This window comes from Streptomyces sp. NPDC033174 (genome assembly GCF_055577795.1).
Window position 1 is genome coordinate 30,858 of the sequence record NZ_JBVIPQ010000010.1, and the last position, 210,182, is coordinate 241,039.

At 71.6% G+C, this 210,182-nt stretch carries 197 protein-coding genes, 7 tRNA genes, 1 pseudogene and 1 riboswitch; of the genes and pseudogenes, 144 read left to right on the forward strand and 61 right to left on the reverse strand.

Annotated features, from left to right (window positions below; genetic code table 11):
- Window positions 1-273: 273 nt before the first annotated feature.
- Together ACZ5VC_RS27830 and ACZ5VC_RS27835 are read left to right on the forward strand one after the other, a co-directional pair.
- Entirely contained in the window at window positions 274-828 is a 555-nt protein-coding gene (locus ACZ5VC_RS27830; protein ID WP_469122749.1) for a helix-turn-helix domain-containing protein, read from the forward strand.
- On the forward strand, window positions 828-1,547 hold the full coding sequence (locus ACZ5VC_RS27835) for a helical backbone metal receptor (RefSeq protein WP_469122750.1): 720 nt from the start codon (window positions 828-830) through the stop codon (window positions 1,545-1,547). Before ACZ5VC_RS27830 ends, ACZ5VC_RS27835 begins: the two co-directional genes overlap by 1 nt.
- Here ACZ5VC_RS27835 and ACZ5VC_RS27840 read toward each other — a convergent pair.
- A complete protein-coding gene (locus tag ACZ5VC_RS27840; protein ID WP_469122751.1) occupies window positions 1,486-2,631 on the reverse strand; it encodes a TDT family transporter in 1,146 nt (381 codons plus the stop codon). The two genes, ACZ5VC_RS27835 and ACZ5VC_RS27840, sit on opposite strands and share 62 nt — an antisense overlap.
- 70 nt (window positions 2,632-2,701) lie before the next feature.
- Here ACZ5VC_RS27840 and ACZ5VC_RS27845 point away from each other — a divergent pair, with 70 nt between their 5' ends.
- Entirely contained in the window at window positions 2,702-3,613 is a 912-nt protein-coding gene (locus ACZ5VC_RS27845) for a LysR family transcriptional regulator (RefSeq protein WP_469122752.1), read from the forward strand.
- A gap of 173 nt (window positions 3,614-3,786) precedes the next feature.
- Here ACZ5VC_RS27845 and ACZ5VC_RS27850 read toward each other — a convergent pair whose 3' ends face one another.
- The 3 genes from ACZ5VC_RS27850 to ACZ5VC_RS27860 all read right to left on the reverse strand — a co-directional run bounded on the left by ACZ5VC_RS27850 (window position 3,787) and on the right by ACZ5VC_RS27860 (window position 6,823).
- The gene (locus ACZ5VC_RS27850; RefSeq protein WP_469122753.1) at window positions 3,787-4,470 is read right to left on the reverse strand and encodes a gamma-glutamyl-gamma-aminobutyrate hydrolase family protein; all 684 of its coding nucleotides are present in this window, start codon (window positions 4,468-4,470) and stop codon (window positions 3,787-3,789) included.
- Between the two features lie 32 nt (window positions 4,471-4,502).
- Complete coding sequence (gene eat, locus ACZ5VC_RS27855; RefSeq protein WP_469122754.1) at window positions 4,503-5,957, reverse strand: ethanolamine permease; 1,455 nt, start codon at window positions 5,955-5,957, stop codon at window positions 4,503-4,505.
- A 137-nt stretch (window positions 5,958-6,094) separates the two neighbouring features.
- Entirely contained in the window at window positions 6,095-6,823 is a 729-nt protein-coding gene (locus tag ACZ5VC_RS27860; protein ID WP_469122755.1) for a FadR/GntR family transcriptional regulator, read from the reverse strand.
- 90 nt (window positions 6,824-6,913) lie between these two features.
- Here ACZ5VC_RS27860 and ACZ5VC_RS27865 point away from each other — a divergent pair, with 90 nt between their 5' ends.
- The 5 genes from ACZ5VC_RS27865 (at window position 6,914) to ACZ5VC_RS27885 (ending at window position 12,781) form a co-directional block, all read left to right on the forward strand.
- Window positions 6,914-8,278 carry a glutamine synthetase family protein gene (locus ACZ5VC_RS27865; RefSeq protein WP_469122756.1) on the forward strand — a complete coding sequence of 455 codons (1,365 nt, stop codon included), beginning with the start codon at window positions 6,914-6,916 and terminating at the stop codon, window positions 8,276-8,278.
- Between the two features lie 8 nt (window positions 8,279-8,286).
- Complete coding sequence (locus ACZ5VC_RS27870) at window positions 8,287-9,666, forward strand: aldehyde dehydrogenase family protein (RefSeq protein WP_469122757.1); 1,380 nt, start codon at window positions 8,287-8,289, stop codon at window positions 9,664-9,666.
- Window positions 9,667-9,670: 4 nt separating this feature from the next.
- Complete coding sequence (locus ACZ5VC_RS27875; RefSeq protein ID WP_469122758.1) at window positions 9,671-10,462, forward strand: 3-oxoacyl-ACP reductase; 792 nt, start codon at window positions 9,671-9,673, stop codon at window positions 10,460-10,462.
- Between the two features lie 80 nt (window positions 10,463-10,542).
- Window positions 10,543-11,817 carry an HAD family hydrolase gene (locus ACZ5VC_RS27880; protein WP_469122759.1) on the forward strand — a complete coding sequence of 425 codons (1,275 nt, stop codon included), beginning with the start codon at window positions 10,543-10,545 and terminating at the stop codon, window positions 11,815-11,817.
- 28 nt (window positions 11,818-11,845) lie between these two features.
- The gene (locus tag ACZ5VC_RS27885; RefSeq protein ID WP_469122947.1) at window positions 11,846-12,781 is read left to right on the forward strand and encodes a DUF2510 domain-containing protein; all 936 of its coding nucleotides are present in this window, start codon (window positions 11,846-11,848) and stop codon (window positions 12,779-12,781) included.
- A 189-nt stretch (window positions 12,782-12,970) separates the two neighbouring features.
- Here the strand turns inward: ACZ5VC_RS27885 and ACZ5VC_RS27890 are convergent, their stop codons facing one another.
- Window positions 12,971-14,173 carry an amino acid deaminase/aldolase gene (locus ACZ5VC_RS27890; RefSeq protein ID WP_469122760.1) on the reverse strand — a complete coding sequence of 401 codons (1,203 nt, stop codon included), beginning with the start codon at window positions 14,171-14,173 and terminating at the stop codon, window positions 12,971-12,973.
- A 528-nt stretch (window positions 14,174-14,701) separates the two neighbouring features.
- Window positions 14,702-14,911, reverse strand: a complete 210-nt coding sequence (locus ACZ5VC_RS27895; protein ID WP_469122761.1) for a hypothetical protein — start codon at window positions 14,909-14,911, stop codon at window positions 14,702-14,704.
- Window positions 14,912-15,263: 352 nt separating this feature from the next.
- Between ACZ5VC_RS27895 and ACZ5VC_RS27900 the strand changes: the two genes are divergently transcribed.
- Both ACZ5VC_RS27900 and mycP read left to right on the forward strand, forming a co-directional pair.
- Window positions 15,264-16,184 (forward strand): hypothetical protein, encoded by a 921-nt coding sequence (locus ACZ5VC_RS27900; protein WP_469122948.1) that lies wholly within the window; start codon window positions 15,264-15,266, stop codon window positions 16,182-16,184.
- Window positions 16,181-17,377 (forward strand): type VII secretion-associated serine protease mycosin, encoded by a 1,197-nt coding sequence (mycP, locus tag ACZ5VC_RS27905; RefSeq protein WP_469122762.1) that lies wholly within the window; start codon window positions 16,181-16,183, stop codon window positions 17,375-17,377. Before ACZ5VC_RS27900 ends, mycP begins: the two co-directional genes overlap by 4 nt.
- Here the strand turns inward: mycP and ACZ5VC_RS27910 are convergent.
- A complete protein-coding gene (locus tag ACZ5VC_RS27910) occupies window positions 17,352-18,068 on the reverse strand; it encodes a serine hydrolase (protein ID WP_469122763.1) in 717 nt (238 codons plus the stop codon). The genes mycP and ACZ5VC_RS27910 overlap by 26 nt on opposite strands.
- A gap of 246 nt (window positions 18,069-18,314) precedes the next feature.
- Between ACZ5VC_RS27910 and ACZ5VC_RS27915 the strand changes: the two genes are divergently transcribed.
- Window positions 18,315-19,055: an SseB family protein gene (locus ACZ5VC_RS27915; RefSeq protein WP_469122764.1), complete on the forward strand. Its 741-nt coding sequence runs from the start codon at window positions 18,315-18,317 to the stop codon at window positions 19,053-19,055.
- A gap of 7 nt (window positions 19,056-19,062) precedes the next feature.
- On the opposite strand, the gene ACZ5VC_RS27920 is transcribed toward ACZ5VC_RS27915, so the two are convergent.
- Window positions 19,063-19,422 (reverse strand): DUF1844 domain-containing protein, encoded by a 360-nt coding sequence (locus ACZ5VC_RS27920; protein WP_469122765.1) that lies wholly within the window; start codon window positions 19,420-19,422, stop codon window positions 19,063-19,065.
- 319 nt (window positions 19,423-19,741) lie between these two features.
- Between ACZ5VC_RS27920 and infC the strand changes: the two genes are divergently transcribed.
- From infC to ACZ5VC_RS27970, 10 genes are all read left to right on the forward strand, one after another.
- Window positions 19,742-20,467: a translation initiation factor IF-3 gene (gene infC / locus ACZ5VC_RS27925; protein ID WP_468709393.1), complete on the forward strand. Its 726-nt coding sequence runs from the start codon at window positions 19,742-19,744 to the stop codon at window positions 20,465-20,467.
- Window positions 20,468-20,592: 125 nt separating this feature from the next.
- Window positions 20,593-20,787, forward strand: a complete 195-nt coding sequence (gene rpmI, locus ACZ5VC_RS27930) for a 50S ribosomal protein L35 (protein ID WP_019884943.1) — start codon at window positions 20,593-20,595, stop codon at window positions 20,785-20,787.
- Window positions 20,788-20,892: 105 nt separating this feature from the next.
- Entirely contained in the window at window positions 20,893-21,279 is a 387-nt protein-coding gene (gene rplT, locus ACZ5VC_RS27935; protein ID WP_114037952.1) for a 50S ribosomal protein L20, read from the forward strand.
- 101 nt (window positions 21,280-21,380) lie between these two features.
- Window positions 21,381-22,238, forward strand: coding sequence for a TrmH family RNA methyltransferase (locus ACZ5VC_RS27940; RefSeq protein ID WP_469122766.1), 858 nt, complete (start codon window positions 21,381-21,383; stop codon window positions 22,236-22,238).
- Window positions 22,239-22,290: 52 nt separating this feature from the next.
- A complete protein-coding gene (locus ACZ5VC_RS27945; protein WP_469122767.1) occupies window positions 22,291-23,550 on the forward strand; it encodes a sensor histidine kinase in 1,260 nt (419 codons plus the stop codon).
- 158 nt (window positions 23,551-23,708) lie between these two features.
- Window positions 23,709-24,848: a phenylalanine--tRNA ligase subunit alpha gene (pheS, locus tag ACZ5VC_RS27950; protein ID WP_469122768.1), complete on the forward strand. Its 1,140-nt coding sequence runs from the start codon at window positions 23,709-23,711 to the stop codon at window positions 24,846-24,848.
- A complete protein-coding gene (gene pheT, locus ACZ5VC_RS27955) occupies window positions 24,848-27,376 on the forward strand; it encodes a phenylalanine--tRNA ligase subunit beta (protein WP_469122769.1) in 2,529 nt (842 codons plus the stop codon). The genes pheS and pheT overlap by 1 nt, the downstream gene beginning before the upstream one ends.
- Window positions 27,377-28,193: 817 nt before the next feature.
- A complete protein-coding gene (locus ACZ5VC_RS27960; protein WP_469122949.1) occupies window positions 28,194-29,165 on the forward strand; it encodes a PP2C family protein-serine/threonine phosphatase in 972 nt (323 codons plus the stop codon).
- 267 nt (window positions 29,166-29,432) lie between these two features.
- Window positions 29,433-30,773, forward strand: a complete 1,341-nt coding sequence (locus ACZ5VC_RS27965; protein ID WP_469122770.1) for a transcriptional regulator — start codon at window positions 29,433-29,435, stop codon at window positions 30,771-30,773.
- Between the two features lie 65 nt (window positions 30,774-30,838).
- On the forward strand, window positions 30,839-31,369 hold the full coding sequence (locus tag ACZ5VC_RS27970; RefSeq protein WP_469122771.1) for an NUDIX hydrolase: 531 nt from the start codon (window positions 30,839-30,841) through the stop codon (window positions 31,367-31,369).
- Window positions 31,370-31,387: 18 nt separating this feature from the next.
- Here the strand turns inward: ACZ5VC_RS27970 and ACZ5VC_RS27975 are convergent, their stop codons facing one another.
- Together ACZ5VC_RS27975 and ACZ5VC_RS27980 are read right to left on the reverse strand one after the other, a co-directional pair.
- Entirely contained in the window at window positions 31,388-31,645 is a 258-nt protein-coding gene (locus tag ACZ5VC_RS27975) for a hypothetical protein (protein WP_469122772.1), read from the reverse strand.
- 132 nt (window positions 31,646-31,777) lie between these two features.
- The gene (locus ACZ5VC_RS27980) at window positions 31,778-32,638 is read right to left on the reverse strand and encodes a 3-hydroxybutyryl-CoA dehydrogenase (RefSeq protein ID WP_468709381.1); all 861 of its coding nucleotides are present in this window, start codon (window positions 32,636-32,638) and stop codon (window positions 31,778-31,780) included.
- A 297-nt stretch (window positions 32,639-32,935) separates the two neighbouring features.
- Here ACZ5VC_RS27980 and ACZ5VC_RS27985 point away from each other — a divergent pair, with 297 nt between their 5' ends.
- Window positions 32,936-34,168, forward strand: a complete 1,233-nt coding sequence (locus tag ACZ5VC_RS27985; protein ID WP_469122773.1) for a glycoside hydrolase family 10-like protein — start codon at window positions 32,936-32,938, stop codon at window positions 34,166-34,168.
- A 7-nt stretch (window positions 34,169-34,175) separates the two neighbouring features.
- On the opposite strand, the gene ACZ5VC_RS27990 is transcribed toward ACZ5VC_RS27985, so the two are convergent.
- Window positions 34,176-34,379, reverse strand: a complete 204-nt coding sequence (locus ACZ5VC_RS27990) for a DUF1918 domain-containing protein (protein ID WP_468709379.1) — start codon at window positions 34,377-34,379, stop codon at window positions 34,176-34,178.
- Between the two features lie 434 nt (window positions 34,380-34,813).
- Between ACZ5VC_RS27990 and ACZ5VC_RS27995 the strand changes: the two genes are divergently transcribed.
- From ACZ5VC_RS27995 to ACZ5VC_RS28020, 6 genes are all read left to right on the forward strand, one after another.
- Entirely contained in the window at window positions 34,814-35,263 is a 450-nt protein-coding gene (locus ACZ5VC_RS27995) for a GNAT family N-acetyltransferase (RefSeq protein ID WP_469122774.1), read from the forward strand.
- A gap of 62 nt (window positions 35,264-35,325) precedes the next feature.
- A complete protein-coding gene (locus ACZ5VC_RS28000; protein WP_469122775.1) occupies window positions 35,326-35,901 on the forward strand; it encodes a histidine phosphatase family protein in 576 nt (191 codons plus the stop codon).
- A 532-nt stretch (window positions 35,902-36,433) separates the two neighbouring features.
- Complete coding sequence (locus tag ACZ5VC_RS28005; protein WP_469122776.1) at window positions 36,434-36,583, forward strand: hypothetical protein; 150 nt, start codon at window positions 36,434-36,436, stop codon at window positions 36,581-36,583.
- A 12-nt stretch (window positions 36,584-36,595) separates the two neighbouring features.
- On the forward strand, window positions 36,596-37,747 hold the full coding sequence (locus ACZ5VC_RS28010) for a methyltransferase (protein WP_469122777.1): 1,152 nt from the start codon (window positions 36,596-36,598) through the stop codon (window positions 37,745-37,747).
- Between the two features lie 139 nt (window positions 37,748-37,886).
- A complete protein-coding gene (locus ACZ5VC_RS28015; RefSeq protein ID WP_469122950.1) occupies window positions 37,887-38,924 on the forward strand; it encodes an MDR family NADP-dependent oxidoreductase in 1,038 nt (345 codons plus the stop codon).
- A 36-nt stretch (window positions 38,925-38,960) separates the two neighbouring features.
- Entirely contained in the window at window positions 38,961-39,359 is a 399-nt protein-coding gene (locus ACZ5VC_RS28020) for a MerR family transcriptional regulator (RefSeq protein ID WP_469122778.1), read from the forward strand.
- A gap of 37 nt (window positions 39,360-39,396) precedes the next feature.
- On the opposite strand, the gene ACZ5VC_RS28025 is transcribed toward ACZ5VC_RS28020, so the two are convergent.
- From ACZ5VC_RS28025 to ACZ5VC_RS28045, 5 genes are all read right to left on the reverse strand, one after another.
- A complete protein-coding gene (locus tag ACZ5VC_RS28025; protein ID WP_469122779.1) occupies window positions 39,397-40,065 on the reverse strand; it encodes a response regulator in 669 nt (222 codons plus the stop codon).
- Window positions 40,062-41,375, reverse strand: coding sequence for a sensor histidine kinase (locus tag ACZ5VC_RS28030; RefSeq protein ID WP_469122780.1), 1,314 nt, complete (start codon window positions 41,373-41,375; stop codon window positions 40,062-40,064). The genes ACZ5VC_RS28025 and ACZ5VC_RS28030 overlap by 4 nt, the downstream gene beginning before the upstream one ends.
- Window positions 41,376-41,385: 10 nt before the next feature.
- The gene (locus tag ACZ5VC_RS28035; RefSeq protein ID WP_469122781.1) at window positions 41,386-42,555 is read right to left on the reverse strand and encodes an acyltransferase family protein; all 1,170 of its coding nucleotides are present in this window, start codon (window positions 42,553-42,555) and stop codon (window positions 41,386-41,388) included.
- Window positions 42,548-43,528 carry an alpha/beta hydrolase gene (locus ACZ5VC_RS28040; protein ID WP_469122782.1) on the reverse strand — a complete coding sequence of 327 codons (981 nt, stop codon included), beginning with the start codon at window positions 43,526-43,528 and terminating at the stop codon, window positions 42,548-42,550. The genes ACZ5VC_RS28035 and ACZ5VC_RS28040 overlap by 8 nt, the downstream gene beginning before the upstream one ends.
- Window positions 43,529-43,743: 215 nt before the next feature.
- Window positions 43,744-45,966, reverse strand: a complete 2,223-nt coding sequence (locus tag ACZ5VC_RS28045; RefSeq protein ID WP_469122783.1) for an NADP-dependent isocitrate dehydrogenase — start codon at window positions 45,964-45,966, stop codon at window positions 43,744-43,746.
- A 230-nt stretch (window positions 45,967-46,196) separates the two neighbouring features.
- On the opposite strand from ACZ5VC_RS28045, the gene argC reads away from it, so the two are divergent.
- The 5 genes from argC to ACZ5VC_RS28070 are packed head-to-tail and all read left to right on the forward strand — an operon-like array spanning window position 46,197 to window position 51,036.
- Complete coding sequence (argC, locus tag ACZ5VC_RS28050) at window positions 46,197-47,237, forward strand: N-acetyl-gamma-glutamyl-phosphate reductase (protein ID WP_469122784.1); 1,041 nt, start codon at window positions 46,197-46,199, stop codon at window positions 47,235-47,237.
- Window positions 47,234-48,385: a bifunctional glutamate N-acetyltransferase/amino-acid acetyltransferase ArgJ gene (gene argJ / locus ACZ5VC_RS28055; RefSeq protein WP_469122785.1), complete on the forward strand. Its 1,152-nt coding sequence runs from the start codon at window positions 47,234-47,236 to the stop codon at window positions 48,383-48,385. Before argC ends, argJ begins: the two co-directional genes overlap by 4 nt.
- Window positions 48,382-49,284: an acetylglutamate kinase gene (gene argB / locus ACZ5VC_RS28060; protein ID WP_469122786.1), complete on the forward strand. Its 903-nt coding sequence runs from the start codon at window positions 48,382-48,384 to the stop codon at window positions 49,282-49,284. The genes argJ and argB overlap by 4 nt, the downstream gene beginning before the upstream one ends.
- Window positions 49,281-50,489 carry an acetylornithine transaminase gene (locus ACZ5VC_RS28065; protein WP_469122787.1) on the forward strand — a complete coding sequence of 403 codons (1,209 nt, stop codon included), beginning with the start codon at window positions 49,281-49,283 and terminating at the stop codon, window positions 50,487-50,489. Before argB ends, ACZ5VC_RS28065 begins: the two co-directional genes overlap by 4 nt.
- 10 nt (window positions 50,490-50,499) lie before the next feature.
- Entirely contained in the window at window positions 50,500-51,036 is a 537-nt protein-coding gene (locus tag ACZ5VC_RS28070; RefSeq protein WP_468709363.1) for an arginine repressor, read from the forward strand.
- A 43-nt stretch (window positions 51,037-51,079) separates the two neighbouring features.
- Here the strand turns inward: ACZ5VC_RS28070 and ACZ5VC_RS28075 are convergent, their stop codons facing one another.
- Complete coding sequence (locus ACZ5VC_RS28075; protein ID WP_469122788.1) at window positions 51,080-51,769, reverse strand: L,D-transpeptidase family protein; 690 nt, start codon at window positions 51,767-51,769, stop codon at window positions 51,080-51,082.
- A gap of 182 nt (window positions 51,770-51,951) precedes the next feature.
- Between ACZ5VC_RS28075 and ACZ5VC_RS28080 the strand changes: the two genes are divergently transcribed.
- Both ACZ5VC_RS28080 and argH read left to right on the forward strand, forming a co-directional pair.
- A complete protein-coding gene (locus ACZ5VC_RS28080) occupies window positions 51,952-53,145 on the forward strand; it encodes an argininosuccinate synthase (RefSeq protein ID WP_469122789.1) in 1,194 nt (397 codons plus the stop codon).
- Window positions 53,146-53,235: 90 nt separating this feature from the next.
- Window positions 53,236-54,663 (forward strand): argininosuccinate lyase, encoded by a 1,428-nt coding sequence (argH, locus tag ACZ5VC_RS28085; RefSeq protein ID WP_469122790.1) that lies wholly within the window; start codon window positions 53,236-53,238, stop codon window positions 54,661-54,663.
- A gap of 22 nt (window positions 54,664-54,685) precedes the next feature.
- Here argH and ACZ5VC_RS28090 read toward each other — a convergent pair whose 3' ends face one another.
- The gene (locus tag ACZ5VC_RS28090) at window positions 54,686-55,192 is read right to left on the reverse strand and encodes an HAD domain-containing protein (protein WP_469122791.1); all 507 of its coding nucleotides are present in this window, start codon (window positions 55,190-55,192) and stop codon (window positions 54,686-54,688) included.
- Window positions 55,193-55,276: 84 nt separating this feature from the next.
- Between ACZ5VC_RS28090 and ACZ5VC_RS28095 the strand changes: the two genes are divergently transcribed.
- The gene (locus ACZ5VC_RS28095; protein WP_469122792.1) at window positions 55,277-55,828 is read left to right on the forward strand and encodes a TetR/AcrR family transcriptional regulator; all 552 of its coding nucleotides are present in this window, start codon (window positions 55,277-55,279) and stop codon (window positions 55,826-55,828) included.
- A complete protein-coding gene (locus ACZ5VC_RS28100; RefSeq protein ID WP_469122793.1) occupies window positions 55,825-57,369 on the forward strand; it encodes an MFS transporter in 1,545 nt (514 codons plus the stop codon). Before ACZ5VC_RS28095 ends, ACZ5VC_RS28100 begins: the two co-directional genes overlap by 4 nt.
- A gap of 101 nt (window positions 57,370-57,470) precedes the next feature.
- Here the strand turns inward: ACZ5VC_RS28100 and ACZ5VC_RS28105 are convergent, their stop codons facing one another.
- A complete protein-coding gene (locus ACZ5VC_RS28105) occupies window positions 57,471-58,142 on the reverse strand; it encodes a lysophospholipid acyltransferase family protein (RefSeq protein WP_468709353.1) in 672 nt (223 codons plus the stop codon).
- Between the two features lie 286 nt (window positions 58,143-58,428).
- Between ACZ5VC_RS28105 and ACZ5VC_RS28110 the strand changes: the two genes are divergently transcribed.
- From ACZ5VC_RS28110 to ACZ5VC_RS28120, 3 genes and pseudogenes are all read left to right on the forward strand, one after another.
- Entirely contained in the window at window positions 58,429-59,589 is a 1,161-nt protein-coding gene (locus tag ACZ5VC_RS28110) for a glycerophosphodiester phosphodiesterase (protein WP_469122794.1), read from the forward strand.
- Window positions 59,590-59,996: 407 nt separating this feature from the next.
- Window positions 59,997-60,508 (forward strand): annotated as a pseudogene (locus tag ACZ5VC_RS28115) (RNA polymerase sigma factor).
- Window positions 60,509-60,547: 39 nt separating this feature from the next.
- Window positions 60,548-61,030, forward strand: a complete 483-nt coding sequence (locus ACZ5VC_RS28120) for a GNAT family N-acetyltransferase (protein WP_469122795.1) — start codon at window positions 60,548-60,550, stop codon at window positions 61,028-61,030.
- Here ACZ5VC_RS28120 and ACZ5VC_RS28125 read toward each other — a convergent pair.
- Complete coding sequence (locus ACZ5VC_RS28125) at window positions 61,027-61,392, reverse strand: hypothetical protein (RefSeq protein WP_469122951.1); 366 nt, start codon at window positions 61,390-61,392, stop codon at window positions 61,027-61,029. The genes ACZ5VC_RS28120 and ACZ5VC_RS28125 overlap by 4 nt on opposite strands.
- Window positions 61,393-61,450: 58 nt before the next feature.
- Window positions 61,451-61,819, reverse strand: coding sequence for a hypothetical protein (locus ACZ5VC_RS28130; RefSeq protein ID WP_469122796.1), 369 nt, complete (start codon window positions 61,817-61,819; stop codon window positions 61,451-61,453).
- 583 nt (window positions 61,820-62,402) lie between these two features.
- Between ACZ5VC_RS28130 and ACZ5VC_RS28135 the strand changes: the two genes are divergently transcribed.
- From ACZ5VC_RS28135 to ACZ5VC_RS28170, 8 genes are all read left to right on the forward strand, one after another.
- Window positions 62,403-63,524 (forward strand): methionine ABC transporter ATP-binding protein, encoded by a 1,122-nt coding sequence (locus tag ACZ5VC_RS28135; RefSeq protein WP_469122797.1) that lies wholly within the window; start codon window positions 62,403-62,405, stop codon window positions 63,522-63,524.
- Entirely contained in the window at window positions 63,521-64,192 is a 672-nt protein-coding gene (locus ACZ5VC_RS28140; RefSeq protein ID WP_468709341.1) for a methionine ABC transporter permease, read from the forward strand. Before ACZ5VC_RS28135 ends, ACZ5VC_RS28140 begins: the two co-directional genes overlap by 4 nt.
- 68 nt (window positions 64,193-64,260) lie before the next feature.
- Window positions 64,261-65,124 (forward strand): MetQ/NlpA family ABC transporter substrate-binding protein, encoded by an 864-nt coding sequence (locus ACZ5VC_RS28145; RefSeq protein ID WP_469122798.1) that lies wholly within the window; start codon window positions 64,261-64,263, stop codon window positions 65,122-65,124.
- Window positions 65,125-65,291: 167 nt separating this feature from the next.
- Complete coding sequence (locus ACZ5VC_RS28150) at window positions 65,292-65,930, forward strand: GNAT family N-acetyltransferase (protein WP_469122799.1); 639 nt, start codon at window positions 65,292-65,294, stop codon at window positions 65,928-65,930.
- A 154-nt stretch (window positions 65,931-66,084) separates the two neighbouring features.
- Window positions 66,085-67,392, forward strand: a complete 1,308-nt coding sequence (gene cbiE / locus ACZ5VC_RS28155; protein WP_469122800.1) for a precorrin-6y C5,15-methyltransferase (decarboxylating) subunit CbiE — start codon at window positions 66,085-66,087, stop codon at window positions 67,390-67,392.
- Between the two features lie 331 nt (window positions 67,393-67,723).
- A complete protein-coding gene (gene cobT / locus ACZ5VC_RS28160; protein WP_469122801.1) occupies window positions 67,724-71,242 on the forward strand; it encodes a nicotinate-nucleotide--dimethylbenzimidazole phosphoribosyltransferase in 3,519 nt (1,172 codons plus the stop codon).
- Between the two features lie 817 nt (window positions 71,243-72,059).
- Complete coding sequence (cobA, locus tag ACZ5VC_RS28165; RefSeq protein WP_469122802.1) at window positions 72,060-73,283, forward strand: uroporphyrinogen-III C-methyltransferase; 1,224 nt, start codon at window positions 72,060-72,062, stop codon at window positions 73,281-73,283.
- Window positions 73,284-73,346: 63 nt separating this feature from the next.
- Window positions 73,347-74,165 (forward strand): TrmH family RNA methyltransferase, encoded by an 819-nt coding sequence (locus ACZ5VC_RS28170; RefSeq protein WP_469122803.1) that lies wholly within the window; start codon window positions 73,347-73,349, stop codon window positions 74,163-74,165.
- A 3-nt stretch (window positions 74,166-74,168) separates the two neighbouring features.
- Here the strand turns inward: ACZ5VC_RS28170 and ACZ5VC_RS28175 are convergent, their stop codons facing one another.
- Window positions 74,169-75,344, reverse strand: a complete 1,176-nt coding sequence (locus ACZ5VC_RS28175) for a serine/threonine-protein kinase (RefSeq protein WP_469122804.1) — start codon at window positions 75,342-75,344, stop codon at window positions 74,169-74,171.
- 232 nt (window positions 75,345-75,576) lie between these two features.
- Here ACZ5VC_RS28175 and ACZ5VC_RS28180 point away from each other — a divergent pair, with 232 nt between their 5' ends.
- The 4 genes from ACZ5VC_RS28180 to ACZ5VC_RS28195 all read left to right on the forward strand — a co-directional run bounded on the left by ACZ5VC_RS28180 (window position 75,577) and on the right by ACZ5VC_RS28195 (window position 77,957).
- On the forward strand, window positions 75,577-75,807 hold the full coding sequence (locus ACZ5VC_RS28180; RefSeq protein ID WP_469122805.1) for a hypothetical protein: 231 nt from the start codon (window positions 75,577-75,579) through the stop codon (window positions 75,805-75,807).
- A gap of 213 nt (window positions 75,808-76,020) precedes the next feature.
- Window positions 76,021-76,206, forward strand: coding sequence for a hypothetical protein (locus tag ACZ5VC_RS28185; protein ID WP_469122806.1), 186 nt, complete (start codon window positions 76,021-76,023; stop codon window positions 76,204-76,206).
- A gap of 436 nt (window positions 76,207-76,642) precedes the next feature.
- A complete protein-coding gene (locus tag ACZ5VC_RS28190; RefSeq protein ID WP_469122807.1) occupies window positions 76,643-77,629 on the forward strand; it encodes a phosphotransferase family protein in 987 nt (328 codons plus the stop codon).
- Window positions 77,630-77,669: 40 nt separating this feature from the next.
- Window positions 77,670-77,957: a TFIIB-type zinc ribbon-containing protein gene (locus ACZ5VC_RS28195; protein ID WP_468709326.1), complete on the forward strand. Its 288-nt coding sequence runs from the start codon at window positions 77,670-77,672 to the stop codon at window positions 77,955-77,957.
- A 46-nt stretch (window positions 77,958-78,003) separates the two neighbouring features.
- Here the strand turns inward: ACZ5VC_RS28195 and ACZ5VC_RS28200 are convergent.
- The 5 genes from ACZ5VC_RS28200 to ACZ5VC_RS28220 all read right to left on the reverse strand — a co-directional run bounded on the left by ACZ5VC_RS28200 (window position 78,004) and on the right by ACZ5VC_RS28220 (window position 78,473).
- A tRNA-Val gene (locus ACZ5VC_RS28200) sits at window positions 78,004-78,075 on the reverse strand.
- Window positions 78,076-78,123: 48 nt separating this feature from the next.
- Window positions 78,124-78,195: transfer RNA gene (locus tag ACZ5VC_RS28205), tRNA-Val, on the reverse strand.
- Window positions 78,196-78,214: 19 nt separating this feature from the next.
- Window positions 78,215-78,286: transfer RNA gene (locus ACZ5VC_RS28210), tRNA-Val, on the reverse strand.
- Window position 78,287: 1 nt separating this feature from the next.
- Window positions 78,288-78,361: transfer RNA gene (locus tag ACZ5VC_RS28215), tRNA-Cys, on the reverse strand.
- 39 nt (window positions 78,362-78,400) lie between these two features.
- Window positions 78,401-78,473 (reverse strand) — tRNA-Gly (locus ACZ5VC_RS28220).
- A gap of 189 nt (window positions 78,474-78,662) precedes the next feature.
- Here ACZ5VC_RS28220 and ACZ5VC_RS28225 point away from each other — a divergent pair.
- Genes ACZ5VC_RS28225 through ACZ5VC_RS28235 form a run of 3 tightly spaced genes read left to right on the forward strand, consistent with a single transcriptional unit; the run spans window position 78,663 to window position 81,430 of the window.
- Window positions 78,663-79,724, forward strand: coding sequence for a chorismate-binding protein (locus tag ACZ5VC_RS28225; protein ID WP_469122808.1), 1,062 nt, complete (start codon window positions 78,663-78,665; stop codon window positions 79,722-79,724).
- Window positions 79,721-80,551: an aminotransferase class IV gene (locus ACZ5VC_RS28230; protein ID WP_469122809.1), complete on the forward strand. Its 831-nt coding sequence runs from the start codon at window positions 79,721-79,723 to the stop codon at window positions 80,549-80,551. The genes ACZ5VC_RS28225 and ACZ5VC_RS28230 overlap by 4 nt, the downstream gene beginning before the upstream one ends.
- A gap of 42 nt (window positions 80,552-80,593) precedes the next feature.
- A complete protein-coding gene (locus tag ACZ5VC_RS28235; protein ID WP_469122810.1) occupies window positions 80,594-81,430 on the forward strand; it encodes a GNAT family N-acetyltransferase in 837 nt (278 codons plus the stop codon).
- 19 nt (window positions 81,431-81,449) lie between these two features.
- Here the strand turns inward: ACZ5VC_RS28235 and ACZ5VC_RS28240 are convergent, their stop codons facing one another.
- Window positions 81,450-81,980, reverse strand: coding sequence for a DsbA family protein (locus ACZ5VC_RS28240; RefSeq protein ID WP_469122811.1), 531 nt, complete (start codon window positions 81,978-81,980; stop codon window positions 81,450-81,452).
- A 156-nt stretch (window positions 81,981-82,136) separates the two neighbouring features.
- Here ACZ5VC_RS28240 and ACZ5VC_RS28245 point away from each other — a divergent pair, with 156 nt between their 5' ends.
- Both ACZ5VC_RS28245 and ACZ5VC_RS28250 read left to right on the forward strand, forming a co-directional pair.
- A complete protein-coding gene (locus ACZ5VC_RS28245) occupies window positions 82,137-82,586 on the forward strand; it encodes a hypothetical protein (protein WP_469122812.1) in 450 nt (149 codons plus the stop codon).
- A 133-nt stretch (window positions 82,587-82,719) separates the two neighbouring features.
- Window positions 82,720-82,872 carry a hypothetical protein gene (locus tag ACZ5VC_RS28250; RefSeq protein ID WP_468709318.1) on the forward strand — a complete coding sequence of 51 codons (153 nt, stop codon included), beginning with the start codon at window positions 82,720-82,722 and terminating at the stop codon, window positions 82,870-82,872.
- A gap of 31 nt (window positions 82,873-82,903) precedes the next feature.
- Here the strand turns inward: ACZ5VC_RS28250 and ACZ5VC_RS28255 are convergent, their stop codons facing one another.
- Window positions 82,904-83,461, reverse strand: coding sequence for a CGNR zinc finger domain-containing protein (locus ACZ5VC_RS28255; protein ID WP_469122813.1), 558 nt, complete (start codon window positions 83,459-83,461; stop codon window positions 82,904-82,906).
- 254 nt (window positions 83,462-83,715) lie between these two features.
- On the reverse strand, window positions 83,716-84,129 hold the full coding sequence (locus ACZ5VC_RS28260) for an SsgA family sporulation/cell division regulator (protein ID WP_003959770.1): 414 nt from the start codon (window positions 84,127-84,129) through the stop codon (window positions 83,716-83,718).
- A gap of 190 nt (window positions 84,130-84,319) precedes the next feature.
- Here ACZ5VC_RS28260 and ACZ5VC_RS28265 point away from each other — a divergent pair, with 190 nt between their 5' ends.
- Together ACZ5VC_RS28265 and ACZ5VC_RS28270 are read left to right on the forward strand one after the other, a co-directional pair.
- Complete coding sequence (locus ACZ5VC_RS28265; RefSeq protein WP_469122814.1) at window positions 84,320-84,787, forward strand: TIGR02611 family protein; 468 nt, start codon at window positions 84,320-84,322, stop codon at window positions 84,785-84,787.
- A 54-nt stretch (window positions 84,788-84,841) separates the two neighbouring features.
- Window positions 84,842-84,916: transfer RNA gene (locus ACZ5VC_RS28270), tRNA-Val, on the forward strand.
- Window positions 84,917-84,979: 63 nt separating this feature from the next.
- On the opposite strand, the gene ACZ5VC_RS28275 is transcribed toward ACZ5VC_RS28270, so the two are convergent.
- Window positions 84,980-87,679 (reverse strand): SCO7613 C-terminal domain-containing membrane protein, encoded by a 2,700-nt coding sequence (locus tag ACZ5VC_RS28275; protein WP_469122815.1) that lies wholly within the window; start codon window positions 87,677-87,679, stop codon window positions 84,980-84,982.
- A 91-nt stretch (window positions 87,680-87,770) separates the two neighbouring features.
- Between ACZ5VC_RS28275 and ACZ5VC_RS28280 the strand changes: the two genes are divergently transcribed.
- Window positions 87,771-88,217, forward strand: coding sequence for an SRPBCC family protein (locus tag ACZ5VC_RS28280; protein ID WP_469122816.1), 447 nt, complete (start codon window positions 87,771-87,773; stop codon window positions 88,215-88,217).
- Between the two features lie 39 nt (window positions 88,218-88,256).
- Window positions 88,257-88,328 (forward strand) — tRNA-Val (locus ACZ5VC_RS28285).
- Window positions 88,329-88,399: 71 nt separating this feature from the next.
- On the opposite strand, the gene ACZ5VC_RS28290 is transcribed toward ACZ5VC_RS28285, so the two are convergent.
- On the reverse strand, window positions 88,400-89,128 hold the full coding sequence (locus ACZ5VC_RS28290; RefSeq protein ID WP_469122817.1) for an exonuclease domain-containing protein: 729 nt from the start codon (window positions 89,126-89,128) through the stop codon (window positions 88,400-88,402).
- Between the two features lie 183 nt (window positions 89,129-89,311).
- On the opposite strand from ACZ5VC_RS28290, the gene ACZ5VC_RS28295 reads away from it, so the two are divergent.
- From ACZ5VC_RS28295 to thrS, 3 genes are all read left to right on the forward strand, one after another.
- Complete coding sequence (locus tag ACZ5VC_RS28295) at window positions 89,312-89,878, forward strand: DUF4365 domain-containing protein (RefSeq protein WP_469122818.1); 567 nt, start codon at window positions 89,312-89,314, stop codon at window positions 89,876-89,878.
- Window positions 89,878-91,131: a hypothetical protein gene (locus ACZ5VC_RS28300; RefSeq protein WP_469122819.1), complete on the forward strand. Its 1,254-nt coding sequence runs from the start codon at window positions 89,878-89,880 to the stop codon at window positions 91,129-91,131. The genes ACZ5VC_RS28295 and ACZ5VC_RS28300 overlap by 1 nt, the downstream gene beginning before the upstream one ends.
- Before the next feature lie 115 nt (window positions 91,132-91,246).
- A complete protein-coding gene (gene thrS / locus ACZ5VC_RS28305; RefSeq protein ID WP_469122820.1) occupies window positions 91,247-93,223 on the forward strand; it encodes a threonine--tRNA ligase in 1,977 nt (658 codons plus the stop codon).
- 12 nt (window positions 93,224-93,235) lie between these two features.
- Here the strand turns inward: thrS and ACZ5VC_RS28310 are convergent, their stop codons facing one another.
- On the reverse strand, window positions 93,236-93,913 hold the full coding sequence (locus tag ACZ5VC_RS28310; RefSeq protein ID WP_469122821.1) for a potassium channel family protein: 678 nt from the start codon (window positions 93,911-93,913) through the stop codon (window positions 93,236-93,238).
- Between the two features lie 66 nt (window positions 93,914-93,979).
- Here ACZ5VC_RS28310 and ACZ5VC_RS28315 point away from each other — a divergent pair, with 66 nt between their 5' ends.
- Window positions 93,980-94,540, forward strand: a complete 561-nt coding sequence (locus ACZ5VC_RS28315; RefSeq protein ID WP_469122822.1) for an HIT family protein — start codon at window positions 93,980-93,982, stop codon at window positions 94,538-94,540.
- Window positions 94,541-94,581: 41 nt separating this feature from the next.
- Here ACZ5VC_RS28315 and ACZ5VC_RS28320 read toward each other — a convergent pair whose 3' ends face one another.
- Window positions 94,582-96,237 (reverse strand): hypothetical protein, encoded by a 1,656-nt coding sequence (locus tag ACZ5VC_RS28320; RefSeq protein WP_469122823.1) that lies wholly within the window; start codon window positions 96,235-96,237, stop codon window positions 94,582-94,584.
- A gap of 210 nt (window positions 96,238-96,447) precedes the next feature.
- Window positions 96,448-98,655 carry an elongation factor G-like protein EF-G2 gene (locus tag ACZ5VC_RS28325; RefSeq protein ID WP_469122824.1) on the reverse strand — a complete coding sequence of 736 codons (2,208 nt, stop codon included), beginning with the start codon at window positions 98,653-98,655 and terminating at the stop codon, window positions 96,448-96,450.
- A 225-nt stretch (window positions 98,656-98,880) separates the two neighbouring features.
- Between ACZ5VC_RS28325 and pgsA the strand changes: the two genes are divergently transcribed.
- From pgsA to ACZ5VC_RS28405, 16 genes are all read left to right on the forward strand, one after another.
- Window positions 98,881-99,594, forward strand: coding sequence for a phosphatidylinositol phosphate synthase (gene pgsA / locus ACZ5VC_RS28330; protein ID WP_469122825.1), 714 nt, complete (start codon window positions 98,881-98,883; stop codon window positions 99,592-99,594).
- The gene (locus ACZ5VC_RS28335) at window positions 99,591-100,496 is read left to right on the forward strand and encodes a phosphatidylinositol mannoside acyltransferase (protein WP_469122826.1); all 906 of its coding nucleotides are present in this window, start codon (window positions 99,591-99,593) and stop codon (window positions 100,494-100,496) included. Before pgsA ends, ACZ5VC_RS28335 begins: the two co-directional genes overlap by 4 nt.
- Window positions 100,493-101,683 (forward strand): glycosyltransferase family 4 protein, encoded by a 1,191-nt coding sequence (locus ACZ5VC_RS28340; protein WP_469122827.1) that lies wholly within the window; start codon window positions 100,493-100,495, stop codon window positions 101,681-101,683. Before ACZ5VC_RS28335 ends, ACZ5VC_RS28340 begins: the two co-directional genes overlap by 4 nt.
- 293 nt (window positions 101,684-101,976) lie before the next feature.
- Window positions 101,977-102,522 carry a LemA family protein gene (locus ACZ5VC_RS28345; protein WP_468709299.1) on the forward strand — a complete coding sequence of 182 codons (546 nt, stop codon included), beginning with the start codon at window positions 101,977-101,979 and terminating at the stop codon, window positions 102,520-102,522.
- Window positions 102,523-102,681: 159 nt separating this feature from the next.
- Entirely contained in the window at window positions 102,682-103,596 is a 915-nt protein-coding gene (gene pdxS / locus ACZ5VC_RS28350) for a pyridoxal 5'-phosphate synthase lyase subunit PdxS (RefSeq protein ID WP_468709298.1), read from the forward strand.
- A gap of 3 nt (window positions 103,597-103,599) precedes the next feature.
- Window positions 103,600-104,190 (forward strand): pyridoxal 5'-phosphate synthase glutaminase subunit PdxT, encoded by a 591-nt coding sequence (pdxT, locus tag ACZ5VC_RS28355; protein WP_469122828.1) that lies wholly within the window; start codon window positions 103,600-103,602, stop codon window positions 104,188-104,190.
- A gap of 62 nt (window positions 104,191-104,252) precedes the next feature.
- The gene (locus tag ACZ5VC_RS28360) at window positions 104,253-105,005 is read left to right on the forward strand and encodes a YebC/PmpR family DNA-binding transcriptional regulator (RefSeq protein ID WP_468709292.1); all 753 of its coding nucleotides are present in this window, start codon (window positions 104,253-104,255) and stop codon (window positions 105,003-105,005) included.
- 147 nt (window positions 105,006-105,152) lie between these two features.
- Window positions 105,153-105,791 carry a crossover junction endodeoxyribonuclease RuvC gene (ruvC, locus tag ACZ5VC_RS28365; protein WP_469122829.1) on the forward strand — a complete coding sequence of 213 codons (639 nt, stop codon included), beginning with the start codon at window positions 105,153-105,155 and terminating at the stop codon, window positions 105,789-105,791.
- Window positions 105,788-106,414: a Holliday junction branch migration protein RuvA gene (gene ruvA, locus ACZ5VC_RS28370; protein ID WP_469122830.1), complete on the forward strand. Its 627-nt coding sequence runs from the start codon at window positions 105,788-105,790 to the stop codon at window positions 106,412-106,414. The genes ruvC and ruvA overlap by 4 nt, the downstream gene beginning before the upstream one ends.
- 7 nt (window positions 106,415-106,421) lie before the next feature.
- Window positions 106,422-107,513 carry a Holliday junction branch migration DNA helicase RuvB gene (gene ruvB, locus ACZ5VC_RS28375; RefSeq protein WP_469122831.1) on the forward strand — a complete coding sequence of 364 codons (1,092 nt, stop codon included), beginning with the start codon at window positions 106,422-106,424 and terminating at the stop codon, window positions 107,511-107,513.
- Window positions 107,514-107,678: 165 nt separating this feature from the next.
- Window positions 107,679-108,161, forward strand: a complete 483-nt coding sequence (gene yajC / locus ACZ5VC_RS28380; protein ID WP_469122832.1) for a preprotein translocase subunit YajC — start codon at window positions 107,679-107,681, stop codon at window positions 108,159-108,161.
- Between the two features lie 144 nt (window positions 108,162-108,305).
- Window positions 108,306-110,069 carry a protein translocase subunit SecD gene (gene secD, locus ACZ5VC_RS28385; protein WP_469122833.1) on the forward strand — a complete coding sequence of 588 codons (1,764 nt, stop codon included), beginning with the start codon at window positions 108,306-108,308 and terminating at the stop codon, window positions 110,067-110,069.
- Between the two features lies 1 nt (window position 110,070).
- Window positions 110,071-111,168, forward strand: a complete 1,098-nt coding sequence (gene secF / locus ACZ5VC_RS28390; protein WP_469122834.1) for a protein translocase subunit SecF — start codon at window positions 110,071-110,073, stop codon at window positions 111,166-111,168.
- A complete protein-coding gene (locus tag ACZ5VC_RS28395; protein WP_469122835.1) occupies window positions 111,165-111,707 on the forward strand; it encodes an adenine phosphoribosyltransferase in 543 nt (180 codons plus the stop codon). Before secF ends, ACZ5VC_RS28395 begins: the two co-directional genes overlap by 4 nt.
- Window positions 111,708-111,834: 127 nt before the next feature.
- Complete coding sequence (locus tag ACZ5VC_RS28400) at window positions 111,835-112,227, forward strand: hypothetical protein (protein WP_469122836.1); 393 nt, start codon at window positions 111,835-111,837, stop codon at window positions 112,225-112,227.
- Window positions 112,228-112,374: 147 nt separating this feature from the next.
- Window positions 112,375-114,867, forward strand: coding sequence for a RelA/SpoT family protein (locus ACZ5VC_RS28405; protein WP_469122837.1), 2,493 nt, complete (start codon window positions 112,375-112,377; stop codon window positions 114,865-114,867).
- 66 nt (window positions 114,868-114,933) lie between these two features.
- Here the strand turns inward: ACZ5VC_RS28405 and ACZ5VC_RS28410 are convergent, their stop codons facing one another.
- Window positions 114,934-116,163, reverse strand: coding sequence for a DUF349 domain-containing protein (locus ACZ5VC_RS28410; RefSeq protein WP_469122838.1), 1,230 nt, complete (start codon window positions 116,161-116,163; stop codon window positions 114,934-114,936).
- Window positions 116,164-116,338: 175 nt separating this feature from the next.
- Complete coding sequence (locus ACZ5VC_RS28415; RefSeq protein ID WP_469122839.1) at window positions 116,339-117,124, reverse strand: peptidylprolyl isomerase; 786 nt, start codon at window positions 117,122-117,124, stop codon at window positions 116,339-116,341.
- Between the two features lie 154 nt (window positions 117,125-117,278).
- Between ACZ5VC_RS28415 and ACZ5VC_RS28420 the strand changes: the two genes are divergently transcribed.
- Together ACZ5VC_RS28420 and hisS are read left to right on the forward strand one after the other, a co-directional pair.
- Entirely contained in the window at window positions 117,279-117,995 is a 717-nt protein-coding gene (locus ACZ5VC_RS28420) for an MBL fold metallo-hydrolase (protein ID WP_469122840.1), read from the forward strand.
- An 11-nt stretch (window positions 117,996-118,006) separates the two neighbouring features.
- The gene (gene hisS / locus ACZ5VC_RS28425; protein ID WP_469122841.1) at window positions 118,007-119,269 is read left to right on the forward strand and encodes a histidine--tRNA ligase; all 1,263 of its coding nucleotides are present in this window, start codon (window positions 118,007-118,009) and stop codon (window positions 119,267-119,269) included.
- A gap of 73 nt (window positions 119,270-119,342) precedes the next feature.
- On the opposite strand, the gene ACZ5VC_RS28430 is transcribed toward hisS, so the two are convergent.
- Genes ACZ5VC_RS28430 through ACZ5VC_RS28445 form a run of 4 tightly spaced genes read right to left on the reverse strand, consistent with a single transcriptional unit; the run spans window position 119,343 to window position 122,897 of the window.
- Window positions 119,343-119,975, reverse strand: a complete 633-nt coding sequence (locus tag ACZ5VC_RS28430) for a response regulator (RefSeq protein WP_469122842.1) — start codon at window positions 119,973-119,975, stop codon at window positions 119,343-119,345.
- Window positions 119,972-121,213 (reverse strand): sensor histidine kinase, encoded by a 1,242-nt coding sequence (locus ACZ5VC_RS28435; RefSeq protein WP_469122843.1) that lies wholly within the window; start codon window positions 121,211-121,213, stop codon window positions 119,972-119,974. Before ACZ5VC_RS28435 ends, ACZ5VC_RS28430 begins: the two co-directional genes overlap by 4 nt.
- A complete protein-coding gene (locus tag ACZ5VC_RS28440) occupies window positions 121,171-122,013 on the reverse strand; it encodes an ABC transporter permease (RefSeq protein WP_469122844.1) in 843 nt (280 codons plus the stop codon). The genes ACZ5VC_RS28435 and ACZ5VC_RS28440 overlap by 43 nt, the downstream gene beginning before the upstream one ends.
- Entirely contained in the window at window positions 122,010-122,897 is an 888-nt protein-coding gene (locus ACZ5VC_RS28445; protein ID WP_469122845.1) for an ABC transporter ATP-binding protein, read from the reverse strand. Before ACZ5VC_RS28445 ends, ACZ5VC_RS28440 begins: the two co-directional genes overlap by 4 nt.
- 134 nt (window positions 122,898-123,031) lie before the next feature.
- On the opposite strand from ACZ5VC_RS28445, the gene ACZ5VC_RS28450 reads away from it, so the two are divergent.
- On the forward strand, window positions 123,032-123,652 hold the full coding sequence (locus tag ACZ5VC_RS28450) for a vitamin K epoxide reductase family protein (protein ID WP_469122846.1): 621 nt from the start codon (window positions 123,032-123,034) through the stop codon (window positions 123,650-123,652).
- Window positions 123,653-123,697: 45 nt separating this feature from the next.
- Window positions 123,698-125,065 (forward strand): replication-associated recombination protein A, encoded by a 1,368-nt coding sequence (locus ACZ5VC_RS28455; RefSeq protein WP_469122847.1) that lies wholly within the window; start codon window positions 123,698-123,700, stop codon window positions 125,063-125,065.
- Between the two features lie 36 nt (window positions 125,066-125,101).
- Here ACZ5VC_RS28455 and ACZ5VC_RS28460 read toward each other — a convergent pair whose 3' ends face one another.
- On the reverse strand, window positions 125,102-125,797 hold the full coding sequence (locus ACZ5VC_RS28460) for a DUF2470 domain-containing protein (RefSeq protein WP_469122848.1): 696 nt from the start codon (window positions 125,795-125,797) through the stop codon (window positions 125,102-125,104).
- A gap of 188 nt (window positions 125,798-125,985) precedes the next feature.
- Between ACZ5VC_RS28460 and rpsD the strand changes: the two genes are divergently transcribed.
- Window positions 125,986-126,600, forward strand: coding sequence for a 30S ribosomal protein S4 (rpsD, locus tag ACZ5VC_RS28465; RefSeq protein WP_468714985.1), 615 nt, complete (start codon window positions 125,986-125,988; stop codon window positions 126,598-126,600).
- A gap of 191 nt (window positions 126,601-126,791) precedes the next feature.
- Here rpsD and ACZ5VC_RS28470 read toward each other — a convergent pair whose 3' ends face one another.
- Window positions 126,792-127,058 (reverse strand): hypothetical protein, encoded by a 267-nt coding sequence (locus ACZ5VC_RS28470; RefSeq protein WP_469122849.1) that lies wholly within the window; start codon window positions 127,056-127,058, stop codon window positions 126,792-126,794.
- Between the two features lie 130 nt (window positions 127,059-127,188).
- On the opposite strand from ACZ5VC_RS28470, the gene ACZ5VC_RS28475 reads away from it, so the two are divergent.
- The 14 genes from ACZ5VC_RS28475 to nusB all read left to right on the forward strand — a co-directional run bounded on the left by ACZ5VC_RS28475 (window position 127,189) and on the right by nusB (window position 140,664).
- A complete protein-coding gene (locus ACZ5VC_RS28475; protein WP_469122850.1) occupies window positions 127,189-127,641 on the forward strand; it encodes a DUF948 domain-containing protein in 453 nt (150 codons plus the stop codon).
- Between the two features lie 5 nt (window positions 127,642-127,646).
- A complete protein-coding gene (locus ACZ5VC_RS28480; RefSeq protein WP_469122851.1) occupies window positions 127,647-128,000 on the forward strand; it encodes a DUF6167 family protein in 354 nt (117 codons plus the stop codon).
- Entirely contained in the window at window positions 128,000-130,669 is a 2,670-nt protein-coding gene (gene alaS / locus ACZ5VC_RS28485) for an alanine--tRNA ligase (RefSeq protein WP_469122852.1), read from the forward strand. The genes ACZ5VC_RS28480 and alaS overlap by 1 nt, the downstream gene beginning before the upstream one ends.
- Window positions 130,669-131,133 carry a Holliday junction resolvase RuvX gene (gene ruvX / locus ACZ5VC_RS28490; protein ID WP_469122853.1) on the forward strand — a complete coding sequence of 155 codons (465 nt, stop codon included), beginning with the start codon at window positions 130,669-130,671 and terminating at the stop codon, window positions 131,131-131,133. The genes alaS and ruvX overlap by 1 nt, the downstream gene beginning before the upstream one ends.
- 101 nt (window positions 131,134-131,234) lie before the next feature.
- Entirely contained in the window at window positions 131,235-132,902 is a 1,668-nt protein-coding gene (gene mltG, locus ACZ5VC_RS28495) for an endolytic transglycosylase MltG (RefSeq protein WP_469122854.1), read from the forward strand.
- Window positions 132,880-133,725, forward strand: a complete 846-nt coding sequence (locus ACZ5VC_RS28500) for a shikimate dehydrogenase (RefSeq protein ID WP_469122855.1) — start codon at window positions 132,880-132,882, stop codon at window positions 133,723-133,725. Before mltG ends, ACZ5VC_RS28500 begins: the two co-directional genes overlap by 23 nt.
- Before the next feature lie 319 nt (window positions 133,726-134,044).
- Window positions 134,045-135,229 carry a chorismate synthase gene (aroC, locus tag ACZ5VC_RS28505; RefSeq protein ID WP_469122856.1) on the forward strand — a complete coding sequence of 395 codons (1,185 nt, stop codon included), beginning with the start codon at window positions 134,045-134,047 and terminating at the stop codon, window positions 135,227-135,229.
- Entirely contained in the window at window positions 135,226-135,744 is a 519-nt protein-coding gene (locus tag ACZ5VC_RS28510; protein WP_469122857.1) for a shikimate kinase, read from the forward strand. The genes aroC and ACZ5VC_RS28510 overlap by 4 nt, the downstream gene beginning before the upstream one ends.
- Entirely contained in the window at window positions 135,741-136,835 is a 1,095-nt protein-coding gene (aroB, locus tag ACZ5VC_RS28515; protein ID WP_469122858.1) for a 3-dehydroquinate synthase, read from the forward strand. The genes ACZ5VC_RS28510 and aroB overlap by 4 nt, the downstream gene beginning before the upstream one ends.
- Window positions 136,832-137,272 (forward strand): type II 3-dehydroquinate dehydratase, encoded by a 441-nt coding sequence (gene aroQ, locus ACZ5VC_RS28520; protein ID WP_469122859.1) that lies wholly within the window; start codon window positions 136,832-136,834, stop codon window positions 137,270-137,272. Before aroB ends, aroQ begins: the two co-directional genes overlap by 4 nt.
- 128 nt (window positions 137,273-137,400) lie before the next feature.
- A complete protein-coding gene (locus ACZ5VC_RS28525; RefSeq protein WP_469122860.1) occupies window positions 137,401-138,399 on the forward strand; it encodes an AAA family ATPase in 999 nt (332 codons plus the stop codon).
- A gap of 90 nt (window positions 138,400-138,489) precedes the next feature.
- Complete coding sequence (locus ACZ5VC_RS28530) at window positions 138,490-139,596, forward strand: aminopeptidase P family protein (protein ID WP_469122861.1); 1,107 nt, start codon at window positions 138,490-138,492, stop codon at window positions 139,594-139,596.
- 67 nt (window positions 139,597-139,663) lie between these two features.
- A complete protein-coding gene (gene efp / locus ACZ5VC_RS28535) occupies window positions 139,664-140,230 on the forward strand; it encodes an elongation factor P (RefSeq protein ID WP_468713150.1) in 567 nt (188 codons plus the stop codon).
- 2 nt (window positions 140,231-140,232) lie between these two features.
- On the forward strand, window positions 140,233-140,664 hold the full coding sequence (nusB, locus tag ACZ5VC_RS28540; protein WP_468713148.1) for a transcription antitermination factor NusB: 432 nt from the start codon (window positions 140,233-140,235) through the stop codon (window positions 140,662-140,664).
- A gap of 209 nt (window positions 140,665-140,873) precedes the next feature.
- On the opposite strand, the gene bldD is transcribed toward nusB, so the two are convergent.
- Window positions 140,874-141,374 carry a transcriptional regulator BldD gene (gene bldD, locus ACZ5VC_RS28545; protein WP_093608484.1) on the reverse strand — a complete coding sequence of 167 codons (501 nt, stop codon included), beginning with the start codon at window positions 141,372-141,374 and terminating at the stop codon, window positions 140,874-140,876.
- Between the two features lie 223 nt (window positions 141,375-141,597).
- On the opposite strand from bldD, the gene pyrR reads away from it, so the two are divergent.
- The 14 genes from pyrR (at window position 141,598) to ACZ5VC_RS28615 (ending at window position 158,191) form a co-directional block, all read left to right on the forward strand.
- Window positions 141,598-142,176 (forward strand): bifunctional pyr operon transcriptional regulator/uracil phosphoribosyltransferase PyrR, encoded by a 579-nt coding sequence (pyrR, locus tag ACZ5VC_RS28550; RefSeq protein WP_468713145.1) that lies wholly within the window; start codon window positions 141,598-141,600, stop codon window positions 142,174-142,176.
- A gap of 108 nt (window positions 142,177-142,284) precedes the next feature.
- Window positions 142,285-143,262 (forward strand): aspartate carbamoyltransferase catalytic subunit, encoded by a 978-nt coding sequence (locus ACZ5VC_RS28555; protein ID WP_469122862.1) that lies wholly within the window; start codon window positions 142,285-142,287, stop codon window positions 143,260-143,262.
- A 3-nt stretch (window positions 143,263-143,265) separates the two neighbouring features.
- On the forward strand, window positions 143,266-144,552 hold the full coding sequence (locus ACZ5VC_RS28560; RefSeq protein ID WP_468713142.1) for a dihydroorotase: 1,287 nt from the start codon (window positions 143,266-143,268) through the stop codon (window positions 144,550-144,552).
- Entirely contained in the window at window positions 144,549-145,118 is a 570-nt protein-coding gene (locus ACZ5VC_RS28565; protein ID WP_469122863.1) for a PH-like domain-containing protein, read from the forward strand. The genes ACZ5VC_RS28560 and ACZ5VC_RS28565 overlap by 4 nt, the downstream gene beginning before the upstream one ends.
- Entirely contained in the window at window positions 145,115-146,257 is a 1,143-nt protein-coding gene (gene carA, locus ACZ5VC_RS28570; protein ID WP_468713139.1) for a glutamine-hydrolyzing carbamoyl-phosphate synthase small subunit, read from the forward strand. The genes ACZ5VC_RS28565 and carA overlap by 4 nt, the downstream gene beginning before the upstream one ends.
- Entirely contained in the window at window positions 146,250-149,558 is a 3,309-nt protein-coding gene (gene carB / locus ACZ5VC_RS28575; RefSeq protein ID WP_469122864.1) for a carbamoyl-phosphate synthase large subunit, read from the forward strand. The genes carA and carB overlap by 8 nt, the downstream gene beginning before the upstream one ends.
- A 55-nt stretch (window positions 149,559-149,613) precedes the next feature.
- The gene (locus tag ACZ5VC_RS28580) at window positions 149,614-150,723 is read left to right on the forward strand and encodes a quinone-dependent dihydroorotate dehydrogenase (RefSeq protein WP_469122865.1); all 1,110 of its coding nucleotides are present in this window, start codon (window positions 149,614-149,616) and stop codon (window positions 150,721-150,723) included.
- The gene (gene pyrF, locus ACZ5VC_RS28585; RefSeq protein WP_469122866.1) at window positions 150,720-151,559 is read left to right on the forward strand and encodes an orotidine-5'-phosphate decarboxylase; all 840 of its coding nucleotides are present in this window, start codon (window positions 150,720-150,722) and stop codon (window positions 151,557-151,559) included. Before ACZ5VC_RS28580 ends, pyrF begins: the two co-directional genes overlap by 4 nt.
- A gap of 288 nt (window positions 151,560-151,847) precedes the next feature.
- Window positions 151,848-152,171 carry an integration host factor gene (locus tag ACZ5VC_RS28590; protein WP_451487703.1) on the forward strand — a complete coding sequence of 108 codons (324 nt, stop codon included), beginning with the start codon at window positions 151,848-151,850 and terminating at the stop codon, window positions 152,169-152,171.
- Between the two features lie 37 nt (window positions 152,172-152,208).
- Window positions 152,209-152,772 (forward strand): guanylate kinase, encoded by a 564-nt coding sequence (gene gmk, locus ACZ5VC_RS28595; protein ID WP_469122867.1) that lies wholly within the window; start codon window positions 152,209-152,211, stop codon window positions 152,770-152,772.
- Window positions 152,773-152,815: 43 nt separating this feature from the next.
- On the forward strand, window positions 152,816-153,088 hold the full coding sequence (gene rpoZ / locus ACZ5VC_RS28600) for a DNA-directed RNA polymerase subunit omega (protein WP_005319902.1): 273 nt from the start codon (window positions 152,816-152,818) through the stop codon (window positions 153,086-153,088).
- A gap of 106 nt (window positions 153,089-153,194) precedes the next feature.
- The gene (gene coaBC / locus ACZ5VC_RS28605) at window positions 153,195-154,424 is read left to right on the forward strand and encodes a bifunctional phosphopantothenoylcysteine decarboxylase/phosphopantothenate--cysteine ligase CoaBC (protein ID WP_469122868.1); all 1,230 of its coding nucleotides are present in this window, start codon (window positions 153,195-153,197) and stop codon (window positions 154,422-154,424) included.
- A gap of 301 nt (window positions 154,425-154,725) precedes the next feature.
- Window positions 154,726-155,934, forward strand: a complete 1,209-nt coding sequence (gene metK / locus ACZ5VC_RS28610) for a methionine adenosyltransferase (RefSeq protein ID WP_468713126.1) — start codon at window positions 154,726-154,728, stop codon at window positions 155,932-155,934.
- A 112-nt stretch (window positions 155,935-156,046) separates the two neighbouring features.
- Window positions 156,047-158,191, forward strand: coding sequence for a primosomal protein N' (locus tag ACZ5VC_RS28615; RefSeq protein WP_469122869.1), 2,145 nt, complete (start codon window positions 156,047-156,049; stop codon window positions 158,189-158,191).
- A 182-nt stretch (window positions 158,192-158,373) separates the two neighbouring features.
- Here the strand turns inward: ACZ5VC_RS28615 and ACZ5VC_RS28620 are convergent, their stop codons facing one another.
- The gene (locus ACZ5VC_RS28620) at window positions 158,374-158,910 is read right to left on the reverse strand and encodes a hypothetical protein (protein WP_469122870.1); all 537 of its coding nucleotides are present in this window, start codon (window positions 158,908-158,910) and stop codon (window positions 158,374-158,376) included.
- 225 nt (window positions 158,911-159,135) lie between these two features.
- On the opposite strand from ACZ5VC_RS28620, the gene fmt reads away from it, so the two are divergent.
- From fmt to ACZ5VC_RS28645, 5 genes are all read left to right on the forward strand, one after another.
- Window positions 159,136-160,080 (forward strand): methionyl-tRNA formyltransferase, encoded by a 945-nt coding sequence (fmt, locus tag ACZ5VC_RS28625; protein WP_469122871.1) that lies wholly within the window; start codon window positions 159,136-159,138, stop codon window positions 160,078-160,080.
- A gap of 37 nt (window positions 160,081-160,117) precedes the next feature.
- Complete coding sequence (locus tag ACZ5VC_RS28630) at window positions 160,118-161,539, forward strand: RsmB/NOP family class I SAM-dependent RNA methyltransferase (RefSeq protein WP_469122872.1); 1,422 nt, start codon at window positions 160,118-160,120, stop codon at window positions 161,537-161,539.
- A 153-nt stretch (window positions 161,540-161,692) separates the two neighbouring features.
- The gene (rpe, locus tag ACZ5VC_RS28635; protein WP_469122873.1) at window positions 161,693-162,376 is read left to right on the forward strand and encodes a ribulose-phosphate 3-epimerase; all 684 of its coding nucleotides are present in this window, start codon (window positions 161,693-161,695) and stop codon (window positions 162,374-162,376) included.
- A 106-nt stretch (window positions 162,377-162,482) separates the two neighbouring features.
- Window positions 162,483-163,529: a sugar-binding transcriptional regulator gene (locus ACZ5VC_RS28640; RefSeq protein ID WP_469122874.1), complete on the forward strand. Its 1,047-nt coding sequence runs from the start codon at window positions 162,483-162,485 to the stop codon at window positions 163,527-163,529.
- 171 nt (window positions 163,530-163,700) lie between these two features.
- Window positions 163,701-165,143, forward strand: a complete 1,443-nt coding sequence (locus ACZ5VC_RS28645; protein ID WP_469122875.1) for a GuaB1 family IMP dehydrogenase-related protein — start codon at window positions 163,701-163,703, stop codon at window positions 165,141-165,143.
- 95 nt (window positions 165,144-165,238) lie between these two features.
- Here ACZ5VC_RS28645 and ACZ5VC_RS28650 read toward each other — a convergent pair whose 3' ends face one another.
- The 4 genes from ACZ5VC_RS28650 to ACZ5VC_RS28665 form a co-directional block, all read right to left on the reverse strand.
- Window positions 165,239-166,240 carry a GDSL-type esterase/lipase family protein gene (locus ACZ5VC_RS28650; protein ID WP_469122876.1) on the reverse strand — a complete coding sequence of 334 codons (1,002 nt, stop codon included), beginning with the start codon at window positions 166,238-166,240 and terminating at the stop codon, window positions 165,239-165,241.
- Window positions 166,237-167,037 carry an SDR family NAD(P)-dependent oxidoreductase gene (locus ACZ5VC_RS28655; RefSeq protein WP_469122877.1) on the reverse strand — a complete coding sequence of 267 codons (801 nt, stop codon included), beginning with the start codon at window positions 167,035-167,037 and terminating at the stop codon, window positions 166,237-166,239. Before ACZ5VC_RS28655 ends, ACZ5VC_RS28650 begins: the two co-directional genes overlap by 4 nt.
- Window positions 167,037-168,146, reverse strand: coding sequence for an LLM class flavin-dependent oxidoreductase (locus tag ACZ5VC_RS28660; RefSeq protein WP_469122878.1), 1,110 nt, complete (start codon window positions 168,144-168,146; stop codon window positions 167,037-167,039). The genes ACZ5VC_RS28655 and ACZ5VC_RS28660 overlap by 1 nt, the downstream gene beginning before the upstream one ends.
- An 87-nt stretch (window positions 168,147-168,233) precedes the next feature.
- Window positions 168,234-169,721 (reverse strand): SulP family inorganic anion transporter, encoded by a 1,488-nt coding sequence (locus ACZ5VC_RS28665; protein WP_469122952.1) that lies wholly within the window; start codon window positions 169,719-169,721, stop codon window positions 168,234-168,236.
- Between the two features lie 665 nt (window positions 169,722-170,386).
- Here ACZ5VC_RS28665 and ACZ5VC_RS28670 point away from each other — a divergent pair.
- Both ACZ5VC_RS28670 and ACZ5VC_RS28675 read left to right on the forward strand, forming a co-directional pair.
- A complete protein-coding gene (locus ACZ5VC_RS28670) occupies window positions 170,387-171,862 on the forward strand; it encodes an amino acid permease (protein ID WP_469122879.1) in 1,476 nt (491 codons plus the stop codon).
- A gap of 10 nt (window positions 171,863-171,872) precedes the next feature.
- Complete coding sequence (locus ACZ5VC_RS28675) at window positions 171,873-172,328, forward strand: Lrp/AsnC family transcriptional regulator (protein WP_015032260.1); 456 nt, start codon at window positions 171,873-171,875, stop codon at window positions 172,326-172,328.
- Between the two features lie 6 nt (window positions 172,329-172,334).
- Here ACZ5VC_RS28675 and ACZ5VC_RS28680 read toward each other — a convergent pair whose 3' ends face one another.
- Window positions 172,335-172,889 carry a Repetin gene (locus tag ACZ5VC_RS28680; protein ID WP_469122880.1) on the reverse strand — a complete coding sequence of 185 codons (555 nt, stop codon included), beginning with the start codon at window positions 172,887-172,889 and terminating at the stop codon, window positions 172,335-172,337.
- Between the two features lie 274 nt (window positions 172,890-173,163).
- On the opposite strand from ACZ5VC_RS28680, the gene ACZ5VC_RS28685 reads away from it, so the two are divergent.
- Window positions 173,164-173,961, forward strand: a complete 798-nt coding sequence (locus ACZ5VC_RS28685) for a carbon-nitrogen hydrolase family protein (RefSeq protein WP_469122881.1) — start codon at window positions 173,164-173,166, stop codon at window positions 173,959-173,961.
- 56 nt (window positions 173,962-174,017) lie between these two features.
- On the forward strand, window positions 174,018-175,709 hold the full coding sequence (locus ACZ5VC_RS28690) for a flavin monoamine oxidase family protein (protein ID WP_469122882.1): 1,692 nt from the start codon (window positions 174,018-174,020) through the stop codon (window positions 175,707-175,709).
- 43 nt (window positions 175,710-175,752) lie between these two features.
- Here ACZ5VC_RS28690 and ACZ5VC_RS28695 read toward each other — a convergent pair whose 3' ends face one another.
- The 3 genes from ACZ5VC_RS28695 to ACZ5VC_RS28705 all read right to left on the reverse strand — a co-directional run bounded on the left by ACZ5VC_RS28695 (window position 175,753) and on the right by ACZ5VC_RS28705 (window position 179,251).
- A complete protein-coding gene (locus ACZ5VC_RS28695; RefSeq protein WP_469122883.1) occupies window positions 175,753-176,442 on the reverse strand; it encodes a DUF5995 family protein in 690 nt (229 codons plus the stop codon).
- Between the two features lie 74 nt (window positions 176,443-176,516).
- Window positions 176,517-177,920, reverse strand: coding sequence for a uracil-xanthine permease family protein (locus ACZ5VC_RS28700; RefSeq protein WP_469122884.1), 1,404 nt, complete (start codon window positions 177,918-177,920; stop codon window positions 176,517-176,519).
- Between the two features lie 116 nt (window positions 177,921-178,036).
- A complete protein-coding gene (locus ACZ5VC_RS28705) occupies window positions 178,037-179,251 on the reverse strand; it encodes an MFS transporter (protein ID WP_469122885.1) in 1,215 nt (404 codons plus the stop codon).
- 67 nt (window positions 179,252-179,318) lie between these two features.
- On the opposite strand from ACZ5VC_RS28705, the gene ACZ5VC_RS28710 reads away from it, so the two are divergent.
- Window positions 179,319-180,503, forward strand: coding sequence for an ROK family transcriptional regulator (locus tag ACZ5VC_RS28710; protein WP_469122886.1), 1,185 nt, complete (start codon window positions 179,319-179,321; stop codon window positions 180,501-180,503).
- 114 nt (window positions 180,504-180,617) lie between these two features.
- Here ACZ5VC_RS28710 and ACZ5VC_RS28715 read toward each other — a convergent pair whose 3' ends face one another.
- Window positions 180,618-182,942: a chitinase C-terminal domain-containing protein gene (locus ACZ5VC_RS28715; RefSeq protein ID WP_469122887.1), complete on the reverse strand. Its 2,325-nt coding sequence runs from the start codon at window positions 182,940-182,942 to the stop codon at window positions 180,618-180,620.
- Window positions 182,943-183,181: 239 nt separating this feature from the next.
- Window positions 183,182-183,311, forward strand: a riboswitch (FMN riboswitch).
- Window positions 183,312-183,468: 157 nt separating this feature from the next.
- Between ACZ5VC_RS28715 and ribD the strand changes: the two genes are divergently transcribed.
- The 10 genes from ribD (at window position 183,469) to ACZ5VC_RS28765 (ending at window position 192,078) form a co-directional block, all read left to right on the forward strand.
- A complete protein-coding gene (gene ribD, locus ACZ5VC_RS28720; RefSeq protein ID WP_469122888.1) occupies window positions 183,469-184,542 on the forward strand; it encodes a bifunctional diaminohydroxyphosphoribosylaminopyrimidine deaminase/5-amino-6-(5-phosphoribosylamino)uracil reductase RibD in 1,074 nt (357 codons plus the stop codon).
- Window positions 184,543-184,544: 2 nt separating this feature from the next.
- Entirely contained in the window at window positions 184,545-185,153 is a 609-nt protein-coding gene (locus ACZ5VC_RS28725; RefSeq protein WP_469122889.1) for a riboflavin synthase, read from the forward strand.
- A gap of 44 nt (window positions 185,154-185,197) precedes the next feature.
- A complete protein-coding gene (locus tag ACZ5VC_RS28730) occupies window positions 185,198-185,788 on the forward strand; it encodes a nicotinamide mononucleotide transporter family protein (RefSeq protein WP_469122953.1) in 591 nt (196 codons plus the stop codon).
- Window positions 185,785-187,053 carry a bifunctional 3,4-dihydroxy-2-butanone-4-phosphate synthase/GTP cyclohydrolase II gene (locus ACZ5VC_RS28735; RefSeq protein ID WP_469122890.1) on the forward strand — a complete coding sequence of 423 codons (1,269 nt, stop codon included), beginning with the start codon at window positions 185,785-185,787 and terminating at the stop codon, window positions 187,051-187,053. Before ACZ5VC_RS28730 ends, ACZ5VC_RS28735 begins: the two co-directional genes overlap by 4 nt.
- Before the next feature lie 39 nt (window positions 187,054-187,092).
- Entirely contained in the window at window positions 187,093-187,578 is a 486-nt protein-coding gene (gene ribH, locus ACZ5VC_RS28740) for a 6,7-dimethyl-8-ribityllumazine synthase (protein ID WP_469122891.1), read from the forward strand.
- Between the two features lie 33 nt (window positions 187,579-187,611).
- Window positions 187,612-187,884, forward strand: coding sequence for a phosphoribosyl-ATP diphosphatase (locus ACZ5VC_RS28745; RefSeq protein ID WP_469122892.1), 273 nt, complete (start codon window positions 187,612-187,614; stop codon window positions 187,882-187,884).
- A gap of 67 nt (window positions 187,885-187,951) precedes the next feature.
- Window positions 187,952-188,800 (forward strand): ATP phosphoribosyltransferase, encoded by an 849-nt coding sequence (gene hisG / locus ACZ5VC_RS28750; RefSeq protein ID WP_469122893.1) that lies wholly within the window; start codon window positions 187,952-187,954, stop codon window positions 188,798-188,800.
- A 16-nt stretch (window positions 188,801-188,816) separates the two neighbouring features.
- Window positions 188,817-189,269, forward strand: a complete 453-nt coding sequence (locus ACZ5VC_RS28755) for a PH domain-containing protein (RefSeq protein ID WP_469122894.1) — start codon at window positions 188,817-188,819, stop codon at window positions 189,267-189,269.
- Window positions 189,270-189,523: 254 nt separating this feature from the next.
- Window positions 189,524-190,990 carry a hemolysin family protein gene (locus ACZ5VC_RS28760; protein ID WP_469122895.1) on the forward strand — a complete coding sequence of 489 codons (1,467 nt, stop codon included), beginning with the start codon at window positions 189,524-189,526 and terminating at the stop codon, window positions 190,988-190,990.
- Window positions 190,987-192,078, forward strand: a complete 1,092-nt coding sequence (locus ACZ5VC_RS28765) for a hemolysin family protein (protein WP_469122896.1) — start codon at window positions 190,987-190,989, stop codon at window positions 192,076-192,078. Before ACZ5VC_RS28760 ends, ACZ5VC_RS28765 begins: the two co-directional genes overlap by 4 nt.
- A 4-nt stretch (window positions 192,079-192,082) precedes the next feature.
- Here ACZ5VC_RS28765 and ACZ5VC_RS28770 read toward each other — a convergent pair whose 3' ends face one another.
- Complete coding sequence (locus tag ACZ5VC_RS28770) at window positions 192,083-193,987, reverse strand: AAA family ATPase (protein WP_469122897.1); 1,905 nt, start codon at window positions 193,985-193,987, stop codon at window positions 192,083-192,085.
- Window positions 193,988-194,360: 373 nt separating this feature from the next.
- On the reverse strand, window positions 194,361-194,990 hold the full coding sequence (locus tag ACZ5VC_RS28775; protein WP_469122898.1) for a uridine kinase family protein: 630 nt from the start codon (window positions 194,988-194,990) through the stop codon (window positions 194,361-194,363).
- 186 nt (window positions 194,991-195,176) lie between these two features.
- Between ACZ5VC_RS28775 and ACZ5VC_RS28780 the strand changes: the two genes are divergently transcribed.
- Entirely contained in the window at window positions 195,177-196,565 is a 1,389-nt protein-coding gene (locus ACZ5VC_RS28780; protein WP_469122899.1) for a peptidase C39 family protein, read from the forward strand.
- Window positions 196,566-196,641: 76 nt separating this feature from the next.
- Window positions 196,642-196,782 (forward strand): SCO1431 family membrane protein, encoded by a 141-nt coding sequence (locus ACZ5VC_RS28785; RefSeq protein WP_468713038.1) that lies wholly within the window; start codon window positions 196,642-196,644, stop codon window positions 196,780-196,782.
- 34 nt (window positions 196,783-196,816) lie between these two features.
- Here ACZ5VC_RS28785 and ACZ5VC_RS28790 read toward each other — a convergent pair whose 3' ends face one another.
- Genes ACZ5VC_RS28790 through ACZ5VC_RS28800 form a run of 3 tightly spaced genes read right to left on the reverse strand, consistent with a single transcriptional unit; the run spans window position 196,817 to window position 199,135 of the window.
- Window positions 196,817-197,689, reverse strand: coding sequence for a hypothetical protein (locus ACZ5VC_RS28790; protein ID WP_469122900.1), 873 nt, complete (start codon window positions 197,687-197,689; stop codon window positions 196,817-196,819).
- A 10-nt stretch (window positions 197,690-197,699) separates the two neighbouring features.
- Window positions 197,700-198,623, reverse strand: a complete 924-nt coding sequence (locus ACZ5VC_RS28795; RefSeq protein ID WP_469122901.1) for a DUF6114 domain-containing protein — start codon at window positions 198,621-198,623, stop codon at window positions 197,700-197,702.
- Window positions 198,614-199,135 carry a DUF6230 family protein gene (locus ACZ5VC_RS28800; protein ID WP_469122954.1) on the reverse strand — a complete coding sequence of 174 codons (522 nt, stop codon included), beginning with the start codon at window positions 199,133-199,135 and terminating at the stop codon, window positions 198,614-198,616. The genes ACZ5VC_RS28795 and ACZ5VC_RS28800 overlap by 10 nt, the downstream gene beginning before the upstream one ends.
- A gap of 170 nt (window positions 199,136-199,305) precedes the next feature.
- On the opposite strand from ACZ5VC_RS28800, the gene ACZ5VC_RS28805 reads away from it, so the two are divergent.
- Window positions 199,306-199,938, forward strand: a complete 633-nt coding sequence (locus ACZ5VC_RS28805) for a TetR/AcrR family transcriptional regulator (protein ID WP_469122902.1) — start codon at window positions 199,306-199,308, stop codon at window positions 199,936-199,938.
- Between the two features lie 47 nt (window positions 199,939-199,985).
- Here the strand turns inward: ACZ5VC_RS28805 and ACZ5VC_RS28810 are convergent, their stop codons facing one another.
- Window positions 199,986-201,269 carry a glycoside hydrolase family 18 protein gene (locus tag ACZ5VC_RS28810; RefSeq protein WP_469122903.1) on the reverse strand — a complete coding sequence of 428 codons (1,284 nt, stop codon included), beginning with the start codon at window positions 201,267-201,269 and terminating at the stop codon, window positions 199,986-199,988.
- Between the two features lie 334 nt (window positions 201,270-201,603).
- Here ACZ5VC_RS28810 and ACZ5VC_RS28815 point away from each other — a divergent pair, with 334 nt between their 5' ends.
- From ACZ5VC_RS28815 to ACZ5VC_RS28825, 3 genes are all read left to right on the forward strand, one after another.
- Window positions 201,604-202,776: an acyl-CoA dehydrogenase family protein gene (locus ACZ5VC_RS28815; protein WP_469122904.1), complete on the forward strand. Its 1,173-nt coding sequence runs from the start codon at window positions 201,604-201,606 to the stop codon at window positions 202,774-202,776.
- Window positions 202,777-203,177: 401 nt separating this feature from the next.
- Window positions 203,178-204,296 (forward strand): Rv3169 family protein, encoded by a 1,119-nt coding sequence (locus ACZ5VC_RS28820; RefSeq protein WP_469122955.1) that lies wholly within the window; start codon window positions 203,178-203,180, stop codon window positions 204,294-204,296.
- A gap of 29 nt (window positions 204,297-204,325) precedes the next feature.
- On the forward strand, window positions 204,326-205,396 hold the full coding sequence (locus tag ACZ5VC_RS28825) for a phosphotransferase family protein (RefSeq protein WP_469122905.1): 1,071 nt from the start codon (window positions 204,326-204,328) through the stop codon (window positions 205,394-205,396).
- Between the two features lie 9 nt (window positions 205,397-205,405).
- Here ACZ5VC_RS28825 and ACZ5VC_RS28830 read toward each other — a convergent pair whose 3' ends face one another.
- The gene (locus ACZ5VC_RS28830; RefSeq protein WP_469122906.1) at window positions 205,406-205,810 is read right to left on the reverse strand and encodes a hypothetical protein; all 405 of its coding nucleotides are present in this window, start codon (window positions 205,808-205,810) and stop codon (window positions 205,406-205,408) included.
- 216 nt (window positions 205,811-206,026) lie between these two features.
- Between ACZ5VC_RS28830 and ACZ5VC_RS28835 the strand changes: the two genes are divergently transcribed.
- The 4 genes from ACZ5VC_RS28835 (at window position 206,027) to fxsA (ending at window position 210,045) form a co-directional block, all read left to right on the forward strand.
- Window positions 206,027-206,467 carry an Lrp/AsnC family transcriptional regulator gene (locus ACZ5VC_RS28835; RefSeq protein ID WP_393649683.1) on the forward strand — a complete coding sequence of 147 codons (441 nt, stop codon included), beginning with the start codon at window positions 206,027-206,029 and terminating at the stop codon, window positions 206,465-206,467.
- Window positions 206,468-206,477: 10 nt separating this feature from the next.
- Window positions 206,478-208,088, forward strand: a complete 1,611-nt coding sequence (locus tag ACZ5VC_RS28840) for an amidohydrolase (protein ID WP_469122907.1) — start codon at window positions 206,478-206,480, stop codon at window positions 208,086-208,088.
- 552 nt (window positions 208,089-208,640) lie between these two features.
- Window positions 208,641-209,420, forward strand: a complete 780-nt coding sequence (locus ACZ5VC_RS28845) for a polyprenol monophosphomannose synthase (protein ID WP_469122908.1) — start codon at window positions 208,641-208,643, stop codon at window positions 209,418-209,420.
- Window positions 209,421-209,466: 46 nt separating this feature from the next.
- Window positions 209,467-210,045, forward strand: a complete 579-nt coding sequence (gene fxsA, locus ACZ5VC_RS28850) for an FxsA family membrane protein (RefSeq protein ID WP_469122909.1) — start codon at window positions 209,467-209,469, stop codon at window positions 210,043-210,045.
- Window positions 210,046-210,182: the final 137 nt, after the last annotated feature.

Here is a 210,182-nt window from a genome sequence, read left to right on the forward strand (position 1 = left end):
GGGGTTTTTTGGGGGGGGGGGTTTGTGGGGGGGGGGACCGTTGGGGGGGGGGGGATGCCAGGAGGGGGGGAGGGGAGGCCCCCCCCCCCCCCCCCCCCCCCCCCCCCCGCCCCTCTTCGCCGTCCGGCGACCGCCTCGCGCGCCCCCGAGCCCCGCAGCGGGTGTGACAACTGTGGCGAACCCCGGCCCGAAGCTGCGTAGGGTGCACGTGACCGACCAGTACGACTGAACCGGCGGCGGGTGGGCACCACGGAGAGGGAGGGAGCCGGAGACATGGACGACAAGGACACGCTTCGGGTGGGCTCGGCCGTCCGGAGGAGACGCAGGGCGCTGGACATGACGCTCGCGGCGGTCGCCGCGCGCAGCGGCCTCTCCGTGCCCTTCCTCAGCCAGGTCGAGAACGAGCGCGCCCGCCCGAGCGCGCGCTCGCTGCAGCGGGTCGCCGACGCCCTCGGGACCACGCCCGCAGAGCTCCTGGCCGCCGCCGACAGCGCCCGCACGGTCGATGTCGTACGGTCCGGCGACCACGCGGAGCTGTCGCCCGGACCCGGCATCCGGGCCCTGGTGCGCGGCCATCACCAGCTGCACGCCCTGGAGTTCACCGGCGAGCAGGACGCCGGCCGGGAGTACCTCCACCCCAATGACGAGCTGCTGTACGTCGCCGACGGCGCGGCCGAGGTCGAGGCCGAGGGCCGCGCCTACCGTCTCGCGCGCGGCGACACCCTCTACCTCTCCGGCGGCGTACGCCACCGCTGGCGCGCCACCGAGCCCGGCACCCGCCTCGTGGTGGTGGCCGTCGCCGACCACGTCGAGACGACCGGGCGCTGATGCGGGCCGTGCCCCGGGTCGTCTCCCTCGTACCGTCGCTGACTGAAGCCGTCGCGGCCGGCGCCCCCGGCGTGCTCGTCGGCGCGACCGACTGGTGCACCCACCCGTCCGGTCTGGACGTCGTACGGATCAAGGGCACCAAGAACCCCGACACCGACGCGATCATCGCCCTGCGCCCCGACCTCGTCGTCGCCAACGAGGAGGAGAACCGCGCCGCCGATCTGGCCGTCCTGCGGGCCGCCGGGACAGAGGTCCTGGTGACCGAGGTACGGACCCTGGACCAGGCGTTCCGCGAGCTGGACCGGGTCCTGCGGGCCTGCGGTGTACGCACCCGGCCGCGCTGGCTCGACGAGGCCGAAGCGGCCTGGGGCGCGCTCACCCCGGCCGGGCCGCCCCGCACCGCTGTCGTGCCGATCTGGCGGCGGCCCTGGATGGTCCTCGGCCGCGACACCTTCGCCGGCGATCTGCTGGCCCGCCTGGGAATCCACCACCTGTACGCGGGCCACCCGGAGCGCTACCCCCGGATCCCGCTGGACGAGCTGCGCTCGGGCGGCGCCGACCTGGTGGTCCTGCCCGACGAGCCGTACCGCTTCACCGCCGGCGACGGGCCCGAGGCGTTCGCCCCGATGCCCGTGGCCCTGGTCAGCGGCCGGCACCTCACCTGGTACGGGCCGTCCCTGGCCGAGGCGCCCCGGGTGCTGCGAGCAGCTCTCCGCTGACCAGCCCCCGTACGGTGCGCGCCCCCGCGACCAGCCACGCCGCCACCAGGGCGGCGTACAGCACGACGGCGAGCCACCGCAGCGCGTCGAGGCCGGTGTGCGCGGCCAGACCCTCCGCGCCCGTCACACACGTGCCCACCGGGAACGTGAACGCCCACCAGGTCATCGCGAAGCCCATCCCACGGTGCCGGGCACGGACCACCATCGAGGCGGCCAGCGCCAGCCACAGCAGCGCGAAGCCCATCATCGGCACCCCGTAGATCACCGCGAAGACCGTGAACCCCTCGGCGTACGGCGCGGGCAGCACGCCGGGTGCCACATCGGCGAATTTGTTCACCGCGGTCGTCGACTGGCCCAGCGGCCCGAGCACCAGGAACAGCGTCGGAGTGAGCGCGAGCGGCAGCGGACCGCCGGTCACCAGCCGTCCGAACACCAGCGGCAGCATCACCAGCGTCGCCAGCAGGCTCAGGCCGAACATCGCGTAGCAGCCGAGCAGCATGGCCTCCCGCGCCTGGCCGGCGGGCAGATGCCCGACGAGGAGCGGGCCCAGCGCGGCGGAAACCATCGGCGCGACGACCGGGAGCAGCCACACCGGTGACGCGCTCTCGATCCTGTGGTGGACGACCATGAGGTACGGCACGGCGACGGCGGCGGCCAGGCCGATCGCGGTCCCCGCCGTGAACAGCACGACATCGAGCGCGAGGGCCGCCTCCCCGCCGATCCAGTCCCGGCCCACCAGCATCGCCCCGCCGCCGACCGCGAGCAGCGCCATCGACAGACAGCCGTAGAACGGCGCGACGGCCGGGTCCAGCAGGTGCTCGCGCGCCCGGTCCCGGTGGTGCCTCCAGTGAAGGGCCCTGGCCGTCAGCAGCGCCGTCAGCATCGCCAGGGAGAGCGCCCAGACCGCTGCGCACGCCGTCCGCAGTCCCGGAACGCCGACCGGCAGCGCCGCGCCCGCGTTGGCGACGATCGCGGTGCCCATGACGGAGGCGTACCAGTTCGGGCCGAGGTGACGTACCGCTGCGGCCTTGACCTTGTGGGGGGCGGCGGGACGGTACGTACAGGGTTGAGCGAGGGTGACCATGAACCCAGCCTCCGCGCGCGAGGGAACCCCGACCAGGGATCACCGGCCTATGCCGTCATAAGCTGGGCTTATGAGCAGCGACGCACCCCTGTCCCACCGGGTCCCCGACCTCGGCGCCCTCGAACTGCTCCTCGCCGTCGCGCGGCACGGCAGCCTCGGCCGGGCGGCGCGTGAGGTCGGCATCACCCAGCCCGCCGCGAGCAGTCGCATCCGCTCCATGGAACGGCAGCTCGGCGTCGCCCTGGTGGACCGCTCGCCCCGCGGCTCACGGCTCACCGACGCGGGCGCGCTCGTCACCGACTGGGCCCGGCGGATCGTCGAGGCGGCGGAGGCCTTCGACGCGGGCGCGCAGGCGCTGCGGGACCGGCGTGACTCCAGGCTGCGGGTCGCCGCCTCGATGACCATCGCCGAGTATCTGCTGCCGGGCTGGCTCATCGCGCTGCGCGCGGGCCGCCCCGACACCGCGGTGTCGCTTCTCGCGGGCAACTCGGCGGCCGTCGCCGAGCGTCTCCTGGACGGCGAGGCGGACCTCGGTTTCGTGGAGGGCCTGGCCATACCGGACGGACTGGACGGGGTCGTCGTGGCGCACGACCGGCTCACCGTCGTCGCCGCCCCGACCCACCGGTGGGCCCGCCGCCGGGCGCCCGTCGCCCCTGCCGAGGTCGCCGAGACCCCCCTGATCCTGCGCGAGCGCGGTTCCGGCACCCGGCAGGTCCTCGACTCGGCGCTCGCGGCTTACGGAGGCCTCGCCGAGCCGCTGCTCGAACTGGCCTCCACGACGGCGGTGAAGGCGGCGGCGGTCAGCGGCGCGGGCCCGGCGGTCCTCAGCGAGCTCGCCATCGCGGAGGAGCTGGCCTCACGCCGGCTGGTCGAGATCCCGGTGGAGGGCGTCAGCCTCCGCCGCGACCTCCGCGCGGTCTGGCCGACGGGCCACCGCCCCACGGGTCCGGCCCGCGACCTCCTGGCTCTGACGCGGACGTGAGCGGGCCGTGACCGGAGCGGGGGCCGAGGCCGGGGCTTCGGTCGCCCGCGGCCGGGACCAGTGCCCGCCTCGTCTCGGTCGCCCGCGGCCCGGTCCTCATCACCTCAGCGCTGCCCGGCCCGGCCCGCATCACCTCGGTCGCCCGCGGCCGGGACCAGTGCCCGCGCATCGTCTCAGCCGCCCGCGGCCCGGACCAGTGCCCGCATCACCCGTAGGTCCTCGCCCATCTCCGGGTGCCACTGCACGCCGACTACCCATGCCGGTTCGGGGAGTTCGATCGCCTCCACCGTGCCGTCCCCGGCGTACGCGGAGATCGTCAGGCCCTCGCCCAGCCGGTCCACCGCCTGGTGGTGATACGTCGGCACCGACGTCTCCTCCGGTGCCAGCGACGCGTACCGCGTCCCCGGCACCGGCTTCACCGGATGCCGCCCGAAGACGCCCACCCGCTCGACGTGCCCGTCCAGGTGCTGCACGAGCGTCCCGCCGAGCGCGACGTTCAGCAGCTGCATGCCCCGGCAGATGCCGAGCAGCGGTGTGCCGGACTCCAGTGCCGCGTGGATCAGGGCGAGTTCCCATGCGTCCCGCTCCCGGGCCGGCGGTCCGGTACGGGGCCCGGGCTCGGCTCCGTACCGGACGGGCTCCACATCCGCCCCTCCCGCGACGACCAGCCCGTCGAGCCGGGCCACGACCTCGGCGGCGAGGCCCGGATCGTCCGGGGGGACCATCGCCGCGATACCGCCCGAGGCCTGGACGAGCCGGGGGTAGGCGGCGGGCAGCAGCGCGGCGGGCAGGTCCCACACGCCCCACTGGGCGGACGTCTCCAGATAGGTCGTCACACCGATGAGCGGCTTGGACACGGTCGGGCCTCCGGCAGGGGTGGGTGCGGGGATCAGTCGCGTTCGAGTTCGGCCTCGGCCGCGGCCAGTGCCGCGAACTCCTCCTCGGGCGCGCGGGCGACCAGGTGGTGGCGACTGTAGAAGGCGAAGTAGGCGAGGGCGACGACATAGACGCCGAGCGCCATGAACGCCGCGTCCTTGTCGACCAGGAAGGTCGCGACCAGCGCCGACAGGGCGAGGACGAAGGCGACTGACGAGGTGACGATGCCGCCGGGCGTCCGGTACGGCCGGGCGAGCCCGGGCTCGCGACGGCGGAGCACGATGTGCGAGAGCGCCATCAGCGCGTACGAGATGGTCGCGCCGAAGACCGCGATGTTCAGCATCCGCGCGCCGTTGCCCGTACCGGCGGCGAGCGCGAATCCGATCGCGCCCGGGATCAGCAGGCCCAGGTAGGGGGACTTGCGGCGGCTGGTCAGGGACAGGAACCGGGGCAGATAGCCGGCCCGGGAGAGGGCGAAGAGCTGGCGCGAGCCCGCGTAGATGAGCGAGAAGAACGAGGCCACCAGGCCGGCCAGGCCCGCGTAGTTGACGAAGCGGCTGAGCGCCGTCGGGTCGCCTTCGCCCTGGAGGGCCACGACGAGCGGGTTGCCGGCCTCCTGGATGGCGGCCGAGCTCCGCGCGCCCGTGGAGGCGAAGAAGGTGATGACGGCGAGCAGGACCAGGATGGACATCGAGATGGCGAGCGCCTTCGGCATGGACTTGACCGGATCCTTGGCCTCCTCGGCGGCGAGCGGGACACCCTCCACACCGAGGAAGAACCACATGCCGAACGGGAAGGCGGCCCAGATGCCCAGCAGGCCGAACGGCAGCCAGGAGCTGGAGCCCGTCGCGTCCGGGTCGACCGGGATGTCGTCCAGGCCGCTCACCTGGAAGTCGGTGAGCGCGCCGAGCGCGAAGATCAGCAGCGCGGCCACCGCGACCGCGGTGACGATCAGGCTGAAGCGCAGCGCCTCGCCGACGCCCCACAGATGGATGCCGATGAAGATCACGAAACAGGCGAGATAGACCGGCCAGCCGGACTCCAGGCCGAACAGCCCCAGGGATTCGACGTAGTCGCCGATGAAGATGGAGATCGCGGCGGGGGCGAGGATGTACTCGATGAGGATCGCCGTGCCGGTGAGGAAGCCGCCCCAGGTGCCGAGCGCGCGGCGGGCGAAGCCGTAGCCGCCGCCCGCCGTGGGCAGGATCGCGGAGAGTTCGGCGAGGGCGAAGACGAGGCAGGCGTACATCGCGCCCATGAGCAGGGTGGCGATGGCGAGCCCGCCGAAGCCGCCCTTGGACAGGCCGATGTTCCAGCCGGAGAAGTCGCCGGAGACGACATAGGCCACGCCGAGCCCGGTCAGCAGCAGCCAGCCGGCGCTGCCGCGCCGCAGGGCCCGGCGTTCCAGATAGTCGTCCGATGGTGCCGTCGGCGTGGTACGGCTCTCGTTGGTCTCGTCGAGCGTCATGGCAGCAGAGCTCCCGCGTCGGACCCAATGGAATGGGACCATACCTTTGCGCCGCGCCGCCGTGAACGCAAGACCTCTGCGTTACTTTCGGGTTACGCCCGCCCCCGCGCGGCCTGCGCCCGCCCTTGGGCACTGTCTCAGGTGAGAAAGCCCCGCAGCAGCGCCGCCGTGCCGCCGCAGTGCTCGCGCATCACCTCGCGGGCCGCGTCCGCGTCCCCGTCGAGGATCGCCTCCACGAGAGCGGTGTGCTGGTGCTGGGAGTGCTCCAGATTGCGTACGAGCAGGGGGATGCAGTCCAGCAGGTCGTTCACCGATGCCCGCACGGCGGCGTACTGGGCCGTCAGCGTCGCCGAGCCGGACAGCTCGGCGATCGTCAGATGGAGCAGGGTGTCGAGCCGGCGGTAGTCGCCGAGCTCCGCGTCGTGCGTCGCGGCGAGCGCCGCGCGCAGCCGCTCCCCGCCCTCCTCGGTGAGTCCGTGGGCCGCGCAGAGCCCGGCCGCGCCGACCTCCAGCACCTCACGGAAGCGCAGGGTGTCCTCGACGTCCACCGAGGCGATCCGGCGCCGCAGTTCGTCCTCGCCGCCGGTTCGGTCCCGCTGGAGCACAAACGTTCCGCCGTACCGGCCGCGCCGGCTCTCCACCAGCCCCTGGTCCTGGAGGACCTTCAGCACCTCCCGCAGGGTGACCCGGCTGATCCCCATCCGGTCCGCCAGCTCCCGCTCGGCGGGCAGTCGCTCCCCGCCGGGCACGAGCCCGAGCCGCACGATCTGGAGGATCTGCTCCAGCGCCTCCTCGAAGCCGTTGCCCGCCCGCACCGGCCTGAGAACGGGCGTCAGCCGGTCCGCCGGTTCACTCGTCCTGGCCACGTTGTGGTTTCCCCTTCCCAAGCAATGGTCTTCGGCAATACCTTATGGCTTCCGGCAGGCCGTCACCATGACGTGAATCGGAGTATTCCCGTGGCAGACCGCAAACCCCCGCTCGCCGTCGAGGAGCTGCGCGCCCTCGTCGCGAACGGTGAGATCGACACAGTCGTCCTCGCCTTCCCCGATATGCAAGGGCGGCTCCAGGGCAAACGGTTCGCCGCGCCCTTCTTCCTCGAGGAGGTACTGGAGCACGGCACCGAGGGCTGCAACTATCTCCTCGCCGTGGACGTGGAGCTCAACACCGTCGACGGCTACGCGATGTCCTCCTGGGACAGCGGCTACGGCGACTTTGCCATGCACCCCGACCTCTCCACACTGCGACGCGTCCCCTGGGACGAGGGCACCGCCCTGCTCGTCGCCGATCTCGCCTGGAACGACGGCTCGCCCGTCGTCGCGGCGCCCCGGCAGATCCTGCGCCGACAGCTGGAGCGCCTCGCCGAGCACGGCTTCACCGCCCACGTCGGCACCGAGCTCGAGTTCATCGTCTTCAAGGACACCTACGAGCAGGCCTGGGACGCGAACTACCGCGACCTCACCCCGGCCAACCAGTACAACATCGACTACTCGGTCCTCGGCACCGGCCGCATCGAACCGCTGCTGCGCCGCATCCGCAACGAGATGGCCGCAGCCGGACTGACCGTCGAGTCCGCCAAGGGCGAGTGCAACCCCGGCCAGCACGAGATCGCCTTCAAGTACGACGAGGCACTGGTCACCTGTGACCAGCACGCCGTCTACAAGACCGGCGCCAAGGAGATCGCCTCCCAGGAGGGCGTCTCGCTCACCTTCATGGCCAAGTACAACGAGCGCGAGGGCAATTCCTGTCACATCCACCTGTCCCTCCAGGACGCCGACGGGCGCAATGTGATGGCCGGAGACGGCCCGGGTGGCATGTCGCCCGTGATGCGTCACTTCCTCGCCGGGCAGCTCGCCGCCCTCCGTGACTTCTCCCTGCTGTACGCGCCCAACATCAACTCGTACAAGCGCTTCCAGCCCGGTTCCTTCGCGCCGACCGCCGTCGCCTGGGGCTACGACAACCGCACCTGCTCGCTCCGGGTCGTCGGCCACGGCCGCTCGATGCGCTTCGAGAACCGCCTCCCCGGCGGTGACGTCAACCCGCACCTCGCCGTCGCCGGGCTCGTGGCCGCCGGCCTGTACGGCATCGAGAACCAGCTGGAACTCCCGGACGCCTGCACCGGAAACGCCTACACCGGCGACTACGCGCATGTGCCCACCACCCTCCGCGAGGCCGCCGAGCTGTGGGAGAACAGCCCCATCGCCAAGGCCGCCTTCGGCGACGAGGTCGTCGCCCACTACCGCAACATGGCCCACGTCGAGCTGGAGGCCTTCGACGCCGCGGTGACCGACTGGGAGCTGCGCCGCTCCTTCGAACGCATGTGAGGAACGCCTTGTCGTACGAGCACCCCGCTTCCGCACACCAGGTCCTGAACCCGGCGACCGAGGAAGTCATCGCCACCGTCCCCGCGGCGGCCGCGGCCGACATCGACGCCGCCGTCGCCCGGGCCCGCGCCGCACAGCGCGGCTGGGGCGCCGCCGCGCCCGCGGACCGCGCCCGGCTCCTGCGCCGCTTCGCCGCCGTCGTCGACGACCACATCGAGGAACTCGCCCAGCTGGAGGTCCGCGAAGCCGGTCACACGATCGGCAACGCCCGCTGGGAGGCCGGGAACGTCCGTGATCTCCTCGACTTCGCCGCCGGGGGAGTGGAGCGGCTCTCCGGCCGCCAGATCCCGGTCTCGGGCGGCCTCGACATCACGATCCTCGAACCACTCGGTGTGATCGGCGTGATCGCGCCGTGGAACTTCCCCATGCCGATCGCCGCCTGGGGCACGGCCCCGGCCCTCGCGGCGGGCAACGCGGTGATCCTCAAGCCCGCCGAGACCACCCCGCTCACCGCGCTGCGCCTCGCCGAACTCGCCCTGGAGGCAGGCCTTCCCGAGCATCTGTTCCAGGTGCTGCCGGGCGCCGGCGACGTCGCGGGCAACGCGCTCGTCGAGCACCCCGGCGTCGCGAAGATCGTCTTCACCGGCTCCACCCGGGTCGGAAAGTCGATCATGGCGAAGTGTGCCGACCGCGTGAAGCGGGTGACCCTGGAACTCGGTGGCAAGAGTCCCAACATCGTCTTCGCGGACTCGGACATCGAGGCCGCGGCGGCCGCGGCCCCCATGTCCTTCCTGGACAACTCCGGCCAGGACTGCTGCGCCCGCACCCGCATCCTGGTCCAGCGCTCCGCGTACGACCGCTTCATGGAGCTGCTCACCCCGGCCGTCCAGGAGATCGTCGTCGGCGACCCCTTGGACGAGAAGACCCAGATGGGCCCGCTGATCTCGGCCGCGCAACTCCAGCGCGTACGGTCCTATGTCACCGACGACCTCAAGGGCATTCGCGGCACCGCCCCCGACGGCCCCGGCTTCTGGTTCCCGCCGACCGTCCTCACCGAGCTGCCCGAGGACGCGCCCTGCGCCACCGAAGAGGTCTTCGGCCCGGTCGCCGTCGTCCTGCCCTTCGAGGACGAGGAGGACGCGGTCCGGCTCGCCAACGCCACCGACTACGGCCTCTCCGGCTCCCTGTGGACCCGCGACATCGGCCGGGCCCTGCGCGTCTCGCGGGCCGTCGCCGCCGGCAACCTCTCCGTCAACTCCCACTCCAGCGTCCGCTACTGGACGCCGTTCGGCGGCTACAAGCAGTCCGGTCTCGGCCGCGAGCTCGGCCCCGACGCCCTCACCGCTTTCACCGAAACCAAGAACGTCTTCATCAGCACGGAGGCCTGAGCACATGACCGACAGCACCAGCGAGAACATCTGCCGCCGCCTGGCGGGCCGTACCGCCGTCATCACCGGCGCCGGCAGCGGCATCGGCCTGGCCACCGCGCGCCGCCTCGCCTCCGAGGGCGCCAACGTCGTCTGCGGCGACATCGACGAGACCGCGGGCAAGGCCGCCGCCGAGGAGGTCGGCGGGACGTTCGTACGCGTCGACGTCACCGACCCCGAGCAGGTCGAGGCGCTCTTCAAGACCGCCTTCGACACCTACGGCAGCGTCGACATCGCCTTCAACAACGCGGGCATCTCTCCGCCCGACGACGACTCCATCCTCACCACCGGCCTCGAGGCCTGGAAGCGCGTCCAGGACGTCAACCTGACCTCCGTCTACCTGTGCTGCAAGGCCGCCCTGCCCTACATGCAGCGCCAGGGCAAGGGCTCCATCATCAACACCGCGTCCTTCGTCGCCATCATGGGCGCCGCCACCTCCCAGATCTCCTACACCGCCTCCAAGGGCGGCGTGCTCGCCATGTCCCGCGAGCTCGGGGTGCAGTTCGCCCGCGAGGGCATCCGGGTGAACGCCCTGTGCCCGGGGCCGGTCAACACACCGCTGCTTCAGGAGCTGTTCGCGAAGGACCCCGAGCGTGCCGCCCGTCGCCTGGTGCACATCCCGGCCGGCCGGTTCGCCGAGGCGGAGGAGATCGCCGCCGCCGTCGCCTTCCTCGCGAGCGACGACTCCTCGTTCATCAACGCCACCGACTTCCTCGTCGACGGCGGTATCGCGGGCGCGTACGTCACCCCGCTCTAACCGTTCACCCCGCTTCCACCCACCCGACAGCCGGGCGTCGCACGACGCCCGGCTGTCGCGCACAGATCAGGAGTGTGCTCATGAACGCCAAGCGCCGCTGGTCCGCCGCGACCGCCGCTCTCGCCCTCGCCGCCACGGGCCTTCTCGCCGCCCGCCCCGCCCAGGCGCACACCCCCCGACCCTGCCCGACGCTGAAGATCACTCAGGGCTGGTACGGCGACAACCGGGCCGCGCTCCAGCGGCTCATCGACACCCACTGCGCGGAGCGGACCTCCACGGCACGCAAGGGGAACAAGCCCGTCGCCGTCTTCGACTGGGACAACACCGTCATCAAGAACGACGTCGGTGACGCCACCCTGTTCTGGCTGCTGCGCAACAGCGCGATACGACCACCCCGCCACGGCGACTGGCGCACCACCAGCCGCTACCTCACCGATGAGGCCGCCACCGCGCTCGCCGCCGCCTGTCCCACCGGCGTACGCACCCTCCCCACCGCCACCGACACCCGCTGCGCCGACGAGATCCTCTCCGTCTACGCGCGGGGCGCGACGACCACCGGCGCCGCCGCCTTCGCCGGCTTCGACCACCGCCGCATGGAACCCCAGTACGCCTGGCTCGCGCAGCTCCTGCACGGCTGGACCACCCGCCAGGTCGCCTCCTTCGCGGCGGCCGCCCGCACCGAGAACCTCGCCGCGCCCGTGGGGACCCAGCAGCGCGTCGGCAGCGGCACCGCCACCGGCTGGGCCCGGTACTACGACCAACAGCGGGACCTGATCCGTACGCTCCAGCAGGCCGGCTTCGACGTCTGGATCACGTCCGCGTCCCCCGAGCCCGTCGTCGACGTCTGGGCGGCCGGTGTCGGCATCGAGGCCTCCCACGCCCTCGGGATCCGCAACACCACGGAACACGGCCGCCTCGGCTCCCACCTCAAGGGCTGCGGCACCGTCCGCGACGGCGACGACTCGATGATCACGTACATCGACGGCAAGCGCTGCTGGATCAATCAGGAGATCTTCGGAGTGCGGGGCGCGGCCGCCGAGAGGATCCAACCCCCGGCCCACCGACAGGTGTTCGCGGCCGGCGACTCCGACACCGACATCTCCTTCCTGCGCGACGCCACCGAACTGCGGCTGGTCCTCAACCGCAACAAGAACGAGGTGATGTGCCGGGCGTACGACAACGAGGACGGCCACTGGCTCGTCAACCCGATGTTCATCGAGCCGAAGAAGCGGAAGACGAGCCCCTACCCCTGCGCCACCTCCGGCTACACCGCCGGCGACGGGTCCACCGGCCCCGTGCGGCGCGACGACGGGAGCGTCGTGCCCGACCAGCGGGACTCGGTGTACGCCTCCTGAAGTCGCCCTCTAGGGTGATCGAATGAGCATGACGACCCCTCCCCCTACGCCTGGCGGCCTGGGGGGACCCCCAGGCTGGTATGCGGACCAGGGCACGCCCGGCGTCGAACGGTGGTGGGACGGTGCGGCGTGGACGGCGCACACCCGGCCGCTCACGTCACCGGTGACGGTTCCCATGACGTCTCCCACCGTGTCGCCGCCGCAGCGGACCCTTACGAGCGGCACCGTCGTCGCGGTCGTCGGCGCGGCCCTCGTGGTCGTGGCGGCGGCCGTGACCGGCGTCCTCGTCCTCGGCGGTGACCAGGACGACCCGCCCCGGGCGGCCGCCTCCACCAGCGCTCCCACCGACGACAAGAACACCACTTCGCCGGCGCCCGCCTCCTCCGCACCGGCCGAGGACCCCACCCGCGTCACGGACCAGCTCAACGGCATCACCCTGCCGATCCTCACGGGCTGGGAGAAGCCGGAGTACTTCGCCGAGGACGCGACGGCGGTGACCACGGTCGGCACCTATGACTGCCCCGACGGCGCCGTCAAGTACTGCCGCCGGGGCACCGTCTCCTCGCGCCCCGGCCCCGCCGGGGACGGGACCACCTCCGAGGCTCTCGCCAAGGCGGACATCGCCCAGGCCGCGAAGACCGCCTACGGAGAGGACTTCCTCGGCAACACCATCCGCGGGGGCATCCGCTCCCACACCGTGCTCGCCTCCAAGCCCACCGTGGTCGCCGGCCGCACGGGCTATCTGGTGCGCTGGCGGATCGTCAACGGCAAGGGACCCGGCGGCTACGTCCAGTCCGTCGCCTTCCCGTCCTCCCTGGGCAGCGAGTCGCCCGTGATCCTCCGCTTCGTCTTCGACGCGGGGACGGACGGGCCCGCGCTCGCGCAGATGGACGAGATCCTGAAGGGCATCCGCCCCATCGGCAGCTCCACCGGTGGCGGGGTCGGCAGCAGCGTCGGTCCCTGAGGGAGCCAGCAGCCGGGGCCTGCCGTTCGGATCCCGCCGGGCCGAACATCCAGGCCCGACCCGGAAGCCAGGTCTTGCGCGGGCCGGAGGCCAGGCCCCGCACGGGCCGCGAGCCAGGCTCTCCCCGACCAGGACGACAGTTCTTGCCCGATCCGGAGGACAGTCCCTGCCCGATCCGGAAGCGGGGCCCTAGAGGAAGGTGCGGCCCTCGCCGCGGTACGTCGGCACGGTGGCCGTGATCCGGTCGCCCTCGATCAGATGCAGCCGGTCGAACCGCTCGCACATCTCCCCGGCCTTGGCGTGCCGGAACCACACCTTGTCGCCGATCAGCAGATCGTCGGCGGCGGAGCCGAGGAGCGGTGTCTGCACCTCTCCGGCGCCCTCCTGCGGGTCGTAGCGCAGGCCCTCGGGGAGGTACGGCACCGGCAGCCGGTCCGGCCCCGCCGCGCCGGACGCCGGGTAGCCCCCGCCCAGCACGGTCACCACGCCGACGCCCGGCCGGCGCACGACCGGCTGGGCGAAGAGCGCGGCCGGGCGTGCGCTGAAGGACGTGTAGTTGTCGAAGAGCCTCGGGGCGTAGAGCCCGGAGCCTGCGGCGATCTCGGTCACCGCGTCCTCGGCGGCCGTGTGCTGCACGCTGCCGGTGCCGCCGCCGTTGACGAACTCCAGGTCCGGGGCGACGGCGCGCACCGCCCGCACCACGGCCGCCCTGCGCTCGGCCAGCTCCCGGCGCGCGGCGGCCTGCATCAGCCGGATCGCCCGCGAACGCACGGGCCGGCCCGCCAACGAGTCGCCGACACCGGCCACATGCCCCTCGTACGCCATGAGCCCCACCAGCCGGAAACCGGGACGGCGGTCGATCGAACGGGCCAGCTCGGCCAGGTCCGCGGGCTCCCGCAGCGGCGAGCGCCGGGCACCGATCCGTACCCGGCCCCCCAGCAGACGCAGGGCGGTGTCCAGCTCCAGACACACCCTGATCTCCTCGCCACCGCCGGCGCGGGCCGTGTCGATCAGCTCCAGCTGCGCCGGGTCGTCGACCATCACCGTCACGGCGGCGGCGAGCTTGGCATCCGACGCGAGCTCGGCGAAGCCGGCGCGGTCCGCGGACGGATAGGCCAGCAGCACGTCCTCGAACCCGGCCCGCGCGAGCCACAGCGACTCGTCGAGCGTGAACGACATGATCCCCGCGAACCCCTCCCGCGCGAGCACCCGCTCCAGCAGCGCCCGGCACCTCACCGACTTACTGGCGACCCGGACCGGCTTCCCACCGGCGCGGCGCACCAGATCGTCGGCATTGGCGTCGAACGCCTCGAGATCGACCACGGCGAGCGGCGCGTCGAGATGGGCGGTGGCCCGGTCGTAGCGGGCCCTGTCGGCGGCACGGGGAGTCATGGGCCGAGCTTGCCAGACCGGATTACCCGGGGGTAGGGGGATGTTCCGGTCAGATGCCCCGCGCCCCAGGTCTCGTTGGAGCGGGACGGGGAACAGCCCGTAGAGTGACGGGGCCGCGCCATCGAACGGGCCTGCTCCGGAAGGCGATCGGCAGGCGGTACGAACGGCGACGACGGGGGGCGGGATGAGCACCGAAGCAAGACGCCCACGCCCCCGCCCCACGAATCCCGGCACCCCCCGCGAGCTCCCCCCGGCACCGCCGCGGGGACCGAGCGCGCCCGGAGAGGGCCGGGCCGGCGGAGGGGGTTCGCCCACGGCGGCGCCCGGCACGGGCCGCATCGAGGACGGCCCGCAGGTGGCACCCGAGCGCAGGCTGCCCGGCGCGCTGCCGGTGGATCTGTCCGAAGCACGCGAGCGCACGACGCGGGGTCCGGTCCCGGCGGATTCGTCCAGCGCCGCCGCCTCACCGCGCCCGGACACCGACCGAAGCCCTTCGTACGGGTCGCTTCCCGGGACGCCGTCCGACCTTCAGCGGCCCGCCGCGAGGACCGTTCCCAGTCCCACTCGGGGCGTCCCCGGCCACGCGGCCGGCCCCGCCACCCAGGCACCCGACTCCCGGCCCGCCAGGGGCGTCGCGGGCAGCCGCCCGGCGACTTCGGCGCCGGAGGCCCGGTCGCTCACGGAGGCGGCGCGGTCGGCACAGCAGCCGCCCGCCCCGTCCGCGGCGAACCCGGCCACGGCCGGCCCCGCCCCGCAGGCAAGGGCGCTTCCTCCGGTGCCGACGCCCGCGCCCACGCACCCCGCACAGCAGCCGGAAGCTCCGCGACTCCCCGATGCCGCGGCCCCGTCCGACCGCCGCCCCCCGACGGGCTCCCCGTACCCGTCCCAGGCCACGTCCTCCGCGCGGCCTGCCCTACCCCCGGCCCCGTCCGCCCAGCCGCACGGCGCCGGCGGTGCGCGGGCCGAGGCCGGTCCGCCCGCGCTGCCGCCCCTGCCGAACACCCGCCCCGCCGTCGCGGCCGCCCCGGCGCACGTCGCCGGGACGCTCCCTTCGGCCGCCCGCCCCGGGTCCGCCCCGACGCACCCCCACATACCCCCTGCCCGCCCCGCCGCGCCCCCGTCGTTCGCGCCGCCCGAGCGGCCCGAGGAGACCACCACCCGGCTCCGGCCCGTCCCGGCGTACGGCGCGTACGACGGGTACGACGGCGGGTACCCGGCCCCGGCCGGCCCCTTCGCCCCGGCCGCCGACCGGGTGCGGCATCCCGCGCGGACCGCCGGGGCCGTCGCCTGCGTCGTCCTGGGGCTCGGGCTCATCGGGGGCGCCGCCACCGGGGCGTGGCTGACCGGGGACTCGGCCGCCGAGGCCGCCGCGCCCACGGGTTACAGCGAGGCGCGCAGCCTGTGGCACAGCGTGCCCGTGGACACGCTCTTCCCGCGCACCCTCAGCGGCAGCGGCGCCGGACCGGGCGGCGCCGACCGGGTGTGGACCCGGATCGCCGTCGCACCCGACGGGGCCTGCGCCGGGGCGCTCGACCCACTGCTCGTCAAGACGTTGGAGCCGGTCGGCTGCGAGCGCGTGCTGCGCGCCACGTACACCGACGCCACGTCCAGCCATGTCACCACCGTGGGTCTGGTCTTCACGAAGGCCGAGCCCGACGGCATGCGCGCCCTGCGGGCCCGCTTCACCGACGGCGCCCTCCAGGAGCGCGCCGACCTGATGCCGCGCACGCTGCCCGCCCCCGGCACCCCCGCCGCCGGGTTCGGCGACCCGCAGCGGGCCAGCTGGCGGCTGAACGTCCTCACCGAAGTCCCCGTCGTCGTCTACGCGGTGTCCGGCTTCGCCGACGGCCGCCCCGTCCCCGACCCGCAGCCCGCCGACGAGGCCATGGCCCCGGCCCAGACGACGGCCCCCGCCCAATCGGGACTCGGCCACGACGCCAAGGGCATCAGCGACCGCATCGAACGCGGTCTGCGCAAGGCCGTCACCGCGGCGACGGAGGAGCCCACATGAGCACGCGCCGGTCCCGCAAGGCGCTCATCGCCCTGAGCGCCGCCGCGTTCGCCGTCCTCCCCGCGACGCCCGCCCACGCCGACGGCATCCGCACCCAGCAGTGGGGCCTGGAGGCGATGCACACCAGCGAGGCGTGGCGTACGACGAAGGGCCACGGCATCACCGTCGCCGTGCTCGACACCGGCGTCGACGACACCCACCCGGACCTGGCCGGCAATGTGCTCCCCGGCCACGACCTGATCGGATTCGGCGCCACCCGCGGCGATCGGGCCTGGGCCCGGCACGGCACCGCGATGGCCGGCATCATCGCCGGCCGCGGACACGGCTCCGGTCGTCAGGACGGCGTCCTCGGCATCGCCCCCGAGGCGAAGATCCTGCCCGTCCGCGTCATCCTCGAAGGCACCGACAAGGCCCGCCAGAAGTCCCGCGCCACCCGTGGCTCCGCCCTCGCCGACGGCATCCGCTGGGCCACCGACCACGGCGCCGACGTCATCAACCTCTCCCTCGGCGACGACAGCGAGTCCGCCCACCCCGAGCCCGGCGAGGACGCCGCCGTCCAGTACGCCCTCTCCAAGGGCGCCGTCGTCGTCGCCTCCGCGGGCAACGGCGGCGAAAAGGGCGACCACATCTCGTACCCCGCCGCCTACCCGGGCGTCATCGCGGTCACCGCCGTCGACCGCTACGGCACCCACGCGGCCTTCTCCACCCGCCGCTGGTACGCCACCGTCTCCGCCCCCGGCGTCGACATCGTCATCCCCGACCCGGACCGCAAGTACTACTCGGGCTGGGGCACCAGCGCCGCCTCCGCCTTCGTCTCCGGCGCCGTCGCCCTGGTCCGCTCCGCCCACCCCGGCCTCACCCCCGCACAGATCAAGAAGCTCCTCATGGACACCGCTCGCAGCCGCCCCGACGGCGGCCGCAGCGACTCCAAGGGGTACGGGACCGTCGACCCGGCCGCCGCCATCAAGGCGGGCGGCGCCCTGCACCCGGGCGACCCGAAGACCGTCTCCGCCCCCGGCTACCGCGCCAAGTTCTTCGGCCCCGGCCCCACCCCGGACGCCGATGACGACGACACCGCCGGCCTGCTCGCCCCCCTCGCCGCCGGGGCGGGCGCGCTCCTCCTGGTGGCCGCCGTCCTCCTGTGGCGCGGCGGTCGGCGGCCGGGCCTCACAACACCGCGACGAACGCCCTGACCGCCGCCCGCGCCGCCTGCTCCACCAGCGCGACACCAGCCTCCTTCGTGGCATGTCCGTCCGAGAGCACCGCCACCAGCAGCCCCCGGCCGCCGACCCGCACGCGCCCGATGCTGTTGACGTCCCACAACCCGGTGGCCGTACGCGGCAGCCATCCGTTCTTCAGCGCCCAGCCGTCCCCGGCCGCCGACACACCCCAGTCCTGATCCCCCGCTGTCCGCCGCATCAGGCCCTGGGCGTACGTACGGGAGGGCGCGTCGAGCGCGGAGTCCGCGCCGAACAGCGCCGCCAGCAGCGCCAGCTGATCCCTGGCCGTGGTCTGCGTCAGCCCCCAAGCCGCCGCCGCGACGGTCTCGGCCAACCCCAGCCGGGAGTTGGCGCCGTCCAGCCCCTGAGCTTGGCCGACGACGTGCCAGAGCGCGGTGGCGGCGGCGTTGTCGCTGCGCTCCATCATGTCGGCCGCGTACGTCTGCTCGGCGGCGGTGAGCGCCCGCCCCGCGTCCTGCGCCCGCAGCAGCAGCGCGGCGAGGATGTCGGCCTTGACGATGCTGGCCGTGTCGTACGTCCTGCCCTCACCGAACACCGCGGAGCGTCCGCTCTCCGGATCGAGCACGCCGACCGACAGGCACGCCCCCTTCCCCGAGGCCACGACCGGCGCGAGCGCCTCGGCCAGTACCGCGTCCAGATCCACTTCCGGCTCCTCACTCACGACGGCCGACGGAGACGACGAGGGGAGCGCCGCCTGGTGCCGTCCCGGCACCGGAGAGTACGAGGGGCACGGCGATCGCCGTGCCCGACACGTGCACGCCCCCGCACGGAATGGACGGACGGCTTGCGAGGCACGCGGCGGACGCCGGCACCGCGCCCGGGTGCCGCCTGCGCCCCGGTCGGCAACCCGCCGGGAAGGCGGCGCCCGGCCGCCGGTTAGGCTCGACGCGTGGCGCTCAAGAACATCCCTGATCCCGGCTTCTCCGACGACGACGGCACCGCCGATCCGAGGCTCTCCGCTGCCCTCGCGGCCTGGGCCGAGAACCGGACCGACCGCTCCGCGCACGCCGCCGTCCTCGACGCCCTGCGCGACGCGCGGCTCCTGGTGCCGATCGTGGCCGTGCTCGGCGAGGTCGAGGTGGACGAGAACGGGCTGCGCCGCGAGAAGACCAGCGACATGGCCGTGCCGACGCTCACCGCCGGTGACCGCCGTGCCCTGCCCGCGTTCACCTCGACCGCGTCCCTCGCCCTCTGGGATCCCGAGGCCCGGCCCGTCGCCGTACCCCTGCACCAGGCGCTGCAGGCCGCCGCCCACGAGAAGGCGGACACGGTCGTACTGGACCTCGCGGGGCCCGTCCCGTACCAGCTCACCGGCCCGGCGCTGCTCGCCCTCGCCGAAGGCCGTACCAGCGCCGACCCGCTGGACGACCCGGCCGTCACGGCCGCGGTACGCGCCGCCGTGGCCGCCGAGCCCGCGGTCGTCCGTGCCCACCTCGGTCCGGGCAGTGCGGACGGAACGCTCGCCCTGGTGCTCGCCCCGGACGCGGCCCCGGGGGAGGCGGCCCAGCGCGTCGCCCGCGCCCTCGCCGCCGACGAAACACTGAGGGCCCGCCTGGTGCGCGGCCTTGACCTGGCACTCCTGCCGGCCTCGGCCACGCCTCCGGGCGAGCCCTTGTATGTGAAGGGGTGAAGCGGCTCTAGCCGTAGACCGGGCCCGTGTACTTCTCGCCCGGGCCCTGGCCCGGCTCGTCCGGGATGATCGAGGCCTCGCGGAACGCCAGCTGCAGCGACTTCAGACCGTCCCGCAGCGGCGCCGCGTGGAAGGAGCTGATCTCCGTCGCGCCCGCGTCCAGCAGACCCGCCAGCGCGTGCACCAGCTTGCGCGCCTCGTCCAGGTCCTTGTGCTCGTCGCCCTCCTCGGTCAGCCCGAGCTTCACCGCGGCCGCGCTCATCAGGTTGACGGCGACCGTCACGATCACCTCGACGGCCGGGACCTCCGCGATGTCGCGGGTCATGGCGTCGAAGTCGGGGGAGTCATTGGTGGGCGTGTCACTCATGCCCCACACGATATGCCCCGCCGCACGCGCCCCCTCCCGCACCCCGTCGCGCCGTCCGGTTAGCTCCTCCGGACAGGAGCTGCTAACCTTGTGTAACGACCGGCTGGACATCTACGTGCCCAGCCCACAAGTGGAGGCTCCGATCTCCCACCTGGCCGTCCTCCGGGACGGCGGGTCACCGGTCAGGTGGCGACCATCGTTCCGTACGGACGATGGAGCCGCCCGATGCGCGCCCCGCGGTTGACCGCGGCGGTGCTCCGGTATTCCCGAGGAGCCCCGCCTGTGTCCCGTCCGGGGCATTTTTCATGTACCGGCGCGGTTGGTCTTACGCAACAGACGTTACGCGTCCGTCCGCCAGACGGTCGCGTGGTGCTACCGAGGAGGATCCATCAGCGCCGAGCCCCGCATTAACGACCGGATTCGCGTTCCCGAAGTGCGACTTGTCGGTCCCAGCGGCGAGCAGGTCGGGATTGTTCCGCTTGCCAAGGCCCTGGAGCTCGCACAGGAGTACGACCTTGACCTGGTCGAGGTCGCGGCGACCGCCCGTCCGCCCGTGTGCAAGCTCATGGACTACGGAAAGTTCAAGTACGAGTCGGCCATGAAGGCCCGTGAGGCGCGCAAGAACCAGGCGCACACGGTCATCAAGGAGATGAAGCTCCGGCCGAAGATCGACCCGCACGACTATGACACCAAGAAGGGTCACGTCGTTCGGTTCCTGAAGCAGGGTGACAAGGTCAAGATCACGATCATGTTCCGTGGTCGTGAGCAGTCCCGCCCGGAGCTGGGCTTCCGGCTCCTCCAGCGCCTCGCTTCGGACGTCGAGGACCTGGGCTTCATCGAGTCCAACCCGAAGCAGGACGGCCGGAACATGATCATGGTTCTTGGCCCGCACAAGAAGAAGACCGAGGCCATGGCCGAGGCGCGTGAGGCCCAGGCCGCACGCAAGGCGGAGCGTCAGGGCGGTTCGTCCGACGACGTCGCCGAGGCTCCGGCAGAGGCGGCGGCTCCGGCCGACGCTCCGGCCGAGACCCCTTCCGAGGCGTGACCTGAGGGGCTGCCATCCAGGCAGCCCCGGGCCTCGCCCCGGATACCCAAACCAAAGATCTGACGCTCCCGGTTGCCCGGTGCCCGCACCGGGTGGGAGCGCCACTGACGAGGAGATACGGCGCGATGCCGAAGAACAAGACGCACAGCGGTGCCAAGAAGCGCTTCAAGATCACCGGCTCCGGCAAGGTGCTCCGTGAGCGTGCCGGCAAGCGCCACCTGCTCGAGCACAAGTCGTCCAAGCTGACGCGTCGCCTCACCGGCAACGCCGAGATGGCCCCGGGTGACGCCGCCAAGATCAAGAAGATGCTGGGCATCTGATTGACCTCGTGCCCTCGCCCGCCGAGGGCCTCCGGCCAAGACCGGGACCAATTCGTTTCCGGGTCGTGTGAGTCCAACCACGGCCCCGCTACAAGGAGTTAACAAGTGGCACGCGTCAAGCGGGCAGTCAACGCCCACAAGAAGCGCCGGGCGATCCTCGAGGCGGCCTCCGGCTACCGCGGTCAGCGCTCGCGCCTGTACCGCAAGGCCAAGGAGCAGGTCACCCACTCGCTGGTCTACAACTACAACGACCGCAAGAAGCGCAAGGGCGACTTCCGTCAGCTGTGGATCCAGCGCATCAACGCCGCTGCCCGCCAGAACGGCATGACGTACAACCGCCTCATCCAGGGTCTGAAGGCCGCCAACATCGAGGTGGACCGCAAGATCCTGGCCGAGCTCGCGGTCAACGACGCCAACGCGTTCGCCGCGCTCGTCGAGGTCGCCCAGAAGGCGCTCCCGAGCGACGTCAACGCCCCGAAGGCCGCTGCCTGATCCAGGCCCCTTCGCATGGCTTCTGCCGGACCCGCAGGCACTGCGCCTGCGGGTCCGGTGCGTTCCACCCGTTCACGTACACGAGAAGTGAGCCGCCGACCATGGGCACCCCCGAGCCGATTTCCCCGCGTTCCCCGCGTGTTGTCGCCGCAAGGCGGCTCGCCAAGCGGAACTTCCGGGGCAAGGACCGACTGTTCATCGCGGAGGGCCCGCAGGCCGTCCGCGAGGCCGTCGAACACCGCGGCGGCGACGGCCGGCCCACCCTCGTCGAGCTCTTCACCACCTTCGAGGCCGCCGAGCGGTACGCGGACATCGTCGACGCCGCCCGCGCCGCCGGCGCCCGGGTGCACCACGCCTCCGACGCCGTGCTCGCCGAGGTGTCCCAGACCGTGACCCCGCAGGGCCTGCTCGGGGTCTGCCGCTTCCTCGATTCGCCCTTCGAGGAGATCCTCGCCGCCCGGCCCAAGCTGGTGGCCGTCCTCGCCCACGTCCGCGACCCCGGGAACGCCGGCACCGTGCTGCGCTGCGCCGACGCCGCGGGCGCCGATGCCGTCGTCCTCACCGACGCCTCCGTCGACCTCTACAACCCCAAGTCCGTACGGGCCTCCGTCGGCTCGCTCTTCCACCTCCCGGTCGCCGTCGGCGTCCCGGTCGAACAGGCCGTCTCCGGTCTGCGGAGCGCCGGCGTACGGATCCTCGCCGCCGACGGCGCGGGCGAGGACGACCTGGACGCCGAGCTCGACGCGGGCACCATGGGCGGCCCCACCGCCTGGATCTTCGGCAACGAGGCCTGGGGACTGCCGGAGGAGACCCGCGCACTCGCGGACGCGGTGGTGCGCGTCCCGATCCACGGCAAGGCCGAGAGCCTCAACCTCGCCACGGCCGCCGCCGTGTGCCTCTACGCCTCAGCCCGTGCCCAGCGTGCTTCCGGAGGGTGCCGCTCCGTCACCTCCAGCTAGTAGGGTGACGGGCTCGGGGGCCCACTGCGCCACACGGAGGGTCGGGGGACGGATGACGGTCGGGACGGACAGGCTCACGCGGACGGCGGACGCCTCGGAGCGCGCCGCCGCGGACGACGGCCCCGGCGCGCCCACCCACGGCCCCGCCGAGCCGCCCACCACGGACGACCGCCCGGGTGAGCACGCCGCCGCGGACGACGGCCCCGGCGCGCCCGCCGATCCGGACAGCGCCCCCGACGGCCTCCCCGCCGCCCCGGGCATTCACCCCGACGACCTGCCCGACGGTCTGGTCGTCGCCGACGAGACCGGCCGGGTCGTGTGTTTCAACGCGGCCGCCGTCCGCATCACCGCCGTACCCAGCGCCGACGCCCTCGGTCTCCCCCTCGACCAGGCCCTTCCGCTGGAGGACCTCAAGGGCCGCCGCTGGTGGGCCCTGACCGATCCGTACGGCGGACTCGCCACCCGGGTCGGCCAGCCCGAGCGCAATCTGCTGCTCCCCGGCGGCCGCGAGGTGCTCGTCTCCGCCCGCTACGTGCGCGAGCACCCCACCGGCCCGGTGCGCCGGGTCGTCGTCAGCCTGCGCGGCACCGAGGCCCGCCGCCGTACCGAACGCAGCCACGCCGAGCTCATCGCCACCGTCGCCCACGAGCTGCGCTCGCCCCTCACCTCGGTGAAGGGCTTCACCGCGACCCTCCTCGCCAAGTGGGAGCGGTTCACCGACGACCAGAAGCGGCTGATGCTGGAGACCGTCGACGCCGACGCCAACCGCGTCACCCGGCTCATCGCCGAACTCCTCGACATCTCCCGGATCGACTCCGGCCGTCTGGAGGTGCGCCGCCAGCCCGTCGACATCGCCGCGGCCGTCGGCCGGCACGTCCAGTCCCACACCGCCGGCGGTCAGTCCCCGGACCGTTTCTTCGTCCGCGTCCAGCCGCGCCTCCCCGATCTGTGGGCAGATCCGGACAAGATCGACCAGGTCCTCGGCAACCTGCTCGAAAATGCGGTGCGGCACGGCGAGGGAACCGTCACCATCGAGGTGGCACCCGCATCCGTGAAGAGCGCGGATCAGACAGAGAAAGGCACGGCCGTCACCGTGAGCGACGAAGGCCCCGGCATCCCGGAGGAGTCGATGGGCCGCGTCTTCACCCGCTTCTGGCGGGGGAGCAAACGCGGTGGCACCGGTCTGGGCCTCTACATCGTCAAGGGCATCGTCGAGGCGCACGGCGGGACGATCACCGTCGGCCGCGGACCCGGCGGTGGCGCCGAGTTCCGATTTATCCTGCCCGTCGGCGCTCCGGCCTATCTCCAGTAGAAACGCCTGAGCGGCCCGCGGGCTCATTCGCGTCCTCGCACCCCGTTAGACTCGACCTTTGGCACGTTTGCGCCCTTGTCGTCGAGCAGGGCCTCGGGGCTCCGGGGGTGTCCCCCGGAAGGGCACAGTCAGCCAGCCGAACGGAAGCACGGGAAGAGATGTCCGCACCCAATAAGTCGTACGACCCGGTTGAGGTCGAGGCCTTGAAACCGGAAGAGATCGAGCGCATGCGGGACGAGGCGCTCGCCGCCTTCGCCGCCGCGGGTGACCTCGACGCGCTGGCTCACGCGAAGGTCGCGCACACCGGTGGCACCTCGCCGCTCGCGCTCGCGAACCGGGAGATCGGCGCGCTGCCGCCCCAGGCCAAGGCCGCGGCCGGCAAGCTCGTGGGTCAGGCCCGCGGAGCCGTCAGCAAGGCGCTCGCCGCTCGCCAGGCCGAGCTCGAGGCCGACCGCGACGCCCGTGTGCTGGTCGAGGAGGCGGTGGACGTCACCCTGCCCCACGACCGCGTCCCGGCCGGCGCCCGGCACCCGCTGACCACCCTCATGGAGCGCGTCGCCGACGTCTTCGTGTCGATGGGTTACGAGGTCGCCGAGGGCCCCGAGGCCGAGGCGGAGTGGTTCAACTTCGACGCCCTCAACTTCGTCCCCGACCACCCGGCCCGGCAGACCCAGGACACGTTCTTCGTCCAGGGCACCACCGCCGACGGCCAGGTCACCAGCGGCGACGAGTCCGGCATCGTGCTGCGGACGCACACCTCGCCCGTCCAGGCCCGCACGCTCATCGACCGGGAGCCCCCGGTCTATGTCGTCTGCCCCGGCCGCGTGTACCGCACCGACGAGCTCGACGCCACGCACACCCCGGTCTTCCACCAGATCGAGCTGCTCGCCGTCGACGAGGGCCTCACCATGGCCGACCTCAAGGGCACCCTCGACCACATGGTCCAGGCGCTCTTCGGGCCGGACATGAAGACCCGGCTCCGCCCGAACTTCTTCCCCTTCACCGAGCCGTCCGCCGAGATGGACATGCTCTGCTACGTGTGCCGGGGCGAGTCCGTCGGCAACCCGGACCGGCCCTGCCGCACCTGCGGCAGCGAGGGCTGGATCGAGCTGGGCGGCTGCGGCATGGTCAACCCGAAGGTGCTCATCGCCTGCGGTGTCGACCCCCAGAAGTACAGCGGCTTCGCCTTCGGGTTCGGCATCGAGCGGATGCTGATGTTCCGCCACAACGTCGATGACATGCGAGACATGGTCGAGGGTGACGTCCGGTTCACCCGGCCGTTCGGGATGGAGATCTGATGCGGGTCCCGCTTTCTTGGCTGCGGGAGTACGTCGACCTGCCGGCGACGGAGACCGGACGCGACGTCCAGGCCAAGCTCATTTCGGCAGGACTCGAGGTCGAGACCGTCGAGCAGCTCGGCGCCGGTCTGACCGGTCCGCTGGTGGTCGGCAAGGTCCTCACCATCGAGGAGCTGACGGAGTTCAAGAAGCCCATCCGCTTCTGCACCGTCGACGTCGGTGACGCCAACGGCACCGGCGAGCCCCAGGAGATCATCTGCGGCGCGCGGAACTTCGCCGAGGGCGACAAGGTCGTCGTGGCCCTGCCCGGCGCCGTGCTTCCCGGTGACTTCCGGATCGCCGAGCGCAAGACGTACGGCCGGGTCTCGCGCGGCATGATCTGCTCCGGCGACGAGCTGGGCATGGGCGACGACGGCACGCACGGCATCATCGTGCTGCCGCCCGAGCACGAGATCGGCACCGACGCCGCCGCGCTCCTCGAGCTGTTCGACGAGGTCCTCGACATCGCCGTCACCCCGGACCGCGGCTACTGCCTGTCGATCCGCGGCGTCGCCCGCGAGGCCGCCACCGCCTACGGTCTGCCGCTGCGCGACCCGGCGCTGCTGGACGTGCCCGCGCCGAACTCCTTCGGCTACCCGGTGAAGATCGCCGACCCGATCGGCTGCGACCGTTTCGTCGCCCGCACGGTCACCGGCCTCGACCCGGAGGCGCGCTCCCCGATCTGGCTGCAGCGCCGGCTGCAGAAGGCCGGGATGCGCCCGATCTCGCTCGCCGTCGACATCACCAACTACGTGATGCTGGAGCTCGGCCAGCCGCTGCACGCCTACGACCGCTCCCGCGTCGAGGGCGCCATCGGCGTCCGCCGCGCCGAGGCGGGCGAGAAGTTCACCACCCTCGACGGGACCAAGCGCGTCCTGGACGCCGCGGACCTGGTCATCACCGACGACCGCGGGCCGATCGGCCTCGCGGGCGTCATGGGCGGTGCCAACACGGAGATCGCCGACTCCGAGACCGACCCGGAGACCGGCGCCGTCAGCGGTACCACCGAGGTCGTCATCGAGGCCGCGCACTTCGAGCCGCTCTCCATCGCCCGTACCGCGCGCCGCCACAAGCTGGCGTCCGAGGCGTCCAAGCGCTTCGAGCGCGGGGTCGACCCGCAGGCCGCGGCCGCCGCCGCGCAGCGCACGGTCGACCTGCTGGTGCTGCTCGCGGGTGGTACGGCCGAGGTCGGCGTCACCGAGATCGTCGCCCCCGCCGCCGCCCGCACCATCACCATGCCGGCGGACCACCCCGACCGTGTCGCCGGTGTCGCGTACGGCCGCGAGACCGTCGTACGCCGCCTCCAGGAGGTCGGCTGCGACGTCTACGGGCAGGACGAACTGGTCGTCACCGTCCCGTCCTGGCGTCCCGACCTCAATGAGCCGAACGACCTGGCCGAAGAGGTCATCCGGCTGGAGGGCTACGAGAACCTGCCCTCCACCCTGCCCAGGCCGCCGGCCGGCCGGGGGCTCACCGAACGCCAGCGCACCCACCGCCGCGTGGGCCGCGCGCTGGCCGGCGCGGGATACGTCGAGGCGCTGAGCTACCCGTTCATCGGCGTGCAGGCCTTCGACCAGCTCGGCCTGGCCGCCGACGACCCGGCGCGCCGGGTCGTCACCCTGGTCAACCCGCTCTCCGACGAGGAGCCGGCGCTGCGCACCACGCTGCTGCCGGGTCTTCTCGCCGCCCTTCGCCGCAACGACGGCCGTGGCAGCCACGACCTGGCGCTCTTCGAGACGGGTCTCGTCTTCCACCCGGCCGACGGCCCGTCCGTCGCCGTGCGGCTGCCCGTCGACCGCCGTCCCACCGACGAGGAGATCGCCGGCCTCAACGCGGTCCTGCCCCGGCAGCCGCGCCACGCCGCGGTCGTGCTCGCCGGTGCGCGCGAGCAGGCCGGCTGGTGGGGCAAGGGCCGTCCGTCCGACTGGGCCGACGCGGTCGAGGCCGCCCGGACCGTCGCCCGCGAGACCGGTGCGGAACTGATCGTCCGCCAGGGTCAGTACGGGCCGTGGCACCCCGGTCGCTGCGCCGAGCTCGCCGTCGTCGTCGACGGCGAGGAGAAGGTCGTCGGCTACGCGGGCGAGCTGCACCCGCGCGTCGTCAAGGCGCTCGGGCTGCCGGCCCGCACCGCCGCGATGGAGCTCGACCTCGACCTGGTCGAGGAGGCGTCCGCCGGTGCGCTGCGGGCGCCGCGGATCTCCACCTTCCCGGTGGCGACCCAGGACGTCGCGCTGGTCGTCCCCCAGGACGTTCCGGCCGCCGACGTCGAGAAGGTGCTGCGCGAAGGCGCCGGTGAACTCCTCGAGTCCATCCGGCTGTTCGACGTGTACGTCGGGTCGCAGATCGGCGAGGGGAAGAAGTCCCTGGCGTACGCCCTGCGCTTCCGCGCCCCGGACCGCACCCTGACGGTCGATGAGGCCACGGCCGCCCGCGACGCGGCGGTCTCCCTGGCCGCCGACCGCACAGGGGCATCCCTCCGCGGAGCCTGAGTACCCCGCCACACCCACGAAGGGCGCCCCCGGACCACCGGGGGCGCCCTTTTTCGGGTCGCCGGGGGCAGGGGTCCCGCCGACCCGCGCGCCCATGGCGCCCGCGCCGCCGGACCGCGTACGGGGCGATGCGCGATCCCGGGCCCGGCCCTTTGACGGACTCGCCCTCCGAGCACATGGACCGCGGGGTTCCGTCCGTCCGGTCGGCGGGTGCCGGTGCCGGTTCGCTGGCCCGGCCCTTTGACGGACTCGCCCTCCGAGCACATGGACCGCAGGGTTCCGCCCGTCCGGTCGGCGGGAGCCGGTGCCGGTTCGCTGGCCCGGCCCCTTGGCGGACTCGCCGTCTCTGAGCGCATGGTGCTGCGGGGTTCCGTCCGGCCGGCGGGGTGCCGGTGCCGGTTCGCCGGGCCGCGGGCCGCTGCGGGCGGTATCGCCGACCCTGATCCCGCACGGCTCCGGGCCCCGGCCCCGCCTCCTGGGGCGGACTCGCCGGCTCGAGCGGCCGCGGCGCCGTGCCGCCGGAACGCCCCCGCCGGGGCGAATCCCTCACCTCTCCGCCGTCTCACTCATTCGGGTGAGATCCCTGGCGGTTGTTCCTTCCGGGCGTCGACGATCGACAGAATCGTCCCGGCCGCAGGGGCGGGCCTGTGTGCTGTAGGGCCTGAAGGGGGCCATCGGAATGATCCGTATCAGCTCTTGGCTTCCCTTCCCGGCAGCGTCGCGAGGGTGGGCCGCCTCATCGGACCGGAGATGGGTGCGCCGGCTGGCCCCGCTCGCGCTCCCCAGTGTGTGGGGCGTCGCGGCGATCAGCTGGAAGATGGGGTGTCCGCTGGCCCAGCAGGAGGGGCTGGCCACCCGGATCGCCACCAGCGTCGTGTTCTTCACCGTCGGCACCGGACTGATTCTCGGTATCCGACGGGGCCTGGCCCGGGAGCTCGAGCAGGTCCGGGCGATCGCGCAGGCCGCGCAGCGGGTGCTGCTGCGTCCGCCGCCGGCCCGGCTGGACGGGCTGACGATCGCCGCCGGACAGCTCTCCGCATCCCGGGGAGCGGAGATCGGCGGCGATCTGTACGAGGCCGTCGCCACCCCGTACGGCGTCCGCGTGGTGATCGGCGATGTGCGCGGGCACGGCATAGCCGCGATCGGGGCGGTCGCCGCGGTCCTCGGCAGCTTCCGGGAGGCCGCGTACGACGAGGCCGAGCTCGCGGGCGTACTGCGGCGCCTCGACCGGGCCCATCAGCGCCATCTGCGGGAGCGGGCCCGCGACGAGCACCCGGCGGCCGGCGGGCGGGAGCCGGAACACCCGGCGGCCGAGGAGTTCGTCACCGTACTGCTCCTGGAGATCCGGCCCGACGGCGAGGTTCTGGCGCTCAACTGCGGGCATCCCTGGCCCTATCGGCTGTTCAGGGGCGCTCACCCCGTCATGGCCGGGGACCCGATGCCGCCGCTCGGCGCCTTTCCGCTGCCGGCCGAGCTGCCCCCGCGCCGGTGCGCGCGACTGCTGCCGGGCGAGGCGCTGTTCCTGCACACCGACGGCGCCGAGGAGGCCCGCGACGCGGCCGGGCGCTTCTTCGCCCTGGAGGCGGTCCTCGCCGAGGCCGCGGCCGGCGCTCCGGTGTCGCCCGCGGCGGTGGTCCACCATGTGCACGCCGCGCTGCTGCGGCACACCGGCGGCCGGGTCACCGACGACGTGGCGCTGCTGGTCCTGCGCAACGACCGTTCACGGGTGCCGGCGCAGCCCCCGGACCAGGGTCTGCGCCGTTCCCGTCCCGCACCCTCCCGTCACTAGAGCCGTCAGGTGTTCCGTACGGCCGGCGCCGCCCGCCCTGCCGCGGAGTGTCGGGCAGATCAGCAGGACGGACGGCGCGGAGCGGGCCGCCGCACTGTTCGAGGGGGAGCCGGCGGCCCGGCCGCCTCCATGAGAGGCAGTTCAGTCAACCGGCGCGGGAGGCACCGCGGCAGAGTACGCGGGGCACGGATGCGAGCACTCCGTTCACACCCCGTGCGAATCGACCTCCACTACGCTGTGCGCCACGAGTCGTCAAAGGGGCCCACCATGCAGCCCAACACCCTGCTCGACGCCTTGCTCGACGAAGCGGGCATCTCCCACGCGGGTCTCGCCGCGCACGTCAACCAGGTGGGCCGGGCCAGAGGCCTGGCGCTGCGGTACGAACACACCGCCGTGGCCCGCTGGTTGAAGGGGCAGCGCCCCCGGGGCCAGGTCCCGGACCTGATCTGCGAGGTGCTCGCCGCCCGACTGCACCGGGTCATCACCCTGGACGACATCGGGCTCGGCGTACCGGGCGGAGCGACCGAGCCCCATGGCTCACCGCTGTCCGGTTTCGTCGAGCGGGCAACCGCGCTGTGGCGCTCCGACGAGCAGCAGCGGCCGCACATACTCGGTGCCCCCGCCGTGACCGGCACCCCCGCCGTGATGCCCGTATGGGAGTGGGAGAACCCGCCGGAGGACTCCGATGTTTCGCGCGACGGCCAGACACGGGTGTCCATGGCCGACATCACCATGCTGCGCGCGGCCCGGGCCCACTACGAGCTGATGTACCGCAAGGCGGGCGGGATCGCCACCCGCGCCCGGATCGTCGGCTTCCTCAACGCCGAGGCCGCCCCGCTGCTGCGCGGGGCCTACAACGACGCGCTGGGCCGCCAATTGCACCGCGCCACCGGCGGCCTGGTGTCGGTGGCCGGCATCTGCGCGTACGACTCGGACGCCCACGGTCTGGCCCAGCGCTACTTCCATCAGGCGCTGCGGTTGGCCAAGGCGAGCGGCGACCGGGGACTCGGCGCGTATGTGATCGCCCTGCTGGTCAACCAGTCGCTGTTCATGGGGGAGTACCGGCAGGCGGTCGCGTTCGCCGAGGCCGCGCTGCGCAGCGCCGGGCGGCACATCACCCCGGCGCTCGCCGCCGATCTGTACGCGATGCAGGCGAAGGCGTACGCCCATCTGGGCGACGGGGGCAGCGCCCTGGGCCGCATCAGACGGGCCGAGGCGGAGGCGGAGCGGATCCGCCCCGGACACGAGCCGGACGAGACCGGCTATGTCCAGCCGGGCCTGGTGAACGTCCAGGTCGCCGAGGCGCTGCTCAGTCTGGGCGATCTGCCGGCCGCGCGGGAGCACGCTGCCGCCGCCGTCGGGACCCCGGCGCACGACCGGGGCCGGGTGCACCGGCTCGCCATGCTCAGCCAGATCGAGCTGCGGCAGGGCGAGGCTGACCGGGCCGCGCGGACGGCGGTCGAAATGGCCGAGCGCGCCAGGGGGATGGAGTCGCAGCGCCTGCGGGACCGGCTGCGCGAGGTGCGCGAACAACTGGTGGCGAGTGGCTGCGACGACGCACGGGAGGCGGCCGAACTCATCGACGGGGCCTTGCGCGTTCCCCTGTGACCGTTCCCCTGGGCGCCGGTGCCTGCTGCGATATTGCCACCTACTTGTCGGAAGGTGGCAGAACAGTGCAGTGGACGAAACAAAGCGAACAGACTGTGTATGAGAACCGCTGGTTCAAGGTCAATCTCGCGGACGTCGCACTCCCGGACGGCCGTCACCTCGACCACTTCCTCATCCGGCTCCGCCCGGTCGCCGTCGCGACCGCCGTCAACGAGGCCAACGAAGTACTGATGCTGTGGCGGCACCGGTTCATCACCGACAGCTGGGGCTGGGAACTCGCCGCCGGCGTCGTCGAGGACGGCGAGGACATCGCCGCGGCGGCGGCCCGGGAGATGGAGGAGGAGACCGGCTGGCGACCGGGGCCGCTCCAGCACCTGCTCACCGTGGAGCCGTCCAACGGCCTCACCGACGCCCGCCACCATCTGTACTGGTCGCGGGAGGCCACGTACACCGGGCACCCCGTGGACGACTTCGAGTCCTCGCGCCGCGAATGGATACCGCTGAAGCTGGTGCCCGACATGATCGCCGGGGGCGAGATCCCGGCCGCCAACATGGCGGCCGGGCTGCTGATGCTGCATCACCTGCGGCTGGGCTGACCCCGCGATACGGCGAGATCAGTGGCCGAGAGCCTGCCAGACCGTCACCGCCAGCGCCCCCAGGGCGGTGAGCGCGGCCACGGCGGGCAGCGGCCACCTGGTGTGCTCGAGCGCTCCGATGCGCACGGCCAGATCGGTCAGCTCACGATCGATCTGGTCGTTGCGCTGGGCGAGCAGCGCCAGATGCCCGTCGATCCGGGCAAGGCCGACGTCGAGACTGCGGCGCAATTCGGCGAGCTCTTCGACGGCCACTAAATGACCGGGGTCGGTTGTCACGGACGGGCTCCTCTTCGGGAAGGTTGTACAGCGGACCCTTGACTGAGCGGGACCGAGTCAACTCTCCCTGGTGGGAGGGCGGGAGCGTGTGCGCAGGGCATATGCGGGCACGCCCCGCACACTCCGTGTGAATCAGGAGTACGGGTAGAAACCCGAGCCCGTCTTACGACCGAGGCGCCCCGCGTCCACCATGCGCTGGAGCAGCGGGGGAGCGGCGTACAGCGGCTCCTTGAACTCGGCGTACATCGAGTCCGCGACCGAGGCGACCGTGTCCAGGCCGATGAGGTCCGAGAGCTTCAGCGGGCCCATCGGGTGGGCGCAGCCCATCTCCATGCCGTTGTCGATGTCCTCGCGGCTCGCGATGCCCGACTCGAACATCCGGATCGCGGAGAGCAGGTACGGGATGAGCAGCGCGTTCACCACGAAGCCCGAGCGGTCCTGAGCGCGGATGGCGTGCTTGCCCAGCACCTTCTCCACCAGCACCTGGGCACGGCTGATCGTGCCCTCGGAGGTGGTGAGCGCGGGGATCAGCTCCACGAGCTGCTGCACCGGCGCCGGGTTGAAGAAGTGGATACCGATGACCTGGTCGGGACGGGACGTCGCGACGGCCAGCTTCACCAGCGGGATGGAGGAGGTGTTCGAGGCGAGGATGGCGTCCTGGCGGGTGACGACCTGGTCGAGGATCTGGAAGATCTCCGTCTTGACCTGCTCGTTCTCGACGACCGCCTCGATGACCAGGTCGCGGTCGGCGAACTCGCCCAGGTCGGTGGTGAAGCTGAGCCGCGCCAGGGTCGCGTCGCGCTCCTCTTCGGTGATCTTGCCGCGCTCGGCGGCCTTCGACAGCGAGTTGAACAGCCGGGTGCGGCCGATCTCCAGCGCTTCGCCGGTGGTCTCGGCGACCTTCACCTCGAGGCCGCTGCGGGCGCACACCTCCGCGATGCCCGCGCCCATCTGGCCACAGCCCACCACTCCGACGCGTGCAATGTCGGCCATTGAGTCCGTCACCTCGTGCCTTTCACTGATTACTGCGGCGGGCCTCCGTGTGATTCCGGCGCCCGCCTCGACCCCACGACGTTACTCCGCCCGTGCGTGTGGATGTCGTGCCGGGGCGGGCATGCTCTGCGCGTACGGGGGACATTCCGGACGAAGGAGGGGCCATATATGCCGCAAACCGGTGCACGTGCGACTCGGGGTGGAGCTGAGGGCGAAATCGGCCGCGAAACCGGCGCCGCGTGTGAGGGGGGCGTCGTCGAAGGAGCCCGTGAGGGGGTCGTCGCGAGACGTGGATTCGTGGCGGGCGCGGCCGGCGCCCTCACGGCGCTCACCCTCGGCGCGGCCGCGAGCGCGGCGCCCCTGACCTCGCCCACCGCCCCCCTGGTCCGGCGCGGGGCGCAGAAACCGGAGTTCCGGGGCATGTGGCTGGCCACCGTCCTCAACCGCGACTGGCCCTCGCGCCCCGGCCTCACCGCCGCTGAGCAGCTGACCGAACTGCTGGCCCACCTCGACGCGGCCGTGGCCCGCCATCTCAACGCCGTCGTCCTCCAGGTCCGCCCCACCGCCGACGCCCTGTGGCCCTCTCCGTACGAGCCGTGGTCCCAGTGCCTCACCGGAGTCCAGGGCCGCGACCCCGGCTGGGACCCGCTCGGCACCGCCGTCGAGGAGGCCCACAGCCGCGGTCTGGAGCTCCACGCCTGGTTCAACCCCTATCGGGTGGCGGCCCACACCGACCCGACCCGGCTGGCCGAATCCCACCCCGCCCGGCTCCACCCCGACTGGGTCCTCCCGTACGGCGGGAAGCTCTATTACAACCCCGGGCTTCCCGAGGTCCGGGACTTCGTCCAGGACGCGATGCTCGACGCGGTCCGCCGCTACGACATCGACGCCGTCCACTGGGACGACTACTTCTATCCGTACCCCGTGGCCGGGCAGGTCTTCGACGACGACGAGACCTACGCCCGCTACGGCGCGGAGTTCCCGGACAAGGCCGCCTGGCGGAGGAACAACACCGACCGGCTGGTCAGTGAGACGGCCGAGCGGATCAAGGACATCAAGGAGGAGGTGCGGTTCGGCATCAGCCCCTTCGGCGTGTGGCGCAACGCCTCCACCGACCCGTCCGGCTCGGACACCCGCGCGGGAGTGCAGACCTACGACGACCTCCACGCCGACACCCGCAGATGGGTACGGGAGGGCTGGATCGACTACGTCGTACCCCAGCTGTACTGGAACATCGGCTTCGCCGCGGCCGACTACGCCACCCTGTTGCCCTGGTGGAACGACGTGGTCCGGGGCACCGGCGTCCAGCTGTACATCGGCGAGGCGCTCCACAAAGCGGGCGACCCCGCCCAGGGGGCTCCCTGGCAGGACCCGGCCGAACTCTCCCGGCACCTGACCCTCGCCAAGGAGTATCCGCAGGTGCGCGGCCACTGCTTCTTCTCCGCCAAGGAGGTGACGGCGGACCGGATCGGGGCGATGGCCACCGTGGTGGCCGATCACTACCCGACCAGGGTCCGTCCGCCGCGGTGATTCGTGCTCAGGCGGGTCCGGATTCCTGTCGGTGCCGCACGACGGTGTCGGGTCCCGGGGACATCAGGGCTTCGTGACCGTCGTCGTCGAATCGGACTCGGTAGGGGGGCGTGCCGTTCTCGCCCAGTACTTCGACGACCTGGGCCGTACGGTCGTGATGACCGACGGTCCGGCCGTGCACCAGCAACTTGTCGCCCACGCTCGCTTGCATCGGGAGTGACCTCCTCGTGCCCGGCCTTCGTACTTCGGAGCCTACGTCCGCCATTGTGACCCGGGCCACCCTCCGGCGCACGGCCAGGCATCCGGTGGTCCACCCGGTCGGCCACCGGTCAGCTGCTCGTGCGCTGGGTACCGCGATGCACACCAGGACGGCGCCGGCCCCCGGCGGGGCCGCCGGGGACAGGTGCTCACCGAGCACCGACACCGACATCCGGGTGAGCTTCGCGGGCGTCGCGGGACCGGCCGAGATCGCCGAGGGCGTCCGCCTGCTGCGCACGGCCTACGACGAGGCGCCGCGGGAGCGACCGCGCCGTTCGGCGGGCGGAGTGAGGCACCCCCCGCAGACGAACCTGCCTCCCGCACCACGTCGACCACGGCGTGTCACCCACCACTGACAACTCCCCTGTGGCCTGCGAGGCTTCGGGCATGAGTGAGACGACCCAGGGCGCACACGGCACCCCCGACGGCTACGAGATCTCCACCGACCCCGCCCGCCTCGACCCGGCACGCATCCACCACTGGCTCTCCACCGACGCCTACTGGGCCCTGGGCCGCACCCGCGAGCACCAGGACCGCGCCATCGCCGGGTCGCTCAACTTCGGTGCGTACGACCCGGCCTCCGGAGAGATCGTCGCCTACGCCCGTGTGGTCACCGACCACGCCACCTTCGCCTGGCTCTGCGATGTCTACGTCGCCCGCGCCGCGCGCGGCAAGGGCCTCGGCACCACCCTCGTCGAGGCGGTCCGCGACCACCTCGCGCCGCTCGGACTGCGCCGGATCATGCTCGCGACCGCCGACGCCCACGGCGTGTACGAGAAGATCGGTTTCACGCCACTGGAGGACCCGGGCATGTGGATGAACCTCGATCTGAACTGACCCGCCCACCCGCCGTCCCGCACCTCTTGACCTGCGGCGCCCCCGGCCTCACGATCACGGCCATGGGTCTTAGGGTCACGCTGGTCGCCGCGGCGCGCAGCTGCTCCCTGCTCGCCGAGCGGTTCGACGACGACCGGCCGCTCGACCAGGAGGGCTGGCACGAGGTGCGGCTCGCCGCGCACACGCTGGTGCCGCTGGGCGCGGCCGAGCTGCGCTACTGCTCGCCGACCGAGCGCAGCCGCGCCACCGGCCGGGCGCTCGGCTTCGCCCCGCTCGCCCAGCCCGCCCTGCGCGACTGCGACATGGGCCGCTGGCGGGGTTTCACCCTCGCCGAGGTGGCCGCTCAGGACCCGGCCGCCGTCGACGCCTGGCTCGGCGATCCGCGCGTCGCCCCGCACGGCGGGGAGGCGCTGCTGTCGTTCATCACGCGCATAGGGGGCTGGCTGGAGACCCGCCCCGCCGAGGACGGCGCCATCGTCGCCGTCGCCGAGCCCGCGGTCGTACGGGCGGCGCTGGTGTACGCCCTGAAGGCACCGCCCACGGCGTACTGGAACGTGGACGTCCGCCCCCTGTCCACGGTCACCCTCACCGGCCGCCCGGGCCGCTGGAACCTGTGCCTCGTGCCGGGCGCAGGGTGACGTACGCATGCGCCCTGTGCCCCGGCCCGGTGTCCGGCGCAGGGTGACGCCTCCCGTGCCACGTGTGCGGGGCGCCCCGCAAGGCCCCCCGTGAGCCGCGACCACGATCCGGGCGACCCTCACACGCGGCCAGTCACCCGTGGTCGATGCCTCTGGCCTGTGACGGGCGCCAGGCGACCGGCCGGGGGCGCCCCGAGCTCCCGCCCCAGGATCCTCCCCATGCCCCCACGCCCCCGCCTGAGAGCTTCGCCGACGCCCGGGAACGCCTCGACCCCGCGCCCCGGCGCTGCCTCACCCTCGCCCACCGGGCGCTGCGCACCGGCGGGCTCGCCGTCGGTTCCGTGCTCATCGACGCCACGGGCACGTCGTTTCCGAGGGCCGCAACCGCGCCTACGACCCCTGGGCGGTCGCGAACGACCGGCCCTCCGCCACCCCGGCCGCGCTCGGCCCCGCCGAACCGGTCTGGCGAATCGCCGCCACCGTCCTCTTCCTGCGCGGCGTCGTCGAGGCCGGCGGACCCGGCCATCCCACCGTGCGCCGCAACGCGGCCCTCGACCCGGCGGTCACCGCCCTCGCGACCGATCCGGACTTCCCCCGGGCGGACACCCCGACCGGGCTCCTCTCCGCACTGTGGGAACGGATCGGGGACGCGGCGGCGGGCTCGTCCGGCGCGAGCGGTTAGCCTGAGGGAACAATGAATCGTTTGACCACGTCATGGGGCGAGTTCGCACTCACCCGTTTTCCCGAGGACCCGCGCGACACCCTCCGCGCCTGGGACGCCGCCGACGAGTATCTGCTGCACCACCTGGCGGAGCGCGCCGAGGCCGACCTCTCCGGGTCAGTCGTGGTCGTCGGCGACCGGTGGGGGGCCCTGGTCACGGCGCTCGCCGCGCACGCGCCCGTACAGATCTCCGACTCGTATCTCGGCCACCGGGCCACCCTCGCCAACCTGGAACGCGCTGGGGCCGACACCGGCGCCGTACGTCTCCTGTCGCCACGGGACACCCCGCCGGAGCGGATCGACGTCCTGCTGATCCGCGTCCCCAAGAGCCTGGCGCTCCTGGAGGACCAGCTGCACCGGCTGGCACCCGCCCTGCACGAGGGCACGGTCGTCATCGGTACGGGCATGGTGAAGGAGATCCACACCTCGACGCTCAACCTGTTCGAGCGGCTCGTCGGCCCGACCCGGACGTCCCTGGCCGTCAAGAAGGCCCGGCTCATCCACTCCACGCCCGACGTCTCACGGGTCCGTCCGGCCAGCCCCTGGCCGTACTCCTACGCGCTGCCCTCCGACGCCGCGAAGGTCGCCGGCCGGACCGTCACCAACCACGCCGGTGTCTTCTGTGCCGACCGGCTCGACATCGGCACGCGCTTCTTCCTCCAGCACCTTCCCCAGGCCGGTGCTCCCGGCCGCCGGATCGTCGACCTGGGCTGCGGAAACGGTGTCGTCGGGCTGGCCGCCGCGCTGACCGAACCCGACGCGGAGCTGCTCTTCGTCGACGAGTCGTACCAGGCGGTGGCGTCCGCCGAGGCCACCTTCCGGGCCAACGCCGGCGCCGGCGCGAAGGCGGAGTTCGTGGTCGGTGACGGGCTCTCCGACGTACCGGCGGACTCGGTGGACCTGGTGCTCAACAATCCGCCCTTCCACAGCCATCAGGCGACGACGGACGCGACCGCCCGCCGCATGTTCAGCGGAGCACGCCGGGCCCTGCGCCCCGGCGGTGAACTCTGGGTCGTCGGCAACCGGCACCTGGGCTACCACGTCACCCTGCGCCGCATCTTCGGCAACAGCGAACTGGTCGCGAGCGACCCGAAGTTCGTGATCTTGAGAGCCGTGAAGAAGTAGGCCCGGGGACGGGCACGGCCGCGCGGGGTTGACCCTGACCCGCGGGTCAGGGGTTAGCGTCACGGCGCCGTTCGGCCTCCACGCCGTTCGGCGCCCACCGCCTCGACCCAGTCATCCGCGCAAGGAGGGCCCCGTGCCCCTGCCCGTCGTCTCCCGCGAACTCCGGCTCGCCGTACGCCCCGAAGGGCTGCCCGGAGCGGAACACCTGAGCCTCGTCGAGACCCCGGTCCCCACACCCGGCCCGGGCGAACTGCTCGTCAGGAACAAGTACTTCAGCGTCATCGCCGCCGTGCGCACGCTGCTGGCGGGCGGAGTGAAGGACGCGCCTTTCCCCGGTCTGCACCCGGGCGACACGCTCGTCGGGCCCGCCGTCGGCGAGGTCGTCACGGCTCCCGAGGGCAGCCCCCTGAGCCCCGGCGCACTCGTTTCGCACTGGCGCGGCTGGCGGGAGTACGCCGCCGTGGCCGCCGCCGAGTGCGTGCCCCTGGGGGACGAGCTGCCCGACCCGGCCGCCCATCTCGGTCAGGGCATGACGGCTTACGGGGCACTCACCCGAGGAGCCCGGGTGCGCCCGGGCGACACGGTGTTCGTCTCCGGCGGCGCGGGATCGGTCGGAACGATGGCGGGCCAGATCGCGCGCCTGCTGGGCGCCGGCCGGGTCGTCGGCAGCACCGGGACGCGGGAGAAGGCCGAGCGGATGGTCTCCGAGCTGGGCTACGACGCGGCCGTCGTCAGGACGTCCGGGCCGGGCGGCGGGACCCATGGGTCCATCGCCGACCAGCTGGCGAAGGCGGCCCCCGACGGCATCGACGTGTTCCTGGACAACGTCGGCGGCGAACAGCTGGGCGCGGCCGTCGACGCCGCCCGCCCCGGCGCCCGCTTCGTGCTGGTCGGAGCCCTGTCCGGACAGCTCGCCGCGGACGGCACGGGAACCACCGCGCCCGCCGCGATCGACTCGTTCCAGCTCATCCTCAAGCGCGTCGAGCTCCGCGGCTTCAGCGGCATGGACCACCCCGAGGTGCTGCGCGAGTGGACCGAGCGGTTCGGGGGCTGGCTGCGCTCCGGCGAGATCACCTTCCCCCATGTTCTCGTCCCGGGCATCGAACAGGCGCCGCAGGCGTTGCAGGACGTGATGCGCGGAAGGCACCTGGGAGCCGTCATCGTGCGGGTGCGCTAGCACCGAGGACGGGCGAAGAACGTACGGGAGGTCGGGATGAGGATCGGCGACGCGGCGGCAGCGGCGGGCACCACGCCCCGCGCCCTGCGCTTCTACGAACAGCGCGGACTGCTGCCGCCTCCCCGCCGCACCGCCACCGGTCAGCGGCAGTACGGCCCCGCCGAGGTGACCAGGGTGCGGCTCGTCCGGGAGCTGCTCTCCCTCGGACTGACCGTCGAGGACGTCCGCAGCTGTGTGGACCGCCTGCACCTGCTGGAGTCCGACACCCTGCCGGCGAACGGGGTGGCACCCGGCCTGTGCACGCGCGCGAGTGGGGTCGTGGGCCGTCGACTGGAGGCCCTGGACGAGGAGATCGCCCGTCTGACACGGCTGAGGGAGCGGCTGGCAGCCCGCTCACAGGGCCGGGCCCCGGCCGATCCCGGCGCCGCGCCCTGACGCCGGTCGGCCCGTCGGAGCGGCCGCCCCGCCCGGTTCAGTACCCGGCCGGGCGCACCAGGCCCGTCTCGTACGCGAAGACCGCCGCCTGCGTCCGGTCGCGCAGGCCCAGCTTGACCAGCATCCGGCTGACGTGCGACTTGACGGTCTGCTCGGCCACCACCAGCCGCCCGGCTATCTCCGCGTTCGACAGCCCCTGGGCGATCAGGGCCAGCACCTCCGTCTCGCGTTCGGTCAGATCGCCGAGACGCTCCTTCAGCGGAGCGCGTGGCCCCGCGCTCATCCGGGAGAACTCGGCGATGAGGCGCTTGGTGATGTTCGGGGCGAGCAGCGCGTCCCCGGCCGCCACGACCCGTACGGCCTGGGCGAGTTCATCGGCCGACGCGTCCTTCAGCAGGAATCCGGACGCGCCCGCGCGCAGTGCCTCGTAGACGTACTCGTCGAGGTCGAAGGTGGTGAGGACGAGTACTCTGACCGTCGTGTCGGCGGGCCCCGTGATGCGACGGGTCGCGTCGATGCCGCCCAGCTCCGGCATCCGGATGTCCATCAGGACGACGTCCGGGTCCAGTTCGGCGACCTTGGCGACGGCGTCCAGACCGTCCACGGCCTGGCCGACGACCTCGATGCCCGGCTCGGCGTTCAGCAGCACCGTGAAGCCCTGGCGGACCATCATCTGGTCGTCGGCGATCAGTACGCGGATGGTCATGAACGGTTCTCCCGGGGCAGGTGCGGGTCCAGGTCCAGCTCCGCGTCCCTGTTCAGGGGAAGCGAGGCCGCTATCTCGTAACCGCCGCCGGGAGTGGGCCCGTCGGCGAGCTCGCCGCCCAGCATGGCAGCCCGTTCACGCATGCCGAGCAGCCCGTGCCCGGCTCCCCGTGAGGGCGCGGGGCGGCCGGTGGGGGCCGAGTTGGTCACGCGGACCGTGAGGGCGGCCGAGCCGTAGGCGATCTCCACCCGCACCGAGGAGCCGGGTGCGTGCCGCATCACGTTGCTGAGCGCCTCCTGCACGATCCGGAACGCCGACAGCTCGACGCCGGGGGACAGCGGGCGCCGCTCACCCGTGATCCGGGTGCCGACCTCGACCCCGGCGCCCCGTACGTTGCCGACCAGTTCGTCCAGCCGGTCGAGGGTCGGCTGAGGGGCATGGCGTGCCTCTGTCGCCAGGGCGTCGTCGGAACGCAGCACGCCGAGCACCCGGCGCAGCTCCTTCAGCGCCTCGACGGCGTTGCCGCGTATCCCCGCCAGGTTCTCCTTGAGCTCGTCGGACGGGTTCTCGACCAGATGCGGGGCGACCTGCGCCTGGATGGAGATCACCGACATGTGGTGGGCGACCACGTCGTGCAGTTCACGGGCGATCCGGTTGCGCTCCTCCATGAGCGTCCGCAGGGCCCGCTCCTCGGCCGTGAGCACCTCCTGCTCCACCAGTCGCGTCTGCGCCACCCGGCTGAGGCGCAGCGAGGCGCCGACGAGCACAGCGGTGACGAAGGCGATGGCGCCCCGCCATACGTCGTCATTGTGGGGATGAACGGCCAGCGACTCGTTCAGGGCGCCCGACAGGACAGTGAACGCCAACGCCAGGACGGAGGCCCGGGGATGCACCCGCAGTGAGAGAAGGAGCAGCACCATCGTGTGCAGCGCGACGCTCCAGATGCTCCAGGGCCAGTGCGTGTCGTGGCTGACGCCGGACTCGTCGAGCTGCGCGGTCACGAACAGGGTGAGCGTGGACAGCCAATAGGCGGGCACCGGGCGGGACATCGCGAGGACGACGGACCCCGGCCCCAGCACGGACAGCAGCAACAGGACCGTCGTGCCGAACGGCCGCTCGTACTGCTGGTAGTCGTTCGCGTTGCCGCCGCCCACCAGGAGCGCGAAAAGCACCAGATGGAAATGCGGCAGCCGGCCGAGCCACCGCTGCCGGGGCAGCGGGTCACGGGCCACCGTCAGCAGGTCGTCGCGCAGGGTCCGCGGCACCGCGCGCACCGCCGCGACCAGGCGCTCCCTGTCCCCGATCTTCATCCGGTCCACCCTAGGCACGCCGCACCTCCGCCGGTCGGGCGGCCCCTTGCTCGCGTACGACCCGGCTTCCACCGCGTCTGCCTTTCCCGCCCCGTTCGTACGTATGGAAGGCGGCCCAGCAGATGAGGAGGGCGAGGGCGAAGACGGGGAGCCAGGCGAGGCGCGCGAGTATCCACGCCGGGCCGTCGGGGAGGGTGTGGAGGCCGGGGAGATGGTGCCCCGTGGCGAGGGCGAGGGCGGTGGTGGCCATCATCGCGGTCTGGTGCCACAGGAAGATCGTCATCGCGGAGAGGTTCACCAGCGCCACCGCAGCCCAGGCGGCCGGGTGTTGGAGGACGCGCCGCAGGGGGCCCAGGAGCAGGAGCGCCGCGCCACTCTGGGCGAGGCCGAAGGTGACGGCGGCGAGCGTGGGCGGGTTGAGGTTGGAGACCTCGGCGCCGGGGACGCCGACCATGGACGCGGGATAGCCCGCGAACAGCACCAGCACAACGGTCACCGCCGTGCCCGTGGCGAGGAGGGCCCAGCCGGTGGCGCGGCCCGGCAGGCCGTTGCGGGCGAAGGACGCGCCGAGGCAGTACGGCACCAGCCAGCCGGCCGCGACGTTGATCCAGCCGAGGTCCTGCGGGCCGTCGAGGCCGAAGCGGATCACGTCCACGTGGAGGACGACGGCGAGCGGCCACAGCGGATGGAGCCGGGCGACCAGCGGCGTCGCCGCCGTGAGCGCGGCGAAGACGAGGAGGAACCACAGCGGCGACAGGACGAGTTTGCCCAGGGCGTGGACGGTGGCCCAGGTGACGCCGGAGGCGAGCATGACGCCCGCGGCCAGGGTCCAGACGGCGAGCACGGCGGCGACCGGTCCGAAGAGGCGTCCCAGCCGGGCGCCCAGCCACTGCCGGTAGGTGTGGCCGCGCATCCGGGCGGAGGCGTAACTCCCGGCGCCCACATGGCCGCCGACGAGGAAGAAGACGGCCAGGGTCTGCAACAGCCAGGAGACCGCGGTGAACTGCGGCAGATGTGTCAGCGGGCTCGCGGCACGCAGGGTGCCGGTGTCGGCTATCAGCGCGGTGACCAGCCAGTGTCCGAGGACGACGCCCAGGATGGCGAGGGCGCGCAGGGCGTCGAGTCCACGGTCACGGCCGGGCGGCGTCGCGGCGTCGATCCGCCGCACCAGCTCACGCATGACCCGGCTCCTTCGGCATCCGTCCCTGGACGATGCGGGCGATGGCGGCCAGGGAGGCCGAGCCGGGGGTGAGGTAGTCGCTGTGACCGCCTGCGCCGGCGTCGAAGACCCGGGCACCGAACTCCTCCGTCATCGGATCGGTCCCGAATCCGACCTCGGTGAACAGCAGCGGAAGGCGCACATGCGGCACCGCGGCCACCCAGTCGCCGGCGCCCCGGCCCGCCCAGACCTGGGCCCGGGTGCGCAGGGCCGCGGCATTCTCGAATCCGGTGCCGGGGCTCCCGTACAGCACGAGGTCCGTGACCGGCAGCCCCGAGGCCGCATGCGCGCAGACCACAGAACCGTAGGAATGACACACCAACGCCATCCGCACCCCGGGCTTCACCGCCCCCAACCCGGTGACGAAGCCCGCCAGTTCCGGGGCGGCCTCCTCGGCCCTCCCCGGCGTCAGCGCCGCCGGGCTCACCGTCCCCGGCGTCCGGTAACCCAGCCACGCCACGACCGCCGACCGTGCGCCCAGCTCCCGTCGCAACGCCGTCGCCCCGGCCCGCAACCGTCCGTACGTCTCCAGGCCCGTGTCCGACCCGGGGACCAGGACGGCCACCCGGTCGGCCCCGGCCAGGTCGCCGAACACCTCCACCGTGCGCCCGCCGGCGCGCCCGTCGAAGGACAGGAAGTACCGTCCCGGGTCCGCCATCGCCTCCAGCGCGGCGGCCCGCCTACGGTCCCCGTGCGCCTCGGCCATCCGTCGGGCCGCGTGGATCCCTTCACGGCTCGCGGCATACCGCGCGCCGAGAACGTCCGGCGTCGCCGCCCGCAACGGGCCGAGCCCGACCGGCACCGGGGCCGGGACCCCGGCCGGGCCGGCGGCCCCGGACACCGGAACCGCCACCGAGGCCGCGACCAGCGCGGCCAGAAGAGTGCGCCGCAGACGAGAGCCGCGCCGAGAGGTGCCGCGTGGGCGGGACGCCATGGTGAACGTCCTTTCGTACCGGAGGGATGGGTGCTTCCGGTGACGAAGTTATGGATCATGCCGCGTCGTCCGCGTCCCGCCGGGGTACGCACCTTCCGACTGGCTCTCAGGTATGAGGGGTACGGGGTGCGTCGGCCCCGGACACACGTCCGCCCCGGCGGGCGGAGGCCTGCCGGGGCGGAACGGACCGGGACGCGGGAACGCCCCGTCAGGTATTAGCCGAGGGTCGCGATCGCCTGGTTGAAGGTCGCCGACGGGCGCATGACCGCCGAGGCCTTCGCCGGGTCGGGCTGGTAGTAGCCACCGATCTCGGCGGGCGAGCCCTGAACGGCGATCAGCTCGTCGACGATGGTCCGCTCCTGCTCGGACAGCGTCTTGGCCAGGGCCGCGAACGCCTCCGCGAGCTGGGCGTCCTCGGTCTGCTGCGCCAGCTCCTGCGCCCAGTACAGGGCCAGGTAGAAGTGGCTGCCGCGGTTGTCGATGCCACCGAGCTTGCGGCTCGGCGACTTGTCCTCGTTGAGGAAGGTGCCGGTCGCGCGGTCGAGGGTGTCGGCGAGGACCTGGGCGCGGGCGTTGCCCGTGGTCGTCGCGAGGTGCTCGAAGCTGACCGCGAGCGCGAGGAACTCGCCCAGGCTGTCCCAGCGCAGGTAGTTCTCCTTGACCAGCTGCTGGACGTGCTTCGGCGCGGAGCCGCCGGCGCCGGTCTCGAACAGACCGCCACCGTTCATCAGCGGGACGACGGAGAGCATCTTGGCGCTCGTGCCGAGCTCCAGGATCGGGAAGAGGTCCGTCAGGTAGTCACGCAGGACGTTGCCGGTGACCGAGATGGTGTCCTCGCCGCGGCGGATGCGCTCCAGGGAGAACGCCGTCGCCTCGACCGGCGACATGATCTCGATCTGAAGGCCCTCGGTGTCGTGGTCGGCCAGGTACGTCCGGACCTTCTCGATGAGGGTCGCGTCGTGCGCACGGCTCTCGTCGAGCCAGAACACGGCCGGGTTGCCGGTCGCGCGGGCGCGGGTGACGGCGAGCTTGACCCAGTCCTGGATCGGCAGGTCCTTGGTCTGGCACATCCGGAAGATGTCACCGGCGTCGACCCGCTGCTCCAGGACGACGTTGCCGGTGCCGTCGACGACCCGCACGGTGCCGGGGGTCGCGATCTCGAACGTCTTGTCGTGGCTGCCGTACTCCTCGGCCTTCTGCGCCATCAGACCGACGTTGGGCACCGAGCCCATCGTCGCCGGGTCGAAGGCGCCGTTGGCCCGGCAGTCGTCGATGACGACCTGGTACACGCCGGAGTAGCTGCTGTCCGGGAGGACGGCGAGGGTGTCGGCCTCCTGGCCGTCGGGGCCCCACATGTGGCCGGAGGTGCGGATCATGGCCGGCATGGAGGCGTCGACGATGACGTCGCTCGGCACGTGCAGGTTGGTGATGCCCTTGTCGGAGTCGACCATCGCGAGGGCGGGGCCCTCGGCGAGCTCGGCCTCGAAGGAGGCCTTGATCTCGTCGCCCATGTGGGGCAGCGACTCCAGGCCCTTCAGGATGCCGCCGAGGCCGTCGTTGGGGGAGAGGCCCGCGGCGACGAGCACCTCGCCGTACTTCGCGAAGGTCTTCGGGAAGAAGGCGCGCACCACGTGGCCGAAGACGATGGGGTCGGAGACCTTCATCATCGTGGCCTTCAGGTGCACCGAGAACAGCACGCCCTCGGCCTTGGCACGGGCGACCTGCGCCGCGAGGAACTCGCGCAGGGCGGCGACGCGCATGACGGACGCGTCGACGACCTCACCCGCGAGGACCGGTACCGACTCGCGCAGCACGGTGGTGGAGCCGTCCTCGCCCGCGAGCTCGATGCGCAGCGAGCCGGCCTCGGCCACGACCGCGGACTTCTCGGTGGAGCGGAAGTCGTCGGCGCCCATGGTGGCGACGTTCGTCTTCGACTCGGGCGACCAGGCGCCCATGCGGTGCGGGTGGGCCTTGGCGTAGTTCTTCACCGACGCCGGGGCGCGGCGGTCGGAGTTGCCCTCGCGCAGGACCGGGTTGACGGCGCTGCCCTTGACCTTGTCGTAGCGGGCGCGGATCTCGCGCTCCTCGTCGGTCTTGGGGTCGTCCGGGTAGTCCGGCAGCGCGTACCCCTGCGCCTGAAGCTCGGCGACGGCCGCCTTCAGCTGCGGGATCGAGGCCGAGATGTTCGGCAGCTTGATGATGTTGGCCCCGGGCGTCTTCGCCAGTTCGCCGAGCTCGGCGAGGGCGTCGTCGATGCGCTGCCCCTCTTCGAGACGCTCGGGGAAGCTGGCGATGATCCGGCCGGCCAGGGAGATGTCACGGGTCTCGACATTCACCCCGGCGGTCGACGCGTACGCCTGGATCACGGGGAGGAACGAGTACGTCGCCAGGGCAGGCGCCTCGTCAGTGTGGGTGTAGATGATGGTCGAGTCAGTCACCGGGTGCTCCGCTCCACGTCTGCGTCTGCGAGATTGCTCGACATCAAGATATCTCGTGAGCGCCTCCGTCTCGACAGACCCCTTCCCTCCCTTCGCCGATCTTCTCTCCGTATCCCTCATGCGGAGCGCCGATGCGAACTAGGCTCGTTCAGTGGATCACTCGCGACGGCTGGAGCATTGCATAAAACTGCGGTGATGCGTATAGTCATGCCATCGCCGAGGAGGGTTCGATGACGGTACGTGCAGCAGTGGCAGGAGCGAGCGGATACGCGGGCGGAGAGGTCCTGCGTCTGCTTCTCTCCCACCCCGAGGTGGAGATCGGCGCCCTGACCGGTTTCTCCAACGCGGGTCAGCGGCTCGGCTCCCTGCAGCCGCATCTGCTGCCGCTGGCGGACCGTATCCTCGAGCCGACCACCGCCGAGGTGCTCGCCGGACAGGACCGGCCGCACGACGTCGTCTTCCTCGCGCTCCCGCACGGCGAGTCCGCCGCGGTCGCCGAGCAGCTCGGGCCGGACGTCCTCGTCATCGACATGGGCGCCGACCACCGGCTGAAGGACTCCGCGGACTGGGAGAAGTTCTACGGCTCCCCGCACGCCGGCACCTGGCCGTACGGCCTCCCCGAGCTCCCGGGTGCCCGCGCGGCCCTGGAGGGCTCCCGGCGCATCGCGGTGCCCGGCTGCTACCCGACCGCCGTGTCCCTCGCGCTCTTCCCGGCCTACGAGAGCGGCCTGGCCGAGCCGGAGGCGGTCGTCGTCGCGGCCACCGGCACCTCCGGCGCGGGCAAGGCCCTCAAGCCTCATCTGCTCGGCTCCGAGGTCATGGGCTCGATGAGCCCGTACGGCGTCGGAGGCGGCCACCGGCACATCCCGGAGATGATCCAGAACCTCGGCCCGGTGGCCGGCGAGAAGGTGACGGTGTCCTTCACGCCGACCCTCGCGCCGATGGCCCGCGGCATCCTCGCCACCTGCTCGGCCAAGGCGAAGCCGGGTGTGACGGCGGAGACCGTACGGGCCGCCTACGAGAAGGCCTTCGCCGACGAGGCGTTCGTCCACCTGCTCCCCGAGGGGCAGTGGCCGGCGACGGCGTCCGTCTACGGTTCCAACGCCGTTCAGGTCCAGGTCGCGTACGACGAGGCGGCGCAGCGCATCATCGCGATCAGCGCCATCGACAACCTCACCAAGGGCACCGCCGGCGGCGCGGTGCAGAGCATGAACATCGCCCTCGGGTTCGCCGAGGAGACGGGTCTTTCCGCGATTGGAGTTGCGCCGTGAGCGTGACCGCAGCGAAGGGATTCACGGCGGCGGGCATCGCCGCCGGGATCAAGGAGAACGGCAACCCGGACCTGGCCCTCGTGGTCAACAACGGGCCCCGTCTGGCCGCGGCGGGCGTCTTCACCTCCAATCGCGTCAAGGCCGCGCCCGTCCTCTGGTCCGAGCAGGTCCTCAAGGGCGGGGAGGTGTCCGCCGTCGTCCTCAACTCCGGTGGCGCCAACGCCTGCACGGGCCCCAAGGGCTTCCAGGACACGCACGCGACGGCCGAGAAGGTGGCCGAGGTGCTCGGCATCGGCGCCGGCGAGGTCGCCGTCGCCTCCACCGGCCTCATCGGCGTCCTCCTTCCGATGGACAAGCTGCTGCCGGGCGTCGAGAAGGCCGCCGGTGAGCTGTCCGAGCACGGCGGCGAGAAGGCCGCCATCGCCATCAAGACCACCGACACCGTCCACAAGACCTCCGTGGTGACCAAGGACGGCTGGACCGTCGGCGGCATGGCCAAGGGCGCGGGCATGCTCGCTCCCGGCCTCGCCACCATGCTCGTCGTCCTCACCACCGACGCGGACCTCGACGCCCCGACGCTCGACAAGGCCCTGCGCGACGCCACCCGGGTCACCTTCGACCGGGTCGACTCCGACGGCTGCATGTCGACCAACGACACGGTCCTGCTGCTCGCCTCCGGCGCGGCCGCGGTGTCGCCGGCGTACGAGGAGTTCGCCGAGGCCGTACGGACCGTCTGCGACGACCTCGCCCGCCAGCTCATCGGCGACGCCGAGGGCGCCAGCAAGGACATCCGTATCGAGGTGATCAACGCCGCCTCCGAGGACGACGCCGTCGAGGTGGGCCGCTCCATCGCCCGGAACAACCTCCTCAAGTGCGCCATCCACGGCGAGGACCCCAACTGGGGCCGGGTGCTCTCAGCCATCGGCACCACGAAGGCCGCGTTCGAGCCCGACCAGCTCAATGTCGCCATCAACGGCGTCTGGGTCTGCAAGAACGGCGGCGTGGGCGAGGACCGCGACCTGGTCGACATGCGCTACCGGGAGGTCGAGATCACCGCTGACCTGGCCGCCGGCGACGAGTCGGCCGTCATCTGGGCCAACGACCTCACCGCCGACTACGTCCACGAGAACAGCGCGTACAGCTCATGAGCCAGACACGGAAGCACACGGCCCTGCCCAAGGCGCAGATCCTCATCGAGGCGCTGCCCTGGCTCACCCGCCACCACGGCAAGACCGTCGTCATCAAGTTCGGCGGCAACGCCATGATCGACGAGGACCTGAAGGCGGCCTTCGCCCAGGACGTCGTCTTCCTGCACCACGCCGGCCTCAAGCCGGTCGTCGTGCACGGCGGCGGCCCGCAGATCAGCGCGCAGCTCGACCGGCACGGCCTGGTCAGCGAGTTCAAGGCCGGTCTGCGGGTGACCACGCCCGAGGCCATGGACGTCGTCCGCATGGTGCTGGCCGGCAAGGTCCAGCGCGAGCTCGTGGGGCTCCTCAACGAACACGGTCCGCTCGCCGTCGGCATGACCGGCGAGGACGCCCACACCATCACCGCCACCCAGCACTTCCCGCAGATCGACGGCGAGTCCGTGGACATCGGCCGGGTCGGCGAGATCACCTCGGTCGACGCCGGCGCGATCGAGGCGCTCCTGGAGGACGGCCGCATCCCGGTCGTCTCCTCCATCGCCCGCAGCGCCGAGGACAACCACGTCTACAACGTCAACGCCGACACGGCGGCGGCCGCGCTCGCCGCGGCCCTCGGCGCCGAGACGCTGATGGTCCTCACCGATGTCGAGGGACTCTACGAGGACTGGCCGCACAGCGACGAGGTGATCAGCCGCCTCACGGCGAGCCAGCTGGAGAAGCTGCTGCCCGAGCTCTCCAGCGGCATGGTCCCCAAGATGGAGGGCTGCCTCCACGCCGTGCGCAACGGGGTCACCACCGCCCGTGTGATCGACGGCCGGGTGCCGCACTCGATCCTGCTGGAGATCTTCACCGACGAGGGCATCGGCACGATGGTCGTGCCCGACGGCCAGGGGGCGTCATGAGCGGCACACGTGGCAATGAAGCACTGACCCTGCGCTGGCAGGGCGCGCTGATGGACAACTACGGCACACCGAAGCTGTCCCTGGCGCGCGGCGAGGGCGCGAAGGTATGGGACGCCGACGGCACCGAGTACATCGACTTCGTCGGCGGTATCGCGGTCAACGCCCTCGGCCACGCCCACCCCGCCGTCGTCGAGGCCGTCTCCCGGCAGATCGCCTCCCTCGGCCATGTCTCCAACCTCTTCGTGGCCGAGCCGCCCGTCGCCCTCGCCGAGCGGCTGCTCCAGCTCTTCGGCCGCCCCGGCAGGGTCTTCTTCTGCAACTCCGGGGCCGAGGCCAACGAAGCGGCCTTCAAGATCGGCCGGCTCACCGGACGCCCGCACATGGTCGCCACCACCGGCGGGTTCCACGGCCGCACCATGGGCTCCCTCGCCCTGACCGGCCAGCCCGGCAAGCAGGAGCCGTTCCGGCCGCTGCCCGGCGAGGTCACGCATGTGCCCTACGGAGACGTCGACGCCCTGCGCGCCGCCGTCACCGAACGGACCGCCTTCGTGATCATCGAGCCGATCCAGGGGGAGAACGGCGTGGTCGTGCCCCCCGCCGGTTATCTGAAGGCCGCCCGTGAGATCACCCGCGCCACCGGCACCCTTCTCGTCCTCGACGAGGTGCAGACCGGCATCGGCCGCACCGGGCACTGGTTCGAGCACCAGGGCCACGACGGCGTGGAGCCGGACGTCGTCACCCTCGCCAAGGGCCTCGGCGGCGGGCTGCCGCTCGGCGCGACCGTCGCCTTCGGCGCGGCCGCCGACCTGCTGAAGCCCGGTCACCACGGCACGACCTTCGGCGGCAACCCGGTGTCCTGCGCCGCGGGGCTCGCCGTGATCGACACCCTCGCGGCCGACGGGACGCTCGACGCGGTGAAGCGACTCGGCGAGAAACTGCGGGAGGGAACCGAGGCGCTCGGCCACCCGCTGGTCTCCCACGTCCGTGGCGCGGGTCTGCTGCTGGGTATCGTGCTCACCGAGCCCCTCGCGCCCCAGGTGCAGAAGGCGGCTCAGGACGCCGGTCTCCTGGTGAACGCGCCCGCCCCCGATGTCGTACGGCTCATGCCGCCACTGATCATCGGGGACGACGAGGTGGACACGTTCCTCCGGGCGCTGCCCGGCGTCCTCGACGCGGTGTACCAGGCAGGACGATCCGGGGAATGAGACGACGACGATGACCGACGCGCAGGACACCGAGCACGGCGGGCCGTCCGTACCGCAGACCCGGACCGCCCGGCACCGGCGGATCGTGGACATCCTCAACCGGCAGCCGGTGCGCTCGCAGAGCCAGTTGGCGAAGCTGCTCGCGGACGACGGGCTGAGCGTCACCCAGGCGACGCTCTCCCGGGACCTGGACGAACTGGGCGCGGTGAAGATCCGCAACACCGGCGGTGAGCTGATCTACGCGGTGCCGAGCGAGGGTGGATTCCGCACCCCACAGGCGCCGCTCGGCGAGTCCGCCAAGGAGGAGCGCATGCGGCGCCTCTCCGGCGAACTGCTGATCTCCGCCGAGGCCTCGGCCAATCTCGTGGTCCTGCGCACCCCGCCGGGCGCCGCGCAGTTCCTCGCGTCGGCCATCGACCAGGCCGAGCTGAACGACATCCTCGGCACCATCGCCGGCGACGACACCCTGATGCTCATCTCCCGCGACCCGGCGGGCGGCCAGGCGCTCGCCGACCATCTGCTGCGCCTCGCGCAGAACGACCGCTAGGGCAGTCTTTCGGATCTTGCCGGGCTGGGTCCCCGCAGCGGGATCAGTAGCGGCTGACCGCCGTCGGCCCGCGCCTGGTCCCGATCGCGATGTGGGGGCGGCGGGCCGGTTCGGCCCAGGCGAGGATCCGGGCCATTGCCCCGGCAGGCACGGAGACACAGCCGGCCGTCGCCCCGCGCCCGTCGACGTGCAGGAAGATCCCTGCGCCCCGGCCGCGCACCGGCCGGTCGTAGTTGAAGCCGATGACGAGAGCGTGCGCGTACTGCGTCCCGTAGGCGACCAGATGCTCGGCCTCCGCCGCCCGGCAGTGCGGCGGCAGCCCCTCGACCCAGCGGTTGTACGCCCGTGAGCCGTTGTCCTGGCACCACCAGGACCGCTCGGTCACCCGGCGGTAGGGGTACGCGGTCCCGGCGGGCGCGGCCTTGTTCCCGAAGGCGTACGGCAGTGCGTACAGACCGGTCGGCGTGGTGGACGTTCCCTGCGCCCGCCGCTCGCCCTCCGTCAGCCCGTTCTTCCCGAACCGGGCGGGCGCCGACCCTGCCTCGATCCAGCGCCCACCCCGCAGGTCCCACCAGGTCACCCTCCCGGTGGTGGACCCGGCGCGCGGCGCCTCGGCGGTGATCAGCTGGCTGCCTCCGCCGGTGTCGGCCATGCGAGCCGGCAGTGGCGGGTGAGTCTCATGACCGGTGAGCAGACCGACCAGGACGGCGCCGAGCGCGAGAACGGTACGCATGATCGCGACGCTAGGGCCGGCGTGCCCGGCCGGCCACACGGTACTGGGCCGTTCGGCGGCCGCACCGCTCGTCGATCAGGGATCTCCGCTCCCCGTACCAGCGACTTTGCGGCGACGTTGACAAAACATACGGAGCTCTGCATAGTTATACCCATCAGTGATTGCAAGGTAAGGAGAAACCCGTGACCGAGCGCGTCGTACTCGCCTACTCGGGCGGCCTGGACACCTCCGTCGCCATCGGCTGGATCGCCGAGGAGACGGGTGCCGAGGTCATCGCCGTCGCCGTGGACGTCGGCCAGGGCGGCGAGGACCTGGACGTCATCCGCAAGCGCGCGCTCGCCTGTGGTGCGGTCGAGGCCGAGGTCGCGGACGCCAAGGACGAGTTCGCCGACGAGTACTGCCTCCCGGCGATCAAGGCCAACGCCCTCTACATGGACCGCTACCCGCTGGTCTCGGCGCTCTCCCGGCCGACCATCGTCAAGCACCTCGTCGCCGCCGCGAAGAAGCACGACGCCGGCATCGTCGCCCACGGCTGCACCGGCAAGGGCAACGACCAGGTGCGGTTCGAGGCGGGCATTCAGGCGCTCGGCCCGGACCTGAAGTGCATCGCCCCGGTCCGTGACTACGCGATGACCCGCGACAAGGCCATCGCCTTCGCCGAGAAGGCGAACCTGCCGATCGCGACCACGAAGAAGTCCCCGTACTCCATCGACCAGAACGTCTTCGGCCGGGCCGTCGAGACCGGCTTCCTCGAGGACATCTGGAACGCGCCGATCGAGGACATCTACGAGTACACGCAGAACCCGGCCGTCGCCCGCGAGGCCGACGAGGTCGTCATCTCCTTCAAGGAGGGCGTCCCGGTCGCCATCGACGGCAGGCCCGTCACCGTCCTGCAGGCCATCCAGCAGCTCAACGAGCGCGCCGGAGCCCAGGGCATCGGCCGGATCGACATGGTCGAGGACCGGCTCGTGGGCATCAAGTCCCGTGAGGTGTACGAGGCTCCCGGCGCGATCGCCCTGATCACCGCCCACCAGGAGCTCGAGAACGTCACCGTCGAGCGCGAGCTGGCCCGCTACAAGCGTCAGGTCGAGCAGCGCTGGGGCGAGATGGTCTACGACGGTCTGTGGTTCTCCCCGCTCAAGCGCGCCCTGGACGGCTTCATCAACGAGGCCAACCAGCACGTTACCGGTGACATCCGGATGACCCTGCACGGCGGCCGCGCCGTCGTCACCGGCCGGAAGTCGGAGGAGTCGCTCTACGACTTCAACCTGGCGACCTACGACTCCGGCGACACCTTCGACCAGTCGAAGGCACAGGGCTTCATCGACATCTTCGCGCTGTCCGCGAAGATCGCCGCGAAGCGTGACCTCGCGTAAGTACGACTCGTTCGACAGCCGCCTCCCTGTTCCTCCGCCGGGGGAAGGGGAGGCGGCGGCGTATCCCACCCTTGTCTTGAGGAGCATGCAGTGAGCAGCAACAACGGTGACGTCCGGCTCTGGGGCGGCCGCTTCGCCGACGGTCCGGCCGAGGCGCTGGCGAAGCTGTCCGCGTCGGTCCACTTCGACTGGCGGCTCGCGCCGTACGACATCGCCGGCTCCCGTGCCCACGCGCGCGTGCTCCACCAGGCAGGCCTGCTGACCGACGACGAGCTCACGCGCATGCTGGCCGGTCTCGACCGGCTCGAGGCCGATGTGGCGGACGGCTCCTTCGTCGGCACCATCGCCGACGAGGACGTCCACACCGCCCTGGAGCGGGGTCTCCTGGAGCGCCTCGGCGCCGACCTGGGCGGCAAGCTGCGCGCCGGCCGGTCCCGCAACGACCAGGTCGCCACCCTCTTCCGGATGTACCTGCGCGACCACGCCCGGATCATCGGCGGCCTCATCGCCGACCTCCAGGACGCGCTGGTCGGCCTCGCCGAGGCCCACGCGGACGTCGCCATGCCCGGCCGTACGCATCTCCAGCACGCCCAGCCGGTGCTCTTCGCCCACCATGTCCTGGCCCACGTCCAGTCCCTCTCCCGGGACGCCGAGCGGCTGCGCCAGTGGGACACGCGGACCGCGGTCTCGCCGTACGGCTCCGGCGCCCTGGCCGGCTCCTCACTCGGTCTGGACCCCGAGGCGGTCGCCCGGGACCTGGGCTTCGAGCGCGGCTCGGTCGGCAACTCCATCGATGGCACGGCCTCGCGCGACTTCGTCGCCGAGTTCGCCTTCATCACCGCGATGATCGGCGTGAACCTCTCCCGGATCGCGGAGGAGGTCATCCTCTGGAACACGAAGGAGTTCTCCTTCGTGACCCTGCACGACGCCTTCTCGACCGGCTCGTCGATCATGCCGCAGAAGAAGAACCCCGACATCGCCGAGCTGGCCCGTGGCAAGTCCGGCCGCCTCATCGGCAATCTGACCGGGCTCCTCGCGACCCTCAAGGCCCTCCCGCTCGCCTACAACCGGGACCTGCAGGAGGACAAGGAGCCGGTCTTCGACTCCTGCGACCAGCTGGAAGTCCTGCTCCCCGCCTTCACCGGCATGATGGCCACGCTGACCGTCAACCGGGAGCGCATGGAGGAGCTGGCCCCGGCCGGTTTCTCCCTCGCCACCGACATCGCCGAGTGGCTGGTCAAGCAGGGCGTGCCCTTCCGGGTGGCGCACGAGGTCGCCGGCGAGTGCGTCAAGGAGTGCGAGAGCCTCGGGATCGAGCTGGACGAACTCACCGACGAGCAGTTCGCCAAGATCTCCGAGCACCTGACCCCCGAGGTCCGGACGGTCCTCAACGTCCCCGGCGCCCTCGCCTCCCGCAGCGGCCGTGGTGGCACCGCCCCCTCGGCCGTCGCCACCCAGCTGGTCGAGGTGAAGGCGGACCTGGTGATCCAGCACGCCTGGGCCACCGCCAAGAAGTAGGTCAGCAAGGGCCCCTCAGGGGTCACAGCGCCGCCGCCCACTGCGCGAGCGTGTCGAAGTCCGGCCGGATCAGTCCGATCCGGGGATCGACGTGCAGCAGCAGGGCGGCGGCGAGGTGTTTCCGCTCCACGAATTCGTGGTCGTGCGGCGTGATGTCGTCGTCGACCCAGGCGAACGGCCGCCCGGCGGCGTACTCAACGATGTACTGCGTCTTCCAGAAGGTCCCGTGAGGGGCCTTTCCGTGCATCTGGGGCCAGTCGATGAACGGCAGCGCGGGCAGACCGAGATGGGGACCGATCCAGTCGTTGGCCTCGCCCTTCCAGGTCGTTGCCCAGACGAGCTCGTAGGAGTCGGTGAGCGCGAGGAGCTCCTCGCCGTGCCCGGGGTTGAGCCAGACCCGAAGCGGCTTGGTCTCATTCCACCCCGAGGGCCGCATCCGGTGTGTGGCGTACCCCGCCGGTCTTCGCTCCTTCTGCGCGGCGTACGGATTGAGCGGACCGTCCACGTCGATCAACAGCAGCGGCTTCATGGTCCCAGCATTCCTCTCGCCCCTCGATGAGGCATGGAAATATCGAATGAGACAGAGATGTCTCAGGCGGTGTATGGTTGTCTCATGTCAGTCGATCGTGAGCAGGTCCTCCGCACCGCCGCCGCCCTTCTCTCCCGCAAGTCCACGGCCACCATGGACGAGGTCGCGCGGGCCGCCGGGATCGGCCGGGCCACCCTCCACCGGCACTTCGCCGGGCGAGAGGCGCTGGTCAGGGCGCTGGAGGAGCTGGGCATCGCGGAATTCGACACGGCGCTCGAAGCCGCCAGGCTCGACGCCGGCAGCGCCGAGGACGCCCTGCGCCGGCTCGTCACCGAGGTGGAGCCCGTCGCCGGACTGCTGGCCTTCCTGGTCACCGAGAACCAGCTCTTCGAGGGCGACCAGCAGAACGAGGGCTGGTCCCGGCTCGACGCCCGCGTGTCCGCGCTCTTCCGGCGCGGCCAGGAGCAGGGCGCGTTCCGCATCGACCTGACCCCCGCCTGGCTGACCGAGGCCCTCTACGGGCTGATCGGCACCTGCGCCTGGGCCGTCCAGGACGGCCGCGTCGCGGGCAAGGACTTCCAGTACATGATCGTCGAGCTGTTGCTCGGCGGAGCACGCAGGAGCGTGGAGAAATGACCAGTACCGACCAGCTCGCGAGGGACGCGGAGGTGGTGCGCCGCCCGGGACGGTGGCTGGCTCTCGCCGTTCTCGTCCTGGCCGTACTGCTGGTGGCGGTGGACGCCACCGTACTCGGACTCGCGACCCCCTTCCTCAGCGAGGACCTCAAGCCGTCCGGCACCCAGCTGCTCTGGATCGGTGACGTCTACTCCTTCGTCATCGCCGGACTGCTGGTCTCCATGGGCAGCCTGGGTGACCGCATCGGCCGCAAGAAGCTGCTGCTCACCGGCGCCGTCGCGTTCGGTGCCGTCTCGGTGCTCAACGCCTATGCCACCAGCCCCGAGATGATGATCGCCGCCCGGGCACTGCTCGGTGTGGCCGGTGCGACCCTGATGCCGTCCACGCTGGCGCTCATCCGCAACCTCTTCCACGACCCGCGCGAGCGCAGCCTCGCCGTCGGTGTCTGGGGCGCGATGGCCTCCGCCGGCGCGGCCGTCGGACCCGTCGTCGGCGGCTTCCTGCTCGAACACTTCTGGTGGGGCTCGGTCTTCCTGATCAACCTGCCGGTCATGGCCGTCCTGGTGATCGTCGGCGTGAAGATGATCCCCGAGTCGAAGAACCCGTCGCCCGGCCCCTGGGACCTGATCAGCGTCGGCCTGTCGCTCATCGGCATGATCGGTGTCGTCTACGCCGTCAAGGAGGCGGCGGCGCACGGTTTCCGGTTGGATGTGGCACTCTCGGCCGCCATCGGCCTCGGCGCGCTGGCATGGTTCGTCCGCAGGCAGCTCACCCTGCCGTCACCGCTGCTGGACATGCGGCTCTTCCACCACCGCGGCTTCTCCGGCGCGGTGCTCGCCGACCTGCTGACCATTCTCGGACTGTCCGGCCTGATCTTCTTCCTCTCCCAGTTCCTGCAACTGGTTCAGGGCCGACAGCCCTTGGAGGCGGGCCTCGCCGAACTGCCCGCCGCCATCGGCGCGGTGACGGCCGGTCTGATCGCCGGTACGGTCGCCCGGCGCTTCTCCGTACGGTCCGTGGTGGCCGGCGGTCTCGCGGCGGTCGGCCTCGCGCTCGCCGCGCTGACGACCCTCGACCGGACCACCGGGTATCCGCTGCTCGGCGCGGCCCTGCTGGTCGTCGGCGTGGGCGCGGGCTTCGCCTTCACCGTCACCGCCGACGTGATCCTCTCCAGCGTCCCGCGCGAGCAGGCCGGATCGGCCTCGGCGGTGTCGGAGACCGCGTACGAACTGGGCGCCGCGCTCGGCATCGCCCTGCTCGGCTCCATCGTCACCGGCGCCTACCAGGGCTTCGCGACTCCGCCGGGCGTCCCGGGCGGCGCCGCCGCCGAGGCGCACGAGTCCCTCGGTGGCGCGGTGGAAGCGGCCTCCGCCCTGCCGGCCCCGAGCGGTCCGGCGCTGGTCTCGGCGGCCCAGGACGCCTTCGTCGAGGGTCTTCACTTCGCGGCGGGCGTCGGTGCGGCGGTGCTGCTGACGACGGCGGTGGCGGCGTGGTTCCTGCTGAAGGGCCAGAACCTGGAAGAGGGTGTCGAGCACCCGTAGACGTATGTGGGCCCCGACCGGTCACCGGTCGGGGCCCACATCGTTGCAGAGTTGCCCGAGCTGCCGCGTCTCGCGTTCTCGTGCTCCCGTGGCCGGAAGTGCTACGCGGCCTTGGCCTTGGTCGCGTACATGTCCACGTACTCCTGACCCGACAGCCGCATCACCTCGGCCATCACGGAGTCCGTCACCGCCCGCAGCACATAACGGTCGCGGTCCATCCCGTCGTAACGGGAGAACTCCATCGCCTCGCCGAAGCGGACGGTCACCCGTCCGGGGCGTGGCAGCCCCGCGCCGCCCGGCTGGATCTTGTCGGTGCCGATCATGGCGAAGGGCACCACCGGAGCGCCGGTCATCAGCGTCAGCCGCGCGATGCCGGTACGGCCCCGGTACAGCCGGCCGTCGGGGGAGCGGGTGCCCTCCGGGTAGATCGAGAAGATCTTGCCCTCCTCCAGCACGCGCCGGCCCGTCATCAGCGCGGCGACACCGCCGCGGCCGCCGTCACGGTCGACGGGGATCATGCCGACGCTCGTGAAGAACCAGGCCATCAGCCGGCCCTTGAGGCCCTTGCCCGTGACGTACTCGTCCTTGCCGATGAAGTAGACCGGGCGGTCCAGGCAGATCGGCATGATCATGGAGTCGATGAAGGTGAGGTGATTGCCCGCCAGGATGACGGGACCGGTCCCGGGAATGTTCTCCGCGCCTTCCACGCGTGGGCGGAACATCAGGCGCATGATCGGTCCGAGCACTGCCTTGATGAGCGCGAGACGGGACAACGGTTCCTCCGGTGTCGTGGCGGTCGTGGACGGCCGACGGTCTGGGCAGGTGATCTGTACAGCTGGTCCGTGCACGTGGTCTGTGCAGGTGAGGACGATACTCGCGGGTCGCTTCCGCGCGCACATCGGGTTCACCGAGTGGATACGCAGTGTTGACGTGAGTTTTCGGCCTGTTCGTCGAGGGTCTGCCCTCCGTACGGCGTAGGTGCCTACGATCAGCCTCCGTTTGACAGGTGCGGGACATCACACCGGCACGGCGCGGAAACAGCGGAAGAAGGAGAGTGCGATGACACAGGGCGCGCGCAGGACCCCGGCCCGGCGGACCGTTCTCGGAGCGGCGGTACTGGGCTCCGCGGCCCTCGGCGCGATCGGCGTCCCGACCCCGGCCGCCGCGCGGAACGCGGAGGGAGGCGGGCACCGCCCGCCCGGCCACGAACTGCCCGTGCCGACCGTCATCGCCCACCGGGGCGCCAGCGGCTACCGCCCCGAGCACACCCTCGGCTCCTACCAGCTCGCCCTCGACATGGGTGCCCATGTCATCGAGCAGGATCTCGTCCCCACCAAGGACGGCCATCTCGTCTGCCGTCACGAGAACGACATCACCGGCACCACCGATGTCGCCGACCGCCCCGAGTTCGCGTCCCGCAAGGTGACCAAGTCCGTCGACGGCATCTCCCTCACCGGCTGGTTCACCGAGGACTTCACGCTCGCCGAGCTCAAGACCCTGCGAGCCAAGGAGCGCATCCCCGGCACGCGCCAGGAGAACACCCTCTACGACGGGCGCTGGGAGATCCCCACGTTCGAGGAGGTGCTGCGCTGGGCCGAGAAGGAGGGCCGGCGCCGCGGCCGCCCGGTCTGGCTGCACGTCGAGACCAAGCACCCCTCGTACTTCCGGGGCATCGGCCTGGCCCTGGAGGAGCGGCTGGCGAAGCTGCTGCGCCGGTACGGACGCCACCGCGCGGACTCCCCGGTCTTCTTGCAGTCGTTCGAGCCGAGCAGCATCCAGCGGCTCTCCCGGCTCGTCTCCTCGCCGAGGGTGGTGCTGCTCTCCGGGGCCACCACGCGCCCCTGGGACTTCGTCGAGGCGGGGGATCCGCGCACGGTCGCCGATCTGATCACTCCCCAGGGGCTGAAGTGGATCGCGTCGTTCGCGCAGGGCCTGGGCCCGACGCTGGACCTGATCATCCCCAAGGACGCGAACGGCAGGCTGACGACGGCCACCACGCTGGTCCGGGACGCCCACGCCGAGGGGCTGATCCTCCATCCGTACACGGCCCGCAACGAGAACACCTTCCTGCCGGCCGAATTCCGGCGGGGCACCGACCCGGCGGCGTACGGCGACGCCTTCGGCGCGCTGAAGGTCTACTTCGGGACGGGCATCGACGGCATCTTCACGGACAACCCGGACACGGGCCTGCTGGCGGCGGCGGACTTCACCGGCCGCTGAGCCGTAACCCGGACGGCCCGCAGGCGCACCCGGACGAGGGGTTTGTGGCAGGGAGGGCAACCAAGCCGCGAACTCCGTGTGTCGTGCCCGTCATGACGAACAGCGACACGGCGCACAGCGACATGACGACGGGCGACGCGGCGGCGACCAGCGCGGCAGCGGGCGCCGCGGCTGCGGGCACTCGGGCGGCGGGCGGGGAGCCCCCGGCGAACGGACCGGACGGCGAGGGGCCGGACGGGGGAGTGAGGGACCGGCGGGAGACTGACGGCGGAGTGAGGGACCGCCGGCACGCGGATGGCGGGGTGAGGGACGGCGGGGTCACGGACAGCGAGGCGGGGGACGACGCCGTCCCGGACACCAACGCCCCGACCACGGACGCGCGGCGCGCGCCCTCCGCCGCGCCCGAACTGGTCGGCGCCCTGAGCCCCCTGCTCGCCGCCGAGTCCCTGGCCGAGGCCGCCGCCGCGGGCGTCGAACCCGGCGACCTGGAGCAGGCCGTCTGGCTGCGGCTCCTGGAACGTCTCCAGGACGACGGCGCCCCCGAGCGCCCCGCCGACTGGCTGCGCCGCGCCGTCCGCGCCGAGGCCCGCCAGGCGCGCCGCACGGTCGCCCGTGAGCAGCGCTACACGGACGAGGCACACGCACCCGCCCAGGACCCGCACGCCTCGCCCGAGCGCGCCCTCCTCGTCGCCGAACGCCGCCGGGTCCTGCGCGCGGCGGTCCGCCGCACGCCCGGCCGGTGCCCGAGCCTGCTCACCGCGATGCTGTCTCCGGCCGACCCCACCTACCGGGAGATCGCAGGCGAGTTGGGTATCTCACAGGGCAGTCTGGGGCCGATGCGTTCCCGATGCCTGGGATGCCTGCGCAGAATGCTCGCTACAGAGGTTCCGCTCCTGAACTCCGGGGAAAGGAGCGGTAGACCGACCGGGCGGACCAGGTGAGCGGGAGGCATGCGCACATGGGCATGAGCGTGACCATCTCAGCGGCAGGCGCACAGGACGCCGAGCAGATCCTCAAGCTGCAGTACCTGTGTTACCAGAGCGAGGCCGAGCTGTACGGCGACTACACCATCGAGCCCCTCACCCAGTCACTCGACGCGCTGAGGACCGAACTCGACCGGGGCCACGCTTTGGTGGCGCGGCTCGGCGACGAGGTCGTGGCGTCCGTACGTGCCACCGCGGACGACGACGGCACGGTCAGGATCGCCAAGCTCATCGTCCATCCCCGGTTGCAGCGCCACGGTCTCGGCGGCCGTCTTCTCGACGCCATCGAGCAGCACTTCGCCGCCGATCCCGCTCCCGCCGCCAAGCGCTTCCGGCTCTTCACCGGGCATCGCAGCGAGGGCAACCTGCGGCTGTACCGCAGCAGGGGCTACGAAGCCGTGGCCACGCGCGAGGTCGGCCCCCGACTCACCCTGGTCATCCTGGAGAAGGCCGCCTAGGCGGCCCGGCGGGCCCTGCGGAGCCAGAGGATTCCGGTGACCGGAAGCAGGACGGGAATGAAGAGGTAGCCCATGCCGTACTCGGACCAGACCGTGGCGTCCGGGAACGCGGACGGGTCCGCCAGCGTCCAGGTCCCGACGGTCACGACCCCCACCAGCTCGGCCGCGCAGCACACCAGCGCCGCGCGGCGGGCCGTCTCACCGCCCCGGAAAAGGGTGTAGGTGATGAACGCGTACACCACGGCGGCGACAGCTGAGAGCGCGTACGCGAGCGGGGCCCGGTCGTATTCGGTGGCGATCTGGTAGACGGAGCGGGAGACCGCGCCGACCGACATCACCGAATACAGCCACACCAGCAGCATGCCGGGACCCTCGACCAGCCGGGTCCTCCCCCCGGTGGGGGCAGCGGACGTCGTCGGCTCAGGCACCGATGCCTCCCCAGATGTCGTACAGCCGTACTTCCAGCACCGCCAGGACGACCGCGCCGGCCGTGACCGTCGCCGAGCCCCAGCGGCTGCGCTCGGTCAGGGACATGAAACCGGCCGCCGGTACTGCCAGGAGCGCCCCGAGCAGATACGCGATGAAGATCGTCGTGCCCTCGTCGGCCTTCTCGCCGCGGGCCAGCTGCACGATCCCGACGACCAGCTGTGCCAGCGCCAGGACCGTGACCACGGCCATGCCAATGAAGTGCCAGTCCTTCGTCGGCTGGTCCCGTGAGAAGGCGAAGCCGCACCAGGCGGCGAGGGCGAGCGCGGCCACGGCGACCGCGACCGTCAGGGCGTCAAGCATGGCCCCGAGGGTATTACGGGCCAAAAGGCCCGGTGCGGGCGACCCCGGCGGCGGACGCCGGGCAGGGAGCGCCTCGCGGAGGAGGCCGTGGCCTTGGCCACAACGCACGCGGGCTCCGAGCTCCTCGCCGATGCCGTCGTCAGCGACCTCTCCGGCGGTGTCGGCCCAGGCCACGGCGGGACACCCGGGGATCACGGTCTCCGTCCGGCTGTCCGTATGGCGATGAAGTTCTGTCCGCTATACGGACACCGTCCATCGGCTCGCAAGGGTGTCTGGTTTACTGGCGCACATGACCACGACGAGCAGCCGCACCCTTGCGACCGAGGCGATCACGACGCCCGGTGCTCGTTGTATGTGTCGAATGTGCGCCTTCTGAGGGCCCCTGCCTGAGCCTCGCGCCCCGAAGCGAGACCCGACAGCCATGCCTCGCGTCCGTACGAACCACCGGACCGGGCCTGCCCCGCGCACACGCCGTCTCCCGGCCACCAGCCGAGCCGGCTCCCCGCGCCTGACTGTCCGAATGACGAATGCCCCGTGCCCGGCGGACCCCGCGCCGCGCACTCGACAGTGACGGAAACCCCCTGTGATCACCACTTCGGGCCTGACCAAGGTCTATGAGTCGCGAGGCCGCCAGGTCACCGCTCTGGACGGCGTCGACCTCCACGTCCGTGAGGGCGAGGTATTCGGCGTGATCGGCCAGAGCGGCGCCGGAAAGTCCTCGCTCATCCGCTGCGTCAATCTGCTGGAGCGCCCCACTGCCGGCACGGTGACCGTCGACGGCGTCGACCTCACCGCCCTGGCAGGCCGCGGCCGGCGCGCCGGCGCGGACCTGCGCCGCGCCCGCAGCAGCATCGGCATGGTCTTCCAGCACTTCAACCTGCTGTCCTCGCGCACCGTCAAGGACAACATCGAACTGCCGCTGGAAATCCTCGGCCTCTCCGGAGCCGAACGCTCCCGCCGCGCCCTGGAACTCCTCGACCTCGTCGGTCTCGCCGACAAGGCCAAGGCCTACCCCGCCCAGCTCTCCGGCGGCCAGAAGCAGCGCGTCGGCATCGCCCGCGCCCTGGCCGGCAACCCCAAGGTGCTGCTCTCCGACGAGGCCACCAGCGCCCTCGACCCCGAGACCACCCGCTCGATCCTGCAGCTTCTGCGCGACCTCAACCAGCAGCTCGGCCTGACCGTGCTGCTCATCACGCACGAGATGGACGTCGTCAAGACGGTCTGCGACTCGGCCGCGCTGATGCGCGGCGGCAGGATCGTCGAGTCCGGCACGGTCGGGGAACTGCTCGCCACCCCGGGCTCCGAGCTCGCCGCCGAGCTCTTCCCGGTGACCGGCGACGCCTCCGGCCCCGACCGCACCGTCGTCGACGTGACGTTCCACGGCGAGGCCGCCACCCAGCCGGTGATCTCCCAGCTGTCCCGTACGTACAACATCGACATCTCGATCCTCGGCGCCGCCATGGACACCGTCGCCGGCAAGCAGGTCGGCCGGATGCGGATCGAACTCCCCGGCCGCTACGAGGAGAACGTCGTCCCGGTCGGCTTCCTGCGCGAGCAGGGCCTCCAGGTCGAGGTCGTCGACGCGGACACGGTCGAGGCGGACGCCGCCCCGGCCGCGGACGGCCCGGCCGACACCGTCCCGGGCGCCGACGCCCCGTCCGTACCGGCGCAGAGCGCCCCGCTGGCCAAGGAAGGTGCCAAGTGACCTGGTCGGAGATGCAGCCCCTGCTCGAACAGGGCACCATCGACACCCTTTACATGGTGCTGTGGGCCACGCTCGTCACGATCGGCGGCGGACTGCCGCTCGGCATCCTCCTCGTCCTCACCGACAAGGGCGGACTGCTGCAGAACGCCGTGGTGAACAAGGTCGTCGGCGTGATCGTGAACATCGGCCGCTCGCTGCCGTTCATCATCCTGCTGATCGCCCTGATCCCGTTCACCACCCTGGTCGTCGGCACCTTCATCGGCCCCACGGCGATGATCGTCCCGCTCGCCATCGGCGCCATCCCCTTCTTCGCGCGACTCGTCGAGACGGCGATCCGCGAGGTCGACCACGGCCTGGTCGAAGCGGTCGAGTCCATGGGCGGATCCGTCCCCACGATCGTCCGCAAGGTCCTGCTGCCGCAGGCCCTGCCCTCGCTCGTCTCCGCCGTCACCACGACCGTCATCGTCCTCATCGGCTACTCGGCCATGGCCGGCGCGGTCGGCGGCGAAGGCCTCGGATCCAAGGCGATCACCTACGGATACCAGCGCTTCGACACCCAGTTCATGCTGGTCACCGTCGTCGTGCTGATCGCGATCGTCACCGTCGTCCAGCTCATCGGCGACGGTGCCGTCCGGCTCCTCGCCCGCCGCGGCCGCACCAGCTCCTGACTTCTTCCCCAACAAGCCCGCACTCCTTGTCCGGGCGTCCGTCGCACCACCAGAAAGAGGCACTTTTCGTGCGTAAGAACATCAAGCTCACCGCCGCTGCCGCCGCCACCGCCGCGCTCGCCCTCGGCCTCACCGCCTGCGGCACGGCCTCGGACCCGTCCTCCTCCAAGGACAAGGACGGCAACGCCGACACCTCCAAGGCGCTCGTCGTCGCCGCGTCCCCGACGCCGCACGCCGACATCCTCAACTTCGTCAAGGACAAGCTCGCCGCGAAGGAGGGCCTGAAGCTGGAGGTGAAGGAGTTCACGGACTACGTCCTGCCGAACACCGCCACCGAGTCCGGCCAGGTCGACGCCAACTTCTTCCAGCACAAGCCGTACCTGGACGACTTCAACCAGAAGAACAAGACCCACATCGTCCCGGTCGTCAACGTCCACCTCGAGCCGCTCGGCCTCTACTCCAAGAAGGTCAAGGACCTCAAGGACCTCAAGGCCGGCCACACCATCGCCGTTCCCAACGACACCACCAACGGCGGCCGCGCGCTCAAGCTGCTCGCGGACAACGGTCTGATCACCCTCAAGGACGGCGTCGGCTCCAACGGCAAGCTCTCCGACATCACCGACAAGAAGGGCCTGGAGTTCAAGGAGCTGGAGGCCGCCACCGTGCCCCGCGCCCTGAACGACGTGGACGCCGCCGTCGTGAACGGGAACTACGCCATCGAGGCCAAGCTCAACCCGGCCACCGACTCCCTGGCCCTGGAGAAGGCGGAGGGCAACCCCTACGCCAACTTCCTCGCCGTCAAGGAGGGCAACGAGAAGGACGCGCGCGTGCAGAAGCTCGCCAAGCTCCTCAACTCGCCCGAGGTGAAGAAGTACATCGAGGACACGTACAAGAACGGCTCGGTCATTCCGGCCTTCGGCGCGGCCAAGTAGGGCCCGCGGTACATTCCTTGAGGCGAAGGCCCCCCGCATCCCGTCCGATGCGTGGGGGCCTTCGCCGTACTCCGCCGCCGGTGACCCGGCCATGCACATCCCCGGCACCATGCTGCATGCTGTGCGTTCACGGTCCTTTACAGACGGTCCTCGGTATGGAGCTGCGCATGACTACCACCTTTCCGGACATCTCCATCAGCACGGAACGGCTGGTGCTGCGCGCGCTCGAGGACGACGACGCCCCCGCCCTGGCCGAAATGATGAACGACGAACTCGTCGCCTCCTGGACCGCCGTTCCCCAGCCCTTCACCGAGGCCGCGGCCCGCCACTGGATCACCGAGTACGCGCCCGCCGAACGCGCCGCGGGCCGCGGACTCGACCTCGCCGTCACCGAGTTCCTCACCCAGCGCCTGGTCGGCATCGTCCAACTGGGGAGCACCAACTGGCGCATCCGCTCCACCGAGATCTCGTACATCATCGCCCCCTGGGCCCGCGGCGAGGGCTACGCCTCCGAGGCCGCGCTCGCCACCGCCCAGTGGCTCTTCCGCGACCAGCGGTTCGAGCGCCTCGAACTGCGCACCGCGGCCGGCAACACCGCCTCCCAGCAGGTCGCCCAGAAGATCGGCTGCATCAGCGAGGGAGTCCTGCGCAACGCGTGGATAGCGCGGACCCAGACCGAGGACGGCGGCTGGACCGACATCAGGACCGACCTGATCGTCTGGAGCCTGCTCGCCGAGGACCTCGAAGGCGTCGCCGACCAGATGGCCGAGGCCGGCGGCTACGCCACCTTCGCCGACTGGAACTGACACACACCAGGTAGCCTCACCACTGCCGCGCCCGCACAACCCCGTGGACCGCGCCCGAGACGCCTCGACCCGCGGCGCCCACACCGTGGGCCGCGCCAGACGCCTCGACCCACGAGACCTCCTCACCCGCGAGACCCTCAGGAGACACACGACGATGGCCGACCGGGTCACGGTGATCGGCTGGGACGGTTCGCCCCTCACCGCGGCGGCCCGCTCCGCGCTCTCCGCCGCCACCCTGGTGGCCGGCGCCGCGCACCATCTGGCGCTCCCCGAGGTCCCGCCCGGGGCCGAGCGGATCCGCCTCGGCAGTGTCGACCTGGCCGCCCGGCGCATCGCCGGACACCGCGGCAGCCCCGTCGTCCTCGCGGACGGCGACCCCGGCTTCTTCGGAGTCGTCCGCTCCCTGCGCGCTCCGGAGCACGGCCTGGAGGTCGAGGTCGTGCCCGCGGTCTCCTCCGTCGCCGCAGCCTTCGCCCGCGCCGGAATGCCGTGGGACGACGCCCGGACCGTCGTCGCCCATCAGCGCACGCTGCGCCGCGCCGTGAACGTCTGCCGGGCCCACCCCAAGGTCGCCGTCCTCACCTCTCCCGGCGCGGGCCCCGCCGAGCTGGCCCTCCTCCTCGACGGCGTCCACCGGACCTTCGTCATTTGCGAGGAACTCGGCACCCCGCGCGAACAGGTCACCGTCCTCACCTCCGACAAGGCCGCCGACCATGCCTGGCGCGACCCCAATGTCGTCATCGTCATCGGCGCCACCGCCACCGCCACCGCCGCGCCGGGTGGTGGCTGGCTGATGGGCCACGACGCCGGCTTCCCGTCCGGGGTCCGGGGCTGGGCACTGCCGGCGGAGGCGTACGCCGACCACCAGGCCGGCGTGTCGCCCGGCGCCGTACGGACGGAGACGGCGCGGTCCAAGGCGGTACGGGCGGACGGGCCGCGGTCCGACGCCGTGCCGGCGGGGGAGTCGGCCGGGTTGCGCGCCGCTCAACTGGCCCGTCTCGGCCCGCGCATCGGCGACCTCGTGTGGGACATCGGCTGCGGCGGCGGCGCGCTCTCCGTCGAGGCCGCGCGCTTCGGCGCCGCCGTCATCGCCGTCGATCTGGACCCGGCCGCCTGTGCCCGCACCGAGGCCGCCGCCCGCCGCTTCGGCGTCCAGCTCCAGGCCGTACCCGGCCGCGCCCCGCACGTACTGGAATCCCTGCCCGAGCCCGACGTCGTACGGATCGGTGGCGGCGGCGTCCCCGTCGTCACCGCCTGCGCCGACCGGCGCCCCGAACGCATCGTCACCCACGCCGCCAACCGCGACGAGGCGGAGGCCATCGGCGCCGCTCTCGCCGAGGGCGGCTACGAGGTGGAGTGCTCGCTCCTCCAGTCCGTCGAACTCGACCCCGTCGCCTGGACCGAGCGTGAGCGCTCCGTCGTCTTCCTCCTCTCCGGCCGCAGGCCGGAACGCGCCCCGTGACCGAGACGGTACGGAACGGCAGGTAGGCTGGCCGATTGTTGTACCGCAGCCCGATGTTCGGCGGTTCTCTCCCAGCGACCGCTGGAAGGTGCCCCCGTCAATATCCGGAAAAGGGGCCCGTTTTGACCCCCCATGTGTGGTACGGCGGAACTGGGGGACGCGCGACGTGGCGCAGTCCACAGCGCACCGTGGCGGATCTCGCTGCCGCGGCGGGGGAAAGGCCGCGACAATGCTTCATGTCCGCGAGCCGTTTCGTGCCGCACGGCGGGCAGGCTCGTTCTTGTTGCGGGCGAAGGTCTGAAGGAGCACAACCGATGGGCGAGGGGTACGCATGACTGACACCGGCCAGATCCCGGGCGAGGGGCTGCCGGAGAACGCAGGCATGGTCGAGCAGCCGGGCATCCCCGCTCCGGGCGCGTACACCTTCCTGGACCCCTCCGAGAGCGCTGCCGAGGACGATGACCTGCTGCTGATGCCCGGTGCGCAGGGTGCGTGGAGCGAACCGCACCAGGGCGCCGCGTCCGCGTCGGCGCAGGTCCCCGGACAGGTCCCTGCGGTGGGGATCGTTCAGGGTCAGGTACCGATGGCGGGTCCCCAGTCCCCGGCCTCCGCACCCGTGACCGCCGAGCCGGTCGCAGACGGCCAGAGTCAGGGGCAGCCCCAGGCCTACGCCCAGGGGCAGGCGCAGGAACAGATGCAGGCCGTGCCCGTGTACGAGACCTACGAACCGGGCGTCCACGAGACCTCCGGCCGCGACTCCGGGTCCGTGGACCTCGGAGGCGTACGCGTGCCGCCGCCCGCCGCCGCCCAGGCGCCGCCCTCGCGCCGCCCCCTGCACATGGGCCCGCCCGTGCCCGAGAGCAGCGGTGGCGTCGTCCGCTCGCTCGCCGACCGCGGCCCGGCGAGCGCTCCGCCGAGCCCGATGCCCGCCCGTGTGTCCGCCCCCCAGGCGACGGGTCTCGAGTACTTGGACGTCTCGGGCGAGGAGGCCGCACCGGCCCAGGCGGCGGCCCCCGCCGCGGTGTCCGCTCCCCAGCCGGTCGCGGTTCCCGTCGAGGCTCAGCTGCCCGGTCCGCAGCTCGGGGAGATCCCGCCGCAGGCGGGCGCGCCGTGGGCGTCGCAGCCCGAGGAGTCGGTGCAGCTCCAGGAGGCGGTTCAGCCGCAGGGGGCAGTCCAGCCCCAGGAGGCGGCTCAGCCTCAGGGAGTGGACCTTCCTCAGGAGGCAGTCCAGTCACAGGAGGCGCAGCAGCCTCAGGCACCTGCACCTGTCCCAGCAGAAACGGTCGTCCCGGAGGCAACCCCGGACGCTCCGGCGGCCGCCGCCCAGTTCGTCCCGGTCGAGGGCTCCGTTCCGACGACCCCGCATCTGGCTCCGACGCCGCATCCGGCTCCGGCTCCGGCTCCGACGCCGGTGGCGGAGGCGGCTCCCGTTGAGCCGGTCGCCGCCGAGCCGGTGGCCGAGGCGGTTCCCCAGGCGGTGGCCGAGGCCGCTGTTCCGGCTGCGCCCGTCGAGCAGGCCGACACCGCGGAGGTCGTGGAGCCGGCAGAGGCCGTGGAGCCCATGGCGGTGGAGGAGCCTGCTCCGGTTTCCGCGCCGGAACCCGAATCCGTGTCCGAATCCGCACCTGAGGCTGCCGTGGCTGAGGTCGTGGCCGTCGACGAGCCTGAGGTCGAGCCGGTGGCTGAGGTTGTGGCCGAGGACGCGGTGGCCGTCGTACCGGCGCCGCGTGAAGGCGAGCCGGCTTCGGAGGCTCCCACCCCCGAGGCCGCCGCGGCCGTCGAGCCGGTCCCGCCCGTCGAGGAGCCTCAGGCGCCGGCGGTCGCCGAAGTCGTAGAGGTTGTAGAGGCCGCCGAGGCCGCCGAGCCGGTCGCGGCCGTAGCGGAGGATGTTCCGGTGGTCGTCGCGCAGGCAGAGGCGCCCGTGCCGGGCGAGCAGCAGGTTCAGGCGGAGCCCCAGCCGGAAGTGGCCGCTGAGCCGGTCCTTGCTGAGTCCGCCCCTGAGTCAGTCGCTGAGTCAGGCGCTGAGCCCGTCGGTGAAGCGGATGTCGAGCCGGACGCGCGGCAGTCCGACGTCGAGCAGCCCGTTGACGAGCCGGTCGAGCCGGCTGAGCAGCAGGGCGCCCCGGCGCCCGGCTACAACGACGCCGAGCGCGAGGCCGTCCTGCGCGTCATGCGCGAGCGCCGCGACATCCGTAACGGCTTCCGCAGCGACCCCATCCCGCACGAGGTGCTCCTGCGCGTCCTCGAGGCCGCGCACACCGCACCGAGCGTCGGCCACTCGCAGCCCTGGGACTTCGTCGTCATCCGCTCCGCCGAGACCCGCCGGACGATGCACGAACTGGCCACCCGTCAGCGTGAGGCGTACGCCAAGTCGCTGCCCAAGGGCCGGGCCAAGCAGTTCAAGGAACTGAAGATCGAGGCCATCCTCGACACGCCGGTGAACATCGTCGTGACCGCCGATCCGACCCGCGGCGGCCGCCATACCCTCGGCCGGCACACGCAGCCGCAGATGGCCCCGTACTCCTCCGCTCTCGCCGTCGAGAACCTCTGGCTCGCCGCCCGCGCCGAAGGCCTCGGCGTCGGTTGGGTCAGCTTCTTCGACGAGCGCGAGATGGTCCGGTGCCTGGGCCTGCCCGAGCACCTGGAGGTCGTCGCGTACCTGTGTGTCGGTTACGTCGACGAGTTCCCCGAGGAGCCCGAGCTGATGCAGGCGGGCTGGTCCAAGCGCCGCCCGCTGTCCTGGGTCGTCCACGAGGAGACGTACGGCCGCCGCGCCCTGCCCGGCGAGGAGCCGCACGACCTCCTGCAGGAGACCATCTCCAACATCCGCCCCCTCGACGCCAAGGCACTCGGCGAGGCGTGGGAGCGGCAGAAGCGGATGACCAAGCCCGCCGGGGCGCTCGGAATGCTCGAGATCATCTCGGCGCAGCTCTCCGGGCTCTCCCGCAAGTGCCCGCCGCCGATCCCGGAGCCGGCGGCCGTCGCGATCTTCGCCGGCGACCACGGAGTGCACGCCCAGGGCGTCACCGCCTGGCCCCAGGAGGTGACCGGACAGATGGTCGCCAACTTCCTGGGCGGTGGCGCGGTCTGCAACGCGTTCGCCAATCAGGTGGGCGCCGAGGTCTGCGTCATCGACGTGGGTGTCGCCTCGGACCTGCCCGCCACGCCGGGCCTGCTGCCGCGCAAGGTCCGCGCCGGTACGGGCGACTTCACCACGGGTCTCGCCATGTCCCGCGAGGAGGTCCTCGCCGCGATCGAGGTCGGCATCGAGACGGCCCGTGACCTGGTCGCCGCCGGCAACAAGGCGCTGCTGACCGGCGAGATGGGCATCGCGAACACCACGGCGTCGGCCGCGCTCATCTCCGTGTACACCGGCGTCGACCCGGTCGAGGTCACGGGGCGGGGCACCGGCATCAACGACGAGATGCACGCCCGCAAGGTCGACGTGGTCCGCCGTGCGCTGGACCTCCACAAGCCCGACCCGGCGGACCCGATCGGCGTCCTCTCGGCGGTCGGCGGACTGGAGCACGCGGCGCTCGTCGGTCTGATCCTCGGCGGCGCGTCCCTGCGTACGCCGGTGGTCCTGGACGGTGTCTCCACCGGCGCGGCGGCGCTGGTCGCCCGCGCGATCGCCCCGGAGGCCCTCGCGGCCTGCATCGCGGGCCACCGCAGCGCGGAGCCCGGGCACGTGGCGGCCCTCAACAAGCTGGGCCTGCGCCCGCTGGTCGACCTCGACCTCCGCCTGGGCGAGGGGACGGGCGCGCTCCTGGCCCTGCCGATCGTCCAGAGCGCGGCTCGTGCGATGCACGAGGTGGCGACGTTCGACTCGGCGGGCGTCACGGAGAAGTAGGCCCGCGGTCGGTCCGGCTTCCCCGCGTGCGTGGTGGCGGGGGCCGGGCCCTCCGGCGCGGGGTGTCCGGACCGCAGCCTCACCGCGCTTCGCGCGAGTTCCGGTGCTTCAGGTCCGAACACCCCCCACCTGCGGGCCGGTCCCGTTGGGCCGGTGGGTAGCTTCCCGCCGGACGGAGTCCCGGGGTTCGGCCCCTCCGGCCGGTGGGCAACCGCCGGACGGAGTCCGGGGGCCGGCCCTCCTGCCGTTGGGCAACCGTCGCGCCCGACAGAGCACCGGGGACGGCGCCTTCGGGCCGTTGGGCAACCGACGCGCCGGACGGAGCCCCGGGGGCCATCCCCCGCCCGGTGGGTAAGCGTCCTCCCGGGCGGAGTCCCGGGGTTCGGCCCCCTCCGGCCGGTGGGCAACCGCCGGACGGAGCCCGGGGCAAGCCCCCTCCGGCCGGTGGGCAACCGCCGGACGGAGCCCGGGGCAAGCCCCCTCCGCCTGGTGGGCAACCAACGCGCCGGACGGAAGGCGGGCATGACGCCGCAGCCGCCCTCACTTACGGTGGGCCGTGCGGTCCAGGGCCTTGAGGCCCCGGCTGCCGCCGCGCCCAAGGGCCCAGAACACCGAGGCCGCCGCACCCGTGAGGCCCTCGGCCCCGTGAACCGCCGCCCCGGTGCGAGACGAACCCCACTCCCCACCGCCACACCCCCCACCATCCCGCTATCGTGTTCGCTGGGCCCCCGGCCCACCCCGCACCCCCTCCCACCAGCCGCTTCACCGCCGCAGCGGCACCGCACACGCCAAGCCCCCTCCGAGGAGCCGCACCGCCATGGCCGAGCATGCCGAGCACCCCGCCTACCCCGTCGGACTGCGCCTGACCGGGCGCCGCGTTGTCGTCGTCGGGGGCGGCCAGGTCGCCCAGCGCCGCCTCCCCGCGCTCGTCGCGGCCGGTGCCGACGTCACGCTCGTCTCCCCGTCGGCGACCCCCTCAGTCGAGGCGATGGCCGAAGCGGGCGAGATCACCTGGGTGAAGCGCCGGTACGAGGACGGCGACCTCGCCGACACCTGGTACGCCCTCGTCGCCACGAGCGACCCCGACGCCAACACACGCGCGTCCGCCGAGGCCGAGCGGACCAGGACGTGGTGCGTGCGCTCCGACGACGCCGAAGCCGCGACTGCCTGGACCCCGGCGACCGGCCGCAGCGAGGGCGTGACCGTCGCCGTGCTCACCGGCCGGGACCCCCGCCGCTCCGCCGCCGTGCGCGACGCGATCGTGGAGGGCCTGCGCGACGGTTCGATCGCGGCGCCGCAGCACCGTTCCCGTACCCCCTTCGTGGCCCTGGTCGGCGGCGGCCCCGGCGACCCGGACCTGATCACGGTCCGTGGACGCAGGCTGCTCGCCGAGGCCGATGTGGTGATCGCCGACCGGCTCGGCCCGCGCGACCTCCTCAGCGAACTCCCGCCGCACGTCGAGGTCATCGACGCGGCGAAGATCCCGTACGGCCGTTTCATGGCCCAGGAGGCCATCAACAACGCGCTGATCGAGCACGCGAAGGCCGGCAAGTCGGTGGTCCGCCTCAAGGGCGGCGACCCGTTCGTCTTCGGCCGCGGCATGGAGGAGGCCCAGGCGCTCGCCGAGGCCGGGATCGCCTGCACGGTCGTCCCCGGCATCTCCAGCTCCATCTCCGTGCCCGGCGCGGCCGGTATCCCGGTCACGCACCGCGGAGTGGCGCACGAGTTCACCGTCGTGAGCGGCCATGTCGCGCCCGACGACCCGCGCTCCCTGGTCGACTGGGCGTCCCTCGCGAAGCTGCGCGGCACGCTGGTGATCCTGATGGGCGTCGACAAGATCGGAAAGATCGCCGAGGCGCTGATCGCCCACGGCAAGGCCCCCGAAACCCCCCTGGCCCTGGTCCAGGAGGGCACGACGGCCACCCAGCGTCGCGTCGACGCGACGCTCGCGACGGTGGCCGAGGCGGTCAGGGCCGAAGACGTGCGACCGCCGGCGGTCATCGTCATCGGCGCTGTCGTCGCCGAAGGCCCGAACAAGTAACCGGCGGTTACCGAACTCCGCCCAGCCGTTGGAACCTCACCCCGGACAAGGCAGTATCACCCTGTGGCCGAACTCATCACTGTTGACGACCCCGACGACCCGCGCCTGCGTGACTACACGGGTCTGACCGACGTCGAGCTCCGCCGCAGACGCGAGCCCGAGGAGGGCCTCTTCATCGCCGAGGGCGAGAAGGTCATCAGGCGGGCGAAGCAGGCCGGTTACGAGATGCGGTCCATGCTGCTGTCCGCCAAGTGGGTGGACGTCATGCGCGATGTCATCGACGAGGTACCGGCGCCCGTGTACGCGGTGAACCCCGACCTCGCCGAGCGCGTCACCGGCTACCACGTCCACCGCGGCGCGCTGGCCTCCATGCAGCGCAAGCCGCTGCCGACGGCCGACGAGCTGCTCGCCACGGCCCGCCGGGTGGTCGTGATGGAGTCGGTCAACGACCACACCAACATCGGCGCGATCTTCCGCAGCGCGGCGGCCCTCGGCATGGACGCCGTACTGCTGTCACCGGACTGCGCGGACCCGCTCTACCGGCGCTCGGTCAAGGTCTCCATGGGAGCGGTGTTCTCGGTCCCGTACGCCCGCCTCGAAACATGGCCCAAGGGCCTCGAATCGGTGCGCGAGGCGGGATTCAAGCTCCTCGCCCTCACTCCCGACGAGAAGGCGTCCTCGATCGACGAGGCGGCGGCGCACCGGCTCGAGCGGGTCGCGCTGATGCTCGGAGCGGAGGGCGACGGCCTGTCGACGAAGGCCCTGATGGCCGCCGACGAGTGGGTGCGCATCCCGATGGCGCACGGCGTCGACTCGCTGAACGTCGGCGCCGCGGCGGCGGTGGCGTTCTACGCGGTGGCGACGGGCCGCCCGCAGGACTGAGACTCAGCCCTGAAGTCCCTGGGCCGCCGCGATGCCCAGGGCCACGATCAGCGTCACGACGACGAATACGAAGATCCGCTGCCGCAGCAGACGGGGGTTGGCGGGCCTGCGGCCGGTGGACGTGGTCCGTACGCCGGGACGGGACGCCGGACGCCCACCGCCCGTGCGGGCACCGGTGGGACGGCCCTGCTGGGGCCGTGAGCCGCCGGTGCGCGGCCCCGGCGGGCGCGGCGAGGACCCCTGCGTCGTACGCCCCTGGGTGGACCCGCGCTCCGTGTACCGCTCCGTGAGCCGGCCCGTGGGCCGTTCCTGCTCCGTACGGTCCCGCTGGGCCGGCGGCCTCGCCTCGGGCAGCCCCTGCGCCTCACGTGCGGCGATCTCCTTGAGCCGCATGGAGAGTTGCAGGGTGCTGGGGCGCTCCTCGGGGTCCTTCGCGAGACAGGCCCGTACGAGCGGGGCCAGGGCGTCGGGAACCCCGTCCAGGTGCGGCTCCTCGTGCACCACCCGGTAGAGCATGACCTCCGAACTGCCGTGGCCGAACGGAGAGTCCGCCATCGCGGCGTACGCGAGGGTGGCACCCAGCGAGAAGACGTCCGTGGCGGGGGTGACCGCCGCGCCCCGTACCTGCTCGGGGGCGAGGAAGCCGGGCGAGCCGACGGCGGTGCCCACATGGGTGAGTGTGCTCGCGCCCGTGGCCCAGGCGATGCCGAAGTCGATGATCCGGGGGCCCTTGGGGGAGAGCAGGATGTTCGACGGCTTCAGATCCCGGTGCACGACGCCGGCCTCGTGAACGGCCACCAGGCCTTCGGAGAGGGCCGCGCCGATCGCGGCGACATCGGCGGCCCGCAGGGGCCCCTCGTCGGCGACGCGGTCGTGGAGGGAGGGGCCGGGGACGTACTGGGTGGCGAACCAGGGGCGGTCCGCCTCCAGATCGGCGGCCACCAGCCGGGCCGTGCACCCGCCCCGGATACGGCGCGCCGCAGAGACCTCGCGGGCGAACCGCGACCGGAACTCCTGGTCCTCGGCGAGATCCGGTCGGATCACCTTCAGGGCCACCCGCTGCCCGCGCCGGTCGGAGCCGAGATAGACGACCCCCATGCCGCCGGCGCCGAGCCGCCGATGGAGCCTGAACGAGCCGACGACCCGCGGATCCTCGCGCCGGAGCCGCATCATCGCCATGTCCGTCCCCTACCTACGGTGGGCAGGCCCCACCCCGCAGCCGCGGTTATCCGTTTGACGTGGCACAGCTTACGTATCCCTGCCCCGGTGCGCTCATAGGCCGCGCCCTCACGAGCCGATCGATTGTCAGTGCTGGGTGGGAAACTTGAGGAGTGGTCAGGGAGCCGCGGATCCAGGCTCCCTTGACCCGTGCGATATCCCAATGGTCCGTCGCAGAAGGGGGATTGGATCGATGAAGGGTGACCGCGTGGAGATAGTCGTGGACGCGGGAGACACGACGCGTACCTACGAAGTGGTGGCAAGCCGGGCAGGCCGCAGGGTCGAGACGGCGGTGCGCAGGGGGGTGGTCGAAGTGAGCGAAGTCACCCGTAACGGCTCGGTCGTCCGGACGGCCCGTTTCATGGCCAACCGTGTGCTGGCCCTGGTCGAGCAGCCGATCCCGAGGGAGGCCGAGCAGGAGTGACCCCTGGGGGATGACCCCCACCCGTGGACCCCCGTCTCCACCCAGGGGAGTACGCGGGGGAGGGGCGGCTCATCCTCCGGGAGGCCCGCCAAGCGGTACGCGGGCATGACGCCCGGGGGCCCCGGCGTCCCTAGTGTTGAGGCAAGCGGCGGGTGGAGTACTCGTCCCCCGAGGTCAGACACCCGCCGCTGCCAGACACGAAGGAGAGGACCCATGGCGGACACGGCAGTACGGAGCATGATCCGCACCCAGCGGCCCACGACCCCGTCCGGCCGCCGTCACCCCCTGGTGGCGGCCGCCATGGTCCTCCCTCTCGCGGCCCTGCTCGTAGTCGTCTTCGGCGGCTGGGACGCGGTGGTCACACAGGCGTCGTCCGTGGGCGTGATGCTGGGGCGCTGAGCGGCGCCCCGGACCCGGGAGAGCGGCCCGGGTCGGGGACATCCGGCCAACAACCCCGTGGGGACGGGGGTGCGGCGGACGGCAGCGTTTGGCCGGTCAGCTGGGGAGCTGACCGGCCATCGCGCTTTTCCGGGAGCGGGTCGGCCCGTGCCCGGTGACTGGAGGCTTCTCCGGCCCCCGGGGCAGGTCCCCCCATGCGGGTGGCTCAACGGCCCACCCGGCTGACGGCACGGCGAACGGCAGCGTTCTGGTCGGTCGGCCGGGGAGCCGGCCGGTCTTCGCGCGTTTCGGGGAGAGTTGGCCCGTGCCCGGTGACTGGAGGGTTGCCCGGGCTCTCGGCTCTCGGCTTCCGGCTGCAGGGGGCCTGCACCCGGTCACGGGAAGTGGTCGGGTGGGGACCGATTTCCCGCACAGCCCCCCGCGTAGGCTCCCTTCCGTGCAGTCCGACTCCCCGGTCCTTCTCCGCGCCCTCGGCGACGTCGCCCGTCACGCCGCGCACCTGGCCGCGCCCCGCGACCCCTGCCGAGCCTGCGGGGCAGCCGGCACCCCCGAAGGTCCCGTCCTCGCCGACCGGCCCGACGGCACCGTCGTCCGGCACGGGCGCGCTGTCGCCAAGGCGCACGCGCCCGGGACGGACACTGCCGCGCACCGCGTCCGCGTCGCCGTCGCCGGGCATCCGCGGCTCGCCGGGATTCTGCTGCCGCCCCTGCCGACGGCGGACGCGCCCGACGTCCACGGCCGCCCCGTCACCGCCTGGCCCTACGGCACCCCCGTCGACCCCGTCGACCCGGACGCCGCCCCCTGGGAGGAGGCCGCCGTCCTCCTCGCCCGGCTGCACCGCGTCCCGGCCGCTGCGATACCCGGGCCGCTCCCTGCGATGCGCGGCCCCGCGAAGGCCGCCCTCGCCGTCGCCCGGATGCGCGCCGCCGGACCGCACCCCGCGGTGCGGACCGTGCTCCGTGCCTGGGAGAGCCTTCCCGCCTGGGCCCGCGACGAGGCACCGTCCCCCCGCCCCGGCGCCGTCTGCCACGGCGATCTTCACCTGGGCCAGCTCGTCCGACACCCCGAGCCCGACGGCCCCTGGCTGCTCATCGACGTGGACGACCTCGGGCTCGGCGACCCCGCCTGGGATCTGGCCCGGCCCGCCGCCTGGTACGCGGCCGGTCTGCTGCCACCGGAGGTATGGACCCGTTTCCTCGGCGCGTACCGCGCGGCCGGTGGCCCCGCCACATCCCCGCACGGCGACCCCTGGCCACAACTCGACGTGCCCGCCCGGGCCCTCACCGTGCAGACGGCCGCCCTCGCTCTCGCCAAATCCGCCGCCGAGAACCGCGAGGTCGACGACGTCGAGCAGGTGATGATCGACACGTGTGCCCGAATCGCGTCGCTCCGAACCGAGTTGGCGGATCCGGCGTCATCGTAGGGTGAAGCCATCATCCGAACGGCGAGGAGTTGAGCCGATCATGCAGTGTCCCAAGTGCCACGCGGCGATGCACACGTACAACCGCAACGGCGTCCAGATCGAGCAGTGCAGCGGCTGCCGGGGCATCTTCCTGGACTACGGCGAGCTGGAGTCCCTGACCCGCCTGGAGTCCCAGTGGGGCCAGCAGGCTCCGCCCGCGCCGCCGGCCCCCCAGGCCTACCCCGCCCCCGCCGCTCCGGCCTGGGGCGCCCCGCAGCACCACGGTCACGGTGGTCACGGCGGTCACTACCGCCAGCGCAGCTTCGGCCGGATGCTGTTCTCCTCCTGAACGACGGAACCCCCGGCCGCGAGATGCGGCCGGGGGTTCCGGGCTGTGCGCGATACTGGGATTGAACCAGTGACCTCTTCCGTGTCAGGGAAGCGCTCTCCCGCTGAGCTAATCGCGCGGGACGGTACGAATACCGCAGGTCATGCCGTTACTGCGTGATGCTGCGTGCGCGATACTGGGATTGAACCAGTGACCTCTTCCGTGTCAGGGAAGCGCTCTCCCGCTGAGCTAATCGCGCGGGGACCCTTGCGGATCAGTGGACGATACTGGGATTGAACCAGTGACCTCTTCCGTGTCAGGGAAGCGCTCTCCCGCTGAGCTAATCGTCCTTGGAGGTGGAGACGGGATTTGAACCCGTGTAGACGGCTTTGCAGGCCGTTGCCTCGCCTCTCGGCCACTCCACCAGGAGTGAATACAGGGGTTCGGGAAGATCCCCCACATCGAGCGGACGACGAGATTCGAACTCGCGACCCTCACCTTGGCAAGGTGATGCTCTACCAACTGAGCCACGTCCGCTTGTCGTTTCCGTTCCGCTTGCGCGTCCCGGCGACGTGTTGAACTCTAGCGGATTCCTGGGCCAGCACAAAAACGCGTTTCCGCAGCGTGCTGACCTGTGTTCGTGTCGCGTTCGCCGTGGACACGCTCCAGCGGCACCGCCCGGCCGCCCCGGGGCATCCCGCCCCGCGCCGCCCTAGACTCACATCCGTGCACGACCTCGCTCCTCTGGCCCGCTTCGGCGGCCTCGTCGCAACCGACCTCCGGGATGTCACCAGTGATCCCGAGGCCCTCGACTCCTCCGGCTTCTGGGCCGTCGCGGCGGACTTCGAAGGCCGTCTGACCTGCGCCCGCTTCGGCGACGTACGGCACGAGCCGGTCCCCGCGCCCGCCCCGGGTGCCTGGCGCGGACCCGCTGCCAGTGACTGGACGTCGTCGCTCGACCGCGCCGCGTACACCGAGGGCGTCCGCCGTATCCGCGAGTACATCGCCGCGGGCGAGGTCTACCAGGCGAACCTCTGCCGGGTACTGTCCGCGTCGCTGCCCGACCCGGCCGCCGCGGACGTGGACGCGCTGACCTCCCTGCTGGCCCGGGGCAACCCGGCCCCCTACGCCGGAACGATTCGGCTGTCCGCCCACGGGGTCGAGATCGCCACCGCCTCCCCCGAGCTCTTCCTCCGCCGTTCCGGGGCCGTCGTCGAGTCCGGGCCCATCAAGGGCACCGGCCGGACCGCCGCCGACCTGCTGGAGAAGGACCACGCCGAGAACGTCATGATCGTCGACCTGGTCCGCAACGACCTGGGACGGGTCTGTGAGACCGGTTCCGTCTCGGTGCCGGAGCTCTGCGCGATCGAGGAGCACCCCGGCCTGGTCCATCTCGTGTCGACCGTGCGCGGGGTGCTGCGCGAGGACGCGGGGTGGCGCGAGCTGCTGGCCGCGACCTTCCCGCCGGGCTCGGTCACCGGCGCCCCCAAGTCCAGCGCGCTGAGGATCATCGACGCCCTGGAGACCGCCGCGCGCGGGCCGTACTGCGGTGGCATCGGCTGGGTGGACGCCGACGCCGGCACCGCCGAGCTCGCCGTCGGCATACGCACCTTCTGGATCGACCGAGCCGCCCCCGGGGGGCCCGCCCTGCGCTTCGGTACCGGCGCGGGCATCACCTGGGGCTCCGACCCGGAGCGGGAGTGGGCGGAGACCGAACTCAAGGCCTCACGGCTGCTCGCGGTAGCGTCGGGAGCGTACGAGGCGAGCGGAAGGGCCATATCGCGATGAAACTCTGGGTCAACGGCGGGCTGTACGACGAGGACGCAGCCCGGGTCTCCGTGCTGGACCACGGTCTGACGGTGGGCGACGGCATCTTCGAGACGGTCAAGGCGGTGCGCGGTGAAACGTTCGCGCTGACCCGTCACCTCGACCGGCTGACCCGCTCGGCCCGCGGTCTCGGGCTGCCCGACCCCGACCTCGAAGAGGTGCGGCGCGCGTGCGCGGCGGTCCTCGAGGCCAACCCGATGGAGCTCGGCCGCCTCCGCATCACGTACACCGGCGGTCTGTCGCCGCTCGGCTCCGACCGGGGCGACGCCGGGCCCACCCTGATCGTGGCGCTGGGCGAGTCGAGCCCCCGCCCCGACTCCACCGCGGTGATCACCGTCCCCTGGACCCGCAACGAACGCGGCGCGCTCACGGGCCTGAAGACCACCTCCTACGGGGAGAACGTCGTCGCCCTCGCCAGGGCGCGGGAGCAGGGCGCCTCGGAGGCACTGTTCGCCAACACCGTCGGGCAGCTCTGCGAAGGCACGGGGTCCAACGTCTTCGTCGTCCTCGACGGGCAGATCCACACGCCGCCGGTCGCCTCCGGCTGCCTCGCCGGCATCACCCGCGCGCTGACCGTCGAGTGGACCGGGGCGCACGAGACCGACCTGCCCCTGGACGTGCTGGAGCGGGCCGACGAGATCTTCCTGACCTCCACCCTCCGCGACGTCCAGGCCGTCCACCGCGTCGACGGCCGTCAACTCGCGGGCGCCCCGGGCCCGGTGACCGCCAAGGCCATGCGGATCTTCGACGAGCGGGCCGCGGCCGATCCGGACCCCATCACCGCGTAAAAGATGGTGACGGCCGGCCGCGGGGCAGGTAGAACACCCCTGATGACCACCACCCTGCGGCCGACCGGGCCGCTTCAGCAGGCCGCCGACGGCAACCGCTCGCGCACCTACGAGGTCTGCGTCAACAGCCGTCCCGTGGGCGCGGTCGAGCTGGCCACCATGGCCGACTTCGGACCCGCCGTGGGGACGATCAGCGGGCTGCGCATCGACGAGGCCGACCGCCGCCGGGGCCGGGGCACGGTCGCCGCGCTCGCCGCCGAGGAAGTGCTGCGCGGCTGGCGCTGCCGCCAGATCATGATCTCCGTACCGGCCGACGCGCGGGTGGCCCTGCGGATGGCGACCGCCCTCGGCTACACCGAACGCAGCCGGAACATGCTCAAGGAGCTCGGCCCTGCGCCCGCGCTGCCGGAAGGCCTCGACATGCGCCCGATGACGCAGGCCGAGTACGAGGTGTGGGCAGCCGCCACGCACGACACCTTCGCGCAGAGCTGGATCGACCGGGGGCTGCCCGAGGAGCAGGCCAGGACCAAGGCCGAGGCCAGCGCGCGGAAGCATCTTCCCGACGGGCTCGCGACCCGGGGCGTGGCCATTCATGTGGCCGTCCGCGACGGGCAGGTCGTCGGCACGCTCTGGACCGGGCCGCACGAAGTGGAACCGGGCGTCGAAGCGGCGTTCGTGTACGACGTCGAGGTCGCCGAGGCCCAGCGCGGCAAGGGCTACGGCCGGGCGCTGATGCTGCTCGCCGAACGGGTCGCCCTGGACGCCGGGGCGCGCCTGCTCGGACTCCATGTCTTCGCGGGCAACACCCCGGCCCTGCGGCTGTACGAGTCGCTCGGTTACCGGACGACCAGCGTGAACAGCCTCAAGGAACTGCTCTAGGACCTGGCCGCCCGGGCGCTCAGGCCGGGCGGCCCCCGGCCAGGAGCCGGTCGGCGATCTCCTCGATGCGGGCCCGCAGGCCCTCCTGGCTCTTGCCGCCGTCGAGGCGTTCGCCGTCGATCACGTAGGTCGGCGTGCCCGTGACCCCGATCGCCTTGCCCTCCGCCTGGTCGGCGTCGACGATCAGGATGTGCCGGCCGTCGATGAGGGCGGTGTCGAACTCCTCGGCGTCCAGACCCAGTTCGCGCGCCACCTCGACGAGCACCGGCTCACCCCGGTCGGCCAGCTCCGCGGTCCTGGCCAGGACGGCCTCCGCGTACGCCCAGCCCTGGCCCTGCTCGGCGGCCTCCTCGGCCGCCTGGGCGGCGGCGAAGGCGTGCTTGTGCTTCTCCAGGGGGAAGTGGCGCAGCCGCAGATCCAGACGGTCCCCGTAGCGGGCCCGCAGCGCGCGGATGTCGTCCATGGCGCTGTGGCAGTCGGGGCACTGGAGCTCGCACCAGACGTCGAGGACGACGGGGGCGGCGGCGCGGTCGGTGGTGGAGTCACTCATGGGGCCAGTCTTCCAGCCCCCGTGCCGGCCGCCCAACCGGCACCTGGGGAGGAGGGCCTCCCGGAGATCTTCCTGAGGTCCTTGGGAGGGCGTGGCCACCACCGGTCCATGAGGTGCAGGATGGAAGGGACGTATCGCCCATGCCTGGAGGACGGGATGCTTGCCGAGACCATTTGCTCCGCGGTGTCCGCGGCCGGGCTGGGCATCGCCGCGATCACGGCCTACCGCAAGCGGTTCCTGACCGCCGCACGGTTCGCGGCCTACGCGCTCGTCCCGATCGGCCTGGTGATGACGGGCGCGGTCGAGTGGCTGGCGGAGACGGCGTTCAGCCCGATGGCGTGGGCCGGCTTCGGCGTACTGGGCGTCGCCTGGCTGCTCTTCATGGTCACCCGGGCCGTCGAGCGCCGTACCGGTGGTACCCGCAAGGAGCGCAGGGCCGCGGCCAGGGCGTCCCGGGAGGACGCGGTCACCCCCGCCGCGTCCGCGCCGTCGCTCGGCCCCTCGTCGAAGCCCGCCGCCGGGCAGCCGACGGCGAAGCCACGCGCCGCCGACGCGGGGGAGGACTTCAGCGACATCGAGGCCATCCTCAAGAAGCACGGCATCTGACCAGCAGGCGGCCCGCAGCCCGACCAGCGCCTCCCGCGATCGTGGGAGGCGCTGACGAGATGTGATGAACTGCCGTCGCTTTGGGGCGTGTTGATCGTTGCGCGGCGGCCTCCTGCGCCATCATCGCCCCGAGATGCTGGAAACCTCGCGGGAACAGCCCCCCGCCCCCACCGAAGAGCCGCGAGGCTGCCTTTTCGCGCTCTCCCAGCCGCCGCTGATGATCTTTCTCGCGGTGATCGGCTGTCTGTTGCTCATGGCCTCCGTGCACGACCTCTTCCTGCTGTGAGGCCCTCGTACACGGCGCCGTGCGCCACCGCTCAGCCGGCCGCTTCCTTGCGCCGGGCCCGGTACGCGGCCACATGCAGGCGGTTACCGCAGGTGCGGCTGTCGCAGTAGCGGCGGGAGCGGTTGCGCGACAGGTCGACGAACGCGCGCCCGCAGTCCGGCGCCTCGCAGCGGCGCAGCCGCTCCTGTTCGCCCCCGACCACGATGAACGCCAGCGCCATCCCGCAGTCGGCGGCGAGATGGTCGGCGACCGAGGCGCCCGGCGCGAAGTAGTGCACGTGCCAGTCGTAGCCGTCGTGGTCGGTCAGCTGGGGGGTCGTGCCGGCGGCGGCCACCAGCTGGTTGATCAGCGCCGCGGCGACCCGGGCGTCGGGAGCCGCGAACACGGCGGCGAACCGGCCGCGCACGTCCCGTACGGCCTTCAGGTCGCGCTCCCCGAGCTCCCCGACGTCGCTGATGTCATGAGCGCGCACGAACGCGTTCAGTGCCGTGATGTCCCCGAGCTCATCGCCCCGCTCGCCCTCCGGCGCGGTGTTCATCAGATCGACGACGGTGTCGAGGGCGATCCGGGTGTCGTGGGGGATCAGCACGATTCGCTCCCTGGCCAGCTGCGGGCGGGCGCCCGCCGGATTGCGCTGACTCTAGCGGCTCGGCCGTAAGAGACCCGGGGCGGTCCGAAAGTGGGCACGAAGAGGGCGCGAACCGGGTCGGTCGGGGCCGAAAAGCGCATCGGCGCCCTCACCGCGGTGGCTTCGCGGTGAGGGCGCCGATGTCCGCCGTAGGGGGTTGTCCGCGCGGCGCCGTCGCCCCGAGTCGGACGGCGCCGTGCGGCTCTCGGCCTGGCTCAGCTTTCGGCCAGGATGTGGGAGAGCTCCGTGTCCAGGTCGAAGTGGCGGTGCTCGGTGCCCGGGGGCACCGCGGCGTCGGTCCGCTTCAGGAACGACTCCAGGGCCCTCGCGGGGGCCTCGAGCAGGGCTTCGCCCTCAGGGGAGCTCAGCGCGATGCAGACGACGCCCTGGCCATGACTGCGTGACGGCCAGACTCTGACGTCGCCGGTGCCGGTGGGCCGGTGAAGGCCCTCGGCGAGAAGGTCGCGGGCGAAGACCCACTCGACCGTCTCCTCGGCTCCGGTGTGGAAGGTGGCGTGCACGGCATAAGGATCGGCCGTGTCATACCGCAGGCCCGCGGGTACAGGCAGTGAGGACTCGCTCGACACAACGAGGCGCAGGTGCAGCTCGCAGCTGACCGTGGTGTTCATAAGCGCCAGGGCCTTTCGCTCAGTGTGCGCTCGGGGATTCGCACGTCGGCGAAATCGACATGCCACCTACGGTGCCGTTGTAAACCCCTCTGTCTGTTTTGTGATCCTTCAGGTAGCTCGTATGGGGGCGTGTAACTTCGGGTTATACGGCCATACGGGTGACGCGACGGAGTCCGGTAGGTTGGTGCCCATGAATGCGGAGAGTGACGAGCGGGGAAAGGTCGACGGGCCCCTGCCCGAGGCCCCCGCCACGGGGGACGCGACCGACGGTGTGACGCAGGGTGAGCCGGAGCTCGGCTCCCGCGCGCCCGAGTTCATCAAGGCACGAAGGACGCTCCATCTGAGCTGGCAGGTCGGCGTCTTCGTCATCGGCCTCGCCGTCGTCGGCGCGGGCGTCGCCATGCTGGTCCTGCCCGGACCGGGCTGGATCGTGATCTTCGGCGGCATGGCGATCTGGGCGACCGAGTTCGTCTGGGCGCAGCTGGTGCTGCGCTGGACCAAGCGGAAGGTGAGCGAGGCCGCGCAGCGCGCCCTCGATCCCCGCGTGCGGCGTCGCAACATCATCCTCACCACGATCGGTCTGGTGATCATCGCCGTACTGGTGGGGGTGTACCTCTGGAAGTTCGGCCTCGTCATGCCGTGGAAGATCGACGAGTGACCCCGGACCGGTCCGGAAGCGCCGCTGACATGGGGTAATGTTTGCGGTGCGCCCGGGCGATTAGCTCAGTGGGAGAGCGCTTCGTTCACACCGAAGAGGTCACTGGTTCGAACCCAGTATCGCCCACCACCCGGATCGAAGGCCCTGGAGATGATCTCCAGGGCCTTCGTCGTGCGCCCGTGCCGGGCGGCCTCAGCGCATCCGGCCCAGGCGCTCGCGCAGCCTGCGCGCGTCACGCAGCCGCTGCTCGTACGTCGCACCGAGTGCGAGCAGCAGCAGACCGGCGAGCGCGGGCGGCAGCCAGCGGGGCAGCGCCCCGACGACCTGGACGACGTACGGCGCCAGCTCGTGCAGCGCGTCGAGCCCGAGCACCAGCCCGCCGAGCACCAGGAGCGCCTGCAGCCGCAGCCGCGCGCCGGCCAGGGTGACCGCGAGCGCCGCGAGGCCCAGGAGGAGGGGGCGCGTCCACTCTTCGTCGCCCCAGGCGGCGAAGAGGCTCGGCAGCAGCGTCGCGGCGAGCCCGGGGCCGTACGCCGTCCAGGACGACGCCTCCGGGTCCCGGCGCCGTCGCACCACACCCACGGCCAGCGCGGGGAGCGTGACGGGAAGGGTGTACGCCTCCGGAGCGGTGACCTCCCACGCCCCGAGCCGCACCCAGGTCGCGACCACGAACAGCCCAGCGGCGACCCACCCGGCGACCGGGCGGCGTTCCTCCCGCACCGCGGTGGCCGCCGCGATCACACCGGCGAGGGCCAGAACCGTCGCCAGATACACGGGCCGGGGCGCCGCGAGGCCCACCGCCGGCAGTCCGGCGGCGGCACCGGTCAGCTCGACCGGCAGCGAGACCGGGTGCCGGCGCAGCCGCGCCCCGAGGCCGGCGGTGGCCGCCGGCACGGCGAGCAGCGCCAGGGCGGCCTGCGGGCCCGTGAGATCGGCGGCAGCCGCACCCGCGGCCACGAGCCCGGTGACGGCGACGACGGCGGAGCAGGCCGCCACCACCCTTACGGCACCGGCGGCGGCGAACCCCGCCCCCGCGAACAGAGCCACCAGCACGCCGAGCACGGCGAACGTCGCGGGCCGCGTGGCGAGAGCGAGGAGCACCCCGGTCACGCCGGACGCGAGCGCGCAGGCCAGAGCGGTCCACGCGACGGCGACGGTGGGGGACAGGGGCGTGGGCCGACCGCTAGCGGCGGAGGGCCCGGCCCGTCCGGGGGTGTCCGGTGTGCCGTCCTGACCCGCACCAAGGGCCGTGTGGGCCGCGGCCCCGAAGGTGCCGCTCGCCCCGACCGGCCCGGGCGTGGTGCCGGGTGCGTCGGGCGTTCCCGCTGCGCGGACCCCTTCCGGGGTCGCGGGACGGCCGGCGGTGTCCGGGGCGGTCGGTTCAGCCTGTCCGGGCGTGGTGCCGGGCGCCGGGCCCGGGGCTCCTTCCGGGACGGCGGTACGACCGGCGGTGCCCGCCGCGGAGTCCGTGCCCGCCCGGTCGGTCGGCGCGTTCAGGCCCCGCGCCAGGAGTGACGGGCGCGTCGCCGCGTACAGCGCGGCCGCCGTCGTCAGGAGGAGGACCGCCACCGTCGGGGCGTACGCGAGATCGAGGGACGAGGGGAGCACGACGGCCGTGGACCAGGTGAGGGCCAGGGCGGTGCAGCGGGTCCAGACGCGGGGGACCGCCGCCAGGACCGCGGCGACGATGAGCAGGATCAGCGGGGCCGCCGACAGGTCCGCCCACGGCAGGTCGCCGTGGGGGCGCGACGGGGCGCCCGACCAGATGTCCGTGACGACGGCGAGCGGCGCGGTGAGGGCCGTCGCGACCGCCGGCAGGGACCACAGGACCGAGAGTGCCTGCACGCCGCCCGAGGCGCCCACCAGGCCCTGCTTCACCGCGCGAGGCGCCGGTGTGCGCAGGACGGCCACCAGGGCGACCGCGCAGAGGAGATGGCCGAGGACCGACCAGCCCTCCGGGACGGCGGCGCGGATCACGCCGCCCACCGCGACGACCGCCGCGAGACCGGCCACCGCGGACGCGGTGACGGCGGCCGCCGTCACGCGCCAGGCCGCGTACAGCGCGAGCGACGCGCCGGCCAGCAGCAGCGCGCCCGGAGCAAGTGCCCCGGCCGGGCTCTGCGCCGTCACCGAGAACCAGCCGCCGGCCAGCAGCGCCCAGCCGCCCGTCAGGCATGCCCCCGTCGCGGCGAGCGCCCGGACGGCGACGGGCTTGGCCCACAGCACGAGCGCGAGGTCCACCGCCGCGGTGGCCAGCATGGCCCAGCCCGTCGTCAGCGCACTCGCGTTCACCGTGAGAGCCCAGAGCGGCAGCGGCAGTTGAGCCGCGACGACGGCGGCCGGCAGCGGGACGCGGAGCCGGTCGAGGGCCGATCCGTACGCCGTCCACAGGCCCGCGAGCGCTGCGGACGCCACCGCCGTGTAACCCACGCCGTCGGCCTCCGGCAGCGCGACCCGGTGCAGTGCGTACGCGTCCAGCACGGTCAGGACAAGGCCCAGGGCCGCCACCGACTCCGCCGTCGAGGCCAGGCCACGGCGCAGCAGGACGACCGGCGCCGTGAGGGCGGCCGCCGTCACCAGACCGAGGACCGCCGAGCGGCCGCCGATGCCCATGTGGCCCCAGCTGACCAGCGTGAAGGCGAGGGCGGCGACCGTCAGCAGAACCCCGCCGAGCACGAGCAGCACGTTCTGCACGCTCGGCGGGGAGGCGTCCGGACCGGACCGCGGTGGACCTGTCTGCCACTGCGGACCGGGAACGGACGCGACGGGCGGATGCAGAACCTGGAGCAGCCAGGCGCGTCGCGCCAGCAACTGGGACCGGCGGGCGTCGAGTTGAGACAGCTCCCGGTCGACGAGCGTCAGCTCCTCGGCGGGCGGCAGGGCATTGACCATGCCTGGAGTGTGTCCCCCGCCACACCGTGACGGTATGGGCGCGCGTACTCAGATCGCGTGTGAGTACGCCCCACCGGGTCACACTGGCCGCATGGACTGGTGCCGATACCGCTTCCGCAGCGTCTGGCAGTTGGCAGCGCCGCCCGGCGCCGTCCTCGCGGCGCTCGAACGGACCGAGGACTACCCCCGCTGGTGGCCGCAGGTCCGCGAGGTCACCCGGGTCGACGACCGGACCGGTACCGCCCGGTTCCGCTCCCTCCTCCCGTACGACCTCGTCGTCACCGCGACCGCCCGGCGTCACGACCCGGCCGCGGGTGTCCTGGAGATCGGGCTCACCGGGGACCTGGAGGGGTGGGCGCGCTGGACCGTGACCCCGTGCGCCGCGGGCACCCGGGCGCTCTTCGAGCAGGAGGTGGAGGTGCGCAAGCCCCTGATGCGGCGCCTCGCGGTGCCCGGGCGGCCCGTCTTCACCGCCAATCACACCCTGATGATGCGCGCCGGCCGCCGCGGACTGGCCGCCCACCTGGGATCGGTTTGAAGGAAGCCCGCCGGGGGCTGTATGGTTCAACCCGTTCCCGGGCGATTAGCTCAGTGGGAGAGCGCTTCGTTCACACCGAAGAGGTCACTGGTTCGAACCCAGTATCGCCCACCGGGAAAAGGGCCGGTCCGCATCACGCGGACCGGCCCTTTCGCATGGAACAGCCCTGTCGGCCGGCACGCTCAGGCGGCCGCCGCCGGGAGTTCGGGCCGCAGCGGCCAGGCCGGGTCGACCGCCTCCGGTGATCCGTTGCGCGCGAACCACGCCTGCAGACCCCGGGCCTGAGCCGCGTGCCACACCGCCTGCAGGGTGTGCAGCTCCGCCGGGGACAGCCGCTCCATCCGGGACGCGAACCGCCGTGCCACCGCCCGTACGACCTCCAGCGCCGCCGTGGCGTCCGCCGCCGCGTCATGCGCGCCGTCCAGCACCACGCCGTACTGCGCGCACAGATCCGTGAGGGTGCGCCTGCCCTTGCGGTAGCGGTCCAGGTGCTTGTCCATGACCCGGGGGTCGAGCACGCACAGCGGGACGTTCTCCAGGTACCGGGCCAGCGACGACGCCCGGTGGCGCCGCAGTTCACGGTCGAGGAGCGTCAGGTCGAACGGCGCGTTCATCACCACGAGCGGGCGGCCGGCCGCGCACTGCTCGGCCAGCCCCCGGGCTATCTCCTCCATCACCGGCGACGGCCACCGCCCGTTGCGCCGCAGGTGATCGTCCGTCAGCCCGTGTATCTCGGTGGCCCCCGGCGGTACGGGCACTCCCGGGTTGACCAGCCAGCGGGTGACCCGGGCGCGCCCGCCCGCCGTGTCCTGGACGACGAGGGCGGCCGAAACGATCCGGTCCTCCTCGACGTCAACTCCTGTGGTTTCCGTGTCGAATGCGGCCAAGGGCCCCTCGTACCAGAGCGTCATCGCCGAACTCCTCGCACCTGACTGGCAGATGGCGTGATCCCCCTGCCCGAATCGGTGATACCCGGCCTGTTTGCGCCGTACGCCGGGTGGCGACAACACAGATGAGGGGAAGAAAGTTGACGCCCCGTCGCCACACGCACGAACGGGAAGCCGATCGGCACAGCCCGGAAGGCACGGGGAGCCATGGCACTCGCGCAGCCCGAATCCGGGGGGCTGCTACCCCAGCGGGTCGTACCGCTGCGCGGAGCGCTCGCCACCACCGCCTGCATGGAGACCTTCCAAGTGGGCTATCTGCACGCGGTCGCGGCCGCCGCGGGATGTTCTCTCGCGCAGCCGTTTCCGGACAACGGCATCGACTGGCACGTGAGCCACAGCGCTCCCGGGCACACGGTCGACGACGAAGTCACCATCAAGGTCCAGCTCAAGTGCACGTACCAGATTCCGCCGAACCCGCCCGGGGCCGCGTTCTCCTTCACCCTCGACAACGACCACCTGGTGAAACTGGCCCGCAGCCCCGTCGCGGTGCACAAGATCCTGGTCGTGATGCTCGTGCCCAGGACCCGGGACGAGTGGCTGCGGGCCGGCCACGACGGGCTCGACCTGCGGCACTGCTGCTACTGGATCAACCTGGCAGGCCACCCGGTGACGGGCAGGCGCAGGACCACCGTGCGCATTCCGACCTCGCGGATATTCGACGACCGGGCGCTCTGCGAGATCATGTCCCGGGTCGGGGTGGGAGGGAGACCCTGATGCACCGGCCGATCGACGAACCACCCGTCAATCCGGCGCTTCCGTCCGACGCGCGTGCGCGCGCGGCGGACGGCGCTCCGGACCCCTGGCACGACGCCGGCGGCCCTCCCGATCCCTCGCGCGTCGACCCGCGCGTCCTCGGCGCGCTCCTCGACCGGCACGGCTGGCGCCGGCGCGGAGGCGCCGCCGGGCGCTACACCCGCTGGACACCGCCCGGGCCCGCCGCAGGCGGCCCGAGTCTGCTCGTGCCCGAGAACAGTGCCTTTCCGGACTGCGAGGACCTGGTCGGCGAGGCCCTCACCGCGCTCGCCCGCAGCGCCGCGCCCTCCGCCCGTGACGTCCTGGTCGGACTGACCGTCCCCAGTGACGAGATCCGCTGGTGGCGCGACGTGCCGCAGGGGCCCTCCGGAGAGATCCCCTGGGTGGTGCAGGAGCAGCTCAGGTCGGCGGCCAGGCAACTGCTCCTGGCCGGCGCGCTGGCCGCCCGCGCACGCGCCGGGTACTACGGAGCGCGCCACCGGCGACAGGCCCAGGCCTCGCTCGACGGCGTCCTGGTCGGCTCCGCGGCCGGCGGGCGCGGCCTCACCGCGTTCGTGCCGGTCGACCCGGGCCGGGCGGTCACGACCCGGCTCTACCACGCGCTGTACGCGGTCCGGGAGGCCGCGGACTACCAGCGGGCGACCGGTGGCATGGAGGCCTTCGACGCCGCCGTCGAGGCGGGCGCGAGTCGTGAGCTGACGGAGGCCGTCGTCGTCCTGGTGCGCGGCGCCGAAGGGGCCAGGATCGCCCTGGAGTGGGCCCCTGCCGCCGGTGTGCCCGAGGGGTGCGCGGCGCGGCCCGAGCCGGTCGAGTTCTCCCCCGGGGACCTGCCCGCGCTGCGCGAGGCCGGGGCCCGCTACCTGACGGGCGAGCCGTCCGTGCCGGTCCGGATCACCGGCGCGGTGGTGCGGATGCGCAGGGCCGGGCCGCGCGGCCAGGGAACCGTACGGCTGAGGGTGCTCGGCGGCGCGGAGGTGGCGCACGTGCGGGTGGCGCTCGACGAGGAGTCGTACCGCACGGCCGGCCACGCCCATCTGGTCGGACTGCCCATCCGCGTCGTCGGGCGGCTGGAGAGCCGGGGCGGCTTCCGGCGGCTCACCGACGCGTCGGGAGTCGTGCCGGTACAGGTGGACGAGGCGGAGCGGGACCGGCTGATGAAGTCGCTCCAGGAGAACCTGGACTTCTTCGAGGAGGCGTGCGGGCCCGGCGACTGACCGCCCCCGGGCGGGCCGGGGAAACCGTTTCGCGAGCGCCCCCGGCGGCTCGGTAACATGACGTATTGCGTACGCACTACGTTATGCGGCGCTTCCCTTCAGTCAGGAGAGACCGGTGTCAGACGTCCGTGTGATCATCCATCGCGATTCCGAGCGGGAAGAGCGCGTGGTGACGACGGGGACTACGGCGGCCGAGCTCTTCGCCGGTGAGCGCTCCATCGTCGCCGCGCGTGTCGCGGGCGAGCTGAAGGACCTCGCGTACGAGGTGAAGGACGGCGAGGAGGTCGAGCCGGTCGAGATCTCCTCCGAGGACGGCCTCAACATCCTGCGCCACTCCACCGCGCACGTCATGGCCCAGGCCGTGCAGGAGCTCTTCCCCGAGGCCAAGCTCGGCATCGGCCCGCCGGTCAAGGACGGCTTCTACTACGACTTCGACGTCGAGAAGCCGTTCACGCCCGAGGATCTCAAGGCCATCGAGAAGAAGATGCAGGAGATCCAGAAGCGCGGCCAGCGCTTCTCGCGCCGGGTGGTGACCGACGAGGCCGCCCGCGAGGAGCTCGCGGACGAGCCGTACAAGCTGGAGCTCATCGGCATCAAGGGCTCCGCGTCGACCGACGACGGCGCGAACGTCGAGGTGGGCGGCGGTGAGCTGACCATCTACGACAACCTGGACGCCAAGACCGGTGACCTGTGCTGGAAGGACCTCTGCCGCGGTCCGCACCTGCCCACCACCCGTAACATCCCGGCGTTCAAGCTCATGCGCAACGCCGCCGCGTACTGGCGGGGCAGCGAGAAGAACCCGATGCTCCAGCGCATCTACGGCACCGCGTGGCCGTCGAAGGACGAGCTCAAGGCGCACCTGGACTTCCTCGCCGAGGCCGAGAAGCGCGACCACCGCAAGCTCGGCAACGAGCTGGACCTCTTCTCCTTCCCCGACGAGGTCGGCTCCGGCCTCGCGGTCTTCCACCCCAAGGGCGGCATCATCCGCCGGGTCATGGAGGACTACTCGCGCCGCCGCCACGAGGAGCACGGCTACGAGTTCGTGTACTCGCCGCACGCCACCAAGGGCAAGCTGTTCGAGAAGTCGGGCCACCTGGACTGGTACGCCGAGGGCATGTACCCCCCCATGCAGCTCGACGAGGGCGTGGACTACTACCTCAAGCCCATGAACTGCCCGATGCACAACCTGATCTTCGACGCTCGTGGCCGCTCGTACCGTGAACTGCCGCTGCGCCTCTTCGAGTTCGGCACCGTGTACCGGTACGAGAAGTCCGGCGTCGTGCACGGCCTGACCCGGGCCCGCGGCTTCACCCAGGACGACGCGCACATCTACTGCACCAAGGAGCAGATGGCGGACGAGCTCGACAAGACGCTCACCTTCGTCCTCGACCTCCTGCGCGACTACGGTCTGACCGACTTCTATCTGGAGCTGTCCACCAAGGACCCGGAGAAGTTCGTCGGCTCGGACGAGATCTGGGAGGAGGCCACCGCGGTCCTCCAGCAGGTGGCCGAGAAGCAGGGCCTCCCGCTGACCCCCGACCCGGGCGGCGCGGCCTTCTACGGCCCGAAGATCTCGGTGCAGGCGCGGGACGCCATCGGCCGCACCTGGCAGATGTCGACGGTCCAGCTGGACTTCAACCTGCCCGAGCGCTTCAACCTGGAGTACACCGGCCCCGACGGCACCAAGCAGCGCCCGGTCATGATCCACCGTGCCCTGTTCGGCTCCATCGAGCGGTTCTTCGCGGTGCTCCTCGAGCACTACGCGGGTGCCTTCCCGGCGTGGCTGGCCCCGGTCCAGGCGCTCGGCATCCCGATCGGCGACGCGCACGTCGAGTACCTCCAGGGCTTCGCCGCCAAGGCGAAGGCCCAGGGGCTCCGGGTCGACGTCGACGCGTCCTCCGACCGGATGCAGAAGAAGATCCGCAACGCGCAGAAGCAGAAGGTCCCGTTCATGATCATCGCGGGTGACGAGGACATGGCCGCCGGTGCGGTGTCCTTCCGCTACCGCGACGGTTCGCAGGAGAACGGCGTCCCGGTCGACGAGGCGATCGCCAAGATCGCCAAGATCGTCGAGGACCGCGTCCAGGTCTGATCCGCCGACGCCTCACGAGGCCCCCGGGGAGTCCCCCGGGGGCCTCCGCTCGTCCTCACGGGTGAACGTCTGCAGCAGCCATGACGAGAACGAGCCGGTCACCGTGCCCAGCAGCGCCAGACCGCACCCCATCAGACCCACCGCGACCACCCGGCCGAGCGGCGTCACCGGGGCCACGTCCCCGTACCCCACCGTCGTGAGTGTCGAGCAGGTCCACCACACCGCGTCCCCGAAGGTACGGATGGTGGCGCCCGGCGCCGCGTGCTCCACGTGGTAGACGCTGAGCGCCCCGGCGAAGCCGAGCAGGGTCACCGACACCCCCGCGTACACGATCACGCGCGCGTGCAGGCTCAGGCGCGGCCGGTCCTGGTGGCGCTGGACCCTCTCGTACAGCCTGACCATCCGCACCGGCCGCAGCAGCGGCAGGACGAGCACCACGGTGTCCAGCCAGTGCCGGTGGACGAACCCCGGGCCCTCGCCGCTGAGCCGCAGCCGCACCGCGTAGTCCACCGCGAAGACCCCCCAGGCGCCGAGCGTGACCGCCAGGCACACGTTCCGCCACCCCTCGGGGAGTCCGTGGGCCAGCACCCGGACCGCGTACCCGGCGAGGAACAGCAGCGACGCCACGGCCAAGGGGAGCTCGCTGCGGCGCTCCCAGCGCTCCTGAGGGGTCCCACGGCTGTCGGTCATCACGTCAGCATCGCCGGACGCCTTGATCGACCGCCCCGGCGACACGCTCCGAACGGGCGAAGCAATATGCTGCACAGCATGACGATTGAGCCGGAGCAGCAGATCGGAGTGGGGACGCAGGACGCGTTCCAGCGCCTCTGGACGCCCCATCGGATGGCGTACATCCAGGGCGAGAACAAGCCCACCGGGCCAGGGGCCGACGACGGCTGTCCGTTCTGCACCATCCCGGCGATGTCGGACGAGGACGGGCTGGTCATCGCCCGCGGCGAGAAGGTGTACGCCGTACTGAACCTCTACCCGTACAACGGCGGCCACCTGATGGTGGTGCCCTTCCGCCATGTCGCCGACTACACGGAGCTGGACGACGCGGAGACGGTGGAGCTCGCCGCGTTCACCAAGTACGCGATGACGGCGCTGCGGACGGCCTCCGGAGCGCACGGATTCAACATCGGCATGAACCAGGGCGGCGTGGCCGGCGCCGGTATCGCCGCCCACCTGCACCAGCACGTCGTGCCCCGCTGGGGCGGCGACACCAACTTCATGCCGGTCGTCGGCCACACCAAGGTGCTTCCGCAACTGCTCGCGGACACCCGCAAGATGCTCGCCGACGCCTGGCCGGCCGCCTAGGTCGTGTCCGGGCGCTCCGCGCGACCCGGGCTCCGCGCGGCTCAGGCGTCGTAGGAGTCGGCCTTCTTCGGCGTCGGGTCCTGGACGAACCCGCTCAGGACGAGGGAGCGGTTGCTGAAGCGCTCGGTGTCCACGCCGTGCTCCTCGAGCACCTTGATCGTCGCGGCGTGGACGGCCCGCATCACGGGCGTCGCCGCGCGGATCGCGTCGTCGGCCATGAAGCGGTGACGCCAGGGCTTGTCGGCCCAGGCGTGCCGCAGTCCGAAGGGCTCGGGCAGGACGAGCTTGCCGCCGAGGAAGTCCAGCACCGGCGGGAACCACGTGAGCGGGGCGCGGACCGCGAGACGGACGACCTCGTCCGTCGTGATGAGCGGCAGCGTTATCTCCTTGGTCTCCCAGAACCGGACCGTCTTGCTGATCTCCTTCGTGTTCGGCTTCGGCTTGGTGGTGAAGAGGGGATGCACCGGGCCGAGCGCGTGCCCCGTGACCTCGATACGGAGGGTGTGCAGCAGCGACGTCACCGTGATCATCATGGTGAGCACCAGCTGGCCGTCCCAGAGGGTGAACTGCACACCCAGGTAGTGGCGGTTGCCGCTGCCGAACTGCTGGTCGTTGCAGATGCGCTGTATCTCGTGCGGCTTGACCTGGAACGTGACGATGTTCTCGCCCTCGGGACGGGCGACCTCCGTGGCCCCCTCGCCCACGGGCGCCACGATCCAGTGCTTCACCACGGGCTTGGGGAAGCCGGTCTTGAGGGAGCCGCGCTCCAGCATCTTCAGCTGGTCGTGGATCGGCCGGATGACGTCCCAGCTGCGGAAGTCATGGATCTCCCGGCCCGCCTGCGGGACGAGCTCCTCGGCCAGGTGCCAGCTGCCCCAGCGGGTGCCCATGCCCAGTATTCCCTTGGGCCCCGCGTAGAAGACGACATTGGACTGCTGCTCCGCGGTGAGCTTCTCCAGGGACTGGCGCAGCTCCTCGGCGGCCGTCTGGTTCGGGTCCTGCGGGACGGCCTCGGGGATCTTCGCGCCGACGCCGCCACCGCTGAGCAGCGAGTCCCAGCGGGCACGCAGGTCCTGCGCGGTCGCTTCGCAGATCCGCTTGGCGAGCACCCAGCCGAGGACCGGGGCGACCATCATGGCGCGCAGGTATATCGAGAGCAGACCGCTGAAGGGCAGCTTGATCATGAAGATCACGGCGAGGATGCCGAAGCCCGCCAGCAGGATCGTCCCCAGGGCCCCGGCACGCCGGCCGGAGGCGCCGGCGATCATCCGGCGCAGCTGGAAGATGCCGAGCCACAGCAGCAGCCCGGGCAGGAAGAGCACGCCGAAGAAGAGCGTCACCAGGGTGAGCCGGGTGTCACGCTGCTTGCGGATCCCGGTGGCGGCCAGGCAGTGCTCGACGACCGGCTGCGGTTCGGTTCCGAAGGACTGGATGAGCGGCTTGCGGGCGCCGCCCAGCATCCGCACCTGCACAGCCCGGGAGAACGCCTCGCCCAGGTCCGGCCTGAAGAGGGCGAACTTACCCTTCTTGAGCGTGGACTCGTGCCACTCGTTGTTCGCCTTGAGTATCTCGTCGGCCGGGCCGTCGCGGTACGCGGCGGAGGCGAGCGCATGGGTCGCCGCCGTCTGCCCGTCCGAGCCCTGCAGGGGGATCTGCGCCCCGGGACCGAATCCGTCGAAACTCAACTGCGCCCCCATCGCCGCGTTGCCACGCGAGTACTCCGCTCTGCGGCCTGTTCCCCACCACCGCGCCCGGCACACCTTCTGAGCTGGGCACCCCAGCGTATCGGGGGAGCGGCGGGCGCGTCAGGTGGCAGGGAAAAGCGGGGCGCGCGCCCCCTCCCCGACCGGCCGAATACCGCCCACCCGCAAGCCCGTTGGGCGGGCGGTTTCCGGACGGCCCCTCAACTATGAGCCCTTCTCGGCCTGTTCGCGGATCTTGTCGGCCAGCTGGGGCGGCATGGGCTCGTGCCGGGCATACGAGCGGTCGAAGCGCCCGGTGCCGTGAGAGATGGACCGCAGGTCCACGGCGTAACGGCCGATCTCGATCTCCGGCACCTCCGCCCGGACGAGCGTGCGTCCCGGGCCCGCCTGTTCCGTGCCGACGACGCGACCGCGCCGCCCCGACAGATCGCTCATCACCGGACCGACATAGCTGTCCGGCACCAGTACCACCACCTCGACCACCGGCTCCAGCAGGCTGATCCGCGCCTCGGCGGCCGCCTCCCGCAGCGCCAGCGCGCCCGCCGTCTGGAAGGCGGCGTCGGACGAGTCCACCGAGTGCGCCTTGCCGTCCAGCAGCGTCACGCGCACGTCCACCAGCGGATATCCGGCCGCGACCCCACGGGCCGCCTGGGCCCGCACGCCCTTCTCCACGGACGGGATGAACTGCCGGGGCACCGCACCGCCCACCACCTTGTCGACGAACTCGAGCCCCGACCCGGGCGGCAGCGGATCCACCTGGATCTCGCAGATCGCGAACTGGCCGTGGCCGCCGGACTGCTTCACATGCCGGCCGCGGCCCGCCGAAGGTCCGGCGAACGTCTCCCGCAGCGACACCTTGTGCGGTACGGCGTCGACCTGGACTCCGTACCGGCTGCGAAGCCGCTCCAGCGTCACGTCCCTATGGGCCTCACCGAGGCACCAGAGCACCACCTGACGCGTGTCCTGGTTCTGCTCCAGACGCATCGTCGGGTCCTCGGCGACCAGCCGCGCGAGCCCCTGGGAGAGCTTGTCCTCGTCGGCCTTGCTGTGCGCCTGGATGGCGAGCGGCAGCAGCGGCTCCGGCATCGACCAGGGCTCCATCAGCAGCGGATCGTCCTTGGCGGAGAGCGTGTCGCCGGTCTCCGCGCGGCCCAGTTTGGCGACACAGGCGAGATCACCGGCGATGCACGCGTTCAGCCCGCGCTGCTGCTTGCCGAAGGGCACCGAAAGCGCGCCGACCCGCTCCTCGACGTCGTGGTCCTCATGGCCCCGGTCCTCCAGGCCGTGCCCGGAGACATGGACCGTCTCGTCGGGACGCAGGGTGCCGGAGAAGACCCGCACCAGCGAGATCCGCCCGACGTACGGGTCCGACGCCGTCTTGACCACCTCGGCCACCAGCGGACCGTCCGGGTCGCAGGTGATCGGCGGGCGCGGAGCGCCCTTCGGAGTGGTGACGGCGGGCGCCTGCCGCTCCAGTGGCGTGGGGAAACCACCCGTGATCAGTTCCAGGAGCTCGACCGTCCCCAGGCCCTGCTTTCCGCCGTCGGAGGCCGGCGCGGCCGCCAGGACGGGATGGAACGTGCCCCGGGCGACGGCCTTCTCCAGGTCGTCGACGAGGGTCTTCAGATCGATCTCCTCACCGCCGAGATAGCGGTCCATCAGGGACTCGTCCTCGCTCTCGGCGATGATCCCCTCGATGAGCCGGCTGCGTGCCTCCTGGATCAGGGACTCCTGGCCGGAGTCCGGCGCGCTCTCCGTCCGCGAACCGGACGAGTAGTCGAAGATCTTGCGTGTGAGCAGGCCGACGAGACCGGTGGCGGGCGCGTGACCGTCGGCCGCCTCCGCGCCGTGCACCGGCAGGTACAGCGGCAGCACGGCGTCGGGGTCGTCGCCGCCGAAGATCCGGCCGCAGACCGAGGTGAGCTCGTCGAAGCCGGTGCGCGCGGTGTCCAGATGGGTCACCACGATGGCGCGCGGCATCCCGACCGCCGCGCACTCCTCCCAGACCATGCGGGTGGCCCCCGCCACGGCGTCCGCCTCCTGGGCGGCCGAGACGACGAAAAGGGCCGCGTCCGCCGCACGCAGACCGGCCCTCAGCTCACCGACGAAGTCGGCGTATCCGGGAGTGTCCAAGAGGTTGATCTTGTACCCGCCCCATTCGACGGGGACCAGGGACAGCTGTACGGAGCGTTGCTGACGGTGCTCGATCTCGTCGTAGTCGGAGATCGTGCCGCCGTCCTCGACCCGGCCCGCCCGATTGACCGCTCCCGCCGTCAGCGCGAGGGCCTCGACCAGAGTCGTCTTTCCCGAACCGCTGTGGCCGACCAGCACCACGTTCCGTACCGCCGAGGGCCGGTCGGCCGCTGTGGCCCTGCCGGCGGCCCCGGGGTGTGCGTGCGCCTTTTCGCCCATGATTCTTGCCCTCCGATGTCCCGATCCGATCACACGGTGAGGAGAGGAGTGGGGGCGCGGGCGAGGGGGAGCATCCGCGGCGGCTCCGACGATGCCCGCGGTCGTCCTTCGAGCTTCGCATTGCCGTCACGGTGCGTCCATACGTCGTACGTGACCCCGGCCATCCGCCGGACGCGACGCGACCGGCCGGGTGCCCGGCGCTGGAGCCCGGGCGTCCTGGCTACGATGGGCCAGCCGGAGGCCATTGGGGCCGCCCGGCCACCGACCCTCGGGAAGGCCATGCTGAACAAGTACGCGCGTGCGTTTTTTACGCGTGTCCTCACACCGTTCGCCGCGTTTCTGCTCCGACGAGGGGTCAGCCCGGACGCGGTCACGCTCATCGGTACGGCCGGGGTGATGGCGGGTGCGCTGGTCTTCTTCCCGCGGGGAGAGTTCTTCTGGGGCACGATCGTCATCACCCTCTTCGTCTTCTCGGACCTGGTCGACGGGAACATGGCCCGGCAGGCCGGGATCTCCAGCCGCTGGGGCGCGTTCCTGGACTCGACGCTCGACCGGGTCGCCGACGGGGCGGTCTTCGGCGGTTTCGCGCTCTGGTACGCCGGCACCGGCGATGACAACATTCTGTGTGCCGTGGCCATCTTCTGCCTGGCCAGCGGCCAGGTCGTCTCGTACACCAAGGCGCGCGGCGAATCGATTGGCCTGCCGGTCGCGGTCAACGGACTGGTGGAGCGCGCCGAGCGCCTGGTGATCTCGCTGGTCGCGGCCGGCCTCGCCGGACTCCACGGCTTCGGTGTGCCGGGCATCGACATCCTGCTGCCCATCGCCCTGTGGATCGTGGCCATCGGCAGCGCCGTCACCCTCGGACAGCGGGTCGTGACCGTGCGCCGGGAGTCGGCCGAGGCGGACGCCGCCTCCCGGGGAAGCGGGGCGACCTCGTGAGCGGAGTGAAGGACAGGCTGACCGACGCCCTGTACGGGCTCGGCTGGAGCGCCGTGAAGAAACTTCCCGAGCCCGTCGCGGCCGGACTCGGCAGGCGCATCGCCGACACGGCCTGGAAGCGGCGCGGCAAGAGCGTGCTGCGGCTGGAGTCCAACCTCGCGCGCGTGGTCCCCGACGCCACGCCCGAGCGGCTCGCCGAGCTGTCCAGGGCCGGAATGCGCTCGTACATGCGGTACTGGATGGAGTCCTTCCGGCTGCCGGCCTGGAGCGCGGAGCGAGTGTCCGCCGGCTTCGACGTGAAGGACGTCCACTACCTGAAGGACGGCCTCGCGTCCGGCCGCGGCGTCGTCCTCGCGCTGCCCCACCTGGCCAACTGGGACCTCGCGGGAGTCTGGGTCACCCGCTCCCTCGGCGTGCCGTTCACGACCGTCGCCGAGCGGCTCAAGCCCGAGACGCTGTACGACCGGTTCGTGGCCTACCGGGAATCCCTGGGCATGGAGGTGCTGCCGCACACCGGAGGCGCCGCCTTCGGGACGCTGGCGCGCCGACTGCGCGCCGGTGGCCTGGTCTGCCTCGTCTCCGACCGGGATCTGTCCGCCTCGGGCGTCGAGGTGAAGTTCTTCGGCGACACCGTGCGCATGCCGGCGGGGCCGGCGCTGCTGGCCCAGCAGACGGGCGCGCTGCTGCTGCCCGTGACGCTCTGGTACGACGAGTCGGACGTCATGAAGGGGCGGGTTCACCCGCCGGTCGACGTACCCGAGACGGGTGGCCGGGCCGAGAAGACGGCCTCCATGACACAGGCGCTGGCCGACGCCTTCGCCACCGGAATCGCCGAACACCCGGAGGACTGGCACATGCTCCAGCGACTGTGGCTCGCGGACCTGGAGGAGCGGCGTCCGTGAAGATCGGCATCGTCTGCCCGTACTCCTGGGACGTGCCGGGCGGCGTCCAGTTCCACATCCGGGACCTCGCCGAGCATCTGATCGGGCTCGGCCACCAGGTCTCCGTCCTCGCCCCCGCGGACGACGAGACCCCGCTGCCGCCGTACGTCGTCTCGGCGGGCCGGGCCGTCCCCGTCCCGTACAACGGCTCGGTCGCCCGCCTCAACTTCGGCTTCCTCTCCGCCGCGCGGGTACGGCGCTGGCTCCACGACGGCACCTTCGACGTCATCCACATCCACGAGCCGACCTCCCCGTCGCTCGGGCTGCTCACCTGCTGGGCGGCGCAGGGTCCGATCGTCGCGACCTTCCACACCTCGAACCCGCGCTCGCGGGCGATGATCGCCGCGTACCCGATCCTCCAGCCCGCGCTGGAGAAGATCAGCGCGCGGATCGCGGTCAGCGAGTACGCGCGACGGACGCTGGTCGAGCACCTGGGCGGTGACGCGGTCGTCATCCCCAACGGCGTCGACGTCGACTTCTTCGCCGAGGCCGAGCCCAAGGCCGAGTGGCAGGGCGGCACGCTCGGCTTCATCGGCCGGATCGACGAACCGCGCAAGGGCCTGCCGGTCCTCATGCGCGCCCTTCCCAAGATCCTCGCCGAACGGCCCGACACCCGGCTCCTGGTGGCCGGCCGCGGCGACGAGGAGGAGGCGGTCGCCTCCCTCCCCAAGGAGATGCGCTCCCGCGTCGAGTTCCTCGGAATGATCAGCGACGAGGACAAGGCAAGGCTGCTGAGCAGCATCGATGTGTACGTGGCCCCGAACACCGGCGGCGAGAGCTTCGGCATCATCCTCGTCGAGGCCCTCTCGGCCGCCGCGCCGGTCCTCGCCAGCGACCTGGACGCCTTCGCGCAGGTCCTCGACCAGGGCGGCGCCGGCGAACTCTTCGCCAACGAGGACGCGGACGCCCTGGCCACGGCGGCGATCCGGCTCCTGGGCGACCCGGCGCGCCGCGAGGAACTGCGCGAGCGGGGCAGCGCGCACGTCCGGCGCTTCGACTGGTCGACGGTGGGCGCGGACATCCTGGCGGTGTACGAGACGGTGACGGACGGCGCGGCGTCGGTGGCGGAGGACGAACGCACCGGCTTGCGGGCGCCGTGGGGCGGACGCTGGAACGGAAGCCTGGCGCGGAAGGGGAACGGCGGGTAGCCCGGCGAGGTCCAAACGGGAGGCCCTCGGCGCGGGCCGCGGTCGCGCGCACGCGTGGGGCGTCCAACCGGCGGGCAGTGGCACCGCCACCAGGGCGGGCCGCGGCCGCGCGCACCCGTGGTGCGTGCACCCAACGGGGAGTGGCACCGCCATCCAGCAGGCCGCCCGGGCCGCTTTCACCTGCCCGGTAGGCCTGTGTGCCGTGGCCGGGAGGTCCGGACATCGGGCGCCGGAGACCCCCGGCCCCGCCGCCCCCGGCGCACCCGCGGATCTGCCCGGTAGCCTGTGCGCCCGTGACCGCAACTCTCATCTGGATCATCGTCGGCCTGTTCGCGATCGGCCTCTATCTGAGCTGGACCGCCGGACGGCTCGACCGGCTCCACGCCCGGATCGACGCGGCCCGCGCGGCGCTCGACGCCCAGCTCGTACGCCGCGCCTCGGTCACCCAGGAACTGGCCACCTCCGGTGTCCTCGACCCGGCGGCCTCCATCGTGCTCTACCAGGCCGCGCACGCCGCCCGCCAGGCCGAGGAGGACCACCGGGAAGTGGCCGAGAGCGAGCTCAGCCAGGCGTTGCGCGCCGTCTTCGGGGAGCCGGAGCAGGTGGAGGTCGTACGGGAGGCCCCGGGCGGCGAGGAGGCGGCGGGCGAGCTCGCGGCCGCCGTACGCCGCGTCCCCATGGCCCGCCGCTTCCACAACGACGCCGTCCGCGCGGCCCGCGCGCTGCGCCGTCACCGCAAGGTCCGCTGGTTCCGGCTGGCCGGCCACGCCCCCTTCCCGCTGGCCTTCGAGATGGACGACGAACCCCCCACCGCCCTGGCGGACCGCCCCGGAACATGACCTTGAAACCCCTGAACCACCCGGTAATCGAAGCCGACCCTCACCCCTGACCTCGGAAAACGAGCCACCGGCTCGCTATTGGCCCTTGCAGTGGACTGGTCCTGGCCTGTTTCCTCACTGGTGTCGTAAAACCCCCGTTCTCACGAGTGAGGTCGTCCCGTGTCCAGCACGCTTCCCACCACCCCCCAGACCCCCGAGACCGGCACCGCCCGCGTGAAGCGCGGCATGGCCGAGCAGCTCAAGGGCGGCGTGATCATGGACGTGGTCAACGCCGAGCAGGCGAAGATCGCCGAGGACGCCGGCGCCGTGGCGGTCATGGCCCTCGAGCGGGTCCCGGCCGACATCCGCAAGGACGGCGGCGTGGCCCGCATGTCCGACCCGAACATGATCGAAGAGATCATCGAGGCCGTCTCCATCCCGGTCATGGCCAAGTCCCGCATCGGCCACTTCGTCGAGGCCCAGGTCCTGCAGTCCCTCGGCGTCGACTACATCGACGAGTCCGAGGTCCTCACCCCGGCCGACGAGGTCAACCACTCCGACAAGTGGGCCTTCACGACCCCCTTCGTCTGTGGCGCCACCAACCTGGGCGAGGCCCTGCGCCGCATCGCCGAGGGCGCGGCCATGATCCGTTCCAAGGGCGAGGCCGGTACCGGCAACGTCGTCGAGGCCGTCCGCCACCTGCGCCAGATCAAGAACGAGATCGCCCGCCTGCGCGGCTACGACAACAACGAGCTCTTCGCCGCCGCCAAGGAACTGCGCGCGCCGTACGAGCTCGTCAAGGAGGTCGCCGAGCTCGGCAAGCTCCCCGTGGTGCTGTTCTCCGCCGGTGGCGTCGCCACCCCCGCGGACGCCGCGCTGATGCGCCAGCTCGGTGCCGAGGGTGTCTTCGTCGGCTCCGGCATCTTCAAGTCGGGCGACCCGGCCAAGCGCGCCGCCGCCATCGTGAAGGCCACCACCTTCTTCGACGACCCGAAGATCATCGCGGACGCGTCCCGCAACCTGGGCGAGGCCATGGTCGGCATCAACTGCGACACCCTCCCCGAGTCCGAGCGCTACGCCAACCGCGGCTGGTAACCCATGAACACCCCCGTCATTGGCGTCCTGGCCCTTCAGGGCGACGTACGGGAGCATCTGATCGCCCTGGCCTCGGCTGACGCCGTGGCCAGGCCGGTCCGGCGCCCCGAGGAGCTCGCCGAGATCGACGGTCTGGTCATCCCCGGTGGCGAGTCCACCACGATGTCCAAGCTCGCGACGATCTTCGGCATGATGCAGCCGCTGCGCGAGCGCATCGCGGCGGGAATGCCCGTCTACGGCACCTGCGCCGGCCTGATCATGCTCGCCGACAAGATCCTCGACCCGCGCTCGGGCCAGGAGACGCTCGGCGGCATCGACATGATCGTCCGCCGCAACGCCTTCGGCCGGCAGAACGAGTCCTTCGAAGCGGCCGTCGCCGTCACCGGCGTCGAGGACGGCCCCGTCGAGGGCGTCTTCATCCGCGCCCCCTGGGTCGAATCGACCGGTGCGCAGGTCGAGGTCCTCGCCGAGCACGAGGGCCACGTCGTCGCCGTGCGGCAGGGCAACGCCCTGGCCACGTCCTTCCACCCCGAACTCACGGGTGACCACCGCATGCACGCCCTGTTCGTCGACATGGTGCGCGCGGCGGTCTGAGCGGATCCCGGTAGGATCTCTCGGGTTCGTTCAGAAATTGGTTACGCGAAGGAGACAGGCAGATGTCCGGCCACTCTAAATGGGCTACGACGAAGCACAAGAAGGCCGTGATCGACGCCAAGCGCGGCAAGCTCTTCGCGAAGCTGATCAAGAACATCGAGGTGGCGGCGCGCACCGGTGGCGCCGACATCGACGGTAACCCGACCCTCTTCGACGCCATCCAGAAGGCGAAGAAGAGCTCTGTCCCCAACAAGAACATCGACTCCGCGGTCAAGCGCGGCGGCGGTCTCGAGGCGGGCGGCGTCGACTACGAGACCATCATGTACGAGGGCTACGGGCCGAACGGTGTCGCGGTGCTCATCGAGTGCCTCACCGACAACCGCAACCGCGCCGCCTCCGACGTGCGCGTCGCCATGACCCGCAACGGCGGCTCGATGGCGGACCCGGGCTCCGTCTCGTACCTCTTCAACCGCAAGGGCGTCGTCATCGTCCCCAAGGGCGAGCTGACCGAGGACGACGTCCTCGGCGCCGTCCTCGACGCGGGCGCCGAGGAGGTCAACGACCTCGGTGAGTCCTTCGAGGTGATGAGCGAGGCCACCGACCTGGTCGCGGTCCGCACCGCGCTCCAGGAGGCGGGCATCGACTACGACTCCGCCGAGGCCAACTTCGTCCCGACCATGCAGGTCGAGCTCGACGAAGAGGGCGCGCGCAAGATCTTCAAGCTGATCGACGCGCTCGAGGACAGCGACGACGTGCAGAACGTCTTCGCCAACTTCGACGTCTCGGACGAGGTCATGGAGAAGGTCGACGCCTGAACCGGCTGACAGTGGACGGGCCGACGGGACACACCCCCGTCGGCCCGTCGCTTTGTCGGTGCCGCCGATTGTCAGAGCCACCGGTTAGCCTGCACGAACAGGGGGCACCTCCCAGCGGTAGCTGGGGGAGAACGAAGGAGGGGCGGGGTGCGCGTACTCGGGGTGGATCCGGGGCTGACCCGGTGCGGTGTCGGCGTGGTCGAGGGCGTAGCGGGCCGCCCGCTGACGATGCTCGGCGTCGGTGTCGTACGGACCCCTGCCGACGCCGAGTTGGGCCACCGACTGGTCGCGATCGAGCAGGGCATCGAGCAGTGGCTCGACGAACACCGGCCCGAATTCGTCGCCGTGGAGCGGGTGTTCAGCCAGCACAACGTGCGGACGGTCATGGGCACAGCCCAGGCCAGCGCCGTCGCCATGCTCTGCGCCTCGCGCCGCGGCATTCCGGTCGCCCTGCACACCCCCAGCGAGGTCAAGGCCGCCGTCACCGGTAGCGGACGGGCCGACAAGGCGCAGGTCGGCGCGATGGTGACCCGGCTGCTGCGGCTCGACTCCCCGCCCAAGCCGGCCGACGCGGCGGACGCCCTCGCCCTCGCCATCTGTCACATCTGGCGGGCTCCCGCGCAGAACCGTCTCCAGCGGGCCGTCGCCGCGCACCAGACGGCGACGCACCAGGCGGCCGTGCGGCAGACCTCGGCGCGACCGGCCTCCGTGCCTCACGCGTCGACCCAACCCGCATCGACCCCCCACGCGTCAACGCCCCATGCATCGAAAGGCCGTTCCGCATGATCGCCTTTGTGAGCGGCCCCGTCGCCGCACTCGCCCCGACGACGGCCGTGATCGAGGTCGGCGGCATCGGCATGGCCGTCCAGTGCACCCCGAACACCCTCTCCACCCTGAGGATCGGTCAGGACGCCAGGCTCGCCACCTCGCTGGTCGTCAGGGAGGACTCGCTGACGCTGTACGGCTTCGCCGACGACGACGAGCGCCAGATCTTCGAACTGCTCCAGACCGCGAGCGGCGTCGGCCCCCGGCTCGCCCAGGCCATGCTCGCCGTGCACACCCCGGACGCGCTGCGGATCGCGGTCGCCTCCGGTGACGAGAAGGCGCTCACCGCCGTCCCCGGCATCGGCAAGAAGGGGGCGCAGAAGCTCCTCCTCGAACTGAAGGACCGTCTCGGCGAGCCGATCGGCGCGCACATCGGCAGGCAGGGCACCTCCGCGGCCGGTCCCGCGCCCTGGCGCGATCAGCTGAGCGCCGCGCTGATCGGGCTCGGATACGCGGCCCGGGAGGCCGACGAAGCGGTGACCGCCGTCGCCCCCCAGGCCGAGGCCGCCGTCGCCGAGGGCGGCACCCCGCAGATCGGCGGGCTCCTCAAGGCCGCCCTCCAGACCCTGAACCGCACGAGGTGATCCGGCTGTGAACTGGGACGACACCACACCGGGCCCCGAAGAGTCCCTGGACGGCCGCCTGGTCGAGGCGGTGGCCGACGGCGAGGACCAGGCCGTCGAGGCGGCCCTGCGCCCCAAGTCGCTCGGCGAGTTCGTCGGCCAGGAGCGGGTGCGCGAGCAGCTCGACCTCGTCCTCAAGGCGGCCCTCGCCCGGGGGGCCACCGCCGACCACGTCCTGCTGTCCGGCGCCCCCGGCCTCGGCAAGACCACCCTGTCCATGATCATCGCGGCGGAGATGAACGCCCCGATCCGGATCACCTCGGGTCCGGCCATCCAGCACGCCGGCGACCTCGCCGCGATCCTCTCCTCCCTCCAGGAGGGGGAGGTGCTGTTCCTCGACGAGATCCACCGGATGTCGCGTCCCGCCGAGGAGATGCTGTACATGGCGATGGAGGACTTCCGCGTCGACGTCATCGTCGGCAAGGGCCCCGGCGCCACCGCCATCCCCCTGGAGCTGCCGCCCTTCACCCTGGTGGGCGCCACCACCCGGGCCGGACTGCTGCCGCCGCCGCTGCGCGACCGCTTCGGCTTCACCGGCCACATGGAGTTCTACGAGCCCACCGAGCTGGAGCGCGTCATCCACCGCTCGGCCGGCCTGCTCGACGTCGAGATCGACACCGCCGGAGCCGCCGAGATCGCCGGCCGCTCGCGCGGCACGCCCCGCATTGCGAACAGGCTGCTGCGCCGCGTCCGCGACTACGCCCAGGTCAAGGCCGACGGGGTCATCACCCGGGAGATTTCCGCCGCGGCCCTCGGGGTGTACGAGGTGGACAGCCGGGGCCTCGACCGTCTGGACCGGGCCGTCCTGCGGGCCCTGCTCAAGCTCTTCGGCGGCGGACCGGTCGGCCTGTCCACCCTTGCGGTGGCGGTGGGGGAGGAGCGCGAGACGGTCGAGGAGGTCGCCGAGCCCTTCCTGGTGCGCGAGGGCCTACTGGCGCGTACACCCCGTGGCCGGGTCGCCACCCCCGCGGCATGGGCCCACCTGGGTCTCGTACCCCCGCAAGGGGGGCCCGGCGGCGGCGCGGGGACACCGAAACAGGCCGGCCTGTTCGGGGCCTGAGGGCGAGGAGAGTCGTGGTTGGAGGAACCGCGGTGCCATGCTGGGCGTTGTTCCATCGATGCGGACTCGCTTAGACTCCGCCGATGCCGCCCTTCAAGGTCGGCGTGCCCACCCCCGAAGATCAGGCCGCGCTTCCTCGCGGTCGTGCGAAGGAAACCCCGTCCCGTGAACCTCGTGACTCTCCTCCCCTTCATCGTGCTCATCGGGGCCATGTTCCTGATGACCCGGTCCGCCAAGAAGAAGCAGCAGGCCGCCGCGCAGATGCGCAATGAGATGCAGCCCGGCACCGGCGTCCGCACCATCGGCGGCCTGTACGCCACGGTCAAGGAGGTCAACGACGACACCGTCCTCCTCGAGCTGGCCCCGGCCGTCCACGCGCTCTTCGCCAAGAACGCCATCGGCGCGGTCCTCGGCGACGACGAGTACCACCGCATCGTGCACGGCGAGGTGGCCTCCGCCGGCGACGACACCGTCGTGCCGGACGACGTCTCCTCCCTGACCGAGGACACTGTCGTCGAGACGGACGCGCCCGCCGACGCCGCCAAGCCGGACCTCACCAAGAAGGCCGACGCGGACGACGTGGATGTCGTGGACGTCGAGGGCGACAAGAAGGACGGCAAGACCGACGGCGAGACCGACGCCAAGTAGCCAGGACCGGGGACCGCGGGGACGCCTACCGGCGCCCGCGGTCCCCGGATCGTGTCTACCTCTGCGGGGGCAGGTCCCCACAACACTTCGTGGCCGTCCCGCGCACACCCGGCGCGGGACGGTTGGACAGGGAGAAACGACAAGGTGGCAGCACCGAAGAAGGGCCGCGGGCCGGCGGGGGGACAGGGCAGGCCGGGGCGTGCCCTGGCACTGATCCTGATCGCCATGGTCGCCCTCACCGGCGGAATGTTCTGGTCAGGTCATGTCACGCCGCGGCTGGGCATCGACCTGGCGGGCGGCACGACGATCACGCTCAAGGCCAAGGCGGAGCCCGGCAAGGAAGACGCCGTCAACGAGACCAACATGAACACCGCGGTCGGCATCATCGAGCGTCGTGTCAATGGTCTGGGCGTCACCGAGTCCGAGGTGCAGACCCAGGGCAAAGAGAACATCATCGTCAACATCCCCAAGGGGACGAATTCCAAGCAGGCCCGCGAGCAGGTCGGAACCACCGCTCAGCTGTACTTCCGTCCGGTCCTGACCTACGCGCCGAGCGAGCCCGCGCCCAAGCCGAAGCCGTCGACCAGTCCCAGCTCCAAGCCCTCCCCGGGGGCCTCCGTCTCCGACGGCAAGGACAAGAGCAAGGACGACAAGGGCAAGTCCTCCGGGACGCCCACGGCGAGCGCCACCACTCAGGGCCGCGCGGTCACCGAAGCCCTGAAGAAGGCGCCCACCCCGGGCGCCACCCCGTCCGGCAAGCCCAAGGTCTCCGAGACCCCCAAGGCCCCGGCGCCGGACCCCGCCACCGCCAAGCTGGAGCAGCGGTTCGCCGCGCTGAACTGCCTCGACCCGAAGCAGCGGCGGGCCGCGGCCCAGGGCGCGAAGCCCACGGACCAGATCATCGCCTGTGGCAAGAACGGCATCGGTCAGTGGGAGAAGTACATCCTCGGCACGGCCGAGGTGGACGGTAAGGACGTCGACGACGCCAAGGCCGCCATCGACCCGCGCAACGGTCAGTGGATCGTCCAGATGGAGTTCACTGACGGCGGCGCCAAGAAGTTCCAGAAGATCACCGGACGCCTGTCGCAGCAGCAGCCGCCGATGAACCAGTTCGCCATCGTTCTCGACGGCGAGGTCGTCTCGGCCCCGTCGGTGCGTACGACGCTCAGCGCGAACGCGGAGATCTCCGGCAGCTTCAACCAGCAGTCCGCCCAGGACCTCGGCAACATCCTGTCGTACGGCGCGCTGCCGCTCACCTTCGAGGAGCAGAGCGTCACCACGGTCACCGCCGCGCTCGGCGGTGAGCAGCTGAAGGCCGGTCTGATCGCCGGTGCGATCGGTCTCGCGCTGGTCGTCATCTACCTGGTGGTCTACTACCGCGGCCTCTCGCTGATCGCCCTGCTCAGCCTGCTCGCCTCGGCGATCCTGACGTACACGATCATGACGCTGCTCGGCCCGGCCATCGGGTTCGCGCTCAACCTGCCCGCGGTGTGTGGTGCGATCGTTGCGATCGGTATCACCGCGGACTCGTTCATCGTCTACTTCGAACGCATCCGCGACGAGATCCGCGAGGGACGCACGCTGCGCCCCGCCGTCGAGCGCGCCTGGCCGCGTGCCCGTCGCACGATCCTCGTCTCCGACTTCGTGTCGTTCCTCGCCGCGGCGGTGCTCTTCCTCGTCACCGTCGGCAAGGTGCAGGGCTTCGCCTTCACGCTGGGTCTGACCACCCTCCTCGACGTGGTCGTGGTGTTCCTCTTCACCAAGCCGGTGATGACGCTCCTGGCGCGTACGAAGTTCTTCGGGAGCGGTCACGCGTGGTCCGGTCTCGACCCGAAGCGGCTCGGCGCCAAGCCGCCGCTGCGTCGCTCCCGCCGTGTCTCCGCCCCCACCGACCCGAAGGAGGCGTGAGATGTCCAAGCTCGGCAATCTCGGCGCCCGTCTCTACCGCGGTGAGGTCGGTTACGACTTCATCGGCAAGCGCAAGATCTGGTACGGCGTCTCGATCCTGATCACCATCACGGCCATCCTGGGCCTCGCGGTCAGTGGCCTGAACATGGGCATCGAGTTCAAGGGCGGCGCGGTCTTCACGACCGATCAGAAGGCCAAGGTCTCGGTATCCCAGGCCCACGACGCCGCGGTCGAGGCCTCCGGACACGAGGCGATCGTCCAGGAACTGGGCAACGGCGGCCTGCGGATCCAGATCAGCGAGGTCGACACCGCCAAGTCCGACGAGATCAAGCAGCAGCTCTCCGAGGACCTCGGCGTCCCCGAGGCGAAGATCAACGCGGACCTGGTCGGCCCCAGCTGGGGCGAGCAGATCGCCAACAAGGCCTGGACCGGCCTCGGCGTCTTCATGGTCCTGGTGGTCGTCTACCTGGCCATCGCCTTCGAGTGGCGCATGGCCGTCGCGGCCCTGGTCGCGCTGATCCACGACATCACCATCACGGTCGGCATCTACGCCCTGGTCGGCTTCGAGGTCACCCCGGGCACCGTGATCGGTCTGCTGACCATCCTCGGTTACTCGCTCTACGACACGGTCGTGGTCTTCGACTCCCTCAAGGAGGGCACGAAGGACATCACCAAGCAGACCCGCTGGACGTACAGCGAGATCGCCAACCGTTCGATCAACGGCACCCTGGTCCGTTCGATCAACACCACCGTGGTCGCGCTGCTCCCGGTCGCCGGTCTGCTCTTCATCGGTGGCGGTGTCCTCGGCGCCGGCATGCTGAACGACATCTCGCTGTCGCTCTTCGTCGGCCTCGCCGCGGGTGCGTACTCCTCGATCTTCATCGCCACGCCGCTCGTCGCCGACCTCAAGGAGCGCGAGCCGCAGATGAAGGCGCTCAAGAAGCGCATCCTGGCCAAGCGCGCCGCTGCCGCAGCCAAGGGCGAGCCGCAGGACGGCACGGACGGCATGGACGGGTACGAGGACGACACGCCCGCGACCGCCGGCGCCGTCGTCGGCCCGCGCGGCCGCCGTGGCCGCCCGTCGGGCAAGCGCCGATGACCGAGTCCACGCGGGAGCTCCTGCTCAGCCGGATCAGGGACGTCGCCGACTATCCGAAGCCCGGTGTGCTGTTCAAGGACATCACGCCGCTGCTCGCGGACCCGGAGGCGTTCACGGCCCTGACCCATGAGCTCGCCGAGCTGTGCCTGACGCACGGCGCGACGAAGGTCGTCGGCCTGGAGGCGCGCGGCTTCATCCTGGCCGCGCCCGTCGCCGTCCGCTCCGGCCTGGGATTCATCCCCGTACGCAAGGCGGGCAAGCTCCCCGGAGCGACCCTCAGCCAGGCGTACGAGCTCGAGTACGGCACCGCCGAGATCGAGGTGCACGCCGAGGACCTGGCCGCGGGCGACCGCGTCATGGTCATCGACGACGTCCTCGCCACGGGCGGCACGGCCGAGGCCTCGCTGGAGCTCATCAGGCGGGCCGGCGCCGAGGTCGCGGGCGTCGCGGTCCTCATGGAGCTGGGCTTCCTGTCCGGCCGGGCCCGGCTGGAGCCGGCCCTGCGCGGCGCTCCGCTGGAGGCGCTGATCACGCTCTGAGGCCGTGTCCACGGATACGGCGGGGCACCCCGGGATCTCCCCGGGGTGCCCTTCCCGTTTTTCCGGAGATGTCCTGGTTGGATCTTGGGGATGCCACCGATCGAGGCATCCGGACCGAAGGACATCCATGACCCGCACACCTCTGACGTTTACCCGCGAGGCCGTACTCGCCGCGCTGCTCGCCGTCGCGGCGCTCACCACTAGCGCGGCCCCGGCCGGTGCCGCGCCCACCGCCGACACCTGCGTGGGCTGGAAGAACTCGGGGGGCGTCCCGCTGAAGTGGAGCACGGCCCGGGACGGCTGCGGCCACTTCGGCTCCCCCGGGATGCGGATGGGCTATTCCTGGAAGGCCTTCAAGGGCAGCGCCTGCGTCAAGGTCAAGGGATTCGACAGCCGGGGCAGGAAGGCGTGGTTCGACGCGGGCTGCGGCAAGGGCGCGTCGATCAAGGTGCCGTGGGGCAACGTCGCCGCCGAGAAGGAGATCATGATCAAGGGGGCTTCGCTGATCCGATGGGCATAGCCGAGAGCCCCGCCAGGGCGTGTGGAGGGGCCTCGGTGCCGCCTCCACGTGTCCTTGGCAACAGCCCGTGAGCAGCGGGGCGCGCGGGTCGATACCATGGGATGTCCGGGCCTGACCGGGGGACCCGGATCCGCCCGAGGAGCGCTCTTGCCAGACGAGGCCCAGCCACTCTCCGCCGCGAACCACGACCAGCAGGCCGAGAAGGCCGCGGCGGGTCCCGCCGCGCCCCAGAACAAGCCCGCGGAGCACGAGCCGAAGCCCGCGGTGCCCGAGCGCGCGCAGAGCCCGGCACCGGCGCCCCTCTCCGCCCCCAAGCCCGTGCCCGCCTCCGCCGCCCGCACCGGCGGCGGCTCCTCCAACCGGGTCCGCGCCCGCCTCGCCCGCCTCGGCGTGCAGCGCTCCTCGCCGTACAACCCGGTCCTCGAACCGCTGCTGCGGATCGTCCGCAGCAACGACCCCAAGATCGAGACGGCCACGCTCCGCCAGATCGAGCGGGCCTACCAGGTCGCCGAGCGCTGGCACCGCGGCCAGAAGCGCAAGAGCGGCGACCCGTACATCACGCACCCGCTCGCCGTCACCACCATCCTCGCCGAGCTGGGCATGGACCCGGCGACGCTGATGGCCGGCCTGCTGCACGACACCGTCGAGGACACCGAGTACGGCCTGGACACCCTGCGCCGCGACTTCGGCGACCAGGTCGCACTGCTCGTCGACGGCGTCACCAAGCTGGACAAGGTCAAGTTCGGCGAGGCCGCGCAGGCCGAGACCGTGCGCAAGATGGTCGTCGCCATGGCCAAGGACCCCCGCGTCCTGGTCATCAAGCTCGCCGACCGGCTGCACAACATGCGCACCATGCGCTACCTCAAGCGGGAGAAGCAGGAGAAGAAGGCCCGCGAGACCCTCGAGATCTACGCGCCCCTGGCCCACCGCCTGGGCATGAACACCATCAAGTGGGAGCTGGAGGACCTCGCCTTCGCGATCCTCTACCCCAAGATGTACGACGAGATCGTCCGGCTCGTCGCCGAGCGGGCGCCCAAGCGCGACGAGTACCTCGCCATAGTGACCGACGAGGTCCAGTCCGATCTGCGCTCCGCCCGGATCAAGGCCACGGTCACCGGCCGCCCCAAGCACTACTACAGCGTCTATCAGAAGATGATCGTCCGCGGCCGTGACTTCGCGGAGATCTACGATCTGGTCGGCATCCGTGTCCTCGTCGACACGGTCCGCGACTGCTACGCCGCCCTCGGCACCGTGCACGCGCGATGGAACCCGGTCCCCGGCCGGTTCAAGGACTACATCGCGATGCCGAAGTTCAACATGTACCAGTCGCTGCACACGACCGTGATAGGGCCCAACGGCAAGCCCGTCGAGCTTCAGATCCGTACCTTCGACATGCACCGCCGTGCCGAGTACGGCATCGCCGCGCACTGGAAGTACAAGCAGGAGGCCGTCGCCGGCGCCTCCAAGGTGCGCACCGACGTACCGCGGAAGACCGGCAAGGACGACCACCTCAACGACATGGCGTGGCTGCGCCAGCTGCTGGACTGGCAGAAGGAGACCGAGGACCCCTCGGAGTTCCTCGAGTCGCTGCGCTTCGACCTCTCGCGCAACGAGGTCTTCGTCTTCACCCCCAAGGGCGATGTCATAGCGCTGCCCGCCGGGGCGACGCCGGTCGACTTCTCCTACGCCGTCCACACCGAGGTCGGCCACCGGACCATAGGGGCGCGGGTCAACGGGCGGCTCGTTCCGCTCGAATCGACCCTCGACAACGGCGACTTGGTGGAGGTCTTCACTTCCAAGGCGGCCGGCGCGGGCCCGTCCCGCGACTGGCTCGGCTTCGTCAAGTCGCCCCGGGCGCGCAACAAGATCCGCGCCTGGTTCTCCAAGGAGCGCCGCGACGAGGCGATCGAGCAGGGCAAGGACGCCATCGCGCGTGCCATGCGCAAGCAGAACCTGCCGATCCAGCGGATCCTCACCGGTGACTCGCTCGTCACCCTCGCCCACGAGATGCGCTACCCCGACATCTCCTCGCTCTACGCGGCGATCGGCGAGGGCCATGTCGCGGCCCAGGGCGTCGTCCAGAAGCTGGTCCAGGCGCTCGGCGGCGAAGAGGCCGCCAACGAGGACCTCGTCGAGACCACCCCGCCGTCCCGCGGCCGCTCCAAGCGACGTGCCAACGCCGACCCCGGCGTGGTCGTCAAGGGCGTCGAGGACGTCTGGGTGAAGCTCGCCCGCTGCTGTACGCCGGTGCCCGGCGACCCGATCATCGGTTTCGTCACACGCGGCAGCGGCGTATCCGTGCACCGCGCTGACTGCGTCAACGTGGACTCGCTCTCGCAGCAGCCCGAGCGGATGCTGGACGTCGAGTGGGCGCCCACCCAGTCCTCTGTCTTCCTGGTCGCCATCCAGGTCGAGGCGCTGGACCGCTCCCGGCTCCTCTCGGACGTCACGCGCGTCCTGTCGGACCAGCACGTCAACATCCTGTCCGCCGCCGTACAGACGTCCCGCGACCGGGTGGCGACCTCCCGCTTCACCTTCGAGATGGGCGACCCCAAGCACCTCGGGCACGTCCTGAAGGCGGTACGCGGCGTGGAGGGCGTCTATGACGTGTACCGGGTGACCTCGGCGCGCAGGCCGTAACGGAGCACAGGAAGAGGCCCCCGGTACGCATACGTACCGGGGGCCTCCTTCTCGTACGGGGAACTCTCAGCCGCCGAACTCCTCCAGGCCCTTCAGAGCCTGGTCGAGCAGCGCCTGACGGCCTTCGAGCTCACGGGCGAGCTTGTCGGCCTTCCCGTCGTTGCCCGCCGAACGGGCCGCGTCGATCTGCTTCTGCAGCTTGTCGACGGCGTCCTGGAGCTGACCGGTCAGACCCGCCGCACGCGCGCGTGCCTCGGGGTTCGTACGCCGCCACTCGGACTCCTCGGCCTCCTGGAGCGCCCGCTCCACCGCGTGCATCCGGCCCTCGACCTTCGGGCGGGCGTCGCGCGGTACGTGGCCGATGGCCTCCCAGCGCTCGTTCAGGGCACGGAAGGCCGCACGGGCCGCCTTCAGGTCCTTCACGGGCACCAGCTTCTCGGCCTCGACCGCGAGCTCCTCCTTCAGCTTGAGGTTCTCCGTCTGCTCCGCGTCCCGCTCGGCGAAGACCTCGCCACGCGCCGCGAAGAAGACGTCCTGGGCGCCGCGGAAGCGGTTCCACAGGTCGTCCTCGTGCTCGCGCTGGGCGCGGCCCGCCGCCTTCCACTCCGTCATGAGGTCGCGGTAGCGCGCGGCCGTCGCACCCCAGTCGGTCGAGTTGGACAGCGACTCGGCCTCGGCGACCAGCCTCTCCTTGGTCTTGCGGGCCTCCTCGCGCTGGGCGTCCAGCGAGGCGAAGTGGGCCTTGCGGCGCTTGGAGAAGGCCGAGCGGGCGTGCGAGAAGCGGTGCCAGAGCTCGTCGTCGGACTTCCGGTCGAGCCGCGGCAGGCCCTTCCAGATGTCGACCAGAGCCCTCAGCCGCTCCCCGGCCGAGCGCCACTGCTCGCTCTCGGCCAGCGACTCGGCCTCGGCCACCAGCTTCTCCTTGGCCGCCTTGGCCTCGTCGGTCTGCTTGGCCTTCTGGACCTTGCGCTCCTCGCGACGCGACTCCACGGTCTCGACGAGCTTGTCGAGGCGCGTGCTGAGCGCCGCCAGGTCACCGACGGCGTGGTGCTCGTCGACCTGCTTGCGGATGTGATCGATCGCCGCCGTCGCGTCCTTCGCCGAGAGGTCGGTGGTCTTCACCCGCTTCTCGAGGAGGCCGATCTCGACCACCAAGCCCTCGTACTTGCGCTCGAAGTAAGCCAGTGCCTCCTCTGGAGTTCCGGCCTGCCACGATCCGACGACCTTCTCGCCCTCGGCTGTCCGCACGTACACGGTGCCCGTCTCGTCGACGCGGCCCCACGGGTCGCTGCTCACAGCGCCTCCTCCACATGATGCCGCTGAGGGGGTTGTGCCCCCTGGGCATCGTCCACAGTTCCTGACGGGCCTCGCCCGCCCTCCACAACGCGGGTCGAGCCCGCGCTGCCACAACGCCAATCTAGGCGACCGGCCGCCCGGCTGTCCGCACTCAGCGCGACCGGATTTCGCCGGTTCACACCTTCCGGACAGCGGCCTTCTCGATGGTGACGGCCTTCTTGGGCGGACCGTCCTTGGCACCGCCGTCGACACCGGCCTTCGCCACGTCCCGGACGACCTTCAGACCGGCCGCGTCGATCGTGCCGAAGGGGGTGAACTGCGGCGGCAGCTTGGTGTCCTCGTAGACGAGGAAGAACTGGCTGCCGCCCGTGTTCGGCTGCATCGTGTTGGCCATCGCCACCGTCCCGGCCGGGAAGGTCACCGAACCGTCCTTGCCCGCCTTGCCCAGCGCGTTCAGGTTCTCGTCGGGGATGGTGTAACCGGGGCCGCCGGTGCCGTCGCCCTTCGGGTCGCCGCACTGCAGCACGAAGATCCCGGACGTGGTCAGGCGGTGGCACTTCGTGTGGTCGAAGTACTTCTTGTCCGCGAGGTGCTTGAACGAGTTCACCGTCCGCGGGGCCTTCGACGCGTCCATCGTGATCGTGATGTCGCCCTGGCTCGTCGCGAGCGACATCGCGTACGTGGCCTTCTTGTCGATGGCCATCGCGGGCTCGGGCACCTTCGACTCGCTCGCCGAGGGCGTCGGGCTGTCGGACGGAGTGGCGGCGTCGTCCTTGCGGTCGCCGTCGGTCAGCCCGACGGAGGCGTACACGGCGGCGCCGGAGGCCAGCACGACGGCCAGCGCGGCGGCGATGATCGTGTTGCGGCGCCTGGCCTTCTTCCGTGCTTCCTGCCGGCGCTGCTGCTGCCGCTCGAACTTCTCCCTGGCGAGCTGCCGCCGCCGCTGATCGCTGCTGACCACCGGTTGTGCTCCTTGTCGGTCGTCTGTTCCTGTCCTGCCCGGATGTGCCCGTACCGTATACGGGTTGGCTGTGGAATGAGCAGCGCCGGTAGGCTCTGATCTGCCGCATTCCGCTCTGCCGTATCCGTCGGCGGGACGACATCTAAGGACGATCGTGCTCATTGCCGGGTTCCCCGCCGGGGCCTGGGGGACCAATTGCTATCTGGTCGCCCCCGCCGCAGGCGAGGAGTGCGTGATCATCGACCCGGGCCACCAGGCCGCCCAGGGAGTCGAGGAGACGCTCAGGAAGCATCGGCTCAAGCCTGTCGCCGTTGTGCTCACCCATGGCCACATCGACCATGTCGCCTCCGTCGTCCCGGTCTGCGGGGCCCATGACGTACCCGCGTGGATCCACCCCTCCGACCGGTACATGATGAGCGACCCGGAGAAGGCCCTCGGCCGCTCCATCGGGATGCCGCTCATGGGTGAGCTGACCGTGGGGGAGCCGGACGACGTCAAGGAGCTGAGCGACGGCGCGAAGCTGAGCCTTGCGGGTCTGGAGTTCTCGGTCGCGCACGCGCCCGGCCATACCAAGGGGTCGGTGACCTTCCAGATGCCCGAGGCGCCGGACGTCCCGTCCGTGCTCTTCTCGGGGGATCTGCTCTTCGCCGGCTCCATCGGACGCACCGACCTGCCCGGCGGCGACCACGCCGAGATGCTCGAGTCGCTGGCCCGTGTGGCCCTGCCGCTCGACGACTCGACCGTGGTGCTGTCCGGCCACGGCCCCCAGACGACCATCGGCCGCGAGCGCGCCACCAATCCCTACCTCAGGGAAGTGGCCGCAGTCCGCCGAATCAGCAGAGCGCAGCCCGCTCCACGACGAGGAATGTGACGAGAAGTCCCGTGAGCACCTTCAAGGCCCCCAAGGGCACCTACGACCTCATCCCGCCGTACTCCGCCACGTACCTGGCCGTGCGCGACGCGATCTCCGGCCCGCTGCGCAAGTCCGGCTACGGATACATCGAGACGCCGGGTTTTGAGGACGTCGACCTGTTCGCCCGCGGTGTCGGTGAGTCGACCGACATCGTGACCAAGGAGATGTACACCCTCACCACGAAGGGCGGCGCCAACCTGGCGCTGCGCCCCGAGGGCACCGCCTCCGTGCTGCGCGCGGCGCTGGAGGCCAACATGCACAAGGCCGGCGGTCTGCCGGTCAAGCTCTGGTACTCCGGTTCGTACTACCGCTACGAGCGTCCGCAGAAGGGCCGCTACCGCCACTTCTCGCAGGTCGGCGCCGAGGCCATCGGAGCCGAGGACCCGGCGCTCGACGCCGAGCTGATCATCCTCGCCGACCAGGCGTACCGCTCGCTCGGCCTGCGGAACTTCCGCATCCTGCTGAACTCGCTGGGCGACAAGGAGTGCCGTCCCGTCTACCGCGACGCGCTCCAGGGCTTCCTGCGCGGCCTCGACCTCGACGAGGAGACCCTGCGGCGCAGCGAGATCAATCCGCTGCGGGTCCTCGACGACAAGCGCCCCGAGGTGCAGAAGCAGCTGGCGGGCGCGCCGGTGCTGCGCGACTACCTGTGCGACGCCTGCAAGGCGTACCACGAGGAGGTCCGCGAGCTGATCACGGCCGCCGGGGTCGCCTTCGAGGACGACGAGAAGCTGGTGCGCGGCCTGGACTACTACACGCGCACGACCTTCGAGTTCGTCCACGACGGTCTGGGCTCGCAGTCCGCCGTCGGCGGCGGCGGCCGCTACGACGGTCTGTCCGAGATGATCGGCGGCCCGGCGCTCCCGTCGGTCGGCTGGGCACTCGGCGTGGACCGTACTGTCCTGGCTCTGGAGGCGGAAGGGATCGAGCTCGACATCCCCGCCACCACCAGCGTCTTCGCGGTCGCCCTGGGCGAGGAGGCCCGCCGGGTGCTCTTCGCCAAGGTCACCGAGCTGCGCAAGGCGGGCGTCGCGGCGGACTTCTCGTACGGCTCCAAGGGCCTCAAGAGCCACATGAAGAACGCCAACCGCTCGGGCGCGCGCTTCACGCTCGTCGCCGGTGAGCGCGACCTCGCCGAGGGCGTCGTCCAGCTCAAGGACATGGAGTCCGGCGAGCAGGAGGCCGTCGCCGTGGACGCGGTGACCGAGACGATCCGGGCGAAACTGGCCTGATCCGGATACGGCGACGTGGGGCCCGGACCGCTTGAAGTGGTCCGGGCCCCTTCGCGTAGCGCTCGGCCGAGCGCTACCGGGACGGGTCCAGCAGCCCCTGGCGCATCGCGCTCGTCACCGCTGCCGTGCGGTCGTCCACGCCCAGCTTCCCGAAGATCCGCAGCAGGTGCGTCTTGACCGTCGACTCGCCGATGTACAGCCGGCGGCCGATCTCCGCGTTGGTGCAGCCCTCGGCGACCAGGCGCAGCACCGCCGTCTCGCGCTCCGAGAGCCGCGGCCGTTCCGGCTTCGTCCGCAGCTGGTCGACCAGGCGCGCCGCCACCGAGGGCGCGAGGACGGTCTCCCCCCGCGCCGCCGCCCGGACCGCGTCGGCGAGTTCCCCGCGGGCCAGGTCCTTCAGCAGATAGCCGGCCGCGCCCGCCTCCACGGCACGCAGGATGTCCCCGTCCGTCTCGTACGTCGTCAGCACGATCACCCGGCACGGCAGCCCGGCCGCCGAGATGCGCTGGATCGACTCGACCCCGCCGCCGCCGGGCATCCGCAGATCCATCAGCACGATGTCGGGGCGCAGTTCGGCGCACAGCGCCTCGGCGCGCGGCCCGCTGGACGCCTCGCCGACCACGGTCAGATCGGGTTCGGCGCCGAGCATGCCGCGCAGCCCTTCGCGGACCACCGGATGGTCGTCGGCGAGCAGGATTCGGATCATGCGGTGCTCCTGGCGGGAATGGGCAGTTCGACGGTGACGGTGGTGCCCTCGCCGGGGGCACTGCGGACCTCGGCGGCGCCACCGACTTCCGAGGCGCGGGCCCGCAGCCCGCTCAGACCGTATCCCTGGTGCGGTGCCCGGGGATCGAAGCCGGACCCGCTGTCCCGGACGGTCAGCGTCAGGGAACACGCGCCGTACCGCAGGGACACGGTCACGGCCGTCGAGGGGCCCGCGTGTTTACGGGCGTTGGCCAGCGCCTCCTGGCAGGAGCGCAGGGCGACCACTTCCAGACCGGCGGGCAGCGCCCGTTCCTGGCCGGTGACCGTGAGCGTGGCGAGTGAGTCGTGGCGCGCGGTCAGCCGGCGCAGCGCGTCCGGCAGCGAGCCGCCCGCCAGGTCGGCCGGTGATCCGTCCGCGACCAGGGCGCGTGCCTCGGCCAGGTTCTGCCGGGCCGTCTCGGCCATCAGCCCCAGATGGCGCCGGGCTTCCGGAAGATCGTGGTCCAGCTCCGACTGCACGACCTGGGCGAGCATCAGCAGACTGGTGAACCCCTGGGCGAGGGTGTCGTGGATCTCGCGCGAGAGCCGCTCCCGCTCCGCCAGCGCGCCGTGCGCCGCCGAGAGCCGGGAGACCTCCTCACGGCTCGCGTCGAGCTCGGCGATGAGCGCGGCCCGTTCCTGGCTCTGCTCCAGGACCCGGATGATCCAGGTGCCCAGCACCACCGAGAAGCACAGGGTGACGGCGGCGAAGACGCAGTTGAAGTAGAGATCGGCCGGCTCCGGCCGCCACAGCACCGCCCAGCCGACGACCGGCACGGCGTTCACCACCACGACCGCCAGCCGCGCCACGCCGAGGCGCAGCAGCATGAAGCACTGCGGTACGAGGACGAACGCGGCGAGCCGGGTCTCGCCGACCAGCGCCGCGGACGGCAGGAACAGCAGCAGCGCACCCACGATGTAGCGCTGGGCCCGCCGGTCGTCCGGCCGCTCCGCCACCATCTGCGGGCGGCCCGCCACCAGGTACCACGGCACCAGCAGGGAGAAGAGGCCGGCGGCCGCCAGCCGGACGGGCCACGGCGGGTGCCCCGCGCCGAGCGCGAAGGCCAGCGTGCCCGTCCAGACGACGGTGAAGTACGCGTCCCAGTTCCGGAAGGTCCGGTTGTGCACGTCGGAGTCGCGGGCCCCGGCCGGCCCGCTCAGCCGTCGCTGCGGCTCTTCCAGCGGAACGTCAGCAGACACAGCAGCAATCCTCCGATGCACCAGGCGCCCAGGACCAGGGCGATGCGCCCGAACTCCCAGCTCCCGGCGGGTTCCATGACGGCCGCGGCGTCCGGCAGGAACACTCCGCGCAGCCCCTGCACCATCCACTTGAGCGGGAACAGCGCCCCGATGGTCAGCATCCAGTCCGGAAGCGCGTCGACCAGGATGTAGACCCCCGAGATGAACTGCAGGACCAGGAAGGGCAGGACGACCACCGATGTGGCGCTCTTCCCCGACCTGGGCAGGCTGCTGATCGCGATGCCGAGCAGGGAGCAGCCGATCAGCCCGAGCAGGAAGATCCAGCCGAAGGTGAGCCAGCCGGTGGCGTCGCCGGGCAGGTCGACATCGTAGAGCGTCGTGCCGAAGAGCAGCAGCGCGGCCGTCTCCAGGGCGCAGGTGAACAGAACCAGCCACACCTTGCCCAGGAAGTACGCGGCCGGTGGCATCGGCGTCCCCCGCAGCCGCCGCAGCACCTTCTCGTCCCGCTCGATCGCGATCGAGATACCGAGCGACTGGAAGCTGGTCGACATGATGCCGGCGGCGATCATCGAGGCCACATAGTGCTGGGACGCGGTCGTGCCGGTGCCCTCCATCTCGTCGCCGAAGATCGAGGCGAAGAGGAAGAGGAAGACGATGGGGAAGGCGAAGGTGAAGACGACCTGTTCGCGCAGCCGGAAGAACTGCTTGATCTCCAGCGCCCCACGGCTCAGCCCGAGCGACCAGGCCCCGGGCAGCCGCCCGGCGCGCCGGGCCTTCGGCTCGTTCTCGGTGAGAGTCATCGCGTGGCCTCCGGTGTGCCTGTCCTTGCGTCCTGAACCTGGCCGGTGAGCCGCAGATAGACGTCCTCCAGCGTGGGACGGCTGATCACCAGCCCCGGGATCTCGCCGTCGAAGCGCCCCATGAGCGCGGCGACGGTACGCGTCGGGGCGGAGGTCTCCTCGCTGCGCGGCGAGCCGTCCGCCTCCCGCCAGGCGACCGTGGCGCCGCTCCCGTACCGCGCGCGCAGCCGGGCCGGGGTGTCCTCGGCGACCACCCGGCCGCCGGCGACCACCGCCAGCCGCTCGGACAGTGCCTCGGCCTCCTCCAGGTAGTGCGTGGTCAGCACGATCGTGGTGCCCTCGGCCGCCAGCAGCCGAATCAGATCCCAGAACTGGCGGCGGGCCGCCGGGTCGAAGCCCGTCGTCGGCTCGTCGAGCAGCAGCAGCTCCGGCCCGCCGATCACGCCGAGCGCCACGTCGAGACGCCTCCGCTGGCCGCCGGAGAGAGCCTTGACCCGGCTCGACGCCTTCTTCTCCAGGCCGACCATCGTGATCACCTCGTCGGGATCGCGGGGCCACGGGTAGTAGCGGGCGAACTGGGCCACCGTCTCCCGTACCGTCAGCTCCGCCGGCGCCGACTCGTCCTGCCAGACGATGCCGACCCGCGAGCGCCAGGAGCGGTCGCCGGTGGCGGGGTCCGCCCCGAGCACGGCGACCTCGCCCGCGTCCCGCGACCGGTGGCCCTGCAGGATCTCCACCGTGGTGCTCTTGCCCGCGCCGTTGGGCCCGAGTATCCCGAACACCTCGCCGTGGCGGATGCCGAGATCCAGGCCGTCGACCGCCGTCACACCGCCGTACCGCTTGCGCAGGCCGCGCACCCGCACGGCGAACTCTGTCTCTGTCATATGAGGGAGCGTCTCGCGGAACCACCGCCTCCACGACGGCCGGTCAGTCCTCCTTATGTCCATCGAACGGTGGACACCGCGGCCCGTGCGGCAGAATGTCCGTGCCCAGCGGCCCCGAGTGATGGAACGGCGATATGACGAAAGCAGCGGTTGACGGCGCCACCTCCGAGCGGAGCGGGGGCGTGGGTGCGAGCCGGGCGCTGGCGTGGCTGTTCGTGGTCACCGGTGCGGCCGGGCTGCTGGCCGCCTGGGTGATCACCATCGACAAGTTCAAGCTCCTCGAGGACCCCAGCTTCACCCCGGGATGCAGTCTGAATCCGGTGGTGTCGTGCGGGAACATCATGAAGAGCGAGCAGGCGTCGGTGTTCGGGTTCCCGAATCCGATGCTGGGGCTGGTCACCTACGGGATGGTGATCGCGATCGGCGTGGGCTTGCTGGCGGGTGCGCGCTATGGCCGGTGGTACTGGCTGGGTCTGAACGCGGGGACGCTGTTCGGTGTCGGTTTCTGCATGTGGCTGATGTATCAGTCGCTGTACGAGATCAATGCGCTGTGCCTGTGGTGCAGCCTGGCCTGGGTCGCCACGATCGTCATGTTCTGGTACGTGACCTCGCACAACGTGCGTAAGGGTCTGTTGCCGGCGCCGGGGTGGCTGCGGGGGTTCTTCGGCGAGTTCACCTGGGTGCTGCCCGTGCTGCACATCGGGATCATCGGGATGCTCGTCCTCACCCGCTGGTGGGACTTCTGGACCAGCTGACGGGCGCGGAGGGCGTTGTCAGTGCCCTGACTTAGGCTTCATGACGTGGAGCCCGACCTTTTTACCGCAGCCGCCGAAGAGCGCCAGGAGAAGGACCCGTCCAGCAGCCCCCTGGCCGTACGGATGCGTCCGCGCACCCTGGACGAAGTCATGGGCCAGCAGCATCTGCTGAAGCCAGGATCCCCGCTGCGCCGGCTGGTCGGCGAAGGCTCGGGAGGCCCGGCCGGGGCGTCCTCGGTGATTCTGTGGGGACCGCCGGGCACCGGAAAGACGACCCTGGCCTATGTGGTCTCCAAGGCCACCAACAAGCGCTTCGTCGAGCTCTCCGCGATCACCGCCGGTGTCAAGGAGGTCCGCGCGGTCATCGACGGTGCCCGCCGCGCCTCCGGCGGCTTCGGCAAGGACACCGTCCTCTTCCTCGACGAGATCCACCGCTTCAGCAAGGCCCAGCAGGACTCACTGCTCCCCGCGGTGGAGAACCGGTGGGTCACGCTCATCGCCGCCACCACCGAGAACCCCTATTTCTCGATCATCTCGCCGCTGCTCTCCCGCTCCCTGCTGCTCACGCTGGAGCCCCTTACCGACGACGACCTGCGCGGGCTGCTGAAGCGTGCCCTCACCGAGGAGCGGGGGCTCGGCGGAGCGCTCACCCTGCCCGAGGACGCCGAGGCCCATCTGCTGCGGATCGCGGGCGGCGACGCCCGCCGCGCTCTCACGGCGCTGGAGGCGGCGGCCGGTGCGGCCCTTGCGAAGGGCGACCCGGAGATCACTCTCCAGACCGTCGAGGAGACCGTCGACCGGGCCGCGGTGAAGTACGACCGCGACGGCGACCAGCACTACGACGTGGCCAGCGCGCTGATCAAGTCCATCCGGGGCTCCGACGTGGACGCGGCACTGCACTACCTGGCACGGATGATCGAGGCGGGGGAGGATCCCCGGTTCATCGCCCGTCGTCTGATGATCTCGGCGAGCGAGGACATCGGCCTCGCCGACCCGACCGCTCTGCCCACGGCGGTCGCGGCCGCCCAGGCGGTCGCCATGATCGGTTTCCCCGAAGCGGCCCTCACCCTGAGCCACGCCACCATCGCGCTGGCCCTGGCGCCCAAGTCGAACGCGGTGACGACCGCGATCTTCGCGGCCCAGGCGGACGTGCGGGGCGGTCTGGCCGGCCCGGTCCCGGCCCATCTGCGCGACGGCCACTACAAGGGGGCCGCCAAGCTGGGCCACGCCCAGGGCTATGTCTATCCGCACGATGTGCCGGGCGCAATCGCCGCCCAGCAGTACGCGCCGGACGCGGTCCACGGCAAGCGCTACTACGAACCCACGCGGTACGGCGCGGAGGCGCGCTACGCCGACGTGGTCGAGAAGGTCCGCGAACGGCTGCGCGGCGAGGGCGGGCAGGAGACGCGCTGACGCGCGGGGCCCGGGGGCGCCCGGCGCGGTCCCGGCTCAGTGCTGGGCCGCCTCGAAGAGCCGGTGCATGGCCCGGCGCAGCTCGTTCACGTCCCGCACCGGCTCGGGGAAGTCGAAGCGGGTGTCGAAGGAGTGTCCGGCCCCGTCGCTGAACCGGATCCGCAGCCCGAACCGGTCGAGCGCCAGTGGCACCACGTCCCGCACGGCCAGTCCGGCCCGCGCCCGGTCACCGAGCAGCGTGGAGAGCTCCCGGACCTGGGGGCCGTGCGCCGCGTGCAGATGCTGGAGCAGTTCCGTCTCGTGCGAGACCAGCGGATCGGGAGCGGCGGCCGCGAATTCCTCGGCGTCGACGTCCCCAGCGCCCCAGAGGTCGTCGACGCTCGCCTCCCCGACCTCCAGCCGCAGCATCATGTGTCCGGGTTCGGCGAGCTCGGGCACGGTGGTGAGCCAGCCGGAGACCCGGGCCCGGCCCCGGATGCGGTGGGGCACGGAGACCGGCGCGACGTCGGTGATCTCCAGCACGGCCGCCAGCTCGTCGTCCTGGGCGTGCGTGGCGGCGCGTACAGCCGGTGCGTCGGCCGGAAACAGCAGGAACACCTCGCCGTCGGCGCCCACCGCCCGCGCCTCGGGCATCAGCTGGTCGAAGCGGGCACCCTCGGTCCCCGGAACGAGCAGCACCGCGGAGCATGTACTCTGTACGAGAGTTCGTGTGCGCTCGGCTGCTGACGGCATCCGCGCGATTTCAAGCCCGTTGGACGCGGCTGACCATGAGCTGATCGGACCTCCGTCACATTCGATGCTCTCAGAAGCATCGCTCTTTGTGTTGCTGTCTGTGATGCGCTTGGTGTTCCCAGGGCGAGACATGCGATCTCCTTGAGTAAGGTGAGCCTAACCTAACCTACAACGGAGGTCTGGAGAACGTGCCTAACCAGTCGCGTCCCAAGGTCAAGAAGTCTCGCGCGCTCGGTATCGCGCTGACGCCGAAGGCTGTCAAGTACTTCGAAGCGCGCCCGTACCCGCCGGGTGAGCACGGCCGTGGCCGCAAGCAGAACTCGGACTACAAGGTCCGTCTGCTCGAGAAGCAGCGCCTGCGTGCGCAGTACGACATCAGCGAGCGCCAGATGGCCCGCGCGTACGACCGCGCCAAGAAGGCCGAAGGCAAGACGGGTGAGGCGCTGGTCGTCGAGCTCGAGCGTCGCCTCGACGCCCTGGTCCTGCGTTCGGGCATCGCCCGCACCATCTACCAGGCCCGCCAGATGGTCGTTCACGGCCACATCCAGGTCAACGGTGGCAAGGTCGACAAGCCGTCCTTCCGTGTCCGTCCCGACGACGTCGTGACGGTCCGCGAGCGCTCCCGCGAGAAGCCCCTGTTCCAGGTGGCCCGCGAGGGTGGCTTCGCCGCCGACGGTGAGACCCCGCGCTACCTGCAGGTCAACCTGAAGGCCCTGGCCTTCCGCCTCGACCGCGACCCGAACCGCAAGGAAATCCCGGTCATCTGCGACGAGCAGCTGGTCGTCGAGTACTACGCCCGCTGACCCTGGCGTAGCACCCCCGCGGTGTTCAGCCCGCCGCTTCCCCGCCCTTACCGGTGGGGGAGTCGGCGGGCTTTCGCGTGTCCGGGAGGGGGCGCACGCGACGGGCGGGCCGCCTCCACCGCGGCCGGCGGCGCCGTGCGCCCGGACCGTGTCGGGCATCCCGTAGCGCGGGCCCGCCGGCCCGCCCCGTGTCACACCGGCGACCGGGCGACCAGCCCGTCGAGCACGTCGGCCGGGTCGCGCAGTGTGGACAGCTCGGCGAACCGGACCCCGTCGGCGGGGCGTTTCTGCGATGCCGCCGCGGCCCGCAGGGCCAGCCGGGTTTTGCCGACCCCGCCCACGCCGACCACCGTGACCAGCCGGTACTCCATCAGCAGCCGCCGTACGTCGTCCAGCTCTCCGGCCCGTCCCACGAACCGGCTCGGCTCGGCGGGAGATCGCTCCGCCGCATGGGACACGGAGCGTACTCATCCGGGCGCACTCCGCACGATCCGACCGCGTCACCGCCGTCCCGCGGACCGCAAATGCGGTACGGGACAAGACCGCGGGCGCGATAGGGTCGGAGGACGACTTTCAAGGTGCCCTTCGATGAGCAGAGAGCGGTGCGCAGTGACCGGTGGAGAGGTTGCCGGGATTCTGGTGGCCGTCTTCTGGGCGATCCTGGTCTCCTTCCTCGCCGTCGTCCTGGTGAGGCTGGCCCAGACGCTCAAGGCGACCACCAAAATGGTGGCGGACGTGACCGAACAGGCGGTTCCGCTGCTCGCCGACGCCTCCGCGACCGTGCGCTCGGCACAGACCCAGCTCGACCGGGTCGACGCCATCGCCTCGGACGTCCAGGAAGTCACCTCCAACGCCTCCGCGCTCTCCACGACCGTCGCGTCCACCTTCGGCGGGCCGCTGGTCAAGATCGCTGCCTTCGGCTACGGCGTACGCCGGGCGCTGGGCCGCGACCGGAGTGACGTGACGCAGGCGCCCACCCGCCGCACCGTGATCGTCGGCCGTACCGTGCCGTCCGCCCGGCGCCGGAAGCAGAAGGGCTGACCCCGATGTTCCGCCGTACGTTCTGGTTCACCGCGGGCGCCGCAGCCGGCGTCTGGGCCACCACGAAGGTCAACCGCAAACTCAGGCAGCTGACCCCCGAGAGCCTCGCCGCGCAGGCCGCGAACAAGGCGATCGAGACGGGCCACCGGCTCAAGGACTTCGCGCTCGACGTCCGGGCGGGAATGGTCCAGCGGGAGGCCGAGTTGGGTGAGGCGCTGGGCCTGGAGGCGCCGCCGGACCGGGACCTCCCGGGGCCTCGGCGCAGGGCCGAGCTCGACCGCACCCCCCACAAGACCACGCATGCGTACCCGAAGCATGCGCCCCACACGCGTTCGTACAACCGGAATGAGGACCACTGATGGAGTCGGCTGAAATTCGCCGCCGCTGGCTGAGCTTCTTCGAGGAGCGCGGGCACACCGTCGTGCCTTCGGCGTCGCTCATCGCCGACGACCCGACTCTGCTGCTGGTCAACGCGGGCATGGTCCCCTTCAAGCCCTACTTCCTCGGTGAGACCAAGCCGCCCGCCCCGCGCGCCACCAGCGTGCAGAAGTGCGTCCGGACGCCGGACATCGAAGAGGTCGGCAAGACCACCCGCCACGGCACGTTCTTCCAGATGTGCGGCAACTTCTCCTTCGGCGACTACTTCAAGGAAGGCGCCATCAAGTACGCCTGGGAGCTGCTCACCAGCTCCGTGGCGGACGGCGGCTACGGCCTCGAGCCGGAGAAGCTCTGGATCACCGTCTACCTCGACGACGACGAGGCCGAGCAGATCTGGCGCGAGAAGATCGGCGTCCCCGCCGAGCGGATCCAGCGCCTGGGCAAGAAGGACAACTTCTGGTCCATGGGCGTCCCCGGCCCCTGCGGCCCGTGTTCGGAGATCAACTACGACCGCGGCCCGGAGTTCGGCGCCGAGGGCGGCCCGGCCGTCAACGACGAGCGCTACGTGGAGATCTGGAACCTGGTCTTCATGCAGTACGAGCGCGGCGCCGGTGACGGTAAGGAGGACTTCCCGATCCTCGGCGACCTGCCGTCGAAGAACATCGACACCGGTCTCGGTCTCGAGCGTCTCGCCATGATCCTGCAGGGCGTACAGAACATGTACGAGACCGACACCCTGCGCGTGGTCATGGACAAGGCCACCGAGCTGACCGGCGTGCGGTACGGCGCCGCGAAGGACACCGACGTGTCCATGCGCGTGGTCGCCGACCACATCCGCACCTCCGTCATGCTCATCGGCGACGGCGTCACCCCCGGCAACGAGGGCCGCGGCTATGTGCTGCGCCGCATCATGCGCCGCGCCATCCGCAACATGCGTCTCATGGGCGCCACCGGACCGGTCGTCCAGGAGCTCGTCGACGTCGTGATCGACACGATGGGGCAGCAGTACCCGGAGCTCGTCACCGACCGCAAGCGCATCGAGACCGTCGCCCTCGCCGAAGAGGCCGCCTTCCTGAAGGCCCTCAAGGGCGGCACCAACATCCTCGACACCGCCGTCACCGAGACCAAGGCCTCCGGGGGCACGGTCCTCGCCGGCGAGAAGGCGTTCCTGCTCCACGACACCTGGGGCTTCCCGATCGACCTCACCCTGGAGATGGCCGCCGAACAGGGCCTCTCCGTGGACGAGGACGGCTTCCGCCGTCTGATGCGGGAGCAGCGGGAGCGCGCCAAGGCCGACGCCAAGGCCAAGAAGACCGGCCACGCCGACCTCTCCGCCTACCGCGAGGTGGCCGACACCTCCGGCGAGACCGACTTCACCGGCTATGTCTCCACCGAGACCGAGTCGACCATCGTCGGCCTGCTCGTCGACGGCGTTCCCTCGCCGGCCGCCACCGAGGGCGACGAGGTCGAGGTCGTCCTCGACCGCACCCCCTTCTACGCCGAGGGCGGCGGTCAGATCGCCGACCAGGGCCGGATCCGGCTCGACACCGGCGCCATCATCGAGGTCCGCGACGTGCAGAAGCCCGTCCCGGGCGTCCACGTCCACAAGGGTGTCGTCCAGGTCGGCGAAGTGACCGTCGGCGCCTCCGCCTACGCCGCCATCGACGTCACGCGCCGCCGCGCCATCGCCCGCGCCCACAGCGCCACGCACCTGACGCACCAGGCGCTGCGCGACGCTCTGGGCCCGACGGCCGCCCAGGCCGGTTCGGAGAACTCCCCGGGCCGCTTCCGCTTCGACTTCGGCTCGCCGAACGCCGTCCCCGGCTCGGTCATGACCGACGTCGAGCAGAAGATCAACGAGGTCCTCTCCCGTGAGCTCGACGTCCAGGCCGAGGTCATGTCGATCGACGAGGCCAAGAAGCAGGGCGCCATCGCCGAGTTCGGCGAGAAGTACGGCGAGCGGGTCCGGGTCGTCACCATCGGCGACTTCTCCAAGGAGCTGTGCGGCGGTACGCACGTCCACAACACCGCCCAGCTGGGCCTGGTGAAGCTGCTCGGCGAGTCGTCGATCGGCAGCGGCGTGCGCCGCATCGAGGCCCTCGTCGGTGTCGACGCGTACAACTTCCTCGCCCGTGAGCACACGGTCGTCGCCCAGCTCCAGGAGCTGGTCAAGGGCCGCCCCGAGGAGCTTCCGGAGAAGGTCTCCGCCATGCTCGGCAAGCTGAAGGACGCCGAGAAGGAGATCGAGAAGTTCCGCGCCGAGAAGGTCCTCGCCGCTGCCGCCGGTCTCGTCGAGACGGCCAAGGACGTGCGTGGCGTCGCGCTGGTCACCGGCCAGGTCCCCGACGGCACCTCCGCCGACGACCTGCGCAAGCTGGTCCTCGACGTCCGCGGCCGCATCCCGGGCGACCGGGCCGCCGTCGTGGCACTGTTCACCACGGCCAACGGCCGCCCGCTGACGGTCATCGCCACCAACGAGGCCGCCCGCGAGCGGGGCCTCAAGGCCGGCGAGCTGGTCCGCACGGCTGCCAAGACCCTCGGCGGCGGCGGTGGCGGCAAGCCGGACGTCGCCCAGGGCGGCGGTCAGAACCCGCAGGCCATCGGCGACGCCATCGACGCCGTCGAGCGTCTGGTGGGGGACGTCGCCTGATGCGACGCGGCCGTCGCCTCGCGATCGACGTCGGGGACGCCCGGATCGGGGTCGCCTCGTGCGACCCCGACGGGGTCCTCGCCACGCCGGTGGAGACCGTGCCGGGACGCGACGTCCCGGCCGCCCACCGCAGGATCGGACAGATCGTGGAGGAGTACGAACCGATCGAGATCGTCGTCGGCCTCCCTCGCTCCCTCAGTGGGGGCGAGGGGCCTGCCGCGGCAAAGGTCAGGGTCTTCGCCCAGGAGATGGCCCGCGTCGTCGCCCCCGTACCCGTCCGGCTCGTCGACGAACGCATGACGACGGTGACGGCCAGTCAGGGCCTGCGCGCCTCGGGGGTGAAGTCGAAGAAGGGCCGCTCGGTCATCGATCAGGCCGCCGCTGTGATCATCCTTCAGAACGCTCTTGAGTCCGAACGGGTATCAGGTAATCCGCCCGGCGAGAGCGTCGAAGTGGTCATCTGATCGCGATACGGTAACGTTCCGCGCGATGCGGCCGTTTTCGAACAGCTGCCGCACTACGTAGAGGCGGACCGTCCGGCCGCCTCGCGGCTGTTTGGGGATCGATGACTGAATATGGCCGGAGCCCCGGCTCCGAACCGTGGCATCCCGAGGACCCGCTGTTCGGGGACCAGGGATGGGGAGGTCAGCAGGCCGGCGGCCGGGAGCAGTACTACCAGCAGCAGGCCCAGGACCCGTACCAGCAGACCCAGTACGGCGGTCAGCAGGACCCGTACGGGCAGGAGTACGCGCAGCAGCCGCAGTACGCCGATCCGCAGTACGGCGGCACGGGCCAGGGCGCGCAGGGGTACAACGAGCCCGGTTATCCCGCACAGCCGTACGACGGCACCTGGGAGGCGTCCACCGGTCAGCAGGTGGCGATGCCCTACAGCGCGCCGCCGGCCGAGCCGTACGCCGCCGGGCCGGGCCCGGACCTCTACGGCACCCCCGAGGCGTACCCGCCGCCGCAGCCCCCCGGTCAGCGGCAGACCCCGCCCGAACCCACGTCCGGCTGGCAGGCGGAGCCCGAGGAGGAGGAGAAGCACTCCTTCTTCAGCGGCGGCGGCGACGGTCACGGTGACGACGACGGGGACGACCCGGCGGGGCGGCGCTCCGGCGGCGGCCGCGGCCGCGGCGGCCGGAACAAGAAGAAAAAGGGCAGGAACGGCATTGCCTGCCTGGTCGTCGCCACGGTCCTCGTCGGCGGCCTGGGCGGCGTCGGCTACTTCGGCTACCAGTTCTGGCAGGGGCAGTTCGGCGTGGCCCCCGACTTCACCGGCGAGGGCGCCGGCTCGGTCGAGGTGGTGATCCCGAAGGACGCCGGCGGCTACGACATCGGCAACATCCTCAAGAAGAACGGCGTGGTCAAGAGCGTCGACGCCTTCGTCTCGGCCCAGGAGCGCAACCCCAAGGGGAAGATGATCCAGGACGGCGTCTACATCCTGAAGAAGGGGATGTCGGCGGCGAGCGCGGTCGAGCTGATGCTCAACCCGGTGAGCCGGAGCAACTTCATCATTCCCGAGGGCAGGCGGAACGTCTGGGTCTACGCGGAGATCGACAAGCGCCTGGGACTGAAGGCGGGCACCACCGCGGGCGTCGCCAAGGCCCGGGCCAAGAGCCTCGGTCTGCCCGCGTGGGCCAACGGCCATGCCGATGTGAAGGACCCGCTGGAAGGGTTCCTCTTCCCGGCGAGCTATCCGGTCGCCAAGGGAGCCGAGCCCGAGGACGTCCTGCGCAGGATGGTCGCGCGGGCGAACGAGGAGTACGACAAGCTCGACCTGCAGTCCAAGGCCACCTCGCTGGGGCTCAAGAGCCCCTGGGAGCTGGTCACGGTGGCCAGCCTCGTCCAGGCGGAGGGCAAGACGCACGACGACTTCCGCAAGATGGGCGAAGTCGTCTACAACCGTCTCAAGCCCACCAACACCGAGACGAACCAGCTGCTCCAGTTCGACTCTGCCTTCAACTACCTCAAGGGGCAGAGCAAGATCAAGATCAGCGAGTCGGAGATCAACAGCAACCAGGACCCGTACAACACCTACACGCAGAAGGGCCTGACACCCGGGCCCATCGGCAACCCGGGCAGCGACGCGCTGGCCGCTGCCCTGAACCCGACGAAGGACGGCTGGCTGTACTTCGTGGCGACCGACGGTATGAACAAGACCGAGTTCGCCAAGACGCACGCCGAGTTCCTGACACTGAAGGAAAAGTTCGATGCAAACTCGGGGAGCAACTGAGGGCCGCCGCAGGGCAGCCGTACTCGGCTCGCCCATCGCCCACTCGCTCTCCCCGGTGCTCCACCGGGCCGCGTACCAGGCACTCGGCCTCGCCCACTGGTCGTACGACCGCTTCGAAGTGGACGAGGCCGGGCTCCCCGGATTCTTCGGGGAGCTGGACGACACCTGGGCGGGCTTCTCCCTCACCATGCCGCTCAAGCGCGCCGTCATCCCGCTGCTCGACGAAGTCAGCGCGACGGCGGCCGCGGTGGAGGCGGTGAACACGGTCGTGTTCACCGCGGACGGCCGGCGGGTCGGTGACAACACCGACATCCCCGGCATGATCGCCGCGCTCGGCGAGCGGGGCGTGGAGAAGGTGGAGACCGCGGCGATCCTCGGCGCGGGCGCCACCGCCTCGTCCGCGCTCGCCGCGCTCTCCCACATCTGCACCGGGCCCGTCACCGCGTATGTCCGCAGCGAGGACCGTGCCCGTGAGATGCGCGGCTGGGGTGAGCGGCTCGCCATCGAGGTCCGCACCGCCGACTGGAAGGACGCGGCGCAGGCCCTGGCCGCACCTCTCGTCATCGCCACCACCCCCGCGGGGACGACCGACGCCCTCTCGGCAGCCGTCCCGGCCGCGCCCGGCACGCTCTTCGACGTCCTCTACGACCCGTGGCCGACGGCTCTCGCCGCTGCCTGGTCGCAGCGCGGTGGCCGGATCGTCGGGGGTATGGACCTCCTGGTCCACCAGGCGGTCCTCCAGGTCGAGCAGATGACCGGAATCGTCCCCGCGCCACTGGAGGCCATGCGCGCGGCGGGCGAGCAGGCCGTGTCGGCCCGGTGACGCTCGCCGCCAACTGGGGGAGCGGGCTCTTCAAGCTGCTCCTCGGGCTGCTGCCGGACTGGCTGGAAGCCGTCCTCGTCTGGACCGGGCTCGCGGTCCTCGCGGCGGTGGCCGTCCGGTGGCTCTGGCGCGTCCTCCCGGCCTCCCGACCGGGCTCCACCGGTTCCGCGCGACCCGGCGACCCGGGCGACCCGGACGTCCGACAGCTGGACTGGCGATCGGGTCCACCGCCCGGACGTGGGAGGATCGGAGGTGGCGGGCCAGGGCCGCGCACCCGGTCGCGCCGCAGCAGTTCCAGGCGCGAGCATGAGGAGCATCGTTGAGCAGGTTGCGTTGGCTGACCGCTGGGGAGTCCCACGGACCCGCGCTGGTGGCGACGCTGGAGGGTCTTCCCGCCGGCGTTCCGGTCACCACTGAGCTGGTGGCGGACCATCTTGCGCGGCGGCGTCTGGGTTATGGGCGTGGTGCCCGGATGAAGTTCGAGCAGGACGAGGTCACCTTCCTGGGTGGTGTGCGGCATGGGCTGTCGCTGGGTTCTCCGCTGGCTGTGATGGTGGGGAACACGGAGTGGCCGAAGTGGGAGAAGGTCATGTCGGCCGATCCGGTGGACCCTGCGGAGTTGAAGGAGACGGGGCGCAACGCCCCCCTGACCCGGCCCCGGCCCGGACACGCCGACCTGGCCGGAATGCAGAAGTACGGCTTCGACGAGGCCCGTCCGATCCTGGAGCGCGCCAGCGCCCGCGAGACCGCCGCGCGTGTCGCGCTCGGCGCCGTCGCCCGGTCCTTCCTGAAGGAGGCCGCCGGGATCGAGATCGTCTCCCACGTGGTCGAGCTCGCCGCGGCCAAGGCCCCGTACGGCGTCTACCCCACCCCCGCCGACGTCGAGAAGCTGGACGCGGATCCGGTGCGTTGTCTGGACGCGGATGCGTCGAAGGCGATGGTCGCGGAGATCGATCAGGCCCACAAGGACGGCGACACCCTCGGTGGTGTGGTCGAGGTGCTGGCGTACGGGGTTCCGGTCGGTCTCGGCTCTCACGTGCACTGGGACCGTCGGCTGGACGCCCGGCTCGCCGCCGCGCTCATGGGCATTCAGGCCATCAAGGGTGTCGAGGTCGGCGACGGATTCGACCTCGCCCGCGTGCCTGGTTCGAAGGCTCACGACGAGATCGTCAAGACCGCCGAGGGCATCAAGCGGACCTCCGGCCGTGCCGGCGGCACCGAGGGCGGCCTGAGCACCGGCGAACTCCTGCGCGTCCGCGCGGCGATGAAGCCCATCGCCACCGTCCCGCGCGCGCTGGCCACCGTCGACGTCGCCACCGGTGAGGCCACCCAGGCCCATCACCAGCGTTCCGACGTGTGTGCGGTGCCGGCGGCGGGGATCGTCGCGGAGGCGATGGTCGCGCTGGTTCTGGCGGACGCGGTGGTGGAGAAGTTCGGTGGCGACTCGGTTCCCGAGACCCGCCGCAACGTCCAGTCCTACCTCGACAACCTGCGCATCCGGTGACCCCCCGTCCTCTGGTCGTCCTGGTCGGGCCCATGGGGTCCGGCAAGTCCACGGTGGGCGCTCTCCTGGCCGAACGGCTGGGCGTGCCCTACCGCGACACGGACGCCGACATCGTCGCCGCCGAGGGCCGCGAGATCTCGGACATCTTCATCGAGGAGGGCGAGGCGCACTTCCGCGAGCTCGAGCGACAGGCGGTGCTCGCCGCCGTCGCGGAGCACGAGGGCGTTCTCTCCCTCGGCGGCGGCGCCGTCCTCGACGACAGCACCCGCGAAGTCCTCGTCGGCCTGCCCGTGGCCTATCTGTCGATGGACGTGGAAGAGGCGGTCCGCCGCGTCGGACTCAACACGGCGCGCCCGCTGCTCGCCGTCAACCCGCGCCGTCAGTGGCGCGAGCTGATGGACGCGCGCCGCCATCTCTACACCGAAGTCGCCCGTGTCGTCGTCGCCACTGACGACCGGACCCCCGAAGAGGTCGCCCAGGCGGTCCTCGACGCACTGGAGCTGAAGGACGTATGACCGACCAGGAAGTAACCCGTATCGAGGTCGGCGGTACGGCGGGCACGGACCCGTACGAGGTGCTGGTCGGCCGGCAGCTCCTCGGTGAGCTGCCCGCCCTCATCGGTCCGCGGGCCAAGCGGGTCGCCCTCATCCACCCGGAGGCGCTCGCCGAGACCGGCGAGGCCCTGCGTCAGGACCTCGCCGACCAGGGCTACGAGGCCGTGGCCATCCAGGTCCCCAACGCCGAGGAGGCCAAGACCGTCGAGGTCGCGGCCTACTGCTGGAAGGCGCTCGGACAGACCGGCTTCACCCGCACCGACGTCATCGTCGGTGTCGGCGGCGGTGCCACCACCGACCTCGCGGGTTTCGTGGCCGCGAGCTGGCTGCGCGGTGTGCGCTGGATCGCCGTACCGACCACCGTCCTCGCCATGGTGGACGCGGCCGTCGGCGGCAAGACCGGTATCAACACCGCCGAGGGCAAGAACCTCGTCGGCGCCTTCCATCCGCCGGCCGGCGTCATCTGCGACCTGGCCGCCCTGGACTCGCTCCCGGTCCACGACTACGTCAGCGGACTGGCCGAGATCATCAAGGCCGGATTCATCGCCGACCCGGTCATCCTCGACCTCATCGAGGAGGACCCGGCCGCCGCGCGGACCCCCGCCGGTCCGCACACGGCCGAGCTCATCGAGCGCTCCATCCGGGTCAAGGCCGAGGTCGTCTCCAGCGATCTCAAGGAGGCGGGCCTGCGCGAGATCCTCAACTACGGCCACACCCTGGCGCACGCGATCGAGAGGAACGAACGGTACAAGTGGCGTCACGGCGCCGCCGTCTCCGTCGGCATGGTGTTCGCCGCCGAGCTGGGCCGGCTCGCCGGCCGCCTCGACGACGCCACCGCCGACCGGCACCGCTCGGTCCTGGAGTCCGTCGGTCTGCCGCTGACCTACCGGGGCGACCAGTGGCCCAAGCTTCTGGAGACCATGAAGGTCGACAAGAAGTCCCGCGGTGACCTGCTGCGCTTCATCGTCCTCGACGGACTGGCCAAGCCGACCGTGCTCGAGGGCCCGGACCCGGCCATCCTGTTCGCCGCGTACGGCGAGGTCTCGGCGTGAGCCGCCGGGTTCTCGTCCTCAACGGCCCGAACCTCGGCCGTCTCGGGTCCCGCGAGCCCGACGTCTACGGCGCCACGTCGTACGCCGGCCTGGTCGACAGCTGCCAGAAGCTCGGCGCCGAGCTGGGTTTCGCCGTCGAGGTCCGCGAGACCAACGACGAGGGCGAAATGATCCGCTGGCTCCACGAGGCCGCGGACGGTTCGATTCCGGTCGTTCTCAACCCGGGCGCCTTCACTCACTACTCGTACGCGGTACGTGACGCGGCGGCCCAGCGGACCGCCCCGCTCATCGAGGTGCACATCTCGAACCCGTACACACGTGAGGAATTCCGGCACACTTCGGTGGTCGCGTCCATCGCCAGCGGCACCGTCGCCGGCTTCGGAATCGGCTCGTACCGGCTCGCTCTGCGGGCTCTCGCGGACGAACTGACAGGCTGACTGGCCGACAGGGCACTCTGGACCTTCCCCGGCCGTTCCCCCTGCGGAGGCCGGGGAAGGTACCTTTCGGTAGCGGGGGCCCAGCCGCCGCCGATCAGCGTCAGTCGTACGAGACGGAGTGGCACCGGATGCAGCACGCAGTGGGGGCTCCGTTGCCGCCCGGACACGGGGGCCAGGGCTGGGAGCAGGGAGCCCGTCCTCCCGTACCTCCCGCCCCGCAGGGCCACCCGCCCATGCCGCACGGGCACCCCGCTCCCTATCCGCAGGCGACCCCCGCGTCCGCCCCGCCTCCGCAGGGCCCGCCCGGCCACCCGGGCGCTCACGGACAGGCCCCCGGTCACCCGGGCGCTCACGGGCAGGCCCCCGCGCACCCCGGCACCCACGGACAGCCCGGGCAGCCGTCCGGCCCCTCCGGCACGCATGGCCAGGCGCCCGCACCGGGCTGGACCGGGGGAGCGCCCCAGCAGGCCCCGCCCCCGCCCTCCCGGGACACGACCGGGCACATACCGCTCCCGCCCGGCGGCCCCGTCGCGATGCCCGCGCCGCCCCCGGCCGACCTGGGCACCGGCACCGCCACCCTCGCCGTGCTGCTCATCGGCCCCGCCGGCGCGGGCAAGACGACCGTGGCCCGGCACTGGGCGCAGCGCCGCCGGGTCCCCACCGCGCACATCAGCCTGGACGACGTCCGCGAGTGGGTGTGCTCCGGATTCGCCGACCCGCAGGCGGGGTGGAACGACCACTCGGAGGCGCAGTACCGCCTGGCCCGCCGTACCTGCGGCTTCGCCGCCCGGAACTTCCTGGCCAACGGCATCTCCTGCATCCTCGACGACGCCGTGTTCCCGGACCGCCCGGTCGTGGGCCTCGGGGGCTGGAAGCGCCATGTGGGGCCCGGGCTGCTGCCCGTCGTGCTGCTCCCCGGCCTGGAGATCGTCCTGGAGCGCAACGCCGAGCGCAGCGGCAACCGGCGGCTGTCCGACGAGGAGGTCGCCGGCATCCACGGCCGGATGGCGGGCTGGTACGGCTCGGGGCTGCCGATCATCGACAACTCCAAGTACGACGTGGAGACCACGGCCCGGGTGCTCGACGAGGTGCTGGCCCGCTCCATAGCCAGCCCGCCCAGCTGGTAGCGGAACCGGACGGCCGCCGGCGCCCGTCCGCCACCCCCGGTCGGACGCGCTGCCCGCGCCGAGCGCCCCGTCCGCTCGTACGCTCGAAGCATGTCAGAGGTGTATGCGGACCGTCGTGCCCGGCTGCGCGACCGGTGTGCAGCAGCGGGAAGCACGGCCGCACTGGTCTCCCGCCCCGCCAACGTCCGCTATCTCGCGGGCGGCTCGCCGCCCGGTGCGGTTCTGCTGCTCGGCGCCGGTGAGGACGTCCTGCTGTGCCCCACCGCCCCGACCGGTGATCCGGCGGAAGGCCGCCCTGACGAGGAGCTGCGGCTGACCGTGCTTCCCACCAGCAGCGGGGACCCCGCGGTCGCCGCCGTCGACTTCGCCCGGAAGGCCGGGGCGGACGCGCTCGCCGTGGAGGAACACCATCTGACCGTCGCCCGCCACCGGGCCATGGGCTCCATCGCGTCCCGGCTGCGCCTCGCCGACCTGGGAGGGGCCGTCGAGCAGCTGCGGATCGTCAAGGACGAGGACGAGATCGCCTGTTTGCGGATTGCCGCCGAGATCGCCGACCAGGCGCTCGGAGAGCTCCTGGAGTCGATCCTCGTGGGGCGTACGGAACGGCATCTGGCGCTGGAGCTGGAGCGCAGGCTCGTCGACCACGGCGCGGACGGCCCCGCGTTCCCCACGTCCGTGGCGACCGGGCCGCACTCGGGCCTCGGTGCCCACCGGCCCACCGACCGCCGCGTCGAGGAGGGCGATTTCCTCTCCGTCTGCCTCGGCGCCAACTACCGCGGCTACCGTTGCGAGATCGGCCGTACCTTCGTCATCGGAACGACCCCGGCGGACTGGCAGATCGAGCTGTACGAGCTCGTCTTCGCCGCTCAGCGGGCCGGCCGGGAGGCACTCGCACCCGGCCGCGAGTACCGCGAGGTGGACCGCGCGGCCCGTCAGCCGCTGGAGTCCGCGGGCCACGGCGAGGGCCTCCCGCCGCTCACCGGCCATGGTGTAGGGCTCGAAATCGACGAGGACCCGCAGCTCGCACCCTCGGCCATGGGTAAACTGGACGCTTGTGTGCCGGTCACCGTCGAACCGGGGGTCCACCTCCCGGGCCGGGGCGGAGTCCGGATCGATGACACGCTCGTCGTGCGCCAGGAGGCGGACGGCGGACCCGAGCTACTCACCATCACGACCAAGGAGCTGCTCGCGCTCTAGCGCGCGCCCGCGAACCCTTCGCATTCCTCGGTCGTCCACCAGCGTCAGTCCAGGAGATTCCGCAACCGTGGCTTCCACGAACGACCTCAAGAACGGCATGGTGCTCAAGCTCGACGGAGGCCAGCTCTGGTCCGTCGTCGAGTTCCAGCACGTCAAGCCCGGCAAGGGCCCCGCCTTCGTGCGCACCAAGCTCAAGAACGTGCTCTCCGGCAAGGTCGTCGACAAGACGTTCAACGCCGGTGTGAAGGTCGAAACGGCCACCATCGACCGCCGCGACATGCAGTTCTCGTACATGGACGGCGAGTACTTCGTCTTCATGGACATGCAGACGTACGACCAGCTCATGGTCGACCGCAAGGCCGTCGGCGACGCCGCCAACTTCCTCATCGAGGGCTTCACCGCCTCCGTGGCCCAGCACGAGGGCGAGGTGCTCTACGTGGAGCTCCCGGCCGCCGTCGAGCTGACCGTCCAGGAGACCGAGCCGGGTGTTCAGGGCGACCGCTCCACCGGTGGCACCAAGCCGGCGACGCTGGAGACCGGTCACCAGATCCAGGTCCCGCTCTTCATCACCACCGGTGAGAAGATCAAGGTCGACACCCGCACCAGCGACTACCTCGGCCGGGTGAACAGCTAACCGTGGCTGCCCGGAACAAGGCCCGTAAGCGGGCCTTCCAGATCCTCTTCGAGGCCGATCAGCGCGGCACGTCCGTGCAGCAGGTCCTCGCGGACTGGATTCGGCACGCGCGCTCCGACGACCGGCAGCCGCCGGTCAACGAGTACACGATGCAGCTCGTCGAGGGGTACGCGCAGTACGCGGACCGCATCGACGACCTGATCGCCACCTACGCGGTGGGCTGGTCCCTCGACCGGATGCCGGTCGTGGACCGGAACATCCTGCGGCTCGGCGCGTACGAGCTGCTCTGGGAGGACGAGACGCCCGACGCGGTGGCGATGGACGAGGCGGTGCAGCTCGCCAAGGAATTCTCCACCGACGAGTCGCCGTCGTTCGTCAACGGACTGCTGGCCCGCTTCAAGGACCTGAAGCCGAGCCTTCGCCGGGACGCCTAGCCGACCGGCTCTCCCCGGCAGGCGAAGGGGCCCGCAGCACTCGGTGCTGCGGGCCCCTTCGCCGTACGGCCCGGAAACGCCCTGCGGCCCCCGAACGCCTACGGCCCCGAAACCCGGAGCGCAAACGGAAAACCGCCGGGGCGGCGGGCACCCGAAGGCTCCCGCCGCCCCGGCGGCAACGTTTCTGCTGAAGCGGCGTAAGCCCTGTCTCACGCCTCTTCGTGGGCGACCGCGCGGCGCGCGTCCGCGTCCAGGACGCCCCAGCTGATCAGCTGCTCGGTCAGCACCGAGGGCGACTGGTCGTAGATCACGGCGAGGGTGCGCAGGTCGTCCTGGCGGATCGACAGCACCTTGCCGTTGTAGTCACCGCGCTGGGACTGGATCGTGGCGGCGTAGCGCTGCAGCGGGCCGGCCTTCTCCTGCGGGACGTGGGCAAGGCGCTCGAGGTCGAGGACGAGCTTCGGCGGCGGCTCGGCGGCTCCGCCCGGTGTGGTGCCCGGCAGGAGCTCCTGCACCGGGACCCCGTAGAAGTCCGCCAGCTCGGCGAGGCGCTGTACCGTGACGGCACGGTCGCCGCGCTCGTACGACCCGACCACGACGGCCTTCCAGCGGCCCTGGGACTTCTCCTCCACACCATGGAGGGACAGGCCCTGCTGGGTGCGGATAGCGCGGAGCTTGGCCCCGAGCTGTTTTGCGTATTCGCTGGACATATAGCTCCCCGGACGCTGTGACAACGTGCGGCTCCGCCGCGCGGCTGGTAACTCACTGTGAGGTTACGCAGCGTTACAAGCTTGCGTCAAGCCGAATGGATCCGCACCCGATCACCCAAAGGGGTGAGGGTCAGGACCCCTCCGGGCCCTGGTACCGTGGATGGCGCAAATCCGACGTCCTTTAAGGTCCGTCCCGTGAGGCGGAGAAGGAGGTCCGTTTCATATGGACGCCCAGCAGCAGACAGCGCACCATCCCGATGCCGCACGCCCCGTTCTCGAGGGGCCCGACATCGCGCGGGTACTGACCCGTATCGCCCATGAGATCGTCGAGCGCGCCAAGGGCGCCGACGACGTGGTGCTCCTCGGCATTCCCACGCGCGGCGTGTTCCTCGCCCGCCGACTGGCCGACAAGCTCGCGGAGATCACCGGACGGAAGATCCCGGTCGGCTCCCTCGACATCACCATGTACCGCGACGACCTGCGGATGCGGCCCGCCCGCGCGCTGGCCCGCACCGAGATCCCCGGGGACGGCATCGACGGCCGCCTGGTCGTCCTGGTCGACGACGTGCTCTTCTCCGGCCGCACCATCCGGGCCGCCCTCGACGCGCTCGGCGACATCGGCCGGCCCCGGGCCGTCCAGCTCGCCGTCCTCGTCGACCGGGGCCACCGCGAACTGCCCATCCGTGCCGACTACGTCGGCAAGAACCTCCCCACGTCGCTGCGGGAGACGGTCAAGGTCCAGCTCGCCGAGGAGGACGGTCGCGACACCGTGCTGCTCGGTACGCAGCCCGCCTCCGCCTAGGACCGGCTCCACCGGCGGGCCCGGGGGCACACCCCTGCGCGCCCGCACGCCCACGAGTCTTCCGGGGTACCCCCGGGGCCCTGATCTCCCACCACGGAGCACACCCAGATGATGCGTCACCTCATCTCGGCCGCCGACCTCACCCGCGACGAAGCCGTCCTGATCCTCGACACCGCCGAGGAGATGGCCCGGGTCGCCGACCGGCCGATCAAGAAGCTGCCGACGCTGCGCGGCCGCACGATCTGCAACCTCTTCTTCGAGGACTCCACCCGGACCCGCATCTCCTTCGAAGCGGCCGAAAAGCGCCTGTCCGCCGACGTCATCAACTTCGCCGCCAAGGGCTCGAGCGTCTCCAAGGGCGAGTCGCTCAAGGACACCGCCCAGACCCTGGAGGCGATGGGAGTCGACGCGGTCGTCATCCGGCACAGTGCCTCCGGCGCCCCCTACCGGCTCGCCACCTCCGGCTGGATCGACGCACCCGTCATCAACGCCGGTGACGGCACCCACCAGCACCCCACCCAGGCCCTGCTCGACGCCTTCACCATGCGCCGCCGCCTCATCGGCCGCGACGAGGGCCTCGGCCAGGACCTCTCCGGCAAGCGCATCACCCTCGTCGGCGACGTGCTGCACAGCCGCGTCGCCCGCTCCAACGTCGACCTACTGCACACCCTCGGGGCCGAAGTCACCCTCGTCGCGCCGCCCACCCTGCTGCCGGTCGGCGTAGGGAACTGGCACGCGGAGGTGTCGTACGACCTCGACAGCGTGCTCCCGAAGTCCGACGCGGTGATGATGCTTCGTGTGCAGCGCGAGCGCATGAACGCCGCCTTCTTCCCGACCGAGCGCGAGTACTCGCGGCGGTACGGGCTCGACGGCGAGCGCATGTCCAAGATGCCGGAGCACGCCATCGTCATGCACCCCGGCCCGATGGTCCGCGGCATGGAGATCACCGCCGAGGTCGCCGACTCCGACCGCTGCACGGTCGTCGAGCAGGTCACCAACGGCGTCTCCATCCGCATGGCCGTCCTGTATCTGCTTCTGGGCGGCAACGAGCCCGCCGTCACCCACGCGCGTACCGAGGAGAAGTAAGACATGAGCAAGATCCTGATTCGTGGCGCGAAGGTGCTCGGCGGCGAGGTGCGGGACGTCCTGATCGACGGCGAGACCATCGCCCAGGTCGGCACGGACCTCGACGCGGCCGGCGCCCAGGTCGTCGACGCCGGGGGACAGATCCTCCTCCCCGGCCTCGTCGACCTCCACACCCACCTGCGCGAGCCGGGCCGCGAGGACTCCGAGACCGTCCTGACTGGCACCAAGGCCGCCGCCAAGGGCGGCTACACCGCCGTGCACGCCATGGCCAACACCTTCCCCGTCGCCGACACCGCCGGTGTCGTGGAGCAGGTCTGGCGGCTCGGCCGGCAGTCCGGCTACTGCGACGTGCAGCCCGTCGGGGCCGTCACCGTCGGCCTGGAGGGCAAGCAGCTCGCCGAGCTCGGCGCCATGCACGACTCCGCCGCCGGGGTGAAGGTCTTCTCCGACGACGGCAAGTGCGTCGACGACGCCGTGATCATGCGCCGCGCCCTGGAGTACGTGAAGGCCTTCGACGGCGTCGTCGCCCAGCACGCCCAGGAGCCCCGCCTGACCGAGGGCGCCCAGATGAACGAGGGCGTTGTCTCCGCCGAGCTCGGTCTCGGCGGCTGGCCCGCCGTCGCCGAGGAGTCGATCATCGCCCGCGATGTCCTCCTCGCCGCCCACGTAGGCTCCCGGGTGCACATCTGCCACCTCTCCACCGCCGGCTCCGTCGAAATCGTCCGCTGGGCCAAGTCCAAGGGCTGGGACGTCACCGCCGAGGTCACCCCGCACCACCTCCTCCTCACCGACGAGCTGGTCCGGACGTACAACCCCGTCTACAAGGTCAACCCGCCGCTGCGCACCGAGGCAGACGTCATGGCCCTGCGCGAGGCGCTCGCCGACGGCACCATCGACTGCGTCGCCACCGACCACGCCCCGCACCCGCACGAGGACAAGGACTGCGAGTGGGCCGCGGCCGCCATGGGCATGGTCGGCCTGGAGACCGCTCTCTCGGTCGTCCAGCAGACGATGGTCGACACCGGTCTCATCGACTGGGCCGGCGTCGCCGACCGGATGTCCTTCCGCCCGGCGCAGATCGGCCGCCTCGAGGGCCATGGCCGTCCCGTCTCGGCAGGTGAGCCCGCCAACCTGACCCTGGTCGATCCGGCATACCGTGGAGCAGTGGACCCCGCGGGCTTCGCCTCCCGCAGCCGCAACACCCCCTACGAGGGCCGCGAGCTGCCGGGTCGCGTCACCCACACCTTCCTGCGGGGCCGCGCCACGGTCGTCGACGGGAAGCTCGCGTGACATCTCTCCTCATCCTCGCCGCCGAAGAGCGCTCGGCGGAGGTGACCAACTGGGCCGGACGCATCGGCTGGGTGGTCGGCCTCGCGCTCTTCGTCGCCTTCGTCTACTGGCTGATGCGCCAGGGCTGGAAGTGGCGGGAAAGCCTCCAGTCGGGGCTTCCCGAGCTCCCCACCGCGCCCGGGGCGCCCGGCGCGACGAAACTGAGCATGAGCGGCCGGTACCACGGCTCGACGACCGCCGGGCAGTGGCTCGACCGGATCGTCGCCCACGGTCTCGGCAGCCGCAGCCGCGTCGAGCTGACCCTCACGGACGCGGGCGTGGAGGTCGTACGCCCCGGGGCGAGCGACTTCTTCATCCCGGCCGCGGCGCTGCGCGAGGCCCGCCTCGACAAGGGCATCGCGGGCAAGGTCCTCGCCGAGGGCGGCCTGCTGATCATCACCTGGGCGCACGGCGACCAGCTGCTCGACTCGGGCTTCCGCTCCGACCGGGCGGCCGAGCACGCCGACTGGGTCGAGGCGATCAACTCCATGAACCAAGCAATCACGACGGAAGGCACCGCACGATGACGACCTCCACCCGGGGAGCTGCCGAAGCTCCCGCCGTACTCGTCCTGGAGGACGGCCGCACCTTCCGCGGCCGCGCCTACGGGGCCGTGGGGGAGACCTTCGGCGAGGCCGTGTTCTCCACCGGCATGACCGGCTACCAGGAGACCCTCACCGACCCGTCGTACCACCGCCAGGTGGTCGTCATGACGGCCCCGCACGTCGGCAACACCGGCATCAACGACGAGGACTACGAGTCGCAGCGGATCTGGGTCGCCGGTTATGTCGTGCGCGACCCCGCCCGCGTCCCCTCGAACTGGCGCTCCCGGCGCTCGCTCGACGAGGAGCTCGAGCGCCAGGGCGTCGTCGGCATCAGCGGCATCGACACCCGCGCCCTCACCCGCCACCTGCGGGAGCGCGGCGCGATGCGGGTCGGGATCTTCTCCGGCGCCTCCCTCGCCGACGACGCCGCGCTGCTGGCCCGCGTCAAGGAAGCCCCGCAGATGAAGGGCGCCGACCTCTCCGCGGAGGTCGCCACCAAGGAGACGTACGTCGTCCCCGCCATCGGCACCAAGCGCTTCACCGTCGCCGCCGTCGACCTCGGCATCAAGGGCATGACCCCGCACCGGATGGCCGAGCGCGGCATCGAGGTGCACGTGCTGCCCGCCACCGCCACCGTCGAGGACGTGTACGCGGTGAACCCGGACGGAGTCTTCTTCTCCAACGGCCCCGGTGACCCGGCCACCGCCGACGGCCCCGTCTCCGTCATGCAGGGCGTGCTGGAGCGCAAGACCCCGCTCTTCGGCATCTGCTTCGGCAACCAGATCCTCGGCCGCGCGCTCGGCTTCGGCACCTACAAGCTGAAGTACGGCCACCGCGGCATCAACCAGCCGGTGCAGGACCGCACGACCGGCAAGGTCGAGGTCACCGCGCACAACCACGGCTTCGCCGTCGACGCCCCGCTCGACAAGGTCTCCCAGACCCCCTACGGGCGCGCCGAGGTCTCCCACGTCTGTCTGAACGACCAGGTCGTCGAAGGCCTCCAGCTGCTCGACCAGCCGGCCTTCAGCGTCCAGTACCACCCCGAGGCGGCCGCGGGCCCGCACGACGCCGCGTACCTCTTCGACCGCTTCGTTTCCCTGATGGAGGGCCAGCGTGCCTAAGCGCTCCGACATCCAGTCCGTCCTGGTCATCGGCTCCGGTCCGATCGTCATCGGTCAGGCCGCCGAGTTCGACTACTCCGGCACCCAGGCCTGCCGCGTCCTCAAGTCCGAGGGTCTGCGCGTCATCCTGGTCAACTCCAACCCGGCCACGATCATGACCGACCCGGAGATCGCCGACGCCACCTACGTCGAGCCGATCACCCCCGAGTTCGTCGAGAAGATCATCGCCAAGGAGCGCCCCGACGCGCTGCTGCCCACCCTCGGCGGCCAGACCGCGCTGAACACCGCCATCTCCATGCACGAGCAGGGTGTGCTGGAGAAGTACAACGTCGAGCTCATCGGCGCCAATGTCGAGGCCATCAACAAGGGCGAGGACCGCGACCTCTTCAAGGGTGTCGTCGAGGCCGTCCGCGAGAAGATCGGCCACGGCGAGTCCGCCCGCTCGGTCATCTGCCACTCGATGGACGACGTCCTCAAGGGCGTCGACACCCTCGGCGGCTACCCCGTCGTCGTCCGCCCCTCCTTCACCATGGGCGGCGCCGGCTCCGGCTTCGCCCACAACGAGGACGAGCTGCGCCGCATCGCCGGCCAGGGCCTCACGCTCTCCCCGACCACCGAGGTGCTCCTGGAGGAGTCCATCCTCGGCTGGAAGGAGTACGAGCTGGAGCTGATGCGCGACAAGAACGACAACGTCGTGGTCGTCTGCTCCATCGAGAACTTCGACCCGATGGGCGTGCACACCGGTGACTCGATCACCGTCGCCCCGGCGATGACCCTCACGGACCGCGAGTACCAGCGGCTGCGCGACATCGGCATCGCGATCATCCGCGAGGTCGGCGTCGACACCGGCGGCTGCAACATCCAGTTCGCGGTCAACCCGGACGACGGCCGGATCATCGTCATCGAGATGAACCCGCGTGTCTCCCGCTCCTCGGCGCTCGCCTCGAAGGCCACCGGCTTCCCGATCGCCAAGATCGCGGCCCGGCTCGCCGTCGGCTACACGCTCGACGAGATCCCCAACGACATCACCGAGAAGACCCCGGCCTCCTTCGAGCCGACGCTCGACTACGTCGTGGTCAAGGCCCCGCGCTTCGCCTTCGAGAAGTTCCCCTCCGCCGACTCCACGCTGACCACGACCATGAAGTCGGTCGGCGAGGCCATGGCGATCGGCCGGAACTTCACCGAGGCGCTGCAGAAGGCCCTGCGCTCCCTGGAGAAGAAGGGCTCGCAGTTCACCTTCGTCGGCGAGCCCGGCGACAAGGCCGAGCTGTTGCGCGAGGCGGCCCGCCCGACCGACGGCCGCATCAACACCGTCATGCAGGCCATCCGCGCCGGCGCCACCCAGGAAGAGGTCTTCGACGCCACGAAGATCGACCCCTGGTTCGTCGACCAGCTCTTCCTGATCAAGGAGATCGCCGACGAGCTGGGCGCCGCCGAGAAGCTCGAGCCCCAGCTGCTCGCCGAGGCCAAGCGCCACGGCTTCTCCGACGTCCAGATCGCCGAGCTGCGCGGCCTGCGCGAGGACGTCGTCCGCGAGGTCCGGCACGCGCTCGGCGTCCGCCCGGTCTACAAGACGGTCGACACCTGCGCCGCCGAGTTCGCGGCGAAGACGCCGTACTTCTACTCCTCGTACGACGAGGAGTCGGAGGTCGCCACCCGCGAGAAGCCCGCCGTGATCATCCTGGGCTCCGGCCCGAACCGCATCGGCCAGGGCATCGAGTTCGACTACTCCTGCGTCCACGCCTCCTTCGCGCTCAGCGACGCGGGCTACGAGACCGTGATGGTCAACTGCAACCCGGAGACCGTCTCCACCGACTACGACACCTCCGACCGGCTCTACTTCGAGCCGCTCACCCTGGAGGACGTCCTGGAGATCGTCCACGCCGAGTCGCTGGCCGGCCCGATCGCCGGTGTCGTCGTCCAGCTCGGCGGCCAGACCCCGCTGGGTCTCGCCCAGGCGCTCAAGGACAACGGCGTCCGGGTCGTGGGCACCTCCCCCGAGGCCATCCACGCCGCCGAGGACCGCGGCGCCTTCGGCCAGGTCCTCGCCGAGGCGGGCCTCCCGGCCCCCAAGCACGGCACCGCGACCACCTTCACCGGGGCCAAGGCCATCGCCGACGAGATCGGTTACCCCGTCCTCGTGCGCCCCTCGTACGTGCTCGGCGGCCGCGGCATGGAGATCGTCTACGACGAGACCCGTCTCGAGTCGTACATCGCCGAGTCCACCGAGATCAGCCCCACCCGGCCGGTCCTGGTCGACCGCTTCCTCGACGACGCCATCGAGATCGACGTCGACGCGCTCTACGACGGCACCGAGCTCTACCTCGGCGGCGTCATGGAGCACATCGAGGAGGCCGGTATCCACTCCGGCGACTCGGCCTGCGCCCTGCCCCCGATCACCCTCGGCGGCTTCGACATCAAGCGCCTGCGCGCCTCCACGGAGGCCATCGCCAAGGGCGTGGGTGTGCGCGGACTGATCAACATCCAGTTCGCGATGGCCGGCGACATCCTCTACGTCCTGGAGGCCAACCCCCGTGCCTCCCGGACCGTCCCCTTCACCTCGAAGGCGACCGCGGTCCCGCTGGCGAAGGCCGCCGCCCGCATCTCGCTGGGCGCCACCATCGCCGAGCTCCGCGCCGAGGGCCTGCTGCCGAAGAACGGCGACGGCGGCACCCTGCCGCTCGACGCGCCGATCTCCGTCAAGGAGGCCGTGATGCCGTGGAGCCGCTTCCGCGACATCCACGGCCGCGGTGTGGACACCGTCCTCGGCCCCGAGATGCGCTCCACCGGTGAGGTCATGGGCATCGACTCGGTCTTCGGCACGGCGTACGCCAAGTCGCAGGCCGGCGCGTACGGCCCGCTGCCCACCAAGGGCCGCGCCTTCATCTCGGTCGCCAACCGCGACAAGCGCTCGATGATCTTCCCGGCGCGCGAGCTGGTCGCGCACGGCTTCGAGCTGCTCGCCACCTCCGGCACGGCCGAGGTCCTCAAGCGCAACGGCATCAACGCCACGGTCGTGCGCAAGCAGTCCGAGGGCGAGGGGCCGAACGGCGAGAAGACCATCGTCCGCCTGATCCACGACGGCGAGGTCGACCTCATCGTCAACACCCCGTACGGCACCGGCGGCCGCCTCGACGGCTACGAGATCCGGACCGCCGCGGTCTCGCGCGGCGTCCCGTGCCTGACGACGGTCCAGGCGCTCGCCGCGGCCGTCCAGGGCATCGACGCCCTCAACCACGGGGGTGTGGGCGTGCGCTCACTCCAGGAACACGCGCAGCATCTGATCGCGGCCCGCGACTAGCAGCCCACGAGGGGGACACCGGAAACGGTGTCCCCCTCCTCATGAGGACATCACCATGTACAAGTTCTTCTTCCGGCTGGTCTTCAAGCGCATGGACCCCGAGCAGGCCCACCACCTGGCCTTCCGGTGGATCCGCCTCGCGGCCCGCGTCCCGGTCCTGCGGACCTTCGTCGCGGCCGTTCTCGCGCCCCGCCACAAGGAGCTGCGCACCGAGGCGTTCGGCCTGCGCATGCACGGCCCCTTCGGGCTCGCGGCGGGCTTCGACAAGAACGCCGTCGCCATCGACGGCATGTCGATGCTCGGCTTCGACCACGTCGAGATCGGCACGGTCACCGGCGAGGCCCAGCCCGGCAACCCCAAGAAGCGCCTCTTCCGGCTCGTACCGGACCGCGCCCTGATCAACCGCATGGGCTTCAACAACGAGGGCTCCGCCGCCGTAGCCGCACGGCTCGCCGCACGCGTTCCCGTCTTCAGGACCGTCGTGGGCGTCAACATCGGCAAGACCAAGGCCGTCCCGGAGGCCGAGGCGGCCGCCGACTACGTGAAGTCGACCGAGCGTCTCGCCCGCCACGCGGACTACCTGGTCGTCAATGTCTCCTCCCCGAACACGCCCGGCCTGCGCAACCTCCAGGCCACCGAGTCGCTCCGGCCGCTCCTCACCGCCGTACGCGAGGCCGCCGACCGCACGGTCACCGACCGCCGGGTCCCGCTCCTCGTCAAGATCGCGCCGGACCTCGCGGACGAGGACGTCGACGCCGTCGCGGACCTGGCCCTGGAGCTCGGTCTGGACGGCATCATCGCCACCAACACCACCATCGCCCGTGAGGGCCTGGGCCTGAAGTCCTCTCCTTCCCTGGTCAAGGAGACCGGCGGCCTGTCGGGTGCCCCGGTCAAGGCACGCTCCCTGGAGGTCCTCAGGCGCCTCTACGCGCGCGTGGGGGACCGGATCACCCTCGTGGGCGTCGGCGGCATCGAGAACGCCGAGGACGCCTGGCAGCGCATCCTCGCCGGCGCCACCCTCGTCCAGGGCTACAGCGCCTTCATCTACGAGGGCCCCTTCTACGCCCGCGCGATCCACAAGGGCCTCGCCGCGCGCCTCAAGGCCGGCCCCTACTCCACCCTCGCCGACGCGGTCGGTGCCGAGACCCGGAAGGCCTCCCTGTGACCCTCGACTCCTTCGGCGCCCGTCTGCGCCACGCCATGGACACCCGGGGCCCGCTCTGCGTCGGCATCGACCCGCACGCCTCGCTGCTGAGCGCCTGGGGCCTGGGCGACGACATCCAGGGCCTGGAGACCTTCACACGGACCGTGGTGGACGCGCTCGCCGACCGGGTCGCCGTATTCAAGCCGCAGTCCGCGTTCTTCGAGCGGTTCGGCTCGAAGGGCATCGCCGTCCTCGAGCGGGCCGTCGCCGACCTGCGCGCCGCGGGCGGTCTGGTCGTCATGGACGCCAAGCGCGGTGACATCGGCTCGACCATGGGCGCCTACGCGGAGACCTTCCTGCGCAAGGACTCGCCGCTGTTCTCGGACGCGCTGACGGTCTCCCCGTACCTGGGCTACGGCTCGCTGCGGCCCGCGGTCGACCTGGCGCGGGAGAGCGGCGCGGGCCTCTTCGTCCTGGCGCTCACCTCCAACCCCGAGGGCGCCGAGGTCCAGCGGGCGGTCCGGGCGGACGGCCGCACGATCGGGGCGACGATGCTCGCCCACCTCGCGGAGGAGAACGCCGGCGAGAGCCCCATGGGCTCCTTCGGAGCCGTCGTGGGCGCCACCCTCGGCGACCTGTCCTCCTTCGACCTGGACATCAACGGACCGCTCCTGGCCCCCGGCATCGGCGCCCAGGGCGCCACCCCCGCCGACCTCCCGGCGGTCTTCGGCGCCGCCGTGCGCAATGTGGTGCCCAATGTCAGCCGCGGTGTGCTGAAGCACGGCCCCGACGCGGCCGCGCTGCGGGACTCCGCCGCCCGGTACGCCGACGAGGTCAGGACCGCCGTGAACGGTTGAAGTGACCGGATGCCGGACCCCACCGGGACCGGTGGGTGGACAACCGGAAGATCGCTTGACGGAAACTTGGCTCAAATCCCGGTCTTTATGACCTAATTGTCCTGGTCGGTCGATGCTGACCAGGACTTTTAGTCTTTTCTCGCTGACTGGAGCGGCCATGGCCGCTAGTCTCCGTCGAGAGTCGGCGTCGCAACAGTCACTGGGTTGCGGCGTTGCTCCCCTGGTGTGGGGCGACCTCGTTCCTCACCGGTCCGTATCCGACAGTTCGACATCCGAGGTGACGTAGGCGTGGCTCTTCCGCCCCTTACCCCTGAACAGCGCGCAGCCGCGCTCGAAAAGGCCGCCGCGGCTCGCCGGGAGCGGGCCGAGGTCAAGAATCGACTCAAGCACTCCGGCGCCTCCCTGCAGGAGGTCATCAAGCAGGGCCAGGAGAACGACGTCATCGGCAAGATGAAGGTCTCCGCCCTCCTGGAGTCCCTGCCGGGCGTGGGCAAGGTCCGCGCCAAGCAGATCATGGAGCGCCTCGGCATCTCCGAGAGCCGCCGCGTGCGGGGTCTCGGGTCCAACCAGATCGCCTCCTTGGAGCGCGAGTTCGGCAGCACCGGCGCCTGAGTCCCGGGCATACCCGGGAAGCTGGAATAATCGCCGCATGGCTGCACACGTACGTCCGCGGCTGACCGTGCTCTCCGGCCCCTCCGGGGTCGGCAAGAGCACGGTCGTCGCTCATATGCGCAAGGTCCACCCAGAGGTCTGGCTGTCGGTCTCCGCCACCACCCGCAAGCCGCGCCCCGGCGAGCGGGAGGGCGTCCAGTACTACTTCGTATCGGACGAGGACTTCGACAAGCTGGTCGCCAATGGCGAGCTGCTGGAGTGGGCCGAGTTCGCGGGCAACCGCTACGGCACACCGCGCGGCGCCGTACTGGAGCGGCTGGACCGGGGTGAGCCCGTCCTCCTGGAGATCGACCTCCAGGGAGCGCGGCTGGTCCGTGAGTCGATGCCGGAGGCCCAGCTGGTCTTCCTGGCACCGCCGAGCTGGGACGAGCTGGTCCGCCGGCTGACCGGCCGGGGGACCGAGTCGCCCGAGGTCATCGAGCGCCGGCTCGCCGCCGCCAAGATCGAGCTGGCGGCCGAGTCGGAGTTCGACACCACCCTGGTCAACACCTCCGTCGAGGACGTGGCGCGTGAGCTGCTAGCCTTGATGGAAGTTGTTTGATCTTTTTCTGATCACCCCAGTAGTTTCTTCGGAAGGCTAGAGCGTGTCCTCTTCCATCACCGCGCCCGAGGGCATCATCAACCCGCCGATCGACGAGTTGCTCGAGGCCACTGACTCGAAGTACAGCCTCGTGATCTACGCGGCCAAGCGTGCACGCCAGATCAACGCGTACTACTCGCAGCTCGGTGAGGGCCTGCTCGAGTACGTGGGTCCGCTCGTGGACACCCACGTCCACGAGAAGCCGCTCTCGATCGCCCTGCGGGAGATCAACGCGGGACTGCTGACCTCCGAGGCCATCGAGGGCCCGGCCCAGTAGCGCATATCGCTTTTCACCACAGGCCCGGCGGAACATCCGCCGGGCCTGTGGTGTCTGATGGAGGGTGTCCGATGGAGGCGTACGAAACCGAATGCCGGGAGGCGCAGTGAGCGCGAGCGCGGGGGACAGGCCGAAGGTCGTCCTGGGGGTCACCGGCGGAATCGCCGCCTACAAGGCGTGCGAGCTGCTGCGGAGGCTCACCGAGTCCGGACACGACGTACGGGTCGTCCCGACCGGGTCGGCGCTGCACTTCGTCGGCGCCGCAACCTGGTCGGCGCTCTCCGGGCACCCGGTGTCCACCGAGGTCTGGTCGGACGTCCACGAGGTCCCGCACGTACGGATCGGACAGGCGGCCGACCTCGTCGTCGTGGCGCCGGCCACCGCCGACATGCTCGCCAAGGCCGCCCACGGGCTCGCCGACGACCTGCTGACCAACACCCTCCTCACCGCACGCTGTCCGGTCGTGTTCGCGCCCGCCATGCACACCGAGATGTGGGAGCACCCCGCCACCCAGGAGAACGTGGCCACGCTGCGCCGCCGCGGCGCCGTCGTCATCGAACCCGCGGTCGGCCGCCTCACCGGTGTCGACACCGGCAAGGGCCGGCTGCCCGACCCGGAGCAGATCTTCGAGGTCTGCCGACGGGTGCTGGCCCGTGGCGTCGCCGAGCCGGATCTCAAGGGGCGCCATGTCGTGGTCAGCGCAGGCGGGACGCGCGAACCCCTCGACCCGGTCCGCTACCTCGGGAACCGGTCCTCCGGCAAGCAGGGATACGCGCTCGCCAAGGCCGCCGCCGCCCGGGGCGCCCGCGTCACCCTGGTCGAGGCCAACACCGGCATCCCGGACCCGGCAGGTGTCGACGTCGTCCATGTCGGCACCGCCGTCCAGCTGCGCGAAGCCGTTCTCAAGGCGGCCGCCGACGCCGACGCGGTGGTGATGGCCGCGGCGGTCGCGGACTTCCGCCCCGCCTCCTACGCCCCGGGGAAGATCAAGAAGAAGGACGACGGGGGAGCGCCGACCGTCGAGCTGGTGCGCAACCCCGACATCCTCGCCGAGGTCTCCGCCGACCGGGCCCGCCCCGAGCAGGTGATCGTCGGCTTCGCCGCCGAGACCGACGACGTGCTGGCCAACGGCCGCGAGAAGCTCCGCCGCAAGGGCTGCGACCTGCTCGTGGTCAATGAGGTCGGGGAGCGCAAGACCTTCGGCTCCGAGGAGAACGAAGCCGTGGTGCTGGCTGCGGACGGCGACGAGACGCCCGTCCCGTACGGTCCCAAGGAAGCGCTCGCGGAGATCGTCTGGGACCTCGTGGCACCGCGTCTCGCCCCTCGGCCGGCCTAGAAACCGGCTGGAGCGCAGGTGGGAGCAGTCGGAACGGATGGAATCGTGAAGATTTCAGACGAATTCCCGGTTAGCCTGAGGGGCGGACCAACCCAGTGATCCCGGGCCTTCCGGTCGCCGGAGGGGGCCGTTCGCCGTACGGTGGGTGTCCCTTTCGCGGGTGATACGGCTCCCACCTTGCGAGACACCTGGTCCACCGGGCGAGAGCGCCCGATAAACTGTTCTCGGAACGACGCGGGGCGCAGCCCCCTGCCGGTCCTTCATTGATCAGCCAGCAGCCGCTGCAACCACAGGGAGCATTGTGTCCCGTCGTCTCTTCACCTCGGAGTCCGTGACCGAGGGTCACCCCGACAAGATCGCTGACCAGATCAGCGACACCATCCTCGACGCGCTGCTCCGTGAGGACCCCACCTCGCGTGTCGCGGTGGAGACCTTGATCACCACCGGTCTGGTGCACGTGGCCGGCGAGGTGACCACCAAGGCTTGGGCCGACATCCCCACCCTCGTACGCAACAAGATCCTCGAGATCGGGTACGACTCCTCGAAGAAGGGCTTCGACGGCGCGTCCTGCGGCGTCTCGGTCTCCATCGGGTCGCAGTCGCCCGACATCGCCCAGGGTGTGGACACGGCCTACGAGAAGCGGGTCGAGGGCGACGACGACGACCTCGACGCACAGGGTGCCGGCGACCAGGGCCTGATGTTCGGCTACGCGTCCGACGAGACGCCCGAGCTGATGCCGCTCCCGATCCACATCGCGCACCGGCTGTCCCGCCGTCTGACCGAGGTCCGCAAGAACGGGACCATCCCGTACCTGCGCCCCGACGGCAAGACCCAGGTCACCATCGAGTACGACGGCGACAAGGCCGTCCGCCTCGACACCGTCGTCGTCTCCTCGCAGCACGCCTCGGACATCGACCTGGAGTCGCTGCTCGCGCCCGACATCCGCGAGTTCGTCGTCGAGCACGTCCTCAAGCAGCTCCTGGACGACGGCATCAAGCTGGACACCGAGGGCTACCGCCTCCTGGTGAACCCGACCGGCCGCTTCGAGATCGGCGGCCCGATGGGCGACGCCGGCCTCACCGGCCGCAAGATCATCATCGACACCTACGGCGGCATGGCACGCCACGGCGGCGGCGCCTTCTCCGGCAAGGACCCGTCCAAGGTCGACCGCTCGGCCGCCTACGCCATGCGCTGGGTCGCCAAGAACGTCGTGGCCGCCGGCCTCGCCGCGCGCTGTGAGGTCCAGGTCGCGTACGCGATCGGCAAGGCGGAGCCGGTCGGTCTCTTCGTCGAGACCTTCGGCACCAACACGATCGAGACCGAGAAGATCGAGAACGCCATCGCCGAGGTCTTCGACCTCCGCCCGGCCGCGATCATCCGCGACCTCGACCTGCTGCGCCCGATCTACGCCCAGACCGCGGCGTACGGCCACTTCGGCCGCGAGCTCCCCGACTTCACCTGGGAGCGCACGGACCGCGTGGACGCACTGCGCAAGGCCGCCGGCCTGTAGTCACCGCTTCGCCACGAGAGCCCGGTACCCGGTGGGGTGCCGGGCTCTCGGCCGTTCCCGGCCTTGCCCCGCGCCCGCCACGGCTGTCAGTGGGGTCTGGTTGACTTTGGCTGTGAGCAGCGAGAACGAGACCCCCGAGCGCCCCGCGGGCGAGCCGCCGGAGCAGCTCGCGCTCATCAGGGAGACCGTGCGGAAGGCGAAGGTGCCCCGCGCGAAGCCACGGACGTGGCGGGGGGCCGCGCTGGCGAAGGAGCTGCCCGTCGCGCGCGTGGTCGTCAACAAGGGCGTGCTCCACCTCGATCAGTTCTTCGACTACGCGGTGCCCGAGGAACTGGACGCGGACGCGCGGCCGGGGGTGCGGGTGCGGGTGCGGTTCGGCGCCGGGGCGCACCAGGTGCGCGACGGGCGGCGCGAGGGCGGGCGGCTCATCGACGGGTTCGTGATCGAGCGGCGCGCCGACTCGGACTACTCGGGGCCGCTGGCCGCGCTCGCCGACGTGGTGTCGCCCGAGCCGGTGCTCAGCCCCGGCCTGCTCGGGCTCGCCCGGGCTGTCGCCGACCGGTACGCGGGCAGCCTCGCCGACGTGCTCCAGCTGGCGATCCCGCCGCGCAGCGCGCGCGCCGAGTCCAAACCGTCGCCGGAGCCGCTGCCCGCGCCGTCGGCGCCGGAGCCCGGGACATGGGGGCGGTACGGGAAGGGGCCCGCGTTCCTGGCGGCGCTCGCACAGGGCGGGGCGCCGCGCGCCGTCTGGAACGCGCTGCCCGGGCCGCACTGGGCCGAGGAGCTGGCCCGCGCGGTGGCCGCGACGCTGGCCTCGGGGCGTGGCGCGCTGGTGGTCGTGCCCGACGGGCGGGCCGTCGGCCGCGTGGACGCCGCGCTGACCGCCCTGCTCGGGGAGGGGCGGCACGCCGTGCTCACGGCCGAGGCCGGGCCCGAGAAGCGCTATCGCGAGTGGCTCGCCGTCCGCCGGGGGTCCGTGCGGGCCGTCGTCGGGACCCGCGCCGCGATGTTCGCGCCGGTACGCGAGCTCGGGCTCGTCGCGATCTGGGACGACGGGGACTCCAGCCACAGCGAACTCCACGCTCCGCTGCCCCACGCCCGCGAGGTGCTGCTGCTGCGCGCCGCCCACGACAAGTGCGCCTTCCTGCTGGGCAGTACGAGCTGCACGGTGGAGGCGGCGCAGCTGGTCGAGACCGGGTGGGCGCTGCCGTTGACGGCGGACCGGGAACAAATACGGATCGCCGCGCCGCTCGTGCGGACCGTCGGCGACACGGACCTGGCGCGTGACGAGGCGGCCAGGGCGGCGCGGCTGCCGTCGCTCGCCTGGAACGTCGTACGGGACGGCTTGAAGAACGGGCCCGTACTCGTCCAGGTGCCGAGGCGCGGCTATGTGCCGAGACTCGCCTGCGAGAGGTGCCGCACGCCCGCGCGCTGCCGGCAGTGCGCGGGGCCGCTGGAGGCGCCGGAGCAGCAGGACCTGCGCTGCGGGTGGTGCGGGCGGGGAGAGAGCGGCTGGCACTGCTCCGAGTGCGGGGGTACGCGGCTGCGGGCCCAGGTGGTCGGCGCGCGGCGCACGGCGGAGGAGCTGGGGCGGGCGTTTCCGGCGGTGCCGGTGCGGACGTCGGGACGGGACCATGTGCTGGACACCGTGCCGGGGCGGCCGGCCCTCGTCGTCAGCACACCCGGCGCCGAGCCGGTCGCCGAGGGCGGCTACGCGGCCGCGCTGCTGCTCGACGGCTGGGCGATGCTCGGCAGACCCGACCTGCGGGCCGGCGAGGAGGCGCTCCGGCGCTGGATCGACGCGGCGTCGCTGGTGCGCGGACAGGCGGAGGGCGGCACGGTCGTCGTCGTGGCCGAGCCGACGCTGAGGCCCGTCCAGGCGCTGGTCCGGTGGGACCCCGTGGGACACGCGCAGCGTGAGCTCGCGGAGCGGGCCGAGCTGGGCTTTCCGCCGGTCTCGAGAATGGCGGCGGTGAGCGGCCGCCCCGACGCCCTGGCCGCGTTCCTGGCGGCGGCCGAGCTGCCCCCCGACGCGGAGGTCCTGGGCCCGGTCCCCCTCCCGGTCACCCGCCCGGGCGGCCCCCGTCGCCCCGGCGACAGCCCCCCGGGGGAGGTGTGGGAACGCGCCCTGCTCCGCGTGCCCCCGGGCAGCGGGTCGGCCCTGGCGGCCTCTCTGAAGGCGGCCCAGGCGGCCCGGATGGCCCGCGGCGCGGGCGAACCCCTCCGCATCAGGGTGGACCCGCCGGACATCGGCTGAGGGCGTGGGGCCGCCTGCGGCGGGCTTTCCCCACCCGCCCCTTCCCGGAACCGGGGCTCCGCCCCGACCGCGTGGGCCATCGGGCTCGGCCGCCGGCCGTGCGGGCGGCTTCCTCCCGGCCCCCCGCACACCACAGCCGCCCCACCGCACCCCGTACGGCAAGGCGGCCAGAGCGCGGGAAGTCAGCCGTTGCGAGGGCCGGGGAAGGCGTTCGGGCGGAGGTCCTCGCGGAGGGACTGGGTGGTGGCTGAAGGCTGGGGGGGCATCGAGCGGGCCGCCGGGACCGCGGGGACGGGCGGGGCGGGGAGGGTACGGGTCGTACCCGGCTCCGGGGCGCGGTCGGCGTCCACCACCGTGCCCGCGGGCTGCACCGCGCGGCGCGCGCCGTAGCGGCGGTGGACCGCCTGTTTCGTGACCCCGAGCGCCGAGCCCACCGCGTCCCACGAGAAGCCCAGCGAGCGGTCGAAGTCCACCGCGGCGGTGACCAGGGTCTCGACGCTGTCCCGCAGTTCCTGGGCGAGGCGGACTGTCGGGGCCGGAGCCCTGCCGTACACGACGAAGCCCGTCGACGGGCCGGAGCGGCGCGGACGGTAGACATTGCCCAGCTGGGCCGTGAGCGTGCGCAGAGCGTCCACCTGCCGGCGGACCCGCTCGATGTCCCGCACCAGCAGGTGCAGGCTTGCCCGGGCTTGGGCGTCGTGCGTTGCGTGGTCGGCCATTTACAAGCCTCTCGAACCGGCGTTGAAAAGGATCGGGCCGCACCGGGGCGGCCCGTTTTGGTCAATCTCTCTTGACCAACGCGCCAGCCGTCGTTGTGGTCACGCTGTGGGGGCGTATGCGCATATGCGCGGGGCGCACACCCATACGTACGCCCCCTGGCGCCCCGGCCCATAGACTGGTGCGCTGCCCGCAACCGCCCCGAACAGACAGGCAGTCAGCCAACGATGAAGCTCGTCTTCGCAGGCACCCCCGAGGTCGCCGTACCCGCCCTGGACGCCCTGCTCGCCTCCGGGCGGCACGAGGTGGCCGCGGTCGTCACCCGTCCCGACGCGCCCGCCGGGCGCGGCCGCAGGCTGGTCGCGAGCCCGGTGGCCGAGCGGGCGGAGGAGGCGGGGATCGAGGTCCTCAAGCCGCACCGGCCGCGCGACGAGGAGTTCCTCGCCCGGCTGCGCGAGATCGCCCCCGACTGCTGCCCGGTCGTCGCCTACGGCGCGCTGCTGCCCAAGGCGGCCCTCGACATCCCGGCCCGGGGCTGGGTCAATCTGCACTTCTCGCTGCTGCCGGCCTGGCGCGGCGCCGCGCCCGTCCAGCACTCCCTCATGGCCGGGGACGAGGTCACCGGCGCTTCCACGTTCCTGATCGAGGAGGGGCTGGACTCCGGGCCGGTGTACGGAGTCGTCACCGAGGACGTGCGCCCCACCGACACCAGCGGCGACCTGCTCACCCGGCTCGCCTTCGCCGGCGCCGGGCTGCTGGCCGCCACCATGGACGGCATCGAGGACGGCACCCTGAAGGCCGTCCCGCAGCCGACCGAGGGCATCACCCTCGCACCCAAGATCACCGTCGAGAACGCACGCGTGGACTGGACGGCGCCGGCCATGCGCGTCGACCGCGTCGTCCGCGGCTGCACCCCCGCGCCCGGCGCCTGGACCGTCTTCCGCGGCGAGCGTCTCAAGCTGATCCAGGTCGCCCCCGTCCCCGACCGCGCCGACCTGCGCCCCGGCGAGCTCGCCGTCGGCAAGAACAACGTCTATGCCGGCACCGGCTCGCACGCCGTCGAGCTGCTCTGGGTCCAGCCGCAGGGCAAGAAGCCGATGCGCGCCGCCGACTGGGCGCGCGGGGTGCGGATCGCCCCGGGCGAGAAGGTCGGCGGCGCGGACGTAGGCTGAGAGGGTTCAACCTCTCACTTCGTCAGCGGAGCACCTTTTGAGCGAGCAGGCACGTCGCCGTCCCCCCACGCCGCACCGGCGCCCCAAGAAGGATCCCGTCCGGATCCTCGCCTTCGAGGCGCTGCGGGCCGTCGACGAGCGTGACGCCTACGCGAACCTCGTCCTGCCCCCGCTGCTCAAGAAGGCCAGGGACAAGGGCGACTTCGACGGCCGCGACGCGGCGCTCGCCACCGAGCTGGTGTACGGGACGCTGCGGCGCCAGGGGACCTACGACGCGATCATCTCGGCCTGCGTCGACCGGCCGCTGCGCGAGGTGGACCCGCCGGTGCTCGACGTCCTGGCGCTCGGCGTCCACCAGCTCCTGGGCACCCGCATCCCGACCCATGCCGCGGTATCCGCGAGCGTGGAGCTGGCCCGGGTGGTGCTCGGCGACGGGCGGGCCAAGTTCGTCAACGCGGTGCTCAGGAAGGTCTCGCGGCAGGACCTGGACGCCTGGCTCGAACAGGTCGCACCGCCGTACGAGGAGGACGCCGAGGACCACCTCGCCGTCACGCACTCGCACCCCCGCTGGATCGTCTCCGCCCTGTGGGACGCGCTCGGCGGCGGGCGCGCGGGCATCGAGGACCTGCTGGAGGCCGACAACGAGCGGCCCGAGGTCACCCTCGTCGCGCGGCCCGGGCGCTCCACCCCGGAGGAGCTGCTCGACGTCCTGGGCGAGGAGTCCGGCCTGCCCGGGCGCTGGTCCCCGTACGCCGTGCGGATGGCGGAGGGCGGGGAACCCGGCGCGCTGGCTCCCCTGCAGGAGAACCGCGCGGGTGTCCAGGACGAGGGCAGTCAGCTCGTCGCGATCGCCCTCGCCAACGCCCCCCTGGAGGGCCCCGACGCCCGCTGGCTCGACGGCTGCGCCGGCCCCGGCGGAAAGGCGGCCCTGCTGGGTGCGCTCGCCGCCGAGCGCGGCGCCGCGCTCCTCGCCTCCGAGAAGCAGCCCCACCGTGCCCGGCTCGTCGAGCGGGCGCTGGCCGGCAACCCCGGCCCGTACCAGGTCATCACCGCCGACGGCACCAGGCCGCCATGGCGTCCCGGTTCCTTCGACCGGGTTCTCATGGACGTTCCCTGCTCCGGCCTCGGCGCCCTGCGCCGCCGCCCGGAAGCCCGCTGGCGCCGCCGCCCCGAGGACCTGGAGAGCTTTGCACCGCTCCAGCGCGGGCTGCTGGCCGAGGCCCTGAAGGCCGTCCGGGTCGGCGGAGTGGTGGGCTACGCGACCTGCTCCCCGCACCTGGCCGAGACCCGGGTGGTCGTGAACGACGTACTGAAGAAGACGGACGGCGCGGAGCTGATCGACGCCCGGCCGCTCATGCCCGGCGTGCCCGCGCTCGGCGAAGGGCCGGACGTACAGCTGTGGCCGCATCTGCACGGCACGGACGCGATGTACCTGGCGCTCGTACGGCGCACCGCCTGACCCTCGCCGCCCGGTCGGGGAAGGCGGGCGGGGCCCTCGGAAAGCCGGGATTGCCCGGACTGTGGGGGTCCCGTCGGGCATGGCTCCCGAACGAACCCGCTCCGAAACCGCTTCGCGGCAAAGAAGTGGCCAAGAGCATGGCAGGCTTGGCACATGGCCCAGATCTACCCCAGCATTCTGTCCGCAGACTTCGCCCGCCTCGCCGAGGAGGCCAAGGCCGTCGAAGGTGCCGACTGGCTCCATGTCGATGTGATGGACAACCACTTCGTGCCCAACCTGACCCTGGGCGTGCCGATCGTGGAATCGCTGAGCCGGGCGACCAAGACGCCGCTGGACTGCCATCTCATGATCGAGGACCCGGACCGCTGGGCCCCGCAGTACGTCGAGGCGGGCGCCGGTTCGGTCACCTTCCACGTCGAGGCGGCGGCCGCGCCGGTGCGGCTGGCCCGGGAGATCAGGGCCAAGGGCGCCCGAGCCTCCATGGCGCTGAAGCCCGCGACGCCCATCGAGCCGTTCGAGGACCTGCTCCCCGAGCTCGACATGCTGCTCATCATGACCGTGGAGCCGGGCTTCGGCGGCCAGGCGTTCCTGGACATCATGCTGCCGAAGATCCGCCGCACCCGAGAGCTGATCTCCAAGCACGGCCTGGAGCTGTGGCTCCAGGTCGACGGCGGCGTCTCGGACTCCACGATCGAGCGCTGCGCCGAGGCCGGGGCGGACGTCTTCGTCGCGGGGTCGGCCGTCTACGGCGCGCAGGACCCCGCTCAGGCCGTGCGCTCGCTGCGGGACAAGGCGGACCGGACGATCGCCGCGGCACCCTGGGCGTGCGCCCACTGAGTCGGGGTGACGCCGTGCGACCGCTGGGCCACGGGCAGATGAACGCAGCCCAACAGGACTGATCAAGGACCGTCGCATCTGACAGGATGAACGGCGAGTCCAGAGTGTGAACAGCAGTGAGGAGATCGCGGTGTCGGGTATGTCGGCGGGACGGTCAGCCCTGCGGATGGGACCCGCGGAGCTGGTACAGGCGGCGGCCATGGCCCGCCGCTTCTATCTCGAGGGCAAGTCCAAGATCCAGATCGCGGAGGAGTTCGGCGTCAGCCGCTTCAAGGTCGCGCGGGTCCTGGAGACGGCTCTCGAGCGCGATCTCGTACGGATCGAGATCCGGGTGCCCGCCGAGCTGGACGCCGAGCGCTCCGACGCGCTCCGTGCCCGGTACGGCCTCCGCCACGCGGTCGTCGTCGAGTCCCCGTCCGAGGGCGACGACGAGTCGCCGGACCCGGAGAACCTCGGTGAGGTCGCCGCCGACCTGCTGGGCGAGCTGGTGAACGAGGGCGATGTCCTCGGACTGGCCTGGGGCCGCTCCACGATTCACATGGCCGCCGCCCTCGACCGGCTGCCCCCCTGCACCGTCGTCCAGCTCACGGGCGTGTACGACGCCGGGACCGCCGAGCGCGGCTCGGTGGAGGCCGTCCGGCGTGCCGCCCAGGTCTCCGGCGGCGAGGCCCACCCCATCTACGCGCCGATGCTGCTGCCCGACCCGGCCACCGCGGCCGCGCTGCGCAACCAGACCGGGATCGCCCGGGCCTTCGAGTACTTCGACAAGGTGACGGTGGCGGCCGTCTCCATCGGCTCCTGGGAGCCGGGCATCTCGACCGTTCACGACATGCTCTCGGACGAGGAGCGTGCCCACTACGCCTCCCTCGGTGTGGCCGCCGAGATGTCGGCGCACCTCTTCGACGGGCAGGGCCGCCGGGTCGGGCGTGACCTGGGGGAGCGGTGCATCACGGTCGAGGCGGACCGGCTGCGCCGGATCCCGGAGGTCGTGGCGATCGCGGGCGGCCAGCGCAAGGCGGCGGCGATCGGGGCCGTCCTGCGGTCGGGGCTCGTCACCAGCCTCGTCACCGACACGGCGGCGGCCGACTTCCTGCTGACGGAGTCCGAGCCGGGCCCGCGGCCGGCGCTCGAGCGGGCGGACCCCGACGAGTGAGCCGGTGGGGGTGAAGCCCCCGTCTTGGAGGATTCGACAAGAGGGACTCCCCAAGCCCTGGACGTTCGGCCGGGACCGCATGGGCGTGCGGGCGTGGGAGAATGAACTACGTGCTTTTTCCCCTGGCTGAAATGCCTAGGGGCCACTCCGAACGACTGGGATGTTCAGCACGTGCGTTTCCTCAATGACGTCAAGCCGCCGTACGACCTCACGTACGACGATGTGTTCATGGTGCCGAGCCGCTCGGCCGTCGGTTCCCGCCAGGGCGTGGACCTCTCCTCGCCCGATGGCACCGGTACGACGATTCCGCTGGTCGTGGCCAACATGACCGCCATCGCCGGCCGCCGCATGGCCGAGACCGTAGCCCGCCGTGGTGGCCTCGTCGTCATCCCCCAGGACATCCCGATCGAGGTCGTCACCGAGGTCATCTCCTGGGTCAAGAGCCGCCACCACGTGCTCGACACCCCGATCGTGCTGGCTCCCCACCAGACCGTCGCCGACGCGCTGTCCCTGCTCCCCAAGCGGGCGCACGACGCGGGCGTCGTCGTGGACGAGGACCAGCGGCCGATCGGTGTCGTCACTGACGCCGACCTGTCCGGAGTGGACCGCTTCACCCAGCTGTCCGAGGTGATGACCCGCGAGCTGCTGCTGCTCGACGCGGACATCGACCCGCGCGACGCCTTCAACAAGCTGGACCAGGCCAACCACCGCTACGCCCCCGCCGTGGACAAGGACGGCCGTCTCGCCGGCATCCTGACCCGCAAGGGCGCGCTGCGCGCGACCCTCTACACCCCGGCCGTCGACGGCCGGGGCAAGCTGCGGATCGCCGCCGCCGTGGGTATCAACGGCGATGTCGCGGGCAAGGCCAAGCAGCTCCTCGACGCAGGCGCCGACACCATCGTCGTGGACACCGCGCACGGCCACCAGGAGTCGATGATCTCCGCGATCAAGGCCGTCCGCGGTCTCGACCCCCAGGTCCCGATCGTCGCGGGCAACATCGTCGCCGCCGAGGGTGTGCGCGACCTCATCGAGGCCGGCGCGGACATCATCAAGGTCGGTGTCGGACCCGGTGCGATGTGCACCACGCGCATGATGACCGGCGTCGGCCGCCCGCAGTTCTCGGCCGTGCTCGAGTGCGCCGCCGAGGCCAAGAAGTACGGCAAGCACGTCTGGGCCGACGGCGGTGTCCGTCACCCGCGCGACGTCGCCATGGCGCTCGCCGCCGGTGCGTCCAACGTGATGATCGGCTCCTGGTTCGCCGGGACGTACGAGTCCCCGGGCGACCTCCAGCAGGACGCGAACGGCCGGTACTACAAGGAGTCCTTCGGTATGGCCTCCGCCCGCGCCGTCCGCAACCGCACCAGTGAGGAGTCGGCCTACGACCGCGCCCGCAAGGCGCTGTTCGAAGAGGGCATCTCCACCTCACGGATGTTCCTCGACCCGTCCCGCCCGGGCGTCGAGGACCTGATCGACTCGATCATCGCGGGCGTCCGCTCCTCGTGCACCTACGCCGGTGCGGGCTCGCTGGCCGAGTTCGAGGAGAAGGCGGTCGTCGGGATCCAGAGCGCCGCCGGCTACGCCGAGGGCAAGCCGCTGCACGCCAGCTGGAGCTGACCTCCCGCGCGGAGCACGGGCTCGTACGACGCGCTCGCACGACGGCCCCCGGAAACCTTTCCGGGGGCCGCCGTCATGTCCGCGCGCCTTCCTCGTCAAGCGCCTCGGCCGACGAAGCCCGCGGCGCGCAGCGCCCCCGCGACCGCCCCGGCGAGCCGTGCGTGGCCCGCGTCGTTCGGGTGGAGGCCGTCGGCGAGCAGGTCCGGGGTGAGGAGGTCCCTGCCGGGCAGGAGGGCCAGCCGGGCGTCGCCCGCCGCGATGAGGTCCCGGACCGCCTCCTCCATCGCCGTACGCAGCTCCGAGAGCGTCGCCGCGAGGGCGTTGCCGGTCGACTCGGCGTCCGGACGCAGGACGGGGGAGACGAGCAGCAGCGGGGTGTCCGGGTGGCCATGGCGTACGAGCGTGATGAAGGCCCGGGTCGTCTCGTACAGCAGGGGCGCCGAGTACGGGATCCGGGACCAGCAGTTGGTGCCGAAGGCGAGCGTGAGCAGGTCGGCGGGAAGCGACGAGAGCTGCTCGGCGATCGGGAGCTCGCCCCGGGCCGCGCCCGCGTAGCCGAGGTTGACGGTGTCCAGGTCCAGCGCGCGGCCCGCGACGGCGGGCCAGGCGTGGGCGGGGCGGGTGGACCACCAGCCCTCGGTGATGGAGTCGCCGTGCACCACCCAGCGGGGGCGTGCGGGGGCGGGCTCCACCACGCCACCGACGGCCCGTACGCCCAGGATCACCGGAGCCTGCGTCTCCGGCGGGTGGACGGTGAACGGTCCGGCGCCGTCCGGGAGCCGTATCGTGATCGCCGCTTCCTCGGCCGGTTCGGTGAACGACTCGGCCACGCACCGGCCGTCGTGCCACAGCGAGAAGCAGTGCGCCAGCTCCCGCATGGCGTCGGCCGGCCCCGGCACGGCCGCGCGATAGCGGATCTCCACGGCCCGGGTGCCGGGCGCGGCCGTGAACTCGAGCCGTACCCCGATCGGCAGCCCCGCCCGTTCGGCCGTGTCCCACGGCAGCCGGGCCATGTCGGCGGGGTCCGCGCGTACCGGCCGGCCCTTGTCCAGCCAGGCCGTGCCGCGCAGAAAGGGACCAGGGTCCAGCCAGCTCATCGAGGGCCTCCGATCGTCGGGTACGGGAACTTCACCCCTACCCCGCCATCCACCACCAACGTCTGCCCGGTGACACAGGAAGACATCGGCGAGGCCAGAAAGTGCAGCGCCGCGGCGATGTCGGAGGTCGAGGCGACCCGGCCGAGCGGCGCGTTCGCGGCGTTGCGGCGGCGGCCCTCCTCGCCGAGGAGCTCCGCCACCCGGGGCGTCCACACGACCCCCGGGGCGACCGCGTTGACCCGCACACCCCGGGGCCCCAACTCCACCGCCGCCGACCGCACGAGGGACACCAGGCCGGCCTTCGCCGCCCCATAGGCGGCGTGCAGCGGCGCGCCGGTGAGGCCGGAGACCGAGGCGACGAAGACCAGCGGGCCCCCACCGGACGAGGCGACGGCCTCGCCGCCGTACTGGACGGCGAGCCAGGCGTGCCGCAGCACGATGGCGAAGTGCCAGTCCCAGGCGGCGTCGTCCAGGTCCATGAGGCCCGCGTACCGCGCCATCCCGACGATGTCGACGACGCCGTGCACCGCGCCCGACTGCCGCAGGGCGTCGGCGAAAAGGGCTTGAACGGACTCCCGGCGCGTCACGTCGCAGACGTACGGCACTCCTCGCGTCTCGCGCGCGACGGCCTCGGCGCGCTCCTCCTCGACGTCGACGCACAGGACCCGTGCGCCGACGGCCGCGAGCGCGTGCGCCGTCTGCCGCCCGATGCCGTTGCCCGCGCCGAGCACCACGAAGGCACGGCCGTCGAGCCGGTGCAGCCGGGCGTAGTCCGGTACGGGCTCCGGCTCCGCCATCAGCGCGGCCGGGGTGTGTACGACGCCAGCTCCGGGATGACTTCCTTCCCGAGGATCTCGATCGTGCGCAGGATCTCCCGGTGCTCCAGATGGCCCCACTGGACGTAACAGATCAACTCGTCGACGCCCAGGTCCGCGTAGCGCTTGGCCTTGCGTACGATCGTCTCCGCGTCGCCTATGAGAATCATGTCCCCGTCGCTGAACTCCCGTACGGGGACATCCCCCTCGAGGATCGGGGCAAGCAGCGGAAAGGCCTTCGCGCGCTCCTCGGGCGGCAGATGGGGCAGTTCCCAGTCGAGCGTGAACCGGGCGAGATTGCCGTACCACCAGGCGACCGAGTCCCACACGCGCTGCCCGGGCCGTTCCGCGGCGTGGACCAGGGTGTAGGCGCTGACCCGGTTCGTGGTCACGTCCGTGAGCGGGGACGCGGTGCGCGCGGCGGCGCGGTAGGCCGTCACCTGACGGGCCATCGCCTCCAGCGGCTGCATGATCGAGAACGACAGCAGACCGAGCCCGGCCGCCCCGGCCACCTCCGCCGAGCCGGGCGAAGTGGCCGCCATCCAGCAGGGCGGATGCGGGTCCTGCACGGGCTTGGGGGTGACCATGCGCCGGGGGAAGCTGAATCTCGGGGACTCGTACGCGAAGTACTCCTCGCGCCACATGGCCGTGACGATCTCGACCGCCTCGCGCCAGTCGGCCCGCGACTGCTCGCGGTCCACACCGAACGCGGCCTGCTCCATGGGGGTGGACCGGCCCGTGCCCCACTCGACCCGGCCGCCCGACAGGACGTCCACCGTGGCGACCTTCTCCGCGATCCGCTGCGGGGGAGTGAAGCCGAACGGGGTGAGGGTGACGCCGAAGCCGAGCCGGATCCGCTCGGTCAGCCCGGCCAGATGACCGAGGAGCACCTCGGGAGCGGGGCAGTGCGAGCGGCCCTCACGGAAGTGGTGCTCCACCGCCCAGACCGTACGGAACCCGGCCCGGTCGGCGAGTCTGATCTGCTCGACCGCCTCGCGGTACGCGCGCTGCTCGGCGGCGCGCTGTCCGTGCGGATGCGGTCCGTCCCACGGCCGGGGGACGTCGATCTCATACAGCACATCCAGCTCCATGGCGGTGGAGCGTGGGTCATCGCGCGCCAAGAGTCAATGTCGGGCGCAGAGCAGATGTCAGTCCGTCGTGAGGTGAACAGGGGTCGGTCAGTGACTCGTGAGTTCACCGGTGAGCTTGCCGTGGAGGTCGGCGCTCGGGTCGTTCAGACCGATGATCTCCACCGTCTTGCCTCGCTGGGCGTACCTGGTCTCGATGGCGTCGAGGGCGGCGACGGACGAGGCATCCCAGATGTGCGCCGCACTCAGGTCGATGACGACCTTGTCGGGGTCGGTGGCGTAGCGGAACCGGCCGACGAGGTCGTTGGACGAGGCGAAGAACAGCTCGCCGGTCACGGCGTAGACCACGCTGGTGCCGTCGGGCTCGGTGGTGGCAGTGACATTGGCGAGGTGGGCGACGCGTTTGGCGAAGATGACCATCGCCGTGATCGAGCCGACGACGACACCGATCGCCAGGTTGCCGGTGGCGACCACGCAGACCACGGTGATGACCATGACGACGATCTCCCCGGCCGGCATCCGCTTGAGGGTCCTGGGCGCGACGGAGTGCCAGTCGAACGTCGCGAACGACACCATGACCATGACGGCGACCAGCGCGGCCATGGGGATCTCGGAGACGACCGGGCCGAAGACGATGCACAGCACCATCAGGAATGCGCCCGCGAGGAACGTGGAGAGCCGGGTCCGGGCTCCGGACACCTTCACGTTGATCATCGTCTGGCCGATCATCGCGCAGCCGCCCATGCCGCCGAAGAATCCGGTCACGATGTTGGCGATGCCCTGACCGATGGACTCTCGCGTCTTCGAGGAACGGGTGTCGGTGATCTCGTCGACCAGCTTGGCCGTCATCAGCGACTCCATCAGGCCCACCAGCGCCATCGCGATCGCGTAGGGGGCGACGGTGGTCAGGGTGTCCAGCGTGAACGGCACGTCCGGCAGCCCGGGCACGGGCAGCGAGGACGGCAGCGCGCCCTTGTCACCGACCGTCGGGACCGCGATCCCGGCCGCCACGGTGATCACGGTCAGGATCACGATCGAGACCAGCGGTGCCGGGATCACCGTGGTGACCTTCGGGAAGAACACCAGCAGCGCCAGCCCGGCCGCGATCAGCGGGTACACGGGCCACGGCACGTTGTGCATCTCGGGGACCTGGGCCATGAAGACCAGGATGGCGAGCGCGTTGACGAATCCGACCATCACCGAGCGCGGCACGAACCGCATCAGCTTCGCCACTCCCAGCGCGCCGAGGGCGACCTGGAGGACACCGGCCAGAATGACGGCGGCGATCAAGTGGCCCAGGCCGTGCTCACGGTTCAGCGGGGCGATCACGAGCGCGACGGCGCCCGTGGCGGCGGAGATCATCGCGCGGCGTCCGCCGACGATCGAGATCACGACGGCCATGGTGAACGAGGCGAACAGGCCAAGAGCCGGGTCGACACCGGCGATGATCGAGAACGAGATCGCCTCGGGAATCAGCGCGAGCGCGACGACCAGGCCCGCGAGGACCTCGGTACGCCACACCTTGGGATCGTTCAGCCAGTCCGGGCGCAGGCCACGCAGCCGCGCGGCGGGAGACATCACGGAAGTGGAGGACACGGGATCGGGAACCTGTCGTGCTCGGGCACACCCCGCTCTGGACAGGCCAAGGGGGCGCGGGAGGACGCGGAAGGCCGGCCGGCACCCCGCGGGACGGCCCGCAGGACGGGCCGGAAGCAAAAGGGACGGAGCCGGGGCGACGCGCGGAGCGCGGCCGGCCACCCGTCAGGGGCGCAGCATCACGGTGGGCAGGCGACGGCGCCGGGCATCGTGGGCTCGCGCACGCTCTCTCCCGCAACCATCGGATCTTCGCCGGAGGCTTCATCGGCCCCGACATGACAACGGGGGACCGTACGGGCCGCCCTCACTCCGGCGATTCTACCGAGCATGCCGCCGTCGGAGACCGGTGCGGATCACCGCACCCGACACCACGTCAGGAGGGCCTCGGCGGCCCCGATGTGTCGATTCGTGCGGCAGGGCGCAATGTTTCCCCGTCTGTGCCGCAAGTGCGCAATGATCAATCACTCATGCGCAACAACGCTGCATTAACAAGTGCGACGCCCTGGCCTTAGGCTCAAGCCTCGTACCAGGAGTGGCGGCGACCGCCTGCTCGGCGGTTCCCCCTTCCCCCGTGGGCTGTGTCACAGCGCCCGCGTACCGCCGCAGGTCGCTTCCGTTCGATCCGCAGCGATGAAGGAGCCACCGCAGTGCTCGACCAAGGCACAGCCGCGCCCGCCACCGAGGGTCCGGCGCCCAAGGCGTCCGGGCTCTCCGCTCTCACCCGGCGAAAGCCCGTGGAAAGGCTGGTCGCAGAGGGTGGGCAGGGTGAGGGCGGCAGCCTTCGCCGCTCGCTCTCCATGTGGCAGCTAACCATGATCAGCATCGGCGCCACCCTTGGCACCGGCATTTTCGTGGTCCTCGGCGACGCCGTTCCGCAGGCGGGCCCCGCGGTCACGCTGGCGTTCGTCATCGCCGGTCTCACCGCGCTCTTCTCGGCCCTCTCGTACGCGGAACTGGCGGGCACCATCCCGGTCGCCGGCTCCTCCTACTCGTACGCGTACGCAACGATGGGCGAACTCGTCGCCTGGGTCTGCGGCTGGTGTCTGGTCCTCGAGTACGGCGTGTCGGTGGCCGCCGTGGCCGTCGGCTGGGGTGAGTACCTCAATGAGCTGCTCGACGGCACGATCGGCGTCACCATCCCCGACGTGCTCTCCTCGGCCCCCGGCGAGGGCGGCATAGTCAACCTCCCCGCGCTGATCGTGGTGCTCCTCGCCATGGTGTTCCTGCTGGGCGGCGCCAAGGAGTCGGCCCGCGCCAACACGATCATGGTCGCCGTGAAGATCGGCGCGCTGGCCCTCTTCTGCACCATCGGCTTCATGGGCTTCAAGTCCGGCAACTACGCCGACTTCATGCCGCTCGGCATGGCCGGTGTCAGCGCGGCCGGTGCCAGCCTGTTCTTCTCGTACATCGGCTTCGACGCCGCCTCCACCGCCGGTGAGGAAGCGAAGAACCCGCAGCGCGACCTGCCGCGCGCGATCATGCTGTCGCTGATCATCGTCACCGCGCTCTACGTCCTGGTCGCCGCGGTCGCCGTGGGCGCCTGGAACTGGAAGGACTTCGAGGGCTCCGAGGCCACGCTCGCCGCGATCATGAACGATGTGACCGGACACGCCTTCTGGGGCACGCTCCTCGCCGCCGGCGCCGTCATCTCCATCGCCAGCGTCGTGCTGACCGTGCTCTACGGCCAGACCCGTGTCCTCTTCGCCATGTCCAGGGACGGCCTGGTCCCCAAGGCGTTCGGCAAGGTCAGCAAGAAGACCGGCACACCGCGCGTGAACACGGTGATCGTCTCGCTCTTCTGCGGTGTGCTCGCGGCCCTGATCCCGCTGGGCAAGCTCGTCGACGCCACCAGCATCGGCACGCTCTTCGCCTTCGCCCTGGTCAACATCGCGGTCGTCGTCCTGCGCCGGACGCGCCCGAACATGCCGCGCACCTTCAAGGTGCCGCTGGGCTGGCTCTTCCCGCTGCTGGGCTTCTTCTTCTGCGTCTACAACATGTTCAGCCTCGACTCCACCACCTGGACCGTCTTCGGTGTCTGGATGGCGGTCGGGCTCGTGTTCTACTTCGGATACGGCATGCGCCGTTCCCGTCTGGCCTCGGCCGAGGCCTCAGCAGAGAAGTGATCCACCCGTAGTGCGACTCAACGACCTCGACGAACGCATCGTCCACGCCCTCGCCGAAGACGCCCGACGCTCGTACGCCGATATCGGCTCGCTCGTCGGGCTCTCCGCCCCGGCGGTGAAGCGCCGGGTGGACCGGCTGCGGGCCGAGGGCGCCATCACCGGCTTCACCGTACGGGTGGACCCGGCGGCGCTCGGCTGGGAGACCGAGGGGTTCGTCGAGATCTACTGTCGCCACAACACCTCGCCCGACGACATCCGCCGCGGGCTGGAGCGATACCCCGAGGTGGTGTCCGCGTCGACCGTCACCGGCGACGCGGACGCCGTCGTCCAGGTCTTCGCCTCCGACATGCGCCACTTCGAGCGCGTACTGGAGCGGATCGCGGGCGAGCCCTTCGTGGAGCGCACCAAGTCGGTCCTGGTGCTCTCACCGCTGCTGCGGCGGTTCTCCTCGGGCTCGCCCGCGTAGCACCTCTCATTCGCCCGGATAGGGCACCTGCCACGGCAGCACCCTGAGATCGCCGGAGCCGGCCTTGAGCTTCTCGAACGGCGCCGAGCTCGTGCACTGCGGCACCGAGTCCTTGGACGGGTCGTTCGACATCGCCCACGTGTAGCCGAGCCGGTCGCGCCTGCCGACGTCGTGCACCGAGATGCCGATCCGCTTGCCCAGCGAGGGCTTCAGCTCACCGTCCGCCCGGGTGATGACCCCCGTGACCACGGCGACCTTCCCGCCCGTCATCAGACAGTCGACCTTCACATCCGCCGACGCGGCGAAGTCACCGATGTAGTGGCTGAAGCTGAAGGTGCCCGTGGCCTTGCGGGGGTCCGCGTTGTCCTTCGCCGCCAGATGGGCGTCGAACGAGAAGGTGATGTCGTCCCCGGCCGGCCGGTACAGCTTTCCCCTGCCGGTGAGGGAGGCGGCCTCGCGGGCCCCTCCGTCGCCATCCCCCGAGGCGACGGCGGAGCCCGCGGCACCCGCACTGATCAGCACGGCGGAGCAGAGTGCGACCAGCTTCGTACGGCGGTTCATGAAGGTCCTTTCGGCAGGTGAACCGGACAGCCACCACTCTGCCGAGAGGCCCTGCGCACCACATCGCGTCGCAGGACGATTCCCCCTCCGCCGCGCGGCGGGGACGCACTACGACCTCCGCAGGAGGCGCACGCAATGAATCATCGCCGCCCCCGGGCACGGCGCAATGGATCGACGGTCGGTCCGCAACGGTCGCGCCTTGTCCGGGGAGGAGCCCGAACCGTACCGTTTTGACGTCTCCCCTCACGCTTCCTTCACCGACAGAGGTCTGCCGATGCCGTCGCTGCGCACCGCCCTGCTCCAGAGCTCCGGACAGCCCGGTGATGTGGCCGCGAACCTCAAGGTGCTCGACGCGGCGGCCGCCCGCGCCGCCGCCACCGGCGCCGGGCTGCTGGTGGCCCCGGAGCTGTTCCTGACCGGGTACGCGATCGGTGAGGACGTTCCCCGGCTGGCCGAGCCCGCCGACGGCTCCGGCGCGCGTGCGATCGCCGAGATCGCCGTACGGCACGGGCTCGCGATCGTCTACGGCTACCCGGAGCGCGACGGCGAGACCCTGTACAACGCGGCGCAGCTGATCGGCGCCGACGGCGCCCGCCTCCTGAACTACCGCAAGACGCATCTCTTCGGCTGCTTCGAGCAGACCTGGTTCACCCCCGGTGACCAACCGGTGGCCCAGGCCGAGCTCGGCGGTCTGAAGCTCGGCGTGATGATCTGCTACGACGTCGAGTTCCCCGAGAACGTCCGGGCGCACGGTCTCGCCGGCACCGACCTCCTCCTGGTGCCCACGGCGCAGATGCACCCCTTCCAGTTCGTCGCCGAGTCCGTCGTCCCGGTCCGCGCCTTCGAGAACCAGATGTACGTGGCCTATGTGAACCGGACCGGACCCGAGGGCGAGTTCGAGTTCGTCGGCCTCTCCACGCTCGTCGGCCCCGACGGCACCGCCCGCGCCCGGGCCGGCCGCGGCGAGGAGATCGTCGTCGGCGACGCCGATCCGGAGTTCCTGCGCGCATCCCGCGAGACCAACCCGTATCTGCGCGACCGCCGCCCCGGCCTGTACACGTCCCTGATCTGAGCCCCGCTTCTCCTCCGCCTCCCCCTTCAGCTTTCCGTGCAAGGAGTCCGTACCCCATGACGTCCACGGTGCCCACCGCCGTCCAGCACACCGACGCGCAGCCGCCGATCACCATGTTCGGTCCGGACTTCCCGTACGCCTACGACGACTTCCTGGCCCACCCGGCCGGGCTCGGCCAGATACCCGCGACCGAGCACGGCACCGAGGTCGCCGTCATCGGTGGCGGTCTCTCCGGGATCATCGCCGCGTACGAGCTCATGAAGATGGGCCTCAAGCCCGTCGTCTACGAGGCCGACCAGATCGGCGGCCGGCTGCGCACGGTCGGTTTCGAGGGATGCGACCCCTCCCTGACCGCCGAGATGGGCGCGATGCGCTTCCCGCCGTCGTCGACCGCGCTCCAGCACTACATCGACCTGGTGGGCCTGGAGACCAAGCCGTTCCCCAACCCGCTCGCGCCGGAGACGCCGTCGACCGTCGTCGACCTGAAGGGCGAGTCGCACTACGCGACGACCGTCGACGACCTGCCGCAGGTCTACCGCGACGTGATGAACGCCTGGAACGCCTGTCTGGAGGAGGGCGCCGACTTCTCCGACATGAACCAGGCCATGCGTGAGCGCGACGTCCCGCGCATCCGCGAGATCTGGGCCAAGCTCGTCGAGAAGCTGGACAACCAGACCTTCTACGGCTTCCTCTGCGACTCCGAGGCGTTCAAGTCCTTCCGCCACCGCGAGATCTTCGGCCAGGTCGGCTTCGGCACGGGCGGCTGGGACACCGACTTCCCGAACTCCATCCTGGAGATCCTGCGCGTCGTCTACACCGAGGCCGACGACCACCACCGCGGCATCGTCGGCGGCTCCCAGCAGCTGCCGCTGCGCCTGTGGGAGCGCGAGCCCGAGAAGATCGTGCACTGGGCCCCGGGCACCTCGCTGTCCACCCTCCACGGGGGCACCCCGAAGCCCGCCGTGACCCGGCTGCACCGCACCGCCGGGAACCGGGTCACCGTGACCGACGCCTCCGGTGACATCCGTACGTACCGGGCGGCGATCTTCACCGCCCAGTCCTGGATGCTGCTCTCCAAGATCGCCTGTGACGACTCGCTCTTCCCGATCGACCACTGGACGGCGATGGAGCGCACCCACTACATGGAGTCGTCCAAGCTGTTCGTGCCGGTGGACCGGCCGTTCTGGCTCGACAAGGACGAGGTGACCGGCCGCGACGTCATGTCGATGACGCTGACGGACCGGATGACGCGCGGTACGTACCTGCTGGACGAGGGCCCGGACAAGCCGGCCGTCATCTGCCTGTCGTACACCTGGTGCGACGACAGCCTGAAGTGGCTGCCGCTGTCGGCGAACGAGCGCATGGAGGTCATGCTCAAGTCGCTCGGCGAGATCTACCCGAACGTCGACATCCGCAAGCACATCATCGGCAACCCCGTGACGGTGTCCTGGGAGAACGAGCCCTACTTCATGGGCGCCTTCAAGGCGAACCTGCCCGGGCACTACCGCTACCAGCGGCGTCTGTTCACGCACTTCATGCAGGACCGGCTGCCCGAGGACAAGCGGGGCATCTTCCTCGCCGGCGACGACATCTCCTGGACGGCCGGCTGGGCCGAGGGCGCCGTGCAGACCGCGCTGAACGCCGTCTGGGGCGTCATGCACCACTTCGGTGGCGAGACCGACGCCACCAACCCCGGCCCGGGCGATGTCTACGACGACATCGCGCCCGTGGAACTTCCGGAGGACTGAGTCACGTTGGGGGTGTGGGGCGGTAGCACTGGTGTGAGAGCGTTCAGCCGCACAGTGTGAGCGGCGTCAGCAGCATCCGCCCCACCAGACCCACGGAGCGGTCGAGGCGTTCGGTGAACTCCTCGGCCAGCTCCGGCACTCCGCCCAGCTCCCACAGGGTGCGGGCCGCGAACCACGCCCCGTCCCTGGCGCGGTCCAGGCTCCAGCAGCCGAGCAGATGCGTCAGCGGGTCCGCGATCTCCAGCAGATCGGGGCCCGGCATCAGTTCCTCGCGGATGCGCTCCTCCAGGAGGACGAGGAGATCGCCCACCCGGTCGAACTCCCTCTCCAGGTCCACCGGCCGGCACTCCAGCGCGCGGCAGGTGTCGACCACCGCCCGGGCGAGGTCGTGGCCGATGTGCGCGTTGATCCCGGCGAGGGCGAACTGCAGCGGGCGCACCCCGGGATGACGCCGGTACTGGAACAGCGGCTTCCAGCAGGCCGGTGCGGGAAGGCCCACGGAGGCCGATTCCACGGCCGAGAGGTAGCGCTCGGCGAAGAGCACGTCGAGCGTGACGGCGGCGTGCCGATCGCGGAAGAACCCGGCGTCGACGCACCGGTCGAACTCCTCGGTGACCGAAAGGTAGACCCGGTTGAAGACGGCGACGCCGTCGTCCGGATGCCACCCCGCACCGAAGACGCGCATCCGTTCCAGTACCGAGTCGACCGCTGTGCACTCCTCGATCCACGCCATGGGGGCAGCGTCGCAGCCGCGGGGCTCCCGGGGGGTCCCGCCGAGCCCGGCTTACCCAGAACGGGGGAACGCCCCTACGGTCCCGCGACCGGCTTCTGGTCCCCGTCCTCGCTGTCGTACTGCGAGGTTCCCGCGTCCAGCAGGGGCTCCTGAGCCTTCAGATGGGCCGGGGCGAACGCCCGCAGCACGTGGTAGCCGGTGATCACCACGAGCGTGCCCAGGGCGATCCCGCCCAGCTCGAAGGTGTCGGTGAAGGTGAGCTTCACGCCGCCGACGCCGATGATGATGCCCGCCGCGGCCGGCACCAGGTTCAGCGGATTGCGCAGATCCACCCCGGAGTTGATCCAGATCTGGGCGCCGAGCAGGCCGATCATGCCGTAGAGGATCACGGTGATGCCGCCGAGGACTCCACCGGGGATGGCGGCGACGACCGCGCCGAACTTGGGGCAGAGTCCGAAGAGCAGCGCGAACCCGGCGGCGGCCCAGTAGGCGGCGGTCGAGTACACCCGGGTGGCGGCCATGACGCCGATGTTCTCCGAGTACGTGGTGTTGGGCGGGCCGCCCACCGCGGTGGACAGCATCGAGGCCGCTCCGTCCGCGGCGATGGCCGTGCCCAGCTTGTCGTCGAGCGGGTCGCCGGTCATCTCGCCGACGGCCTTGACGTGTCCGGCGTTCTCCGCGATCAGCGCGATGACGACCGGCAGCGCGACCAGGATCGCCGACCACTCGAAGCTGGGACCGTGGAAGGACGGAAGTCCGATCCAGTCGGCCTTCGAGACACCGGAGAGATCGAGCCGCCAGTGGTCGGTGACCCGGCCGTCGGGGCCCATGGAATGGATCCTGCCGAAGACCAGGTCGAAGACCCACGAGATGCCGTAGCCGAAGATCAGGCCGAGGAAGATGGCGATCCGGGACCAGAACCCGCGCAGGCAGACCACGGCCAGCCCGGTGAACAGCATCACGAGCAGCGCGGTCCACTGGTCCTGCGGCCAGTACGTGGCGGCGGTGACCGGCGCGAGGTTGAAGCCGATGAGCATGACCACGGCGCCGGTCACGATCGGCGGCATCGCGGCGTGGATGATCCTCGCGCCGAAGTGCCGCACCGCGAGACCGGCCAGGAACAGCACCGCGGCGACGACGAGCACCGCGCCGGTGACGGTGGCGCTGGTGCCGCCGGAGGCGCGGATGGCCGCGGCCACGCCGACGAAGGAGAGCGAGCAGCCCAGATAGCTCGGGACGGTGCCCCGCGTGGCGAGCAGAAAGATGATCGTCGCGACACCCGAGAGCATGATCGCGAGATTGGGGTCCAGACCCATGAGGACCGGAGCCACGAACGACGCGCCGAACATGGCCACCACGTGCTGGGCGCCGAGCCCGATCGTACGGGGCCAGGACAGCCGTTCGTCGGGTCGTACGACAGCGCCGGGAGCGGGTGTGCGTCCGTCGCCGTGCAAGGTCCAGCGCACGCCGAGGTTCATGGGCCGCTCCAGTTCTCCGTGTCCGTCGGCCTGGCGTGGCCGAAAACGATCAGCGCCATGGTAGTGCGCCCCTGGTGGAGGGGGCTGTGCGCGCCGATCCGGCGGCCGGGGGAGCGTCAGGTCCGGCGCTCGGGAGCGGGGGCGCTCACGGGGGCGGCCTTCGCCGATGGCCGGGCACCGGCGCGCAGGACCCCGGCGCCCACCACGAGACCGAACGTCAGCAGGGTCACCAGGCTGAACGACACCACCAGCGAGGTCGCGTCCGCCAGGCCGCCGATTGCCGAGGGGGCGATGAGCCCAGAGGTGTACGTGATGGTCGCGACGCCCGCGATCGCCTGGCTGGGGTTGGGGCCGCTGCGCCCGGCCGCCGCGAACGCCAGCGGGACGACGACGGCGACGCCCAGACCGATCAGACCGAATCCGGCCATCGCGACCGCCGGGTGCGGGGCGAGGACGACCAGGACCCCACCGGCGGTCGCCGCCACCCCGCCGACGCGCACGGTCCGTACGGCTCCGAACCGGTCGACGACCTTGTCGCCCACCAGCCGCGCCACCGCCATCGTCAGCGCGAAGGCGGTCGTGGAGGCGGCCGCGAGGCCCGCCGACGTACCGAGCTGGTCCTCCAGATAGACCGCCGACCAGTCCAGGCTCGCCCCCTCCGCGAACACCCCGCAGAATCCGATCGCCCCGATGACCAGCGCCGACCTGGGCGGCAGTGCGAACCGCGGCGGCGGCTCCTCGTCGGGGGCGCTGCGCAGGTCCAGGACCCCCTGGCAGAACACCGCGCCCAGTACGGTCAGTACGGCGGCCGCGAGCAGGTGGTGCAGCCGGGCGTCCGCGCCCAGGTGAGCGGCGAGGGTGCCGCCGGCCGAGCCGATCAGGGCGCCCGCGCTCCACATTCCATGCAGGCTGGACATGATCGACTTGTCGATACGGTTCTCGATCTCGACGCCCAGGGCGTTCATGGCGACATCCGACATGCCGGCCGTCGCGCCGTACACGAGCAGCGCCCCGCACAGCCCGTAGATGTTCGGGGCCAGTGACGGAAGCGTCAGCGACAGCGTCCACAGTGCCAGCAGACCGCGCAGGGCGGCGCGCGAGCCGAAGCGGTGGCTGACCGCGCCCGCCAGCGGCATCGCCAGTGAGGCCCCGATCGCCGGGAAGGCGAGGGCGAGGCCGAGCTGGCCCGCGCTGACGTCCGCATGGTCCTGGATCCACGGAATGCGGGTGGCGAAGCTGCCGGTGACCGCGCCGTGCACACAGAAGATGGCGGCCACGGCGTAGCGCGCCCGCCTCAGCTGCTGGGGGCCGTACGCCCCGTTGGTCGACATGCGGCGTAAACTATCAGGGACCCTGCCTGATAAATAGACGGCAGGGTGATCTGGAAGGATCCCCGGCATGCAGTCCGCATCCCCGAGCACCGCACGGGCCATCAACGACCGGCTGGCCCTGCGATTCCTCCAGCAGGAGGGGCCGTTGACGGCAAGTCAGCTCAAGACGCTGACCGGACTCTCCCGCCCCACCGTCGCCGACCTCGTCGAGCGGCTGCAGGGGGCGGGCCTGATCCGGCTGGTGGGGGAGGCGGGTGCCGAACGCCGGGGGCCGAACGCGCGGCTGTACGGCATCGTCGCGGACCGCGCCCATCTGGCGGCCCTCGACGTGCGGACGCGGAGCGTGTCCCTCGTCGTCGCCGATCTGCTCGGCACCACTCTCGCCGAGGCCACGCTGGCCATCGACTCCGACGCCGGGACGGAACCGGCCGTCGAGCAGGCCGCCGCCCTGCTGGAGCGCACCGCTCGCGAGGCGGGGGCGGGGCGTCTGCACAGCGTCGGCATCGGCGCGCCCGGGCTCATCGACCCCGCGACGGGCGAGCTGCGGGACTCCTCGGGGCTGCCCGCGTGGCACCGCCGGCTCGTCGCGGCCCTGCAGGAACGTCTCCCTGCCACGGTCCTCGTGGAGAACGAGACCAACCTCGCGGCGGTGGCCGAACAGCGCCTCGGCGCCGGCCGGGACCGCGAGGACTTCGTGCTGCTCTGGCTCGGCCAGGGCGTGGGAGCGGCGGTCGTGCTCGGCGGCGCACTGCGCCGGGGAGCGTCCGGCGGCGCGGGCGAGATCGGCTTCCTTCCCGTCCCGGGGACGGGCGGCCTGCCGTCGGCCACGGGCTGCGACGGAGGGTTCCACGCGCTGGTCGGCGCCGCGGCGGTCCGCGAACTCGCCGCGGAGTTCGGCCTCCGGGGCGACGCCGAACAGACCGTCCGGCACGCGGCGCAGTCCTGCGGGGAGCACGGGGGCGCATCCGGCGCTCGCGAGGCGGCCTTCCTGGACGCCTTCGCCGACCGGCTGGCCGTCGGCGCGGCGGCCGTCGCCTCCGTGCTCGATCCGGGATGTGTGATCCTCGGCGGCGAGATCGGCCATGCCGGCGGCCGGCCCCTCGCCACCCGCGTCGAGGCCCGCCTCGCGGCGCTCTCGCCCCTGCGCACCCTCGTGCGCCCCGCGTCGCTCGACGGCACGGCGGTCCTGCGCGGCGCCCTCCTCACGGCCCGCGAGTCGGCCCAGGACGCACTCTTCGGTCCGGGCGCGTAGCCGGGACGGGGCCCGGGACGACGCACAGGGACCGGCGGCCCCGGATGGGACGGGCCCGGGGACCCGGCGGCGGCAAGGGCCGGTTGGACCGCCGCCGGGCGTCTTTTCCGGGGGTCAGCAGGCGCCGAGGTCCTGCCACACCCCCCATTCACCGGTGGTCCCGGGCTCCTCGCCCTTCGTCCACCACTTGGCCTTCCAGGTGTGCGCGTTGTGGGACACGGACGCGCCGCCGCCGTACTCCGCGGTCGCGCTCCACGCGGGCGCCGCGCAGCTCCCGCCCGGGTTCGTCGGAGTCGGGGTCGGCGTCGGGCCGGCTCCCGTGCCCGGCTCGACCACCTTGGCGCCGCGCGTCAGGTCGCCGGCCAGGGCGTAGGTCTTGCCACCGAAGCTCACCGTCCAGTTCGACGGCGTGGATGTCGGCAGGTAGTAGACGAAGTCCAGCTCCACCGAGGCGCCCGGCGCGAGGGTCTGCCAGGACGGAAGCTTCAGCGAGACACGGTTGTAGTCGCCCTTGAGCCCGCCCACGTTCGAACCCGTGTGGTCGCTTCGGACGATCGTGGTCCCGAAGCCCGACTGGTCCTTGGCGTTGGCCGGTGCCGAGGTGGAGTAGTCGAACTGGAACTCCGTACCGCCCGGCAGTGCCGTCTTCGTGTTGTTGGTGATCTTCAGCTTGGGGCTGATCGGGTAGTTCGAGTCGCCGAGCGGGAACTGCCCGAACTCCACCCCCACGTCGACCGCGTCCGCCGGCAGCGTGACCGCCGAGCGCTTGGCGCCGTACGGCGAGGCCGCCTTGAACTTCTGGTACATCGCGTCGGTGAGCGTGGAGCCCATCTCGTACTGGCCCTTGGCCGCGTTGTACGCGTAGTCACCGGCCAGCTCCCACACCATCGTGCCGCCGATGCCCTTGCCGACCACATAGTCGGCCTTGGCCTTCACCGACTGCTCGTCCTCGGTGGACAGGAAGACCTTCTTCTCGGCGTTCCACAGCCACGGCGCGACCAGCGTCGCGTCGTACTTGCGGGCGTAGGTGCCCGTCAGCCTGGTGGTCGCGGGGAAGCCGTACTTCGTGACGTAGTCGCCGACGACCCCCTTCTCCAGGTTCTTCGCGTGCCACATGGGGTTGGACCCCGCCGGGGACTCGGCGCCGTTGGTGTCCTTGTCGTGCCACAGGTTGTCGATGCCGACGGCGCCGTCACCGCACTTGGTCAGACCCGCGCCCGCCGGGCACGTCGTGGTGGCCGCCTTCCCCCACAGCCCGTCCGTGCCGCCCTGCACGTTCTTGAAGCCGCGGGTGTAGTACGGCAGGCCGATGTTGATGCGGCCGGCCGGCATCGAGCCGCGGAAGTAGTGGTAGGCCCAGTCGGTGTTCAGATACCCGACGCCGCCGTACTGGGAGGTCGAGTAGACGCCCGCCGCGGCCAGTTCGGCGTCCTTGCCGTCGTCGAAGAGCGAGGCGTTCGGACCCACGTACTCGTTCCAGGCGCCGTGCAGGTCGTAGGACATGATGTTGACGTAGTCCAGATACTTCTGCATCTGGAAGGTCTCCATGCCGCGCAGCAGATAGCCGGACGAGGGCGCGGCGACCGTCAGCATGTAGTGCCTGCCGTCGGCGGCGCCCGCCCGGTCGAGCTTCTCGCGCAGCGTCTTCATCAGTGCCGCATAGCCCTTGACCAGACCGGCGCGGCGCCCGTTGGAGAGCGTGTGGTCCAGCGGGTTGCCGGCGTCCTTCATCGTCGTCGGGTACTCGTAGTCGATGTCGACGCCGTTGAAGCCGTACTTCTTGACGAAGGAGACGGCCGAGTCCGCGAACGTGTCGATCCCGGCCTGGTTGACCGAACCGTCGGCGCTGGTGGCCATCGAGTAGAAGCCGCCGGAGTTCACCCGGCTGCCGCTGTCGTCGAAGTAGCCGCCGGTCTCGGCCCAGCCGCCGACCGAGATCAGCGTCTTGACGTCGGGGTGCTGCTTCTTGAATTTGTTCAGCAGATTGAAGTGGCCCTTGTACGGGAGGGCCGGGTCCATCTCCGCGCCGGCGACACCGGGCCAGGTCATCCCGGTGGCGGCGTTGTTCGCGCCGTCCGTGCCGACCGACAGCTTGTTGGCGCCGTCGATGTGCCCGAACGCGTAGTTGATGTGGGTGACTTTGTCCCAGGGGATGTCCGAGGCGAGGTAGGCGGGGGTGCCGTCCTTGCCGGTGCGCCAGCCGGTGAAGTAGCCGATGACCCGGCGCTGGTGGTCGGCGCCCATCTTCTCGCGGCCCTCGGTGTCGTAGACCGAGCAGTACGGGACGTCGACACCGGGAGTCCTGTAGAGCCCGTCGGGGCGACAGGACTCCTGGTCGGCGGCGTGGGAGACGCCGCCGGAGAGCGAGCTGAGCAGCAGTCCGGCGACGGCCGCGCCGGACGCGAGCAGCGCCGCTCTGGTACGGGTGGGGGACAGCACGATCTGTTCCTCCTGGGAGGTGGGCGGAACACAACTGGCAAGGCGATTGCTTGTGTTGGGCCCCGATGTGCGCACACCCGGCCCCGTACCTCGGAGGTGACACGGAGATTAAGAGGACTAGACCAGTGCGTCAATAGGTCTGGACCAGTTGAAGGCTCATCGATTACTGTGAGCCAGCCCACAGCTACTCACCCTGATGGCCGACGATCAGTCGTGGCACACTGGCCCTGTATCAGCAGCAGCGCACTCCGGGGTCGGTGTAATTCCGAACCGGCGGTATAGTCCGCGACCCGTCCGCATCCAGCGGCCGGTTGACCAGGTGAGATTCCTGGACCGACGGTGAAAGTCCGGATGGGAGGCAGTGCGCGGCGGGTGGTCCTTCCCGGACGCCGGCCGTCTTTTGCTGGCCGCCGCGCTCGTCGGCGACCGGTGAATCCGGCCTCGGCATCCCCGTGAAGTGACGTACCCGCTCTCTGTCGTCATCGACAGGCCCCGGAGTCCGTGCCCGAAGAGGCAGGAGGACCCGGTGGCCACCGCAGCCGACGTGGACGCCATGCGCCGAGCCATCACGCTCGCCGCACACGGACTCGGCTCCACGAGCCCCAACCCAGTGGTCGGGTGCGTCCTCGTCGACGCCTCGGGACACCAGGTCGGAGCCGGTTACCACCAGCGCGCCGGCGGACCGCATGCCGAGGTCCACGCCCTGCGCGAAGCGGGCGACCTCGCCCGCGGCGCCACCGCGTACGTCACCCTCGAACCCTGCAACCACACCGGTCGCACCGGCCCCTGCGCCCAGGCGCTGATCAAGGCCGGCGTCAGCCGTGTCGTCTATGCGGTCGCCGACCCGAACCCGCAGGCCACCGGCGGTGCGGACACGCTCCGCGCGGCCGGGGTGCAGGTCGAGCAGGGCGTCCTCGCCGACGAGGCCGAGGCGGGCAACATCGCCTGGCTCACCTCCGTACGCCGCGGGCGGCCGTACGTCCTGTGGAAGTACGCGGCCACCCTCGACGGGCGGATCGCGGCGAAGGACGGCACCAGCCGCTGGATCACCTCGCCCGAGTCCCGCGCCGACGTCCACCGGTTGCGCGCCGAGGCGGACGCCGTGATCGTCGGCTCCGGCACCGCCCGCGCCGACGACCCCCACCTCGCCGTACGGGACGTCCCGGGAGCCACCCAGCCGCTGCGCGTGGTCGTCGACACCGAGGCCACCGCAGTGAAGCCCGGCGCCCGGGTCCTGGACGACGCGGCGCCCACCCTGATCGCGGTCGCCGAGGACGCGGTCACCGACCTGCCCGGCGTCGTCCGGCTGCCCCGTGCCGACCGGGGGCTCTCCGTACCGGCCCTCCTCGCGCACCTCCACGAGCGGGGCGTCCGCTCCGTACTCCTCGAAGGCGGCCCGACCCTGGCCGGCGCCTTCGTCGCCGCGGGAGCCGTCGACACCGTCGTCGGCTATCTCGCCCCCGTCCTCCTCGGCGCGGGCCCCGCCGCCCTCGCCGACGCCGGAATTTCCACCATCTCCGATGCGCTGCGTCTCGACGTCACCGAGACCGTCCGCGTCGGTCCCGATCTGCGGATCACCGCCACCCCCAAGGGAGCCTGAGCGTGTTCACCGGAATCGTCGAAGAACTGGGTGAGGTCACCGCCGTCGAGAACCTCGGCGACGCCTCCCGCTTCCGTCTGCGCGGCCCCGTCGTCACCGACGGCGCGAAGCACGGCGACTCCATCGCCGTCAACGGCGTCTGTCTGACCGTCGTGGAGTTCGGGAACGGCGAATTCACCGCCGATGTGATGGCCGAGACGCTGCTGCGCTCCTCGCTCGGCGCGCTGGAAGTCGGCTCCCGGGTCAACCTGGAACGGCCGACGGCCGTCGGGGACCGCCTCGGCGGTCACATCGTCCAGGGCCACGTCGACGGCACCGGCACGATCGTCTCCCGCACCCCCTCCGAGCACTGGGAGATCGTCAAGATCTCGCTCCCCGGGCACCTCTCGCGGTACGTGGTCGAGAAGGGCTCCGTCACCGTCGACGGCGTCAGCCTGACCGTCGTCGAGGCCGCGGACGACTACTTCACCATCAGCCTCATCCCCACGACCCTCGCCCTGACCACGCTGGGCATCAAGAAGCCCGGAGACCCGGTCAACCTCGAGGTCGACGTCATCGCCAAGTACGTCGAGCGGCTGCTCGGCGCCAACGCCAAGGAGAACGTCAAGTGAGCTGGCTGAACTCCGAGGCCTTCAGCGCCTTCGGGCAGCACATCATGTGGTCCGACATGATCGGCAACACGATCGGACTGATCGCGCTGGCGCTCGGCTGGCGGCGCTCCATACTCACCTGGCCGGCCCAGCTGCTCTCCGGCGTCATCCTCGTCGGGGCCTACGCCTCCGCCCACCTCAGCGGTGGCGTCGGCAAGCAGCTCCTGGTCATCGGTGTCGCCGCGTGGGGCTGGCGCCAGTGGACCCGCGGCCGGCAGCAGGCGCAGGACGGCACAATCGCCGTCCGCTTCGCGACCTGGAAGGAGCGCGGGCTGCTCCTCGGCGGGGCCGTACTCGGCACCGCCGCCGTCGGCGGCCTCTTCACCCTCTACCCGTCGCTCTCCTGGAGCCCCTGGGCCGACGCGTACATCTTCGTCGGCACCCTCGTCGCGATGGTCGCCCAGGCCCGTGGTCTGGTCGAGTTCTGGTTCGCCTGGCTCCTCGTCGACCTCGTCGGCGTCCCGCTTGCCTTCAGCAGCGGCCTGGCCTTCTCCGGTCTCGTCTACGTGATCTACTTCGCCCTCGTCATCTGGGGTATGCGCGACTGGTGGCTCCGGTCCCGCACCGCTCCCGCTCTGGAAGGAGCACCCGCATGACATCCCTCCCCATCTGGGACGCCACCGACCTCGCCCTCGACCCCGTCGAGCAGGCCATCCGGGACATCGCCGCCGGCCGGCCCGTCGTCGTCGTCGACGACGAGGACCGCGAGAACGAGGGCGACCTCGTCATCGCGGCCGAGAAGGCCACCCCCGAAATAGTCGCCTTCATGATGAGCGAGTGCCGCGGCCTGATCTGCGCGCCCATGGAGGGCGACGAGCTCGACCGCCTCGAGCTCCCGCAGATGGTCGACAACAACACCGAGTCGATGCGGACCGCGTTCACCGTCTCCGTCGACGCGGGCCCCGCCTACGGTGTCACCACCGGCATCTCCGCCGCCGACCGCGCCACCACCCTCCAGCTGCTGGCCGGCGGCGTGGCCGAGGCCGGCGACTTCGTCCGCCCCGGCCACATCTTCCCGCTGCGCGCCAAGTCCGGCGGCGTCCTCGTCCGCAACGGCCACACCGAGGCCGCCGTCGATCTGGCCCGCCTCGCCGGGCTGCGCCCGGCCGGCGCGATCGTCGAGATCGCCGGTGAGGACGGCGTGATGCTGCGCCTGCCCGAGCTCGTCCCGTTCGCCCGCAAGCACGGCCTGACGATCATCTCGATCGAGGACCTCATCGCCTACCGCCGCTCCTCCGAGCCGACGGTCCGCCGCGAGGCCGAAGTCAACCTGCCCACGGCACACGGGCAGTTCACCGCCTTCGGCTACCGCTCCACGGTCGACGGCGTCGAGCACGTCGCCCTTGTCCACGGGGACGTCGGCGACGGCGAGGACGTCCTGGTCCGGGTCCACTCCGAGTGCCTGACCGGCGACATCTTCCACTCGCTGCGCTGCGACTGCGGCCCCCAGCTCCAGGCGTCCATGGAACGGATCACCGAGGCCGGCCGCGGCGTCGTGGTCTACCTCCGCGGACACGAGGGCCGGGGCATCGGACTCCTGTCCAAGCTGCGCGCGTACGAACTCCAGGAGCGCGGCCACGACACCCTGGACGCCAACCTGGAGCTCGGTCTGCCCGCCGACGCCCGCGACTACGCGGCCGGCGCCCAGATCCTCGCCGACCTGGGCGTCCGCAGCCTCCGGCTGATGACCAACAACCCCGAGAAGATCACCGCGCTGGTCCGGCACGGACTGACCGTCGAGGGTCGCGAGCCGATGCCCGTCCAGGCCGGTGAGCACAACCTGCGGTACCTGCGCACCAAGCGCGACCGGATGGGGCACGACCTGCCCTGGCTCGACGCGTCCACCTGCGGCAACCAGTAATCACCCCCCCCGTACACCCGAACAGCACCGAGGAGAGACGTGAGCGGCAAGGGCGCACCCGAACTGAGTGTGAAGAACTGCGGCGACCTCCGGGTCGCGGTCATCGCGGCGCAGTGGCACGAGAAGATCATGGACGGACTCGTCAACGGCGCGCTGCGCGCCCTGCACGAGCTCGGCATCGACGAGCCGACGCTGCTGCGCGTCCCCGGAAGCTTCGAGCTGCCGGTCGTGGCGAAGGTCCTCGCCGGACGCGGCTACGATGCCATCGTCGCCCTCGGCGTGGTCATCCGCGGCGGAACCCCGCACTTCGAGTATGTGTGCCAGGGCGTGACGAACGGCCTCACCCAGGTCTCGATCGACACCGGCGTACCCGTCGGATTCGGCGTCCTGACCTGCGACAACGAGGAGCAGGCCCTGGACCGGGCCGGCCTTGAGGGCTCCAACGAGGACAAGGGCCACGAGGCGGTCACCGCCGCAGTCGCCACCGCCGCCACGCTGCGCACCGTCAGCGAACCCTGGCGCTGAGCCACGAACCCCACCCCGTACTCTTAGGACATCATGGCGAACAAAACCTTCGAAGAGCTCTTCACCGAGCTCCAGCTCAAGGCCGAGAACGGCGACCCGGCCACCTCCCGCACCGCGGAACTGGTGGGCAAGGGCGTCCATGCCATCGGCAAGAAGGTCGTCGAAGAGGCCGCCGAGGTCTGGATGGCCGCCGAGTACGAGGGCAAGGAAGCCGCCGCCGAGGAGATCTCGCAGCTGCTGTACCACGTCCAGGTGATGATGGTCGCCCGCGGGATCTCGCTCGACGACGTCTACGCCCACCTCTGAGCACCACCCCGTCACACTCCACCACCCCGCAACGCCCCGGCACTCCCACGCGAAGGAAGCTCACCTCATGCTGCGCATCGCCGTCCCCAACAAGGGTTCACTGTCCGGACCTGCGTCGGCGATGCTCCATGAGGCCGGCTACCAGCAGCGCAAGGAGTCCAAGGAGCTGGTGCTGGTCGACCCGGAGAACGAGGTCGAGTTCTTCTACCTCCGCCCCCGCGACATCGCCATCTACGTCAGCTCCGGCAAGCTCGACATCGGCATCACCGGCCGCGACCTGCTGCTCGACTCCGGCGCCAGCGCCGAGGAGATCCTGCAGCTCGGCTTCGCCCGCTCCACCTTCCGCTACGCCACCAAGCCGGGCACGGCCAAGGGCCCCGCGGACTTCGGCGGGATGACGATCGCCACCTCGTACGAGGGCATCGTCGCCAAGCACCTCGCCGACCAGGGGATCGACGCCTCCGTCGTCCACCTCGACGGCGCCGTCGAGACCGCGATCGAGCTCGGTGTCGCCCAGGTCATCGCCGATGTGGTGGAGACCGGCACCTCGCTGCGCAACGCCGGCCTCGAGGTCATCGGCGAGCCGATCCTCAAGTCCGAGGCGGTCGTCATCCGGCGCACCGGAGCCCCCGCCGACGACCCGAAGGTGGGCCAGTTCCTGCGCCGCCTCCAGGGCGTCCTGGTCGCCCGCAGCTACGTGATGATGGACTACGACTGCCGCGCCGAGCACCTCGAGCAGGCCGTCGCCCTCACCCCCGGCCTGGAGTCGCCGACGGTCTCCCCGCTGCACAACGAGGGCTGGGTCGCCGTGCGCGCCATGGTCCCCGCCAAGGAAGCGCAGCGGATCATGGACGACCTGTACGAGCTCGGTGCCCGCGCCATCCTGACGACGGCCATCCACGCCTGCCGGCTCTGAAGGACCGGGACCACCGATGTCACAGACCTCCCTCCCCGCTCTCCCGGTCACCTTCCGGCCGACCCGCACCCGGGCCGTCCTGCTGACCGTGGGGGCGGCGATGTTCGCCGTCATCACCGCCGTCGCGCTCATGCTGGAGAAGCTCGGTCCGGGGGAGCGCGCCAGCTTCATCCTCACGGCGGCGGTCTTCTTCGGCGTCCTGGCGCTGCTGAGCCGCCCCAAGGTCGTCGCGGACGACAGCGGCGTCACCGTGGTCAACATCACCCGGACACGCCGACTGGCCTGGGCGGAAATCCTGCGCGTCAACCTACGCCCGGGTGACCCCTGGGTGTTCCTCGACCTCAGCGACGGCACCAGCATGCCCGCCCTCGGCATCCAGCCCGGTGTCGCCAAGCAGCAGGCCATCCGGGACGCCCGCGCGCTGCGGGCACTCGCGGACAGCCGCGGCACCGGCGCCGAGAACCAGTAGCGCCCGCCCGACCCCACCGACCCCGCCGTCCGCCCGGACAGGACCCCAGGTCCCCCGGACGGGCGTCGACCCCCTGCCGTGGCCGGCGCCGCCGTGATTACTCTTGTCACGGTGGCGCCGAGCGCGCCCCGCTCCGCACCAACCGGCCACGCACCAAGGCCCGCGGGGCACCTGCGACCCGAGGAGTGACTCCCTCCAGCAATGGACGGATCGTCCGGTAGTACCTGCGCCGCCACCTCCCAGGAGTCGGCGGCATGATCATCCCCGTTCTGCTGCTCGCCGCGGCATTCCTTCTGATTCTCGCCAACGGCTTCTTCGTGGCAGCCGAGTTCGGCCTCGTCACCGTCGAACGCGCGGACGCCGAGCGGGCCGCCGCCGGCGGCGACCGCCGCGCCCATGGTGTCGTCAAGGCCCTCCGGGAGCTGTCCTTCCAGCTCTCCGGCACCCAGCTCGGCATCACCCTCACCTCCCTCGTCACCGGCATGCTCGCCGAGCCCGCCCTCGCCGGGCTCCTCCACGGACCGCTGACCGCCACGGGCCTGCCCGCCGGCGCCGTCTCCGGTATCGCCGTGGTGATCGGTATGCTGCTCGCCTCCGCCGTCCAGATGGTGATCGGCGAGCTCGTCCCGAAGAACTGGGCGGTGTCCAGGCCCCTTCAGGTGGCGCGGTTCGTCGCCGTCCCGCAGCAGCTGTTCTCGTCCGCGTTCCGGCCGGTGATCACGCTGCTCAACACGGTCGCCAACCGGCTCGTCAGGCTGCTCGGCGTCGAGCCCACCGACGAACTGGCCTCCGCGCGGACGCCCGGCGAGCTGGTCTCCCTGGCCCGCCACTCGGCGCAGGCCGGCGCCCTGGAACAGGACACCGCCGACCTGTTCGTCCGCACCCTCACGCTCGGCGGACTCACCGCCCAGCACCTCATGACCCCTCGGGTGAAGGTCAGCGCGCTCCGGTCCGACGCGACCGCCGCCGACGTCCTCAACCTGACCCGGGCGACCGGCCTTTCGCGCTTCCCGGTCTACCGGACCCGGATCGACGAGATCGTCGGCATGGTCCACCTCAAGGACGCGCTCGCCGTCCCCCGGCACGAGCGGCTGCGCACCCCCGTGGGTCCGATCGCCGTTCCGCCGCTGCTCGTCCCCGAGTCCCTCCCGGCGCAGCAGCTCCTGGAACGGCTGCGCGCCGAACAGCCCATCGCGGTCGTCGTCGACGAGTACGGCGGCACCGCGGGCGTGGTCACCCTGGAGGACATCGTCGAGGAGCTCGTCGGTGAGGTCCGCGACGAGCACGACGGCGACGGCGACGCCCGCCCGGAGCTGGCCGCCGTCGCCGCCGAGGACGGCCACGCCGCGTGGGAGGCCGACGGCAGCTGCCGCGTCCATACCCTGCGCCGGATAGGACTCGACGTGCCCGACGGCCCCTACGAGACCGTCGCCGGGCTCGTCGCCGATCTGCTCGGCCGCATTCCCGCACCCGGTGACCGGGCGGAACTGCCCGGCTGGCGCCTGTCCGTCCGCCAGGTCGACCGCTACCGCGCGGAGCGGGTCCGCCTGGTGCGCACCACCGGCGCCCCTGCCGCGGACACCCCGGACGCCCGGGAGACCCCGGACGCCCCGGACACCCCGGGCGCCCCGGAGACCTCGGACTCTCCGCACACTCCGGAGACCTCGGACACCCGCGCCACCGGCACCCGGCGCGCTCCTGTCGCGGAGGCGACCCGATGAGCGTGCTCCAACTCCTCTTCGCAGCCCTGCTGGTGATCGCCAACGGGTTCTTCGTCGGCGCCGAGTTCGCCCTCGTCTCCGTACGCCGCAGCCAGATCGAGCCGCTCGGCACCAAGCGGGCCCGGCAGGTGCTGTACGGCCTGGAGAACCTGCCCCAGATGATGGCGGCGGCGCAGTTCGGCATCACCGTCTGCTCCCTCACCCTCGGCGCGGTCGCCGAGCCGACGGTCGCGCACCTTCTGGAACCGGTCTTCCACGCGGCTCACCTGCCCGAGGGGCTCATCCACCCGCTCGGCTTCGTCCTGGCCCTCGCCCTGGTCGTCTTCCTCCATCTCGTCATCGGCGAGATGGTGCCCAAGAACCTGGCCATGGCGGCACCGGAGCGGACCGCGCTCCTGCTCAGCCCCGGTCTGGTCGGCTTCGCCCGGATGTGCCGTCCGGTGACCACCGCGCTCGACGCCTGCGCCCGGCTGGTCCTCAAGCTGTTCCGGGTCGAGCCCAAGGACGAGGTGGAGGCGGTCTTCACCAGCGACCAGCTCGGCCGGCTCGTCGAGGACGCCGGTCAGGCCGGACTACTCGACCCCGGGGAGCAGGAGCGCCTGGAGGACGCGCTGGAGCTGGGCAGCCGCCCGGTGACCGATGTGCTCATCGGCCGCTCGTCGCTGGTCACGGTCACGCCGGCCGTCACCCCGCGCCAGGTCGAGGAGCTGACCGTGCGCACCGGCTACTCCCGCTTCCCGGTGTGTGCCGAGGGCGGCGGCACCTTCATGGGATTCCTCCACGTCAAGGACGTGCTGGACCTGGAGGACGGCGAACGGGCCGTGCCCCAGCACATCTGGCGCCCGATGGCGACCCTGCGCGCCGAGCTGCCGCTGGACGACGCGCTGACTGTGATGCAGCGCGCGGCCACGCACCTGGCGCAGGTGGCGGACGCGTCGGGCCGCGTGCTCGGTCTGGTCGCGCTGGAGGACGTCCTCGAGATGCTGGTCGGCGAGGTCCGCGACCCCGCCCACCGTGCGCACCGCCCGCCGGCCCCCCTCGTCACCGAGCCGCGCTCTGCCCCGGCGGAGGGGGTCCTGGCGCGCTGACGGGTCAGATCCCCGGCGGTTCCTGCGGGCCGCGGTCCACCGGACCGCGGCCCGACAGCACCTCGCCGTAGGCCTGCATCAGATCCGCCAGCCGGAGCGTGGCAAGATCGTCCCGGGTCGGCTCCACCGCGTAGCCCGACAGTCTCAGATCCCGGTACGCGCACGACTTCTCGTACAGCGTGCGCAGGAAGCGGCCGTTGCCGAGTTCGTCGATCCAGCCCTGGTCCACCACGTGGCCGCTGATCGAGCGCAGCTCGTCCAGGGCCTCCTCGTCCCACCGGTCGCCGTTCTCCGCGGCCAGTACCTCGCCGATCGCGGTGAGCTCCAGCGGGCGGTACGAGGGGAAGTCGACCCGGGTGGTGAAGCGTGACGAGAGTCCGGGGTTGGTGGCGAGGAGCCGGTCCATGCCCTCCGGATAGCCGGCCAGGATCACCACCAGATGGTTCCGGTTGTCCTCGGCGCGCTTCAGCAGCACCTGCAGGGCCTCGTCGCCGTAGGCGTCGCCCTTGCTGTAGCCGGTGTTGGACAGCGCGTACGCCTCGTCGACGAACAGCACCCCGCCGAGCGCCGAGTCGATCAGCTCATTGGCCTTGACCGCGGTCTGGCCCAGGAACTCGCCCACCAGATCGGCGCGCTGGGCCTCGACCAGATGGTCCCCGCCGAGCAGTCCGAGGGCGTAGAAGACCCGGCCGAGGATCCTGGCGACGGTGGTCTTCCCGGTGCCCGAGGGGCCGGAGAAGACAAAGTGCCGTTTCGGCGGCTGTACGGGGAGCCCCTGGCCGGCTCTGAGCCGGGCCATCTCCAGCTGCGCGGACAACGCCTTGACCTGCCGCTTCACCGGCTCGAGACCCACCATCCGCTCCAGCTCGGCAAGGGCGGCGGCCAGCAGGACCGGGTCGGTGGGGCTGGCCGGGAAGCGTGGTGGCGCGGGCTGGACGGGGATGACGGCCTTCTCCCGCACCCGGTCCGGCGGCGCGGGCGGGGCCGGCGGGCCGGGAGCCGCGGCCGGCGGCTGTGCGTCGGTGCTGAGCCGCAGGCCCTCGCCGATCGGGGTGTCGAGGTCGGTCTGTCCGTCCGCTGTGTCCTGGCCGAACCCCGCCAGGGAGACGGCGGCGAGTCCGGCGGGGTCGTCGGTGCCCTCGAAGCCGTCGTACTCGGTGATCGCCGCGAGCCGGGCCGAGGTGTCCATGAAGGCGGGGTCGATCCGGTGCACGGCCCGGTACAGGGGGAGCGCCGCCGCGCTGCGGCCGGTGCCCTCATGGGCGCGGGCCAGCCAGTACCGAAGCTCCTTGCGCTGCGGCTGCTCACTGCGGCAGCGCATCAGCGCTGCCGAGAGCAGCGGCTCGGCCTGCCCGTACATTTCGAGCCGGACCCGGGCCATGCCGCCGAAGAGACCCGCCTCGATGCCGAGGAGCGGATCGTCGACGAGCGGTTCGGTGTGCCGTACGAGCTGCTCCCAGTCCTTGACCAGGTAGGCGCGGCAGGCGTGCAGAAAGCGGACGTGCGGATCGGCGTCGACCGGCGGCAGTCCGGCGAGCGCCCGGTCCAGCTCGGGAACATGGCGCCCGTCCAGCCAGTGCGAGGCGTGCGCCAGCAGCAGATCGCGCGGGCTCTCGAGGACCGGCTGCACCCACCAGCCCAGCCAGTACCAGGAGTTCAGGGTGCGGCGGTGCCGGGAGCGCTGTTCGCCGAAGCGGTCCCTGTTGTGGTACATCCGCAGGAGCGCGGTCGTCGTATCGACCCGTAACGCGTGCAGTCCGAGCCAGGCGTCCGCCATCGCGGGATCGTGCCGCACCGCGGTCCTGAACTCCTCCTCGGCCTGCGGATACGCGCCCATCGTGTAGGCGTCGACGCCGCGCAGCCAGGCGAGGTCGGCCGGGGCCTGTGCGCCCTGCGTGCCGATGTCCATCGGGTCCCCCACAAACCGTGCCCCCGTTGCTGTCCCGCCGGGCGGGCGCCCGCCGGAGCCGTACCCAACAGCGTTCTCGTGGACGGGCTTTGACCGCACCGAGCAGCATCGTACCTGCGCAGGGGGTGTGCGATTAAGGGCTCGGCACGGCCCGGCATCCGTTCCGGTGACGGTGACCCAGGGTGAGCGTGGGGTGTTCCGCGGCGGGCGGCGAGGGAGGGAAGGGGCGGAACGAAGCCCCCGATCACGGGGGAACAACCGGGGGCTTCGCGTCCGCGGCGGCTTCGAAAAGCCGCACATTGAGAACGTAAGACCTGTACGCCCCGTCGGTCAAGCAGAGTTGAGGGCTTCACGGAAGGTGAAGTCCGACTGGTCAGTATGGGGGCGAAACGCCGTCACGGTGAGTGATGGAGTGGTGCGGGGCTGCGGTCGCAGAAGGCCCTGGCAGCCACTCGTATCCCTCCTGGCACTCCCGTACCAGCGCATCGGCGAAGGGGCGGGACGGGTCCTCGGCGAAATGGCGGGTCTCCGCCACCGTCCAGCCGTCCCAGAACGCGGACTGCCCAGGTCCGTCCCGGTGGCGCCCACGCGCCCAGGACTCCTCGGGGCCGCGTTCCATCCACAGCAGCCGAGCCAGACGAGGCCGCAGGGCGCGCCGGCCGGCGCCGACTCCCTCGACGAGGACGACGGGGGCGGGCGGCAGCTCGCGCGGCGGCCCGAAGCGCCGCAGATTCCAGTCGTACGGGTGATAGTGCGCGCTTTCCCCCCTCGACAGCGGCTCGACCACCTGCGCCCGCATCCTCTCCGTCCACGAGAACAGCTCCTCGTGCGTCGCCAGGTCGTCCAGCCGCAGGACGGGCGCGCCGCCGAGCGCCGCCGCGAGCCGGCCGGCGAACGTGGACTTGCCCGAGCCGGCGTGACCGTCGACCGCGACCAGACGGACGGCACCGCACGAGGGAGGCAGCGCGCGGAGTTCGGCGGCACGGCGAGCGAGGTGGTCCATGGCGTCCACCCTACGAGGCGGCGTTCCGGGCGGTCGGCGCAGCCGCAGGTCATGCCACTGGTCGAGACCAATATTGGCCGCACGGCACACCGTCGAAGCGCTGGCAGAAGCCGCCCGCCAACCGCGATAGTTGGCCCACACCCGCCGTCCGACGCCTCATCCGTTCTCGACCGGGGGTCACCGCCCATGACCAGTTCCACCCCACGCAGAACCGTGCTGGCCGCTGCGCTCGCCGCCGCCGCGGGCATGGTCACGGCCACGACGGCCCCGTCCGTCGCCGCGACCCGCGAGCCCGCTCCCCCCGAGGGGAAGCCCGCGGGGCAGGCGCGCGCACCCGACAGCGCGGGCCTCGTCGACAACCACTTCTGGACCACGTGCACGCACTGGCGCAGTGGCGTCGCGGCCGGGACCGGCGCCGTCGCCGGGCGCCGCCCCGGGCTGGTGATCAGGACGCCCGCGGGGCGGCGCGACTACACCGACCCGCACACCGGCAAGACCTCCGCCTGGGAGTACGCGACCTGGACTTCCCCGACGCACGCCCCGTCGGTCCCGGCGAGCGAGGTCATCGCCTCCTGGAACGCGCACGCCCCCGCCGGCACCTGGATCCAGGTGGACCTGTGCGGCACCTACTCGGACGGCACCTCGACGCCCTGGTACGTGATGGGGCGCTGGGCCGCCGGGGACGGTGACATCCGCCGCACCTCCGTCGACGACCAGACCGACGGCAGGAGCACCATCTGGACGGACACGTTCTCGATCGATGCCGGTGCGGGCGGCCTGCGCCTGGTCGCGTACCGGCTGCGGCTCACCCTCCACCGCAAGCCCGGCACCACCCTCACGCCCACCGTGTGGCGGGTCGGCGCGATGGCGTCCGACATCCCGGACCGCTTCACGGTCCCGGCGTCCGTGCCCGGGCTCGTCCGGGAGCTGACCGTTCCGCGCTACTCGCAGAACACCCATGTCGGCCAGTACCCCGAGTACGACAACGGCGGCGAGGCGTGGTGCAGCCCCACCTCCTCGCAGATGATCGTCGAGTACTGGGGCCGCCGGCCCGCCGCCGCCGACCTGGCCTGGGTCAACCCGGCCTTCGCCGACCCGCAGGTCTGCCACGCGGCCCGCCGCACCTTCGACCACCAGTACAACGGCTGCGGGAACTGGCCCTTCAACGCCGCCTACGCGGCGACCTACGAGGACATGAGCGCGGTCGTGACCCGGCTGCGGTCGCTCACCGAGCTGGAGACCCTGGTCCGCGCGGGCATCCCGGCCATAACGTCCCAGTCCTTCCTCAAGACCGAGCTCACCGGCGCCGGCTACGGCACCTCGGGGCATCTGATGACCGTCATCGGGTTCACCGCCGACGGGGACGTGATCGCCAACGACCCGGCGTCGCCCAGCAACGACGCCGTGCGCCGGGTCTACCGCCGCCGGGAGTGGGAGAACATCTGGCTCCGCACCAAGCGCTACAACGCGAGCGGAAAGGTGGTCTCGGGCACGGGAGGCGTCTGCTACCTGTACTGGCCCGCCCGCCCCACGGCCGCCCAGCGCAAGGCCCTGGCCGCTGTCGGCATCAGCTGAGCGTCCCGCCGGGGCCCCGGGGGCAGTGACCGACGTCTCGCCCCCGGGGCCGTGTTCCCCTGGCACTGTGGAAGCCATGACCGCTACCACCGCTCCCGCCGCGCGGACCACGACCGGCGGCCCCGAGGAAGACGGCCCCAAGGTGCTGGAGCACATCCTGGGCTGGACACTCGTCGTCGTTCTGGCCATGTTCGTCACGCAGGCCGGGCTCATGTGACCGTGCGGGCCGGGGCGACCGGCCCGCACCGACGTCAGCCGTGCCCGGGGTCTGCCCGCCAGTGCCGGTCAGGGACGCCCACCATCGCGTACAGCCACCGCACCGGACTGCGGCGCGGCAGCAGCACCGAACCGGCAAGGAGCGCGAACAGCCCGAGGCCGAGCGGCCCGCCGAGCAGCCGCATCAGTACGCTCGCGCCGAGCGCGCCGAGGAACGGCAGGCCGTATACCCCGGCCGCCGCGATCCCGACCGCGATCACCCGCGGCACCCGGCGGTCCTCGTCGGCGCCCGGCAGCCGCCATCCCTCCACCAGCCAGCCGATCTCGGTCAGCAGCATCGTGCCGATGACGGCCGTCCCCAGCACCAGCAGGGCGAGGAAGGTGCCCGAGGTGAGGAAGTCGAGCACATGGTTGACGACGCTGTCGTCCGCCCAGTGCGCGTAAGCCCGCGCGTCCGTGCTGAGAAAGCGCCGGTAGCCGTTGCCGTCCCAGCCGTGGATCAGTGTGCCGAAGAGCAGGAAGTGGCCGCCGACGGTCTGCAGATAGGCCCAGTACCCGGCGCCCACCAGGACCAGCGCGCGGGCAGCGAGGAAGCCGAGCAGAGTGCCGACGACGATCCCACCCGCGTAGAGCAGTACGAACCCGGCCCAGAGCCCGTGATGCGCGGGCGCCACGTGCATCGTCGCCCAGGACGGGTTCTGCCAGAGCAGGAAGAGCCCGGTGGGCACGAGCAGTACCGCCGCGAAGAGCAGTGTCAGCGCCAGGTACGGGTTGGCGGCGTGGCTGCGGGTGCGGACGCCCTCCTCACGCACCGCTCGCTCCCACCACTGGAGCTGTCTGCCCGCCGAGAGCGCGAAGGTGGCACCGATCGCGTACGCCCAGAAGAGAGCCGCCTGGATCTGGATCATGACGTCTCCCTCATGAGGCCGAGAGCGTCAGCCCATCGGCCTCGATCACGTCCGAGGTGACCAGGGCCTGTTCGGCGGTGACGTCCGTCATGAAGACGAACGGGGGGACGACGGGCGGCACCGGAAGCCCGTCGGGGGTGAAGGTCAGGCAGAGCAGACCCTCCAGGCACCCGCTGAACCGCGTGAGATAGAGCGTGACGTCCCCGCTGAGGTCCAGGGAGTCGGCGCCCAGGGTGAGTTCGTCGCGTCCGTCGCGGGTGGTGAGCCGGTAGTCGGTCAGCGAGGCCGACCGCATCCGCAGCACCATGACCTTCACCGGTCCGTCGGCGCTCCGGACCTGCCGTACGCCGGCGAGGGTGAAGCCGTGCGGCGCGAAGCGGGTGGTGGTCACCGTCGGGGGAGTGCGCGGCACCTCGGGCGTGGCGCCGTCGTCCGCCTGCCGTGCCGGGCCGCCGAGTGTGGCGAGCAGGACGAGCGGCAGGCCCACCGCCAGCGTCCGCGGACCCTGCGTCTTCACGGGAAGGCCGTCCTCGCGCTCCGGTACGCGCGTCCAGCCGACGCCCATCGCGCTGCCCGCGATCCCGAGCCCCATCCCGACCAGGAACCCGCCGAGATTGGTCGCGGCGAAGGAGAGCACCGAGAGGATCAGCGCGTGGACGGACACATAGAGACGGGCCTGCGGCAGGAACCACAGGAAGAGGCCCGCCGTGATCAGACCGAGCCCGATGGCGATAGCCGCGATTCCGCCGATTCCCAGACTGACCAGCACGGTCAGCGGCGAGAGCGGCACCAGGAGCAGTTCGGCGCCGCCCAGGACCAGCAGCAGTCCGGCCCAGAAGGGCCGGGTCCGCCGCCAGGCGCGCAGCCGGCGGCGGAGGTCCGGCAGCGGCAGCCGCTCGTCGAGCCACCTCGTGCGCGGCCGGGTCAGAAGCACTTCTTGCCGCCGATGCTCACATCGACCTTCATCCCCTTCAGCCGGAAGTTCCCGCCGGTCGCGGACCAGGCGTGCGACTTCACGCCCAGGACCTCGATGTCCCCGGCCTGGAGACCGAACTTCCCGCGTTCGCCCTTGACCCCCTCCACCTCGTCGAGGGTGGAGGCGTCCCGGCCGATCTGCGCGGTGCCGAAGCGGGCGTCGCCGACCAGGTCCTCGCCGTCGATCACCAGATTGCTTGCGGTCACCTCGCCCGCCTCGCCGCCGGCCGTCAGCTTGAAGACGACCTTGCCGACCGGGGTGTCCACCTCGGCGGCCTGGCAGATGTCGCTGAGCCGGGCGTCGCCGATGCCGAGCAGCGCGACCGGATGGCCCTTGCCGTCGGCGGACCTGTCGGTGTGGACGTACGAGGCGAGGCCCTGGCTCGTCAGCTTGCCGGACGAGACCTGGAAGCTCGAACCGGAGACCGCGAAGGAGGCGGCGAGCGCCCCTTCGGCCATCACCGACGCCATGACGCCGACCGCGAGCACGGCCGGCAGGGCCACGGTGGCGGTCTTCTTCCAGGACGTTCTTCCCGTACTGTGCCGGGGCGTCAACGCCCCTGAAGATGCGCTCACTTGACCCTCCCGTACGTCTGCCATACTGCGGGGACTGTCGTGGCAGTGGGAGACTAGGGCTCGATTTGAATAATAGTCAACAGCGCGGGACGACCGAACGATCCCAGGCGCGGCGCTCCGAACTCATCGCAACGGGACGGAAGTTGTTCGCCGACACGTCGTACGACGCGCTGTCCGTGGATGACATCGCCAAGCACGCGGGAGTCGCCAAGGGGCTGATCTACTACTACTTCAAGAACAAACGCGGTTACTACCTCGCCATCGTCGAGGAGTCGGTCGCCGAACTGGTCGCCCGCGCCTCCAGCGACACCGATCTGCCGCGCCGGGAACGGGTGGAGCGAACGGTCGACGCCTATCTGCGCTACGCCCAGAACCATCAGGCGGCCTATCGGACCATCGTGACCGGCGGCGTCGGCTTCGACACCCAGGTGCAGGCGATCCGTGACGCCGTCCGCCAGGAGCTGATCGCCACGATCGCGGAGGGCGCCTACGGCCGCCGGGAGATCCCCCGCCTGGCCCGGCTCGCGCTCCTCGGCTGGCTCAGCAGTGTCGAGGGCATCACGCTCGACTGGCTGGAGGACCAGGAACCCGACCGGGCGACGGTGTGCGCGCTGTTGGTGAGGCTGCTGAGCAACACCCTGGCCACCATCGAGGAGTACGTACCGCAGTGCCCGGCTCCGGAGCCGGCCGGGGCATGACGAAGGGGCGGGGACCCCCTCGTGGCCCCCGCCCCTCCTTGGACGCCTCAGTTGATCGCCTTGATCAGCTCCCCGGCCGAGGTGTCACCGCTGAGCTCCCAGAAGAAGGTGCCGCCCAGCGCCTGCTGGTTCTTGTAGGTCATCTTCCCGGCGATGGTCGCCGGGGTGTCGTAGCTCCACCAGTTGGTGCCGCAGTGGGCGTACGCCGTCCCGCCGACCGTCCCTCCCCCAGACTTCGTCCAGGAGGCGCCCCCAACGGGGCACTTGGTCTTGAGGACCTTGTAGTCGTCGATGCCCTGCTCGTACGTCCCCGCCGCGGGCCCGGTCGCGGTGCCGCCCGGCGCCTTCTGCGTCACGCCGGTCCAGCCGCGCCCGTAGAAGCCGATGCCGAGCAGCAGCTTCTGCGAGGGGATGCCGAGGCCCTTGAGCTTCTTGATCGTGGCGTCCGTGTTGAAGCCCTGCTGCGGGATGCCGCTGTAGGACGTCAGAGGGGAGTGCGGGGCCGTGGGGCCCTTGGCGGCCCAGGCGCCGAAGAAGTCGTAGGTCATCGGGTTGTACCAGTCGACGTACTGAGCGGCGCCCGCGTAGTCCGTGGCGTCGATCTTGCCGCCGCTGCTCGCGTCCGCGGTGATCGCCGCCGTCACCAGGTTCCCGCCGCCGAACCTCGCGCGGAGCGCGGCCATCACCTTCTTGAAGGCGTCCCGGCCGCTGGTGTCGCAGGAGAGGCCGCAGGCGTTGGGGTACTCCCAGTCGATGTCGATGCCGTCGAAGACATCGGCCCAGCGGGGGTCCTCTACCAGGCTGTAGCAGGACTGGGCGAAGGCCGCCGGGTTGCGGGCCGCCTCGGTGAACCCGCCGGACCAGGTCCAGCCGCCGAACGACCAGATCACCTTGAGGTTCGGATGCTTGGCCTTCAGCTTGCGCAGCTGGTTGAAGTTGCCGGCCAGCGGCTGGTCCCAGGTGTCGGCCCTGCCGTCGACGGACTGGGCGGCGGTGTACGTCTTCTGGTAGTCGGCGTACGCGTCCCCGATCGCGCACTTCCCGCCCGTGACATTGCCGAAGGCGTAGTTGATATGGGTCAGCTTGGCGCCGGACCCCGAGGTCTCGATGTTTTTGACATGGTAATTGCGGTCGTAGACACCCCAGTTGGTGAAGTATCCGACGACCTTCGAGCCGGCTGCCCGCGCTCCGGCCGTGGCGGCTGGCGCTTGCGACTGCGACGTCGCTCCGGCCGTCGCGGTGCCGGTGAGGCCCAGCAGTCCCGCGCCGAGAACGGCGGTACAGGCGGCGGCGACGAGGGTGCGGAGGCGGGTCGAGTGGGGTCCGTGCATGGTGTCTCCTCGTGGGGGAGGGAGAGCGAGTGGGGGGCATGCGCCGAGGGTGTGGCATGAACGCGGCAACGCGTCCGTGGGAACCGTAGAAGGACTAGACCAGTGGGGTCAATGGTGCGGACCAATTTCGCGGCACCCTCGAGCCCGGCCCTGTCCGATACGTCCACCCCGTGACGGGAGCCCGCCGATCGGGCATACTCAACCCGCCACAGCCGCTGGTCAGCCACTTCCGTGATCCGGGAAGGCAGCATCGGCGCAGTAGTGAGACCCGGCGGCGCCGCTCAACCCTTCGCGCGCGCCCGCCGTAGCGCCCGACAGGGAGGAGAGCGCCGCAATGCCCGACCGCGCCCCGCAGCCGGTGGAACGACAGCTGCCCACCGAGGAATCCAGGGATCTCGTCGCTCTGGTACGCGACATGATCCAGCGAGAGATCGCACCCCGCGCGGCCGAGGAGGAGGAAGCCGGGCATTTCCCCCGCGAGGTCTTCTCCCTGCTCTCCGAATCGGGACTGCTCGGTCTGCCCTACGACTCCGCGTACGGCGGCGGGGACCAGCCGTACGAGGTCTATCTCCAGGTACTCGAAGAACTCGCCGCCGCCCGGCTCACGGTCGGCCTCGGCGTCAGCGTGCACTCCCTCTCCTGTCACGCCCTCGCCGGTTACGGCAGCAAGCAGCAGCAGTCGGACCATCTGCCCGCCATGCTCGGCGGCGGACTGCTCGGCGCGTACTGCCTCTCGGAACCGGCCTCGGGCTCGGACGCCGCGTCCCTGCGCACCAAGGCCGTGCGCGACGGTGACGACTGGATCATCACCGGCACCAAGGCGTGGATCACTCATGGCGGAGTCGCCGACTTCTACACCGTGCTCGCCCGCACCGGCGGTGAGGGAGCGCGGGGGATCACCGCGTTCCTGGTCCCCGGCGACGCGGAGGGACTGACCGCGGCCGCGCCCGAGAAGAAGATGGGTATGAAGGGCTCGCCCACCGCCCAGCTGCACTTCGACGGCGTACGGGTCCCCGACGCGCGCCGGATCGGTGAGGAGGGCCAGGGTTTCGCGATCGCGCTCTCGGCGCTCGACTCCGGGCGGCTCGGGATCGCCGCGTGCGCCGTCGGTGTCGCGCAGGCGGCGCTGGACGAAGCGGTCGCGTACGCCACCGGGCGGCAGCAGTTCGGCCACCCCATCGCGGACTTCCAGGGGCTGCGCTTCATGCTGGCGGACATGGCCACGCGGCTCGAGGCAGGCCGTGCGCTGTATCTGGCGGCGGCGCGGCTGCGGGACGCGGGCCGGCCCTTCTCCAGGGAGGCGGCGATGGCCAAGCTGTTCTGCACCGACGCGGCGATGCAGGTGACGACCGACGCTGTCCAGGTGCTCGGCGGCTACGGCTACACCGCGGACTTCCCGGTCGAGCGCTATATGCGCGAGGCCAAGGTGCTGCAGATCGTCGAGGGCACCAACCAGATCCAGCGCATGGTCATCGCCCGTCACCTTCTGGGGCCGGAGTCCCGCTGACCCGGGAGGCCCGGTCCGCCCAGGCGGGGGCCGTCGTGAGCCGGTTCCACTCCGGATCGCGGCGGCCCGGCAGTGTTCTGCCGTCGCTGGCCCACTGGTGGAGCATGACCTGGTAGATCGGCGGATCGGGCGGCTGCGGAACCGATTCTTCGAAGCCGGGCGTCGTCAGGCGCCGCCGGCCGTGGCCGCCCGTGGAGTAGAGCGTTTTCATGCCGGGCCCAACGTGACCCGCCGCGCCCGGGTCACCCCCCGGCGCATTCGAGCGCCAGTTCGCTGCCTACCCGGTCGCACACCTCCCGGTGCCCCGCGCCCCCTGTGGATGATCCGCGCACGCGAGTATGGCCTCCCGAAGGGTTTCTGACGTACCGTCAACTTCCCTTTCCGAGCAGGAGGCAGGCGTGCTGGACGACCGACCGATCGCCCTCGACGAGTACCCTGTGCACCAGGCACCGCTGTCGATGAAGCACCACGTCAGCGGCGACCGCAACGCCTACGACCGCTGCATCTTCCATGTCTTCGACCACAGCGGCCGCGCCCTGCTCATCGCCGGCCTCGGGGTCTACCCCAACACGGGCGTCATCGACGCCTACGCCACCCTCCGTGTCGGGGACCGGCTGCACGCCGTCCGCGCGTCCGACGCGCTCGGCGACGACCGGCTCGACCTCTCCGTCGGCCCGCTGCGCATCACCGTCGACGAGCCCCTGAAGAGGCTCACCCTGCACTGCGACGCCGACCCGGACGACCCGGACTCCCTCGCGTACGACGTCACCTGGGCCGCAGCCTTCCCGGCCGTCTGGGAACCCCACCACACCCAGCGCCGGGGCGACCGCCTCACCCTCGAAGGGCGCCGCTTCGTCCAGGCCGGCAGCTGCACCGGCGTCATCCGGGTGGGCGGCGAGGAGATACCCGTGACGCCGGGGGAGTGGACCGGCACCCGCGACCGCAGCTGGGGCGTGCGCCCCATCCCCGGCGAAGAGCCGGGCCGCGCCGAGGAGTTCCGCCCCGAGGGATTCCACTGGCTCTGGATCCCCATGCGTTTCGAGGACCGGTTCCTGATGGTGATCGCCCAGGAGGACGCCGACGGCTACCGGACCCTCAACGAAGCCGTTCTCGTACGCAACGGGCAGCGCGACACCCAACTCGGCTGGCCCCGCACCGACATCACCTACCGGCCCGGCTCCCGCGACCCCGAGCGCGCCGTCATCCACCTCACCGACCAGAGCGGCGCGCCCCTGGAGATCGGCGTCGACATCCTCGCCTCCTCCCCGCTCGCCGTGGGCGCCGGCTACCCGCCCGCCACCGACTGGCAGCACGGCACCTGGCAGGGCCGCGGCTGGAGCGACCGCCGCGTCTACGACCTCTCCGACCCGGCCGCCCACCCGATGGCCGCCTTCGGCGTCACCGACCACGCCGCCCGCTTCACGCTCGACGGCCGGACCGGACACGGGATCTTCGAGCACGGTTCCTTCGGCCGCCACGACCCGAGCGGCTTCAAGGACTACACGTCCACCGCCGACTGACGCCGACCAGACGAGCGAGGCAACCGAGAATGGCCACGGCCCCCCGTCCCCGCACCTCCACCCGCGACCCCGAGGAACTGGCCCGCCGGCTGACCGTCTGGCTGGAGCACCGTCTGCCCGGCGCGAAGGTCTCGGGTCTGAGGGTCCCCGAGTCCAACGGCATGTCCAGCGAGACCCTGCTCTTCGACATCGACCACCCCGAACCGCCCGTACGCGCCTGCGCGTTGCGCCTCGCCGCCGACCCCGAGGCGTACACGATCTTCCCCGTCTACGATCTGCGGACCCAGTACACGACGATGCGCGACGTCGCCAGACACACGGACCTGCCCGTGCCGCGCGTGCTCTGGCTGGAGGAGGACCCCGCCCCCCTCGGCGCGCCCTTCTTCCTCATGGAACGGGTGGAGGGCCGCGTACCGCCCGACGTCATGCCCTACACGTACGAGGGGAACTGGCTCCACGCCGCCACCGACGCCGAACGGGCCGCCCTGGAAGAGGCCACCCTCTCCCTGATAGCCCGGCTGCACGACCAGTACCCGGCCGGACCCGTCGAGGGCAGTGCGCTGCGCCGCCATGTCCGGGCACAACGCGACTACTACGCCTGGGTCGTCGACGGACTGCCGCGCTCACCGCTCATCGAGAGCGCCTTCGACCGGCTGGAGACCCTGTGGCCCGCCGACGAGGGCACCGCCGTCCTCAACTGGGGCGACGCCCGCATCGGCAACATCATCTACGACGGCTTCGAGCCCGCCGCCGTGCTCGACTGGGAGATGGCGGCACTAGCCCCGCGCGAGGTGGACCTCGGCTGGACCGTCTATCTGCACCGCTTCTTCCAGGACCTGACCGTCGGCTTCGGACAGCCGGGCCTGCCCGACTTCCTCCGCCGCGAACAGGTGGAGCGCAGATACGCGGAACTCACCGGGCACACCCCGCGCGACATGGATTTCTACACCCTCTACGCGGCCCTGCGGCACGCCATCGTGATGCTGCGCGTGGCCTACCGCCAGGTCCACTTCAACGAGGTGAGCGTGCCGGAGAACCCGGACACGATGATCCTGCACCATGCCGAGCTGGCCGCCATGGTGCGGGGAACGTACTGGTAGGGCGAGGGCTCAGGCCGCGCGCCGCATCGGCGGCACCCTGAGGGGACGCGAGCCCGGACCGCCGACGTGCGAGAAGGGCTGCGTCCGCCAGTCGAGTCCCTGGGGGAGCGTCAGCAGCAGCGCCGTGTCCTGCTCGAGGACCTCGAGCGTCTCGTCCGCCGGACGCGCGTCCGAGGCGGCGCGGCCCGTGCCGGCACAGACCGTCAGGACGAACGGGTTCCACGGCGTCGGGCACAGCGCGTGCTCGGGGAGCCGGTCCTCGTCCGCCAGCAGCGCGATCGGCTGGGCGCAGTCCGGGCAGATGACCCGGAACATCTCAAAAGTGTCGTACGCGTCGAGTTCGTCGGACTCTTCGGTGTCGACGGAACTGACAGGCTCCGGTTCAGTACGTCCGGTGCGCTTCACGCTCTGCATGGGAATCTCCCCCTCGGGTGGGCCGATCAGGCACTCGTGGCCTCGACCAAAGCAAGCACTTCCCTTCGCGCGCGCCGGATAACCGTGAGGTCACGGCCGACTGCGGTCCCATGCCTGTGGTCTTCGTCACATGCCCGTCGCAGATGCCCCGCAGATGCCCGTTCCGGCTCGTCTGTGACTGTGCCGTTTCCCCTCCGGGGCAATAGGTTGATCGGCATGGAGGAGCTGGATCGTCAGATCGTTGAATTGCTCGTCAAGGACGGGCGCATGAGCTACACCGACCTGGGCAAGGCCACGGGCCTGTCCACGTCGGCGGTTCATCAGCGCGTACGCAGGCTGGAGCAGCGCGGGGTGATCCGGGGCTACGCCGCGGTCGTCGACCCCGAGGCCGTCGGCCTGCCCCTGACCGCCTTCATCTCGGTGAAGCCGTTCGACCCCAGCGCCCCCGACGACACCCCGGACCGGCTCGCCGACATCCCCGAGATCGAGGCCTGCCACAGCGTCGCCGGCGAGGAGAACTACATCCTCAAGGTCCGTGTCGCCACCCCGCTCGAGCTGGAACACCTGCTCACCCGGATCCGCACCCAGGCCGGAGTCTCCAGCCGCACGACGGTCGTCCTCTCGACCCCGTACGAAGCCCGGCCGCCGCGAATCTAGGCTGGTCACCATGACCGAGAGCGAACACCGCACCGTGCTGCTGCGCGGTGGAGACGTCCACAGCCCCGCCGACCCCTTCGCCACCGCCATGGTGGTGGAACGCGGCCATGTCGCCTGGGTGGGCTCCGAGGGCGCCGCCGACGCGTTCGCCTCCGGTGTGGACGAGGTCATCGACCTCGAAGGCGCCCTGGTCACTCCCGCCTTCGTGGACGCCCACGTCCACACCACCGCCACCGGTCTGGCCCTCACCGGCCTCGACCTCACCGGCGCCGCGTCGCTCGCAGAGGCGGCGGAGCGCATCCGCGCCTACGCCACCGCCCGCCCCGCCGACCGGATCCTCATCGGGCACGGCTGGGACGCCTCCCGCTGGCCGGAGGGGCGCCCGCCGAGGCGCGACGAACTGGACGAACTCACCGGCGGCCGGCCCCTCTACCTCACCCGCGTCGACGTCCACTCGGCCGTCGCCACCACCGCCCTGCTCGACCTCGTGCCGGACATCCGCTCCACCTCCGGCTACCGCGACGGCGAACCCCTCACCGGCGACGCCCACCACGCCGTCCGCGCCGCCGCCTACGCCGCGCTCTCGCCCCAGCAGCGGACCGACGCCCAGCGCGCCGCCCTGCGGCACGCCGCCTCCCTCGGCATCGGAACGATCCACGAGTGCGGCGGTCCCGACATCTCCTCCGAGGACGACTTCACCGGACTGTTGAAGACAGCCACCCAGGAGGCGGGGCCCCGCGTCGTGGGCTACTGGGCCGATCTCGACGTCACCCGCGCCCGTGCCCTCGGCGCCCTGGGCGCGGCCGGAGACCTCTTCGCCGACGGCTCCCTCGGCTCGCACACCGCCTGCCTCCATGAGCCCTACGCCGACGCGGCCCACACCGGCGCGGCGCACCTCGACGCGGCCGCCGTCGCCGCCCATGTCGTCGCCTGCACCGAGGCGGGCCTCCAGGCCGGCTTCCACGCCATCGGCGACGCCGCCGTCACCGCCGTCGTCGACGGCATCCGCGCCGCCGCCGAGAAGCTCGGCCTCGCCCGCGTCCGGGCCGCCCGGCACCGCGTCGAGCACGCCGAGATGCTCACTCCCGAGACCATCGCCGCCTTCGCCGAACTCGGCCTCACCGCCTCCGTGCAGCCCGCCTTCGACGCGGCCTGGGGCGGCGACGAGGGCATGTACGCCGAGCGCCTCGGCGTCGAGCGGGCCCGCACGCTCAACCCGTACGCGGCCCTGCTGCGTACCGGCGTCCCGCTCGCCTTCGGCTCGGACAGCCCCGTGACGCCGCTGGATCCTTGGGGAACCGTCCGCGCCGCCGCCTTCCACCGCACACCCGAGCACCGGATCTCGGTGCGTGCCGCCTTCACCGCCCACACCCGTGGCGGCTGGCGGGCCATCGGCCGCGACGACGCGGGCGTCCTCGTGCCCGGCGCCCCGGCCGACTACGCACTCTGGAGCGCCGACGAACTGGTCGTCCAGGCGCCGGACGACCGGGTGGCCCGCTGGTCGACCGACCCCCGCTCCGGAACGCCCGGCCTGCCGGACCTCACCCCCGGCGGCGAACTCCCCGTCTGTCTGCGCACGGTGGTCTCCGGGCAAACGGTTTTCGTGCGGCCGAACGCATGACATAGGGGCATTTCGTACCGCCGATCGATGCCCGCACGGCTCCTCCACGCACTCCGGAACCTCCCCGCTGACCAGGCGGTATGGATCATCACCGCAGGTCGTACGACTGTTGACAGCGAGGCGCCAGGGGCCGGTAGGTTCGGCCGAGTCCACCACAGGACGTCCGACCGGTCGAGCTTCCACGCAGTCGTCGAACGCCGCTGGGTCATGGGGTGGTGTGCCGCACCGGCGCACCATCACCGGGAGCCAGGTTCAGCGCCCGCGCCTCGGGGGCGAGGGAAGGTTTCTTCCGGATGGGGGTCCCCCCTGCTCCCTCAGGAGCTCGGGAAGGATGCGACCCGGGTGGGGCCCGGACGTTCAGTAGACAACGGCTCTCGGTCGACCCGCAGCCAGCGGGTCCCAGGTCGGCCCGAAGGACACCGGGCCCCGATCCGCAGTTCCGCCGCACGGCGCCAGATCCGTCCGCACGGCGCCCGAACACCGTGCCGCCGCGGCGCCGCCCCGGAGGCTCGCTATGGTGGGCTTCTGCGTACGGACGTCAAAGGGGCAGTAGTGAACGACGGTGGCCAGAGGCGATACGGCCCGCTCGGCAGAGCCTTGGTGATCATCCCCACCTACAACGAGGCCGAGAACATCAAGCCCGTCGTCGCCCGGGTGCGCAAGGCCGTTCCCGATGCCCACATCCTCGTCGCCGACGACAACAGCCCCGACGGCACGGGCAAGCTGGCCGACGAGCTGGCGGCCGAGGACGACCACGTCCACGTCCTGCACCGCAAGGGCAAGGAAGGTCTCGGCGCGGCCTACCTGGCCGGCTTCCGCTGGGGCATCGAGAACGACTACGGCGTCCTCGTCGAGATGGACGCCGACGGCTCCCACCAGCCCGAGGAGCTGCCCCGGCTGCTCACCGCCCTCAAGGGCGCCGACCTCGTCCTCGGCTCCCGCTGGGTGCCCGGCGGCCGGACCGTCAACTGGCCCAAGTCCCGCCAGTTCATCTCCCGGGGCGGCAGCCTCTACTCGCGGATCCTGCTCGACGTCCCGATCCGCGACGTCACCGGCGGCTACCGCGCCTTCCGCGCCGAGACCCTGGAGGGCCTCGGTCTCGACGACGTGGCCTCGGCCGGCTACTGCTTCCAGGTGGACCTGGCCCGCCGAGCCGTCGGCGCCGGATTCCATGTGGTGGAGGTGCCGATCACCTTCGTCGAGCGCGAGCACGGCGACTCCAAGATGAGCCGGGACATCCTCGTCGAGGCGCTGTGGCGGGTCACCGGCTGGGGCATCACCGCGCGGGCGAACCGTCTGCTCGGCAGGGGTTCCTCCAAGCCGTCCGCCTGATCACCTCTTTACGCCGCCCCGGCGGACCGGCGGGCACACTGGGAGCATGACGACCGGCCCCACCGCCCCCTCGCCCGCCCGCAAGCGCTCACGCGCCCGCACCCTCGTTCCCCTCGGCGTCGCCGCATGGCTGGTGCTCGAGATCTGGTTGCTCACCCTCGTCGCCGGCGCGGCCGGCGGCTTCGCCGTGCTCGGCCTGCTCGTCGCGGGCGTCGTCCTCGGTGCGGCGGTGGTCAAGAAGGCGGGCCGGCGCGCCTTCCGCTCCCTCACCGAGACGCTCCAGCGGCAGCAGTCGGGACTCGCGCCCGCCCAGGACCCCAAGAGCACCGGAAACGGTCTGCTGATGCTCGGTGGTCTGCTGCTGATGCTGCCGGGCCTGATCTCGGACGTACTGGGTCTGCTGCTGCTCCTGCCGCCCGTCCGCACGGTGGTCGGCCGGTACGCGCAGAAGACGCTGGACCGCACGATGCGCGGCGCCGTTCCCGGCGGCCTCGGCGGCGCCTTCCAGCAGGCCCGTACGTACCGCCCGGACGGCAAGGTCGTCCAGGGCGAGGTGATCCGTGAGAACGAGCCGGGCGGTCCTCGCGGCGGAACCGGGGACTCGCGGCCGCCCCTCACCCCATGAGCGTCACCCCGGGCACGGGGGAGCGCGCTTGACGGCACGCGAAAGAGCCGCGGGGGGGGGGGGGGGGGAGGGGGGGGGGGAGGGAGGGGAGGGGGGGGGGGGGGGTGGTGGGGGGGTGGGGGGGGGGGGGGGCGGCG

Coding starts and splice junctions, on each gene's coding strand:
- ACZ5VC_RS28010 (WP_469122777.1), top strand. CDS start 36,596: ATGAATCGTTTGACCACGTCATGGGGCGAGTTCGCACTCACCCGTTTT.
- ACZ5VC_RS28130 (WP_469122796.1), bottom strand. CDS start 61,819: ATGCTTGACGCCCTGACGGTCGCGGTCGCCGTGGCCGCGCTCGCCCTC.
- pheT (WP_469122769.1), top strand. CDS start 24,848: ATGCGGGTCCCGCTTTCTTGGCTGCGGGAGTACGTCGACCTGCCGGCG.
- ACZ5VC_RS28755 (WP_469122894.1), top strand. CDS start 188,817: ATGTCACAGACCTCCCTCCCCGCTCTCCCGGTCACCTTCCGGCCGACC.
- ACZ5VC_RS27980 (WP_468709381.1), bottom strand. CDS start 32,638: ATGGCCGACATTGCACGCGTCGGAGTGGTGGGCTGTGGCCAGATGGGC.
- ACZ5VC_RS28125 (WP_469122951.1), bottom strand. CDS start 61,392: ATGCTGCTGGTGTGGCTGTATTCGGTGATGTCGGTCGGCGCGGTCTCC.
- ACZ5VC_RS28500 (WP_469122855.1), top strand. CDS start 132,880: ATGCAAACTCGGGGAGCAACTGAGGGCCGCCGCAGGGCAGCCGTACTC.
- ACZ5VC_RS28065 (WP_469122787.1), top strand. CDS start 49,281: ATGAGCGGCACACGTGGCAATGAAGCACTGACCCTGCGCTGGCAGGGC.
- ACZ5VC_RS28360 (WP_468709292.1), top strand. CDS start 104,253: ATGTCCGGCCACTCTAAATGGGCTACGACGAAGCACAAGAAGGCCGTG.
- ACZ5VC_RS28315 (WP_469122822.1), top strand. CDS start 93,980: ATGCTGCACAGCATGACGATTGAGCCGGAGCAGCAGATCGGAGTGGGG.
- ACZ5VC_RS28325 (WP_469122824.1), bottom strand. CDS start 98,655: ATGGGCGAAAAGGCGCACGCACACCCCGGGGCCGCCGGCAGGGCCACA.
- ACZ5VC_RS28815 (WP_469122904.1), top strand. CDS start 201,604: ATGCCCGACCGCGCCCCGCAGCCGGTGGAACGACAGCTGCCCACCGAG.
- ACZ5VC_RS28460 (WP_469122848.1), bottom strand. CDS start 125,797: ATGCCGTCAGCAGCCGAGCGCACACGAACTCTCGTACAGAGTACATGC.
- pgsA (WP_469122825.1), top strand. CDS start 98,881: ATGGGCCAGCCGGAGGCCATTGGGGCCGCCCGGCCACCGACCCTCGGG.
- ACZ5VC_RS28835 (WP_393649683.1), top strand. CDS start 206,027: ATGGAGGAGCTGGATCGTCAGATCGTTGAATTGCTCGTCAAGGACGGG.
- ACZ5VC_RS28070 (WP_468709363.1), top strand. CDS start 50,500: ATGACCGACGCGCAGGACACCGAGCACGGCGGGCCGTCCGTACCGCAG.
- ACZ5VC_RS28075 (WP_469122788.1), bottom strand. CDS start 51,769: ATGCGTACCGTTCTCGCGCTCGGCGCCGTCCTGGTCGGTCTGCTCACC.
- ACZ5VC_RS28785 (WP_468713038.1), top strand. CDS start 196,642: ATGACCGCTACCACCGCTCCCGCCGCGCGGACCACGACCGGCGGCCCC.
- ACZ5VC_RS27960 (WP_469122949.1), top strand. CDS start 28,194: ATGGGGTGTCCGCTGGCCCAGCAGGAGGGGCTGGCCACCCGGATCGCC.
- ACZ5VC_RS27830 (WP_469122749.1), top strand. CDS start 274: ATGGACGACAAGGACACGCTTCGGGTGGGCTCGGCCGTCCGGAGGAGA.
- ACZ5VC_RS28275 (WP_469122815.1), bottom strand. CDS start 87,679: ATGGTCAATGCCCTGCCGCCCGCCGAGGAGCTGACGCTCGTCGACCGG.
- ACZ5VC_RS28730 (WP_469122953.1), top strand. CDS start 185,198: ATGTGGTCCGACATGATCGGCAACACGATCGGACTGATCGCGCTGGCG.
- ACZ5VC_RS28025 (WP_469122779.1), bottom strand. CDS start 40,065: ATGACCATCCGCGTACTGATCGCCGACGACCAGATGATGGTCCGCCAG.
- ACZ5VC_RS28665 (WP_469122952.1), bottom strand. CDS start 169,721: ATGTCTCCCGCCGCGCGGCTGCGTGGCCTGCGCCCGGACTGGCTGAAC.
- ACZ5VC_RS28655 (WP_469122877.1), bottom strand. CDS start 167,037: ATGGCGGAGCCGGAGCCCGTACCGGACTACGCCCGGCTGCACCGGCTC.
- ACZ5VC_RS28445 (WP_469122845.1), bottom strand. CDS start 122,897: ATGACAGAGACAGAGTTCGCCGTGCGGGTGCGCGGCCTGCGCAAGCGG.
- secF (WP_469122834.1), top strand. CDS start 110,071: ATGTCCAAGCTCGGCAATCTCGGCGCCCGTCTCTACCGCGGTGAGGTC.
- ACZ5VC_RS27990 (WP_468709379.1), bottom strand. CDS start 34,379: ATGCAAGCGAGCGTGGGCGACAAGTTGCTGGTGCACGGCCGGACCGTC.
- ACZ5VC_RS27920 (WP_469122765.1), bottom strand. CDS start 19,422: ATGAGTGACACGCCCACCAATGACTCCCCCGACTTCGACGCCATGACC.
- ACZ5VC_RS28120 (WP_469122795.1), top strand. CDS start 60,548: ATGGGCATGAGCGTGACCATCTCAGCGGCAGGCGCACAGGACGCCGAG.
- ACZ5VC_RS28475 (WP_469122850.1), top strand. CDS start 127,189: ATGAGCAGAGAGCGGTGCGCAGTGACCGGTGGAGAGGTTGCCGGGATT.
- ACZ5VC_RS28245 (WP_469122812.1), top strand. CDS start 82,137: ATGCTTGCCGAGACCATTTGCTCCGCGGTGTCCGCGGCCGGGCTGGGC.
- ACZ5VC_RS27945 (WP_469122767.1), top strand. CDS start 22,291: ATGACGGTCGGGACGGACAGGCTCACGCGGACGGCGGACGCCTCGGAG.
- ACZ5VC_RS28260 (WP_003959770.1), bottom strand. CDS start 84,129: ATGAACACCACGGTCAGCTGCGAGCTGCACCTGCGCCTCGTTGTGTCG.
- ACZ5VC_RS28020 (WP_469122778.1), top strand. CDS start 38,961: ATGAGGATCGGCGACGCGGCGGCAGCGGCGGGCACCACGCCCCGCGCC.
- fmt (WP_469122871.1), top strand. CDS start 159,136: ATGAAGCTCGTCTTCGCAGGCACCCCCGAGGTCGCCGTACCCGCCCTG.
- ACZ5VC_RS28775 (WP_469122898.1), bottom strand. CDS start 194,990: ATGGACCACCTCGCTCGCCGTGCCGCCGAACTCCGCGCGCTGCCTCCC.
- ACZ5VC_RS28770 (WP_469122897.1), bottom strand. CDS start 193,987: ATGGACATCGGCACGCAGGGCGCACAGGCCCCGGCCGACCTCGCCTGG.
- ACZ5VC_RS28310 (WP_469122821.1), bottom strand. CDS start 93,913: ATGACCGACAGCCGTGGGACCCCTCAGGAGCGCTGGGAGCGCCGCAGC.
- ACZ5VC_RS28400 (WP_469122836.1), top strand. CDS start 111,835: ATGACCCGCACACCTCTGACGTTTACCCGCGAGGCCGTACTCGCCGCG.
- mycP (WP_469122762.1), top strand. CDS start 16,181: ATGAGCACGCGCCGGTCCCGCAAGGCGCTCATCGCCCTGAGCGCCGCC.
- ACZ5VC_RS28825 (WP_469122905.1), top strand. CDS start 204,326: ATGGCCACGGCCCCCCGTCCCCGCACCTCCACCCGCGACCCCGAGGAA.
- ACZ5VC_RS28040 (WP_469122782.1), bottom strand. CDS start 43,528: ATGGCGTCCCGCCCACGCGGCACCTCTCGGCGCGGCTCTCGTCTGCGG.
- ACZ5VC_RS28660 (WP_469122878.1), bottom strand. CDS start 168,146: ATGGAGCTGGATGTGCTGTATGAGATCGACGTCCCCCGGCCGTGGGAC.
- eat (WP_469122754.1), bottom strand. CDS start 5,957: ATGACGCTCGACGAGACCAACGAGAGCCGTACCACGCCGACGGCACCA.
- ACZ5VC_RS28680 (WP_469122880.1), bottom strand. CDS start 172,889: ATGAACCGCCGTACGAAGCTGGTCGCACTCTGCTCCGCCGTGCTGATC.
- ACZ5VC_RS27885 (WP_469122947.1), top strand. CDS start 11,846: ATGACGACCCCTCCCCCTACGCCTGGCGGCCTGGGGGGACCCCCAGGC.
- ACZ5VC_RS28300 (WP_469122819.1), top strand. CDS start 89,878: ATGCACCGGCCGATCGACGAACCACCCGTCAATCCGGCGCTTCCGTCC.
- ACZ5VC_RS28800 (WP_469122954.1), bottom strand. CDS start 199,135: ATGGCGTCGGTGATGGCCGAAGGGGCGCTCGCCGCCTCCTTCGCGGTC.
- ACZ5VC_RS28230 (WP_469122809.1), top strand. CDS start 79,721: ATGAAACTCTGGGTCAACGGCGGGCTGTACGACGAGGACGCAGCCCGG.
- ACZ5VC_RS27880 (WP_469122759.1), top strand. CDS start 10,543: ATGAACGCCAAGCGCCGCTGGTCCGCCGCGACCGCCGCTCTCGCCCTC.
- ACZ5VC_RS28690 (WP_469122882.1), top strand. CDS start 174,018: ATGACGTCCACGGTGCCCACCGCCGTCCAGCACACCGACGCGCAGCCG.
- ACZ5VC_RS28265 (WP_469122814.1), top strand. CDS start 84,320: ATGAATGCGGAGAGTGACGAGCGGGGAAAGGTCGACGGGCCCCTGCCC.
- ACZ5VC_RS28650 (WP_469122876.1), bottom strand. CDS start 166,240: ATGAGCTGGCTGGACCCTGGTCCCTTTCTGCGCGGCACGGCCTGGCTG.
- cobA (WP_469122802.1), top strand. CDS start 72,060: ATGGCCGAGCATGCCGAGCACCCCGCCTACCCCGTCGGACTGCGCCTG.
- ruvX (WP_469122853.1), top strand. CDS start 130,669: ATGCGACGCGGCCGTCGCCTCGCGATCGACGTCGGGGACGCCCGGATC.
- argC (WP_469122784.1), top strand. CDS start 46,197: ATGACGGTACGTGCAGCAGTGGCAGGAGCGAGCGGATACGCGGGCGGA.
- ACZ5VC_RS28090 (WP_469122791.1), bottom strand. CDS start 55,192: ATGAAGCCGCTGCTGTTGATCGACGTGGACGGTCCGCTCAATCCGTAC.
- fxsA (WP_469122909.1), top strand. CDS start 209,467: ATGACGACCGGCCCCACCGCCCCCTCGCCCGCCCGCAAGCGCTCACGC.
- ACZ5VC_RS28830 (WP_469122906.1), bottom strand. CDS start 205,810: ATGCAGAGCGTGAAGCGCACCGGACGTACTGAACCGGAGCCTGTCAGT.
- ACZ5VC_RS28175 (WP_469122804.1), bottom strand. CDS start 75,344: ATGGCGATGATGCGGCTCCGGCGCGAGGATCCGCGGGTCGTCGGCTCG.
- ACZ5VC_RS27840 (WP_469122751.1), bottom strand. CDS start 2,631: ATGGTCACCCTCGCTCAACCCTGTACGTACCGTCCCGCCGCCCCCCAC.
- rpe (WP_469122873.1), top strand. CDS start 161,693: ATGGCCCAGATCTACCCCAGCATTCTGTCCGCAGACTTCGCCCGCCTC.
- ACZ5VC_RS28180 (WP_469122805.1), top strand. CDS start 75,577: ATGAAGGGTGACCGCGTGGAGATAGTCGTGGACGCGGGAGACACGACG.
- ACZ5VC_RS28430 (WP_469122842.1), bottom strand. CDS start 119,975: ATGATCCGAATCCTGCTCGCCGACGACCATCCGGTGGTCCGCGAAGGG.
- aroB (WP_469122858.1), top strand. CDS start 135,741: ATGACCGACCAGGAAGTAACCCGTATCGAGGTCGGCGGTACGGCGGGC.
- ACZ5VC_RS28745 (WP_469122892.1), top strand. CDS start 187,612: ATGGCGAACAAAACCTTCGAAGAGCTCTTCACCGAGCTCCAGCTCAAG.
- ACZ5VC_RS28695 (WP_469122883.1), bottom strand. CDS start 176,442: ATGGCGTGGATCGAGGAGTGCACAGCGGTCGACTCGGTACTGGAACGG.
- ACZ5VC_RS28560 (WP_468713142.1), top strand. CDS start 143,266: ATGAGCAAGATCCTGATTCGTGGCGCGAAGGTGCTCGGCGGCGAGGTG.
- ACZ5VC_RS28100 (WP_469122793.1), top strand. CDS start 55,825: ATGACCAGTACCGACCAGCTCGCGAGGGACGCGGAGGTGGTGCGCCGC.
- ACZ5VC_RS28525 (WP_469122860.1), top strand. CDS start 137,401: ATGCAGCACGCAGTGGGGGCTCCGTTGCCGCCCGGACACGGGGGCCAG.
- ACZ5VC_RS27940 (WP_469122766.1), top strand. CDS start 21,381: ATGGGCACCCCCGAGCCGATTTCCCCGCGTTCCCCGCGTGTTGTCGCC.
- pdxT (WP_469122828.1), top strand. CDS start 103,600: ATGAACACCCCCGTCATTGGCGTCCTGGCCCTTCAGGGCGACGTACGG.
- mltG (WP_469122854.1), top strand. CDS start 131,235: ATGACTGAATATGGCCGGAGCCCCGGCTCCGAACCGTGGCATCCCGAG.
- ACZ5VC_RS28710 (WP_469122886.1), top strand. CDS start 179,319: ATGCAGTCCGCATCCCCGAGCACCGCACGGGCCATCAACGACCGGCTG.
- ACZ5VC_RS28290 (WP_469122817.1), bottom strand. CDS start 89,128: ATGACGCTCTGGTACGAGGGGCCCTTGGCCGCATTCGACACGGAAACC.
- ACZ5VC_RS28185 (WP_469122806.1), top strand. CDS start 76,021: ATGGCGGACACGGCAGTACGGAGCATGATCCGCACCCAGCGGCCCACG.
- ACZ5VC_RS28700 (WP_469122884.1), bottom strand. CDS start 177,920: ATGAACCTCGGCGTGCGCTGGACCTTGCACGGCGACGGACGCACACCC.
- ACZ5VC_RS28810 (WP_469122903.1), bottom strand. CDS start 201,269: ATGCACGGACCCCACTCGACCCGCCTCCGCACCCTCGTCGCCGCCGCC.
- ACZ5VC_RS27835 (WP_469122750.1), top strand. CDS start 828: ATGCGGGCCGTGCCCCGGGTCGTCTCCCTCGTACCGTCGCTGACTGAA.
- alaS (WP_469122852.1), top strand. CDS start 128,000: ATGGAGTCGGCTGAAATTCGCCGCCGCTGGCTGAGCTTCTTCGAGGAG.
- ACZ5VC_RS28450 (WP_469122846.1), top strand. CDS start 123,032: ATGACGAAAGCAGCGGTTGACGGCGCCACCTCCGAGCGGAGCGGGGGC.
- pyrR (WP_468713145.1), top strand. CDS start 141,598: ATGGACGCCCAGCAGCAGACAGCGCACCATCCCGATGCCGCACGCCCC.
- ACZ5VC_RS28295 (WP_469122818.1), top strand. CDS start 89,312: ATGGCACTCGCGCAGCCCGAATCCGGGGGGCTGCTACCCCAGCGGGTC.
- ACZ5VC_RS28320 (WP_469122823.1), bottom strand. CDS start 96,237: ATGGGGGCGCAGTTGAGTTTCGACGGATTCGGTCCCGGGGCGCAGATC.
- cbiE (WP_469122800.1), top strand. CDS start 66,085: ATGGCCGACCGGGTCACGGTGATCGGCTGGGACGGTTCGCCCCTCACC.
- ACZ5VC_RS28760 (WP_469122895.1), top strand. CDS start 189,524: ATGATCATCCCCGTTCTGCTGCTCGCCGCGGCATTCCTTCTGATTCTC.
- ACZ5VC_RS28790 (WP_469122900.1), bottom strand. CDS start 197,689: ATGATCCAGATCCAGGCGGCTCTCTTCTGGGCGTACGCGATCGGTGCC.
- ACZ5VC_RS28000 (WP_469122775.1), top strand. CDS start 35,326: ATGGGTCTTAGGGTCACGCTGGTCGCCGCGGCGCGCAGCTGCTCCCTG.
- ACZ5VC_RS28280 (WP_469122816.1), top strand. CDS start 87,771: ATGGACTGGTGCCGATACCGCTTCCGCAGCGTCTGGCAGTTGGCAGCG.
- ACZ5VC_RS28620 (WP_469122870.1), bottom strand. CDS start 158,910: ATGGCCGACCACGCAACGCACGACGCCCAAGCCCGGGCAAGCCTGCAC.
- hisG (WP_469122893.1), top strand. CDS start 187,952: ATGCTGCGCATCGCCGTCCCCAACAAGGGTTCACTGTCCGGACCTGCG.
- ACZ5VC_RS28555 (WP_469122862.1), top strand. CDS start 142,285: ATGATGCGTCACCTCATCTCGGCCGCCGACCTCACCCGCGACGAAGCC.
- ACZ5VC_RS28480 (WP_469122851.1), top strand. CDS start 127,647: ATGTTCCGCCGTACGTTCTGGTTCACCGCGGGCGCCGCAGCCGGCGTC.
- ACZ5VC_RS28705 (WP_469122885.1), bottom strand. CDS start 179,251: ATGTCGACCAACGGGGCGTACGGCCCCCAGCAGCTGAGGCGGGCGCGC.
- ACZ5VC_RS28395 (WP_469122835.1), top strand. CDS start 111,165: ATGACCGAGTCCACGCGGGAGCTCCTGCTCAGCCGGATCAGGGACGTC.
- ACZ5VC_RS28780 (WP_469122899.1), top strand. CDS start 195,177: ATGACCAGTTCCACCCCACGCAGAACCGTGCTGGCCGCTGCGCTCGCC.
- gmk (WP_469122867.1), top strand. CDS start 152,209: ATGGCTGCACACGTACGTCCGCGGCTGACCGTGCTCTCCGGCCCCTCC.
- ruvA (WP_469122830.1), top strand. CDS start 105,788: ATGATCGCCTTTGTGAGCGGCCCCGTCGCCGCACTCGCCCCGACGACG.
- ACZ5VC_RS28840 (WP_469122907.1), top strand. CDS start 206,478: ATGACCGAGAGCGAACACCGCACCGTGCTGCTGCGCGGTGGAGACGTC.
- ACZ5VC_RS28030 (WP_469122780.1), bottom strand. CDS start 41,375: ATGAAGATCGGGGACAGGGAGCGCCTGGTCGCGGCGGTGCGCGCGGTG.
- ACZ5VC_RS28150 (WP_469122799.1), top strand. CDS start 65,292: ATGACTACCACCTTTCCGGACATCTCCATCAGCACGGAACGGCTGGTG.
- ACZ5VC_RS27845 (WP_469122752.1), top strand. CDS start 2,702: ATGAGCAGCGACGCACCCCTGTCCCACCGGGTCCCCGACCTCGGCGCC.
- pheS (WP_469122768.1), top strand. CDS start 23,709: ATGTCCGCACCCAATAAGTCGTACGACCCGGTTGAGGTCGAGGCCTTG.
- ACZ5VC_RS28095 (WP_469122792.1), top strand. CDS start 55,277: ATGTCAGTCGATCGTGAGCAGGTCCTCCGCACCGCCGCCGCCCTTCTC.
- ACZ5VC_RS27965 (WP_469122770.1), top strand. CDS start 29,433: ATGCAGCCCAACACCCTGCTCGACGCCTTGCTCGACGAAGCGGGCATC.
- ACZ5VC_RS28250 (WP_468709318.1), top strand. CDS start 82,720: ATGCTGGAAACCTCGCGGGAACAGCCCCCCGCCCCCACCGAAGAGCCG.
- rpmI (WP_019884943.1), top strand. CDS start 20,593: ATGCCGAAGAACAAGACGCACAGCGGTGCCAAGAAGCGCTTCAAGATC.
- ACZ5VC_RS28530 (WP_469122861.1), top strand. CDS start 138,490: ATGTCAGAGGTGTATGCGGACCGTCGTGCCCGGCTGCGCGACCGGTGT.
- cobT (WP_469122801.1), top strand. CDS start 67,724: ATGACTGACACCGGCCAGATCCCGGGCGAGGGGCTGCCGGAGAACGCA.
- ACZ5VC_RS28735 (WP_469122890.1), top strand. CDS start 185,785: ATGACATCCCTCCCCATCTGGGACGCCACCGACCTCGCCCTCGACCCC.
- argB (WP_469122786.1), top strand. CDS start 48,382: ATGAGCCAGACACGGAAGCACACGGCCCTGCCCAAGGCGCAGATCCTC.
- ACZ5VC_RS28580 (WP_469122865.1), top strand. CDS start 149,614: ATGTACAAGTTCTTCTTCCGGCTGGTCTTCAAGCGCATGGACCCCGAG.
- ACZ5VC_RS28235 (WP_469122810.1), top strand. CDS start 80,594: ATGACCACCACCCTGCGGCCGACCGGGCCGCTTCAGCAGGCCGCCGAC.
- carA (WP_468713139.1), top strand. CDS start 145,115: ATGACGACCTCCACCCGGGGAGCTGCCGAAGCTCCCGCCGTACTCGTC.
- ACZ5VC_RS28195 (WP_468709326.1), top strand. CDS start 77,670: ATGCAGTGTCCCAAGTGCCACGCGGCGATGCACACGTACAACCGCAAC.
- ACZ5VC_RS28240 (WP_469122811.1), bottom strand. CDS start 81,980: ATGAGTGACTCCACCACCGACCGCGCCGCCGCCCCCGTCGTCCTCGAC.
- bldD (WP_093608484.1), bottom strand. CDS start 141,374: ATGTCCAGCGAATACGCAAAACAGCTCGGGGCCAAGCTCCGCGCTATC.
- ACZ5VC_RS28440 (WP_469122844.1), bottom strand. CDS start 122,013: ATGACTCTCACCGAGAACGAGCCGAAGGCCCGGCGCGCCGGGCGGCTG.
- ACZ5VC_RS27875 (WP_469122758.1), top strand. CDS start 9,671: ATGACCGACAGCACCAGCGAGAACATCTGCCGCCGCCTGGCGGGCCGT.
- ACZ5VC_RS28685 (WP_469122881.1), top strand. CDS start 173,164: ATGCCGTCGCTGCGCACCGCCCTGCTCCAGAGCTCCGGACAGCCCGGT.
- ACZ5VC_RS28765 (WP_469122896.1), top strand. CDS start 190,987: ATGAGCGTGCTCCAACTCCTCTTCGCAGCCCTGCTGGTGATCGCCAAC.
- ACZ5VC_RS28110 (WP_469122794.1), top strand. CDS start 58,429: ATGACACAGGGCGCGCGCAGGACCCCGGCCCGGCGGACCGTTCTCGGA.
- ACZ5VC_RS27995 (WP_469122774.1), top strand. CDS start 34,814: ATGAGTGAGACGACCCAGGGCGCACACGGCACCCCCGACGGCTACGAG.
- ACZ5VC_RS28035 (WP_469122781.1), bottom strand. CDS start 42,555: ATGCGTGAGCTGGTGCGGCGGATCGACGCCGCGACGCCGCCCGGCCGT.
- ACZ5VC_RS27890 (WP_469122760.1), bottom strand. CDS start 14,173: ATGACTCCCCGTGCCGCCGACAGGGCCCGCTACGACCGGGCCACCGCC.